Consider the following 229,796-nt stretch of genomic DNA (forward strand, 5'->3'; position numbering starts at 1 on the left):
GCCCACAGTTGGAAGCCATTCCAACTGTGGGAGCGAGCCTGCTCGCGAATAGATCGGAAGTGCACCTCAAGTCATGGCTGACTCAACGCCTTGTACAGCGTATTGAGGTTGTATTCGAACAGCCCGGTAAAGGTGCTCGCCGGTCCGCTCGCCGCCAGTGCATCCGAGTACAGCGTGCCGCCAATGTGCGCGCCGCTTTCATCCGCGATCTGCTTGAGCAGACGTGCGTCCTTGATGTTTTCCATGAACACCGCTTTGACCTTGGCCTGGCGAATCTGCGTGATCAGCGCAGCGACTTCAGCGGCGGAGGGTTCGCGTTCGGTGGACAAACCCTGTGGCGCGATAAAGTCGATGCCATAGGCCTGACCCAGATAGCCAAAGGCATCGTGGCTGGTGACGATCTTGCGATTGCCCGGCGGCAGCGCGCCGAGTTTGTTTTTGGCTTCGGCGAGCAGGGCATAGATCTGCTTGAGGTAGGTCTGGCTGTTGCGCTCGTAGTCAGCCTTGTTGCCCGGGTCGGCGGCGATCAGCGCCTTGGTAATGTTGGCGACGTACAACTCGGCGTTCGCCAGATTGTGCCAGGCGTGCGGATCCGCAACGGTCTCGCCGTCTTCATCGAGCGAACGTGGAATCACCCCGCGACTGGCACTGATCACCGTTGCCTTGCTGTCGGTGCTGGTCACCAGGCGATCCAGCCAAGGTTCGAAACCGAGGCCGTTCTTGATGATCACTTTGGCTTTGAGCAGCGCCTTGGCGTCATCCGGGGTCGGCTCGTAGGTGTGCGCATCGGCATCCGGGCCGACCATGTTGGTGATCTCAACGTGCTCGCCGCCGACCTGATGAACCATGTCGGCGAGGATGCTGAAGCTGGTGACCACCGGCAATTTTTCGGCGGCCGACAAGGACATCGACAGCATCAGGCTGAACAGCACGAGTAGAGCGCGCATCGGGAAACACCTCATTGGGATGTGAGTAAAGGCGGGCGGCGCAGCAAACCGTGAACCGGTCCCAACACCACCGACAGCAGATAGCCGACCCCCGCAACCAGCACGATGGCCGGGCCGCTGGGCAGCGAGTAGTAGAACGACAGCAGCAAGCCGAGCCACACAGACACGCAGCCCATGACCGCGGCGATGGCGATCAGTAGCGGTAGGCGGCGACTCCAAAACCTCGACGCAGCAGCCGGAAGCATCATCAGCCCGACTACCATCAGTGCGCCGATGGCCTGAAAGCCGATCACCAGATTCAGCACGACCAGAGTCAGGAACACCCCATGAGCCAGCGGCCCGAGACGACTGACCGTGCGCAAGAACAGCGGGTCGAGTGTGTCCAACAGCAGGGGTTTGTAGATCGCGGCCATGGCCATGAGGCTGATGGCCGAGACCCACAGCATGCCGGTCAGCGTCGGTCCATCCACGGCTAGCGCCGAACCGAACAGCAAGTGCAGAAGGTCGAGGCGCTTGCCGGCGATGCCAAGGATCAAAACGCCGCTGGCCAGTGAGATCGGATAGATCGCGGCGAGGCTGGCATCTTCTCGCAACCCCGTTCGCCGGGTGATCCAGGCCGCGAGTCCGGCCATGCTCAGCCCGGCTCCCAAGCCACCGAGGGTGAGTGCGGGAAGGCTCAAACCGGCAAACCAGAATCCCAAAGCAGCGCCGGGAAGGATGCCGTGGGCGACAGCGTCACCGATCAAACTCATACGCCTGAGTATCAGAAAAACACCCAAGGGCGCCGTACTGCATGCCAGCACCAGGCCGCCGAGCAAGGCGCGGCGCATGAACACGAATTCGCTGAACGGCTGCCAGAAATGGCTGACGGTGGCGAGCATCAGGCGACCTGCATGTGCGGTGTTGGCTGGATCAGTTCTCGGCTGGTTCCGTACACGCAGTGGCCGTTTTTGATCAGCAGGGTATGCGGAATGTGTTGGCGGACAGCCGCCAGGTCATGGCAGACCACAAGCAGTGTCCGGCCCTCGGCGTGCCAGTGGTGAATGTGCTGCCAGAGCAATTGCTGGCCGAGTTCGTCGAGTGCGGCGTGCGGTTCGTCCAGCAACAGCACCGGGGCGTCAGCAAGGCTCAGTCGCGCGAGCAGGGCACGTTGTAGCTCACCACCGGACAGGGCCATCAACGGACGCTGTTCGAGTCCACTCAAATGCCAGTCTTCCAATGCGTTTTTCAGTCGCTGCGTGCGCAGCTGTGTCGAGAGCCGACGGCCCCAGAAACCTGCGGCGATGAGCTCTTCGAGGCTTATTGGAAACTGCCGATCCAAATGTTGCTGTTGCGGCAGAAAGGAAATGCCGCTTTGGCGTGGAACAGCCATTTCTACCTTGCCACCCAAGGGCTTTTGTAATCCGGCGATGACTTTCAGCAGACTGCTTTTGCCGCAGCCGTTGGCGCCGATGATTGCGGTCAGACTGGCGTTTTCGAACTCAAGACTCAGAGGCGTCGTCAGCGGTTGGCCGGGTGCGCCCCAGACCAAGGATTGGCAGCGGATCATTTTTGCTCCCGTCGCCAGCTGCTTTCGGCGACGGCGTCATGGGCATGCAGGCTTTCGGCGTGGATCACGCGGATGTGGAATTGGTTGATGCCGGGCGTGCGCTGCAGTGCCAGATTGAGGCGGCGCGCGGCGTCTTCGCAGAACATCAGGTTTTGCCCATTGGCGAGTGCGAAGGCTTGCTCGTCGGGGCGCTTTACTGCGGTCTGCACGGCGGTGCCGAGGGCTGCTTCGGCGTCATTGATGATCGCGGTTAGCGGTAGCTCATCGATGAAATTGTCGAGATGCAGGTGCAGTTGCGCATAGCTGCGCTGGCTATGCGGTGTCGCTACGATCCCTTTGGTTGAGCCAAGCCATGCCAAAACATCTGCGTGTTGCAGAGACTTGTTGGCGAAATCGTCGACGAATTGCTGCTGGATCAATTGCCTTGCCAAGGCTGCGGAGCATGGGCACGTCGAGGAATAGGGCAGTTCAATTTCTAGTTCCACGTGGAACATTTGCTGTTTCAGGCTCGCTGAAATGGACGCCGGATAGGATTTCCAGCCGGCCAAGGGGCTGACCAACGCGGGTCGTTTCAGCAACAAGTCAGTGTGAATATTCAGATATGCGCAGGCGGATAGACCTTGATGGCTTGTCAGAAAACACTTGAGTACCTGGTGCAGCAAAGCGGGAGAAAGGCTTCGCTGTTCGAGGGTTTCGAGTGCCAGATACAAGCGCGACATGTGAATACCACGTGCTTCACCATCGTCCAGACTCACACCAGCGTCGACTCTGGCGCTGAGGCGTTGGCCTTCAAGCAAAACGGGCAGAGCAATCCCACGCATGCCTACCCAGTCGAGGGGCAGTGCCAAGCGTGCAGATTGGGCGGCGATATCCGGGAGAGTAAGAGCATTCATGGTTGAGACCGTCGTGTTGATCTCTTTTAACGTTACAATATAACAATCCATTCAGCGACGCTTTTTTCATGAAAAGGTTTTCACTAGCAGCCCGTCATCCGGCTGCAAGTGAACCTTGCGCTGCTACCGCCCGAGCTGGAGAAGCGGTTGATGGTTGTCCAGCCGACACGACGGGTGTAGCCAACCCAAGCCTCGCCATCGGAGGCGATGCCGGTAAAAAAGGTCAATTGGCCGAAGCGGCTGTTGGTTTGCGCCCAATAGCGATGGCCGTCCTTCTCGAATCCGCGCAGGTAAAGCGTGGTGCCTACCGTATTGACGCTATAGGCATTGCCGTCGGCGTCCACGCATGCCAGCAGATTAGCGCTGCGCGTACAGTGCGCCGGCCCCGGCATGTGCGCCTGTGCTTGGCTGGCCAGCGACATGGCAAAGCTCAAAAGCAGGCATTTCAACCCCTTGTTCATTGCGAGTTTCCACGATCGGTGGTGCAGCAATTTGCGAAATCTCCTCTGTCGGACTGGCAAACTAAAGTTGTTATACTATAACATAAATCGCAACCAGCCTGAGCTGCCGATCACAATCGTATGCCTTCTTTGACCCGGTTAAATGAAGCGCAACACGCCAAGCGCTCCTCAAAGCGCAAATCGGCTGCCATTTATGAGGATTATCCAATGTCAGCCAAATTGCCCGTCACCGTACTTTCAGGATTTCTCGGCGCGGGAAAAAGTACACTTTTGAATTACGTACTACGTAACCGAGACGGCTTGCGCGTTGCGGTGATCGTCAACGATATGAGCGAGATCAACATCGATGGCAGTGAAGTCCAGCGCGATGTCAGCCTGAACCGCGCTGAGGAAAAACTCATCGAAATGAGCAATGGCTGTATCTGCTGTACGTTACGTGAAGATTTACTGGAAGAAGTCAGCAAACTCGCTCGCGAGGATCGTTTCGATTACCTGCTGATCGAATCCACCGGCATTTCCGAACCGCTTCCGGTCGCTGAAACCTTCACCTTCCGTGATGAACAGGGACAAAGCCTCGCCGACATTGCTCGCCTCGATACCATGGTCACCGTGGTCGATGGTGTGAATTTCCTGCTCGATTACCAGGCAGCCGAAAGTCTTGCCTCTCGCGGCGAAATCCTCGGTGAAGAAGACGAGCGCTCCATCACCGATCTGTTGATCGAGCAGATCGAGTTCGCCGACGTCCTGCTGATCAGCAAAATCGACCTGATCAGTCAGCACGAGCGTGAAGAACTCACCGCCATCCTCAAGCGCCTCAATGCCCAGGCTGAAATCATTCCAATGGTGATGGGCGAAATCCCACTGGAGAAAATCCTCAACACCGGTCGTTTCGATTTCGATCAGGCCGCACAAGCGCCCGGATGGCTACAGGAATTGCGCGGTGAGCACGTCCCGGAAACACAGGAATACGGCATCGCCTCGACGGCCTACCGCGCGCGCCGGCCATTTCACCCGCAACGCTTCTTCAGCTTCATCGATCGGCCTTGGCTGAACGGCAAGCTGCTGCGCTCCAAAGGCTTCTTCTGGCTCGCCAGCAAACCCACCGACGCCGGTAGCTGGTCCCAGGCAGGCGGCTTGATGCGGCATGGCTTTGCCGGGCGTTGGTGGCGTTTCGTTCCAAAAAATCAATGGCCGCAGGATCAGGAAAGCGTCCAGGCGATCATGGGAAACTGGATTCCAAGCGTAGGAGATTGCCGCCAGGAGCTGGTTTTCATCGGTCAGAACATAGATTTCCTACAGCTCTCCGCCGAACTCGATGCCTGTCTGCTGACCGACGAAGAAATGGCAACGGGCGTAGAAGGCTGGCGCTTGCTGCCTGATCCATTCGGTCCTTGGCACGAAGAGGCCGCCTGATGCTCGCACCCAAAGATCAGCCGCTTCTTACCCGTCATCACCAAGGGCTGACACCGGAAACGTTGACGCGAATCCTGGAAGACCAGACCAATCTGGCCGTCTGGCAACGTCAGCTGCCCGTGCACATTGCCGATTTTGCGCAATTGGTGCTGTCGCTCAACGAGCCCTTGGCCGAGTCGCTGTGTCTGGAATTGCCCGACGAAGATGCCGAACCGGATCTCGCCGGTCTGGCTGCAGGGCTGCGTGATCTGCAAGGTTTCGAAGGTTTCATGAGCGATCTCAAATGGCTGATCAGTGCCTTCGCCTGCCTGCTGGGGGCGCGGCGTATCGGCGTGCGTTTGCGTGTGCTGGACAAGGCCATGTGTCCGCGCTTCCACGTCGATCACGTGCCGGTGCGCTTGATCACTACTTACGCTGGCATCGGCAGCCAATGGCTTGAGGAGGGCGCGATGGATCGCCTGCAACTTGGCCAGGCCAATGCCGAACCGCAAGATCCAGCGTCGATTCGTCAGCTCAACAGCGGCGACGTCGCGCTGCTCAAAGGCGAAAAATGGCACGGCAATGAAGGCTTCGGCCTGATCCATCGTTCGCCGCAACCGGCACCCGGTGAACGCCGTCTGTTGCTGACCCTCGACTGGCTCGGCTGACACATCAGGGCTTGCGCCAGGCGCCCTGACTCTGGCCTTCGCAATATGGCTTGAGATACGCAGCGTCAGTGGCCACGCCGTAATAGTGGATATCCTGGCGATAGGGCATATTGGCGACTTGCGCGTTGCTGCACACGCCGAAAGCGCCGCTGGGGCACTGGTCGACGTATTGCACCTCGACCTTCTGCCCGGCCAGCGTCGGTTGGCAGAAGCCGTCATTGAACAATTTCTGCGGAATCGTCCGGTTCTGCTGACAGACTTTGACGTCGAGCCGTTCGCCCTGTGTGTGCACCACGCAGGCCTGAGCCCACGCTTCACTCGACAGCAGCGCCAACAGCATCGACCATCCCGACCAGCGCATCTTCGATCTCCTCAATAACTGTCCGCAGAAAGTACCCGCCATGTTGCAGAACATTCCGACCCACGTCATCGCCGGCCCGTTGGGCGCCGGCAAGACCAGCCTGATTCGCCAGTTGCTGGCGCAACGGCCTGCGGACGAGCGCTGGGCGGTGCTGATCAACGAGTTCGGCCAGATCGGTCTGGATGCTGCATTGCTGACGAATGACGCCGATGGTATCGCACTGGGTGAGGTGGCCGGGGGCTGCCTGTGTTGCGTCAATGGCGCGCCATTCCAGATCGGCCTCGGCCGCCTGCTGCGCAAGGCCAGGCCGGATCGACTGTTTATCGAGCCATCCGGGCTGGGCCATCCGGCGCAGTTGCTCAAGCAATTGAACGAGGCGCCGTGGCTGGGCGTGCTGGCGGTTCAGCCCTGTGTGCTGGTTCTGGACGCTCAGGCATTGCACGCAGGTAGAGCCTTGCCGGACGCCCAGCAGCAAGCGTTGGCGAGCGCGGGTTTGCTGCTGTTGAACAAGGCGCAGGATCTTGATGAAACGGCTCGTGAGAAAATCGCCAGCCAGTTGCCGCCCGTCAGACTGATCTGGACGCAGCAAGCGCAACTGCCTCTGAGCGAGCTGCCGGGGCTGGCAGTAAAAGCGAACGAAGGCGCAGGGCATCTGCCGCTGCCCACTGGATTGGCACAGCTGCCAGCAGTCTGGAGCGATCCGGCCGAACCGATTTGCTTAAATCAGGCGCAGGAGGGTGGGTGGAGCATCGGTTGGCGCTGGCATCCGCGGCAGGTATTTGATCAAGCACGCATCGCCTATTGGCTGAGCGCGCTGGACTGGAAGCGGGCGAAACTGGTTATCCACAGCACGGATGGCTGGGTTGCGGGCAATGCGCTGGAGCATGCCGAGCTGAGTTGGCAAGCCAGCGAATGGCGAAAAGACTCAAGAATCGAGCTGATCTTCGCTGAACCGCAGAACATCGAACAGCTGCAAGCCGGTTTGGCTGAATGCCGGATTCAGTGAGTCAGCTCAAGGCTTCCACTTGGTATGTTCCTGGCGCCACTGGCTCAGCTCGATGACTTCGGCGCGAGGCTTGTGCACTTCGACCACCGGCGGCGTGTCGTCGAACGGCGCCGGGTAGGGCGCCAGTTCAATCTGCGCACTGTGCGCGCCGAACTGGGTGACGGTGCCGTTGTGGCGGCTTTCGCCGGTCACGGTGAACTCGAAGTTGTAGACCCGCGCCAGTCGCCGGCGACCGTTGGCATCCCTGATCAGACCGATTTTTTTCAGCGCGACGTTACCGTCCAGCAGCTCCACGCCAACATTGGTGCAATGCTGCTTGACCCGCTCCAGCGCGCGCTCGCGCAAGCCGTGGTTGTGCCATAGCCAGGCACCAGCGGCGGCGAACAGCATCAGCACGAAGATGTTTTCCAGGGTCAGCATCTACATCGAACTCCAAATGATGGCGTCAGCTTAACTGTCTCGCCGGTCTGTCGTACAGGCTGTGTTTCGTCGCATACTGCGCGGCTTGAATTTCAATCGTTTTACGGAATGACCCGAATGAAACGTACGCCTCATCTGCTCGCCATCCAGTCCCACGTGGTGTTTGGCCACGCCGGCAACAGCGCTGCGGTTTTTCCGATGCAGCGCGTCGGGGTCAACGTCTGGCCGCTCAACACCGTGCAGTTCTCCAACCACACCCAGTATGGTCAGTGGGCCGGTGAAGTGCTGGCGCCGCAGCAGATTCCCGAGCTGATCGAAGGCATCGCCGCAATTGGCGAGTTGGGCAATTGCGACGCGGTGCTGTCCGGCTATCTCGGCAGCGCCGCGCAGGGACGGGCGATTCTCAGCGGTGTGGCGCGGATCAAAGCGGTCAATCCAAAGATGCTGTATCTGTGTGATCCGGTGATGGGCCATCCGGAGAAAGGCTGCAGCGTGCCCACCGAGGTCAGCGACTTCCTCCTGGATGAGGCCGCGGCCGTGGCGGACATCATGTGCCCGAACCAGCTGGAGCTGGACAGTTTTTCCGGGCGCAAGCCGCAGTCGCTGTTCGATTGCCTGGCGATGGCACGGGCGCTGCTGGCGCGCGGGCCGAAAGCGGTACTGGTCAAGCACCTGGATTACCCGGGCAAACCGGCGGATGGCTTCGAAATGTTGTTGGTGACGGCTGAGGGCAGTTGGCATTTGCGCCGTCCGTTGCTGGCGTTTCCACGTCAGCCAGTGGGCGTCGGCGATCTGACCTCTGGTCTGTTCCTGGCCCGGGTGTTGCTGGGCGACAGCCTGCTGGCAGCGTTCGAATTCACCGCAGCGGCAGTGCATGAGGTGTTGCTCGAAACCCAGGCGTGCGCCAGTTACGAGCTGCAACTGGTGCGGGCGCAGGATCGCATTGCGCATCCGCGGGTGAAGTTCGAGGCTACAGCGATCAGTCTCTGAGACCGGGTCGTCTTTATTCGCGAGCAGGCTCGTTCCCACAGGAAGAATGCATTCCAGATGTGGGAGCGAGCCTGCTCGCGAAAGCGATCAATCAAGGCTGCTCAGGCGTCGCCCTTGATCTCCTGATAACGCTTCTCCAGCTCCTGGCGAATCTGCCGGCGCTGCTGCGCCTGCATGAAGCGGCGCTTATCTTCGCTGTTCTGCGGTTGAAGCGGCGGCACGGCGGCCGGTTTGCGCTGATCATCCACCGCGACCATGGTGAAGAAGCAGCTGTTGGTGTGGCGCACCGAGCGTTCGCGGATGTTTTCGGTGACCACTTTGATGCCAACTTCCATCGACGTGTTGCCGGTGTAGTTGACCGAGGCGAGGAACGTCACCAGTTCGCCGACATGAATCGGCTCGCGGAAAATCACCTGATCCACCGACAGGGTCACCACGTAGCGCCCGGCATAACGGCTGGCGCAGGCGTAAGCCACTTCGTCGAGGTATTTGAGCAGGGTGCCGCCGTGGACATTGCCAGAGAAGTTGGCCATGTCGGGGGTCATCAGTACCGTCATCGACAGCTGGGCGTTTCCGGGTTCCATAACGTTCTCACGGATCAAGGCTGATTGCAGGAAGCGCCTCTGCGGGCACCTGGTGGCTTTTCAAAAAGCACCGTTATCGGGACGCCGCGCGGCGGGCCGCCGTCACGCTGGTAGCGATCTGTTTCCATATATTGCACCGGCTTCCAGAGCGAAGTCGCGGTGTTAACCTGCAAAAGCCCTGCCCAAGGGCAATTCCTACATTAAAAGCGGATTTTTACCCTGCTCGCGCAGAACTCTGACGTCTGTCCGCGCGCCTCGTCATCAAGGAGCCCACGCCATGCATGCCATCAGTTTCATTCAGGATCTGGCAGTGATCATGCTGGTCGCGGGCGTGGTAACCGTGCTGTTTCATCGTTTCAAGCAACCGGTGGTGCTCGGCTACATCGTCGCCGGCTTCATCATCGGCCCGCATACGCCGCCGTTCGGCCTGATTCACGACGAAGAAACCATCAAGACCCTGGCCGAACTCGGGGTGATCTTCCTGATGTTCTGCCTTGGCCTGGAGTTCAGCCTGCGCAAGTTGTTCAAGGTTGGGGCAACGGCGTTCATTGCCGCGTTTCTCGAGATCATCCTGATGATCTGGATCGGCTACGAAATCGGTCGCTGGTTCGACTGGAACACCATGGATTCGTTGTTCCTCGGCGCGATTCTGGCGATCTCCTCAACCACCATCATCGTCAAAGCGCTGAATGACCTGAAGATGAAGAACGAGCGCTTTGCGCAGTTGATCTTCGGTGTGCTGATTGTCGAGGACATCCTTGGCATCGGCATCATTGCGCTGCTGTCGAGCATCGCCGTCAGCGGCACGGTGAGCTCGGGCGAAGTCTTCTCCACGGTCGGCAAGCTGTCGCTGTTCATGATCGTTGCGCTGGTCATCGGCATCCTGCTGGTGCCGCGTCTGCTGGCTTATGTAGCGAAATTCGAAAGCAACGAGATGCTGCTGATCACCGTGCTCGGCCTGTGTTTCGGCTTCTGTCTGCTGGTGGTCAAGCTCGAATACAGCATGGTGCTCGGCGCTTTCCTGATCGGCGCGATCATGGCCGAGTCCCGGCAATTGCTGAAAATCGAACGGCTGGTCGAGCCGGTTCGCGACCTGTTCAGTGCGATCTTTTTTGTCGCCATCGGGCTGATGCTCGACCCGCTGATTCTCATCGAATATGCCTGGCCGATCGCGGTGATCACCGTGGCCGTGGTGCTGGGCAAGATGTTGTCCTGCGGCCTCGGTGCGTTTATCGCCGGCAATGACGGACGGACCTCACTGCGGGTCGGCATGGGTCTGTCACAGATCGGCGAATTTTCCTTCATCATCGCCGCGCTGGGCATGACCTTGCAGGTGACAAGCAACTTCCTCTACCCGGTCGCCGTAGCCGTGTCGGTGATCACCACACTGCTGACGCCGTACCTGATTCGCGCGGCGGATCCGTTGTCGATCAAGCTCTCGGCAGTCGTGCCCAAGCGTCTCGGGCGTGTGCTCGGCATGTATGGCGAATGGTTGCGCAGCATCCAGCCGCAAGGTGAGGGCGCGCTGCTGGCGTCGATGATCCGGCGGATCCTGTTGCAGGTCGGGGTCAATCTGGCACTGGTGATTGCGATCTTTTTTGCCGGCGCATACTTCGCCGAGCGCATCTCGTTGTGGCTGCAGGACTGGATCAGCGATCCGAGCTGGCAGAAGGCACTGATCTGGGGCGGGGCGTTGCTGGTCTCGCTACCATTTCTGATCGCGGCTTATCGCAAGCTCAAGGCGCTGTCGATGCTGCTGGCGGAGATGGGCGTCAAGCCGGAGATGGCCGGGCGTCACACGCAGCGAGTGCGCCGGGTGATCGCCGAAGTGATCCCGATTCTCTCGCTGCTGGTGATTTTCCTGCTGTTGGCAGCCTTGTCGGCCAGTATCCTGCCGACCAACAAGCTGCTGGTGCTGATCGCCGTCGTCGCGGCCGCCGTAGCGGCGCTGCTGTGGCGCTGGTTCATCCGCGTGCATACGCGGATGCAGGTGGCGCTGCTGGAAACCCTCGACAACCACAAGGAGTCGTCGGGGCATTGACCAGCCGGGGCATGTGGCGGATCAGCTTTCCAGCCAGACGTCCCGCGCCCAGTGCCACACCGATTCCCAGGTTTCTTCGGCAATCAGTTCTTCTTCGGCCTGCCACAGCACCACGGTGCCGTCTTCTTCGACACAGTAGTAGTCATCGCCGTCCTGACAGATCGGGATCAAGCTGCGATCAACACCCACATCCCATGCATTGGCTGCCACGTCCGGCAGATAGGTGTGCGATTGCGGGTCGGTGACGGTCACCGGCTCGAGGCTGCCATAGACCACATCGCTGACGGTCAGCAAAAATTCTTTGAAGACGAATGGAATGTCGATGAACAGTTGTTCTTCGATTTCCACCAGCAGGTCTTCGTCAGGCAATTCCAAAGGAACCGGCACGGGTTCGTTGGCTTCGCGCAGTTGTTCGATGATTTCTTCCACGTCCGGGATCCTCTTGCTGAATGGCGCGGTTTATATGGGCCGGTTTATACAGTAGCTCGCCATAGATGCAACCGTGAAATGAAAAACCCCGGCCGAGGCCGGGGTTCTGTTACCGCAAGTGAAGCGCAGCAGGGATCAGCCGTTCTGGCGGATACCGGCGACCAGCCAAGGCTGGTTGTCGCCCTGCGGACGTTCCATGTTCCAGCTTTCGCTGAACACTTCGCCCTGGTCGAAACGCGAGGTTTTCGACACGCCGGTGAAGGTCAGGGTGGCGATGGTCTTGTCGGCACGATCGTCGACGCCGTCCAGTTGTACCTGCAGGTTGTCGATGTAGGTCGACTGAAAGCCGTCGCCCAGATCCGTACGCTCACGCTTGAGGAACTCAAGCATTTGCGGGGTCACGAACTCGGCGATCTTGTCCATTTCGTTGGCGTCCCAGTGCTGCTGCAGCGACTGGAAGTGGCTGCGCGCAGCTTCAAGGAAGCGCTGTTCGTTGAACCAGGCCGGTGCATTGATCACCGGACGGGCAGCAGCCGGAGCGGCCGAACCACCGAAGATCGAACCCATGGCGGCAGGCTTCTGCTCGAACACTTCACGCTGCATCGGCGCGCCGGCCGGAGCGAATTGCTCCTGCTGCTTGCGACGACGGGCGGCGATGAAGCGGAAGATCACGAACGCGATCAGGGCCATGATCAGGATGTCGAAGATCTGCATGCCCTGGAAGCCGTCGCCCATGAACATCGATGCGAGCAGGCCGCCGGCGGCGATGCCCGCCAGCGGGCCGAGCCAGCGCGAAGCACCGCCGGCCTTGGCCGCGGCGCCAGCAGCACCGGCAGCGCCAGCGGTCGCTGCTGCGCCGCCCACGCCTGGAGAAGAAGGAGCCATCTGGCTGGTCTGGTGCGTCGGCGCAGCGCCGGCGCTTTTGCCACCACCAAAGCGCTTGGCGTTGGCGTCGAGGCTCATCGTCAGGCCGATGCACAACGCCATGGCGATGCTAAGAAAACGTTTCATAAAGGGTATTCCCGTTTTGTGGAGACACGCGCGCCATGTTGCACAGCTGAAGTGTTACTGGCTAGCGAGAGAGTGTTTCGGGCTTTTGCCTGACAGGTTGCGTTCAGCTTGGCGAGGCAATCAGCCGATGTACTTTTGTCTGTAGGAAAAGGCGATAGGTTCAGAGGGATTGATGCACTTGCGCCGCATAACCTGTGGGAGCGAGCCTGCTCGCGAAGGCGTCGTGTCAGGCAAATGAATGCTTGATGACACAGCGCTTTCGCGAGCAGGCTCGCTCCCACATGGGTTCAGTGCTGGTGGTTAGATCGCTTCCAGCTTGGCATAGCCGAGCATCAGCCACTTGCTGCCTTCGCTGAAGTTCACCTGCACCCGGGCCTGGGCGCCGGAACCTTCGAAGTTGAGGATCACCCCTTCGCCGAAGATCGAGTGACGTACGGCCTGACCGAGTACAAAACCGGTTTCCGGAATCTCGCTGCCGCTGAACAGGCTGCTGCCGCTCATCGACTGGTTGCCGCCGAACGGTCGGCTGACGCTATTGGACAGGCGCACTTCCTGAATCAGGCCTTTCGGCACCTCCCGTACGAAACGCGACACCTTGTTGTAGGTTTCGCTGCCATACAGGCGCCGGGTTTCCGCATAGGTCATGACCAGATTCTGCATCGCCCGGGTGATACCGACGTAAGCCAGACGCCGTTCCTCTTCAAGACGCCCCGGTTCTTCCAGGCTCATTTTGTGCGGGAACAGGCCTTCTTCCATGCCCACGAGGAACACGTAAGGGAATTCCAGGCCTTTGGCGCTGTGCAGGGTCATCAGCTGCACGCTGTCTTCGTGCTCGTCGGCCTGAGTGTCGCCGGCCTCCAGCGATGCGTGGCCGAGGAACGCCGCCAGTGGCGTGAGTTCTTCGTCCTCTTCGGTGTTCTCGAAGTTGCGTGCGGCGCTGACCAGTTCCTCAAGGTTTTCTACCCGGGCCTGGCCTTTCTCACCTTTTTCCGCTTCGTGATAAGCGATCAGGCCGGACTGCTCGATGACGGTTTGCGTCATCAGGTGCAGCGGCATCTCGGCGCACTTGGCAGCGAGGTTCTCGATCAGTTCGATAAACGCACCGAGCGCACTCGCGGCGCGCCCGGTCAGGCCTTTGTTGGCCACCAGTAGGCGCATCGCTTCCCACATCGACACATCGCTGTGCCGCGCATGCTCGCGGATCGCTTCGACGGTTTTCTCGCCGATGCCCCGCGCCGGTACGTTGATCACTCGCTCCAGCGCCGCGTCGTTGCCGCGACCTTCAAGCAAACGCAGGTAGGCCATGGCGTTCTTGATTTCCGCGCGCTCGAAGAAGCGCTGACCGCCATAGATGCGGTACGGGATGCGCTCGCGCAGCAGGGCTTCTTCAAGCACCCGCGACTGGGCGTTGGAGCGGTACAGAATGGCGATATCGCTACGGGCCAGACCGGTTTTCAGCGCGCTTTCGATGGTTTCCACCACGTAACGGGCTTCGTCGTGCTCGTTGAACGCGGCGTACAGATTGATCGCTTCGCCGTCGCCACCGTCGGTCCACAGCTCTTTACCGAGACGCCCGGTGTTGTTGGCGATCAAAGCGTTGGCGGCTTTGAGGATGCCGGCGGTGGAGCGGTAATTCTGTTCCAGACGAATCGTCTCGGAGTCCGGGAAGTCGGAAGAGTACTGATGGATGTTCTCGATCTTCGCCCCGCGCCAGCCGTAAATCGACTGGTCGTCGTCGCCGACCACCATCAGGCTGTCGCCGCCCTTGCCGAGCAGGCGCAACCAGGCGTACTGCACGGCGTTGGTGTCCTGGAACTCGTCGACCAGAATGTGCCGGAAGCGCTTTTGGTAGTGCGCCAGCAGGCCGGGGTGATCGCGCCACAGATCGAGGGCGCGCAGCAGCAGTTCGGAGAAATCGATCACGCCAGCCCGCAGGCACGCCGACTCGTAGGCTTCGTAGATGCCGCGCATGGTGGCGAGGAACAGGTCGCCGCTGGCCTGAATGTGTTGCGGCCGCAGACCTTCGTCTTTCTGGCCGTTGATGAACCACTGCGCCTGACGCGCCGGCCAGCGTTGCTCGTCCAGACCCAGCTCGCGGATCACCCGCTTGACCAGACGCTGCTGGTCATCGCTGTCAAGAATCTGGAAGGTCTGGCTCAGGCCCGCTTCCTGCCAGTGCGCCCGCAGCAAGCGGTGCGCGAGGCCGTGGAAGGTGCCGACCCACATGCCGGCCGGGTTGATGCCCAGCAACTGCTCGATGCGATGGCGCATCTCGGCAGCGGCCTTGTTGGTGAAGGTCACCGACAGGATAGAGTGAGGCGAGGCGTTTTCGACCTGGATCAACCAGGCGATACGGTGCACCAGCACTCGGGTTTTACCGGAACCGGCGCCGGCCAGGACCAACTGACGGCCAACGGGGGCTGCTACGGCCTGGCGTTGGGCATCGTTGAGGGAGTTCAGCAGAAGGGAGAGATCATCGCGCATCGGGGCATTCTAGGGTGCGCCGCAGGCCCGGGCAAACCGTGCGTTGCATTAGCCGATGAAAGTGCTGCCGATGACGACCGGTCGGTCACTGGCTGCAGGCTTCGGCCTGTCTCGCCTGAGGGGTTGCAGCGGTGCGCAAGCAGCGGAAAATTTCCCTGCAATTGTGATCCGCAGCAGTTTGGCATCGGGATCGGCTTGTGTATGCTCCGTGCACGTTTCGGGCGCACGCCCTCCTTATAAGAACAAGAACGTTGCCCATGATCCTCAGCGCCGAACTGTCGGGGCCCTCCGTGGACCCCCGGGTGATCCGCAAGCACTATGCCGTCGAAATGGCGGTTGAGCGCACGCGTCTGCTGTATCAGGGCTCGTTGTTGCCCACGCTGTTCATGTTGATCAATGGTCTGGTCTGCGCCGCTTTGCTCTGGAGCCCGCAGCGCTACTTCGTGGTCAGCGTCTGGCTGGTGTGGCTGCTGTCGCTGGTCGCGCTGCGGGTGATTCAGGTAGCCGCGTTCGATTCGGCGATTCCCGATCGTCAGGCCCAGCCGATCTGGTTCCGCATGTTCCTGCTCGGTTCGACCATGACCGGCCTGACGCTGGCCGGAGCCGGCATCGCTCTGGTACCCGCTGACAACTTCATGCAGCAAGCCTGGGTGTTCGGCCTGATCGGCGCGGCAACGCTGTCGGCCAGCGTCGCCTACGCGGTGAGCCTGCCGGCGTTCCTCTCGTTTACCTTGCCGTGCCTGCTGCCAGCGATCGGCTACCTGTTCTGGGGCGGCGACGATCAGGCACGGGGCTGGGGCTGGCTGGGTCTGATCCTGCTCGGTTCTCTGAGTGTGGTGGCATGGCAGGTCAATCGGCTGATCGACCGTGGATTGCTTCGGCGCTTCCAGAATCAGCACCTGATCGAGCATTTGCAGCAAGCGCAGACGCGCAGCGAACAACTCAATCAGGAGCTGGGCAAAGAGATCGAACAGCGCCGCTGTGCCGAGGCGCAATTGCGTGAAGCGCAGGTCGATCTCGAAGATCGCGTGGCCCAGCGCAGCCGCGAACTGGATGCCGCCAATCAGGCCCTGAGCAAAAGCGAAGCGCGCCTGGCGCTGGCACTCAAGGCCAGTGAACTCGGATTGTGGGACTGGAACCTGCAGACCGACGAAGTCCACCACACACAGATTCAGGAACTGTTCGGCCTCGCCCCGGAATACGTCACGGCGCTGCTGCGCGACCTCAAGCCACGACTGCATCCTGAAGATGTGCCGTCACTCAAGTTCGCCCTGGTCGAGCATTTGAAGGGGCGTACCGAGGATTATCAGGTCGAATATCGCCTGCGCCATGGCGACGGCCACTGGGTGTGGATCGAGGACCGTGGCCGTGCCGTGGAGCGCAGCGCCAGCGGCCGGGTGATCCGCATGGTCGGCACTCGCCGCGATATCAGCGCCAGCAAAAGCCTCGAAGAGCAGCAGCGGCTGGCGGCCACGGTGTTCGAAGCGGCCAGCGAAGGCATCGTGATTCTCGACCCGGACTACGCGCTGATTGCGATCAACCAGGCGTTCAGCCGGGTCACCGGTTACGAGATCGACGACATGCTCGGGCGCAACGTCGTCGAGTTGCCGTGCAGCCGCGATGCCCGTCGTCACTATGTGGCGATCCGTCATGCGCTGGAGCAGTACGGCAGTTGGCAGGGCGAACTGGTGGAGACGCGCAAGAACGGCGAGCTGTATCCGCAGTGGCTGCAACTCAATGCCGTGCGTGATAGCCGTGGCAATGTCAGCCACATCGTCGGCTTCTTCGCCGATCTCTCGGCGCGGCGGGCCTCGGAAGAACGCCTGCGCTATCTGACCCATTACGACGAGCTCACCGGCCTGGCCAACCGTTCGCTGTTCCGCGAGCGCCTGCACGAAGCCCATCAGCGGGTGCGCCAGGGCGGGCGCCGCAGTCTGGCGTTGCTGCACATCAATCTCGATCGCTTCAAATTGCTCAATGACAGCCTCGGCCACGAAGTCGCCGATCAGCTGCTGCAAAAAATGGCGCGGCGGCTGGTCAATGCCTTGCCGGAAGCCGACACCATTGCGCGCCTGTCCGGTGACGAATTTGCCGTGCTGTTCGATGCCTACGGCAATCTGTCGAGCCTGGCACGGGTAGCGACGCGGTTGTCGGCCAAGCTGCGTTTGCCGCTGAGCGTTGACGGGCATGAACTGGTGGTCAGCGCTTCGATGGGCATCAGCCTGTTGCCGGACAACGCGCGTGAGATCTCGGCGCTGGTCAGCCAGTCGAACATGGCCATGCAACATGCCAAACATCTGGGCGGCAACAATTTCCAGTTCTTCACCGACAGCCTGCAAGCCAGCACACTCGAACGTTTGCAGCTGGAAAACCACCTGCGCAGGGCCATTGAAGAACAGCAACTGACGGTGTTCTACCAACCGAAACTGTGCCTGCAAACCGGCCGCATGAATGCCGCTGAAGCGCTGGTGCGCTGGGATCATCCGAGCATGGGCCAGGTGCCGCCGGCGGATTTCATTGGCCTGGCCGAAGAGACCGGTCTGATCGGGCCGATCGGCGAGTTCGTTTTGCGCCAGGCGTGCTGGCAAGCGTGCGAATGGCAGCGCCAGGGCCTGGCGCCGATCCGCGTGTCGGTGAACCTGTCGGTGCATCAGCTGCGTCAGGGCAAACTGGTCAGTCTGGTCCGGCAGGTGCTGGAAGAAACCGGGCTGGCGCCGCACTACCTCGAGCTGGAGCTGACCGAAAGTCATTTGCTCGACAGCGTCGAACACATTATTGCGACCTTCCAGCAACTGCGCGATCTGGGGGTGAAACTGGCGATCGATGATTTCGGTACCGGGTATTCGTCGTTGAGTTACCTCAAGCGCATTCCGGTGGATTACGTGAAGATCGATCAGGCGTTCATTCGCGGCTTGAGCGAGGGCAGTGCGGACGCAGCGATCACTCGCGCGATCATCGCCATGGCCCACGGGCTGGCCCTGAAAGTCGTGGCCGAGGGCGTCGAGCGTGAGGATCAGCTGGCATTTCTGCGCGCCGAACGCTGCGACGAAGTGCAAGGTTATCTGATCAGCCGGCCGGTGGACGCTGCCCGTCTGGCCGGGCTTTTGCGTGATCAGGCCAATCCGCAGTAAGGGCTACATGCACCTCAGCGCGCCTGATGCCGGGACATCGAGTTACGCATTGAGCAGGCAAAATGCCCATTCATGTAGTATAACTACAAGCTTGCTACATCCTTGCCCACAAGAAGAGTCCAGCCCCTTGAATCTGCTGCAACACATCGCCCAGTCACGTCACCTGTTACGCAAGTCGGAGCTCAAGGTCGCCGACCACGTGCTGCTTGACCCTGCGGCAGTGATGCACAGTTCCATGGCCGACCTGGCTCACAGCGTCGGTATCAGCGAGCCGACCATCGTGCGTTTCTGCCGCGCCATCGGTTGTTCCGGCTTTCAGGATCTCAAGCTGAAACTGGCTCAGAGCCTGGCCGCCGGCGCCAGCTTCGGCCAGTTCGCGATCCACGAAGATGACTCCGTCGCCGACTACAGCCTGAAGATTTTCGACACCACGCTGCACACCCTGATGGAAGTGCGCGAGAAGCTCGACCCGGTGGAGCTGCAACGCGCGGTGACGCTGATGTCCCAAGCGCAGCGTGTCGAGTTCTATGGCTTCGGTGCTTCCGGAGCGGTGGCCGCGGATGCACAGCACAAGTTTTTCCGTTTGCTGCTGACCGCGGCGGCGTACTCCGACCCGCACATGCAGGCGATGTCGGCTGTGACGCTGAAGCCGACCGATGTGGCGATCTGTATTTCCCAGTCAGGGCGCTCCAAGGATTTGCTGATCACCGCTAACCTCGTTCGCGAGAGCGGGGCATCGCTGATCACCCTGTGCCCGAGCCAGACGCCGTTGGCCGAACTGTCGACCGTCAATCTGGCGATCGATGTGCATGAAGACACCGAAATCTACACGCCGCTGACCTCGCGAATCGCCCACCTGGTGGTGATCGACGTGCTGGCGATGGGCGTGGCCATGGCGCGCGGGCCGAGCCTGGTCAATCACCTCAAGAGCGTGAAGCGCAGTCTGCGCAGTCTGCGTTTGTCGCCCAAGGCCGTGAAAGCGCTGGACGATTGAGCAAGGTCGTTCCGACCTTGTTCGCGAGCAGGCTCGCTCCCACAGGGGGGCTTCTGAGAACATAAATTCTGGGTCATAACGGGATCAAATGTGGGAGCGAGCCTGCTCGCGAAAGCGTCCTCAACAACAGCACATCCCTGCGCACATTTCATCACATTGTCATCCCCGCGCAGCCAAACCGTCATCCCCCACGCCTATCGTGAAACTCCCGTACTCGCCCTGGGAGACTCGAAATGGCTCAGCCCTACGAAGAACGCAACAGCGCCGCGAAAACCCGTCGTCAGCAGGAAGATCAGCGCCGCATGGAATTTCGCCGCGCAATCGAGGATCGCTTCGAACTTCGCCAGCTTCAGGCCGAGATCGGCGATTTTCCCGAGATCACGCATTGGCAGGCAGCGCCCGCCGCTTCCCGTCGAAACGCTCAACCAGCGCAATAATCTGCGCCCGCTCGCTGCGGATGAACGCCAGGAAGGCGTGCGCCACCGGTGACAGCCGTTTGGCTTTGGCTTGCACCAGACACCAGCTGCGCATCAGCGGCAACTCCTCGACCGGCAGCTCGACCAGGCCGCCGGTCGCCAGCTCCAGGTTCAGTGCGTGGCGCGTCAACAGCGCCAGGCCCAGACCCGCCACCACGCATTCGCGCTGGGCTTCGGCCGAGGCTACCTCCTGGGTCTGGGTGAAGTGCACGCGCTTTTCCTTGAAATATTCTTCGCAGGCCAGACGTGTGCCCGAGCCCGGCTCGCGGATCAGCAGCGTATACGGTTCCAGATCCTGCAAGCGCAGCGGGCCCATGTGCGCCAGCGGATGATCCGGGCGCGCGACGGCGACAATCGGATTGTTGAGGAACGGCAGGAATTCCAGGCCCATGTCCTGCGGCACCATCGACATGATCACCAGATCATCGCGGTTGTCCGAGAGGCGGCGAATGACCTGGCCACGGTTGACCACAGTCAGCTGCAAATTGACTTCCGGATGCTGGCGCTTGAACGCGGCGAACAGATGCGGCACGAAATATTTGGCGCTCGATTCCACTGCCAGTTTCAGCTGACCCTGCAGCGAACCCTGCATGTCCGACAGTTGCATATCGAGGTTTTCCAGCCGCCCGAAAATGTCGCGACTGGCACGTTGGAGCGCTTCCGCCGCCTCGGTCATGTAGAGTTTTTTGCCGACATAGTCGAACAGCGGCTGGCCAATCAGCTCTTCCAGCTGACGAATCTGTAGGCTCACGGCCGGTTGTGTGAGGGACATTTCCTCGGCGGCGCGGCTGTAGGAGCGTAAATCACACACCTCATTAAAGATCTGCAACTGACGCAATGTCATACGCATCAATGACTTACGCATTTTATTCAGGCTCTCACGGCACACGGTTGTTCCGACTATAAGTGTTTACTTATGCCTGACCCAATTTTTATTCATTTTTGTTAATCCCTCAGCAGCGCTAGTGTGGACCTGCGACTGAATTGAAACATTTGGTCACGCGTCGACCTGGGTCTAGCAGGTCGTGGTGCCACCGGCTCAAGGGAACCTCCAAGTGATAAAAAAGATCCTGATCGCCAACCGTGGTGAGATTGCCGTACGCATCGTACGAGCCTGCGCCGAAATGGGCATTCGCTCGGTTGCGATTTTCTCCGACGCCGATCGCCATGCCTTGCATGTGAAGCGTGCGGACGAGGCCCACAGCGTGGGTGCCGAGCCACTGGCCGGCTATCTGAACCCGCGCAAGCTGGTGAACCTGGCGGTGGAAACCGGCTGCGATGCGCTGCACCCCGGCTACGGCTTCCTTTCGGAAAACGCCGAGCTGGCGGAAATCTGCGCTGAGCGCGGTATCAAATTCATCGGCCCGTCGGCGGAAGTCATCCGGCGCATGGGCGACAAGACCGAAGCGCGCCGCAGCATGATCAAGGCCGGCGTACCGGTGACGCCCGGTACCGAGGGCAACGTCTCCGGCATCGAAGAAGCCTTGGTCGAAGGCGACCGCATCGGTTACCCGGTAATGCTCAAGGCCACCTCCGGTGGTGGCGGTCGCGGTATCCGTCGCTGCAACAGCCGCGAAGAACTCGAACAGAACTTCCCCCGGGTCATCTCCGAAGCCACCAAGGCGTTCGGTTCGGCGGAAGTGTTCCTGGAAAAATGCATCGTCAATCCCAAGCACATCGAGGCGCAGATCCTTGGCGACAGCTTCGGCAACGTCGTGCATCTGTTCGAGCGTGACTGCTCGATCCAGCGCCGCAATCAGAAGCTGATCGAGATCGCGCCGAGCCCACAGCTGACCCCGGAACAGCGCGCCTACATCGGCGACCTGTCGGTCCGTGCGGCCAAGGCAGTGGGTTACGAGAATGCCGGCACCGTGGAGTTCCTGCTCGCCGAGGGCGAGGTGTACTTCATGGAAATGAACACGCGGGTGCAAGTGGAACACACCATCACCGAAGAAATCACCGGCATCGACATCGTCCGCGAACAGATTCGCATCGCTTCCGGCCTGCCGCTATCGGTGAAGCAGGAAGACATCCAGCACCGTGGCTTTGCGTTGCAGTTCCGTATCAACGCCGAGGACCCGAAGAACAACTTCCTGCCGAGCTTCGGCAAAATTACCCGTTACTACGCCCCCGGCGGCCCGGGCGTGCGCACCGACACGGCAATCTACACCGGCTACACCATTCCGCCGTTCTACGACTCGATGTGCCTGAAACTGGTGGTCTGGGCGCTGACCTGGGAAGAGGCGATGGACCGTGGTCTGCGGGCGCTGGACGACATGCGTCTGCAGGGCGTGAAGACCACCGCCGCGTACTACCAGGAAATCCTGCGCAACCCGGAATTCCGTAGCGGCCAGTTCAACACCAGCTTCGTTGAAAGCCACCCGGAACTGACCAACTACTCGATCAAGCGCAAACCCGAAGAGCTGGCCCTGGCCATCGCCGCCGCCATCGCCGCCCACGCAGGCCTGTGAGGAATACAAGAATGAGCAAGAAAATCTTCGTAACAGACACCATCCTGCGCGACGCTCACCAATCGCTGCTCGCCACCCGCATGCGCACCGAAGACATGCTGCCGATCTGCGACAAGCTCGACAAGGTCGGCTACTGGTCGCTGGAATGCTGGGGCGGCGCGACGTTCGACGCCTGTGTGCGCTTTCTCAAGGAAGACCCGTGGGAGCGCCTGCGCCAACTGCGTGCGGCGTTGCCCAACACCCGTCTGCAAATGCTCCTGCGCGGGCAGAATCTGCTCGGCTATCGCCATTACAGCGACGACGTGGTCAAAGCTTTCGTCGCCAAGGCAGCGGTGAACGGCATCGATGTGTTCCGCATTTTCGATGCGATGAACGATGTGCGTAACCTGCGCGTGGCCATTGAAGCGGTGAAGGCTGCCGGCAAACACGCACAGGGCACCATCGCCTATACCACCAGTCCGGTGCACACCATCGATGCTTTCGTCACCCAGGCCAAGCAAATGGAGTCCATGGGCTGCGACTCGGTGGCGATCAAGGACATGGCCGGTCTGCTGACCCCGTATGCCACCGGTGAACTGGTGCGCGCGTTGAAAGCCGAGCAGTCGTTGCCGGTGTTCATCCACTCCCACGACACCGCTGGCCTGGCCGCCATGTGCCAGCTCAAGGCGATCGAAAACGGCGCCGATCACATCGACACCGCGATCTCCAGCTTCGCCTCGGGCACCAGCCATCCGGGCACCGAGTCGATGGTTGCCGCGCTCAAGGGCACCGAGTACGACACCGGCCTGAATCTGGAACTGCTCCAGGAAATCGGCCTGTACTTCTATGCCGTGCGCAAGAAGTACCACCAGTTCGAAAGCGAATTCACCGCCGTCGATACCCGTGTGCAGGTCAACCAAGTGCCGGGCGGGATGATCTCCAACCTCGCCAACCAGTTGAAAGAGCAGGGCGCTCTGAATCGCATGGGCGAAGTGCTCGCAGAAATCCCGCGCGTACGTGAAGACCTCGGCTTCCCGCCGCTGGTGACCCCAACCTCGCAAATCGTCGGCACCCAGGCGTTCTTCAACGTGCTGGCCGGCGAGCGTTACAAGACCATCACCAACGAAGTGAAGCTGTATCTGCAGGGCGGCTACGGCAAGGCACCGGGCGTCGTGAATGAAAAACTGCGGCGTCAGGCGATCGGCAGCGAGGACGTCATCGACGTACGTCCGGCCGATCTGCTCAAACCGGAAATGACCAAGCTGCGTGCCGATATCGGTGCACTGGCCAAGTCCGAAGAAGACGTACTGACCTTCGCCATGTTCCCGGACATCGGCCGCAAGTTCCTCGAAGAGCGTGCCGCCGGCACCCTCACGCCGGAAGTGCTGTTGCCAATCCCGGAAGCGGGCGCCGTTGCTTCGGCGGGCGGCGAAGGCGTGCCGACCGAGTTCGTCATCGACGTCCACGGCGAAACCTATCGCGTCGACATCACCGGTGTCGGCGTCAAGGCTGAAGGCAAGCGCCACTTCTATCTGTCCATCGACGGCATGCCGGAAGAAGTGGTGTTCGAGCCGCTCAACGAATTCGTTGGCGGCGGCAGCAGCAAACGCAAACAGGCCTCGGCACCAGGCCATGTCAGCACCACCATGCCCGGCAACATCGTCGATGTGCTGGTCAAGGAGGGCGACAGCGTCAAGGCTGGCCAGGCGGTACTGATCACCGAAGCGATGAAGATGGAAACCGAAGTCCAGGCCGCCATTGCCGGCAAGGTTGCCGCGATTCATGTGGCCAAGGGCGACCGGGTCAACCCGGGCGAAATCCTCATCGAGATCGAAGGCTGAGATAACAGTAGCGATCCAACGCTTTAAACCTCGGGGGAGCATGTGCTCCCCTTTTTTTTGCCTGTGATTTTCGACCTTGTCAGGTCATTGCCAAGGATCACATGTGGGAGCGAGCAGGCTCGCTCCCACAGGAGGCGTGCTTAATGCATCAGAACGCCATGCGCCATTGACCCGCCACGCCATACGTTCGGCTGTCATTACCCAGCTCACCCGTTAAGCCCACGCCCAGTGTGTGCGCCGCCGATAGACCAAGGTCGAGCCCCGCATCCACCGCGAGGCTGTTCCGATCCAGTGTCGCCCCGGTCACTTCAAAGCGCTTGCCGCCCTTGCGCAGTTGCTGGCGGGTGTAGCTGTCGATCGCGCCGAAGCTATGTTTCCAGCCTGCGCTCAAGCGCGGGGTCAAATGCATGCCGTTATCCAGCGTATTGATCTGCGCAAGCCGCAGGCCAAAGGTGCTGCTGAAGTTGTCGCGGGTCTGGCCGTAGACTTTCAGTGCCGCGTCGCCGCCCTTTTCGTTGTAGCTGTCGCGCTGATAGCGCTGATAGCCGAGGCTGGCGAAGGGTTCGAGGGTCACGTTGTTGCGGCCCAGGTTGAACCCGGCCTCGGCAAATGCTTGCTGAGTATTGGCGTCGTAATTGCCCTTGAGACGATCGCTGAAACCCTTGAACGCGACCCGCCGTGTGCTGCTGCCGTCATGGCTCGCGTAGGTCGCGCCGAGGCGCAGTGACAGCGGGCCATCCTGACGCATGGCGTAGGCGCCGAGGTGCCAGCTGTCGAGGTCGCCGTCGTACTGGCGGGCATCGAGTTTGGTCTGCGATTTGCCGCCAAGCAGGCCGACATGCCAGTGCTCATCGAGTCGCCAGTCAGCGCCCACGACCAGCCCTTGCGTGGCATGTTGGAGGATACCGTCAGCGTCGCGATCAACCTTGCCGCCGTGGCCCAGCGCCTGAATCCACACCTGCCCGGAATCTTCGTTGCCTGCGGCCTGACGCGGTGAACTGCGCGAGCCGAAGGTCGAGGCGGAATGATTGTCCAGCTGCCGCATTGCCGAAAGCATGCTCGTACTGACCGGCGTGATACTGCTCAGCGTGGCTTTGGCGAGGTTGGCATTGCTGCCTGCGGCAAGTTGATCGAGGGCGATGGGCGCGGTGGTTTTATCGCTGGTCAGCAGTGCGGCGACGGCCCTGTTGGTGCCGATATCGAAAGCTTGAGTGTAAGCCCCTCGATTATCCAAGCTCTGCGCAATCGAACGAGCACTGCGCGTTCGGGCCAGTTGTTCGAACCCTACATCGTTGCGCACGTAGTGCAGGTTCACCGCGTTTGGCTCATAGGAGAGCGTTGGTGTCATGTAGGCCAGATTGGTGGTGACCTCACCGAACTCGCCATCAATGACGTTTGCAGACAACAGCCGATACTCATTGGTACGAGCGTAGTCGCCCGGTACGCCATAAATCTCGACACGCGCACCTCCCAGGCTCGCGGTGCCCTGAACATGCACGGGATCTGAGCCGCGGTCGGCAGATACGGCGTAAGAAAACACAGCGTCCTCATGGAGCGTCAGATTGCCTTTGATATTGGGAGAGCCGTGTTGCTGGCTGGCAAGCAGGGTTCCTGCGACATACAGCCCCGTCACGTGTCCATAACCGCCAAAAACCGCTCCCGGGTCGACATCGACACCATTGATCGATGCGTAGTTGAGCAGCACGGCGTCGGCTTTGACGTCAGCATCACCCTCGAAAACGTGACGCAATGTCCACTGCCCGCGTGCGATTCGCATAGCCGAGAAGTTGCGCGTCTCACCGATCTCGCCGCCTTCTACGGCATTGAACAGCAGCCCGTTCGCACCTTTGCCACCGTCCAGGCGACCGTCCCAACGCGCGCCCTTATTGATCACCAGCAGGTCATCTCCATCGCCCAGTTGCAGGGATACGCCGTCGATATTCTCGAGCGGGCTCGAGACAAAAGAGCGCTGCGTCGTGATCGCCAACATGTCGCGTTCAAACGGGTCGACGAGATCGAATTCCTCATCGCCGGTTTCCTCCACCACGAACTCTGGAAACTCCAGCCCTTCATAAAAGGCCGGACTGAAATCCTCGATCGCAACCGTCGCGCGTATGGCATCGACCGAAGGCGCTTCAGAGGCCTGCCCGGGCGACGGAGAAGTGTGCTGCAGCGGGCCGATGAATTCCTTGATCGCAAACAAGTCATCAGGATCCACTTTCGGTGTGGGTGTTTTCTTCTTTCGAGGCTTGGCGGTTTTGTCTTCGCTGATCTGCGCAGAAACCTGGACGTCTGGCAGCTGTTCGATGGACGCCTCGGCAGATCCGATCGTCAGCGCGATCGCCAGAGCGAGGTGATGGGGACGGTATTTGTGTAGGGCAGGCATCGAGTTCAACCTCCTTGTATGAAAGGCTCAACTCTATTGCTGCGTTGAAAAAAACGATGTCGGTCGGTTCCTGATGCTGTGCAGGCGACGTCGGATCGTTCTGTCGAAAATCCTCACGGGATTTCGCAAACAAGGCTTTTGCGCGATGGCGGCGGTTCGTTTTCCTACAGCCGATATGGGTCACAGCGACATACGTCGGGGGGCCATCTGCATTGTTTTGCGTCGATTGAAGCCCCAGCGGCTCCCGTCTGCATTTTGTTGCAGTTTAATTACCAAAACTGTCATCACGCTGCATTAAATTGCGTCTTTCACAAAACGAATCTGCCGCGTCATGAGTAAACTCAAATCTGCACGGGACCTTACTGTCCTTGACCGCATGGCGCTTATCGACAGCATCAAGGAATCATTGGCCGAAGGCACTCTGGAAATCGGTGACGCCGTGCGCCGTTTACGGGTCGAAGTCACCGGTCTGCATCAGTCCCAGTTCGCGAAGATGTGCAAGATTTCTGTGCGCACGCTGGTGCATATCGAACATGGCGAAGGCAATCAGACCCTGAAGTCGCTGAACGCGGTGTTCCGCCCGTTCGGCATGAAAATGGGCGTTGTGCGGATACGTCGGGACACCGTTTGAATACGCTTCAGCCACGCCGCACATACGCCTTGCCGTAATGCCGCTCCATCCGTGCCTGAATCAGCTCCAGCCCGATTGACATCAGCCAGTAGATGATCGCCGCCGTGGTGAGCATTTCGATGTAGCGATAGCTTGAGCGACCGTAGGACTGGGCGAGAAACATGACTTCCCAGACACCCATCACCGAGATCAGCGACGAGTCCTTGAGCATCGAGATGAACTGGTTGGTAGTCGGCGGGATAATCGTGCGCATGGCTTGGGGCAGGGTGATGCGCCAGAAGATCACGCTTTCGCGCAGGCCCAGCGCCAGGGATGCTTCGCGTTGGCCGTGATCGACGCCGAGGATACCGGCGCGGAAGATTTCGCTCAGATAGGCGCCGTAATTCAGCGACAGGGCAATGATGCCGGCGACGATGGCGCCGGGGACGATGCCCAGTTGCGGCAGTCCGAGGTAGATCAGCAGGATCTGGATCAGCAGTGGCGTGCCGCGAAAGAACGAGGTGTAGAAACTGGCGATGCCAAATGCCACGGCGCTGTTCGACAGGCGCGCCAGCGCGGTGATGAAACCGAGCAGCGACGAGGCGATGATCGAGCAGGCGCAGAGAAACAGCGTCAGCGCTGCGCCTTGCAGGAAGCCGTTCGGCGCCAGCTTCAGGCCGAGGAGGTTGGGCAGCTTGTCGAGGATGATCGCGAACTTCAGGTCGAAGCTGAGGAAGAATCCGGCAAACAGGCAGAACAGCGCCGCCCACGTCAGGTACAGGCGCGTGCGGAAACCAAAGAGTTTTTGCAGGCGGGTTTCAGCCACCGGTTGCGGTGGCTGTGGCGGGGTCGGAAAGGAAGTCATTGGCTGATATCGGCGCCGATCCATTTCTGCGACAGCTTGCTCAGAGTGCCGTCCTGTTTCAGTTGGGCAAACACCTCGCGCACCTTGGCGTCCCACTGCGGGTCACCCTTTTCGATGGCCACGGAGTTGGGTTCCGAGTAGAGCGGTTCGCCGGCCAGTTTGAAGCGCTGGTCCTGGTTCAGGCGCGGCTGCGCGGTGACCAGATTGGTGAGGATCGCATCCAGGCGCACGCCGGCGCCCAGGCCCAGATCCTGGAAGGCGACGTTGTCGGTGTCGTACGGAGCGATCTGCACATCCTCGAACGGATACTGCAACTGCGTATCCTCGGCGCCTTCGATGACCAGGTTCTTGTTCAGATAACTTTCGTAGCTGGAGGCGCTGGTCAGGCCGACCTTTTTGCCGCTCAGATCCTTGGCGCTGTGGATGCGATCGTCCTTGGCGTTGACCACGATCACCGCTGGCGACGCGTAGTACTCGACCGGGAAGTCGAACACCTCGGCGCGGGCCTTGCTCGGGGTCATCGAGCAGATGCAGATGTCGTAGCGCCCGCTCCAGCGGCCGGCGGCGATCACGTCCCAGGACGGCGTTTCGAGACGCAGTTTGACGCCAAGCTTGTCCGCCACCGCTTTGGCAACGTCGACATCGAAACCATCGAGTTGATTCTGCTCATTGAGAAACGAGAAGGGCGGATAGCTTTCCATGAGCACGCCGACCAGCTCTTTTTTCTGTTCGACACGGTCCAGCGTCGCGCCGCCGAAGGCTTGGGTGGATGCGGCCAGAATGGTCAGGCCCAGGGCCAATAGCGGTTGGAGTTTCACAGTCGATTCCTGTTGAAAAAAGAGGTTGTTATTAACCGAGTGGTGCGTATTAAATAGTTATAAGAACGACTCTGATAGTGAGTTATTTTCATAAGCATATGAGTGAAAAGCATATGGGCGCAGCAAGTACGGTCATTCTCGATGGCGGCATGGGCCGCGAGTTGCAACGCGCCGGCGCGCCGTTTCGCCAACCGGAGTGGTCGGCACTGGCGCTGAGTGAAGCGCCGCAGGCGGTCGAGGCGGTGCATGCCGCGTACATCAACAGCGGCGCCGACGTGATCACCAGCAACAGTTACGCGGTGGTGCCATTTCACATTGGCGAAGCGCGATTTGCGGCTGAAGGCCAGGCGCTTGCGGCACTGGCGGGGGAGTTGGCACGGCGGGCGGTGCAGGCATCCGGCAAGTCAGTGCGTGTTGCCGGTTCGTTGCCGCCGCTGTTTGGTTCGTATCGTCCGGATCTGTTCGAAGCGGATCGCGTGACCGAGCTGCTGACGCCGCTGGTCAATGGGTTGGCCCCGCATGTTGATCTGTGGCTGGCGGAAACCCAGAGTTCGATTATTGAGGCGCGGGCCATTCACGCCGGGTTGCCGAAGGACGGTAAACCGTTCTGGCTGTCGTTCACCCTCAAGGATGAAGACACCGATGAAGTGCCACGCCTGCGCTCCGGTGAGCCGGTAGCCGAAGCGGCTGCGCTGGCGGCTGAACTTGGCGTCGAAACCCTGCTGTTCAACTGCAGTCAGCCGGAAGTGATTGGCGCGGCCATCGACGCGGCGCGCGCAACCTTTGAGCGTCTCGGCGTCACGATCAACATCGGCGCGTATGCCAACGCGTTTCCTCCGCAACCGAAAGAAGCCACGGCCAACGACGGGCTCGACCCGTTGCGTGACGATCTCGATCCGCCTGGGTATCTGCACTGGGCGCTGGACTGGCAACAGCGCGGCGCCAGTCATCTGGGTGGTTGCTGCGGGATCGGCCCGGAGCACATTGCGGTGCTGGCGCAAGAACTGCGTCGTTAAGAAAAGCCCCGCCAATTGTGGGAGCGAGCCTGCTCGCGAAAGCGGTCAGTCAGTCAATATTTCCGTGACTGACACAGCGCCTTCGCGAGCAGGCTCGCTCTCACAGGGGCTTTGTGACGATCAGCTACGGCACTCGGCCAAGCCTTTCACCTGGCCATCAGGCGTCTGGTTTTCATCGCTCAGCCAGCGCTCGAATCCCGCACCGATCGCCGGCCATTCCCCATCCAGAATCGAATACCACGCGGTGTCGCGGTTCTGCCCCTTGACCACCATGTGCTGGCGAAACACGCCTTCGAAGCTGAAGCCCAGACGCTCCGCCGCGTATTTGGAGCGGGCGTTGCCGTTGTTGCACTTCCATTCCAGGCGCCGGTAACCCAGCTCGAACGAATACTTGGCCAGCAGGTACACCGCCTCGGTGCTTTTCGGCGAGCGCTGCATTGGCGCACCGAAAGTGACGTGGCCGATTTCGATGCGGCCCTGCGCCGGAACGATCGACATCAGGCTGAGGATGCCTTGCACCTGACCAGTCGCACGGTCGATGACGCTGAAGAAGTACGGGTCGCTGTTGGCCGCATGATTGTTCAGCCAGTCGTTGAACGCGCTGCGCTCGCGAAACGGCCCGTAAGGCAAGTAATCCCAAAGCTTCGGATCGGCACCCGGCCCTTCGAGGGCGGCGTAAAGCTCATCGCCATGACGCGCCGGGTCGAGTTTTTCCAGGCGTATGAAACGGCCTTCGAGCAGGGTGGCGGAGGGGGCGGGGACGCCTTTCCAGTCAGCGAGTGAAGCGGTCATGTGCGCGTCTCCTTAAAGGGCTTTACGAAACTGGATGAATCCCGGACGTTCGGCAATGCGCTCGTAGAGCTGGATCGCCGTTGCATTGGTTTCGTGGGTCAGCCAGTGGACTTTGCAGCAACCATCAGCCTTGGCGGTAGCGTAGACATGCTCGATCAACAGCCGACCGACACCGGTGCCACGGGCTTCCGGCACCACCAGCAGATCCTGCAGATAGCAGGAATTCTCGATGCTCCAGTTCGAGCGATGATAGATGTAATGCACCATGCCCAGCGCTTTGCCTTCAGCCCAGGCGAGGGCGGCGTGGGTCGGTTCATTCGGGTCGAGAAAACGCTGCCAAGTGCTTTGGGTGACAGCGTCCGGCAGTTCCGTGTTGTAGAAGCGCAGGTACGCCTGCCATAGCGGCAGCCAAGCGGCGTGGTCGTTGGCGCTGACCGGGCGAATGTCGATCTGAGTCATGCGGATTTCCTTAGCGCATCAGGCTGGCGAGGGTTTGATCGTTGGCGTCGGGGCTGGCGGCGAGGCCTTCGCGCACCCCGGCGATATCTTCGGCGCTACGGTTCTGGCTGAGCTTGCGTTTGCCTTCGAGGCGGTCGATGGGAATGGCAAAACCGACGATGGCTTTGAGCATGGTGTCGATGTAATCGGCTGGCGCATCGTCCACCGACCACGGCTGGGCACGGCCTGCCTCGTGACGGTCGGTGAGGGTGCTGACAATGTCGAGCAAGCGGCCGCCATCGCTGAAGGTCTCGGCCTGGCCGTAGGCGTGCACGGCGATGTAGTTCCAGGTCGGCACGACCTTGCCGTGCTCGGCCTTGCTCGGATACAAGCTTGGGCTGACGTAGGCATCTGGTCCGGCAAAGATCAGCATGGCCTCGGCGCCGTCACGCAGGTCTTTCCACTGCGGATTGGCCTTGGCCAGATGGCCGTAGAGCGTGCCGTATTCGCCCTGTTCGCGATGCAGCAGCACCGGCACGTGGCTGGCTTGCAGGCCGCTTTCGCCGTGGCTGACCAGAATGGCCAGGCGCGTGGCAAGAATCAGTTCGTGCAGTTGGGACAAGTCTTCGATGGCAAAGGCGCGTGGCGTGTACATGGACAGATTTTCCTTGGCGAATGCCTGCATCCTAGGCAGGCTATTGGTCCGTTGTAAGAGCCATTGCTGAGCCATTTCATAGGTCCATTCGCCATGCCTGATCTGCCACCCTTGTCGATGCCCTTCAACCCGGCCGGTATCGAGCTTGATCGCCGTCAGGGCCTGAGCCGCCAGCTCTATCAGGCTCTGCGCCTGCGGGTGCTGGATGGACGTCTGGCCAGTGGCACGCGATTGCCGGCCAGCCGAGATCTGGCCTCGGCGCTGGGCATTTCCCGCAACAGCGTGGTGCGCGCCTACGATCAGTTGTATGCCGAGGGCTTTATCGAAGGCCGCGTTGGCGACGGTACTTACGTGGCGCAATTGGCTCAGGCATCCCCGCCTGAGAAAAAACTATCCACAAATTCATCCACAGGCTTGTCAACAGGCTTACCCACAGCCTTATCCACAAATTGGCTGGATTTACCTGTGAATCCATCCAGCAAAGTTATCCACAGCGACGGATTTTCCCGCATTGAAAAGCATCATTTGCCGCGACCACCGAGCGGTCCGCCGCGTGCTTTTCGGGTGGGTGTGCCGGCGTTCGATCTGTTTCCGTTCGAGGTCTGGGCCAAGCTCAACGCGGCTTTCTGGCGTAAACCGGATCTGCAGCAGCTGTGTTACGGCGACCCGGCCGGGGACGCGCGGCTGCGCGGCATGATTGCTGCCTATTTGCGCAGCTCGCGGGGCATGCAGTGCACGGCTGAGCAAATTGTGATCACCAGTGGCGCGCAGCAGGGCATCAGCCTTTGTGCACAGCTGCTGGTCGAGCCAGGGGACGGTGTGGCGATCGAGAATCCGGGCTATCGCGCCGCCGGACATGCCTTCGCTGTAGCGGGGGCGAAATTGCATGGGGTGGCGGTAGACAGCGACGGCATTGATTGCAGCGCCATGGCTCAGCTCAGCGATTGTCGGGTGGCTTACGTGACGCCGTCTCATCAGTACCCGACCGGCGTGGTGATGAGCCTGGCCCGGCGTCTGGAGCTGCTCGCCTGGGCCGAGCGTGTCGGCGGCTGGATCGTCGAGGATGATTACGACGGCGAGTACCGCTACACCGGCGCACCGCTGGCGCCGTTAGCGGCACTTGATCGTCAGGGGCGTGTGCTCTACGTCGGCACGTTTGGCAAGGTCGCTTTTCCGGCGTTGCGCCTGGGCTATCTGGTGCTGCCGCCCGCGCTGGTCGAGGCGTTCGCGCAACGCCGCGCCGTCGATGTGCGGCACTCGGAGGTCAGCACGCAAGCGGTGATGGCCGAATTCATGGCCGCCGGGCATTTCCAGCGGCATATCCGCCGCATGCGCCGGGCTGCGCTGAGCCGACGCAACTGCCTGCTCGAAGGCTGGCCGACGGTCGCCGGCGTCGGTCAACTGCCCGCCGTGCCGGCCGGGCTGCACTTGACCGTCGCCGTGGACAACATCGAGCGCGAGCAGCAATTGATCGCTCTGGCCGCTGAGGTCGATGTCGAAATCAACGGCCTGAGCAGCTACTGGCTCCCCGATTCGACTACGCCCATGGATAAGCGCGCCGGCCTGGTGTTGGGGTTTGCTGCTGTACCAGAGCCAGCAATCAAAGCGGCGCTGTCGCGTCTGCGGCAGGCTTGGCGAGAGTGAAGAACAGCGTTTCGGCGCTGCGACTGGAAATTTCGCTGCGATGGATTTCGATCAGCCTCTGATTATCCACATCGGTTATTTCAGAGGTGCCTCCGAGGCGGTGCTGGGCAACTGTCTTCATGTGTCCACGCAAAAATGCGCCATCGGGCGCGTCGGCGCTGCTGTAATGGAAATGCGCATAGCAGAGGATTTTGTCGGTATGCGCATCGCGAATCTGATACTCGTCGAGGAAGTCATTCTTATGGCGCCTCAGGCGCCGTCGGGTCAGGGTTTTCGAAATGTTCACTTCGCCCTTGTCCTTGAGCCACTCGACCCCGGCGGCTGTTGGTAGTTGTTGCTTGACCAGACGGATTCGCGTGCTGGTGCCCTTTTCCTCCAGCGTCGTAGCCGCAGCGTCGAGCTTGTGGTTGAGCGTTTCGGACGGTTCATGCAGAGCAGCGGTGAGGTTACTCGCCGTCAACGCTTCATCGATGGCGGCACCGGCCTTGCGCAACAGGGCGGCGTGGTTGTGGTATTCCTCTTCGACTTCCACCGGAATGCGCGAGCCGCGTTTGAGGCGCGCCTCGATGCGCCGATGAAACGCCGCCAGCCCGTCGATCAAGGCCTGCCCTGCGCTGATGCTGTTGTTGAGGTTGGGCCGGGCTTTCGGCGACGGTGCCGGCCGTGCATTCTGTTCGACCCAGATACCTGGCGACTCCTCCTTGAATGTCGCGATGACTCTCGTCAGTGCTGTACTGACTTCGACCAGATCGGTGTCTTTGCCGTCGAGGCTTTTTTTCCGTTCGCCGACCAGGATGCCCTTGTTGCGCGTCTTGATGATCTGCCGATTCGAAGATGACGCAGAAGGTCTCGACGGACCGGCTTGCGGCACCAGTAAATGCCGGTAGCGCAACAGATCGGCGAGTCGATTGTCGGCGCTTTCCTTGAATGCGGCCACGCGCGCCTGCAACTGCTTGAGTCGCTCCGTGTGTATGTGTTCGGAATATTCACTCGCCAGGTCATCGAAACGCTTGTCCACGGAAGCAAACTGTTCGCTCACCTGGCTCAGGGCGTCGATGCGTATGCGCAGATCGCTGAGGCTTTCATCGGCGCTCAGGTCCCGTGAACTCTGAACGTTCAGCGCAGCATCTTCGAACAGACTGGCCAGCGCTTGTTGTGCCTCGACATGAGCGGTGGAATCGCCGGGCTTGATGCAGGTGTACTGGCCGAGACTGATCTGCAGAGTCTTCAGATCATCCAGCGGGTAGGGCGCCAGGCTGATGTTGTATTTCTGCTTTATATCAAGGCCATCCGGTCCCAGCCTGGTGAGCTCCTCCATGCAGGCTTCAGCCGACTCCATTTTCTCGATAATGGTTTGAGTGACATCGTTCAACTGTTCGAACGCAGAGGTGGCTGCCTGCGATTCGCTGCGCAGTTCGTCGTCGAGTATCGCCTGCACCGCCAGTACCCGCTGCTGGTAATCCGAAGCGTTATTACTCAGCCACTCCTGTCCCAGAAACAACTGCATGTCCAACCGCTCCGGCATTACCGTGCGGTAGTTGGGAATCGACTGCTTGCAGTTGAGCTGCTTGATCAGCTTGATGTTTGCGGCATATTCGTTGTGCTGTGAATCGAGCGTGGCAAGGTACTGCGCAAGCGCTTGCTCGCGTGCCTGCGCAGGGGCATCGTGCAGGCTGTTGCGGTCTGCATCGAGACGGCTCCCTTTGCTCTCCATCGTCAAATCGAACGCAGTAATCTGCTCGGCCAATACGGCCACCTCCTTGTTTCTAATGCCTTGCGCGGCTTGGCGACCTTCCTCCAGTCCGCCGCCGCGCAAACGCAAGCGCAGATCGATTACCCACTGGCCGTTGGCGGTATAGGCCAGCCTGGGTCCGGCAGGTCGGGTGGGCTGACGCGTATCGACGATGTGCACATCGCCATGCGCGTTGCGCGCGACTTCGAACCAGCGTTCACCGACGCGGGCGTACCATTTGTCTGCGTGGGCGTAGAGGCCTCGCTGCGCACCCTCTCTGGTGGCAGCGCCAAGCCCTTTGGGCTTGGCGAGCTTGAACGTATCCAACAGCTTGGCGAGGGCCAACGGGGATCGTTTCAACGCCGTGATGCTGTCGATCGATGTGCCATGGGCTTCGGTCAATTGCGGGCCGGTGATGTCCGGCTGGCGCAGCGCTTTGACGATTCTGGCGGCAGGTTTGCTCGTCGCTGTGTCCTCTTCGAGCGTTGTGGCCACGGGCGTCGATGGCGCATCACCGATTGCCGCACGATGGGCGAGCACCATGCCCAGCGCCAGGAGGATATCGGCGATGGCCGTCCAGGCGACTTTCGCCGATTGCTCGTTGGCGCCGTCGGTGATTTCCTGCAGATCATCCATGATCTGCCAGATCCACGCCGCTGTACCTGCGCTGCGGCCCAGAAACGGCAGTGCGGCATTGAGCATCAGCCAGCCGCCCTGTTTCAGCGAGGCCCAGCGTGCTTCTGCATCGGAGACCGATTGCCGGTCGGCTTGAGTGACAAGCGCCTTGACGTTGCGTTCGTGCAGGGTGGCGAGGACATCGCTGGCGATCACCTGAGTGCCCAGCGCGACCGCGCCTGACATGTCCAGTGCTGTGGTCGGGTTGATCATCAGTTGCGGGATCGTCCACACCGACGGCAGCCTGGCGGTGAAGACGAACTGGCTGTAATTGAAGCGCACATCGTCCGGCAACCAGGCCAGTACCGAGTCGCGCAGATGTCGCGAATGCTGGATCGCAAAAAGCAGATTGGCCGGCCCCGGATATTGCAGCAGAGCTTTGTCGAACAGCGGTCGATATAGCACGCACGGCCCTTTGTCGGCATCGCGCGGGCCTATGACATACATGTTGTCGACAGTGTCTGCGGTGGAGCGGCTGCGATGAGCGACGAAGGCCAGAGGGCGAATGACGATTTCCTCACCATCGACGTAGCGTTCTGCGTCAGTCGTGGCCAATGCGGCAACCACGTATCGATAACCCGATTCGTCAATGCCGGCTCTGCCCTGGATCTTGTGCTGCAACGCCAGCAATGGCAGCTCGACGCGTAGCTGACTGGTATAGAGCCTTTCCAACCGTGACGCTTGCTCTGCGTCGTCTATCAGTACGGCCTTGAGATGCGCCGGGTAGGTCTTGCCGATGTCGACCGTGCTGACCAGTTTTTCCAGAAAAGTCGCGCTCAACCACTCGGGTACCGGGCTGCCATCCTTGTACCGCACAGTCTTGTTGCCCAAGGGCAGGCCAGCGAGGTTTTGCAGGGCGAGCTCGGTCAGCGTCCATGTCTGAGTCTGAGTATTTCCCGGCAACACAAACGTGCCCCAGACCACGAGACTGGTGATGGTGATTTCGATGTTGTCGATGTCCAGGTCTTGGGCGTCGGGCTGCTCCTTGAGAATCTGTTTGATCAGCGCTGCCCGAGTGAATGCCTGCAGGCTGGTGATTTCGTTCTGAAAGGATTTGCCGTTGTTCTCGTGCTGCAGCGTCGTCAGGTCCAGCAGGTGCCGGCTGTAACGTGTCTGATCGATGGGCAAGGCGTCGTTCAGCCAGTCCGGAAGCATCGGCTGTAAACGCTCGAAGTGCGCTTCGAGGCGCGGTGTCGGTTGTGCCGGTTTGCCGGCCGTGCCGGTATGCGGATAGACGCGTTTATCAGGGGAGTCCTGAAAAAAACTGATTTTGCCCAAGGCATCCGCTTCCAGGGAAATCAGGGTGCAGGCCTGCTGGTCGAAGAAATTGCCCTGGGGTTCGACCAGCCGCCACTTGAGATCTTCGCCCGAGGCGTTTGCGCCATATATCCGCAGCAGAGCCTCGCCGAGTTCCTCCAGTGAATCGAAACGCTGAAAGCCCTGAGTAATCGCGTGGGTGAGAATCAATGTACGGTCTGCGATGCTGCCGACCAACACTGCGGCGTCGAGCAGGGTCAAGTGGCTTTGCGTGTCGGCGTTCCCCCGATCGAGATCAATCAGATATGCCTTTGCCGAGTACGGGGCGGGGGCCAGGCGTTGTTGCGGGTCGGGCTGTTTGAAAATCGCCTGGGCCATGGCGATTTCATCGGCATCCCAGCCGACGCTGGCATCGACGTTCCACAGGTTGCGCAGTGCCTCGGACAATTGCTGCCAGCGCGGTTGCCCGGGATAGGTGAATTCGTCCCAGTAGTCGACGTGCTGCTCCTTGTAGGCGATGAACAGCAGCGGTGCGAGTTCGTTGAGCAACAGGCCGATCGCATCGATCTTCACCGGCAGATGCGCAGGGGCGGGCACGCCGGGTTGCAGGGTCAGGTAATGCTCGCCATCGAGGTACGTCACCGTGGTGCCGGACAGGCCGAGCCGCACCAGGGCGTTGGTCAGCGATCCAGCCTGATACCCGTCGGGTACCACTCGACCCTCCACAATGGCCCAGGCGGGTTGCACGACCATCGCCAGACGCGGGTCTATGTCGAGATTCGGATACAACGTCTTGAGGGCTTCGCGCAGCGTTTTTGATGCGACTTCTTGCAGCGAGGGGCCGGTAACCAGCTGAGTCACGATATCGACGGCACTGGCTTTGGGAATGGCGGTCATGTTGGTTTCCTGCTCTGTCGGGACGCCGCGAGGGCGGCGGAGCAGGGCAAGTTAAAAGGCGCGACAGCGACCCGTGCGGTAGATAAAGCTGCCAGGCAAAAAAAGACCCGCCTCGGCGGGTCTTCGGCAAACGAGCCGGTTTCAGGTCCCGGACTTGATTTTCGTCCAGGCTCGCGTACGTGCACGCTCGGCATCCCGAGGCAGCGGCTGCAAGGTGTAGAGCGTACTCATTGCCGCATCGGTCGGGTACAGGTTCGGGTTGTTGCGAATGGCCGGATCGACCAGGCCGGTGGCATCCTTGTTCGGGTTCGGATACCCGACAAAATCGCTGACCGGGGCAATCACCGCAGGTTGCAGCAGATAGTTGATGAAGGTGTAAGCGTCTTCGGTGTTCTTCGCGCCCTTGGGAATCGCGAGCATGTCGAACCAGATCGGCGCACCTTCCTTCGGCAGACGCATATCGACCACCACGCCGTTCTTCGCTTCCTTGGCGCGGTTGGCCGCCTGCGAGAAACTGCCGGAATAACCGACGGCCACGCAGATGTCACCGTTGGCGATGTCGGCCATGTATTTGGAGGAATGGAAGTACGTCACATAGGGGCGGATCTTCAGCAGCAGCGCTTCGGCCTTGGCGTAATCCGCCGGCTTCTTGCTGTTGGGGTCTAGGCCGAGGTGTTGCAGAGCCAGCGGCAGAATCTCCGACGGCGAGTCGAGCAGGGCGACGCCGCACTGCTTGAGCTTGCTGATGTTCTCTTCGTTGAAGATCAGGTCCCAACTGTTCACGGGCGCGTTGTCGCCCAGCGCTGCCTTGATCTTGGCCGGGTTGAAACCAATGAGGATGGTGCCGTACATGTACGGCACGGCAAATTTGTTTCCCGGATCATTGGCCTCGATCAGCTTCATCAGTTTCGGATCAAGGTGATTCCAGTTCGGCAGTTTGCTGCGATGCAGCGGCTGGAACACCCCGGCCTCGATCTGCTTGGCGAGGAACACGTTGGACGGCACCACCACGTCATAACCGGAATTGCCGGTGAGCAGCTTGGCTTCGAGTGCTTCGTTGGTGTCGAAGATGTCGTAGATCAGTTTGGTCTGGCTGTTCTGTGCCTTGAAGTCGTCCAGCGCCTTGGGCGTGATGTAGTCGAACCAGTTATAGACGCGCAGCGTGCGTTCTTCGGCGTGGGCGCCAGCGCTGAGCAGAGCCGCGCACAGCGCCGAGGCGATCAGTCGCTTTTTCATTGTTCGAAACCTTCCAGCACGTTCACTGCGTTGATGCCGATTTCTTCCACCGCGTAGCCACCTTCCATGACGAACAGGGTCGGCTTGCCGAGGGCGGCGATGCGCTTGCCCATGGCCAGATAATCCGGGCTGTCGAGTTTGAACTGCGAGATCGGGTCGTCCTTGAACGTGTCGACGCCGAGGGAGACAACGATGATGTCCGCGCCATAGCGATCGATCTCGTCGCAGGCCTGATCCAGCGCCGCGCTCCAGACATCCCAGCCGGAACCGGCCGGCAGCGGATAGTTGAAATTGAAACCTTCACCGGCGCCTTCGCCGCGCTCGTCGTCGTAGCCGAGGAAGAACGGAAACTCCGCTTCCGGGTGGCCGTGGATCGAAGTGAACAGGACGTCGCTGCGTTCGTAGAAAATCGACTGAGTGCCGTTGCCATGGTGGTAGTCGACGTCAAGGATCGCGACTTTCTTGTTGCCCTGATCGAGAAAGGCTTGAGCGGCGATGGCGGCGTTGTTGAGGTAGCAATAACCGCCCATCAAGTCGCTGGCGGCGTGATGTCCCGGCGGACGGCACAGGGCGAAGGCCGCGCGTGCGCCAAGCTGGATTTCTTCTTGTGCGGTCAGGGCCACTTGCGCTGCGCTGTAGGCCGCTTGCCAGGTGCCGGCGGTAATCGGCGCGCCGCCGTCGAAGCTGTAATAACCGAGCTGGCCGTGCAGGCTGGTCGGTTTGATCGCACGCAGCGTGCGCGCCGGCCAGGTGTAGGGCAGCAGGTCGCCGTCAGTGTTGAACTCGGTCCAGCGTTGCCATGCACCTTTGAAAAATTCCAGATAGTCACGGCTGTGAATGCGGGCGATCGGCTCCAGGCCGAAATCCTTCGGCGCTTCGACCGCCCCGAGATTTTGCTTCTGCACGCGTTGCAGCACATGGTCGGCACGCGACGGCATCTCGAAGCACGGCTTGAGCTGGCCATCGATGAGTTCGCAGCGGCCGTGGTGCAAGTGGTGATCGTCTGAGTAGATCGTCAGCATTTGTTGTTCTCCGCAAGGCTGATTCGGTGGTCTTCAGTGTTGCGGCGCAAGTTGAATCGGAGAACGTCGGGAGCGGCCAAAAGGGGATCGATATGGCCAAAACCTCTGACCGCAATTCGCCCCTTGTTCATGCAGGCTCATGCCTGGAGCAGACATCAATGCGGTCTGAACTGACTCGGCGCCACGCCGCTCCAGCGCACAAACGCATGCCGGAAACTCGCGGTCTCGCTGAAGCCCAGCGTCTCGGCGATCCGATAGATCGGCAGCTGATCCTCACACAACATCTGCTTGGCCCGTTCGAAGCGCAGTTCATCGAGCAGCTCCTGATAGCTGCTGCCCATGTCTTTCAAATGCCGGCGCAGGGTGCGCGGTGAGCACTTCATCTGCTGTGCCAGACCTTCCAGTCCCGGCGCGGCATTCAGTTGCGCGCTGAGCAACTGACGAATCCGCCCCAGCCAGGCCTGACGTCCGGTGAACTCCAGATTCTGTTTGCGGCAGCGCTCTGCCATGGCCTGATGGGTGATCGCGTCGGCCAGCGGCAGCGGCTGATCGAGCCAATGGCGGTCGAAGGCGAAGGCGTTGTCCTTGGCCGAAAAGTGCAGCGGCGAGTCGAAGGGTTCGGCGTAGCTGGCGCGGTAGTCCGGCGCTGCATGTTCGAAGCGTGTGGCGCGCAGTGGCAGGGAATGGCCGAGCAAGTCGTCGCAGATGACTTTCAGCGACACCAGACAGAATTCGGCGTTGAACACCGCCATCGCCGGGCTCTCGCGATAGTCGGCGGCGACGAACCAGACCTGCTCGCCATCGTCTTCCAGGCTCAGTTCGAACAGCGTGCCCAGCAGCGCCGGATAACGGATCGCCAGCCGCAAAGCGTCACCGAAGGTGGCACAGGTCAGCAGGGCGTAACCGAGCATGCCGTAACAGGACACGTGCATGCGCCGACCCAACTCAAGGCCAATGTCACGTTTGAGCGCGACCGCGTTGGTGCAGACCTGCATCTCTTGATGGGTGGTGATGCGCGTATCGGCACGCTGCAGATCGGCCGCCACGATGCCGCTGCCAGCCAGCAGCGCCTCACTCGACAGGCCTTCGGCCTTGAACGTGTTGAGGATCAGCGAGACCGCGTTGAGGGTGGTGAGGTGGGAGTGGAGCATGGGATCTTCCAGCCTGGAGGTGGCTGGGACGCAGCAATTTATATGCCGTACAAAAATCCCTGGTGGGAGCGAGCCTGCTCGCGAAAGCGGTGTGTCAGGCACACGAATGCCAAATGTGTCATGGCTTTCGCGAGCAGGCTCGCTCCCACAGGGGGACTTGCGTTGTGACAGATCAGCTCAGTTCGCCGCAGAGATCCAGTTCGATCAATCGACGCACTTCAGCCGTTTCCAGCCCGGCCCCCAGCAACCCATGCAACTTGCCGAACGCCGCCTCGCGCGTCATGCCGCCACCCGACAACACGCCAACACCTCGCAAGCGGCTGCCGGCCTCGTAGACATCCAGCTCGACCCCACCTTCATGGCATTGCGTCACTGCAACCACCACCACGCCGTTATCCCGGGCGCGGCCAAGGCTGGCGAGGAACTCGGGGTTGTCGCTCGGCCCGGTTCCGCTGCCGTAGCATTCCAGCACCAGACCTTGAATGCCGCTGTCGAGCAGGCCGTCGAGAACCTCGGCACTGATCCCGGGAAACAGCGGCAACACCGCCACTTTCGCCAGTTGCTTCGGCTGGTTGTAGTTCAGCGCGACTGGGATCGACGGCGCCTTCACACCACCGCCCTGACGCTCCAGGCGTTTGAACGGATGGCGGCCGAAGCTGCGCACTTTCGCGCAGCGGGTCGGCGCCAGCAGTTCGCCGTGGAAGTACAGGTGCACGCCCGGCGCCAGACCCTGGCCGAGGGCGACCAGCGCGCCGCCGAGGTTTTCCCAGGCATCGCTGTCGGTCACACCCGCCGGCAGCATCGAGCCGGTGAAACACACGCGGGCATGCAGGCCGAGCAACTGAAAACTCATCGCCGCCGCGCTGTAGGCCAGGGTGTCGGTGCCGTGCAGGATCAGCACGCTGTCGCAGCCTTGCACGTCCACGGCATTGACCACCGCTTCGCGCAGTTGCTGCCAGTAGGCCGGGGTCATGTTGGCGCTGTCGATCAGCGGCGACATTTCCCGAAACTGCCACTGCGGCACTACCAGCTCAGGCTGGCTGTGCAGGTAGTCGCGCATCCGCGCTTCGAAACCGGACGCCGGGGCCAGACCGTTGGCGCTGGCCTGCATGCCGATGGTGCCACCGGTGTAGAGCACCATGACGTGTTGAGCGGCGGGGTAGGTCGACGAGCTCATAGGATTCTCCGAAACGATGAGGGCCTTGCAGGAGCGAGCAGGCTCGCTCCTGCAGGTTATTGCATCACAATAACTGACGGGCGCAGGGGATGCGCCCGTCATTCACCTGTCAGCGTTGCGCTGCAGGTACGCCTTGCGGCGCAGTTTCAGTCTGGCCCGCCGCTGCTGGCGGGTTGACCGGCCAGGCGTTGCGATCCAGATCCAGGTCGGCGAATTTGCTCGAATCGAACACTGGCTGTTTGACGCCGGCGCGACGCTGCTCGTCGTAGTCGCGCATCACCCGCAGGCCGACCTTGAACAGCATGGCCAGGGCCACGAGGTTGACGAAGGCCAGACAGGTCATGGTGATGTCGGCGAAGGCGAATACCGTCGTCAGGTCCTGCATCGAACCCCACACCACCAGCGCCAGCACCAGGCCGCGGAACAGCATCAGCAGGGCGCGGTTGCGGCTGAGGAACTGCAAGCTGTTCTCGCCCAGGTAGTAGTTGTAGAGGATGCAGGTGAAGACGAACAGCGACAGCGCGACGCTAACGAACATGCGACCCCAGTCACCGACCACGGCAGCCAGCGAGTTCTGGGTCAGGACGATGCCGTCACCTTCGAAGCCCGGGGTGTAGAAGCCCGACAGCAGGATCAGCAGCGCGGTGCAGGTGCAGATCACGAAGGTGTCGAGGAACACGCTGAAAGCCTGGACCACGCCCTGCGCGCCCGGATGCTTGACGGCGGCCACAGCGGCGACATTCGGCGCACTGCCCAGGCCCGCTTCGTTGGCGAACACGCCACGCTTCACGCCCATGACAATGGCGCTGCCGAGCAGACCGGCAAACGCCGGGTCGAGGCCGAAGGCGCTCTTGAAGATGGTTTCCAGCATGGCCGGTACGTGTTCGATCTGGGTGCCGATCACGTACAGGGTCACGCCGATATAGGCCAGGGTTTTGATCGGTACCAACAGGTCGGAGACCGAGGCGATGCGCTTGATCCCGCCGATAAAGGTGATGGCCAGCAGCACCGCGAGGACGATCCCGGTGTGTTGCGGGTTGAAGTCAAAGGCGTTCTGCAGCGAGTGGGTCACGGTGTAGGACTGCAGGCCGATGAAGGCGAAGCCGTAGGTGACCAGCAGCAGAACGGAGAAGACTATCGCCATGCCCTTGAGCTTGAGCCCGTGCTGGATGTAATACGCCGGGCCACCACGGTACAGGCCGTCGCCATCGGCGCGCTTGTAGACCTGGGCCAGGGTGCACTCGAAGAAGCTGCTGGACATACCGACCAGTGCGGTCACCCACATCCAGAACACCGCACCCGGACCACCGAGGGTCACGGCGATGCCGACACCGGCAATGTTGCCTGCACCGACGCGGCCGGCGAGGCTGAGCATCAAGGCCTGAAACGAGCTGAGCTGTCCGGCGCTGCCTTTGAGGCTGTCGCGGAACACCGCGAACATGTGGAAGAAGTGACGCAGTTGAACGAAACGCGAGCGAATCGTGAAGTAGCTACCGAGCCCGACAATGAGCACGATCAGTACTTTCCCTGAGAGGAAGTCGTTGATGACTTCGAGCATGGATTTATCCTCGCTGTTTTTTGTGGGTGCAAATGCTGGATCGGAGAAACATCGTGTTACACCGGTCTGCGCGCGGCACGACGGGTGAGGCGAAGGTTTCGTCCCGGATCCATATCGCGGGTTTTGTTATTAGTTCGGGTTTCGCATGGGTTATGGCCTCGTTACCGACGACCGCTCACGCGAAGAGGGGCGGCACTATACCGATCAGTGGCGCGCCCGTCTGCACGGTAGTGGTGCAAGCGACGAAACGAAGCTTTGAAACACTTGGTGTTTGTGGCGAGGGGATTTATCCCCGTTCGGCTGCGAAGCAGTCGTAAACCATTGCACGCGGTGTTTCTGGTACATCTTTATTGTTGGTATCGGGGCCGCTTCGCAGCCCAACGGGGATAAATCCCCTCGCCACAAAGGCTCACCTGCATATTGTTCAGTCCCCCTACATTCGGGTCTCAAGATCAAACAGTTAAAAAAAAGGGCTCGGGGACAAAATCCCCAAGCCCTCAAAAGGTGAGAGGTGTCTAGTCCCTCGACCTGGTGAGCGGTGCTACAAGTTCGCGTCGGCTCAGGCTTTGAGCGGAACCAGACGCGGGGCAATCATGTTTTCCGGGCGCAGGATGTCGGCGAGCATGGCTTCGTCGAGCAGACCTTCTTCGCGCACCAGTTCCAGTACGCCACGGCCGCTTTCAAGGGCGATACGGGCGATGCGGGTGGCGTTTTTATAGCCGATGTACGGGTTCAGTGCGGTGACCAGACCGATCGAATGCTCGACCAGTTCGCGGCAGCGCGCTTCGTTGGCGGTGATGCCGACGATGCAGTGCTCGCGCAGCATGTCCATGGCGCGTTGCAGCAGGCGGATCGAATCGAGGATCTTGAAGGCGATCAGCGGCTCCATCACGTTCAGTTGCAGCTGGCCGCCTTCGGCTGCCATGGTCAGCGCCAAGTCGTTACCGATGACCTGGAACGCGACCTGGTTCACGGCTTCCGGGATCACCGGGTTGACCTTGCCGGGCATGATCGAGCTGCCTGGCTGACGCGCCGGCAGGTTGATTTCATTGATGCCGGTGCGTGGGCCGCTGGACAGCAGGCGCAGGTCGTTGCAGATCTTCGACAGCTTGACCGCAGTGCGCTTGAGCATGCCTGAGAACAGCACGAAGGCGCCCATGTCGGAGGTCGCTTCGATCAGGTCGGCGGCCGGTACCAGCGGTTGGCCGCTGATCAAAGCCAGACGTTGAACAGCCAGTGCCTGATAGCGCGGGTCGGCGTTGATGCCGGTGCCGATCGCGGTGCCGCCCAGGTTGACTTCGGTCAGCAGCTCCGGGGCCAGCGTCTTCAGACGCGCGAGGTCTTCGCCCATGGTGGTGGCGAACGCGCGGAATTCCTGGCCGAGGGTCATCGGCACGGCGTCTTGCAGCTGGGTACGGCCCATTTTCAGGACGTGGTCGAACTCTTTACCCTTGGCCGCGAACGCCTGAATCAGGCTGTCGAGGCTGGCCAGCAGCGCGTCGTGACCCAGCAGCAGACCCAGACGGATCGCCGTCGGGTAGGCGTCGTTGGTCGACTGCGCCATGTTCACGTCGTCGTTCGGGTGCAGGTACTGGTATTCGCCTTTCTCGTGGCCCATCGCTTCCAGAGCAATGTTGGCGATCACTTCGTTGGCGTTCATGTTGGTAGAGGTGCCGGCGCCACCTTGAATCATGTCGACCACGAACTCTTCGTGGTAATCGCCGCGGATCAATCGCGCACAGGCTTCGCTGATGGCAGCGTGCTTGGCTTCGCTCAGGTGACCCAGCTCGCGGTTGGCGTCAGCGGCGGCCTGTTTGACCATCGCCAGGCCCACAACCAGTTTCGGGTAATGCGAAATCGGAACGCCCGAGAGGCGGAAGTTGTTCACCGCTCGCAGGGTCTGGATGCCGTAGTACGCATGGGCCGGTACTTCGAGGGCGCCAAGCAGGTCGGTTTCTGTGCGGAAAGATGCAGCGGAGGACATGATAGAAATCATCTCGATAAGGACCCGGTCTGTGCCGGAACGCTGCGAATGCTAGGCTTGTGGGGATTTTTGGGCCAATGCTGTTCAGCACTGCCCTATGCACATTCGGCATAATGCCCATGTGACGCCGCCTGTGCGGCAGACGTGTGACCTGTTTTGGTGCGTGTCCGGGAGGACGTGATGAATCTGGAAAGCAAATGGCTCGAGGACTTCAGTGCCCTGGCCGCCACCCGCAGCTTCTCGCAGGCGGCCGAACGGCGCTTCGTGACTCAGCCGGCATTCAGTCGGCGGATCCGCAGCCTCGAAGCGGCGCTGGGACTGACCTTGGTCAATCGCTCGCGCACGCCGGTCGAACTGACGGCGGCGGGGCAGTTGTTTCTGGTGACCGCGCGCACCGTGGTCGAACAACTCGGTGAAGTGCTGCGCCATCTGCATCATCTGGAAGGCGGGCAGGGCGAGGTCATGCAAGTCGCAGCGGCGCACTCGCTGGCGCTGGGCTTTTTCCCGCGCTGGATCGCCCAGTTGCGCAACGAAGGGCTGAACATCGCCACGCGGCTGGTGGCGACCAACGTTGGCGACGCCGTGCACGCTTTGCGTGAAGGTGGCTGCGATCTGATGCTGGCGTTCTACGACCCGGATTCGGCGATGCAGATGGACCCGGAAATCTTCCCGTCGCTGCATTTGGGCCAGACCGAGATGCTGCCGGTGTGCGCGGCGGATCTGGATGGCAAACCGCTGTTCGATCTGGAAGGCGAGGCGAGTGTGCCGTTGCTGGCGTACAGCGCCGGGGCGTTTCTCGGCCGTTCGGTGAATGGATTGTTGCGCCAGCGCCAGTTGCGCTTCACCACGATCTACGAAACCGCCATGGCCGACAGCCTGAAAAGCATGGCCTTGGAAGGCCTCGGCATCGCCTGGGTGCCGCAACTGAGCGTACGCGCTGAGCTGGCCCGCGGGGAACTCGTGGTGTGCGGCGGCCCGCAATGGCATGTGCCGCTGGAGATTCGTTTGTACCGCTGCGCCCTGGTGCGCAAGGCCAACGTGCGGTTGCTGTGGCGCAAGCTGGAAGGCGGCGCTGCCCAAAACACTTGAAGCTGATGAAGATCGAATGTGGGAGCGAGCCTGCTCGCGAATGCGCAGTGTCAGGCCCTGAGGTATCGTCTGACACAACGCTTTCGCGAGCAGGCTCGCTCCCACAGGGGGATTTTTGCGCTGTTCTTTCGCTGACCTCAAGGTCAATAAAACCGGGCCTTTCGCTCATTTGACAGATGGTCGTTTCGGGGGCTGTTTATTGCTTTCTTTGCGGTATACTGCGCGGCCTTCGGCCGGCACGTCCGGCCATTTTTCGTACAATCAAGCCACGCAACCTGCGTGGCTTGTTGTTTTATGACGCGCCCGCGGGCGCTCCAGAGAGAAGAGGCGCGACGATGAGTGCACTGGTTGGCGTGATCATGGGCTCCAAGTCCGATTGGTCCACCCTTAGCCACACCGCCGATATGCTGGAAAAGCTCGGCATCCCGTACGAGGTCAAGGTGGTTTCCGCCCACCGCACCCCGGATCTGCTGTTCCAGTACGCCGAAGAGGCTGAAGGCCGCGGCATCGAGGTGATCATCGCCGGTGCCGGTGGCGCCGCCCACTTGCCAGGCATGTGTGCGGCCAAGACCCACCTGCCGGTGCTGGGCGTGCCGGTGCAGTCGGCCATGCTCTCGGGCGTCGATTCGCTGCTGTCGATCGTGCAGATGCCAGCTGGCATTCCGGTTGCTACCCTGGCCATCGGCAAGGCTGGCGCAATCAACGCCGCCCTGCTCTCGGCGAGCATCCTCGGCGCCAAGCACCCGCAATTTCACGCGGTACTGAAAACCTTCCGTGCCGAGCAGACAGACAGCGTCCTGGACAATCCAGACCCACGTATTGCCTGAGGTTGTTGAGATGAAGATCGGTGTAATCGGTGGCGGCCAGTTGGGTCGCATGTTGGCCCTGGCGGGCACTCCGCTGGGGATGAACTTCGCTTTTCTCGACCCTGCGCCGGACGCTTGCGCCGCTGCGTTGGGCGAACACCTGCGGGCCGATTACGGCGATCAGGATCATCTGCGCCAACTGGCCGATGAAGTCGATCTGGTGACCTTCGAATTCGAAAGCGTCCCGGCCGAAACCGTGGCGTTTCTCTCGCAATTCGTGCCGGTCTACCCGAGCGCCGAAGCCCTGCGCATCGCTCGTGATCGCTGGTTCGAAAAGAGCATGTTCAAGGACCTCGGCATTCCGACCCCGGCCTTCGCCGACATCCAGTCGCAAGCCGATCTGGAAGCCGCCGTCGCTTCGATCGGTCTGCCGGCCGTGCTGAAAACCCGCACCCTGGGTTATGACGGCAAGGGCCAGAAAGTCCTGCGCAAGCCGGAAGATGTTGCCGGTACGTTCGCCGAACTGGGCAGCGTTGCCTGCCTGCTGGAAGGCTTCGTGCCATTCACCGGCGAAGTGTCGCTGATCGCCGTGCGTGCCCGCGATGGCGAAACGAAGTTCTATCCACTGGTGCACAACACCCACGACAGCGGCATTCTCAAGCTGTCGGTGGCCAGCACCGATCACCCGTTGCAGGCGCTGGCGGAAGATTATTCCAGTCGCGTGCTCAAGCACCTCGACTACGTCGGCGTGATGGCTTTCGAGTTTTTCGAAGTCGACGGTGGCCTCAAAGCCAACGAAATCGCCCCGCGCGTGCACAACTCCGGGCACTGGACCACCGAAGGTGCCGAGTGCAGCCAGTTTGAAAACCACCTGCGTGCCGTGGCCGGCCTGCCGCTGGGTTCGACCGCCAAGGTCGGCGAGAGCGCGATGCTCAACTTCATCGGCGTAGTGCCGCCGGTGGAAAAAGTCATCGCCATCGAAGACTGCCATCTGCATCACTACGGCAAAGCTTTCAAGGCCGGACGCAAGGTTGGCCACGCCAACCTGCGCTGCGCCGACATGGTCACGCTGCAAGCGCAGATCATCAAGGTCCAAGCGCTGATCGCCGAGTAAACCAGTTTCATGTGGCAGCGGCGGAACCATTCAGGGGCCGCCGTTCTCTCATGGCAGGATGCCAAAGTCTGTCTAGGCTTTGGCATATCTACCAAATCAGAGGGAAATGCCATGGGAATTATCGGAACCATCTTTATCGGCTTGATCGTCGGCCTGCTGGCTCGGTTCCTGAAACCGGGCGATGACAGCATGGGCTGGATCATGACCATCCTGCTCGGTATCGGCGGTTCGCTGGCAGCCACCTACGGCGGCCAGGCTCTGGGCATCTATCAGGCGGGCGAGGGCGCGGGTTTCCTCGGCGCACTGGTCGGCGCTGTCGTGTTGCTGGTGATCTACGGTCTGATCAAAAAGAACTGATCGAAAGCGACAAAGCCCTCTCGGCCATCACGGCCGGGAGGGCTAGAATGCGCGGCGACTCACCGTCCATTCCTTTGCCTGCCGAGCACCTTCATGCGCCGTCTTCTGTTGACTCTCCTCTTGCTGGGCAGCTATCTCGCCCACGCCGGCGAACTGCCGGAAACCGACTGGCTGGAACTGATGCCCAAGTCGGACCAAAAGGCCCTCGAGGCCATGCCGGAAATCGACCACAACTCCCCCGAAGCCACCGGCACCTTCACCGAGAAAGGCGGGATGAAGCAGGCCAAAGGTCTGCCGGCGGTGATGTATTCGACGAAAACCGTGGCGTCGATGAACGACAAGCACATCCGCATCGGTGGTTACCCGGTGCCGCTGGAGTCCGATGCCAAGGGCCGCAGCACGTTGTTCTTCCTCGTGCCGTATCCGGGCGCCTGCATCCACGTACCGCCACCGCCGCCCAATCAACTGGTGCTGGTGCGATATCCGAAAGGGTTGAAGCTGGAGGACATCTACACACCGCTGTGGGTGACCGGCACGCTGAAGATCGAGAAGGTCAGCAATGACCTGGCGGATGCGGCGTATGCGCTGGAGGCGGAGAAGGTGCGGGTGGTGCAGGAGGCTGACCTCTAAAGCGCGCCACAGATAAATGTAGGAGTGAGTCTTTTTGGTGAAAGGATTTATCTATGGCGAGGGGATTTATCCCCGCTGGACTGCGCAGCAGGCCCCAGCTTTTGATTTAAAAAAAGCGGGGGCCGCTGCGCGACCCAGCGGGGATAAATCCCCTCGCCACAGGGCTCTTTGCCCTTTTGTATGGTGCTAGAGCCTAGAGCGGCGTAGCAGCTACGCTGACACCCATCGTATGGCGCGCCCCCGGCGCCAGGGTCACCAGATCATCCATCACGTTCGCCGTTTCGATGCACAGCATGCGCTGCCAGCCATCGTTGTCCATGTCCGGCAGTGCGGCGGCGCGGTCGATCCATGGGTTCCAGATCACCGCCGTGCGCGAGCCGGTGGAGGTCAGCACGATGCGTCGTTCCCAGGTCGGATCAACGATGCTCAATTGCGGCGGAACGTCGAGGTAGATGCGGTCGGTCTCGCCGGCGAAATGCAGATCGCCGCTCTGGCTGGCCGTGTTCCAGTCATCCAGGGTCTCGATATAATTCAGCCCGGCCACGCCGTCGACATGCACATTACGCACGTCACTCACGGCGAAATAGGTGTGCAGCGCCTGACTCAGCGTGACGCTGTCAGTACCACGGTTATGGCTGGTCAGGCTGTAATGCAGTTGATCCGCCAGATGCAGGGTCAGGGTCAGATCGACTTCGTGGGGCCAGCCCGGCAGGCCACCTTCCGGGTAGGGCAGCTTGAACTCGACCTTGATGCCGTCAGCCTCTGATTCGATGTTGCCCAACTGCCAGTCCATCGCCCGCACCAGACCGTGCGCGGGGGCCGGTTGCGCGCCGGTGTACATGGCCTGCACGCTGCTCGGGTTGCGTTCGAATTTGCCGAACCACGGCCAGCACACCGGCACGCCGGCGCGGATGCTCTTGCCGGTCTTGAACTCGGCCTTGTCGTTGAGCCAGATGATCGGCGGCTGGCCGTCGATCTGATAACTGAGGATGTGCGCGCCTTGCTGGGCCACCAGCACTTCGGCCTTGCCGTGGCGGATGCGCCAGCAGTTCAGTTCATCCTGTTTCACGGCTTCAACGTTGGGCGTGTTCATGGGCAACTCTCGATCAGACACTGGGGACGACTATCGACCGCAAAACGGCCGCGAGGTTTAACGCGCGCGTGGCGGCACCGAACGGGTGCGACCGCTTCCGTCGATGGCGACGAAGACGAAAACCGCTTCGGTGACCTTGCGCCATTCGCTGGACAGTGGGTCATCGCTCCACACTTCGACCATCATCTGGATCGAGCTGCGGCCGATTTCCAGGGTCTGGGTATAAAAGGACAACTGCGCGCCGACCGCGACCGGGACGAGAAACGCCATGCGGTCGATGGCGACAGTGGCAACGCGGCCACCGGCCACCCGGCTGGCCATGGCGGTGCCGGCCAGATCCATCTGCGCGACCAGCCAGCCGCCGAAAATATCGCCGAAGCCGTTGGTTTCGCGCGGGAGTGCGGTGATTTGCAGGGCCAGGTCGCCCTGTGGGATCGGATCTTCTTGTTCGAGCTCTATCATGCCGAGGGGCCTCTGACCCGTGACTCTTCGTGGGTATTGCGGGTGGTAGCCGTCTTCAAGAAAAACGATTCAACACCGAACACACTGCGTTCGTCACGTTTTCCATCAGGCGCCTAAAGGGAAACTCTGCGAAAAAGGCTAAATCCCGAGCAAAGGACGGGCCAACAACGTTTTCGCACAGCAACCTCTTACAAATCCTGCGCAGGTGGCGAGTATATCGGTCGATAGACCCCGCGACGACCACCCGGTTCTGATTTCGACCGTCAATTACGCGCCTCTATGTGCTTTTTCGAACAATTTGCTATGGTGCCGAACCTGTCCGAGCCACCGCCAGCGTTGTTGTGGCGACAGATTCGACTATAAGAGAAGCCCTTGCCATGACCACAGCGCCTTCGAGCCTCGCGCAGCCCGAGCAACCCGCACGACCGTTGACCCGCAATGACTACAAGACTCTGTCGCTGTCCGCCCTCGGCGGGGCGCTGGAGTTCTATGATTTCATCATCTTCGTTTTCTTCGCCACCGTCGTCGGCAAGCTGTTCTTCCCGGCCGACATGCCCGAGTGGCTGCGGTTGATGCAGACCTTCGGCATCTTCGCCGCCGGCTATCTGGCGCGCCCTTTGGGCGGCATCGTCATGGCGCACTTCGGTGATCTGCTGGGGCGCAAGAAGATGTTCACCCTGAGCATTTTCATGATGGCCGTGCCGACCCTGATCATGGGCCTGCTGCCGACCTACGCGCAGATCGGCATCTGGGCGCCGATCCTGTTGCTGCTGATGCGGGTGATCCAGGGTGCGGCGATTGGCGGTGAGGTGCCGGGGGCGTGGGTCTTCGTTTCCGAACACGTACCGCAAAAGCACATCGGTTATGCCTGCGGCACGCTCACCAGCGGCCTGACTGCCGGGATCCTCCTCGGCTCGCTGGTCGCCACGGCGATCAACAGCATTTATACGCCAGCCGAAGTGTCGGATTACGCCTGGCGGATCCCGTTCCTGCTCGGCGGCGTGTTCGGCCTGTTCTCTGTGTACCTGCGCCGCTGGCTGCACGAAACTCCGGTGTTCGCCGAACTGCAACTGCGCAAGGCACTGGCCGAAGAAGTGCCGTTGCGCGCGGTGCTGCGTGATCATCGCGGCGCCATCGCCATTTCGATGCTGCTGACCTGGCTGCTGTCGGCCGGCGTCGTCGTAGTGATCCTGATGACCCCGACCGTGCTGCAAACGGTCTACCACTTCTCGCCAACCACCGCGCTGCAAGCCAACAGTCTGGCGATCGTCTTCCTCAGCCTCGGCTGCATTGGCGCCGGCGCGTTGGCTGATCGCTTCGGCGCCGGTCGCGTATTCGTGTTCGGTTGCCTGGGCCTGCTGATCAGCTCCTGGACCTTCTACCACAGCCTCGCCGACCACCCGGACTGGCTGTTCCCGCTGTACGCACTGACCGGTTTGCTGGTCGGCACCATCGGCGCGGTGCCGTACGTGATGGTCAAAGCGTTCCCGCCGGTGGTTCGCTTCAGTGGCTTGTCGTTCTCGTACAACGTCGCTTACGCGATCTTCGGTGGCTTGACGCCGATGGTGGTGAGCCTGCTGCTGAAAGAAAGCGCGATGGGGCCTGCTTACTATGTAGCGGTGCTGTGCGGGATGGGGATTGTGGTAGGTGCGTGGCTGTGGAAGAAGGGGCGTTGATTTTCTCTCCCGCCTGATCGTTCCCACGCTCCGCGTGGGAATGCATCCTGTGACGCTCCGCGTCACGTCTCAAATGCGGACGCAGAGCGTCCATGGCGGCGTTCCCACGCAGAGCGCGGGAACGATCTGTCGCGACATGCTGGCCTTTCATCCAATTGTCATATTTCAGCCATAGAGTGTTCACATGGCCTGCTGATACTTGGCCCCGACTTAACACACCCTATCTGCTAGGAGTAAGGCATGAAACTGAAGCGTTTGATGGCGGCAATGACTTTTGTCGCTGCTGGCGTTGCGACTGCCAACGCGTTCGCCGCTGTTGACCCTGCTATCCCGAGCTACACCAAGACCACTGGTGTGTCGGGCAACCTGTCCAGCGTCGGTTCCGATACCCTGGCCAACCTCATGACCCTGTGGGCTGAGAACTACAAAAAAGAATACCCGAACGTCAACATCCAGATTCAGGCTGCCGGTTCTTCCACCGCGCCACCTGCACTCACCGAAGGCACCGCCAACCTGGGCCCGATGAGCCGCAAGATGAAGGACAACGAGCTGCAGGCTTTCGAACAGAAGTACGGCTACAAGCCGACCGCAATCCCGGTTGCCGTGGATGCCCTGGCGGTGTTCGTGCACAAGGACAACCCGATCAAGCACCTGACCATGGCTCAAGTCGATGCGATCTTCTCCTCGACGCGTCTGTGCGGTGCCAAAGCTGACGTCAAGACCTGGGGCGACCTGGGCGTGACCGGTGACCTGGCCAACAAGCCGGTCCAGCTGTTCGGCCGTAACTCGGTGTCCGGCACCTACGGCTACTTCAAGGAAGAAGCCCTGTGCAAAGGCGACTACAAGCCTAACGTCAACGAACAACCAGGTTCGGCGTCGGTGGTGCAGTCGATCAGCAGCTCGCTTAACGGCGTCGGCTACTCGGGCATCGGCTACAAGACCGCCAGCGTGAAAACCGTCGCCCTGGCCAAGAAAGAAGGCGGCGAGTTCATCGAAGACACCGAAGAAAACGCCCTGAACGGCAAGTATCCGCTGTCGCGCTTCCTCTACGTTTACGTCAACAAAGCCCCGAACAAGCCTCTGGCCCCGCTGGAAGCCGAGTTCGTGAAGCTGGTGCTGTCGAAGCAGGGCCAGGAAGTGGTAGTGAAAGACGGATACATCCCGCTGCCAGCCAAGGTTGCCGCCAAGGCACTGGCTGACCTCGGTCTGCAAGAAGGCGGCGCTGTCGCCAAGAAGTAACACCCTGAGGCCGGCCTGAAGCCGGACTCCTGTGGGAGCGAGCCTGCTCGCGAAGGGGGGTCACATGCAGCATCGATGTGACTGACCCGACGCCTTGGCGAACAGCCGCGCTCCTGCAACCACCAAATTTTCGACTCCGCTGCCGGACTTCCGGCTGGCGGATTTGCTGCGTCACTGCACTGTCATCTTTCTGTCATACAGGATCGCTAGGGTGTGCGCATGAATGATCTGGCCAATTCCCCAATGACTACGTCTTCCCCTCCCAAGCGCATTGATTTCAATACGCCTGAGCTGCAACGCAAACGCCGCATCCGCGCGCTCAAGGATCGCTTCACCCGTTGGTACGTCCTCGTCGGCGGCCTGGCGGTGCTCGCGGCCATCACCCTGATCTTCTTCTTCCTCGCCTACGTCGTTGCGCCACTGTTTCAAGGCGCCGACCTGACCGCGAAAGACTCGATCACCCCGGCCTGGATGCAGGACGCCGGCAAGCCGCTGATGATCTCGCTCGAAGAGCAAAATCAGGTGGCCATGCGTGTATCCGACAAGGGCCAGGCGCTGTTCTTCGATCTCGACAGTGGCGCTGAATTGAGGCGTGTCGATCTGCCGCTGCCTGCGGGCGCTACCGTGACGTCTATTGGCGAAGACCAGCCGGGTCATCCGCTGGTGGCCGTGGGTCTGTCCAACGGTCAGGCGCTGGTGTTCCGTCATACCTATAAAGTCAGCTACCCCGATGGCAAGAAAACCATCAGCCCGGCCATCGAATATCCCTATGGCGAGGCACCGATCGCGCTGAACGAAAGCGGCGGCGCGCTGGAGCATGTCAGCCTCAATGCCACCGACTCGACGCTGATGCTGGTCGGCTCCACTGGCTCGCAACTCAACGTGCTTTCGCTGACCAGCGAAGAAAACATGATGACCGGCGAAGTCACCAACGAGCAGACGCGCATCGATCTGCCGCAGATGACCGAGCCGGTGAAAAACATCTTCGTCGACCCGCGCCAGCAGTGGCTGTACGTGGTCAACGGTCGTGCTCAGGCCGACGTGTTCAGCCTGCGCGACAAGAGCCTTAACGGGCGCTACAAACTGCTGGAAAACGCTGACGCTCAAGTCACTGCCACCGCGCAGCTGGTCGGCGGTATCTCGCTGATCGTCGGCGATTCCAAGGGCGGTCTGGCCCAGTGGTTCATGGCTCGCGATACCGATGGCGAGCAGCGTCTGAAGCAGATCCGCACCTTTCAGATGGGCACCACGCCGATCGTTGAAATCGCTGCCGAAGAGCGCCGCAAAGGCTTCCTCGCCCTTGATGCCAGCGGCAAGCTCGGCGTGTTCCACAGCACTGCACACCGCACGTTGCTGGTCGATCAGGTGGTTGAAGGCCAAGGCCTGTTCGGTCTGTCGCCGCGCGCCAACCGAGTGATCGTCGAAGCCGGCGGCAAGCTGCAGCCGTTGCTGCTCGACAATCCGCACCCGGAAGTATCGTGGAGCGCGCTGTGGAGCAAGGTCTGGTACGAGAACTACGACGAGCCTAAATACGTCTGGCAATCGACTGCGGCCAACACTGATTTCGAACCGAAACTGAGCCTCTCGCCGCTGACCTTCGGCACCCTGAAAGCCGCGTTCTACGCGATGCTGCTGGCCGCGCCACTGGCCGTCGCTGCGGCGATCTACACCGCGTACTTCATGGCCCCGGGCATGCGCCGCAAGGTCAAACCGGTGATCGAGCTGATGGAAGCGATGCCGACGGTGATCCTCGGTTTCTTCGCCGGCCTGTTCCTCGCGCCGTACGTAGAAGGCCATCTGCCGGGCATCTTCAGCCTGCTGATGTTGCTGCCGATCGGCATTCTGGTCGCCGGCTTCACCTTCAGCCGCCTGCCCGAATCGATCCGCCTGAAAGTCCCGGACGGTTGGGAAAGTGCGCTGCTGATTCCGGTGATCCTGTTTGTGGGCTGGCTCTCGCTGTACATGAGCCCGTTCATGGAGAACTGGTTCTTCGGCGGCGACATGCGCATGTGGATCTCCCATGACCTGGGCATCACCTACGACCAGCGCAACGCTCTGGTGGTCGGTCTGGCCATGGGTTTCGCGGTGATCCCGAACATCTACTCGATCGCCGAAGACGCCGTGTTCAGTGTGCCGCGCGGCCTGACCCTGGGTTCGCTGGCCTTGGGTGCGACGCCGTGGCAGACCATGACCCGCGTGGTGATCCTGACCGCCAGCCCGGGCATTTTCTCGGCGCTGATGATCGGCATGGGCCGTGCGGTCGGCGAAACCATGATCGTGCTGATGGCCACCGGCAACACCCCGGTGATGGAGATGAACCTGTTCGAAGGCCTGCGCACCCTGGCCGCCAACGTCGCGGTGGAAATGCCCGAGTCGGAAGTCGGCGGCAGCCACTACCGCGTGCTGTTCCTCTCGGCGCTGGTGCTGCTGTTGTTCACCTTCGTCATGAACACCCTGGCAGAACTGATTCGTCAGCGTCTGCGCAAGAAATACTCGTCGCTTTAAGCAAAGGTAGAAGTCTGTGAAACAGAACTCCCTGAAAGGATGGTTCAAGAGCGGCGCCCCGGGCGTCTGGATCAGCGGTGGCGCGGTGTCCATCGCGGTCATCATGACCATTGGCCTGTTGGCGGTGATTGCCGTGCGCGGTCTCGGTCACTTCTGGCCGGCGGACCTGATCCACGCCCATTACGACGTACCGGGCCAGGCCAATCACCTGGTGATCGGCGAAGTGGTGCAGAAAGAAGAAGTGCCGCGCGCACGTCTGAAGAGCGCCGGTCTGCCGGTGCCGGACGAAGGTCCGGAATTCATGACCCGCGAGCTGATCAAGGTCGGCAACCGTGACCTGAACGGCAACGACTTCACCTGGATCGTCGGCGAGTGGCTGACCAAGCAGACCACACCGCCAGAATTGATGGCGATCGAGCGTCGCGAGTGGGGCAACTTCTACGGCTATCTGGTCAACGTCAAACAGGATGGCAAGGTCATCGCCGAGGGCGAGGCCGCATGGCCTGAACTGCAAGCGCGCATCGATCGGGTGAACGATCTCGCGGCTCAACTGAAGACGCTGGAAAAAACCGACATCGGCGCGATCAACGCCGGTCTTGAACGCATCCGATTGCATGGGCGCAAACTCGAGCTGGAAGGCAAACTCGACGCCACCGCACAAGCGGACATGGAATCCGAGCGCGCCGAACTGGACGCGCGCTACAAGGACATCGAAGCACGTCTGTCTGATTTGCATGCACAGTTCAACCGCGACGCCTTGACCGCCCGTGACGCCAACGGCAAGGAAATCGAAATCGGTCTGGGCAAAGTCGTGCATGCCTACCAGCCAAACGGCATGAGCACCTTGACCAAGGTTGGTTTCTACTTCAGCAAGATCTGGGAATTCCTCTCCGACGACCCGCGTGAAGCGAACACCGAAGGCGGGATCTTCCCGGCGATCTTCGGCACCGTGATGATGACCCTGATCATGGCGATGATCGTCACCCCGTTCGGCGTGCTGGCAGCGGTGTACCTGCGCGAATACGCCAAGCAGAACACCCTGACCCGGGTCATTCGCATTGCGGTGAACAACCTCGCCGGCGTACCGGCGATCGTTTACGGCGTGTTCGGCCTGGGCTTCTTCGTCTACGTGCTGGGTGGCTCGGTCGACCGCTTGTTCTTCCCTGAAGCTCTGCCGGCGCCGACCTTCGGTACGCCGGGCCTGCTCTGGGCTTCGCTGACCCTCGCGCTACTGGCGGTACCGGTGGTGATCGTGGCGACCGAAGAAGGTCTGGCGCGGATTCCCCGCACAGTGCGTGAAGGTTCGCTGGCCCTCGGCGCGACCAAAGCGGAAACGCTGTGGAAAATCGTCATCCCGATGGCCAGCCCGGCCATGATGACCGGGATGATCCTCGCCGTGGCCCGCGCCGCCGGTGAAGTGGCGCCGCTGATGTTGGTGGGTGTGGTGAAACTGGCGCCGTCGCTGCCGGTGGACGGCAACTACCCGTATCTGCACCTGGACCAGAAGATCATGCACCTGGGCTTCCACATCTATGACGTCGGCTTCCAGAGCCCCAACGTCGAAGCAGCCCGCCCGCTGGTGTACGCCACCGCGCTGCTGCTGGTGCTGGTGATCGCGACGCTGAACCTGTCGGCGGTGTATATCCGCAACCACCTGCGCGAAAAATACAAAGCACTGGATAGCTAAAGCCCTTAGCCACAAGCGGCAAGCTACAAGCCGCTTTTGCTCAAACTTGCAGCTTGCAGCCAGAAGCTTGCAGCTACGAACGGAGTGAGAACCCCATGCAGCACGAAACACACAGCCACGGCATCAACATGTCTGCCCTGGGCCGCGACAAGCAGAGCCTGGACCTGGCGCAGGAAACCGTTGCCATCGAAGTACCGGGCCTGAGCCTGTACTACGGCGAGAAACAGGCACTGTTCGACGTCAGCATGAACATCCCGAAGCAGCGCGTGACCGCGTTCATCGGCCCGTCCGGCTGCGGTAAGTCGACGCTGCTGCGTACCTTCAACCGGATGAACGATCTGGTCGACGGCTGCCGTGTCGAGGGCGCGATCAACCTGTACGGCAACAACATCTATCGCAAGGGCGAAGACGTTGCCGAACTGCGTCGTCGCGTCGGCATGGTGTTCCAGAAGCCCAACCCGTTCCCGAAGACCATCTACGAAAACGTGGTCTATGGCCTGCGCATCCAGGGCATCAACAAGAAGCGCATCCTCGACGAAGCCGTTGAGTGGGCGTTGAAAGGCGCGGCATTGTGGGACGAGGTCAAAGACCGTCTGCACGACTCGGCCCTCGGCCTTTCCGGCGGTCAGCAACAGCGTCTGGTGATCGCGCGCACCATCGCGGTTGAGCCGGAAGTGCTGCTGCTCGACGAACCGTGCTCCGCTCTCGACCCGATCTCGACGCTGAAAGTCGAAGAGCTGATCTACGAGCTGAAGTCCAAGTTCACCATCGTCATCGTTACCCACAACATGCAACAGGCGGCACGGGTATCCGACTACACCGCGTTCATGTACATGGGCAAACTGGTGGAATTCGGCGACACCGATACCCTGTTCACCAATCCGGCGAAGAAGCAGACCGAAGACTACATCACCGGTCGCTATGGCTGATTGGGGCAGCTGCAAGCCGCAAGCTTCAAGCTTCAAGCGGCAAGAAAGAATTGGTGCGATATCAGGACTTACACATAACTGCTTGAAGCTTGCAGCTTGAAGCTTGCAACTTTCGCGGAGCGAACAATGATTTCCAAAGAAGGCCTTACCCATCACATTTCCGCGCAGTTCAACGCTGAACTGGAGGAAGTGCGCAGCCACCTCCTTGCCATGGGCGGGCTGGTCGAGAAGCAGGTCAACGACGCGGTCACGGCGCTGATCGAGGCCGATTCCGGCCTGGCTCAGCAGGTGCGTGAGATCGACGACCAGATCAACCAGATGGAACGCAACATCGACGAAGAATGCCTGCGCATTCTCGCCCGTCGTCAGCCAGCGGCGTCGGACCTGCGCTTGATCATCAGCATTTCCAAGTCGGTGATCGACCTTGAGCGTATCGGCGACGAAGCCACCAAGATCGCCCGTCGTGCCATCCAGTTGTGCGAAGAAGGTGAAGCGCCGCGTGGTTACGTCGAGGTTCGTCACATTGGCGACCAGGTGCGCAACATGGTTCGTGATGCGCTTGACGCCTTCGCCCGTTTCGACGCTGATCTGGCCTTGTCGGTGGCGCAGTACGACAAGATCATCGACCGCGAATACAAAACCGCCCTGCGGGAGCTGGCCACCTACATGATGGAAGACCCGCGCTCTATCTCGCGGGTGCTGAGCATCATCTGGGTCCTGCGTTCGCTGGAGCGCATCGGCGATCATGCGCGCAACATCTCTGAACTGGTGATCTACCTGGTGCGCGGCACCGACGTGCGCCACATGGGCCTCAAGCGCATGAAAGAAGAAGTTGAAGGCACAAGCGCTGAAACCGCTAATGTTCCGGGCGAAGCTGACGATAAGTAAGATTGCCTGAGAAAAGCGCCCGGCCCTCTGGCCGGGCGTTTTTGTTTCTGCTTTTCGGAGGCAGATACGGATCGGAAAGCGAATTAAAAAGCAGCACCCGCGAACGAAAAGTCCCGGCGTGACTGAAGAGTTTTGGCAATGTGCCATCAGCCAGCGTTATGCTTGCCGGGATTTTAATAGGGGTGTTGGATGAGCAAGATCAGTGTGTTGGTCGTGGACGATGCTTCGTTCATTCGTGACCTGGTGAAAAAGTGCCTGCGTAATTACTTCCCGGGGATCCGCACCGAGGACGCCATCAACGGCAAAAAGGCCCAGGCGATGCTGGCCAAAGAGGCTTTCGACCTGGTGCTGTGTGACTGGGAAATGCCGGAAATGTCCGGCCTCGAACTGCTGACCTGGTGCCGCGAGCAGGACAACCTCAAGACCATGCCGTTCGTCATGGTCACCAGCCGTGGCGACAAGGAAAACGTCGTGCAGGCGATTCAGGCCGGCGTATCCGGTTACGTCAGCAAGCCGTTCACCAACGAGCAGCTGCTGACCAAGGTCAAGCAGGCACTGAACAAGGTCGGCAAGCTCGACACCTTGATGAACAGCGCGCCGACCAAAATGAACTCGGCGTTCGGCAACGATTCCCTGAGCGCACTGACCGGCGGCAAGCCTGCCGTGGTCGGCGGCGCTGCGGCCAGGCCTGCCGCTGCCGCTACTGCACCCGCTCCAGCCGCTGCGCCGTCGCGCGGTTTGCTCAACAGCCCGCCAGTTCAGGCGCCCGGTGCATCCAAGGCGCCGGTGGGCGGTCGTGGTCAGGGCCAGTTGCGCCTGCCGAGCGGTACTCAGCAATGCGTGATCAAGGCCTTGAGCATCAAGGAAGCCCTGCTGGTAGTGAAGCGCACCGAAACCCTGCCGCAGATCCTCGACAGCGCCGTGCTCGATCTGGAGCAGGGTGACAACGCCGAGATCGCGCGGCTCAACGGTTACCTGCACGCCATCGTCGCCCACGAGCAGAAAGCCGACAGCGACTGGCTGCAACTGACCTTCCGCTTTGTCGACCAGGATGCGCAGAAGCTCGACTACATCTCGCGCCTGATCGCCCGTGGCACGGCGCAGAAGCATTTCGTACCGGGCGCGTAAGCTTCGTCGCCTGATAGGCCGCCTTCGCGAGCAGGCTCGCTCCCACCCTGGAACGCATTCCAAATGTGGGAGCGAGCCTGCTCGCGAAGGGGCCAGCCGAAACACCACTTGTCTCCGATGCTCTGATCGTTCCCACGCGCAGCAAAGGAATGCCTCAACCGGACGCTCCGCGTCCTCTGTGCAGGGGACGCAGAGCGTCCCGGGCTGCATCCCCACGCAGAGCGTGGGGACGATCATTTGAAACATCTGTCGACTAGCCTGGTCTGTCTCAGCTGCTAGGCTGATTCCCAGGCCTTCCTTCGACAGACTTTTGCCCATGCTCGCGCGCCTGCTGTTTTTCTGCGGTCTCTGCCTGGCCTCCCAGCTGGCGATGGCCATGACCATCTACAAATCCACCGACGCCAACGGCGTGGTCTCGTACAGCGACCGCCCGAGCAAAGGCGCGAAAGTGTTCGTGTTTCAGGACCGCATGGTCGAGCGCCTCGACCGCCAGGTGTACCTGGACATCAAGAAGCAGAAGGGCGTCGACGTGGTGTTTGCGCGCAACGATCTGTACGCGCCGGTCGAGGTTGCCCTGGCCTTCATCGGCACGAGCAATGTGCGTGGCGTGCCTGCGCGGGCGATCCGTCGCGTGCTGCCACCGCGCAGCAACACGCGGCTGGCGCTGCTGACGGCGATCAGTCGTGACCAGCCGCTGGTGTATTCGCCGCAGTTCCAGTATTCGCTGGGCGACCCCGCAGGCACCGCGCAGAGCTATCGCTATCCGCTGCCCTGGCGTGGCGGGCCGTTTCGCCTGAGTCAGGGCGCCAACGGCCAATACAGCCACTACGGGCCGAAGAACCGCTACGCCATGGACATCGCCATGCCGGTGGGCACGCCGATCATCGCCGCGCGAGCGGGAGTAGTGGTCAAGACCGAGAACTACCAGAGCGGGCGCGGCACCGATGCCTCCGGCAATTTCGTCCGGGTGCTGCACGACGACGGCACCATGGGCGTGTACCTGCATCTGAAACAGGGTTCGGTGAGCGTGCGCGAAGGCCAGCGGGTCAAGGTCGGCAGCCCGCTGGCGCTGTCCGGCAACACCGGCAACAGCAGCGGCCCGCACCTGCATTTCGTGGTGCAGCGCAATACCGGCGAAGGACTGGTGTCGATTCCCTATCAGTTCAACCAGCCGCTGGGGGCGTTGCCCAACTTTGCGTTGGGCAAGCAGTAGGCGCGATAGGGTGTTGAGGGTTTTTGTGGCGAGGGGATTTATCCCCGTTGGGCCGCGAAGCGGCCCCAAATATTGCGACTCTGTACTAACTGACTGCATTCAATGGTTTTGGGACGGCTGCGCCGTCCAACGGGGATAAATCCCCTCGCCACAAGAGCCCCCCAAACTCCCATCAATCCAGCATCAACACCTTGGCCAGGACAATCTTTGGCCCTTTCATCTTCTTGATGATGATGCGCAGGCCTTCGACTTCCAGCACTTCTTCCTCTTCCGGCACCCGTTTCAGGGTTTCGTAAACCAGCCCGGCGAGAGTTTCCGCTTCGATGTGATCGAGATCGATGCCCAGCAGACGTTCAACCTTGAACAACGGCGTATCGCCACGCACCAGCAACTTGCCCGGCTGATAGGCAAGGATGCCGCGCTCTGCCTTGCGGTGTTCGTCCTGAATGTCGCCGACCAGCACTTCCAGCACGTCTTCCATGGTCAGGTAGCCGATGATGTTGCCGTCAGCCTCCTCGACCACGGCGAAGTGCGAGCCACCCTTGCGGAACTGCTCCAGCAGCTGCGACAGCGGCATGTGCCGCGATACGCGCTCCAGCGGGCGGGTCAGCTCGGCCAGGTTGAACGACTCGGGAATGTGGTCCAGCGCGGCCAGTTCCAGCAGCAGATCCTTGATGTGCAGCAGGCCGACGAACTCCTGGCGCTCGCTGTCGTACACCGGATAACGGCTGAACTTGTGGCGACGGAACATCGCCAGGATTTCCTTCAGCGGCGCGTTGAATTCCAGGGTGATCAGGTCTTCGCGGGAGTTGGCCCAGTCGACCACTTCCAGCTCGCCCATTTCCACGGCCGAGGCCAATACGCGCATGCCCTGATCGCTGGGATCCTGGCCACGGCTGGAGTGCAGGATCAGTTTCAGTTCTTCGCGGCTGTAATGGTGTTCATGGTGCGGGCCGGGTTCACCTTGCCCGGCGATACGCAGAATCGCGTTGGCGCTGGCATTGAGCAGGTAGATCGCCGGGTACATCGCCCAGTAGAACAGGTACAGCGGCACCGCCGTCCACAGCGACAGCAGCTCGGGTTTGCGGATCGCCCACGACTTGGGCGCCAGCTCGCCGACCACGATGTGCAGGTACGAAATGATGAAGAACGCGGTGAAGAACGACACGCCTTTGATAATCTCGGGCGAGTCGACGCCGACCGCGCTCAGCAGCGGTTCGAGAATATGCGCGAACGCCGGCTCACCGACCCAGCCCAGACCGAGAGAGGCGAGGGTGATGCCGAGCTGGCACGCCGACAGGTAGGCATCGAGCTGACTGTGCACGGTGCGCAGGATGTGTCCGCGCCAGCCGTGTTGTTCAGCGATGGCCTCGACCCGGGTCGAGCGCAGTTTGACCATGGCGAATTCCGCCGCAACGAAAAAGCCGTTGAGCAACACCAGGATCAGAGCAAAAAGGATCATGCCGAAGTCGGCAAAAATGGTCGCGAGGGACAAGCCAGGGGAAGGGTCCATGATGGAGTTTTGCGGGTTCCGTGTGATTCGAAAGTGGGGAGAAACAGCGCCTGAAAGGCAGGCACAAGTCAGCCAATGTAGCGGCTGACCGTGCGATTGCCTAGTGGCGTGTGCCGGGCGGCATCACTCGGCGGCGCTGATCGCCCGTGCGCTGGCCACCTGGGCCGGGGCGAAATGGCAGGTGAACGTGCTGCCGTGGCCGGGCACGCTGCTGATCTCCATGCGCGCGCGGTGGCGCAGCAGCACGTGCTTGACGATGGCCAGGCCGAGGCCGGTGCCGCCGGTGTTGGAGTTGCGGCTGGAATCGACGCGGTAGAAACGTTCGGTCAGGCGCGGCAAGTGTTTGCTGTCGATGCCGATGCCGGAATCCTGCACGCTCAGGTGCGCGCCCTGATCGTCGCCCCACCAGCGAATGCGGATGTTGCCCTCGGCCGGGGTGTACTTGACCGCGTTGAACACCAGATTGGAAAACGCACTGCGCAGCTCGGCCTCGCTGCCCTTGAGCAGCACTGCGGCATTGGCCTCGAGGCTGATGCGCTGGTTCTTCGCCCCGGACAACTGCTGCGCATCGCTGGTGATCGATTGCAGCAGTGTGTCGATCTGCACCGGCTGGTTGTCCGACGGATAGTCGGTGGCTTCCAGCTTGGCCAGCAGCAACAGGTCGTTGAGCAGCGTCTGCATGCGCCCGCCCTGTTGCTGCATCTGTTGCAGGGCTCGGCTCCAGCGCGGGTTCACTTCCTCGACATTGTCCAGCAGGGTTTCCAGATAGCCGCAGATCACCGTCAGCGGTGTGCGCAGCTCGTGGGAGACGTTGGCGATGAAGTCCTTGCGCATCTGTTCCAGCTGATGAATGCGCGTCACGTCGCGGACCAGCATCAGGTGTTCATTGTTGCCGTAGCGGGTCAGGTACAGCTGAATGCGCACGCGATCGTTGGTCGGCGAAGGGATTTCTAATGGCTCGGCGAAGCTGTCCTGCTCGAAGTATTCCTTGAAGCGCGGATGGCGCACCAGGTTGGTCACCGGTTGGCCGCTGTCCTGCGGAGTCTTCAGGCCGAGCAGGGTTTCGGCGGCGCGGTTCCACCATTCGAGGTTGCCGTCGCTGTCGAGCATGATGACTGCATCTTTCAGCGCGGCGGTGGATTCCTGCACCCGGTCGATCACCGCTTGCAGACGCCCGCGCACCCGTTGGTCGCGGCGTTGCAGGTGATAGATGCTGTCGAACACCTCGCCCCACAGACCATAGCCATCGGGCGGTGCTTCGTCGGGTTGATGCTGGCGCAGCCATTCGTGCAGACGCAGCAGTTGCTTGAGCGTCCAGGCCAGATAAAGCCCCAGACCCGCCGCGAGGCTCCAGCCGTAATAGCCGGTGATCAGGCCGATCACCAGGCAGGCGGTGACCAGCAACAGCATGTGGCGAATCAGGGTGCCATGCCAGTTTTGATTCACAGAGGCGTCCTTAGCCGCAGCTTCAAGTTTCAAGCCGCAAGCTCCAAGCTAAAGCGGATCGGCTGTTACTTGCCGCTTGTAGCTAAAAGCTTGCAGCTGCTTTTATGCTTTTGTAGAGAACCGATAACCGGTGCCGCGCACGGTTTGTACCAGATTTTCGTAAGCGTCGCCGAGGGCCTTGCGCAGGCGGCGGATGTGCACGTCGACGGTGCGCTCTTCGACATACACGTTGCCGCCCCAGACCTGATCGAGCAACTGGCCACGGGTGTACGCGCGTTCCTGATGGGTCATGAAGAATTGCAGCAGGCGGTATTCGGTCGGGCCCATCTCGGCGGGTTTGCCGTCGATGGTCACGCGATGGCTGATCGGGTCGAGCAGCAGGCCGCCGACTTCGATCGGCGCTTCGCCATCGGTCGGTCCGGCGCGGCGCAGCACTGCCTTGAGGCGGGCGACCAGTTCACGCGGCGAAAACGGTTTGGTGATGTAGTCGTCGGCGCCGACTTCCAGGCCCTGAATCTTGTTGTCCTCTTCGCCCTTGGCGGTGAGCATGATGATCGGGATGTCCCCGGTCAGCTCGTCACGCTTGAGGCGCCGGGCCAGTTCGATGCCCGAGGTGCCGGGCAGCATCCAGTCGAGCAGGATCAGGTCCGGTTTGCGGTCGACGATGATGGCGTGAGCCTGCTGCGAGTTCTCTGCCTCGAGGCAGTCATAGCCGGCCATTTCCAACGCCACGGCGATCATCTCGCGAATGGGCGCTTCGTCGTCGACGATCAGAATGCTCCTGCCAACCATGCCTTAATCCTCTTGTCATTTAACTGTCTTGCGCCGCATTAGATAACGGAATTATTGCAGTCGTGTGACAGTATTTCAGGCGCGCAACATTTGCACCCATCCTCGACTAAGCTCTAAGTCCGAATCCTGACAACCACAAAAGAAGGTTTCCATGACTCAGATGACTGCTTCGTTCAAAGCCCTGCTGATGGCTGCCGCCCTGACATTGCCGGGGCTGGCCATGGCGGCCGATCCGGCGATGGAAAAGGACGGCATGTACACCGATCAAAAGGGCATGACCCTGTACACCTTTGCCAAGGACTCCGCTGGCAAGTCCGCGTGCAACGACAAGTGCGCGGCAAACTGGCCGCCGCTAATGGCGACAGCGAATGACAAGTCGATGGGGGACTGGACGGTAATCACTCGTGATGATGGCAGCAAGCAATGGGCCTACCAGGGCATGCCGCTGTACACCTTTGTGATGGACAAGAAGGCCGGCGACATGACCGGCGACGGCAAAATGGACGGCGCGTGGAAAGTCGCCAAGGCCAAATAACTACGGTCCAAAACCCTGTGGGAGCGAGCCTGCTCGCGAAGCGGTGTATCAGTTATCGCAGAGGTGACTGCCATGACGCCTTCGCGAGCAGGCTCGCTCCCACAGGTGTCATGCATCAGCGCAATGCGTAATCCAGCACGATCCCGACAAAGATCGCCAAGCCTGCCCAGTGGTTATGCAAGAACGCCTGGAAGCAGCGCATGCGGTCCTTGCTGCGCGTGTACCAGAACTCCCACGCATAACATCCCGCAGCCACCAGCAAACCGAGGTGGAACCAGATCCCCAGCTCGAACTTCGACCCGGCCAGGATCAGACAGCCCAATGACAGCGCCTGCAAGCTGAGGATGATCACCCGATCTGCCTCGCCAAACAGAATCGCCGTGGATTTCACGCCGATCTTCAGGTCGTCATCGCGGTCGGTCATCGCGTAGTAAGTGTCGTAGCCCACCGTCCACAGCAGGTTGGCAATCCACAGCAGCCACGCCGCCGCTGGCAATTCTCCGGTCTCAGCGGTAAAGGCCATCGGCATGCCCCAGGAAAACGCCGCCCCCAGCACCACTTGCGGGTAGTAGGTGTAGCGCTTCATGAACGGATACGTGAATGCCAGCGCCAGACCGCCCAGCGACAGCCAGATCGTCGGTGCGTTGGTGCACAGCACCAGCAGAAAACTGATGCCCATCAGCACGGCAAAGAACACCAGCGCTTCCTTCGAGCTGATCCGGCCAGCAGCAAGAGGTCGTTGCGCGGTGCGTTTGACGTGGCCGTCGACCTTGCGGTCGGCCCAGTCGTTGATCACGCAGCCGCCGGCACGGGTCAGCACCACGCCGAGGACAAAGATGACGATGTTGGCCAGCGACGGCGAACCCTTGCCGGCAATCCACAACGCCCACAGCGTCGGCCACAGCAGCAGGTAAATGCCGATCGGCTTGTCCATGCGCGTCAACTGAACGAAATCCCAGGCGCGCGGGTTCAGACGGTTGAGGGACTTGAGCAGGCTCTGATACATCAGCAGTTCTCCGGATGGGCGCGGGCGACGTCCCACAGGCTCGGCAGGAAGATTTCCGCGACCAGCACGCTCAGCCCGCCACGATCGAAACGCGAACGCCGGCCCCACAGCTCAGGAGCTTGCACCGCTGGCGGCAACCATTGTTCAGGGTAGAGGCAGACTTCAATCACGCGGCGCTGAAATGCCCGATCGCAAAACAGCAATTCGCCCAGCGAGCGGCTACCCAGTTCATCCATGTGCAAACCATCACCTTGCAGGGCCGCCCGCGAGGCAACGCTGCGGGCAAACACCCAGGCCTCGCCGTGGCCGCGCAAATACACCTCGCGCACCCAGCCTTCGCTGCCCTCGGCCAGATCCAGTGCCGCGCATTCATCAGCGCGCAAGGTGTCCCAGCCTTCGAACAGCGGCGACACGCTGAAGCCGTCCTCGGACAAACGGGTCAAACGGCGGGTCAGCGAGCCTTCGTCGAACAACCAGTCGAGGGTCAACGGATCGGGGCGGGGCGTCAGGCGGTCTTGGGTCAGCCAGAGCGGGGCGGGGCAGGCATTTGAATGTTGCACAATGAGTCATTATTGGCCGCAAATGAGGCGGCGAGCTTACCATGGCGGGCGACAGGATTGAGCGGCGCCGGCCGCCGTTGCGCCGAACAGGCTTGCATCTGCGCGGCACCCTCAGTACAAAACGCCCTGAGCCGGATGGCAACGCAGCACCCATCGACCGTCCGCGCCGGCACTACGCCTGAACCCTGAGGAAGTACCTGAATGAAGAAGTGGCAATGTATCGTCTGTGGCCTGATCTATAACGAAGCCGATGGCTGGCCGGATGACGGCATCGCGCCGGGCACCCGCTGGGAAGACGTACCGGCAGACTGGCTGTGCCCCGACTGCGGCGTCGGCAAAATGGACTTCGAAATGATCGAAATCAACTAAGCAAATCAGAGGAGTAAGGCATGAGCGCACCAGTCGTCATCATCGGCACCGGGCTTGCGGGCTACAACCTGGCCCGCGAGTTTCGCAAGCTCGACAGCGAAACCCCGCTGCTGCTGATCACCGCCGATGACGGCCGCTCTTACTCCAAGCCGATGCTCTCCACCGGTTTCGGCAAGAACAAGGACGCCGATGGCCTGAGCATGGCTGAACCCGGCGCCATGGCCGAGCAGTTGAAGGCCGAAGTGCGCACCCACACGCGCATCAGCGGTATCGACGCTGGCCACAAACGCTTGTGGATCGGTGAAGAAGCCGTGCCCTATCGCGACCTGATTCTGGCCTGGGGCGCGGAAACCGTGCGCGTGCCGATTGAAGGCGACGGCGCGGAACTGGTATTCCCGATCAACGATCTCGAAGACTACGCGCGCTTCCGTGCCGCAGCGGTGGGCAAGCGTCGGGTGTTGTTGCTCGGCGCCGGGTTGATCGGCTGCGAATTCGCCAATGACCTGATTCTCGGCGGCTACGAAGTGCAACTGGTCGCGCCGTGCGAACAGGTCATGCCGATGCTCTTGCATCCCGCCGCTGCGGCGGCCGTGCAGGCCGGGCTGGAAAGTATCGGGGCGAAGTTTCACCTCGGCCCGGTGCTGACCCGGCTGGAGAAAGTCGCCGATGGTATGGAAGCGCACCTGTCCGACGGTCAGATCATCCCGTGCGATGTAGTAGTCTCGGCGATCGGCCTGCGCCCGCGCATCGATCTGGCGGCGGCTGCCGGCGTGCAGGTTAATCGCGGCGTGATGGTCGATCGTTACCTGAAAACCTCCCACGCCAACATCTACGCCTTGGGCGACTGCGCCGAAGTCGACGGGCTCAATCTGCTCTACGTGATGCCGCTGATGAGTTGCGCGCGCGCGTTGGCGCAAACCCTCGCAGGAAACCCGACCGCGGTCAGCTACGGGCCGATGCCGATCACCGTGAAAACCCCGGTGTGCCCGCTGGTGGTTTCGCCGCCGCCACGGGGCAGCGAAGGCATTTGGAGCGTAGAAGGGCAGGGCGCCGACATCAAAGCGCTGTGCCACAGTGCCGACGGTCAGTTGCTCGGTTACGCCCTGACCGGCGGGGCGGTCATGGAAAAACTGACCCTGAACAAACAGCTGCCGCCGCTGCTGGCGTAAATGCCGGTCGTTCTGTCGCAAACACCGCTCTTTTGCCCCGACAAAGGTCTTGGGGAGACTGGCGCCGCCGTTGGCGGCGTGCCATTCTCACTCCCGTCTGCCGCAGAGTAGAGCCTGCGGCGCCTTGGGCGCTGTTCCAACGAGAACAGCACGGACATAACAACAAAAAACCGTCAAAGGGGCTTCACTAATGCGTAAACCAGAACTCGCCGCTGCAATCGCCGAAAAGGCAGACCTGACCAAAGAACAGGCCAACCGCGTCCTCAACGCCGTCCTCGAAGAAATCACCGGCGCCCTGCACCGCAAGGACAGCGTGACGCTGGTCGGCTTCGGCACCTTCCTGCAACGCCACCGCGGCGCCCGCACCGGCAAAAACCCGCAGACCGGCGAACCGGTCAAGATCAAGGCCAGCAACACCGTGGCATTCAAGCCAGGCAAATCGTTGAAAGACAGCGTCAATCCTTGATGGCGGCGTGCTCCCCTGAATGACGGGGAGTACCGCAAATGAAAAATGGGCACACCGATTGCGGTCGGGTGCCCATTTTTTGTGGTTGGAGCATTCGTCTAGATCAGACGGAGAAGAAGTAACGCGTCAGGTGAAAGAAGAGCGGTGCCGCGAAGCATATCGAGTCCATCCAATCGAGGATTTCGCCGTGACCTTTGATCATTGTGCCCCAGTCCTTCGCGCTCAGACTGCGTTTGATAGCGGACATGACCAAGCTGCCTAGCCAGCTTGCGGCAGTCATTGGGACTTAAGCGTCGGCAGCACGCCGACTACTCGGTCATCCGAACTGTTAATCGCAATGGCTTATCCTGGAATTGCTCAATTCGTAGCCTGCCCAAAATTTCATCGTTGGTACTCCGCCCTTTGCATACCAATTCATATTTGAAGACTTTACTTAACCGGGAGTCCGCATATTTACACTCGACTGAAAGCAAGTTCTCGTTCGACCCATGCTCGTCCAGTGGTTCATCTGCCAGGTCATTAATATGTATCCAGACGGCGCTTAAGCCAAGTTTCTCTGGATCCTCAGTCATGTCCATGATCCAGATCTTGATTTCGCTGAGGAGCGTGAGACAGCCCCCAATGCTGGGAAGTAATTTGACGTTGAACTTGGCGGTCTGCGCAGTGGGTTGCCAAGGTTGTTTAAATTTTTTGACTCCAAGGTTGGGGTCTCTTGCGTAGTTTTCTGGCGCGTAACAGTAATATGGGGAAAACGGCTGATAGTACGCTTCGGCGGTGACGCTAAAATTCGCAGGGATGTCCATGTTCAGTGTTGCCGAACTGGAGAACGAGTTGCATCCAGTTCCAAATATTATGAAGCTGGCCAATAACAAAGCGCGGATCGAGTGCGTTGCAGTGGCGAAGTTTAACTTGGGGGATAACGAGAGCATCGGTACTTCCTTGTTGACTGATTAAGTTAAATGAACGAATCAATATCCAGCTGAAACGGCGCGCCAACTGCATGTCCACCGGTCATCGCGGCGATAGCGGCGTCGTGGTCTTCAGCGGCTGGCGGGATCATCGCCAGTTGCTCCTGAACCAGGTTTTCAGGGTGGGCGTTCCAGCGCAGCAGACTTTCCTCGACCCATTCGGGCTGGTCGGCATAGCTGCCGTAAACGTCGGTCTCAGTGACCCGTTGACTGCGCAGCGCTGTCAGGCGGGCCTTGGTCATGCTGATCTTGTCTATTTCCTGATTGAGCATCAGCGTCTTGTGCGCGCGCTCCTGCTCTCGCACGTAAGAACGGTGGTTATTTTGCAGATCGCGCTTAACGGCCCGCAGCTGTTGCTGAATATTCTCCAGGGCGCTGCTGATCCACTCGTATTCGCGATTGGTCACCAGCGAACGCTTGCGCTGCAGTGCTTCCTGCCAACGGCGCAAGCTGGCCCAGCAGCCGGGGATGTAGCTGCCGACCATTGAGTGGTGACCTGCGGAGAACAACTGCCGCAGAAACGATCCGCGTTCGGGCAAGCCGTTGGTAGCGCGCAGGGCCTTGGCGCAGCCGTGATCGACGATCGTGCTGCAACCCGGCTCCCAGAGAAGGGAGGATCGGTGGTCCTTGTCGAACTCAACGGGCATGAAATGGCGCAAAGCACCGTGATGCCCATAGTCGTCGCCAAAGAAATTGATGATTCCCCAGATCAGCAGGCCGAGGCCGGCGACCGGGTTGAAGCCCAGCACCACGGCGTTGGTTGCGTACATCGGCCCAGGCTTGGCGAAAGTATTCATCCATGTGGCGGGAACGCTCGGAACCGGGTCGTTCTGATTGACGATGCGGTGGTGGGCCAATGCTTTGGCGCTTTCGATGAACGTGGTGTCACCAGCGCGGGGGGCGCCGTAGGTGTAGAGCACGATTTGCGGGGAGAACTCCAGGTTGCGTCTCAGCATCTCGGACAGGATCAGTGCAACTGCACCGCCCAGACTGTGACCCGTGATCAGCAGCTTTTGCCCGCTGTAGAATTTTTCCAGATAAGTCACGATAAATGGATAAGCCGCCAAAGCGCCACCGTAGAAACCGCGGTGCACTTTGCCTTCGCCTTCGGCAAAGAGAACCTGATAGGCATCCCCGTCACGCAAGCCGTCGGGCCAGAATTCACTGGTACCCCGCACGCTGATCAGGATCAGTTCGTCGTGGTGGCAGATGAAAGCCTGAGTGTCCGTGCTTTCGACCTGTTTGCGATCATCGAAAAAATGCAGTCTGGCGGGGTGTTCTTGTTGATTCCCTAACGCGGGGTCATTCACTTCGGGGTAAAGATTCGGGTCAAACGGCACCACTTCCAGGCGTTTCGAATACGGTACGTCTTCGTACAGTGGGTAGTATTTCTGCGTTTGCGAGTCATCGACCTTCCACAACTCGTCGAACTGCGGCAGCGCGTGGCCGAACCAGTTGCCGCTGCTGGGCTGTAGCGGAAAGCTTACCGTGTCGGTCTGCACCGGTTGAGTGTTGGGTTCCTGCCCGAAATCGGTGTAGCTCAGCGTCGCCATCACCGACAGCTGATAAAGGTTAAGCGCGCAGAACGCTTCGCCTGTCGACAGCATTGGCCGTAGCGCTCTCATCGGCCGTACTTCCAGCACATGGTGTTTGTTCGGCAGCAGTGCGACGCCCTTGGGCGGCGGCGGGGAAAACCCCAGTTCGACGGTGGCCATCTCCGCCGCACTCAAGATTGTGTGCAGTCCGCCATCCGCAGAAGTTTTATCGACGAGCGTGAAGTCTCTGGACTTCGCCGCCGATCGCATGAGCTTGTGCGCCGCCCTCTTCGGAGGGTCGCGACGAGCAACCAGTGGTGGCAGGTGGGCGATGTGCTTTACCAGTTCACTGACTTCGACCTGACAGTACGCATCGGTTTCGGACAGGTCCTTGGCGGGGTTGGCCTGGGTGCGAGTGCCTGTTTTGTGGAAGAAGCGGGTTTTTTCGGCGCGGACCTGGAGTTCGGTGATGGGGAGGGGATAGTGGGGGCGCTTTTGCAAAAATGTGTAAGATTTTTCGCTGCCTTGATAGCGGCTCTTCAATTTGAGTACTAGTGGACCGCAATAATGATCGTCGATCTTTGCAGATCCAGTCGCATCAAGTTTTCCGCTATGGACCGTGTCTTCGTAATCAATCACTTCGTAAGACAGACCAGCGTATGGCTTACCGTCGCCGAACTCGTCCACTAGCTGGAAGCTGGTACGATGGCCGCGTTTAGGGCAGGCATGTATGTCGCCCTGCATGAAGCGCAAATCGGTCGCCGAGAGAGTCTCAATGTTCATGGTGACCCTTGCTCCGTGCATCCCGGATAGATGGTGCAAACCCGCCCATCGACCATTTTGAAAGTGCTGAAATCTTTGTCGTTGCCGTAGCAAAAGGCGTATTGATCCTCGAAGTTGTCACCCATACAGCGCTTCCAGCCGCGGGGTACTTTGATCCAGGTATCGCCGATGGCTGGAAGTTCTTCACTTGCCAGCCTGACCTTCAGCGTCACCGTTTTGCCCTCAAGTTGAGTCAATGTGTACGCCGTGGAAGGTCTCGTTCGCAGCACGTTGCCCTGTGCATCCAAGTTTTTGCAGGTCAGCAGTTTGATCAGGGAACGATGTGGACCGACGGTGCGGAATGACCACCTGCATTCACCATAAAACTCACCCTTGCCGTCCTCACTGAAAGTCCCCATCTGTCGTTCCAACAGCTCCAGGCGTACAGCAATCGAGGCGTAGTCATAACTGAAGTTGCTTCGCCCTGAACCATAAATACCGATGACCTTGATCTCGATGTAATTCAGCGCCAGAGGACATTCGCTTACGGTTCTGTAAAGCGGGATCTCGGAAGTCCCTTCGTACTTCATATTGGTTTTGTTGAATCCCAGCTGAGTGTTTCTCCCGCCAGGCACGGTGCATGTTTGGCCCTTGGCCGGAACATAGGTGGCCGTCAGGTCGTACTTGAATCCAGGTGGAAAATCCGGAACAAACATAAAGGTGTTCGGGGTCTTCACCGTCGTACAACCCACCAGCAATCCCAGGCAACCACTCAGCAGCAACCCTCGTTTCAAGTGCCTCATCGACCTACCTCTCCCTGCCAATACAACGCTTCCTGATATACCCGCTTAAAATGCATCGCCGGATCTTCACCGGGTTTGGGCAGCCATGATTTGCCTGGCCGATATCCCGGTAACTGCAAACTGCGGGTCAGCAAGAAATGCACTTGCTCCGGTTGTTGCCAGCCCCACAAGTGCGTCAGTTGAATCAGGCCCCACAGCCACTCATCGACGTCGAGCTGTTCGGCCAGCGTGGCCATTGCTTCGGTGTGTTCGCCGACCAGATAACGGCGGGTGTTGTCGAACAGCACGTTGGCGTAGATCAGCTCCGGGGTCGGCGTGTGCAGCCAAGGCGGATCCATCGGCAGCGGGTGGTGGCCGGGGTCCGGGTTGTCGATGGCGTTCCATCGCTCTGCGTGCCAATAGCAGACGCTGTTGAATGGCCCGAGAAACGCCGCGCGGTGCTCGGGTTGCAGGTGCGCCAGCGCACGTCCCAGAACCCGGTTGTCATGCACGCGGTACACCGCCTGATTCGGGCGTTCGCCGGTTATCAGGCGCTCGCGCCAATGCGCCGCCAGCAGATCAAGTTCGACGTGACGGGCACTGGCCAGCCAGCCCCAATTGCGCTCGGGCGTGGCGAGCAAGGTCTGGATGGCGGGATGCTGCGCCGTATCGATTTGCAACAGCAGCGGGCCGGTCGGCACCAGCGACTCGGCCGGCGTGCCGCTGTAGAGCGGACGAAACCGCTCGGTGCCGAGGTCGCGGGTCAACGCAGCGTGCTCTGCGCTTTGGCCGTCGGTGTCGAGCATCAGATACAGTTCGCAGCCGGCGCGGGACTGAGCGTGCAACCATTGTTCGACCGGGCTCATGCGACTTCTCCCAGCTCGCACAGACCCGCTGCGCAGGCTTCGCACAGCGGGCAAAAATCCGCTGCCTGCTGGCGGGCACTGTTGACGATCGACAGCGGCGTGGCGTTGATCGCAGCTGGCAGGCCGGCCTCAACTTGCAGCGTTTGTAGCGGTGCGAGACCCGGCAGTGGCGCGCCGCCCTGAACGATGGGCACGCTGCTGAAAATCCCGCCGGCATTGATCACGATGTGATGACCGCCCGCTGACAGCGTCAGGCTCATGCCGGCATCGATCACCACGTTGCTTGCCGTGACATGCGCCTGCTGGCCGGCCTGGATCACCAGAGCGCCCAGGGTCTGGCTGCTGGTGCCGCTGACCTGCAACAAGTCGTCGGCGTTGATTACTGTGCTTCGCAGTCCTTGATGAGTGCGCGAATCCTTGCCCTCGATGAGACTGGTGCTGTCATTGCCGACATGCTCATGGCGGTCGCGAGTGATCAGGCTGCGGCTGTCGTTGAGGATCAGTTGCTCGAGGTCGCGCTGCGCGCGCAGGTAGATCTTCTCCTGCCCGGCGCGATCCTCGATCGACAGTTCGTTGTAGCCGCCATTGCGCGGTGAGCTCTGGCTGCGTAATACCGTGCGGGTTTTACTCGCCGGCAAGGGATGGGCGACGGCATTGACCTTGTTGGCGATGCAGCCGGTAATCAGCGGTTGGTCCGGGTCGCCTTCCTGGAAGGTCACGACCACTTCCATGTCGACCCGGGGAATGGTCACCGCACCAAATCCGTCACCTGCCCAACTGGAAGCTACGCGTAACCAGCAGCTGCTTTTTTCGCTGTTGCGTTCAGCGCGATCCCAGGGAAACTCGACACGAACCCTGCCGTACTCATCGCAGAAGATCTCTTCTCCGGGAGGCCCGGTAACGCGCGCGGTCTGGCAGACCAGCAAGGGTCTTGGCGCGGGCAAAGGCGGGCGGAAAACCACTTCTGCGGGAATGGCCCTGAAGGTATTGCGATAGCCCTGGGAAAAACCATCGGCAGGTTTCGCCTCGCTGCTGAAAGCCTCTTCGAGCACTGCCGGTTGCTTGCCTTCGTGACTGAGACTGACCAACAGCCACAACTCGTTGCACTCGGCCCTGGGATGTTCGCTCAGCTCGAACAGGTGACCGCTGCGCAAAATCGCCTGATCGCTTTTGCCTTCAATCCATTGATAGTCGCTGCGATGGCGCTCCAAGGCCTGACGCGCCAGCTGTTTGCCGTGCTTCTCGGACTTCATCAACAGTGGATAGCGATAGTCCTCCAGAGCCGGCGTGAACTCTGCGGTGAAGCGGCTTTCCAGCAGCAGGCTTGGCCGCTTGAGGTCATAGTCACGGCGGGTGACGGTGCTGGTACGGGTGTTGAAGCCCATGGTCAGGTGGTTGACCACCGGGTGTTCGGCAACCATGCCGCTATCAACCCGAAAGGCTGTCGTACCCAATTTGGGTGCGAACACCGGGCTGTCGCTGAATACCAGTAAGTGCCCGTCGAGCGAATGTTGATGGTGCCAGGCGATACCCTCTTCGGCGCACAGGCGCTGGATGAACAGGAAGTCGCTTTCGCCGTATTGCGTGCAGTACTCACGAGGCTCACCGGCGGCGACATTGAACGTGAAGTCATCGGCCTGGATGCCATGCCCTTTGAGGACTTGCGCGACGATGTGCGGCACGGTCAGTTGCTGGAAAATCCGCTGGTCGTGGCTCAGTTGCAGATAATGCAGCGCCGGTACCAGTGTCAGTTCATAACGGGTCAGGCGCTTACCTGATTCGCCGAGCATGACGTTTTCGATCCGCCCGTGAATGCCTTCGCCCGCTGATCCGAACTGCAGAAACGCGGGCTGGCTGAGGAGGCTTTCCAGATCGAAATCCGCGTGCTCGCTCACCAGCTCGATGCGAAATGCGTACAGCTGACTGATGGCTTCGGTGCCCGTGAACGCGAGCACCTTGAAGTCGTGACGAATGGTCGGGATGTGCAGTGAGAATGGCGCGCAGTGGCCTTTGCCGAACATGGGCTTGTCCTTAAGCAAAGTGAGTCAAAGCGCGATACCGTCCTCCCTGATCGCCGCGCATGAAAAGTTGCCAGGGCAAGCTAGCGGCGCGGCAAACTAATTGATGTAAGAAGTATCCCTGAAATTTGTCAGAGTATTCCGGTGTGGAAGTCTTGGTTGGGATGCGAGAAGTGTCTGTAGGACGCGGCTTGGATAACTATCGAAGTGCCAGTATTTGCCGGGGAAGTAAAGTTTCAGAATAATGAAATGCCATCATTATAGTGGCACTTTTTGCATTGATCGTTGTCGCTGCAACTTCTCGATGGGACCCGATCATTTTCGGAAGTGTCCTACTTCTATTTTTTTTTGAATTTGGCATGCTGCACGCCGCTCGAGGGTGCGGGCGTCAGGTAAACTCGCCCGGCTGCGGCCGAGGCTCTGGGACAATGGTTTGGCGGGAGCCGGGAAAATGCGCTGATCAATAAACGGCATCAGGGAAACCCCTGCGACATATAGGGTGATCTCCTACAGACCTCAATGAACAGTTCGTCTTGTTGTTTAATCAGATGCTTGCTAGTGGCCATCATAGTGATTACGATGCGCCCACTTGAAAGAGCACATCTCAATTGGATGAGTCGCTGAACTGCTCTTCGATACTGTCCCGCGTTGCTGAAACTCCATTCGCGCGCATGACTGTAATCCTTAATAAAGGCCATGGATGTCCTACTCAAGCAAACTTTCCGCCCATTACCTCGAACTCGCAAAAGTCTCTGTTTCCAAAGAGAATTTCGCGGGCGAAGACGTTCGTTTTTCGAGCGAGTTCGAGGCGCTGGAAAGTGAGCTGGCCAAGGCTTCGTCGATGCACGAAAGCGGGCAGATCGACTGGCTGAAAATCCGCGAAAACAGCGAAAATCTGCTGCGTACCCAATCCAAGGATCTGCGTGTCGGCGCCTGGCTGACCTGGTCGCTGTACCAGCGCGAATCCTTCCCCGGGCTGCTCGCCGGCCTCGGTCTGCTGCACCATCTGTCGGAAAACAACTGGGCCGACGTCCACCCGCTCAAACCCCGCACCCGTGCCGCCGCGATCGGCTGGCTGGTGCCGCGTCTCGAGCAGGTCATCACCGAAAACATTGCGATCAAAGAGCAGTTGCCGATGTTCCGGCAGCTATCCGAGCACCTGGCCGGCCTTGAGGCCGCGTGCACTGAGCATCTGGGCGATGACGCGCCGCTGCTGCTGCCGATCTCCCGCCGCCTGAAAACCATGATTCAGCGCGCCGCCGACAACCAGCCGGCGCCCGGCGTGGTGGGCGCGGCGGTGGCGCAGGTCAAGCAGGCCGCGACCCAACTGCTCACCCCTGGCGCGCCGATCGACAACGAGCGGGATGCGCACAAAGCCCTGCGCGCCCAGCAGGACAGCGCCCGGCCGTTGTGTGCCTGGTGGCTCAAGCAGAAGGCTACCGACCTGCGTGCCCTGCGCCTCAATCGCACGCTGCTGTGGATGACCATCGACGCGGTGCCCGAGCGCAACGCCGAGCAGATCACCGTGCTGCGCGGTCTGCCGCTGGAAAAGCTCAAGCTCTATCAGGACCGTTTCGATCAGGGCAAATACGCCGACCTGCTGGTGGAACTGGAGGCGAGCCTGGCGAAGGCGCCGTTCTGGTTCGATGGCCAGAGGATGGTCTGGGAATGTCTCCAGAACCTCAACGCCGAATTGGCAATGCGCGAAGTGGAAATCCACTTCGCGCTTTTGATTCAGCGCCTGCCGGGCATCATCGAGTTGCGCTTCCATGACGGCGCGCCGTTTGCCGATCCGTCCACCCGGGCGTGGATCGCCGCCAATGTCATGCCGCACCTGCAAAGCGCCAGCGCGCCGCGCAAGGTCGAAAGCGAGAACGTCGAAACCCAGCCGGCCTGGGAAAAAGCCCTCGAGGAAGTCCAGCCGATCCTGCGCAAGGAAGGCTTGAAGCCGGCCGTGCAGATTCTCAAGCAGGGCCTGCAATCGGCCCACGGTGGCCGTGAACGCTTCTTCTGGCAGTTCACCCTCGCGCGGCTGTGTTTCCTGGCCAAGAAATACGAACTGGCCAAGAACCAGCTCGAAACCCTCGATCAGACATTACAGGACTCAGGCCTGCACGCCTGGGAGCCCGATCTTGCATTGCAAGTGCTGCACCTGCTGCACAGTTGCTGCGAGTTGTTGCCGCAGAACCACGCCGTACGTGAAAGCAAGGAAGAGATTTATCGCAGGCTGTGCCACCTCGACCTCGAAGTGGTACTCGAATAGGCCCCAGGGCCACAACCGCAAGGAGAAAAGCCATGGCCAAAGAAGGCTCGGTAGCCCCCAAGGAACGCATCAACGTCACCTTCAAACCCGCCACCGGCGGAGCTCAGGAAGAGATTGAACTGCCGCTGAAGCTGCTGGCAATCGGTGACTACACCCACCGCAAGGACGATCGCAAAATCGAAGATCGCAAGCCGATCAGCATCGACAAGATGACCTTCGACGAAGTGTTGGCCAAGCAAGAGCTGGGTCTGACGCTGAGCGTGCCGAACCGTCTGCAGGAAGATGGCGAGGCTGAAGAGCTGGCCGTGCAATTGCGCGTCAATTCGATGAAGGACTTCAACCCGGCCAGCCTGGTCGAGCAAGTGCCTGAGCTGAAAAAACTGATGGAACTGCGCGATGCGCTGGTGGCCCTCAAAGGCCCGCTGGGTAACGCACCTGCGTTCCGTAAAGCGATCGAAGGCGTGCTCGCCGACGACGAATCCCGCGGTCGCGTACTCGGTGAGCTGGGCCTGAACGCCGCAGCCCCGGACGCCTGAGACTCCAGTAGCCAAGGAAGCCAACACAATGAGCACTAGCGCAGCACAAGAGAAGAGCGCCGCCAGCGGCGAATACAGCATTCTCGACAGCATCATCGCCGAAACCCGTCTGACCCCGGACGACGAAGCCTACGACATCGCCAAGCGTGGCGTGTCGGCGTTCATCGAAGAGCTGCTCAAGCCGCAGAACAACGGTGAGCCGGTCAAGAAAGCCATGGTTGACCGCATGATCGCCGAGATCGATGCCAAGCTCAGCCGTCAGATGGACGAGATCCTGCACCACCCGGATTTCCAGGCGCTGGAATCGTCGTGGCGTGGTCTGCAGTTGCTGGTCGACCGCACCAACTTCCGCGAAAACATCAAGATCGAAATCCTCAACGTCTCCAAAGAAGACCTGCTGGACGATTTCGAAGATTCGCCGGAAGTCATGCAGTCGGGCCTGTACAAGCACATCTACACCGCTGAATACGGCCAGTTCGGTGGTCAGCCGGTGGGCGCGATCATCGCCAACTACTACATGTCGCCAAGCTCGCCAGACGTCAAGCTGATGCAGTACGTGGCCAGCGTTTCTTGCATGTCCCACGCGCCGTTCATCGCTGCCGCCGGGCCGAAATTCTTCGGTCTGGAAAGCTTCACCGGCCTGCCGGATCTGAAAGATCTGAAAGACCACTTCGAAGGCCCGCAATTCGCCAAATGGCAGAGCTTCCGTACTTCGGAAGACTCGCGCTACGTTGGCCTGACCGTGCCACGTTTCCTGCTGCGCAACCCGTACGATCCGGAAGAAAACCCGGTGAAATCGTTCGTGTACAAGGAAACCGTTGCCAACAGCCATGAGCATTACCTGTGGGGCAACACCGCTTACGCCTTCGGCACCAAGCTGACCGACAGCTTCGCCAAATTCCGCTGGTGCCCGAACATCATCGGCCCGCAGAGCGGTGGCGCGGTTGAAGACCTGCCTCTGCACCATTTCGAAAGCATGGGCGAAATCGAAACCAAGATCCCTACCGAAGTATTGGTTTCCGACCGTCGTGAATACGAACTGGCCGAGGAAGGCTTCATCTCCCTGACCATGCGCAAAGGCTCCGACAACGCGGCGTTTTTCTCCGCAAGCTCGGTACAGAAGCCGAAGTTCTTCGGCATCAGCGCAGAAGGCAAGGCGGCAGAGCTGAACTACAAGCTCGGCACCCAACTGCCGTACATGATGATCGTCAACCGTCTGGCTCACTACTTGAAAGTGCTGCAGCGCGAGCAACTCGGTTCGTGGAAAGAGCGTACCGACCTCGAGCTGGAACTGAACAAGTGGATCCGTCAGTACGTGGCCGACCAGGAAAACCCGAGCGCCGAAGTGCGTGGCCGTCGTCCGCTGCGCGCTGCGCAAGTGATCGTCAGCGACGTAGAAGGCGAGCCGGGCTGGTACCGCGTGAGCTTGAACGTGCGTCCGCACTTCAAGTACATGGGTGCCGATTTCACCCTGTCGCTGGTTGGCAAGCTGGACAAAGAGTAAGAGCGACTCATGGACGGATACGGCAGCCTGTTCGAACGCCTCAACGGCGACGCACAACTACGCAAGGGCAACAGCCTTGAAGCTTGCGCCATGGCGTCAGTGGCTGCCCATCTGGCCAAAATGCTCAGCACCCGGGCCGGCAGCGTGCAAACGCTGGCCGACTACGGGTTGCCCGATCTCAATGACATGCGCCTGAGCCTGCACGACTCGCTGAGTCAGGCCCGCCTGGCTATCGAAAACTTCATCGAAGCCTACGAGCCACGCCTGAGCAACGTGCGTGTCATTTCCCTGCCGCGTGACCACGATCAACTGCGCCTGGCCTTCAGTATCGAAGGCCTGCTGGAAGTCGAGGGTTTCAAGCGTCAGGTCAGTTTCTCCGCGCGCCTGGATGGCAGCGGTCAAGTCAAGGTCACCTAAGGAGATCCCCGATGTCTGGCAAACCCGCAGCACGCGTATCCGACCCCACCGCTTGCCCGCTCCCCGGCCACGGCACCAACCCGATCGCCGCCGGTTCCGGCGACGTGTTCTTCGACGGCCTCGCGGCCGCCCGCCAAGGCGATGCCTCGGCGTGTGGTGGTGCGTTGGTCGGCGATCTTGCCACTACCGTTTTGATCAACGGCAAACCGGCCGCCACGGTTGATTCGGTGGGGACCCATGGCAACAAGGTTACGGCTGGGTCCGGGACGGTGATTATTGGCAATTCGCATTCGCCAGCGCCGTTTGTTCCGCCGTTGCCGGTGGAGCTCAGTTGGCCGTTCAATGAGCACTTCGTCATCAATTGTCAGGACACCGGAAAACCGTTGTCCGGAATCGAGTACACATTGAAAACGGCATCCGGAAAAACCGTGAACGGTGTTACGGGCGCCGATGGCAAGACAAAGATGATTCATTCGGAGATCGCCGAGCCTGTTGAGCTGATCATTGAACAGCAAACTAAGGTGGCGATCGCTTGAGAATGTACAGAATGGCTCTCCGCTGTCTGTGGCAGGGTGGACGAGTAACAATGACCGGGATGTTGAAATGGCAAATACAACAGTAACTGCGACGCTGTCGCCGGCGAGTAACAAGACCGGGCAGACGGCAACTGCACGTCGATTTTCAGTCTCAGACATCCCTGGGGCAATGGACAAAATAAACTGGCCTGTTGCTGCTGGATTGATGCGCTATTGGTTTAAAGGCAATCCATGGGCCACCGAAGATGGCGGGATGGATGAACTCACCAAGGATCATAAAAAAGAGCCACTCGATCCCTATATAGAAAGCTCGATCGTAAAAATGGCTTGGGTGCTAAAGTTTGAACGCGCCAACAAGGTATTTAAAGAACTAAAGCTGAAATGGAATAGTCCGAACGCGCTGATTCGAATGCGTAATGATTTTCCGGCGAAGTTCGCAGGTAAAGTCGACGGTGCCTATCAGCAAAAATTTGGAAGTGCACGGGACGCTGAGAAATTTGGGTATACCAATACAATTTCGATTCAGACCTCAAATGCTAATGTTTTTCTGTTGGATGAACTTAGGGGTGCCCTTGCAAATTTCAATATGAGGGTCATTGCCGAAGGTGAAATTATTATTGCCTCAGGAAAAATCAGCTTTCTGGTTAATCGTCTGGGGTATTACGTTGATGATAGTTACGATTTCAGCGACGTGGGCAACCGTTTCAGTCAGCCTCTGGGTTATTGGAATTATGACGGTGTAGCTGATCCAGTAACAAGCAATGGGTCGAATTTCCTTGCGGCAATGGGTAAAGCAGAAATGGCCAGAACCGCTGCAATGCGTGGGGAGGACGTACAAGCTCTATTTAGGGATATAGACGGTAAACGCTACCACTTGATCCAAAACAGTGATTTTGCCGAGTACCGGGCGACGTATGGAAAAGGCGGAGATTTTACCGTGTATTCTGACATTTTGTATGAGGACGTAACTCCGCCTGTCTTAATCAAGGTAGTTGAGTAGATGCCTCTCAGAATCCCAGGTCTGGTTTTGTCAGCGACCCTGATGTTCGGGGCACTATCGTTTTATTCATTTATCGATAATCTTTCTGTGCGGCGTCCAGCTGTTATCGAGTTAAGTGATTCAAGGCAGTATATTGTTGAGCGTGTAGATTTTCCGTCTTTATTTTTCGGCGAAGATTTTTCTTATCTGCGAGTTACAGATCAAGATGCGCCTAAGTATATTTACCGTAGTCCTCTGTATCCAACCCGACTCTTGCTCCTGCAAGTAAATGAAGGCGAGGGAAGGGTAAGTGTTCCTAATATAGATTTTCTCACGGCTGAGAAGATATTTGTTTTTCATGATCGCCGTTGGATGGATCATGCGATGAATTATTTTGTGAGCAATACACCGTACGTTGTCGAGTCATTGGGTGAGGGTGAAAGATAATGGCTGGCCTGAAGTATTTAATATTTCATAAGTACAGGAAGGCGGCTTTCTGGGTGGCTGTATTATTTGTGTTTTTTTCTGTTTCATTGTTTTTTGTTGTGTCTGCCATGCGAAATTACCCGGCTAGCTCAACGGTAATTAGCCCTTCCGGCCGATATGTTATGGAAAACGTGCGGGTTGGAAAGATTCTTACCCTCGGTGGAATGGCCTATTTGAGAGTTATTGACAGGCAAAATCCGCAAGAAGTTTATCGTACACCGCTGTATGACACTCAGTCGTTGGACATGAGGGCATCAGAGAATGCATCAACTGTCGGTATTGTATGGATATATTTTAATAAGGATAAGAAAACTTTCGAGATAGCATTGCCTCAATGGGAAACCCATTGGTTGAATATTTTTATCAGTAATACGCCGTATGTATATCTTGAGAACTGAGATCCGTATGGGCCATTACGCAAATCTAGCCTGCACGCCTGATCTTAAGTTCAGGTCGGATACCGCGCATCATGCACAGGACAATCGGGACTGCGAATCCGGGCGGGATATTTTTTTGATGAGTTCCACTACCAGGCAGGTACCCCGTGTCCTTTAACCACTACTACCAAAGCGAACTCACCGCACTGCGTCAGCTCGGTCGCCGTTTCGCCGAGCGTAGTCCGGCGCTGGCACCGTATCTGGGCCAGGCCGGGCGGGATCCGGATGTGGAGCGGTTGCTCGAAGGCTTTGCGTTTCTGACCGGGCGCCTGCGGCAGAAGCTCGATGACGAACTGCCGGAGCTCAGCCATTCGCTGATGCAGCTGCTGTGGCCGAACTACATGCGCCCGCTGCCGGCGTTCAGCATTCTGCAGTTCGATCCGCTCAAGCGTTCCGGGCCGGCGCTGCTGGTTGAGCGCGATACGCCGATCGAGAGCAAGCCGATCGAAGACGTGCGCTGCCGCTTCCGTACGTGCTACCCGACCGAGGTGTTGCCGCTGGATCTGGCTGCGCTGAATTACTCGGTGAAGGGCGATGGCTCGCTGCTCAGCCTGCGTCTGGAAATGAGCGCTGACGGCCACCTCGGCGAACTGGAGCTGAGCAAGTTGCGCCTGCACTTTGCCGGTGAGCGCTACATCAGCCAGATGCTCTACCTGAGCCTGCTGCGCAACCTCGACGGCATCGAACTGATCCCGCTCGACGGCGCCGGCAAGCCGATTGATGGCGTCAGCGGCAAGCCGATGGCGTTCAAGATTCCCGGTGACCGGGTGAAACCGGTGGGTTTTGCCGAAGAAGAAGCGTTGATCCCGTATCCGCTGAACACCTTCCGTGGCTATCGCTATTTGCAGGAATACTTCGCCTTCCAGGACAAATTCCTCTTCGTCGACGTCAACGGTCTGGACATTCTCAAGGCGCTGCCGGAAGACACCCTCAAGCAGATGCGCGGCCTCGAATTGCGTTTTGACATTCGCAAGAGCGGCATCATGCGCATGCGCCCGACGCTCGATAACGTGAAGCTGTTCTGCACGCCGATCGTCAATCTGTTCGAGCACGACGCGCTGCCGATCCGTCTCGATGGCAAGCAGGATGAGTACCTGTTGCTGCCGGCGGAATACGACCTGGAAAACTGCGGCGTGTTCTCGGTGGAAACCGTCACTGGCTGGAAGCCCGGCGGTCTCGGTTATCAGGAGTACGTGCCGTTCGAGTCCTTCGAGCACGACCCGAGTTTCGATGTGCCCAACAGCCGTCCGCATTACAGCATCCGCCAGCGTTCGTCCTTGCTGCATGACGGCCTCGACACTTACCTGAGCTTCGGCATCCGCCACACCGAAGCCCACGAAACCCTGTCGATCGAGCTGATGTGCACCAACCAGAACCTGCCGAAAAAGCTCAAGCTCGGCGACATCTGCATGGCCAGCGAGCAGACTCCGGAATTCCTCAGTTTCCGCAACATCACCCCGGCCACTCCGAGTTTCGCGCCGCCGCTGAACCGTGACTTCCTGTGGAAGCTGATCAGCAACATGTCGCTTAACTATCTGTCGCTGGCCGACGTCAATGCGTTGAAGGTGATTCTGGAAACCTACGACCTGCCGCGCTACTACGACCAGCACGCGGAGAAGGTCAGCAAGCGCCTGCTCGGCGGCCTCAAGCACATCAAGCATCATCACGTCGACCGCCTGCATCGCGGTCTGCCGGTGCGCGGTCTGCGCACCGAACTGACCATCGACCCGGAAGGCTATATCGGCGAAGGCGACCTGTTCGTCTTCGCTTCGGTTCTCAACGAGTTTTTCGCGCTTTACGCCAGTCTCAATTCATTCCATGAGCTGCGGGTAAAAAGCACACAGGGAGAGGTGTACCAATGGACACCACGTATGGGCCTGCAGCCCCTGCTTTAAGCGGGCTGACCAAGGTAATACGCGAGTACTCGCTGTTTCAGGCCGTGCTGCTGGTGATCGACCGGCTGCGCGAGGCACACCCGCATCTGAGCGAAGACGATCTGTACGACCAGGTCGAGTTCCAGGCCAACCCGAGCCTGGGCTTTCCGCGCAGCGACGTCGATCGCGTCGAGTTTTTCGAAGAGCACGGCAAGATGCGCGCGCGCATGCGCTTCAACCTGATCGGCCTGGTCGGCTCCGGTTCGCCGCTGCCGGCGTTCTATGGCGAACAAGCCTTGGGCGACAGCGAGGACGGCAACCCGACGCGCAATTTCCTCGACCTGTTCCACCATCGCCTGCAACGACTGATGCTGCCGATCTGGCGCAAGTATCGCTACCGCGCGAGCTTCCAGAGCGGCGCGATCGATCCGTTCTCGGCGCAACTTTTTGCGCTGATCGGCCTGGGCGGCGACGAGATCCGCAAGGCCAAGGAACTCAACTGGAAACGCCTGTTGCCGTACCTCGGCCTGCTCAGTCTGCGGGCGCACTCGGCGGCGCTGATCGAAGCCGTGCTGCGTTACTACTTCAAGCACGAAGACCTGGTCATCGAGCAGTGCATCGAGCGCCGCGTGGAAATCCTCGACGAGCAGCGCAATCGTTTGGGCCGCGCCAACAGCGTACTCGGCGAAGACCTGGTGCTGGGCGAGCACGTGCGCGATCGCAGCGGCAAATTCCGCATTCACATCACCGAACTCGACTGGCAGCGATTCCATGAATTCCTGCCGATCGGTTTCGGCTACCAGCCGCTCTGCGCGCTGGTGCGGTTCACCTTGCGTGACCCGCTCGATTACGACATTCGCCTGGTCCTGCGCCAGGAAGAAATCCGCGAACTGCGCATCGGTGAGCAGAACGCCTGTCGCCTCGGTTGGACCAGTTGGCTGGGCCGCGAAAAAGCGGACGGCGTGGTGACCCTGGGCAGCAAAATTCATTAAGGACGTGAGCCATGATCAACGTAGACCTGCAACAACTCATCCAGGCGCTGGACGCCGAAACCCGTCGTGATCTGGAACGTTCGGCCGAGCGTTGCGTCGCCCGTGGCGGCAGCAAGATTCTCGTCGAAGACTTGCTGCTGGGCTTGCTTGAGCGCCCGAACGGCTTGCTGTCGCGCGCGCTGCAAGATGCTGACGTCGACGCCGGTGAACTGACCGCTGCATTGCAATCGCGGGTCGAACACAGCGCTTCGCGCAACCCGGTATTCGCTCCGGAACTGGTGCAATGGCTGCAAGACGCGCTGCTGGTGGCCAACCTCGAACTGGGCCAGACCCAGGTCGAAGACGCCGCGCTGATCCTGGCGTTGCTGCGCAACCCGATGCGTTATGCCGGCAGCCGCTATCAACCGCTGCTCGCCAAGTTGAACATCGATCGTTTGAAGGAATTTGCCCTGTCGCAACAGGAGCAGCCGGCGGCCAATGGCAAACCGGCGGCGCAAGGCGAGTCGCTGTTGCAGCGCTTCACCCACAACCTGACCCAACAGGCCCGCGACGGCAAACTCGACCCGGTGTTGTGCCGTGACGGCGCGATCCGCCAGATGGTCGACATCCTCGCTCGTCGGCGCAAGAACAACCCGATCGTCGTCGGTGAGGCCGGTGTCGGCAAGACCGCGATCGTCGAAGGTCTGGCCTCGCGCATCGCTGCCGGTGAAGTGCCACAAGTGCTCAAAGGCGTTGAATTGCTGTCGCTGGACATGGGCCTGTTGCAGGCCGGCGCCAGCGTCAAAGGTGAATTCGAGCGTCGTTTGAAAGGCGTGATCGACGAAGTCAAAGCCTCGCCGAAACCGATCATCCTGTTCATCGACGAAGCCCACACGTTGATTGGCGCCGGCGGCAATGCCGGGGGTTCCGATGCGGCCAACCTGTTGAAGCCGGCCTTGGCCCGTGGCGAACTGCGCACCATCGCCGCGACCACCTGGGCCGAGTACAAGAAATACTTCGAGAAAGACCCGGCGCTGGCCCGTCGCTTCCAGCCCGTACAACTGCACGAACCGACTGTCAGCGAAGCGGTGACCATTCTGCGTGGTCTGGCTCAGGTCTACGAGAAGAGCCACGGCATCTATCTGCGCGATGACGCGGTGGTGTCCGCTGCTGAATTGTCCGCGCGTTACCTGGCCGGTCGGCAACTGCCGGACAAGGCCGTCGACGTCCTCGACACCGCGTGCGCCCGCGTGCGCATCAGCCTCGCTGCGGCCCCGGAAAGTCTGGAGCGCCTGCGTGGCGAACTGGCTGAAGGCGGCCGTCAGCGTCAGGCCCTGCGCCGCGATGCCGAGGCCGGTCTGCTGATCGACCACGAAGCGCTGGAAGCACTGGAAGCGCGGCTGGACGAAGCCGAAAGCGAAATGCTCGCGCTGGAATCCCTGTGGACTGAGCAGAAAGAGCTCGCCGAGCGTCTGCTGGAACTGCGTCAGCAACTGGCCAAGGCCCGTGAAGCCGCAGCCGTCGAGCCGACCCTCAGCGTTGAAGAAGACGCCGAAGGCACCGTGATTGAAACTGTGGTCGCCGAAGTCGAAGAAGGCCAAAGCGTCGAAGCGCTGGAAGCCCAATTGCATGAAACCCACGCCGCGTTGACCGCTGCGCAAGTCAAAGAACGCCTGGTCAGCTTCGAAGTGTGCCCGCGTCTGGTCGCCGAAGTGATCAGCGCCTGGACCGGTGTGCCGTTGGCGCAATTGGCCCGCGAGCACAACGCCAAGGTCGCCAGTTTCGCCACCGATCTGCGCACACGCATCCGTGGTCAGGAGCAAGCCGTGCACGCGCTGGATCGTTCGATGCGCGCGACCGCTGCCGGTCTGAACAAGCCTGATGCACCGGTCGGTGTGTTCCTGCTGGTCGGCCCGAGCGGCGTCGGCAAGACCGAAACCGCGCTGGCCCTGGCTGACCTGCTGTACGGCGGCGACCGCTTCATCACCACCATCAACATGTCCGAGTTCCAGGAAAAGCACACCGTCTCGCGTCTGATTGGTGCGCCACCGGGCTACGTCGGTTACGGCGAGGGCGGCATGCTCACCGAAGCCGTGCGTCAGAAGCCGTATTCGGTGGTGTTGCTCGATGAAGTCGAGAAGGCTGACCCGGATGTACTCAACCTGTTCTACCAAATCTTCGACAAAGGCGTGGCCAACGACGGCGAAGGTCGCGAGATCGACTTCCGCAACACGTTGATCCTGATGACCTCGAACCTTGGCAGCGACAAGATCAGCGAACTCTGCGAAGACGGCGCGCGGCCGACCGCCGAAGTGCTCGAAGAAACCATTCGCCCGGTACTCAGCAAACACTTCAAACCGGCGCTGCTGGCGCGGATGAAAGTGGTGCCGTACTACCCGGTGGGCGGGCCGGTGCTGCGCGAGCTGATCGAGATCAAACTCGGCCGTCTCGGCGAGCGCCTGAACCGTCGTCAGCTGGAGTTCAGCTGGTGCCAGAACCTCGTCGATCACCTGTCCGAGCGTTGCACGCAAAGCGAAAGCGGCGCGCGCCTGATCGATCATCTGCTCGATCAACACGTGCTGCCGCTGGTGGCCGATCGTCTGCTTGATGCGATGGCGACCGGCGAAAGCCTCAAGCGTGTGCATGCCACGCTCGACGGCAACTCCAGCGTGACCTGCGAGTTCGCCTGAGGTGGGCGTGATGTTCACTCAAGTGCCGCAGCCACTGGTCTATGCCGAAGCGTTGCTGGCGCAGTTCGCCAGTCTGTCGCGGGCGGCGGACAGTGCTGCGCTGCTGAGTGAATTCGTCCGTGGCCTGGCCGAGCTGAGTGGCTGTGAACTGACGCAGCTGTATCTGCTCGACGCCACCCACACCTGCCTGGGGATGAACGCCGAGTGCCTCGACGGCGCGCTGCAACCGCGTCAGGCGGCGAGCCTGCCGGCGGATTACAACGGTGAGCAACTGCTGCAATTCGCCCTGTGCCAGAACCGCGTGGTGTGCCTCGACGACCTGACCGGCAGCCTGCACGAAACCAGTTTTCTGCCGGCGGCGAGCACGCCGTGGCAGTCGCTGTTGTGCGTGCCGCTGGTCAATCAGCACAAGTCGGTCGAGGGTTTGCTGCTGTGTGCCAGCCGTCGGCGTACTGACCTGCAGGGTTTCGCCGATTCCCTCGGCCAGCTCGGCTCGTTCGTGCTCGGCCAACTGCATCTGCTGCAACGCCTGCGTCAGCCAGCCGCCGAATCGGCCACCACCACACGCAGCGTGCCGAGCATCAGCGGCTACGGCCTGATCGGCAAAAGCGCGGCGATGCGCCAGACCTATTCGCTGATCAGCAAGATTCTTCACAGCCCGTACACCGTGCTGTTGCGTGGCGAGACCGGCACCGGCAAGGAGGTGGTGGCGCGGGCGATCCACGATTGTGGCCCGCGTCGCTCCCAGGCGTTCATCGTGCAGAACTGCGCGGCGTTCCCGGAAAACCTGCTGGAAAGCGAACTGTTCGGCTACCGCAAAGGCGCCTTCACCGGCGCCGATCGAGATCGCGCAGGGCTGTTCGACGCGGCCAATGGCGGCACGTTGCTGCTCGATGAAATCGGCGACATGCCGTTGTCGCTGCAAGCGAAGATTCTGCGCGTGTTGCAGGAAGGCGAGATCCGTCCGCTGGGTTCCAACGACACGCACAAGATCGACGTGCGCATCATCGCCGCGACGCACCGTGATCTGGCGGCGCTGGTCAGCGAAGGCAAGTTCCGCGAGGACTTGTACTACCGCCTCGCACAATTCCCGATCGAGCTGCCGGCCCTGCGTCAGCGCGAAGGCGACATCCTCGATCTGGCCCGGCATTTCGCCGAGAAGACTTGCACGTTTTTGCAGCGTGATCCGGTGCGCTGGTCGGATTCGGCGCTGGAGCATCTGTGCGGCTACAACTTCCCCGGCAACGTTCGCGAACTCAAGGCGCTGGTCGAGCGCGCGGTGTTGCTCTGCGAGGGCGGCGAGTTGCTCGCCGAGCATTTTTCCCTGCGTCTGGAAGCGATGCCGGAAGACAACAGCGGCCTGAATCTGCGCGAACGCCTGGAACAGGTCGAGCGCACATTGCTGCTCGATTGCCTGCGCAAGAACGACGGCAACCAGACCCTCGCCGCCCGCGAGCTGGGCCTGCCACGGCGCACGCTGCTGTACCGCCTCGGGCGCCTGAATATCAATTTGGGTGACTTTGATGGTTGAGCTACAGGACTTCTTCGAACCCAACACATACCCTGTGGCGAGGGGATTTATCCCCGTCCGGCTGCGCAGCAGTCGCAGTCCGGTACATACGGTTTCACTGAGAGACCGCGCTGGCAGGTTTTGGGGGCGCTGCGTACCCCAACGGGGACAAGTCCCCTCGCCACGGGAGGTCGCCGTACCTCCAGACTATGGCTCAAGGCCCCGATCTAGAGGCTTCGCGCCCACCTCAAAAACTTATTTCAGCGCCGCCCGCAAGGGTCGGCGCTTTGTGCTTTGTCTACACCTGGAGACCCTCTGATGTCTGTTCGTCACTGGCACGCTGTCCTGCTGACCCTCGTCGTTCTATGCGGCCTTGGCGGCTGTAGCGGCAATTACAAATTCAACGACAACGACTATCGCCCGTTGGGTGATCCGCAAGCGGTCAATCGCGGCAAGTGACCGCAAGGAGCATCAAACATGGAATTGGTTTTCGAAATGCTGAACACCAAGCAGTTCGTGCCCACCGAGCTGTGCCAGCGGACCTTCAAACAGGCCGGTGGCGTGATCGGGCGCGGCGAGGACTGCGACTGGATCATCCCTGACCGCAAGCGGCACCTGTCCAATCACCACGCGATTGTCAGCTACCGCGAGGGCTCGTTCTTCCTTACCGATACCAGCAGCAACGGTGTCCAGGACGGCAGCAGCGGCGCGCGCCTGCACAAGGGCGAGCCGGTGCGTATCGAGCACGGCAGCACCTACATTCTCGGCGACTTCGAGATCCGTGCGCGGCTGGTTCGCGACCCGGCCACGTTCGACGGCGAAGTCGGCCGCCCGCGTGCCGCTGGCAGCATCATTCCGGACGACGCGTTCCTCGACCTCGACCCGCTCAACGCCCTCGAACAGCAAGAGCGCGTGTACTCGGAAATCGACGAACTGCTGTCGCCTACCGCCAAGCCGGAAGACTCCCGTCAACGTGCCGACTACGCGCGCATCGACATGGAAAGCCTGATGGTCCCGGAGCTGATTGCCGCCCCGGTCGAACCTGAGCCGGCGCCTGCGCCGAAAGCTGTCGAGCGTCAGAGCGAAGGTTTCTGGGAGCACTTCGGCGCGGCGCTGGGCGTCGACGTCAAAGGCCTCAGCCACGACGAACGCGAAGCGCTGGCGCTCAACGCTGCGCGCCTGCTGCGCCAGAGCATCGGCGGTTTGCAGCAGAGCCTGCGCACCCGCTCGGAGCTGAAAAACGAGCTGCGTCTGGCCCAGACCACCGTGCAGGGCACCAACAAGAACCCGCTGAAATTCGCCGTCGATCCGAGCGAAGCACTGCAAATTCTGTTGCAGCCAAGCAAGCCCGGCCATCTGCCCGCCGAGCAGGCGATCTCCCGTGCATTCCGTGATTTGCAGGCGCACCAAGTGGCTTTGCTGACCGCCAGCCGCGCCGCCGTACGTGGCACGCTGGAGCACTTCTCGCCAGAGCAGCTGACCCTGCGTTTCGAGCGCGACAGCAAGCCATTGATCGCCACTTCGGGCGGGCGCTGGAGAGCATTCGGCCGCTACCACCAGGCACTGCGGCAGGACGATGACTGGAGCGAGCGTCTGCTGGCCCGCGACTTTGCCCAGGCTTACGAAGAACAGATCCGCCTGATCTCCACCCTCCACACCGACCACCAAGGATGATGCGCATGTCTCGCCGCTCGACCGCTTTTTTCAAGACGCTGACTGCGCTCACCGTGCTGGTGCTGCTTGCCGGTTGCTCGTCGCTGTCGCCGTACTCGAAAGTGACCAAGATCAATCTGAAACTGACCGGCAGCGATCAGCTCAACCCGGACCTCAACGGGCGGCCGTCGCCGATCGTCGTGCGCCTGTTCGAACTCAAGCACCCGGTGACCTTCGAGAACGCTGATTTCTTCAGCCTCTACGAGCGCGCCAAGGAATCCCTCAATCCGGATCTGGTGGCCAGCGAAGAACTCGAACTGCGCCCGGGTGAAACCGTGGAACTGAAACTCAGCGTGGAGGAGGGCAGCCGTTACGTGGGCATCCTCGCTGCCTATCGCGACCTGCCGGATACCCAATGGCGCCACACCGTGCAGATCACTCCGCTGGAACTCACCGAGGCTGATCTGACCCTCGATCAGGCCGGTATCCGCAATACCCAACAAGTGCTCGCCAAGGCGGATGACTGATCATGAACACCCATAAAGTCATTTGGCAGGAAGGCATGCTGCTGCGACCGCAGCACTTCCAGCACAACGATCGTTATTACGATCACCAGATGAAAACCCGCACGCAATTGCTCGGTGGCTACACCTGGGGTTTTCTCAATCTGGAAATCGACTTGCAGTTCCTCAACATGGGCAAACTGGTGATCAGTGAAGCCTCGGGGATTCTGCCGGACGGCAGCCTGTTCGAACTTGGTGGCAACACTGAGCCGCTGGCGCTGGACGTGCCGCCGAACACCGGCAACACGCCGATCTATCTGGCGCTGCCGCTGGTCACTGGCAACCACATCGAGGCCCGGCGCCCGGAGCAATCCGACGTGCTCGCGCGCTACACCGCGTATGACGCCGAAGTCGCCGACTCCAACGCCGGCGATGATTCCGCCAGCCAGGTCAGCTGCGGTCGTCCGGACTTCAAACTGTTGCTCGGCGAGCAGCAGAGCGATCAGGCCTACGTGAAGCTGAAAATCTGCGACGTGCTCGATACCACGCCCGACGGCGTGATCAGCCTCGACCCGGATTTCGTCCCGACCTACATTCAGGCCCACGCCTCCAGCTACCTGCTGTCGTGTCTGAAAGAAGTCATCAGCATGCTCAGCCACCGTGGCGACACCATCGCCGAGCGGATTCGCTCCAACGGCAAGGTCGGCGGCGCTGAAGTCGGCGACTTCATGATGTTGCAACTGATCAACCGCACCGAACTGCTGCTGCGCCATTACCTGGGTCTTGAGCAGGTGCATCCGGAAGAGTTGTATCGCACGCTGCTGACCATGCTCGGCGATCTGGCGACCTTCTCCGGCGAGAGCAAACGCCCGCGTCTGGACAGCCGCTATTCCCACGCCGATCAGGGCGCAAGCTTTCGCAAACTGATGGAAGCGATTCGTCAGGTGCTGTCGATGGTGCTCGAACAGCACGCCATCGAACTGATCCTGCAGGCGCGTCAGTACGGCATCATCGTCTCGCCGTTGCACGATCACAAACTGCTCGGCTCGGCCTCGTTCGTGCTGGCAGCCAGTGCCAACTGCGACTCCGAAGAACTGCGTCAGCGTTTGCCGCAGCACCTCAAGGTCGGCCCGGTGGAGCGCATCCGCCAACTGGTCAACCTGCACTTGCCGGGGATCAAGGTCAAACCGTTGCCGGTGGCCCCACGGCAGATCGCGTTCCACTCGAACAAAACCTATTTCATCCTCGAACTCAGTTCCGAAGACCTGGCACAACTCGAGCGCTCCGGCGGTTTCGCGTTCCACGTGTCCGGCGAATTCGCCGAGCTTGAACTGAAATTCTGGGCCATCAGGAACTGACCGACATGATCAAGGAAACGGATTACAACCAGGACGACAAAACCGTCCTGCTCGACCGTCAGGGCCACGGACCGGCATCGAGTCCGCTGACCGACTTCGCCGCGCCGCCGCGTTTCGAGCAACTGGAAGAACGCATGATCTACGCCGCGCGCCTGCGTCCGGCGGAGGCGTTCAATATCAGCCTCAACTCGCTGGTCGCGGCCTCGTCCGACCTGCTCTCGGAAGTGGTGCGCCTCAAGCACAGCGAAACCCGTGAAGACTTGTACGCGCTCAATGAGCGGCTGACCGCCGGGCTGAAATTGTTTGAAGTGCGCGCCCTGCACAACGGCGCCGAAAGCAGCCAGGTAATGGCCGCGCGTTACGTGCTCTGCACCGTGGTCGACGAAGCCGTCGTGACCACGCCGTGGGGCAACGAAAGCGAGTGGTCGCAGATGAGCCTGCTGAGCAGCTTCCACAACGAAACCTTCGGCGGCGAAAAGTTTTTCCAGCTGCTCGATCGGCTGTCGAAAAACCCGGTCAAGCACCTGCCGATGCTCGAACTGATGTACCTGTGCCTGTCCCTCGGTTTCGAGGGCAAGTACCGCGTACAGGCACGCGGCATGCTTGAGCTTGAAGGCATCCGCGACGCCTTGTACCGGCAGATCCGTCAGTTGCGTGGCGACGTGCCGCGCGAGTTGTCGCCGCACTGGGAAGGCCTCAACGACCAGCGCCGCAACCTGGTGCGCATCGTGCCGGCGTGGATGGTGGTGCTCTTTACTCTGGTCTGCCTGGTGGTGATGTATTCGGGCTTCGCCTGGGTCCTGAGCGAACAACGCGACACCGTTCTGCATCCTTATCAGCCGCTTGATCCAGCCGCGGTGCAACCGCAGGCGCAGCCGTAAAACAGGGACGTGTGATGAAAAAGTTTTTCAAGAAAGTCGGCGCCTTCCTGCGCCAGACCTGGGTCTGGACTCTGCTGCTGGTGCTGTTCGTGGCGCTGCTGGTGTGGTTCGTCGGCCCGTTGTTGGCGGTCGATGATTACAAGTTCTGGGAAAGCGCGACCTCGCGCCTGCTGACCATCAGCGTGCTGTTCCTGATCTGGGGCCTGACCATGGTCTTCGTCAGCTGGCGCGCCGGTATCCGCAAGAAAGCCGAGGAGGAAAGCGAGGACGGCCAGGACCGTATCCGCCGCGAAGAGCTGATCGACGAAGAACAGAAAGAGTTGAAGGCGCGGTTCAAGGACGCGCTGAAAACCCTGAAGACGTCGAGCCTGTATCGCGGTCGCAGCGAGCGCTGGCGCAGTGACTTGCCGTGGTACCTGCTGATCGGTCCGCAGGCCTCGGGTAAAACCAGCCTGCTGGATTTTTCCGGTCTGGAATTTCCGATCAACAAGATCGACCGCAAGCTGACCCGCGACACCCTCGGCACCCGTCATTGCGACTGGTATTTCGCCGATCACGGTGTACTGATCGACACCGCCGGGCGCTACACCACTCAACCGGACGCCGAAGTCGACGGCAACGCCTGGACCACCCTGCTGGAACTGCTGCGCAAGCGTCGTCGCGGCCGTCCGTTGAACGGCGTGCTGGTGACCATTCCGGTGGAAACCCTCACCGGCGGGAGCGAGCAGGACATCGAGACCCTCGCGCGCCAGGTGCGCAGCCGTTTGCAGGACGTGCATCAGAAACTCCACGTCGATGTGCCGGTGTATCTGGTCCTGAGCAAGGCTGACAAGCTGCTCGGCTTCGACGAGTTCTTCGATCAACTGACCCGCGAAGAAAGCGATCAAGTGCTCGGCACCAGTTTCCGCAAGGATCAGGTCGGCACCGACGTCACGGTTCTGCGCAACGAGTTCGAAGAGCTGCTGCGCCGCCTGAACAGCCAAGTGATCATGCGCATGCACTCCGAGCGCGACACTCAGCGCCGTGGCCGCATCCTCGACTTCCCGCATCAGCTCGGGCAGATCGGCGAGCGCCTGTGCCTGTTCGTCGACATGGCGTTCACCGGCAACCGTTATCAGCGTGCCACGCAACTGCGCGGTTTCTACCTGACCAGCGCGCCACACCTGACCCAGGAAATGGATTCGACCACCGCCGGCATCGGCGCCAGCCTGGGCATGAACGCCGGCGTGCTGCCGACTCTGCGCAGCGGTCGTTCGCGCTTCATCCACCACTTGCTCAGCCAAGTGATTTTCCCCGAAGCCGATCTGGCCGGTCTGGACAAGCGCGAGCGCAGCCGCATTCATTGGGGCCAGCGTGCGCTGTACGTCGGGGCGCTGGCGGCACTGGCACTGTTCGGCATGCTCTGGGCCGGTGGTTTCTCGGCCAACTACGAGCGTCTGGAAAACTTGCGCACACTGGCGCAGAACTGGACTCAGCAACGCTCGGCCGTCACGCCGCGTGATGACGCCATGGGCGTGCTGAAAGTGCTCGACACCAGCTACGCCGCGACCCAGGTGTTCCCGAGCAAGGGCGACGTCTCGTACCACGAACGTGGCGGTCTGTATCAGGGCGAAGAGATCAACCCGGTGGTGAAAACCGCCTACGAGCGTGAGCTTGAAGCGCAGTTGCTGCCACGGGTGGCGACCATGCTCGAAGGGCAGATCCGCGCCAACATGAAGGACCGCGATCGCCTGCTCAACAGCTTGCGCGCGTACCTGATGCTGAACATGAAGGATCGTCGCGACGCGGCGTGGCTCAAGGACTGGGTCGCCACTGACTGGTCGCAGCGCTACACCGGCAACACCGCGGTGCAGAACGGTCTGAACACGCACCTCGAGCGCTTGCTCAAGCAGCCGTTCATTTATCCGCTGAACGATCAACTGGTGACGCAGGCGCGTCAGGTCCTGCGCAGCGAATCGTTGGCCAACGTGGTTTACCGCATGCTCCGCGAGCAGGCGCGCAACCTGCCGGACTACCGCTTCAGCCAGCACCTCGGCCCGCAAGGTTCGTTGTTCATCGGCACTGAATACGTGATCCCGGGTTTCTACACCCAGCAGGGTTATCAGCAGTATTTCTCGGTGCAGGGCGCCGCGCTGGTCACCGACATCCTGCGTGACAACTGGGTGCTGGGCGAAGGCGCGGGCATCAGCGACATGGACTTGCGTCGCCTGATGGTCGAGCTCGAGCAGCTGTACTTCCGCGACTACGCCAATTACTGGAGCGAAGCCGTTGGCCAGGTCGCATTGCCACCGATCAGCGACGCCGGCGAAGGCGCCGAGCAACTGGCGGGCCTGACTTCGGCCAACTCGCCGGTACTCGCATTGCTCACCGAAGTACGTGAAAACACTCGCTTCGAAGCCGCGGCTGATCCGGTCGATGAAGCCGGCGAAGCCGCCGATGCGCTGGCCGGACAGAAAGGCAAACTGGGCAAGGTCGGCAAACTCGCCGCGGCTGCCGCCGACAAGGCTTCGGCGCTGAACGTGGCGAAGAACCTGCCGGACACCGCGAAGAAATCCCTGCAACGCCGCTTCGAACCGCTGCATCGTCTGCTCGATGACAACAACGGCCCGGGTGCTGACCTGACGCCAGCGTTCAGCGCGCTCAACGACCTGCAACTGCAACTGGCCGGCCTGGCCCGTTCCAGCACGCCGGAGCAAGCCGCGTTCGAGATGGCCAAGACGCGCATGAGCGGCCAGCGTGATGCGCTGACCAACCTGCGCAATGCCTCCGGTCGTCTGCCGCGTCCGCTGAGCGTGTGGTTCAACGTGCTGGCCGAAGACTCGTGGCGTCTGGTGCTCAACGATGCCTATCAATACCTGAATGGCCGTTATCAGAACGAGCTGTACAGCGTGTATGGCAAAACCATCAGCAAGCGCTATCCGTTCAGTGCCAGCAGCACCAGCGACGTAGCGATCAGCGACTTCCGCGAGTTCTTCCGTGCTCAAGGTACTGTCGATCGCTTCTTCGACAGCTACATGCGGCCGTTCGTCAGCGGCGATCCGGGCAACTACCGCATGCGCAGCGTCGACGGCCACAGCCTGCCGGTATCGAAGGTCTACCTCGATCAGATGGCCGCCGCGCAGACCATTCGCCAGAGCTTCTTCTCGATCAACCCGGCCGAGCCGACCGTGCAGTTCAAGCTTGAGCCGTACACCCTCGATCCGGCGGTCAGCCGCTCCGAATTCAAGTTCGGCGACAAGACCATGGAATACCGTCACGGCCCGATCCTGCCAATGACCTTCAAGTGGCCGACCGATGCTGAAGACGGTCGCACCAGTCTGGTCATGGACAAGATGGCCGGGCGTCCGATCGGTATCGAGAAGAACTCCGGCCCATGGTCGCTGTTCCGTCTGTTCGATCTGATGCAGACCGAGTACCTGAACGGTCGTGACGTGCTGGTACTGAAAGCCGACGTGGGTGGCCTGCGCGCCAACTACCTGCTGACCAGCCAGCGCACGCCGAACCCGTTCGACATGGGCGTGCTGCGCACCTTCCGTATGCCGGTGCAGCTCTGATGCTGGTGGCCAGTCCCTGGCGCAGCGCGGCGCGTACCGACCCGGGCAAGGTGCGGGCGCGCAACGAAGATGCCTTCCTCGACTCGCCGCAGCACGGGCTGTGGGTGGTCGCGGACGGCATGGGCGGTCATCAGGGTGGCGATATCGCCAGCCAGTTGATCGTCGCCAGCCTGGCTGAGTTGCCGCAACACGAGGACTTCGACGAACGCCTCAAAGCCATCCGCCAGTGCCTGCACTGGCTGAACCGGCGCTTGGGCCAGGAGTTGACCGTCACTGCCGGGCGTCACGACAGCATCATGGGCAGCACCGTCGTCGCGCTGCTGGTGGAAGGCAATCGCGCGGCCTGCATCTGGGCCGGCGACAGCCGTTGCTATATGTGGCGCGGGCAGCGGTTGTATCAGCTGTCCAAGGACCATTCGCTGCAACAGCAGCTGATCGACGAGCAGCAAATGAGCGTCCAACAGGCAGCAGCGCACCCGGCGGCTCAGGCACTCACCCGAGCCGTCGGCGCGGCCGAAACACTGACCCTGGATGTGCTTGAACTTGAGGTCTACCCGGGCGATGTGTTTTTGCTCTGCAGCGATGGTTTGTATCAGGGCCTGAGCAGCGATGCCCTCGGCAACGCCCTCAGCCTCAGCGCGCCACACGTGGCGCTGGAACGTTTGTTCGACGGCGCCCTGCGTGGCGCCGCGCGGGACAACCTGACTGCCGTGGTGATCCGCCAATGAGTGAACTCGAATCGCCCATCGATGACCTGCTGATCAGCGAAGAACAGGCCAGCAACCTGACCTACTTCGCCTTCGCCAAGGGCAACAAGGCCGAACCGTTGCTGGCGCCGACCAAGGCCAGCATCGGAGCACTGCCGGATGTACTCGCCGGTCGCTACCACCTCGAGCGTCTGCTCGGGGCCGGTGGCATGGGCGCCGTTTACCGGGCGCGGGATCTGCTGCACGAACAGTTCGGCGATCCCGATCCTTACATCGCGCTGAAAATCCTCAGCGAAGAATTTGCCGAATCGCCGGACGCCAGTGCCTTGCTCTACAGCGAGTTCGCCCTGACCCGACGCCTGCGCCACGACAACGTCGTGCGTGCACACACCTTTGAAGTCGACACCGACTGCCAGCGGGCCTTCATCACCATGGAATACATGCGTGGCCTGACCCTGGACAAATTGCTCTGCGAGCGGCCCCTCGGCCTGCCGTGGAAAGAATTGCGCGACATCGTTCTGCCGCTGCTCGACACGCTGGCCTACGCCCACGGTCGCGGCGTGCTGCACGGTGACCTGAAACCGAGCAACGTCATGCTCAGCGAAGACGGCCTGCGCCTGTTCGACTTCGGTCTGGGACAGGCAGAGGAGGGCACCTTGCCCGGTCTGCCGCACCTGAGCCGCGAGCGCTTCAACGCCTGGACCCCGGGCTACGCCGCCCCCGAACTGCTTGAGGGCCAACCGTTGTCGGCCTGCGCTGACGTGTACGGCGTGGCCTGCGTGATCTATGAACTGGCGGGCGGCAAACACCCGTTCCGCCGCTTACCCTCGACCCAGGCCCGCGACGAGCACCTGGAGCGCGAGCTGCGCGCCCCAGCGAATCTACCCCAGCACGGCTGGCAAGCGCTGCGAACCGCGCTGAGCTTCAACCCGGCAGAACGCACCATCACTGCCCAACAATTGCGTGACGCCTTGAGCGCCACTTCGTCCTGGCTGCAACGTCTGCGACTTCGGGCGTAACGGATGACATTCGAACAGGGAGCACACGATGTTCAACTCAGCTAACGAAACCCACTTCAGCCTCAAGGTCGAAGACTACGTCGGCGACCTGCAAGTGCTGTCGTTCACCGGCACTGAAGGCATCAGCCAGGCGTATCGCTTCGACCTCGAACTGGTCAGCGAAAACCCCGATCTGGACCTCGAACAACTGCTGCACAAGCAGGCGTTTCTGGCATTCGATCCACAAGGATCCGGTATTCACGGACAGATCTACCGCGTCGCCCAGGGCGATGCCGGCAAGCGCCTGACCCGCTACAAAGTCTCGATCGTGCCGCAACTGCAATACCTGCATCACCGCACCAACCAGCGCATCTACCAGCAGATGTCGGCGCCGAAAATCATTGCGCTGATCCTCGAAGAACACGGCATCAAGAGCAACGCCTACAGCTTCCAGCTCAGCCAGCCGTGCCCGGATCGCGACTACTGCGTGCAGTACGACGAAACCGACCTGCATTTCGTCCAGCGTCTGTGCGAAGAAGAAGGTATCCACTACCACTTCCAGCACAGCGAAAAAGCGCACCTGCTGGTGTTCGGCGACGACCAGACCGTGTTCCAGAACTTGGGGCAGCCAACTGCTTATGTGCAGGGCAGCGGCATGGTCGCCGACGAGCCGGTGATCAAAGCCTTCAAACTGCGCCTGGAAACCCGCACCACCCGCACCACGCGCCGCGACTACGACTTCGAAAAACCGCGCCTGCGAATGGAAGCGGCGTACAAACCGGACGGCGACAGCACTGAACCGGATCTCGAAGACTACGACTACCCCGGCCGCTTCATCGACCGCGCGCGCGGCAAGTTCCTCAGCCAACGCGCCCTCGAACGCCACCGCGCCGACTACCGCCAGGCCGAAGGTCGCGGCGACCAGACCCGACTGGTCAGCGGCCACTTCATGGAAATGTCCGACCACCCGCGCAGTGAGTGGAACGACCTGTGGCTGCTCACCGAAATCTTCCACGAAGGCAAACAACCGCAAGTCCTCGAAGAAGGCGTGACCAGCGACACCACCGACAACAAAGACGACTTCCACCAGGGCTACCGCAACACCTTCCTCGCCACCCCGTGGGACGTGTTCTACCGCCCGGCCCTCGAACACCCAAAACCGCGCGTACTCGGCAGCCAGACCGCCATGGTCACCGGCCCCAAAGGCGAAGAAATCCACTGCGACCAATACGGCCGCATCAAAGTGCAATTCCACTGGGACCGCGAAGGCCAGGCCGACGACAAAACCAGCTGCTGGCTACGCGTCTCCAGCTCCTGGGCCGGCGACCGCTATGGCGCCATCAGCATCCCGCGCATCGGCATGGAAGTCCTCGTCACCTTCCTCGAAGGCGACCCCGACCAACCGCTGGTGACCGGCTGCCTGTACCACAAGGAAAACCCGGTGCCGTACGCACTGCCGGCGAACAAGACGCGCAGCGTGTTCAAAACGCTCAGCTCACCGGGTGGCGGTGGTTATAACGAACTGCGCATTGAAGACAAGAAAGGTGCGGAGCAGATCTACATCCATGCGCAGCGGGATTGGGATGAAAACGTTGAGCATGACCAGAAGATTCGGGTCGGTAATGAACGTCACGACACAGTGGTGAAGAACACCTACACCGAGCTGAAAGCCGAGGAACACCGCACCACGATTTCCGATCGCAAGGTTGAAGCGAAGCTGGATGATCACCTGACGATTGGGCAGAACCAGCATGTGAAGCTGGGGACTGCGCAACTGACCAGCGTGGGGAAAGAGATTCACCTTAAGGCTGGGGACAAGATTGTTATTGAGGCGGGGACGGAGCTGACCATTCTTGGCGGTGGGAGCTTTATCAAGCTCGATGGCGGTGGGGTGACGGTGGTTGGGCCGGTGATCAAGATCAATGCCGGTGGCTCGGCTGGGTCGGGGACTGGAATCGGGATTAAACCGCCGGTGCTGCCGGGGGCGGCGGATAAGGATAAGGCGGGGAGTTTGATGGATCAGGCGTTGGGGAATGCGGTGCCTGAGAATGTTAAACCGAAGGCTTTTTTTGTGTTTTCCGAATGATGAGTGTCGTGATGACAACAAACGGGTACGTAAGGCAGATGAAGTGGTTTTCGATTGTTTTGTTGTGCTGGGGGATGACTTCGGAGGCCTTTGCTTCTTCGTCCAGCACCGCCCAATGTCCAAGCGGCAATTTTGCTGATTTCGTAAAAGTTTTTGCATCTGAGCCAGAGACACAGAAAGGGTTTATTGCGTCTCCTCTGAAGCATGTTCACGTGATAGCTGATGGGAAAATACCAAAGGTTGTCGAACGGAGCTTGGGCTCGATTTCCTCCGATGAGTTGAAGATGCTGCTTCCGGGAAATGCTGCCAAGTTGGGTCTCACTATTGAAACCAAGATGCCTGACAGAGTGGTCGTGCGTGATGAGGCGGGCCATTTTTTAAAGATTTTCGTCTTCAAACATGGTGATTGCTGGACTCTGAGTCGAGTGGAGGATTGGGCAATCGATGCGGTCATGGAAAAGATCACTCAGTCTGAGAAACTAACGCCCGGTGAGGTAGAACTCAAAAAAGGCGTCATATTTGACAGACTGGTCAATAAAACGTCTGCCGAATCAGGAATCTATTTATACGCCGCGGCATTGGATAGCTATTTAGATGGTGCCCGGAAGGGTTCGGCGCAAGCAGCATTTGCTGCTGCGGGAATCAGCCTTTCTGGGCAGGCGCCACGCTTGGAGAATTCCAGAATCGTGGCGTTATTGATTCAAGCTTCAGAGCAAGTGCCGGATGCCGGCTTGACTCTCGCAGATTTTTATTGCGATGAAGGTGAATACGACGAAAGTCACGGTTGTATTAATCCCAGAGAATCAATAGCGACATTGGAGCGTGCCGCCCGCCTAGGTTCGACTAACGCACTGATTCGATTAGGTGAAGTGTATGAAGCGGGAGCCCTCGTAGCGGCTGACTTGCCACGCGCGATGGCGTGTTACCGGAAGATCCAGAAAACCGATCCTAACACGGCTACCGCGTTGGTTGAGCGCTTGGCAGCCCGAGGCGTCGTCAGCGATAACTCTATTCAATGTTTTGAAGCAGGAAGCTTTTGATGAGCACAGGACTACTTGAGCAAAGGCAGCAATATCGCACTGGTTATGAGTACGGCCCTTTCAAGGGCGAGACAGACCATGATGAAGATGGCAAGAAGGAAATCGACTGCTCCGGGCTTCTGTATCGAATGCTTAAGGATGCGGGATATACGATTCCTTACCTCACAACATCTGGGTTAAATGCCGACACTACTTTTTTTGATGTAATCCCGCTTGCGGAAGTACAGCCTGGCGATATTGCGCTGTGGATAAACTTTCATGGACACACGGGGGTTATCGAAGACATCTCCGGGTCGCCTGTTCGAGATAGGGGGAATTTCTTCGGTTCACAGTCTTCAAGCGGACCGAAATCTGCCAAATATGGGGCGGGTAGTGGTTACTGGCCAATGCCTGAAAAGTTTTTACGCCCGAAGCCCCAATTCAGAGGTGCTCAACCAGCCCCCGCACCTACTCCTGCGCCGGCCCCTGCACCGGCAGGCCCAGCTCCGCTGATGAGCTTCGAATATCCATTCAGAAAAGCTGACGGTAAGCAGTTTTCTGATGCGGATGAGATTTACAAGGCTCTCGAAAACGAGAGTGCCGGGCATTATTTGCTTGGCAGCAACAAGTTCTGGCACGGTGGCATTCACATCAGTAATGCCAGCGCTCCCCAATGCATTTTGAATGAACCGATTCGCTGCATGGCCGACGGCGAGGTCGTGGCATATCGTCTCAATGAAGATTATTTGGAGTCGACCTTTGGGGAGAACGAGAAAAAACTGAAGTATTCGAATTCTTTTTGTCTTGTACGCCATGAGTACAAGTCCGAGCCTAATCCTGAAGATGGGCCAAACAAGGGCAAGCAAAATAAGCTGATTTTTTTCAGCCTTTATATGCATTTGCTACCTTATAAGCGTTATCCGTTGTCGGAGGAGGAAACGCCCAAGCCTAAGGTGACAATGCAGGTTGACGACTTTAAGGCCTACGATAGTTTTCCCGAAGCATCCGGCTGGCCCTCTCCAGGAAAGTTGGCCAGCGGGACCAAGCTTGAAGTGTTGGAGGAAAAAGCCGCAGGGGATATTACCTATGCGAAGGGTAAGATTCTTTCCGGATGCGTCAAGAACAACGCACAAAAAGTACGCTTGTCAGGCAGTGTTGTCTGGTTTGCGTATCTGAAAAATAGTGAGCCATTTAAGAATTCGCAGCAAAAGCGTATATGGCGTGCCGACCTGATTCCTGAGCGGAATAAACCAAAATATTGGCAAGGAAAGGTAAAAGGTACTGCTATCAAAAAGCTGGATCTTTATCAGGAACCGGCTTCGCCGCAGAATGGACAGCCCGCAGGTCCCCGAAAAGGAACAATGCAACTTAATCCGGGAAGCGTCGTTGAGTTTGAAAGTAAAGATGTATTGAACCTGACGGTGTCGGGAGTCACCCGACGAATGGCGAAATGCACGAAAATCAGTGGCGACCTTGCGGGCGCGGGTGAGGTGACAACAAGTTTTTGGGCATTCGTGGAGAATGAATTTGTTGCTTGGGATGTCATTCCAACAAGTTTTGATTCCGTCGAGCTCACGGGTACAGGTATCAAGGCTGGCGATCCGATTGGCTATCTTGGGCTAACGGAAAATTTGTCTGGAGAGGACGGTAGTGTTTCAAGCAAGCATCAGGTTCATATCGAGTTTTTCACAGCAGAAACCCATGTAACGGACTTTTTGAAGAATAGCGCGGGGTTGAAAGTCGGGAAACAATATCTTCACTTGTTAGCAGGAACAAATCTGAAAAGAAATGCGCCAGCGACAGATTTGACTCCGCTCAAGAAAGCACATGCCGTTGATCTGAACAACGCCCGCGCCATCAAAGAAGGCGCTGAGGATTATTATCAGGTTTCCATTATCGAGGACGGCTTGCCCTTAGCTGGGCTGGTAAATAAAAAAGAAACTGAAATCATCACGCAGCACGACTGGGGAAAACTTGGCTTCGTTATTGTTGAGGAAGCAAACGCAACGGCAGACGGATTCCTTGATCCGGAAAGCATGCCGCAGTTCTTCAAAGAGCTATTCCTGAAGATGGATACCAATGACGATAAGGAAGTTGACCCTGCAGAGCTTGCCGTTGCATTGAAAACTGCAGATACAAGAGCGAAATGGGCCAAGCTGATCGCCCGTCACCCTACGGAATGGAAAGAAGGAGCAGATGCTGCCAAATGGAGTCGACTTGGTCTTATTTTAGAAGACACTCCGAAAACCTTGAAGCACGAAAAAGAACGAATCACGAAGTATGTGTTTTGGGAGGATCTGAAAGACAAGGCCGCCATGAGTACGGACTTGGTTTGGCATTTTCATCCTATTGAAATGCTGAGTAACTTCATGAGTCGCTCCGAATTTATAGATGTCGAGCGGTTTGTAGCCATGTATGCTGAGCAACATGCTTCGTTTCAGGCTGATGCGCCTCCGTTTTCTGCTGCGTCCAAGTCTAATTTGCGCAAGATCGCAGAGAATATTAATAAATATTTGAACAAAACCAAAGAAGTTTATACAGTCTATGAATTGTCATATATGTTCGCGACGGCTCGTCACGAGGCTTACCAATTTATGATTGCTGAGTATTTTAGCGCTGCGCCGGAGTATGGGCCGGTTTCCTATTTTGATAAATATGACCCTGTGCTTGCAGATACCGCAACACGCAGACAAACTGCGATCGGCAACAGTAATACGGTACAAGGGGACGGTTTTAAATATAGGGGTCGTGGTCTCGTTCATTTGACTTGGAAGAAGAACTATCAAAAGGCGAAAGATTATTTCGGGATTGATTTTGTCGAACATCCCGATGAGGCTGCTGGGTTTGAAAACTCCGTGCCTATCATGATATGGGGCATGAAAGAAGGTATATTTACTGGGAAAAAACTTGGCGATTATGTAAATAATAGTGCTAAGGACTATGAAGGGGCGCGGAAGGTAATCAATGGTTCCGACCAAAAAGCGTTGATCGCTAGTTATGCTGTGAAATTCGAAGCGATACTAAAGGCCACGTCAATTGCGCCGGAGACCAAATAAATATGAATATCAAGTTGCCTGTAGGTTTAGCTGTCGTAACTTTCGTGCTAGCAGGTTTCGCAGTCGCCGAGCCGCATGACGTGTATTCAGCCGATGTTGACGCCCAGTCTCTGACCGTTACTTGGTCAGGTGGTAGCAAAACAATAGAAGGCGTAGTCGGGAGTCAAGGCGAAACAACTAGGGAACTGGTTGAATTTAATGGAGGTAAGGCCCTCCATTACGAAAATCTCGCCTCGCGTGCTCCTTTTGAAGCCTATTTTACGTTAACTAGGCATGGCGCGGATGTTCTGATAGATTGCGTTTATACAAATATTCGGAACGAGCAGAATGGAGTTCTAATAAACAAAGCCGTTTGCGGCTTGGATCGCCCATTAGCTGAAGAATATGAGGAAGCAGTTTCTGAATTTTCGGATCAGTGGAAAAACTTGACTAGCAAGGTGGTTATAGCGCCTTTGTTGGCAACGCCCCCGGTATTGATAGAGGTTGAAGACTCGGCTTTCGGTGGGGTGAAGTTATCCAGAACCTATCATTCTCCCAATGACCTAAAGTTCTCGCGTCCCGAAAGCGTGGTAAAGAAAGACAAAGTCAGCCATTCCTTTGGTAATGGCTACGTATTTTCCGTTTACGCGCCTGGGGATTTAACTAGTCCGCTCTATCTCGATGTGTCTTCTGGAAAGCTTGACAGTGCATTCGTAAGGTATGATCGGGCTGCTTTAAATAAGCTGTTCTGATCAACTCTTCTGGCCTCAAAGAAAGGACAGATCTGTTTGGTGTGCAATGCGATTTCTGTCTAGATTGCGAAGGCAAACAGATCTGTTCCGTTTACTCACTGGCTTAAATCATGGCAGTGGCACTTACAAACTAAGACCGGTTTTTCGTTACCAAGCCAAAGTCGGCATGTTTGAGAGTTACAACCGGACTGCGGCGATGGCTTCGTTAACCTGCGCGTCGACAAAAAACGTAAAGCGTTGCTCAGCACCTACTGGGGAACATACCCAAGCAATGCATCACCCGAATCACCAAACGCAAAGCCTGAATGACTCAAGGATGAACACAGTGAAACGTTTTGTTTTAACCCTGCTGGCCGTATTGCTGCCGGCTTCAGCTGCCTATGCGCAGGATGACTGCAGCCAGGTCACCTCAAGTCTGGAGATGGTGCCCTGCTCGGAGGCGGCGAAGAAGGCTGCCGATACGCAGTTGAATGTCAGCTACAAGCAGCTGATGACGCGACTTGAGTCTGACTATCGAGCGGATCCGGCATTGGGCGCGGAGTACGCCGCGAAGGTCAAAGAGTCGCAACGTGCGTGGTTGAAGTTGCGCGATGCGAACTGCCCTTTGGAGGCATTCGAAATCGAGACGGGGATGCCAGCGCATGTGTTTGCCGTTAACTCGTGTATCGCCAGAATGAGTCGCGAGCGCTCGGCATATCTGGACAAGATTGTCCCTGCTCTTGCATCCGACAAGAGCACTTCGACGGCACCCACCAGAGACGCTTGCCCCTCGGAGGAGTTCGCGCCTTTCCTGACAGCATTTTCCGCCAACAGCGAATCACAGCGCCGCCTGACTGCGATGACGGTCAAGTCGCTCGTGTTGAAGCCGGTAGCGGGAAAGGAACGTAGCACCTTTGAGCCTTCCACCTCGGGTGTCAGTGGAGCTACTTTTACCTATCCGCTGATGGCCGCCATCACACCCGGCAAAACGCCTGGAGTCGAGATCGAAGAGGTCGACGACAGTCACGTCAACGTGGTGGATAAGCGAGCGGGCAACAGCAATATCAAGATCTTCAACTTCTCTCGTCAGGCGTGCTGGGTGCTTGAGGGGATTGAGGATTGGTCGATCAGTGAGAAGGATCTTGTCGCAACAGAGAACCCGGGAATGAGCCGCGCCGAGAACTTCTGTGATCAGCGTGCTGAAGCTTTAGGTGGGCTGGGGTTTCTTGAGCAATACCGGCTGACTGCGGAGTTGATTGAGGCGTCCCTGGAGAATTTTGTGTGTGCTGCAGAGTCAGGTGATGCACAGGCCAGCCTGTCGGCGGCAAGTCTGAGTCTTTCGCAAATGGCACCTCAGTTAGAAACCCCTAAGGTTGAGGCTTTGTTCAAAGCGGCTTCGAAAATACCAAAGGGTGCGATGGGCTATGCGACGTTTCTTTGTTCAGGAAACTCCACCGACTATAACGGCCCTTGCCTTCACCCCAAGCAGGCAGAAGAGCAGGTTATTCGGGCGATTACCATGGGCTCCACGGACGCGATGAATTACCTGGCCTCTACCTTTGAGGGTGGGGAGTTAGGAACGAAGGATATATCGCGGGCGTTAGCCTGTTATCAAATGGCGGCTGACAAGGGTGATCAGTTGGGCCTCTTCAACGTGGGGCGATTGGGATCGTCAGCCACGGCGCCGATCAAAGCCAGCCACTGCATTTGAATTTCGAGGGGCTGTTTGAGGCGGTTTTGCACAAGTTTTGTCTGAATCCCTCACGCTAAAACGTTTAACGCTTGAGCATCTGAGGACCGCGATTTTCCTTTAAACTTCCCACCCCCAAGGAACGCGCTCAGGACACGGAATGCCAGCCTCTTCTTCCTCGCTTCGCCCAGCGTTGGTGCTTTGGCTATATGCCGCTGCGATCACGCATATCCTCGCCGGTCTTACCCTGACCTGGGCCGGTGACTCCGGCTTGCTCGATGGCTACCTGCAAGTCCTCGAACTGTCGTTCTGGGGTGCCGATGCGGTTCCCACCGCCGGCCACGAACAACAAGTCTGGTGGCTCGCGCTGTTCGGCGCGACGTTGCAAAGTTATTCGCTGTACATGTTCGCGCTGGTGCACCTGGGCAATCGCTTGAAAGTCCCGGCAGTCTGGGGCTGGTTGATCGCCGGCATCCTGTTATGGGCGCCGCAGGACATGTGGCTCTCGGCGCAACAACAGGTCTGGTCGCACGTGTGGCTGGATGGTTTTGCGCTGCTCGTATTGTTGCCGCCGCTATTTTGGCTCTATCGACATGACTGTCGGAAAGGCAATTGCGCAACCGAATCGAGCGACCAGAGCCGTGGCTGATGTATCACCGTTGAGTTTCATACAGCCTCGATATCTACACGGACTGCTCTTTGGTTTTGCCCTCATGCAGGTTAGTCATGCCATTGCCGACAAGACCGTGTTGATCGGTGATGCTCTCGGTCAATCGCAGGCCGCTCAAGGGCCAGTTACCGCCTTGGTGGTTATGACACCCTGCCGGTTTTCGATGACGCTTACGCAAGATCAATGGCTGCAGTTCAATTCGCCTGATCTGGTATTCGTTGCGACGAAACAACTTCCCAACACATTGAAAGCGCCGCACTTGTGGCAGGCACCAAGCTCAAACAGCGCTGAGTGGAATTTCGAAAAGTCAGCGGGTCTGAGCGAGCCATGGTTTGGTGTTATGTGTGAAAGCGCGGGAAGTTTTTCCGCTCTCACTAGTCAGCAGTTGCCGTCCGATAGCGCGATTGAGTTGCAGCTGTTGCGTGAAGCCAACGACCGCAAGTGTCCGGCGACTCTGACCGGTCACGGCTGGGGGCCAACGTTGTTGGCGGGGCATCCGCAAACCTACACGTTTGAATCGCTGAAAGGGGCAAAGTCGTCAGGATTCATCATCGGTTATCACGATGAGAGTCGACGTCTGTTCAGTCGCATCACCTTCTGCCTTATGCATAACGAACAGGTACTGATTGGGTCCGCGGAGTCGGGCTCATCCGCCCCGTTGGCGATAAGCGTTGAAGGATTTGAAGAAATCAAAACAGCAGTGCGGAGCATTGCCTTCGAGTGAGGATGTTGACGATGCATTGCATAGATGGAGCTACAGCGTGAAAGGATTTTCAGTTCTTCTCGGCAGCTTGATATTGGCTGCCGCGTCCATGGCATTCGCTGCCGATCCAGCCTTCAAGGATTACACCGTCACGCCCGTTTTCACCGGCCCCAACCATAAGCTGGTGCCGCAAGAAAACAGCAGCTCAATGATGGATCAGGCACGGATGCAAGCCCTGAAAGGCAAGGTCAACTTCGCCGGCCATTACATCCTGCACAGGCTCGGTTGTGGCGGTAGCGCCATTTGCGGCGAAGTGCTGGACGTTCAGACCGGTGAAGTGGTTGGCGGTCTGCCGAATGCTTACGACGGCAGCACGTTCGGCATGGTTTACCAGCCCGATAGTCGCTTGATCATCGTGTCCGGCATCACGCTCGACGGCGAAGAAGATGCCCAAGGGAATGCGTTGGAAAGTGGTAACCGGGATCGTTACTACGAGTTTGTGAACAATGAGTTTCGGCTGCTAAGCATGACCGATGTGGAATCGTCGCCGATGGATGAGGAATGAGTGGATGAACCGTCTTCTCGCGGGCAGCCTTTCGCTACTGCTCTCTCTGCCAGCCTTCGCCGCGCCTTCGGACGCCTTTACTCAGCGCGATGTCATGCAGTGTGGCGGTGTTGAAGTGGTGTTGGTTTCGTCCTGTCGATCCGTGACAGTGGATGATGCGGAAACCCACGTCATCCCGGTCTGCTCCGACCAGACCATCAACATCGGTAGCAAGGTGCTTCGACGCGATATCAGCAAAGTTTCACAGCTCACTTCCGACGGTGCGAAGACGAAGATGTTGAGCAATGTTGTTGTGGCGATGGATTGCGTGGAAGGCACCAAGGGCAGCCTTGTTTCGATAGGCGGATATGGCGGTTGTAGTGCCTGCGCGGAGTGGCATGGGTATTACTCGACAGCAGGGCGATTGGAGCAATACAGCTTCGATAGTAACCAACGCTCTTTTGGCTCGAAGGGATCTCGGGAAGAGCTGATCAAGGCCTATGGCGTTACGAAGAGGCAGCTAATGTCAGAAAGCCCGGCGGTGACGAGGATCGTCTATGGTCAGCCTTAAGTGGGTAGTGATGATCAGCTGCCTTTTTGCCGCCACAAGCGCTCTTGCCGAGGACCCGCCCATAGTCGGTATCGACGGACACACCGTGACGTTTCGAGCGACAAAATGGACGATGCCCGGTGTGAATTCCGCGACCGCATGGTTCACCGCCAACGGCAAAACCTTCCCGCTCTTCAGTGCCGATGTTGGCGCCGATGGACACCCGGACTGGCTCAGCCCTGACAAGAAAACCTTGTTGCTCGACCCGGTGGTCTTCGGCATGTTGTCGGATGAGAATCAAGAAGAAAAACTCGTGTCGCAACAGCATTGCGATGTGATCTCCATGGAAACCGGTTGCGTGCTGGCCGAGCGTTCCCCTCGTTTTTGTCTCGGCAAATGGGTGGGTAATCAGTGGTTTTCGGAAGATGGCGAAGTCCTTACGCCTATCCTGGAAACGGAGTCCCCGAAGGAGTGGTTGAAATATATTTCGACCATCAAAGCTGCGCAGTCCCGCGCTGATACCATCGAATCGAGCCTGACTTTTTTGAGTCCAGAGTCCTACATGGCGTGCCATCCCCCGGCGCAAAATGTTCAGGCGTACAACGACCTGGGTTTTTATCTGGCCGAGGGCGGTAGAGATGAGCTGGCGCTGAAGTTTTATCGCGGCGTTGAGGCCGTTGGTAAACGCACAGTGCTGATGCTGAACATGGCTGATTCGCTGTGGCGACTTGATCGGCAAGAAGAAGCGCAGCGTTATTACCGCGAGTACCGCGACGCGATGAGTGCCGACGGCAAGGCGCAGAAAATTCCGCAAAGAGTGATTGAGCGAACTGCACATCAGGGAATGAAAAATTGAACAGGATTGTCCGTTTTATCGCATTGCCTCTTGGAACGCTGTGCGCATCAATCGCGCATGCCGAGGACACCTGCAAAGTCATCAACGTGAGCTGGCAATACGATGAGTGCTTGGAGGCCGACCGTAAGAATGCCGACGCACGACTCAATGCCAGCTACAAAAAACTGATGTCGCGTTTTGAGTCCAGCCCCGAACCGGAACTGACCAAGACAAATATGGCCGCTGCCAAAGAGTCGCAACGTGCCTGGATCAAATTGCGTGACACCACCTGCCCCCTTGAAACCACGGCTGTCGCACCCGGTTCGCAGGCTTATTCCCAAGTACTCAATAAGTGCATCACCAGAATGAGTCTGGAGCGTGCCGCCTACCTGGATGCGATTGCGCCTGATGGCCCGAGTGATGTGGTCGATGTGGCCAAGGTTTCTGCATCGGCCTCGCAACGTTTCGGCGATGTGGTAGCTCGCTACGTCACTACGTTTGGCAACCCTTGCCTCAATGTCCAGCTTCTCGCGCCCGAAGGCAATTGGCGAGTGCTGGCGTCCAAGCGGTTCTGCAGCTTCGAGGGCAAGTCGTTTTGGGATGGCTATGCCAGTGCGGTGTTTGAGGATCATGCGTTCGCTACTGATGGTTTACACCTGACGCTCAGCTTGTTCGAGCTTCGTGGGGAAAGAGAGAAGCGGCTCGCTTGTGTGATACTGATCCAGAATGAGCAAATCAAAGAGCTGAAGTGCGGCGCACCTGAGTCATCGTAAAACCCTCAGCCTAAACATTTGAAGATTGATTAACAGGGAAGTGAGTGGAATTGGCCAGGCTCTTAAGTTGTATGAGTGCGTTCGGATTCATGGTTGCCTTGTTGGCTCGGCAGGCAATAGCGAGTGACCCACAAACCATCGGTGAGCTGCATCCGCCTGTGATTGCATCGCTCGGTGATCAAAAGATCACAGTGTTCTTTTTGAAGAACAACCTCAAAGGTCAGGTAAAGGAAGGACATGTTCCTTATGCTGAGATCTTCTACACCTCAATGAACGCCGTGAAGCCTTCGCTGAATTATGTGTGGAAGGTCGAAGGTGAGCAGATCGCCTCGGTGTTCTTCTTCGAGCGCAAATTCCCGGAGCAAGCGGGGAAGTCCATGTTTGTTCTGACAAAACAAAAAGTCTCGCACAGTCAATTCGAAGGTGATTCCTATTCGGTGCTGGAATTGCCTTTGGTGAAGGACAGCGATCAGTTGGCCTTGCGGTTTTTTAGTGGCGACCCACCAGATCCCGAGCTTGAGAACTGCCTCGACGGTCTAAATCTGGCGGATGATGTAAAGGTCGAATGTGCTTACAAGGATGCGACCAGCATTAAAAAGCGCTTGGCAGACTTGGATGCAAAGATAATTGCGGATTCAAAACTGCATCAGAACATCGGCCAGAATCCACTCAAAGTCGAGGTTGATACGTCCAATGTTGCTTGCCCTTCGACCGACTTTTCAGCGTTCCTCTCAGCTTTCTCCGAACGCGCAGATGTGCAAAAAGCCTTCGTACAACAACCGCTGAGAATGGCCACGACCGTGGCCGGTGATCCTGAGCCTGAGATGGAAAAACGCAGTCTCAGCGGCGATCAACTTAAGTTTCCTGTCATTCCGGATCAAGCAAAGCGAGAGGCCCAGGGCCTGACGTTGACCGTCAAGGAACAGCGGGGTGACAAGGCGATCGCGATCCTGCAGAAGCCAGATACCGACTATGTTTTCGAATATCGGTTTGTTCGTGGGCAGTGTTGGCGGCTGGAAGAAGTGGCGGATTATTCGCTTTAGAAACGCTGGCGTTCATAGGCATAAGCGCATTCAACAGAACGGGTTCAGAGGGATTTGTGAAGAAGTTATTTTTAGTGCTGTTGTTGGTGTTGCCGTTGACGGCCCACAGTGAAGTTTCTACACAGGTAAGGTGCTTCCATTCGTTGGAAGGCAAAAACATCAATTTTGAGTTCAAAACCTATTACGACGTGGCCGCTAAATGGAGCGGCGCAAGTGTCAGGTACAGCAAGTCGAAGAAAGCCATTACTTTGGTTCATCACCGAACCGAAGAGTACGTCATGACGGAGAGCGGGCCGTACGAATTCACGACGACTTGGGTGGAAGTTTCAGACGGTGCGGTGACGGGGCAGTATGTCATCGCAACGCAAGGCGCTCGGGTGAACTCGATGCGCTACACGAATTACAAATCCGGCAAACAGTATTCGTTCGACGAAGACTTTAGCATTGAGGCCTCTCCAGAGACGGGTTGTCAGTGGGGATGAACTCTTAAAGAAAGGGGGCTCAACGCCCCCTCTTTCTCATCCGCGGATCTCGCTAAAACTTGGCAGCCAGGTTCCGCACTTCAATGTGATCAAGCGTCCCTTCCACCATCAATCTCACCCCGTCCGCCATTCTACTCAATGCCAGTGCCACCGAGCGGCGTGAGCCATCTATGTCGTCCGCAAGGTCCGCAGCGATGACGCTGATGGACAGCAGATCTTCCGAGGCGTTGGCCAGGAGGGCTTCGGCATCGATGTCCGGGTTCAGGCTGAACAGGCCTTCGCGGCGTGGGGCCGGTGGATGGCCGGGGTTGCCCAAATGGTGATCAAGGGTGCGTTTGGCGGCTTCATGTAATTTTCCTGAATCGAAGGATTCGTAGGGGGAGGTGTCCTCGGTGTTGGCAGTTGAATTGGTCATCGGTGTAAATCCCTTGGAGTAAGAAGAAATTGCTCCCGAATTCGGACTTGCACATCCGGTCACCGAATAGCCGATGACGCAGGAAGCCTATCGGTGGTCTTCAAGCCCGCCTAGTTCACGGACAGCCCCGCACTTTGCAGGAAACTTCCCATGGATTCGCGGGGCGGAAGATCAAAAGATCGCAGGCTTCGCCAACTCCTACAGGTATGTGTTTCAACAGGTGTAGGAAAGGTGAGTGGTGAGACGCGGAGCGTCTCGGGATGCATTCCCACGCGGAGCGGGGGAACGATCAGTGGGCGAGCGCTTAATCGTGACTTGGCAGTCATCGTGCGGGAAATGGTCTGCATCCTCTTCCAACAGCTTCAGATACTGGCGTTATCGTTCGAATCCCTTACACTGCCCCGGCCGTTCATTTTCCTTTTGAGGCTGTGCGCATGAAATTTCGTTTTCTTCTGTGGATGATGGGTTTGTTGATGGGTAAGGCCAGCCGGACAAATCCTGCGTTCCAGCAGCAGTTGGGTGACAAGGATCTGGTGTTTCAGCTGCAGACGCTGGACGGGAAAGTGGCGCGGCATTTCGTGGTCAAGGATCAGCGCATCACCAGCAAATCTGGCGTGGTGGCGGAGCCGGCGTTTGCGATTGCGTTTAAAGATGCCGGTTATGGCTTTGCCACGATGCAGGCAAAGAACAAGCAGTTGGCATTTATGCAGGGAATTCAGGACAAGTCGATCCAGCTCAAGGGCAATCCGGCGCTGGTGATGTGGTTTCAGGGGTTGATGAAGTATTTGAAGCCGAGGAAGGCAAAGGCCAAGGCTTGAGATTCTCTTGGTTGGCTCAAAGCGAGGCGCATCAACAAATCGTGCGCTCGTTGGCTCGAAAAGTCGCTGTTCAGGTCTGTGAAGACAGTCGAACTGTCATTTCTATCAGGTGCTTCGCGCATCCCTACGATGCTCTACTCAAGCTCCGGTCCCGCAAGGACGCAACGCACTTGATGGAGCAAGAACATGACTCAGGCTCAAGTCTTAACCACCCCAGGTACCCCTGATCCATCTTTCGCCCTGAATGGTTTATTGAAGTTGCCGATACCGGGCATCGCGAGCCATGAGGCTGCGGCCGTTTTGGCACTCCCCGACAGGAAGTTGCTGGTCGCCCTTCCTCAGGAAGGAAATGATGCGCCGCTTGCCATCGCACGATTGAACGAAGACGGGACGCTCGACAAGTCCTTCGGCAGTCATGAGACAGGTTTCGTCGAGATATCTTTAAAGGACGCGAGCATCAGCGCCGTGTTTGGGCTCGATGCGTTGCAGGACGGCGGCTGGCTGGTGCGTGTTCAGTACTTCACACAGAAGGCCGTCGACGCTGGCCAAGCAATGATCCGCTTGAAAGGCAACGGTGAGCTGGACGATTCGTTCGGCGATAACGGTGTGAGTTTATTTTCTTTCTACAAGATCCCAAGCTCCACGCCTGCGTCGTCGGCAGGGGCGAAGTCAAGCCAAAAGTCCCCCGCTACAAATGCCTTTACCGGCTCTCCAGTTCAGCAGGCCGATGGCAAAATCGTCCTGCTCCATTTCCTGCTGATCGATGAGCCATGGCCATCGCCCGTCGTGATGCGTCTTTTGGCGAACGGCTCGCTCGATCAATCATTTAACGGCGCGGGCTACGTCTCGGTGGATGTCGGTGCCACCTCGAGCACCGCCGGCGCTATCGCTGTTCAAGCCGATGGCAAGGTGCTGGTTTGCGGATCCTTTCAGAATGGTGAGACAGGCTCCGGAGTTTTTCTGGCACGTTTGGACGCAGCGGGGAAGCTGGATAAGGATTTCAACAATGGCCAGGCGAAGCTGATTTTCAACGAGGATGGCGAGCGCTCTCTGAAAGCCATTTCGGTGCGGGGAAGTGATGGCCGGATCGTTGCGGTCGGTGATGCCTGGCAAGAAAACGTCCACGGCGGGTTAGTGGTTGTGCTGACCGCCAGTGGAGCGGCCAATCTTGTATTCAATAATGGCCAGCCTCTGTTTTCCCCGTTACTGCCAGACGGGTTGACGTGGTGGCATACATCACAGCTCGACGGCTCGATCATTGTCGTTGGTGCCGGGGATTCAGCGGTAATGACCGCGCGCTTTCTTGCTGAAGGCAAACTGGACACGGCCTTCAACGGTATTGGCTATACGCTCTTCGATGACGTCGCGGGGCCAGTGTTTCCTCGGGATCTGGCAATCATGGAGGACGGCCGGATAGTGGTGTCCATGACCCACACCAGCCTTTCTGATCCTTCACGGGTGGATGGCTGGATCGCTCGCTATCTCAGCGCAAACCTGACGGGTGGCACGCTTGATTTTGATCCGTCTTTTGGTGACAGCGGCATCGTCAGATTCCCCCTTGGAGGACTGTCTGAGTTTGACGTAAGAGCGCTGCTGGCGCTGCCCGACAACAAGTTGCTGGTGGCTGTCCGTCGACGCAAGGATGGCCTGGAAACGCTGATCGCCCGGCTTCTGGAGAACGGCCAACTGGACCTTGAGTTTGGTGAAGAAAGGACCGGATTCGTCGAAATCTCACTCAAGGACGGTCTATATATGCACTCGATGCTCGAGTTGACGCCGTTCCCGGATGGCGGTTGGCTCGTTCGTGCCGAGTATCAGAATAATGGGCCTGTTGTTTCTGCCGGGCTGGTTGTCGTGAAACAAGACAAAGATGGGCGGCTGGATCAGGACTTTGCTGAACAGGGTGTGCGTTACCTTCCTTATGCGCAGATGGGCAGCGCGGGCCCTACCGGCGACGCTGTTTTGCAGCTGGGCGACAAAATCCTGCTGGTCAGCTCCGTCGAAGACGGCACTGGCCGTTTGAGTGGCATCGTCATGCGGCTCAATCCGGATGGTTTCAACGACATCACATTCAATGGTGCGGGGTTCGCGTTTGTCGAACTCGCTGGCATTGCACACCAGCACAGTTCTGCGCAGGTGGTCGCGCATCAACCTGACGGCGGTGTAGTGGTTGGTGGCAGCTACAGCGGACCATCTCCGGGCGCGTACGTCATTCGATTCGACGCTAACGGCAAGATCGACAGGTCATTCGGCGAGAGCGGTAACGGCGTCGTGATCATCTCTGGAGAGGATGATATCCACCTGTCCGCCATTTCAATTGTGGATGGCAAAATTGTTCTTGCAGGGTCTGCCGTAAGGGACGGTGCCATGCGTGGAGTGATTGCGGTCCTCACGTCCAAAGGCTCCTACAATCTCGTATTCAATAACGGTAAACCGTTGTTCTCCGACTTCGTCCCGCAAGGCTTGAGGTGGTTGCACTGTGTGGCGCGACTTGACGGCTCAATCGTCGTCAGCGGCGATACCGGGATCGGAGTCACTGACGATGATCCGAGTGCGATTACGGCGAAGTTTTTGGCAGACGGAACACCAGACCTGTCATTCAACGGCACAGGGTTCAGTATTTTCGACGAGGACGGCGTCCTGGAAGCTCTTCATGACATGGCGGTTTTGACGGACGGCCGAATTGTAGTGGGAGGGTATTTCATTGGAAGCTTCCCGAACCCGCAGGGCTGGGTGATTCGGTACCGAGGTTGATTACGCCAATCAACAGTTGGCCGCAACACACCCGCTCCTGGGGATCGCATCGATCTCGTGGGAGCGGGCTTGCCCGCGAGCTTTTCAGCCCTGGCTGAATTGTGAAGCCAGTTCACGCAGCAGCACTTCAGCCTCAAGCACTTTGCTGACGACATCGTTGGCTTTGTCACGACTCAAACCAACGCGTTCGAGCAACGCATCCGGAATATCTTCATCCGGTCCGGAGCCAATCCCGCGACTGCGCAGCAGGCGTACGGCCAGGCAGACGAGGTTCGGGTATTCGGCGTAGGCGCCGTCGTAGCTTGGGTCGTGCTGGAAGCGCAAAGCGGTGGCCAGCTCATCCGGCATGTCCCAGTAGCGCATCAGCCACGAGCCGATCTGTTCGCGGCTGATACCGAGCAGGTGTTGCTCGATGTAGCTGTGGCACAGGTGCGGGTTGACCTCCAGGTGGCGGCAGATCAGCGAGAAGTGCGGCGGAAACACGTGGGCCAGCAGCAGGTAACCGAAGTTATGCAGCAGACCGGCCAGATACGTCAGGCCGGCTTCCGGGCGCTGGGCGCGCGGCATGGCGCGGGTCAGGCCTTCGATGACGGCGGCGGTGTAGATCGACTGCTGCCAGTACGGCGTGGTGTGTTGCGGATGGTCTTTCGGCAGGCTCAGGGTCTTGCCGAGGGCCAGGCCCAGCGCGAGGTTGATCACCAGATCGAAGCCCAGCACGCGGACGATCGCGTCTTCCACCGAACGAATCTTGCCCGGCGAGGCGTAATACGGCGACGCCGCCCAGCTCACCACTTGCGCGGCCAACGCCGGGTCGGTTTCGACCACGCCAGTGATGTCGTCGATGGTGGCGTTGGGATCGACGCGCAGCTTGATGATTTTTTGTGCAGTCTCGGCCAGCGGCGGAATCTCGATGGTCGCTTCCAGACGCTGTTGAATGCGCCGCGCAGTGAACGCCTGCACGGCCTGGGTGATTTCCTCGCGGTCATCGTCCGGGCGGTCGAGGTTGGGGCGAATGCTGCTCAGGGCTTCGCCGAAGTTGGCGGCGCTGGCTTTGGTCAGCATCGATTTGAAGTCTTCGCTGCTGATTTCCAGCAGCAGGCCCGGCTCGCCGGAGTTGATCAGCAGCTTCGGCTCGCGCAGCAGGCTTTCTTCGTAGAGGCACGGCGAACTGGTCAGCGCCGGCAGGCCCGGCAGCAGGCTGAGATTGTGTTTGCCGAGCATCTTCTCCAGGCGCTCGGTGGACACGGCTGTGAGGCGGCGACCAGTGAGTTCGGCGAGGCGATTGAGATCCAGCAACTGGCTCTGTGGAAACAGCACCATCAGCGCGCCCACGGCGTCGTCCAGCAGTACGGCCTGCACTTTGCGCGAGGCATTGAGGCCGTGGTGGTCGAGCACTTCTTCGTAGGCAACGCCCAGCTTGTTGAGCAGCAGCCGAATAACAGACGGAGCTTGCGGAGATTCGGGGACGAGAGCAGCTTCGGTCATGGTCTGTATCCGTTTTTGAAACAATGGCAGGAGTATAACCAGCTCTGTAGGAACGATCCTGCACAAACTGCGACGGTGCTCACACTTGGCCGTATTGCTGCCCATGGCGCAGCCAGCGGTCAAGCAATGGGCTGACGTGAGTCGGCCAGCGCTCCAGCAAAGCCTGGGCGGCGTCGCGCACGGCGGGCAGCAGGTCGGCGTCGCGCATCAGGTCGGCGACCTTGAATTGCAGCAGGCCGGTCTGGCGGGTGCCGAGCATTTCCCCGGGGCCGCGAAGTTCGAGGTCTTTTTCGGCGATGACGAAACCGTCGTTGGTCTCGCGCATGATGCCCAGGCGCTGGCGACCGATCTGCGACAGCGGCGGATGGTAGAGCAGTACGCAATGGCTGGCGGCGCTGCCCCGGCCAACGCGGCCGCGCAACTGGTGCAGTTGCGCGAGACCGAGGCGCTCGGGGTTTTCGATGATCATCAGGCTGGCGTTGGGCACGTCGACGCCAACTTCGATCACGGTGGTGGCGACCAGCAGTTGCAGGTTGCCGGCCTTGAACTCAGCCATCACTGCGGCTTTCTCGACCGGCTTCATGCGCCCGTGAATCAGCCCGACTTTCAATTCGCCGAGGGCGGCGGTGAGGTCTTCAAACGTGGTTTCGGCGGCCTGGCAGGTCAGCTCTTCGGATTCTTCAATCAGCGTGCACACCCAATAGGCCTGCCGCCCTTCGGCACAGGCGCTGCGCACGCGTTCGATGACTTCGACGCGGCGGGTGTCGGTGACCAGCACGGTGTTGACCGGGGTTCGGCCGGGCGGCAGTTCGTCGAGGATCGAGGTGTCGAGGTCGGCGTAGGCGCTCATCGCCAGCGTGCGTGGAATCGGCGTGGCGGTCATGATCAGCTGATGCGGGCACATGCGCCCGCCGACGCCTTTCTGCCGCAGCGCCAGACGCTGCTGCACGCCGAAGCGGTGTTGTTCGTCGATGATCACCAGCGCGAGGTTCTTGAACTGCACTTCGTCCTGGAACAGCGCGTGGGTGCCGACCACCATCGGCGTGCCGCTGGCGATCTGCTCCAGCGCAGCGACGCGGTTCTTGCCCTTGAGCTTGCCTGCCAGCCACGCGACTTCAATGCCCAGCGGCTCGAGCCAACGCTTGAAGGTGATGAAGTGCTGTTCGGCGAGGATCTCGGTCGGCGCCATCAGCGCGACCTGGTAACCGGCCTCCAGCGCTTGCAGTGCGGCGAGGGCGGCAACCACGGTCTTCCCCGCGCCAACGTCACCCTGAATCAGGCGCAGCATCGGTTCGTGCTGACTGAGGTCGTAGGCGATTTCGTTGCCGACGCGCTGTTGCGCGCCGGTCGGGTTGAAGCCGAGGTTTTTCAGGTATTTCGGTGGCAGCCTGGTGGCTTTCGGCATCGCTGGGGCGCGCAGTGAGCGCATGCTTTCACGCAGACGCTGTTGCGACAGTTGATGGGTGAGCAGTTCTTCGAACGCCAGGCGATGCTGCGCCCAGTGATGGCCAAGGGCGAGTTCATCGACATCGGCATCGGCGGGCGGGTTGTGCAGGTAACGGATCGCGTCGGCCAGCGGCGCCAGTTGGTAGTCGCGGGCCAGTTCGGTCGGCAGCCAGTCGGGCAGGGTGTTCGGCTTGAGCAGCGTCAGGGTCTGCATGCACAACTGCCGCAGGCGCTGTTGGGTCAGGCCTTCGGTGAGCGGGTAGACCGGGGTCAGGGTTTCATCGACTGGCGGCGGTTCATCGCCGGTGATCGCGCGGTATTCCGGATGATAGATTTCCAGGCCTGAGGCGCCGGGCCGGGCTTCACCGTAGCAGCGAACCCGCGTGCCACGCTTGAGCCCTTCCTTCTGCGCGTTGCTGAAATGGTAGAAACGCAGACTCAGCCCGCCGGTGCCGTCCTGCAAGCGCACGACCAGGCTGCGGCGGCGACCCATGACCACGTCGGCGCCGCTGACGGTGCCTTCGACCACGGCGTCCTGCCCCGGGCGCAACGCACCGATCGGCACCACGCGGGTGCGATCCTGATAACGCAGCGGCAGGTGGAACAGCACGTCCTGCAGATTCTCCAGGCCGACCTTGGCCAGTTTCTCGGCCATGGCTTCGCCGACACCCTTGAGTGCCGTCACCGACACTTGCGACAGCTCCGTCATGACGCTCGCTTAACCGGCCGTAACCGGCGCCGTTGGCTTGGCCACCGAGCACAGGCGAATGGAATCGGCGAGGATCTCGATGGCTTTCGGCCGTGGGAAGCTGGCGCGCCAGGCGATCGCCACGGTGCGGAACGGCACCGGCGCGGTCAGTGGGCGCACTTCAATCACGCCCGGGGCGTAGTGATGGCTGTCCACCGCCGACAGTGGCAGGATCGAGATGCCCAGGCCGGACGCGACCATGTGGCGAATGGTTTCCAGCGAGCTGGATTCCACCGTGGTGTGCTTGGCGCCGTCGTTGCCTTTGGTCAGGGTCGGGCAGGCTTCGAGCACCTGATCGCGGAAGCAGTGGCCTTCACCGAGCAGCAGCAGGCTCTTGTCGTTGAGCAGGCCGGCGTCGATGGACTCTTTCTTGGTCCACGGGTGCTGGGCCGGCATCAGGACGTAGAACGGCTCGTCGTAAAGCGGCAGGGTCAGCACGTCGGCTTCATTGAACGGCAGGGCGATGATGATCGCGTCGAGCTCGCCGTTGCGCAGTTTGTCGCGCAGCACGTGGGTGAAGTTTTCTTCGATGTACAACGGCATCTGCGGGGCAACCCGGTGCAGTTGTGGAATCAGATGCGGGAACAGGTATGGGCCGACGGTGTAGATGGCGCCGACTTTCAGCGGCGCGGTCAGCTGATTCTTGCCGGCCTGGGCCAGTTCGCGAATGCCTTGGGCCTGTTCCAGCACCTTCTGCGCCTGGGCGACGATGCCTTCGCCGACCGGGGTCAGGCGCACGGCGCTTTTGCTGCGCTCGAAAATCAGCACACCGAGTTCGTCTTCAAGTTTCTTCACGCCCACCGACAGCGTCGGCTGACTGACGTGGCAACGCTCGGCGGCATGGCCGAAGTGCTGCTCTTGGGCGAGGGTAACGATGTAGCGTAATTCTGTGAGGGTCATAGCAAGCGTCCATGAAGATGCGCGCCAAGCATACCGGCTGCAATCGATAGACGCACGTTATCAGACTGCGGGCTGAGTGCGACACCGGTCGAGGTCGGTTTGCCGCTGGCAGATACGCAAAAGGCACCTTTCGGTGCCTCTTGGCTGGATCTACTGGTTAGCACATCACTTTGTGGGAGCGAGCTTGCTCGCGAATGCGGTATGTCAGACGAAACTGCTCTGACTGACCTGGCGCCTTCGCGAGCAAGCTCGCTCCCACAGGTATTGCGGTGTTGCTTAGCGACGACGTTCGAGCGAATAAACAAACGGCGCAACAATTTCGATCGAGCCGTTGTTGAGCATGTCGGCCGGCGGTTTGGGCAGCGGTTGGGCGCGGCGGATCATGTCCAGGGTGGCCCGGTCCAGATCAGCATTGCCGGAGCGGCCCACCAGTTCGAACGACAGCACATTACCTTCGCCATCAACCACGAAGCGCAGACGATTCAAGCCTTCCTTGCCGCGCGACTGCGCACTCTGCGGGTACTTCTTGTACTTGGCCAGATGCGTGAGCAGGGCGCCTTGCCAACTGGCCTTGGCCGCCACTTGAGCTGGCGATGGGCCCGGTGCAGGCTGGGCGGATTTCTCCGTCGGTGCCTGGGTCGGCTGGGTATCGGCCGGTTTCTCCTCAGAAGGTTTTTCCTTCGGCGGCTCGGGCAGCTTTTTCTCGACCGGCTTCGGCGGTTTTGGCTTGGGCTTCGGCTTGGGTTTGGGTACCGCGATTTCCGCTTTCGGTGCTTCAGCCAGTTTCGGAATCGGCAATTCTTCCACCGGAGCCGGTGGCTGCGGCGGTGTGACGACTTTCGGCGGAGCCGGCGGTGGCGGGGCAGGCAACGGGGCCAGCTCGACCATCATTGCCTGCGGCGGCAATTCGATGGGCGGGCGGGCAGTCCAGTTCAGCGCCAGCGCGATGGCCAGCGCATGCACGCCCAGCACCACGGCCAGGCTACCGCTGTAACGCGTCAGCTTATGGCGCGTCGTGATCATTTCTTGGCTGCCGTCTCGAGACCTACCAGGCCGACCTTCAGGTAACCGGCGGCGCGCAGGCTGTCCATCACGCTCATCAGGTCACCGTAATCCACGCCTTTGTCAGCCTGGAAGAAGATCGTGGTGTCTTTCTTGCCCTGAGTCTTGGCGTCGAGGGTAGCGCCGAGGGTTTCGGCTTTCACTTCGTCGTCACCGAGGAACAGGCGCTGGTCAGCTTTCACACTGAGGAACACCGGTTTCTCTGGCCGCGGCGCCGGTTTGGCGGTCGAGGCGGGCAGGTCGACTTTGATGTCCACAGTGGCCAACGGCGCGGCCACCATGAAGATGATCAACAGCACCAGCATCACGTCGATGAACGGCGTGACGTTGATTTCGTGGTTCTCGGCCAGATCGTCGTCTGCGCCTTCTTTCAAATGCAGGCCCATGGCCGATTACCCCACTTTAACCATGTGCGGCTGCGAGCTGCGCTCAGGCTGGTGGTCGAGATCGCGGCTGACCAGCAGCAGGACTTCTGCCGAGGCATCGGAGACCTGCGCCTTGTAACCGGCGATGGAGCGGGCGAAGACGTTGTAGATCACCACCGCAGGAATCGCCGCAACCAGACCCAGTGCAGTGGCCAGCAGGGCTTCAGCGATACCCGGTGCGACAACGGCGAGGTTGGTGGTCTGGGTTTTGGCGATGCCGATGAACGAGTTCATGATGCCCCACACGGTACCGAACAGGCCGACGAACGGCGCGGTCGAACCGATGGTGGCGAGGACGCCGGTGCCGCTGCTCATGTTGCGACCGCAGGCCGCTACGAGGCGCTCAAGGCGGAAGCTGACGCGCTCCTTGATGCCTTCTTTCTCGCGGCTGTTGACCGACAGGCGCATCTCTTCGAGCGCGTCATGCACCAGCAGGTTGGCGAGGGTGCCTTCTTTACCAGCGGTGGCACTGGCTTCCTTGAGGGTGGTGGCTTTTTTCAGTGCGGCAATTTCGCCACGCAGACGACGCTTGGCGCCCATCAGCTCGAAGCCTTTGGCGATCCAGATAGTCCAGGTGATGATCGATGCGATGGCCAGACCGATCATCACGATTTTCACGATGATGTCGGCGTTCTGATACATGCCCCACGGCGACAGGTCGTGGGCCATGCCCAAGGTGTTGTCGGCTTCGAGGACTTCAGGTACGTCGGCCGCGTCGACAGCCTGCACCGGATCGGTGGCGGCCGGTGCAGCCGGAGCGGCAGCGGGTGCGCTCTGCTCGGTGGCGGCTGGGGTGGCGGGCGCTTGGGCGTCGGCGAAGGCGGCGGTCGGTGCCAGCATCAGGCTGAGCAACAGAGCCGCGACGGCGCTCCAGGCGCGAGGTCGAGTGGTTGGCGAAGCGGGAGTTTGATTACGTGTCATGCTGGCCGGACCTGAGATAGAAAAACGTTGTTGCTCTTCCAGGCCTCGTGAGGCCGAGAACAAAAGTGGCGTGCATTATTGCAAGTAATTCTTGTTAACAAAAGTAATAGAGTAACTTTTTTTCCTTCATTGCTAGCCGTTCGTCCTGTGCCAGAGCTAGTCTGTGCCTTTCTGATGGGAGTTTTCTGATGTCCGCGCCTTCTGTTTTGATTGCCGGTTGTGGTGATGTCGGCAGTCGTCTGGCCACGCAATTGCTGGCGGCTGGCTGGCAAGTCCATGGCCTGCGCCGCGACGTTTCCAAGCTGCCGGAGGGTGTCATCGGCGTCGCCGGCGACCTGTTCAGCGAAGAGTGCCCGGCGACCTGGCCGGTGGGTGCCGTGGATTATCTGGTGTATTGCGCTGCGGCCACCGACCACGATGAAGAGGGCTATCGCAAGGCCTACGTGCAAGGCTTGCAGAACGTGCTGAGCTGGCTAGGTGACTATGGGCAAGTGCCCGAGCGGCTGATCTTCGTGTCGAGCAGCAGCGTGTACGGCCAGCAGGATGGAGCATGGGTGGATGAGACCTCCGAGACTGTCGCGGCCGGATATTCAGGTCGCTTGATGCTCGAAGCCGAGCAGGTCGCGCTCAATAGCGGCATCCCGGCAAGTGTGCTGCGCCTGACCGGCATTTACGGCCCGGGTCGCGAGTGGCTGTTGACTCAGGTGCGTCGCGGCTATCGCGTGGCGATTGATCCGCCGCTGTATGGCAATCGGATTCATGCCGATGATGCAGCGGGGCTGCTGGCGTTCTTGCTGGAAAAAGACCGCGAGGGCGTCAAGCTGGACCAGCTCTATATCGGTGTGGATGACGCGCCAGCGCCGTTGGCCGAAGTGGTGGGCTGGTTGCGCGAGTACCTGGGTGTGACTGAATGGGCGGAAGACGCCAGTGTGCGGCGCACTGGCAGCAAGCGTTGCAGCAATGCGCGGGCGAAAGCGTTGGGGTGGGTGCCGAAGTATCCCAGCTACCGTGAAGGCTACGCAGCTATTCTTGAAGGTGAGTGCTGAATTACCAGCAACACAAATACCACTGTGGGAGCGAGCCTGCTCGCGAATGCGGTATGTCAGTCATTATCAGTTTGACTGACCCACCGCGTTCGCGAGCAGGCTCGCTCCCACATTTGATCTTCTGAGGTTTCGGAAGCAGCTTACTGCTTCTCCAGCAACCATTTGCGCTCACCTGCGGCAAACTGCGGTTGCTCATCCGCCAGCGCAGCGTTGACTGCTTGCAAAATCTCCAGCTCCTTGCCCTTGCGCACAAAGATCCAGTTATTGCCCTGGCCATTGAGTTGCAGCCACATGCTGTCGTTGCCATTGCTCATCGACGCGCAATCGCCGGCCAGGCACAAGGCATAACGGTCAACGCCCGGCAGGCCGGTCACCTGGCCGTCGGCTTGGAACTGCACGGTGCCGCCTTCACCCTGGCCGCTGGCGATGGTCCAGTTGCCGCCCAGATATGCCGAATACAGCGCGCGTTCGAAGCTGGCCCCGATTGGCGCGCCTTCCGGCACCGGGATCTGTGCGCGATCGAAAAGCTGTTCGGGTTCGTTGTCGCTGGCAGCTTGCTGCAGGCGCCCGCCATCGCGTTTCAGTTCGCTGGCGGAGCTGCCGTAGAAGTCGACTTTCCAAGCGCCGGACTCTTCGCCCAGCAGCCGTCCTTCGACGTTCTCAAAACCGTTGGTGTAGCGGGCCTGACCGGCCTTGGTGTTGACGTCCCATTCCAGATTCGGGCCGTAAGCCTGCAGCGCTTCACGCAGGGGGCCGCCCTTGGCGGCGGCATCGATCGCCACCTGGTTGATCCAGGTGCCGCTGATGTCACGGTCGGCAGGGTCGCTGGCGCAGCCGCCGAGAAACAGGGCGAGCAGCGAGAGAGCTAGCGCTTTGCGCATGGTGGAATCCTTTCAAAACCTTTTCTTGCGGCAGTCGGCGCGGCGTGCAGGCCGCGCCGTGCGCATCACTCGATGACCAGAATGGCATCCATTTCAACCTGCGCACCCTTCGGCAGGGCGGCCACGCCAATGGCGGCGCGGGCAGGGTATGGCTGGTCGAAGTACTTGCCCATGATCTCGTTGACCTTGGCGAAGTGGCTCAGGTCGGTGAGGAAGATGTTCAGTTTGACGATGTCCTTGAACGAACCGCCGGCGGCTTCGGCCACGGCTTTGAGGTTCTCGAAGACCTGGACGGTCTGGGCTTCGAAGCCCTCAACCAGTTCCATGGTTTTCGGGTCCAGAGGAATCTGGCCCGACATGTAAACGGTGTTGCCTGCCTTGATCGCCTGGGAGTAAGTACCGATGGCGGCCGGGGCCTTGTCGCTGGTGATGACGGTTTTGGTCATGTAGGACTCCTTGTAATAGGCAGGTTATGCACGCATGCGGGTGATGCGGATCACCCCGGTCAAGGCGCGCAGTTTCTTGATCACGCGGGCCAGGTGCACACGGTCGTGAACGCTGACCACCAACTGCACGACGCTGATGCGACCATCGCGTTCGTCCATGCTGATTTTCTCGATGTTGCCGTCGGCCGCGTTGACGCTGCTGGCCAGCAGGGCGATCAGGCCACGCTGATGTTCCAGCTCGACGCGCAGCTCGACGTTGAATTCGCCGGTGACATCCTTGGCCCACGAGAGCTGGATGCATTTTTCCGGGTTGTGCCTGATTTCGCTGATGTTGCGGCAGTTGTCCAGGTGCACGACCATGCCTTTGCCCGCCGACAGGTGCCCGACAATCGGGTCGCCCGGGATCGGCGTGCAGCACTTGGCGTAGCTGAGCACCAGGCCTTCGGTACCGCGAATCGCCAGCGGACCTTCCGGGCTCGGCAGCTGCTCACCTTCGCCAAGCAGGCGACGGGCGACCACGTAGGCCATGCGGTTGCCCAGGCCAATGTCTTCGAGCAGGTCTTCGATCAGTTCGAGGCGGTACTCGGTAAGCATTGCTTTGACGCGCTCTGCCGGGATCTTCTCCAGCGAGCTGTCGAAACCGTTGAGCACCTTGTTCAGCAGGCGTTCGCCGAGGCTGATCGACTCGGAGCGGCGTTGTAGCTTCAGCGCATGACGAATGTGCGTGCGCGCCTTGCCGGTAACGACGAAGTTGAGCCACGCCGGATTTGGCCGTGCGCCGGGGGCGCTGACGATCTCGACCGTGGAGCCGCTTTGCAGCGGTTCGGACAGCGGCGCGAGACGACGGTTGATGCGGCAGGCGATGCAGCTGTTGCCGACGTCGGTGTGTACCGCGTAAGCAAAATCGACCGCCGTGGAGCCTTTTGGCAGCTCCATGATCCGGCCTTTGGGCGTGAACACGTAGACCTCGTCCGGGAACAGGTCGATCTTCACGCTTTCGATGAATTCCAGCGAGTTGCCGGCGCGTTGCTGCATTTCCAGCACGCCTTTGACCCATTGGCGGGCGCGTGCGTGCGTGCCTTTCGGCTGCTCGTCGCCGCTGGATTTGTACAGCCAATGGGCGGCGATGCCGTTGTTGGCCATCTCTTCCATTTCGCGGGTACGGATCTGGATCTCGATCGGTACACCGTGCATGCCGAACAGCGTGGTATGCAGCGACTGGTAGCCGTTGGCCTTAGGGATCGCGATGTAATCCTTGAAGCGCCCCGGCAACGGTTTGTACAAATTATGCACAGCACCCAGTACGCGGTAGCAGGTATCGACCTTGTCTACGATGATCCGGAACGCGTAGACGTCCATGATTTCGTTGAAGGCCCGACGCTTGCCGCGCATTTTCTTGTAGATGCCGTAGAGGTGTTTCTGCCGACCGCTGACTTCGCCCTGTATGCCGTCGATGGCGAGGCAGTGGCCGAGGGACTCTTCGATCTTGTTGACGATTTCCTTGCGGTTGCCCCGGGCGCGCTTGACCGCCTGGTAGATCCGCGCGGAACGCATCGGGTGCATGGCCTTGAAGCCGAGGTCTTCGAATTCGATGCGGATCGCGTGCATGCCCAGCCGGTTGGCGATGGGTGCGTAGATCTCGAGGGTTTCCTTGGCGATGCGCCGGCGCTTTTCGCCGGACAGCACTTCCAGCGTGCGCATGTTGTGCAGACGGTCGGCGAGCTTTACCAGGATCACCCGGATGTCGCGCGCCATGGCCATGGCCATTTTCTGGAAGTTTTCCGCCTGCGCTTCGGCCTTGGTCTCGAAATTCATCTGGGTCAGTTTGCTGACCCCGTCGACCAGTTCGGCCACGGTTTCACCGAACTGCGCTTGCAGCGCTTCCTTGGCGATACCGGTGTCTTCGATCACGTCATGCAGCATCGCGGCCATCAGGCTCTGATGGTCCATGTGCATGTCGGCAAGAATATTTGCCACGGCAAGAGGATGCGTGACGTACGCCTCGCCACTGCGACGGCGTTGACCGTCATGGGCTTGTTCGGCGTAGAAATACGCTCGGCGGACCAGGTTGACCTGGTCATTGCCGAGGTAGGTCGATAAGCGATCGGCGAGGGCGTCTATGCTCGGCATGATGATTCCTGCCGAAAGCTGTGACCCCGCGCCGTGCTACGTCGACCAGGCATAGGCTTAGACGGCCTCGTTCGACTCGTCCTCGAACGCTGCGAACAGCGGTTCATCCTGGACGATTTCCTGCTCGGCGATGAACTCGTAGCTCATCAGGCCTTCAGCAATTTCACGCAGTGCGACAACGGTCGGCTTGTCGTTTTCCCACTGCACCAATGGCTCTTTGCCGCCGGTGGCCAGTTGACGGGCACGCTTGGTAGAGAGCATGACCAGCTCAAAGCGGTTTTCCACGTGTTCTAGGCAGTCTTCAACGGTTACGCGGGCCATGGTATTCCTCGGAGCGAATGCAATATGCGCGCTGCCCGGTTGGGCGAGCGGACTGAGCAGTTTAAAAAATCACCAGCGATTAGGGAAGCGCTGATTTTTTGACCAGTCCCTTCAACGCGCTGCAAGCACCAATGTAAAGCGCTTGCAGGCATTTTGGGAAGTGCTGTTTTAGCCGAGCAATTCAGCCAGCAATTTGCCGAAACGCACTTGCTGGCGTTTCTGTTGCAGCTGATTGGCGCGGAAAATCGCTTTCAGATCGTCCAACGCGTGGGCGAAATCGTCGTTGATGATCAAGTAATCGTAATCGACGTAATGGCTCATCTCGCTGACCGCTTCGCGCATGCGGCCGTCGATGATCTCGTCGCTGTCCTGGCCGCGGTTGGTCAGGCGCTGGTGCAGGGCTTGCAGCGATGGCGGCAGGATGAAGATCGAGCGCGCCTGCGGCATCAGCTTGCGCACTTGCTCGGCGCCTTGCCAGTCGATTTCCAGAATCAGGTCGTGACCTTCGTCCAGGGTCTGCTGCAGGCGGCTTTGCGAGGTGCCGTAGAAGTTGCCGAAGACTTCGGCGCGCTCAAGAAAGTCGCCGTGCTCGCCCATCTTCACGAACTCTTCGCGGGTCACGAAGTGGTAGTTCACGCCATCCACTTCGCCCGGGCGCATGGCGCGGGTGGTGTGCGAAACGGAAACGCGAATCTCCGGGTCGGCGTCGGTCAACGCCTTGACCAGACTGCTCTTGCCCGCGCCCGATGGCGCGGAAATGATGTACAGGGTGCCGGTGTGTTGGGTCATGTCAGGGTAGCCTTACTCAATATTCTGCACTTGTTCGCGCATCTGCTCGATCAACACCTTGAGGTTGACGGCGGCCTGGGTGCTGCGCGGGTCGAAGGCTTTGGAGCCCAGTGTGTTGGCCTCGCGGTTGAGCTCCTGCATCAGGAAGTCCAGACGCCGCCCTGCGGCACCACCGGACTTGAGCACCCGGCGGACTTCGATGATGTGAGTGCTCAGGCGATCCAGTTCTTCGGCCACGTCGCTTTTTTGCGCGAGGATGACCATTTCCTGTTCCAGACGCTGCGGGTCGAGCTCGGCCTTCATGTCGGCGAAGCGGTCGAGGACCTTCTGGCGCTGGGTGGCGAGCATCTGCGGCACCAGTTCTCGCAGGGTCACCACGTCTTCTTCGATGGACGTCAGGCGGTCATTGATCAAGCGAGCCAGCTCCGCGCCTTCGCGCTCGCGGCCAGCCTTCAGATCCTTCAAGCCCTGATTGAACAGCGCCAGCGCTTCGGCGTTCAGCGCTTGCGGGTCGGTCGCATCGGCCACCAGCACGCCGGGCCAGGCCAGCACTTCCAGCGGATTCAGCGCAGCCGGATTCTTGATCAGCCCGGCAACGGTTTCCGCAGCGGCCACCAGTTGCGCGGCGCGCTCGCGGTCCACTTGCAGCTGTTTGCCGGTGCTTTCTTCGGTGAAGCGCAGCGTGCATTCCAGTTTGCCCCGCGACAGGCCCTGACGCAGCGCTTCACGCACGGCGCCTTCGAGGTCGCGGAACGATTCGGGCAAGCGCAGGTGCGGTTCCAGATAGCGGCTGTTGACCGAGCGCAGTTCCCAGCTCAGGGTGCCCTGAACGCCGGCTTTCTCGACGCGGGCGAAGGCGGTCATGCTGTGCACCATGGCGGTGACCTCGCAATGCAGATCGGCGCGAAACGCTGTTTCGCAGGCGCGATTTCAATGAATTTAAGCCGACTGGCAGCAAAGGCGCAGGATTGTAGCGCAGTGCGGCGAATGCGCCCAAACACACGGTGTGACAAAGCGCTGCAGCCCGTCGGTTATGCGCGCTTGAGGGGCTTCGGTCGTCGGCCGGCGGTTTTAACCAGTGCCCACTCGCAGTGCAGCGCTCTATAATGCTCGGCAGTTTTCCGTCCTCAGTACAGGTATCCCTATGAAACGTCCAAGTGGTCGCGCTGCCGATCAGCTCCGCTCGATCCGCATCACCCGCAACTACACCAAACACGCCGAGGGATCCGTACTGGTCGAATTCGGTGACACCAAAGTCATCTGCACTGTCAGCGTCGAGAACGGCGTGCCGCGCTTCCTCAAAGGCCAGGGCCAGGGCTGGTTGACTGCCGAGTACGGCATGCTGCCACGCGCCACCGGCGAGCGTAACCAGCGTGAAGCCAGTCGTGGCAAGCAGGGCGGGCGTACTCTGGAAATCCAGCGCCTGATCGGCCGCTCCCTGCGCGCGGCACTGGATATGTCCAAGCTCGGCGACGTGACCCTGTACGTCGATTGCGACGTGATCCAGGCCGATGGCGGTACTCGCACCGCGTCCATCACCGGCGCCATGGTTGCGCTGGTCGATGCCCTGAAAGTGATCAAGAAGCGCGGCGGCCTGAAAGGCGGTGACCCGCTCAAGCAGATGATCGGTGCGGTCTCGGTCGGCATGTACCAGGGCGAGCCGGTGCTGGATCTGGACTATCTTGAAGATTCTGCAGCTGAAACCGACCTGAACGTGGTGATGACCAGCACCGGCGGCTTCATCGAAGTGCAGGGCACCGCTGAAGGCGCGCCGTTCCAGCCTGATGAGCTCAATGCCATGCTGGAACTGGCCAAGCAGGGCATGAACGAAATCTTCGAATTGCAGAAGGCTGCGCTGGCCGACTGAGGTTTTGACCACAAGGAGGACGTGATGAGTGACGAGCAAGAGTTGCTGCCCAAACCGAGCCAGGAGGTTCGCCAGTGGGCGATGTTCTGTCACTTGTCCGCCTTGCTGGGGATCTGGATTCCCTTCGGCAATCTGATCGGGCCGCTGATCCTTTGGCAGATGAAGCGCGAGAAGGACCCGTTCATCGATGCACAGGGTAAAGAGGCGCTGAATTTTCAGATCACTGTCGCCATTGCCTCGATGATCTGCTTCCTGCTCATGCTGCTGATCATTGGTTTCTTCCTGTTTGGCTTGCTGGCGATCGCGGCACTGGTCCTGACGATCATTGCAGGGGTCAAAGCCAACGAAGGTTTCCCGTACAGATATCCGTTCACTTGGCGACTGATCAAGTAACAGTCTGTTGTATCGCTATATGGAAATGCCCCGACTTATCGGGGCATTTTTATTTGTGCAACTCAACAATTGGTTTTTGTTGTAGGACTAGTCTGTTGTCGATGTGCGGTTTGGCATTTATTTATTGATATTTCTCCATTACATCTTTGGTCACAACTGATCGAGCAAGTGCTTATTCCCGTTCTTGTTATTGACGCGAGCGGGTTGTTAAAGTTGCCCGATGCAATGTTTCGATTGAAACATTTCGATATGTTCAAGCCATCGATGGCACTTGAATTCCCCAGTAATCAGTGTTGATAAAATCAGCCGGTTCCCCCGTCGAGCCCAGGTAAACGCTCGCCTCGTGAATACTTAGCCAAGAATAATCCACATGATTGAGCTCGATTTCTACGGCACGCTCGTGGCCGCTTCTTTAGTACTACTGCTCGGACGCGGACTTGTTACGCGTGTTGGCTTTCTGCGAAGTTACAATATTCCTGAACCGGTAGCGGGTGGCCTGGTGGTTGCCGTGCTCCTGTTGATATTGCGCACTTTCGATATTGAAGTCCGCTTCGATACATCATTGCAAACCCCCCTGATGTTGGCTTTCTTTGCCACGATTGGCTTGAGTGCTGACCTTGCCAGTCTGAAGAAGGGCGGGCGCATTGTCGGTATCTTCCTGTTGGCGGTCATTGGCTTGCTGGTGGTGCAGAACGCCATGGGCATCGGGTTGGCAACCTTGCTCGGACTTGATCCTTTGATGGGCTTGCTGACGGGTTCGATCACGCTCGCCGGCGGCCATGGCACTGGCGCTGCATGGGGCGCGGTATTCAGCGAGAAATATGGCCTGGCCTCGGCTTCGGAACTGGCGCTGGCCTCAGCGACGTTCGGTCTGGTGCTGGGTGGGCTGATCGGTGGGCCCGTCGCCCGGTTGCTGATCAAGCGCGTGCAAGTGCCGGGCTGCAGTCCCCAGCAAACGCCTCGACTGCCAAGAGGTTTTGAACAGCCGAACAAGGAACGTTCGATCACGCCGTTTTCGTTCGTCGAGACGCTGGCGCTTATTGCCGTCAGCCTGCTCGCAGGCAACCTTTTGAATGGTTTGCTGCACGGCACTGCATTCGAACTGCCGACGTTTGTTTGCGTGCTGTTTGTGGGTGTGGTGTTGCGCAACAGTCTGTCAGCGCTTGGCCTGTATCAGGTGTTTGAGCGTGAAGTTTCCGTGCTCGGCAATGTCAGCCTCTCGCTGTTTCTGGCAATCGCTTTGATGTCGCTGAAGCTTTGGGATCTGGCGGCGCTGGCATTGCCGATCTTCATCATCCTGGCCGTGCAGGCGCTGGTCATGGCTCTGTTCGCGATTTTCGTGACGTTCCGGGTGATGGGCAGCAACTACGATGCCGCAGTGCTGGCTGCGGGACATTGCGGCTTCGGTCTGGGCGCTACGCCTACGGCAATTGCCAACATGCAAGCGGTGACGCAGCGCTATGGGCCATCGCAGATCGCGTTTCTGGTAGTGCCGATGGTAGGAGCGTTCTTCATCGATATCGTTAACGTCATCGTGATCAAGCTGTACCTGACCTTGCCATTCTTCGCTGCCGTCTAGAAAGCACGGCGCATAAAAAATGCCCGCATCTCACGATGCGGGCATTTTTTTGGCTGCGATACGACGCTTAGATGGTCAGCGTCCAGTCGTAGTCGACGATCAACGGCGCGTGCTGCGAGAACCGTGGCTGACGCGGCAGGCGTGCACTGCGCACCGAGCGACGCAGGCCCGGGGTCAGGATCTGATAATCGAAACGCCAGCCCAGATTGAGCATCTCGGCCTGTTCGTTATCCGGCCACCAGCTGTACTGATCGCCTTCGCGGCTGACTTCGCGCAGCGCATCGACATAGCCCATGTTGCCGACAATCTCGTCCATCCAGGCGCGTTCCGGCGCCAGGAAGCCGGGAGATTGCTGGCTGTCGCGCCAGTTCTTGATGTCGAGTTTCTGCTGCGCAACGTACAGCGAGCCACAATAAATGTACTCGCGACGTTTGCGTCGCTGTTTGTCCAGGTACTTGCCGAAATCGTCCATGAGCTTGAACTTCTGGTTCAAGTCCTCATCGCCGTTCATCCCCGAAGGAAACAGCAAGGTGGCAATACTGACTTTGTCGAAATCTGCTTGCAGGTAGCGCCCGTAGCGGTCGGCCGTCTCGAAACCGAGACCGCTGATGACAGCCTTCGGTTGCAACCGCGAATACAAAGCCACGCCGCCTTGGGCAGGGACTTCAGCATCGCAGGCATAAAGGAAGTAGCCATCCAGTTGGAAGGCTGGGTCATCCAGTTCAAAGGCGGAGGCACGGGTGTCCTGCAGGCAGATGACGTCGGCATTCTGGGCTTGCAGCCAACTGAGCAAACCGCGCTCGACTGCCGCCTGAATACCATTGACGTTCACACTGATGATCCGCATAAATGGCCCCAAAAATCGCGTGCGTGTATGATACACGGCGTCAAGCTAATTAGCTAAATCCGTGGTATTTGGGGTTTTTTTCATGCAAGCGTATCAGCGCGATTTCATTCGTTTTGCCATCGATCGCGGCGTTTTGCGCTTCGGTGAGTTCACCCTGAAGTCCGGGCGCACCAGTCCCTACTTCTTCAACGCCGGCCTGTTCAACTCGGGTTCGGCCCTGGCGCAGCTGGGGCGTTTCTACGCCGCCGCCATCGCCGAGAGCGGCATTTCCTTCGACGTTCTGTTTGGCCCGGCTTATAAAGGCATTCCGCTGGCGGCCACGACCGCCGTTGCGCTGGCCGAACATCACGGCCGTGACCTGCCATGGTGCTTCAATCGCAAGGAAGCCAAGGCCCACGGCGAGGGCGGCAGCCTGGTTGGCGCACCGCTGACTGGCGAAGTCTTGATCATCGACGACGTAATCACCGCCGGCACCGCCATTCGTGAAGTGATGCAGATTATTGCTTCCCAGGACGGCGCCAAGGCCGCCGGTGTGCTGATCGCACTGAACCGCCAGGAGCGTGGCAACGGCGAATTGTCGGCCATCCAGGAAGTCGAGCGTGATTTCGGCATTCCGGTGATCAGCATCGTCTCGCTGAATCAGGTGCTGGAATTCCTCGCCGATGATCCGCAGCTCAAACAGCATTTGCCAGCCGTGGAAGCGTACCGCGCGCAGTTTGGCGTGTGACCAATGTGGGAGCGAGCCTGCTCGCGAATGGCCGTCACCTGTCAGCGATGTGAGGCACATTACGCTTTCGCGAGCAGGCTCGCTCCTACAGAAAAAAGACCCGGTTCAGGCAGGCTGAATTGGGTCTTTTTTGTTGGTGATCAACGCAGTTTTTGCCATTTCATCAGCAGTCTCAGCGCCAATGCAGCGTTCACTAGCGCAAACACCAGCAGCGCAACCACCACCATCACGTACAACGTGCGATCCACATCGAAATCCCAAAGGTCCAGCGTGCTGCTGCGCATGATCCCGACTGCTGCCGGCAAGTTAACGTAAAACAGCGCCACGAACGCGCACGTCAATGGCAATGCTCGCCAGTAGAAAGCAGCCATCACCTTGTCTCGACTGCGCTTGCGGCCCTGCGAACCTTTTTGAAATTCATCCTCAGCCAGCGCTTCATTGAGCGCCGGCCACGCCAGATTGAACATGAACGTGGTCAGGGTCAGCAGCAAGCCACTGACCGCGACGATGTCACTGAACGGCATTCAGACCCAGCGTTGCACAGAGCAATGCGTGGGAATCTTCGCTGATCTCGAATTGTCCGGCGCTGCCCTTGCGTTTGGTGATGGGTTTGAAGGTCGGCTCGTTCTGGGTGATGAGCATGTTCAATTCATCGCGGATCACGTCCGAGCTGATCACCACCAGAAACACGTTTTGCGCATGCTCGGCGGACTGGATTACGGCGCGCATGCTGTGCTGCAGGATGTCGTCGAGCTGGTTGCGAAAACGCGAAACGGTGTTTTTCAACAGGGTTTTGCTTTGGCTCTGGGTCAGCTGAAAGATCGTCGAGATCTGCGATTCGGTCGGCAGGGTTTGCCCGAAGTAACTCTGAATCAGATACAGCAGGCGATCTTGCTTGGCTTCGTCGGCCCGGCTGGGCATGCCGCCCTCGACCAGCATTTTCAGGTATTCGGTCAGGCTGGCTTTGGCGATGCGCTCCAGCGCATGGGCGATTTCAGCGTCGCCGATGCGCAAGGTCTTTTTTACCGGTTCCTTTTGTTCCTGCTCGAAAGCATCGGCGTCGATCGTGAACGAGATCTGCATGAGTCGCCGCTCCGGTTATTTGACACTGGCGGCTGGGTAGGGATCCTGGGGTGCATCTCCTTGGCCGGTGAGTACTTTCCAGCCCTTGAGTGGGTGAGAGGCTTCGGTGAAGTCAGGGCAGGGCGGCATCGAAGTCTGCGAAGGGGCTGAATATTCTCGGCCGCAGTCCACGCAGGCGTAAGTGCCAGCCGAAATGTCACTGCCGTAAGGAACGCTGTTTTTTTGCATGGGAAGATCTCCGTTGGATGAGGGGAAGATCCTATGGAGATTCATTCTGAAGGGATGTCGGACGTTTCGCTGTGTGGAGTCAGGCTTTTCCTGCGCGCATAAAAAGATCGCAGCCTTCGTCAGTTCCTACAAAAGCGGATTCTCGCGTGTGCGAAATCCCTGTAGGAGCTGTTGAAGGCTGCGATCTTTTGCTTTCAGCTATTAGCGATCAAGGACGCTTGCGATTGCTGATCAGCGTGCCCACGCCGGTATCAGTGAAGATTTCCAGCAGAATCGCGTTAGGCACACGACCGTCGATGATCAACGAACTGCCAACCCCACCCTGAACCGCTTCCAGTGCGCAGCGGATCTTCGGCAGCATGCCGCCGTAGATCGTGCCGTCAGCGATCAGGTCGTCGACCTGCTGCGTGCTCAGGCCGGTCAGCACGGTGCCCGACTTGTCCATCAGGCCGGCAATGTTGGTCAGCAGCATCAACTTTTCAGCTTTCAGTGCTTCGGCAACCTTGCCCGCTACCAGGTCGGCGTTGATGTTGTACGACTCGCCGTTCTCACCGACGCCAATCGGCGCGATGACCGGGATGAAGTTGCCTTTGACCAGCAGATTCAACAGCTCGGTATTGATGCCGACGACTTCGCCGACATGGCCGATGTCGATGATTTCTGGTTGGGTCATCTCCGGGGTCTGGCGGGAGACGGTGAGCTTCTTCGCCCGGATCAGCCCGGCATCCTTACCGGTCAGGCCGATGGCGCTGCCGCCATGGCGGTTGATCAGATTGACGATGCTCTTGTTGACCTGACCGCCAAGGACCATTTCCACCACGTCCATGGTCGCCGCGTCGGTGACGCGCATGCCGTCGACGAAATGGCTTTCGATCGACAGGCGCTTGAGCAGATCACCGATCTGCGGGCCGCCACCGTGCACGACCACCGGGTTGATGCCCACGGCTTTCATCAGCACGATGTCGCGGGCGAAGCCGGTTTTCAGCTCCTCGCTTTCCATCGCGTTGCCGCCGTATTTGATCACCAGGGTCTTGCCGACATAGCGTCGGATGTAAGGCAGCGCTTCGGACAGGACCTTGGCAGTGTTGGCGGCGGCTTCGCGTTCGAGGGTCATTCAGGGCTCCGGGTGGATCAGAACGGTAGTTGGAGATCAGGTGCAACGCGTTTCAGTTGGGCGTGGAACACATCCTTGATGCGCTGCAATTCAGCCTCGTCATCGGCCTCGAAGCGCAGCACCAGCACCGGTGTGGTGTTGGACGCGCGCACCAGGCCCCAGCCTTTGGCGTAATCGACCCGCACGCCGTCGATGGTGGTCAGGTCGGCGCCTTCGCCCCACTGAGCATCGTGCAGTGCATCAATGATGCTGAATTTGCTCTCTTCGGTCACATGGATATTGATTTCCGGCGTGGAAATATCGTTCGGGAAGGTCGCAAACAGCTCTTCCGCGGTGGATTTTTCCTTGCTGAGGATCTCCAGCAGACGTGCGGCGCTGTAGATGCCGTCGTCGAAACCGAACCAGCGCTCCTTGAAGAAGATGTGCCCGCTCATTTCGCCGGCCAACAGCGCGCCGGATTGTTTCATTTTCTTTTTGATCAACGAGTGACCGGTCTTCCACATTAGCGGCCGACCGCCGTATTCCTTGATCAATGGCACCAGGCGACGGGTGCATTTGACGTCGAAAATGATTTCCGCGTCCGGGTTGCGTGCCACCACATCGCGGGCGAACAGCATCAGCAGACGATCCGGGTAGACGATACTGCCGGTGTTGGTCACCACGCCGACGCGGTCGCCGTCACCGTCGAAGGCCAGGCCGATATCGGCGTTGGTTTCCTTGACCTTGGCGATCAGGTCGACAAGGTTTTCCGGTTTGCCCGGATCCGGGTGATGGTTAGGGAAGTTGCCGTCGACTTCGCAGAACAGCGGGATGACTTCGCAGTTCAGCGCTTCGATCAGTTGCGGGGCGATCACGCCGGCCGCGCCGTTGCCGCAGTCGACCACGACTTTCAGGCGACGAGCGAGTTTGATGTCCTGGACGATTTCGGTGTTGTAGCGGTCGAGGATTTCGACCTGAGTGACGCTGCCCTGGCCGCTGCTCAGGTCATTGTTCTTGATGCGCTCGTGGAGCACTTGAATCTGCTCGTTGGCGAGGGTGTCGCCGGCGATGACGATTTTGAAGCCGTTGTAGTTCGACGGATTGTGGCTACCGGTGAGCATCACCCCGGACTTGCCGGCCAGCACGTTGGCGGCGTAATACAGCGCTGGCGTTGGCACCAGACCGACATCGCTGACGTGGCAACCGCTCTCGGCGATGCCGCGAATGAGTTCCGCGACCAGCTCCGGGCCGGACAGGCGGCCGTCGCGACCGACCGACACGTTCGGTTCGCCCTGAGCCAGGCTCTGCGAGCCGATGGCGCGACCGATCCAGTAGGCGGTTTCGCCGTTGAGGAATTCCGGCACGGTGCCACGAATGTCGTAGGCGCGGAAAATGCTGTCAGGCAGCTTCGGGGCGATCTTGGCGGGGGTGCTCATCTGTGGACATGCTCCATCTCGAAAAGGGCGGGACAGACCGGCGAATGATTCGACGGCAGGCTCAAACTGAAGGGTATGACGGCGTTTTCCACAGAGAGTTCGTGCTATGAAAGGGCCATGACGCCCCGGCTGGCGTGGCTTTGGGCCGGCAAAACCTTGATTTACGGTGTTAAAACCTGCTGCCGATGTAGCGCATTTTTTGTGGTGAGGGGATAAATCCCCTCACCACCATAATTTCTATCCGGTTATTTGGTGCCAGTGTGGCCAAAGCCGCCGGTACCGCGCTCGGTCTCGACAAACTCTTCAACCATTTCGAAATGTGCTTGCACTACCGGTACCAGCACCAATTGCGCCAGGCGTTCGCCGACGGTCATGGTGAAGTCGCTCTGGCCGCGGTTCCAGCAGGAGACCATCAGCGGACCCTGGTAATCGGAGTCGATCAGGCCGACCAGATTGCCCAGCACGATGCCGTGTTTGTGGCCCATGCCCGAGCGAGGCAGGATCAGTGCGGCGAGATTCGGGTCGCCGATGTACACCGACAGGCCGGTGGGAATCAGCACGGTTTCACCCGGTTTGATCACGATGTCCTGTTCCAGCATGGCGCGCAGGTCGAGGCCGGCGGAGCCCGGCGTGGCGTATTGCGGCAGCGGGAATTCGGTGCCGATGCGTGGATCGAGGATCTTGGCTTGCAAAGCGTGCATGTAAATTAAACCTGGTTCAGACGTTCGGCGATAAAAGTGACCAGTTGGCGAGCGATCTTGCTCTTGCTGGTCTGGGCGAAAACCGTGGCGTGCAGCTCACGGTCGATGACGCTGCAGGCATTTTCTTCGCTGTTGAAACCGATGCTCGGGTTGGCGACGTCGTTGGCGACGATCAGATCGAGATTCTTGTCCTTCAGCTTGCGTGCAGCGTAGTCGAGCAGGTGTTCGGTTTCGGCGGCGAAGCCGACACTGAACGGACGGTCGGGACGGGTCGCGATGGTGGCAAGGATGTCCGGGTTGCGCACCATTTGCAGGACGAAGCCGTCACCGCTCGTAGGATCTTTCTTGAGTTTATGCGGAGCTACTACTTCCGGGCGGTAGTCCGCCACCGCTGCCGACGAGATGAACACGTCGCAAGGCATGGCCGATTCGCAGGCGGCGAGCATGTCGCGGGCGCTGACCACATCGATCCGCGTCACGCGATCAGGCGTCGGCAAGTGCACCGGGCCGCTGATCAAAGTGACACGGGCGCCGGCTTCCACGGCTGCTTCGGCGAGGGCAAAACCCATTTTGCCGGAGCTGTGGTTGGTGATGTAGCGCACCGGGTCGATGTTTTCCTGAGTCGGGCCGGCGGTGATCACCACATGCTTGCCGGTCAATGCCTGGCGCTGGAAGCAATCGGCGGCGAGCAGTGCCAGATCGGTGGCTTCCATCATGCGGCCCATGCCGACGTCGCCGCAGGCCTGGCTGCCCGAGGCCGGGCCGAAAGTCTTCAGGCCACGGCTCTCCAACAGTTGCAGGTTGGCCTGGGTCGCCGGGTCGCGCCACATCGCCTGGTTCATCGCTGGTGCGACGGCAACCACGGCATCAGTGGCCAGCACCAGCGTGGTCAGCAGATCGTTGGCAATGCCTTGGGCCAGACGGGCGATCAGGTCGGCGGTGGCCGGGGCGATCAGCACCAGATCGGCCCATTTCGCCAGCTCGATATGGCCCATGGCGGCTTCGGCGGCAGGGTCGAGCAAGTCGAGGTGAACCGGGTGGCCCGACAGGGCCTGCATGGTCAGCGGGGTAATGAATTCGGCGCCGCCATGGGTCATGACCACGCGCACTTCGGCACCCTGGTCGATCAGGCGGCGAACCAGATCGGCGCTCTTGTAGGCCGCAATGCCGCCGCCGACGCCCAGAACGATGCGTTTCCGATACAGCCGCTGCATAGGTCTGCCTTTCATTTCGTTGATGACTGCGGTGCGATGCCCCTCCCCAGGGTTGAATCGACCGCCAAAAAGATGGGCTACGATATCACAGCGACCGCTACGGAACAGCGGCGCCCACAGACAAGGAGGTGCTATGAGTATTCGCGATTGGCCGGCGGCGGAACGGCCGCGGGAAAGGCTGTTGGAACACGGCGCAGGGAGTCTTTCGGACGCTGAGCTGTTGGCGATTTTTCTGCGCACCGGATTGCCCGGAAAAAGCGCTGTCGACCTCGCCAGACATCTGCTGACGCAATTCGGTGGCCTGCGTTTGCTGCTCGAGGCCGATCAGGACGCATTCAGCAAACAACTGGGCCTCGGCCCCGCCAAGTTCGCGCAGCTGCAAGCCGCGCAGGAAATGAGCAAGCGCCATCTGGCCGAGCGTTCACGACAGAAACCGGCACTGGAAAACCCTCAGGTCGTCCGCGACTACCTCAAGGCAATGCTGCGGCATGAACCGCACGAGGTGTTCGGCTGCCTGTTTCTCGATTCGAAACATCAGGTGCTGAATTTCGAGGCGCTGTTTCGCGGCTCGATCGACAACACCAGCGTGCACCCCCGGGAGGTGGTGAAGCGCGCGCTGGCCAATAACGCCGCAGCGGTGATCCTTTGTCACAACCACCCGTCCGGCAACACCGATCCGAGTCAGGCCGATCGGCTGCTGACCAAGCGCCTGCAGAAAGCGCTGGAGCTGATTGACGTGCGAGTGCTCGATCACTTCATCATCGGCGACGGCGAACCGCTGTCGATGGCGGAGTGTGGCTGGATGTAAAAGAGCAGCGGCAAGCCTCTAGCTGCAAGCGGCAAGCTGGAGCTGCGCGCGGAGTGCTCTAGCTTGCCGCTTGCCGCTTAGGGCTTGAGGCTGATCTTGGAGTAATCCTGGCGGCCGAACGGGCTGACGGAATACCCCTGAACATCCTTGCGCGTCAAAGCGTAGGCCGTCGGGTGCGCCAGTGGCAGCCACAACGCCTGCTGCTGGATCTGCGCCTGTGCCTGTTCATACAGCTTGGTGCGTACGCCTTGTTCGCTGGTGGTCTTGCCGGCGCTGATCAGCTTGTCCAGATCGGCGTTGCAGTACCGCGCGAAGTTGGTCCCGGATTTCACCGCCGCGCAGGAAAACTGCGGGGTGAGGAAGTTGTCCGGGTCGCCGTTGTCGCCGGCCCAGCCCATGAACAGCAGGTCGTGTTCGCCGGCCTTGGCGCGGCGAATCAGTTCGCCCCACTCGATCACGCGGATCTCCGCCTGAATGCCGATCTCGGCCAGATCCGACTGCAGCATCTGCGCGCCGAGACTTGGGTTCGGGTTGAGCAGGCTGCCCGATGGCCGCGTCCAGATTGTGGTCTGGAAGCCATCCTTCAAGCCGGCCTTGGCCAGCAGCGCCTTGGCTTTGGCCACGTCGTGTGGATAGCCCGGCAGGTTCTTGGCGTAGCTCCAGGTGTTCGGCGGGTACGGGCCGTTGGCCGCTTCGGCGGTGTCTTCGAACACGGCTTTGATGTAGTTGGCCTTGTCGAAGGCGAGGTTGATCGCCTGGCGCACTTCCGGCTTGTCCAGCGGCGGATGCTGGCTGTTGATGCCCACGAAAGCGGTCATGAAGGCGTCAGTCTTTTCGACTTTCAGCGTCGGCTCCTTCAGCGCAGCCTCTACGTCCAGTGGTTTTGGCGACAGGGCGATCTGGCATTCGTTGCGCCGCAGCTTTTGCAGGCGAACGTTGGCGTCCGGCGTGATGGCGAAAATCAACGGGTCGATGGCAGGCTTGCCACGGAAATAGTCCGGATTGGCCTTGTAGCGAATCGCCGCGTCTTTCTGGAAGCGATTGAACACGAACGGGCCGGTGCCGATTGGCTGGCTGTTGAGTTTGTCGGTGGCGCCGGCCTTCATCAGTTTGTCGGCATATTCGGCGGAATAGATCGAGGCGAAGCCCATGCTCAGGGTCGCGAGGAAGGTCGAATCCGGATGGTCGAGGGTAAAGCGCACGGTCAGCGGGTCGAGGGCGTCGATCTTCTTGATCAGGGTCGGCAGTTGCATCGACTGCGCATGGGGGAAGCCGCTCTGGGCGACCTTGTGCCACGGGTTGGCCGGGTCGAGCATGCGGTCGAAGCTGAATTTGACGTCTTCAGCGCTCAGCTCGCGGCTCGGCTTGAAATAATCGGTTGTATGAAATTTCACCTGCGGGTGCAGTTTGAACACATAGGTGAGGCCGTCGGTGCTGACTTCCCAGCTGTCGGCCAGGCTCGGGATGACCTTGCCACTGGCGGTGTCGAAATCCACCAAGCGGTTCATCAGTACGTCAGCCGAAGCATTGGTGGTGGTCAGCGAGTTGTACTGCACCACGTCGAACCCTTCGGGACTGGCCTCGGTACACACGCTCAACGCGGCGGCCTGGGCGAGGGGGCTCAGCAACAGCGGAGCGAGTAACAGGGGTAGGGCAGCGAGGCGCATGGTCGGTTTCCTTTACAGATCGAAGGCCCATCTGCAAGTGCAGTCTGGAAAAGTCCTACCCTAGAGCTCTGAATTGCAAATGACTATCCCCTTTTTGCATTTTCAGGCGCACTCTTGCGCGGTTTCGAACGTGGGCAGCCAGATGAAAAGTCTGAATCGGCTGTAGGGCGGGATTTCTGCGACGAGTGGTCAAAACTGGCCGCAGCCTTTGTCCAAGGCGTCTGCGGCGGAAAAAATCGCCCTTTTGCCGATTGATTGCACACCGATTGTTGTTGCACCCCGGTCTTTCTGGTATAAAGCAGCGCTCTTTTCTAGGGGCCCGGTTCCTTCACTGTAGGTGTAGCCGGTAAGACCTCTAAAGAAACGCGGCGCCTGGCGCCAAATGACTGAGAGATTAAGCGGCCAACCCATGCCGGGTTGGGCATGTGGTTTTAGAGGGCTGAGGCATGTCGAGAGTATGTCAAGTTACCGGTAAGGGTCCGGTGACTGGGAATAACATTTCCCACGCAAACAACAAAACCCGTCGTCGTTTCCTGCCGAACCTGCAGCATCACCGCTTCTGGGTTGAAGAAGAGAAACGTTTTGTGCGTCTGCGCGTATCTGCCAAAGGCATGCGTATCATCGACAAGCGTGGCATCACTGTCGTGCTCGCCGAACTTCGCCGCGATGGCAAGATTTAAGGGAGCTAATCATGCGTGAATTGATTCGTTTGATCTCGAGCGCCGGTACTGGTCACTTCTACACTACCGACAAGAACAAGCGTACTACCCCGGACAAAATCGAGATCAAGAAATATGATCCGGTTGTTCGCAAGCACGTGATGTACAAGGAAGGCAAAATCAAGTAATTGATTTTTCCTGACTGCGAAAAAGGCCCGTATCGTGAGATACGGGCCTTTTTTGTTTGCCGTTGATTTGGTGTTGCCTGTCCTGCGCTCCCACAATGGAATGCGTTCGAATGTGGGAGCGAGCCTGCTCGCGAAGGGGCCGTTCAGATCAGCGCGAAGACTCAAGCCTTCTGTTCAAAGATCACATAAACCTTGCGGCAAGCCTCCAGCACTTCCCAGGTGCCGCGAAACCCCGCCGGAATCACGAAGCGATCACCAGCGCGCAAGGTCTTGGCATTGCCATCGCTGTCACGCAATACCGAAACTCCCTGCAGAATCTCGCAGTACTCATGCTCGGTGTAATTCACCGTCCACTGACCTACCGCGCCTTCCCACACGCCCACGCCCATTTGCCCACAAGGGCTTTCGTATTGATGAAACACCGCCTGCTCAGGATCGCCCTTCAGCACTTTCGCCGGGTCCGGCCGATAGCGCTCGGCTTCGCTGCTGGCGAGGCTGATGTCGACGACGTTCTGGATGTTCATTGTTGTTTTCTCCGCTAATGACGGCGCGTGGGCTGGAATGGGCCAAAGTCTATGTTTATTAAAATGAACACCGCAAGGCCGTATGGCCAGCTTATGTCAAATATATTGAAACAAACCCGGCCGCTGGTTTAGGGTGGCGGGTGCCTCGGGCCGAAAGTGCAGGCTGGCCGGGCAGAATTCTTGAACAGCGCCGCAGCGCTTGCGGTGCTCGTATTCAATAAGAGGAGGACACCCGAATGACCACCCTGACTCGTGCCGACTGGGAACAACGCGCCCGCGATCTGAAAATCGAAGGCCGCGCCTTCCTGAATGGCGAATACACTGACGCCGTCTCCGGCGAAACCTTCGAATGCATCAGCCCGGTCGATGGCCGCCTGCTCGGCAAGATCGCCAGCTGTGACGCCGCCGACGCCGACCGTGCTGTAGAAAACGCCCGCGCTACTTTCAATTCCGGCGTCTGGTCGCGCCTGGCGCCGACCAAGCGCAAAGCCACCATGATCCGCTTCGCCAGCCTGCTGAAACAGCATGCCGAAGAACTGGCACTGCTGGAAACTCTCGACATGGGCAAGCCGATCAGCGATTCGCTGTACATCGACGTGCCGGGCGCGGCGCAGGCGCTGAGCTGGAGCGGCGAAGCGATCGACAAGATCTACGACGAAGTTGCCGCCACCCCGCATGACCAACTAGGTCTGGTGACCCGTGAGCCGGTGGGCGTGGTTGGCGCTATCGTGCCGTGGAACTTCCCGCTGATGATGGCTTGCTGGAAGCTCGGCCCGGCGCTGTCGACCGGTAACTCGGTGATCCTCAAGCCGTCGGAAAAGTCGCCGCTGACCGCCATCCGCATCGCTGCGCTGGCCATTGAAGCCGGAATTCCGAAAGGCGTGCTCAACGTGCTGCCGGGCTATGGCCACACCGTCGGCAAGGCGCTGGGTCTGCACAATGACGTCGACACGCTGGTGTTCACTGGTTCGACCAAGATTGCCAAGCAACTCATGGTCTATGCCGGCGAATCGAACATGAAACGCGTCTGGCTGGAAGCGGGCGGCAAGAGCCCGAACATCGTCTTCGCCGATGCGCCGGATCTGCAGGCCGCCGCTGAATCCGCCGCCAGCGCCATCGCCTTCAACCAGGGCGAAGTCTGCACCGCCGGTTCGCGCCTGCTGGTCGAGCGTTCGATCAAGGACAAATTCCTGCCAATGGTGATCGAGGCGCTGAAAGCCTGGAAGCCGGGCAATCCGCTGGACCCGGCGACCAACGTCGGTGCGCTGGTCGATACCCAGCAGATGAACACCGTGCTGTCGTACATCGAATCCGGCCATAGCGATGGCGCCAAACTGGTCGCCGGCGGCAAGCGCATCCTCCAGGAGACCGGCGGCACTTACGTTGAGCCGACCATTTTCGATGGTGTGAGCAACGCGATGAAGATTGCCCAGGAAGAGATTTTCGGCCCAGTGTTGTCGGTGATCGCTTTCGACAGCGCCGAAGAAGCCATCCAGATTGCCAACGACACGCCATACGGTCTGGCCGCAGCGGTGTGGACCCAGGACATCTCCAAGGCGCACCTGACTGCCAAGGCCCTGCGCGCCGGTAGCGTGTGGGTCAACCAGTACGATGGCGGCGACATGACCGCGCCGTTCGGTGGCTTCAAACAGTCGGGCAACGGTCGCGACAAATCGCTGCATGCCTTCGACAAGTACACCGAGTTGAAGGCGACGTGGATCAAGCTGTAAGCCGCTGACGGGAGCCCGCTACTCCGGGCTTCCTGACCAAACAGAGATTCCCTGTGGGAGCGAGCCTCTGTGGAGAGGGGATTTATCCCCGTTCGGCTGCGAAGCAGTCGCTAAACCATTGCACGCGGTGTACCTGGTACATCGTGGTTGAAGGTTTTGGGGCCGCTGCGCGACCCAACGGGGATAAATCCCCTCGCCACAGGGGCTCGCTCCCACAGTGATTTTGTGGTGCATATAAAAATATCCACAGGAGCGTGGAACATGCGGTGGGCGACGTATTTCGCCGTGTTGGCGTCCGTCTTGAGTGTCGGCCTGGCCCTGGGGGTCAGCATGCCGCTGGTGTCGTTGCGTCTGGAGGGCTGGGGCTACGGCTCGTTCGCCATCGGTGTGATGGCGGCCATGCCGGCAATCGGCGTGTTGCTGGGGGCGAAGGTTTCCAGCCATCTCGCTGCGTATTTCGGCACGGCGAACCTGATGCGTCTGTGCCTGTGGGCCGGGGCATTGTCGATCGGCCTGCTGGCGCTGCTGCCGAGTTACCCGATCTGGTTGCTGCTGCGCCTGCTGATCGGGGTGATCCTGACCATCGTGTTCATCCTCGGCGAGAGCTGGATCAATCAACTGGTGGTCGAGCAGTGGCGCGGGCGTCTGGTGGCGCTGTATGGCAGCAGCTATGCGCTGAGCCAACTGTCCGGTCCGTTGCTGCTGGGGGCGCTCGGTACCGAGCATGATTACGGTTTCTGGGTCGGGGTCGGCCTGCTCACGCTCTCGCCCCTTCTGCTGCTGGGGCGCAGCGGTGCGCCAAGCAGTGAGGCCAACAGCGTCACGTTTGGCGATCTATGGGGCTTCGCCCGTGAGCTGCCGGCGATTGCCTGGGCGGTGTCGTTGTTCGCCGCGTTCGAGGCGATGATTCTGACGCTGCTGCCGGTGTACTGCCTGCAACAAGGGTTCACCGCCGAAATCGCGCTGGCCATGGTCAGCACCGTGGTGGTCGGCGATGCGCTGCTGCAATTGCCGATCGGCGCATTGGCCGATTACCTGTCGCGGCGCACGCTGTTTGCTGGTTGCGCGGTGGTGTTGATGCTGTCGAGTCTGGCTATTCCGATGTTGCTCGACACGCTGCTGATCTGGCCGCTTTGGGTGCTGTTCGGCGCCAGTGCTGGCGGCTTGTTTACCCTGTCACTGATTCTGATTGGCGAGCGTTATCGAGACGATGCGCTGGTTCGCGCCAATGCGCATATCGCGCAATTGTGGGGTGTCGGTTGTCTGGTCGGGCCGTTGGCGGCAGGGGCGGGGAGTCAGTGGATCAATGGTCATGCGTTGCCGCTGTTGATGGCGGCTGGGGCGTTTGGTCTGGTGCTTTTGTTGTTGCGCCAAGGGGCCTTTGGCACAACGGCGGAAGCAGCCTGAGCGCATCCCACAAGGGATCATCAACAGACGGACTTACAGCATCCGCTCCAGGCCGACGCTGGTGCTGAACCACGAGTTGAAGCGCCGCCACCAGCTCCCCGGCTCCTTGGTCAGAGTATGCATCTGGCCGTTGTCCTCGGTGACCCAGACGACCTTGCCGTCCTCAAGTTTCGCCTGATAACTCAAGGTCGGCGCCATGCCTTGCAATGCCAGTGCGCGCACATGCTCGGCCAGTTCCGGGCTGTCGACGAGCACGCCGACTTCGGTGTTCCACAGCACCGAGCGCGGGTCGAAGTTGAATGAGCCGATAAACGATTTGCGTCGATCAAAGATCATCGCCTTGCTGTGCAGGCTGGAATCCGAGCCGCGAAACGACTTGCTGTAGAACACGCGTGGCCCGCTGCCGTAGTTATCCCCAGGCTGGCGGCGCAACTCATAGAGTTTCACTCCGTGTTCAAGCAACGCCTTGCGATAGGGCGCGTAACCGCCATGCACCGCCGGCACGTCGGTAGCCTCCAGCGAATTGGTCAGCAGACTTACGGAGACCCCGGCATCGGCGCGTCCGGTCAGGTAAACCAGCCCCGGCTGACCCGGCACGAAGTAGGCGGAAATCATGATCAGCTCTTTGCTGACGCCGGTCAGTTCCGGCGCCAGTTGCGTGGTCAGCAGCAGATGCGGATCGGGTTCGCCCTTGGACAGGACCTTGCTCGGCGCATCCCACAAGGCCTGGTTCCAGGCCCAGATCAGCTCCTTGCGCCAGATGTCCATGCGCGGGTCGGTGGTGAACTTCATCAACTGCTGATACAGCGCGTGGTTCTGCTTGCGGGTTTCTTCCAGCGATTCTTCCAAGCGCGTGCGCGTGTTTTCCAAGTCGGCGGCGGTCGGCTGGCTGGAGAGGAATTCGTCGATCGGCTTGCTCAGCGCGCTGTTCCAGTACTGGTCGAAACTGTGCCCGAGCTGCTCGGCCACCGGGCCGATGCTGAGCATGTCGATGTCGGTGAAATTCAGGTTGGCTTCGGCATCGAAATATTCATCGCCCAGATTGCGCCCGCCGACGATGGCCGCGCTGTTGTCCGCCAGCCACAACTTGTTGTGCATGCGCCGGTGCTGCACGGACAGATTGAACAGTCGCCCGGCCGCGCGTGTTACGCCGGTGCTGCGCCCCAGGTGCAACGGATTGAACAAACGAATCTGGATCTGCGGATGTGCCGCCAGCGTCGCGATGATCTGGTCGAGGCCGTCGCTGGTGGTGTCGTCGAGCAGGATGCGCACGCGCACACCACGGTCGGCCGCCTTGAGCACTTCCTCCACCAACATCCGCGTGCTGATGCCGTCGTGGACGATGTAGTACTGCAAATCGAGGCTGACCTGGGCATGGCGAATCAGCTCGGCCCGGGCGGTAAACGCCTCGCCGCTGTCAGAGAGCAGGCGGAACCCCGACTGCCCTTTGTAGGGCGCGGCCTGAGCCTGAATCGAACGGCCGAAGCTGGAGTCCGACGCCGGCAGGGCTTGGCTTGGTTCGCGCGGCACATCGAGGCTGGCGCAGCCGCTGAGGAACGAGGCGAGTATCAGTGAAGCGAGTAAGGGCTGTCTGAAGCTCACGTAGGGTCGTTCCGGTTGGCGGCTGAGGTCGGCAATTTGGACGCCGGGCGCGCAAAAAAGGTCAGTCGGTCTCGGCGAGTAATTTGATTGCCGCAGCGCCGACCTTGCGCACCGCTTCTTCGATCTGCGCTGTTGGTTTGGCAGCGTAGTTCATCCGCAGACAATTGCGGTACTTGCCGGAGGCGGAAAAGATGCTGCCAACGGCAATCTGTACGCCCTGATCGTGCAGCGCGCGATTCAGTTTCAGCGTGTCGAAACCTTCCGGCAGTTCCACCCAGAGCATGAAGCTGCCCTGCGGGCGACTGGCGCGGGTGCCGGCGGGAAAGTAGCGCGTCACCCAGTCGATCATCGCGTCACGATTGCGTTGGTACTGCATGCGCATACGCCGCAAGTGCGGCTCGAAATGGCCGGCCTTGATGAATTCGGCGATGGCGATCTGCGGTTGTGGTGCGGTGGAGCCGGTGCTGATGTATTTCATGTGCAGCACTCGCTCCAGATATCGGCCCGGCGCCACCCAGCCGATGCGCAGCCCCGGCGCCAAGGTTTTGGAGAACGAGCTGCACAGCAACACGCGGCCGTCTTCATCGAAGGATTTGATCGTGCGCGGGCGCGGATAGGTGTAGGCAAGTTCGCCATACACATCGTCTTCAATGATCGCCACGTCGAAACGCTGGGCGAGCGTCAACAGCGCGCGTTTGCGCGACTCGGGCATGACGTATCCGAGGGGGTTGTTGCAGTTGGGCGTGAGCTGAATGGCCTTGATCGGCCACTGTTCCAAGGCCAGTTCCAAGGCGTCGAGGCTGATCCCGGTGAGCGGGTCGGTGGGGATTTCCAGGGCTTTCATGCCCAGGCCTTTGAGGGTCTGCATGGCGCCGTGGAAGCTCGGCGAATCCACCGCGACGATGTCACCCGGCTCGCAGATCGCGTGGATGCTGGTGGACAGCGCTTCGTGGCAGCCAGTGGTGATCACCAGATCGCTGGCGCTTAACTGACAGCCGGAATCGAGCATCAGCCGTGCGATCTGTTCGCGCAGTTCAAGGTTGCCGTGGATGTTGTCGTAATACAGGCCGGGCATGTCCTGCCGCCGGCTGATTCGCGCCAGTCCGCGCAGCAGCGGCTTCATGGTCGGCGAGCCGACATCGGGCATGCCACGGCCCAATTGCACGACGTCTTTGCGCGGTACCGCGCGAATGAGTTCCAGCACCTGATCCCATTGCGAAATCTCCACTGGCCGCTGCGCCGGGCGGCCTACGGCGGGGAGCTCCGGCAACTCGCGGCCGACTGGGACAAAGTAGCCAGACTTGGGTTTCGGCGTGGCGAGGCCGCTGTCTTCAAGCACGCGATAGGCCTGCTGCACCGTGCTCAAACTGACTCCGTGCTCGACACTCAAGGCGCGCACCGACGGCAAGCGATCGCCGGGGCGATAGAAACCTTGTTCGATGCGGGTGCCGAGCAATTCGGCGAGGTTTACATACAGAGTCATGGCAGCCTCGGTGCGTCTTGGTGGAAACCAGTACAGATTCGGCAAAAATCAGTCATTCAGTCGACGAATCGGCAAATCTGTATGGAGTTAATACAGGTTCTTTGAGTCTGTAATGGTTTTGCTCGCCCGCGCATCATGGAATCTCTGGCTACCCAAGTAAACAGGAGCAACGAAAATGAACGGCTTGAGCGATGTGCGGCTGACGTTACACAGTCAGGAACTGGCGGCAGGGCAGAAGGACAACGCGCGCAATCTGCTGCGTAACGCGCCGTCCGGCCTCAGTCGCTGGGGTCTGTTCTGGCATCGTCTGCACACGCGCAAGGCGTTGTTGGGACTGACGCCGGAGCAGCTCAAGGATGTCGGGCTGACGCTGGAGCAGGCAAGGGAGGAGGGGTTGAAGCCGTTTTGGCGGATCTGAATACCACAGAGCGTTCCCACGCTCTGCGTGGGAACGCTCCTGATTCGTCAGACCAACTCTTTAAGCCGATGCCACAACATCCCCAACGCCAACAACGGCGAGCGCAAATGCTTGCCGCCCGGGAAGGTGATGTGCGGCACCTTGGCGAACAGATCAAAGCCGCCGCTGTGCTGCCCGCTGATCGCTTCGGCCAGCAGCTTGCCGGCCAAGTGGGTGGCATTCACCCCATGTCCGGAATACGCCTGGGCGTAATACACGTTCGGCTGCTCGGCGAGCCGGCCAATCTGCGGCAAGCGGTTGGCACCGATGCCGATCATTCCGCCCCACTGATAATCGATTTTCACCCCGGCCAGTTGCGGGAACACTTCAAGCATCTTCGGCTGCATATAGGCGCCGATGTCTTTCGGATCGCGTCCCGAGTAATGACACGCGCCGCCGAACAGCAAACGTCGATCCGCCGAGAGCCGGTAGTAATCCAGCGCCACCCGCTGGTCGCAGACCGCCATGTTCTGCGGCAGCAGGTTGTGCGCCTGCTCTGCGCTCAGCGGTTCGGTGGCGATGATGTAACTGCCGGCAGGCAGGACCTTGCCGCTCAGTTGCGGGTTGAGGTCATTGAGATAGGCATTGCAGCCCAATACCAGAGTTTTGGCCCGCACCGAGCCTTGCGCGGTGTGCACCTTTACTTCGGGGCCGTAATCGATGCGCGTCACGGCCGAACGCTCGAACAACTGCACGCCCAGTTGCTGCGCCGCTGCCGCTTCGCCCAGCGCCAGATTCAGCGGATGCAGATGCCCGGAGCCCATGTCGATCAAGCCGCCGACATAGCGCTTGGAACCGACCACGGTGTGCATTTCACTGGCCTGCAACAGACGGGTTTCGTAGCGGTAACCGAGGCCGCGCAACTCTTCGGCATCTTCGGCAAAACCGTCGAGATCGGAAGGCTTGTTGGCGAGGTCGCAGTAGCCCCAGGTCAGGTCGCAGGCAATGCCGAAACGCTCGACGCGCCGGCGGACAATCTCCACCGCTTCCAGGCCCATGAGTTTCATCTCGCGCACGCCTTCGGCACCGATGACATTGGCGAACTGATCAAGGCCGTGACCGACACCGCGAATCAACTGCCCGCCGTTGCGACCGCTGGCGCCCCAGCCGATCCTGTGCGCTTCCAGCAGCACCACGCTGAAACCGCGTTCGGCGAGTTCCAGCGCCGTGTTCAGCCCGGAAAAGCCACCGCCGACCACGCAGACATCCGCCACCACCTCGCCTTGCAGCACGGGATGGTCAGGCTGCGGCAGGCTGCTGGCGGCGTAATAAGAGGCAACGTGGGGTTGGCTCGCGGTGGTCTGGGCGCGGGCGGTCATGGGCATCATCCAACGGCTGAGTGTCGAGAAAATTTGACGGAGCATAAGCCGCACGCCCGAACGTGGGCAACATCGGTCGGCCTGCGGTGTCTGGATCCGGGCTTTTGCGGCACAATCGTTATCCCGCCACTTTGGTCACCGTTTCGATGAGCTGCAACAGCCAGAAAATCCGCAACCTGCGTCAGCAGATCCCCACGTTCGACTGCGTGCCGGGCTGCCACGACTGCTGCGGGCCGGTGACCACTTCGCCCGAGGAAATGGCCCGGCTGCCGCGCAAGACCCGCGCCGAGCAGGATGCCGCGCTGGAAGAACTCAACTGTGTGCACCTGGGGCCGAATGGCTGCACGGTGTATGAAGAGCGACCGCTGATCTGTCGATTGTTTGGTACGACCAAGACGCTGCCATGCCCGAACGAGCGGCGGCCGGTGGAGCTGATTCATCCGCGGGTCGAGAAGCAGATTTTCGAGTACATGGCGGCGAATCGGCAGGTGTTGGTGTAAGCGATCGTTCCCACGCTCTGCGTGGGAATGCCTCTTCGGACGCTCCGCGTTCGGCCTTTGAGACGCAGAGCGTCCCGGGCTGCATTCCCACGCAGAGCGTGGGAACGATCATTGCGGTGATCAGTCCGGAATCGGCAGGCAAAGGCTCTCTTTCACCTCTTCCATGACGATATAGCTCTTCGATTCACGCACATGCGGCAGCTTCAACAGAATGTCGCCGAGCAGTTTGCGATACGAGGCCATCTCGGAAATCCGCGCCTTCACCAGATAATCGAAATCCCCTGACACCAAATGGCACTCCAGCACATGGGGCAGCTTCAGCACCGCGCGGCGGAATTCCTCGAATGTGTCGCCGGATTTGTAGTCGAGGCTGATCTCGACGAACACCAGCAAGCTACCCTTCAAATGCTGCGGATTGAGCCGGGCGTTGTAGCCCATGATGATCCCCTCGCGCTCCAGGCGCCGCACGCGCTCGGTGCAGGGCGTGGTCGAGAGACCGACCTTTTCCCCGAGTTCGGTAAAGGAAATCCGCCCATCCGCCTGCAGGATGCGCAGGATGTTGCGGTCGATCTTGTCCAGCTCACGTTTGGTCTGAGTGTTGGTACGCATAGGGGATGCGCCTCCGTGAAAAGGGTTTTTGCCGAGAATTGTCGCCAAATATAGGCGCTTATATAGTGAAAAGCACTGGCGTTTCTTTTTTACACTGCGCCCATCATTGCTCTAACAAACAGTTCGGCGAAAAGCCGCGATGAGGGATTGAAAATGCGCGTCATGGTCTTGGGTAGCGGCGTCATCGGTACCGCCAGTGCTTACTATCTGGCCCGTGCCGGGTTTGAAGTGGTGGTGGTCGACCGGCAGCCTGCTGCGGCCATGGAGACCAGTTTCGCCAACGCCGGCCAGGTATCGCCGGGTTACGCCTCGCCGTGGGCTGCGCCGGGCGTCCCGCTCAAGGCCATCAAGTGGCTGCTGCAACGCCACGCGCCGCTGGCGATCAAAGCCACTGCCGACATCGATCAGTACCTGTGGATGGCGCAAATGCTGCGCAACTGCACCGCCAGCCGTTACGCGGTGAACAAGGAGCGCATGGTGCGGCTGTCCGAGTACAGCCGCGACTGCCTCGATGAATTACGCGCCGAAACCGGTATCGCCTACGAAGGCCGCAGCCTCGGCACCACGCAGTTGTTCCGTACTCAGGCGCAACTGGATAACGCCGCCAAAGACATCGCCGTGCTGAAAGAATCCGGCGTGCCGTTTGAAGTCCTCGACCGCGCCGGCATTGCCCGCGTCGAACCGGCTCTGGCAGGCGTGACTGACATTCTCGCTGGCGCGCTGCGTCTGCCCAACGACCAGACCGGCGACTGCCAGATCTTCACCACCCGTCTCGCCGAAATGGCGCGCAAGCTTGGTGTGGAATTCCGTTTCGGCCAGGACATCCAGAAGCTCGATTACGCCGGTGATCGCATCAACGGCGTGTGGATCGACGGCAAGCTGGAAACCGCTGACCGCTACGTACTGGCGCTGGGCAGCTACTCGCCGCAGTTGCTCAAGCCGCTGGGCATCAAGGCCCCGGTGTATCCGCTCAAGGGCTACTCGCTGACCGTGCCGATCACCAACCCGGACATGGCGCCGACCTCGACCATTCTCGACGAGACCTACAAGGTCGCGATCACCCGTTTCGACAACCGCATCCGCGTCGGCGGCATGGCCGAGATTGCCGGTTTTGACCTGTCGCTTAACCCGCGTCGGCGCGAAACCCTGGAGATGATCGTCAACGACCTTTATCCTCAGGGCGGCAATCTGGCCGAAGCGAGTTTCTGGACCGGCCTGCGTCCGACCACGCCGGACGGTACGCCGATCGTTGGCGCCACGCCGTTCAAGAATCTGTTCCTCAACACCGGTCACGGTACGCTCGGCTGGACCATGGCCTGCGGTTCCGGCCGTTTGCTCGCCGACCTGATGGCGAAGAAAAAGCCGCAGATCAGCGCTGAAGGCCTCGATATTTCCCGTTACGGCAACCAGACCCAGGAGTCCGCAAAACATGTCAATCCAGCGCCAGCTCACCAATGAGCGCATGAGTCAGATCGTCAGCCACAACGGCACCGTGTATCTGGCCGGGCAGGTCGGCGACGACTTCGACGCCGGAATTGAACAGCAGACCCGCGACGTGCTCGCCAATATCGAACGTCTGCTCGATCTGGCCGGGACGGACAAACAGCATCTGTTGTCGGCAACGATCTATTTGAACGACATCGAAGCGCACTTCGCCGGGATGAATGCGGTGTGGGACCAGTGGCTGCCAAAAGGTGCGGCGCCGGCCCGCGCCACCGTCGAAGCGAAGATGGCCAAGCCGAGCATTCTGGTGGAGATCTCCATCGTCGCCGCGCTGCCATAACGTTTTACAGATCCCTCTCCCGGTGCTGTTGGCGGTTCGCGTCGTCAGTCAGCGCCGGTTTTTCTTCCCATGACCGCCCAGAAGTCTGCCGCCATGCGTCCTGCCCGTGCCCTGATCGACCTTCAAGCCCTGCGTCACAACTACCGAATTGCCCGTGAAGTCACCGGCGCCAAGGCGCTCGCGGTGATCAAGGCGGACGCCTATGGCCATGGCGCGGTACGTTGCGCCCAGGCGCTGGAAGCCGAGGCTGACGGGTTTGCGGTGGCCTGCATTGAAGAAGCACTGGAGCTGCGTTCCGCCGGGATTCGCGCGCCGGTATTGCTGCTGGAAGGCTTCTTCGAAGCTGACGAGCTGGCGTTGATCGTTGAGCATGATTTCTGGTGCGTGGTGCATTCGCTGTGGCAGCTCGAAGCGATCGAGCAGGCAGTCCTGAGCAAACCGATCACGGTATGGCTCAAGCTCGATTCCGGCATGCACCGCGTCGGCCTGCATCCGAAAGATTATCCAGCGGCCTATCAGCGTCTGCTGGCCAGCGGCAAAGTGGCAAAAATCGTGTTGATGAGCCACTTCGCCCGCGCCGATGAACTGCATGCGCAAAGCAGTGCCGAGCAGGTCGCGGTGTTCGAAGCGGCGCGTCAGGGGCTGGCGGCGGAAGTCAGCTTGCGCAACTCGCCAGCGGTGCTCGGATGGCCAGAAATCCAAAGCGACTGGGTACGTCCGGGCATCATGCTCTACGGCGCGACCCCGTTCGAAGAAGCCAACGCCGTCGCTGAACGCCTGCAACCGGTGATGACTCTCGAATCGAAAGTCATCAGTGTGCGTGAATTGCCGGCCGGCGAACCGATCGGCTATGGCGCCAGATTCATCACCGACAAGCCGATGCGCATCGGCGTGGTCGCCATGGGTTACGCCGACGGCTACCCGCGCCAGGCGCCGACCGGCACGCCGGTGCTGGTGGCTGGCAAACCCAGCCGCTTGCTGGGGCGCGTGTCGATGGACATGCTCTGCATCGATCTGACCGACGTAGCGGAAGCGGGGCTTGGCTCGACCGTCGAGTTGTGGGGTAAGAACATCCTCGCCAGCGACGTGGCAAAGTGGACCGATACCATCCCGTATCAGATCTTCTGCAACCTGAAGCGGGTGCCAAGGCTCTATTCCGAGGGTTGACGCCGCTGCGGGGACCAGCTGTTGTAAATACTGAACGCTGTCGCCATGATAACGGTCAATATTCTTACAACATCAGGAGGCTCCCGCCTTGGACGTCGGTGAACGACTGCAATCGATCCGCAAGCTCAAAGGGCTTTCCCAGCGTGAACTCGCCAAACGCGCGGGCGTCACCAACAGCACCATTTCGATGATCGAAAAGAACAGCGTCAGCCCATCGATCAGTTCGCTGAGAAAGGTGCTCGGCGGGATTCCCATGTCGATGGTCGAGTTCTTTTCCGAAGAGATCCTGCAGGACCAACCGACCCAGATCGTCTACAAGGCCAATGAGCTGATCGACATCTCCGACGGCGCCGTGACCATGAAACTGGTCGGCCGCGCCCACCCGAGCCGCGCCATCGCCTTCCTCAACGAAATCTACCCGCCGGGCGCCGACACCGGCGAAGAAATGCTCACCCACGAGGGCGAGGAAACCGGGATTCTGGTGGAAGGTCGCCTCGAACTGGTGGTAGGGCTGGAAACTTTTATCCTCGAAGCCGGCGACAGCTACTATTTTGAAAGTACCAAGCCGCATCGTTTCCGTAACCCGTTCGACGTGCCGGCGCGACTAATCAGCGCAGCCACGCCGGCGAATTTCTAAGCAGAAGGCGCCAGGCCAATATGGCAAAGGCCCCCGAACCGTTTTACCGATGGGCAACAAGACCCCTCTAACCATGGGGTTGTTTCAGTACAGCGGCCTACCCGCTATACTTGCGCCCGCCTGCGAACCGTGGCCGCAGGCGTGAATAGCCACCATTGAGGGTGAACGCGTGAACCTAATTATGAAAATGCTGGCTGCACCAGCAACCGTACTGGCCCTCTGGGCTGTCAGCGCTCAAGCTGCGACGAATGACGACATCGCCAAACGCCTCGAGCCCGTCGGCCAGGTGTGTGTTCAAGGGCAGGAATGCAAGGGTATGGAAGTGGCCGCGACGGCTGGCGGCGGTGGCGGGGCGAGAACCCCGGACGAGGTGATTGCCAAGCACTGCAACGCTTGTCACGGTACCGGCCTGTTGGGCGCGCCGAAAATCAAGGACACTGCAGCCTGGAAGGAGCGCGCTGACCATCAGGGTGGCCTCGACGGCATCCTCGCCAAAGCTATCACCGGCATCAACGCCATGCCGCCAAAAGGCACCTGCGCCGATTGCACCGATGAAGAGCTCAAGGGTGCGATCAAAGAGATGTCCGGTCTGTAATCAGCGCCGGCTTTGAAAAAAACCGTCTTCGGACGGTTTTTTTGTGTCTGTGGTTTCTGGTTTCCCGATTCATCCAGGCCTTGGTCCCTCCGAACCAAACGCTGTCCTTTGCAGCAAACTCAAGGCAATCTCGGTCTACCCCTATCAACGGAACGGGCGGGAGGCTTCAGATGGTGCAGTTGTGTTCGATCGAACAGGCGGTGGACGACGTGCTGGCGCGTTTGCCTGCGCACATCCACATGGGCCTGCCGCTGGGGTTGGGCAAGCCGAATCACTTCGTTAACGCGCTATACCGGCGCATCAAGGGCCTGCCCGAGCGGCAGCTGACGATCTATACAGCGCTGTGCCTCGGTCGGCCGAATCTGGGCGATGGGTTGCAGAAGCGCTTTATCGAGCCTTTCGTCGAACGCGTGTTTGGTGATTATCCGGAGTTTGATTTTCTCGCCGATCTCCAGCATGACAGCCTGCCCGCCAACATCCGAATCCAACAGTTCTTCATGCAGCCGGGCAGTCTGCTCAACAGCGCGCCGGCGCAGCAGGATTACGTCAGCAGCAATTACAGCCATGCCGCTCGCGACATCAACGCAGCGGGTCTCAATCTGGTGGCGCAATTGCTCGCCAGCAGCAGCGAACACCCTGATCGCTTAAGCCTGAGCTGCAACCCGGACATCACCCTCGACCTGTTGCCGATGATCGCCAAGCGTCGCGAGGCGGGGGAGACCATTGTGCTGGTCGGCCAGGTGCATACGGATCTGCCGTACATGCCCGGCGATGCGGAAGTCGACATCGACACGTTTGATCTGCTGATCGACGAGAAGGACAGCAGCACGCTGTTTTCCACGCCGAACATGCCGGTGGGCTTTCAGGATCATTTCATTGGCTTGCACGCCAGTACGCTGGTGCGCGATGGCGGCACATTGCAAATTGGTATCGGCTCGATGGGGGACGCGTTGACTGCTGCGCTACTTGCCCGTCAGGCCGATAACGCCGGTTATCAGGCGTTGCTCGATGACATCAACCTCAGCCAATGGGCGCAATTGATCCAGCGCGAGGGCGGCACCGCGCCATTTGCCAAAGGCCTTTACGGTTGCAGCGAGATGTTCGTCAACGGGCTGTTGGTATTGGCGGATGCCGGGATCATTCGGCGCAAGGTCTATCCGGATGTGCCGACTCAGGAGCAGGCCAACGCCGGTACCCTCGACGAAGCCGCGCAGCCCGACGGTATCTCGGTGCACGGCGGCTTCTTCCTTGGCCCGCGCAGTTTTTATGAGCGGCTGCGCGAGTTGCCGCAAAGCAAGCTGCTGGAATTCAACATGACCCGCATCAGCTACATCAACGAGCTGTACGGCCAGGAAGAGCTCAAGCGCTTGCAGCGCATCGATGCGCGCTTCATCAACACCGTGTTCACCATGACTCTGCTCGGCGCCGGCGTGGCTGATCAATTGGCAGATGGACGCGTGCTCAGCGGTGTCGGCGGCCAGTACAACTTTGTTGCTCAGGGCCATGCGCTGGAAGGCGCGCGATCGATGTTGATCCTGCGCAGCTGGCGCGAATCGGGCGGCGAGGTCAGTTCCAATATCGTCTGGGACTACGGCCACTGCACGATCCCGCGGCACCTGCGCGACATCGTCGTCACCGAGTACGGCATCGCCGACCTGCGCGGTAAGTCCGACGCGTCGGTGATTGAAGCGCTGCTCAATATCAGCGATTCGCGCTTCCAGCCGGGACTGATCGAAAAGGCGCAGACAGTCGGCAAGCTGCCGAAGGACTTCCGTCTCGATCCACGATTTGCCGACAACACACCGCAACGCTTGCAGGCGATTGCCGCACGGCATCCGAACCTGTTTCCGGAGTATCCGCTGGGCTGTGATTTCACCGCCATCGAACGGGATCTGCTGCGGGCGCTGAACTGGCTGAAGAGCAAGTTCAAGCTGACCGAGATTCTCGACTTGGGCAAGGCAGCGCTGGATGCGCCGGAGGCCTCAGTGTTCCCGGAACATCTTGAACGGATGCAACTGACGAATCCGGAGGGCCTGAAGGAGGACCTTTTCCAACGCCTGCTGCTCACAGGCCTGAAAGCTACCGCACAGTAACTGCCCCCACAAAACCGAATGCGGGAGCTTGCTCGCGATGATGGTGTATCAGAGCCGAATATGTTGGCTGTTACTACGCCATCGCGAGCAGGCTCATTCCTACCGTCAAATACATGCGCGTGAGCAGACAGGGATGACATTTACTCCTGGGCTCAAAAAGTCTATGTGGTAGCCAGATGAACCATCCCCGATAGCCAAGTGAACCCCGCTGATACCTTCATTCAGTTGAGAATTGACTCCGTAATCGATAACGCTTGAAATCGATTCGTTCACGCCGATAGCAAATTCAGTAAGTTTCAACCCACGAGTACCCGCCGCGAAATCCAGAAGCTTTATCTGCTCCGTATTATTTACTATTAGTGAAGTTAAGTTGTTTTCTCTGACTGTGAGCCTTGCTCCCTCTTCTGCTATCCGGTCACTAAGCCATTTCAGCGAGGTTCTTAGGCCCTCGGGAAGTTGGGGGTTGGGTTTTCGGAGTACGGTCAGTATTCCGGCGATTTTCAAAGTGCCAGAGAACTCAAACGGACAAGGCTCTAGTGGATTCATATGTGCGTAATGAACTTCAAATAACTCTGCGACAGACTGCACGAAGTTCTCAGTCACGTCTTCACTAAGCAGTGCGTAAGGCTGTGCCCATGAAGGAATGGATACGGTTGCATCTGATTCATTGCCTGATAAACAAAATGTCTGGTTTGAATTAAGCATATTCAATACTGCTCTCTGAGCAGACAGGGGCTGCGTAAAATCGCTTCTAAGTAAAAGCTCGAGACTGTAGATTGCCGCTCTCACAGAGGGCTCAAATACTTGGGTCGCGCAGAAAATGATTTTATTGCGCAGCGGTTTCTTGGCGATTTCGAACGTTTTTTTCGCAGCTTCGTTAGTGAAAGAAAAAACTATACAGTTTGCAGGGAATTCCTTTAGCAGAGAAATATTTGCCGTGTCGAGACCCAAGAGTTTACATTCTTCAAGAAAGTCATCTGAATCGGCAATAATAGAATAGCGGTGATCGTCGAAGAGTGCGGAGATGTTGTTTAACGGTGACATAGACCCTCCTTGTTCTGAAGACCGCGGCAACGAGCGTTGCCGCGGACTGATAGGGATTAATCGTCTGTATATGCCCAAGCCAGAGGTGCCCATCCAAAGTTGTTTGGATCAGAAGCGATGCGGCTGAGATTTTCTTTGATGACTTTTTCAGATTTCATTTTTGGTTTCCTTTTTTTGATTTTTTTGTGAACCCCCATTTGGATGGAGGTGAGTGGATTAATGCATATGTAGATAACTGGTTGAATCGCTATTTTAATATTTTAAGAATTAATTCTTCTGTGGGTTTTGCCTGCTATGTGGTTCGGTTATTTGAGTGGTTTCTATCTGTAGTGCTGTTCCGAAAATTGTAAAAATCATACTTCATCGGTTGTGGTTGCGAGCTCTAGTTGAGTAGGTTTTATTTATGGGCTCTATGTTTTGCGTGCTCATGCCAACTCTAATTACAGGAGAACAAAGTGCATACATCAAAGAAATATCTGACAGACGCGTCTGTCCACCAAGCATTGCTCCTGACTGATTTGACCGAAAAGAGCCAACCCGATCACGCTGTCCGGTTGTTGCTGAATGAAGTACTTACAGGGCTCGCAGAACGGGGGTGGCCCGAAGCACAACTGCAAATTGGACCAAGGATTGTGTCGGCAGAAGAAAACTACGGGTTGCTCGGTTACGACCCGGCCGAAATTACTCTCGGCAGTGAGCACACACGTTGGGTTGATGAGCACTCGCTATTGCGCACACAGACCACCAGCCAAATTCCTGCAGCGCTTCAGCAGGCCGCGAAGATTCGCCAGCCGGGGCAGACCATCTTGCTGGCAGCGCCGGGAATAACGTTCAGGCGTGACAGTCGCGACCGCTGGCATTGTGCTGAACCGCATCAAATGGATATTTGGGTACTCGGCGATCCCGATTTGGCCTCGCACGAGCATTTACTGCGTCTTGTCAGCGATATCTTGCAGTCAGCTGTCCCTGGCAAATCCTGGGTCTACGGCGACAGCCCGCATCACTACACCGAAGGTGGGATTGAAGTGAATGTGTTGAATGATGGCGTGCCGGTCGAGGTTCTGGAGTGCGGGCGTATCGCGAAGTCGCTATTACAGCGTTTGCAGATTGATCCGATGCGCCATGGTGGGCTTGCTCTTGGGATGGGGCTGGATCGCTTGACGATGTTGCGCAAAGGCATACCTGATATCCGTTTGTTACGCGATCAGAATGTGCGCGTGCAGGCTCAGATGCATGATCTGGACACTTGGACTGCGGTGTCTCGTTTGCCATCGATTGCACGCGACATCTCGCTGGCAGTGACGCCGGGATTGAGTGAAGAGGTATTGACCGAGAGGATGTTGCAGGCGGCAGGGGATTGCTCAAACTGGATCGAGGAGATGCGAATCAAAGGGCGTTGGCAGCGTTCGGATTTACCACCGCAAGCCATTGAGCGACTCGGAATGCTGCCGGGTCAGGAGAACGTGCTTTTACATGTGGTGCTGCGTGATTGTTCACGCTCAATTACTACCGGCGAGGCGAATGCCTTGTATGCGGAGATTCAAGCTGCGATGCATGAAGGGGTGCCGGGGGCAGGGTACAGAATGGATTTCTCGAAGGCTTGAGACTCACCTCTGGGAGCGGGCTTGCTCGCGAAAGCGCCGGATCAGTCAAAGATTATTTTGACTGACACAATGCATTCGCGAGCAGGCTCGCTCCCACAGGGGTAACTCGGTGCCGCTGGTTACTCGATGAAGGTGACGACGCCATCCTTCAGCGATTGCACGCGAGCCAGCGACTCGACGCGATAGCCCTGCGAGTCCAGTTCGGCGCGGCCGCCCTGGAACGACTTCTCGATGACGATGCCCAGACCGGCAACGGTGGCGCCGGCCTGTTTGATGATCGAGATCAGCGCTTGCGAGGCCTTACCGTTGGCCAGGAAATCGTCGATGATCAGCACGCGGTCGCTGCTGGTCAGGTGGCGCGGGGAGATGGCCACGGTGCTTTCGGTCTTCTTGGTGAACGAGTAGACGGTCGCCGAGAGCAGGTTTTCAGTCAGGGTCAGTGACTGTTGCTTGCGGGCGAAGATCACCGGCACGCCGAGGTTCAGACCGGTCATGATCGCCGGGGCGATGCCCGAAGCTTCGATGGTGACGATCTTGGTGATTCCCGAATCCTTGAACAGCGCGGCGAATTCGTCACCGATCAGCTTCATCAGGGCCGGGTCGATCTGGTGGTTCAGGAAAGCGTCGACTTTCAGGACCTGATCGGAAAGCACGATGCCTTCTTCGCGGATTTTTTTGTGCAGTGCTTCCACAACAGCTTCCTCTGTTGGCGCGATGGGCGCCGAAGGTAGATTAAAAAGTAGTCGATTCTAGCGCTTTAACATCGCGCGTATGTCGGCCAATGCGCTATTGCCACGCACGGCTTTGACTTCAGTCGGTGTGTCGTCGTTGCCTTCCCAGGCCAGATCGTCCGGTGGCAGCTCATCGAGGAAGCGGCTGGGCGCGCAGTCGATGATCTCGCCGTACTGCTTGCGCTTGGCGGCGAAGGTGAAGGCCAGGGTCTGGCGGGCGCGGGTGATGCCCACGTAGGCCAGGCGGCGTTCTTCTTCGATGGTGTCGGCTTCGATGCTGGAACGGTGCGGGAGGATTTCCTCTTCCATGCCCATGATGAACACGTAGGGAAATTCCAGCCCTTTGGAGGCGTGCAGCGTCATCATTTGCACGCCTTCGGCGCCGTCCTCTTCTTCCTGCTGGCGCTCGAGCATGTCACGCAGCACCAGTTTGCCGATGGCGTCCTCGACGGTCATTTCGCCGTCCTCGTCCTTCTCAAGGGTGTTTTTCAACGCCTCGATCAGGAACCAGACGTTGCCCATGCGGTAGTCCGCCGCCTTGTCGCTGGAGCTGTTGGTGCGCAGCCAATTCTCGTAATCGATGTCCATGACCATGCTGCGCAGCGCCGAGATCGGATCTTCGCCGGCGCACTGCTCGCGGACCTTGTCCATGAAGCGCTTGAAGCGCGCCAGGCGATCAGTGAAGCGGCTGTCGAGATGTTCGCCGAGGCCAATTTCGTCGGTGGCGGCGTACATCGAGATCTTGCGCTCGGTGGCGTAGTTGCCGAGCTTTTCCAGGGTGGTCGAGCCGATCTCGCGGCGCGGCACGTTGATCACGCGCAGGAAGGCGTTGTCGTCATCCGGATTGACGATCAGGCGGAAGTAGGCCATCAGGTCCTTCACTTCCTGGCGACCGAAAAAGCTGTTGCCGCCGCTCAGGCGATACGGCACCTGATGGTGTTGCAGCTTCAATTCGATCAGCTTGGCCTGGTAGTTACCGCGATAAAGAATGGCGAAATCGCTGTACGGGCGGTCGGTGCGCAAATGCAGGCTGAGGATTTCCATGGCCACGCGCTCGGCTTCGGCGTCCTCGTTGCGGCAACGGATCACGCGGATCTCGTCGCCGTGACCCATCTCGCTCCACAGCTGTTTTTCGAATTCGTGCGGGTTGTTCGAGATCAGCACGTTGGCGCAGCGCAGGATGCGGCTGGTGGAGCGGTAGTTCTGCTCGAGCATGACCACTTTCAAGGACGGATAGTCGTCCTTGAGCAGCATCAGGTTTTCCGGGCGCGCGCCACGCCAAGCGTAGATCGACTGGTCATCGTCGCCGACCACGGTGAACTGGTTGCGCTTGCCGATGAGCATCTTCACCAACAGATACTGGCTGGCGTTGGTGTCCTGGTATTCGTCGACGAGCAGGTACCGCACCTTGTTCTGCCACTTTTCGAGAATGTCGGCGTGTTCTTCGAAGAGCTTTACCGGCAGCAGGATCAGGTCATCGAAGTCCACCGCGTTGAACGCCTTGAGCGTGCGCTGGTAGTGGGTGTAGACGATCGCGGCGGTCTGATCCTTCGGGTTGCGCGCGTTTTCCAAGGCCTGGGCGGGCAGGATCAGGTCGTTTTTCCAGGCGCCGATCATGTTCTTGATCTCGTCGACGCCGTCGTCGCCTGCGTATTCCTTCTGCATGATGTCGGTCATCAGGGCTTTGACGTCGGTCTCGTCGAAGATCGAGAAACCGGGTTTGTAGCCCAGCCGCGCATGCTCCTTGCGGATGATGTTCAGGCCCAGGTTGTGGAAGGTGCAGACGGTCAGGCCACGCCCTTCGCCGGCACGCAACAGGGTGCCGACCCGCTCTTTCATCTCGCGCGCGGCCTTGTTGGTAAAGGTCATGGCGACGATGTACTGGGCGCGGATGCCGCAGTTCTGGATCAGGTGCGCGATCTTGCGCGTGATCACGCTGGTCTTGCCGGAGCCAGCACCGGCGAGCACCAATAGAGGGCCGCCGACGTAGTTCACGGCTTCTTGCTGCCGGGGATTGAGTCGGGACATACGAAAATTCGGGAGTCGTTGACGAAATGGGCCGGCATTTTAACAGGCTCAGCGATTTCTGCTGCTCTGTCCGACTTGTGACGCAGCACGCGATTCAGATTTGCCGCTTTTGTTACTTTCACGCAGGATACGCGGGGATTTTGCGGCTAATGTTCTCATTCGTGACACAAAATAACGTTTCGATGCCGTTGTCATCAGACAACGCATTGGTCATTGTTCAGCACAACGGCATAATGCCCCGCCTACATCATTGCAGAGTCTAGGGAGTCAGCTTGTCTACGCCTGTCGAACCCTTGCGTTTGCTGCTACTGGCCGAAGAGCCAGCGTGGACAGCGTTGTTGCGTGAGTGTCTGGCTCCGATGGGGAGCGCGGCGGTGCTGATCAGCGCGCCGAACTGGGATTCGGTCAGCCGCCTGTTCGAGGACAACCGCCACGCGGTACTGCTGACCCTGCCAGCGTTGCAACCGCCGCCCGGGCGTTGCAGCCTGCCGACCGTTCTGCTGCTGGAGCACGAGCCGGCCACCGCGCCGGTCGGTGTCAGCGACTGGCTGGTGTTCGACGCCCTCGACGCCGGCATGCTCCAGCGTTGCCTGCGCCATGTGCGCGAGCGCGGCGTGCTGGAAAACACTCTTCAGCGCCTCGCCGAACAGGACCCGCTGACCGGTATCGCCAACCGTCAGGGCTTCCAGACTCTGCTCACCGCGCGCCTTGCCGAAGGCGACGGGCGCGGTCTCGCCCTCGGCCATCTCGATCTCGACAATTTTCGCCATGCCAACGACGCCCTCGGGCATCAGGCCGGGGATCGTCTGATTCTGCAGGTCGTCGCGCGGCTGAAAAGTCAGCTGGAGGCCGGCGATCAACTGGCACGGCTGGGCAGCGATGAATTCGCTCTGCTGATCGATACCCGTCGTGCACCGCAACGCGCCGAGTGGATGGCCGAACGCATTACTGAGGCGTTGGCCGAACCTTACTGGGTTGACGGCGAAAGCCTGCTGATCGGTTCCAGCCTCGGCATCGCCCATGCCCGCGCCAATGGCGGTGCCGATCCACTAATGTGGCACGCCCATATCGCCATGCAGCAGGCCAAGAGCACGCAGGGCTGCACCTTTCATATCTTCAACGAACGCATCAACCGCAACGCGCGGAGCATGGCCGACCTCGAAAGCGAGCTGCGCCGGGCCTTGCGCCGCGATGAGCTGGAACTGCATTACCAGCCACGCCTGAATCTTGAGGACGGCCAGATTGTCGGCCTCGAAGCGCTGGTGCGCTGGCGTCATGGCGAGCGCGGTCTGTTGCCACCGAGCGAGTTCGTCCCGCTGGCCGAGCAGAGCGGTCTGATCGTGCCGTTGGGCTACTGGGTCATTTCCCGCGCCTTGCGCGATATGCAGGCCTTGCGCGAGCAGGGGCTGCCGGCGCTGCACATGGCGATCAACCTGTCGTTCCGCCAGTTTCAGGACAGCCAGTTGCTGCCGACGCTCAGCCGCCTGATTGCCGAACGTGGCGTCGAGGCGCAGTGGCTGGAATTCGAACTGACCGAAACCGCAGTAATGCGGCGCAGCGATCTGGTCAAACAGACCATGGATGCGCTCGGCCGCCTCGGTGTGCGCTTCTCGCTGGACGATTTCGGCACCGGGTTTTCGTCGTTCGTGCACCTCAACAGCCTGCCGATCACCTTGTTGAAGATCGACAAGAGTTTTGTCGGCGGCATGGAACAGCGCGAAGAGAACCGCAAACTGGTGCACGCGATGATCAACCTCGCGCACAACCTGCACCTGGAAGTGGTCGCCGAGGGCGTCGAGACGCCGGAGCAACTGGAATTGTTGCGCGGGTTCGGCTGCGATCAGGTGCAGGGTTATCTGATCAGCCGACCGTTGCCGTTGGATGAGTTGGTGGAATATCTGACCTTTGGAGCCAGTCAGCAGGCTTCGGTGGAAGCCATTTAAAAGATCGCAGCCTTCGGCAGCTCCTACCTTGGAATGTGTTCCCTTGTAGGAGCTGCCGAAGGCTGCGATCTTTTGATCTTAATCCGCGCCGATGGCCTCGAACCTCTCTGCAACTGGCTCGCGCCGAATCATCCGCTGCATCTTCCATTCAAACGCCAGCGTCAGGCTCACCGCCGCGCAGGCCAGGCCCAACGCCAGACCCCACCAGACACCCGTCGGCCCCCAATTGAGATGGAACGCCATCCACCACGCCGCCGGCGCGCCAATCAGCCAATAGCAAGCGAGCCCCACCAGAAACGTAGTCTTGGCATCCTTGAGCCCACGAATACAGCCCATGGCAATCGTCTGCGTGCCGTCGAACAGCTCGAACCACGCCGCTACTGCCAACAGGCTCACCGCCAGACGGATCACTTCGGTAAACGCCGGATCGTTGTGGTCAAGGAACAGGCCGACCAACTGGTTCGGCCACAGCCAGAACACCAGGGCAAAGCCGAGCATCACCACCGCACCGAAAGTGATGCCGACACGCCCGGACATGCGCGCATCGACCAATTGCCCGGCGCCATAGTGTTGGCCGACGCGCATGGTGATGGCGTAAGACATCCCGGCCGGGACCATGAAGGCCACCGACACGATCTGCAGGGCGATCTGATGCGCACCCATTTGCGTACTGCCCATGGTGCCCATGCACAGCGCAGCGAAAGCGAACAACCCGACCTCTACCGCATAGGTGCCACCGATCGGCAGGCCCAGGCGCCAGAGTTCTTTCAAGTATTGCCGGTTCGGCCGCGACAGGCCGGCGCGCAACGGATAAGCGTCATACGCCGGATGCCGACGGATATGCCAGGCCAGCGCCAGTGCCATGCAGTTGGCGACAATCGCCGTGACCAGACCGATGCCGGTCAGACCCAGCTGCGGCAGGCCGAACATGCCGGTGATCAGCGCGTAGTTGAGCAGGAAGTTGGCCACCGTACCGGCGAGGCTGATGACCATCACTGGCGTCGCCCGGCCGATTGCACTGGTAAAGCCGCGCAGAGCCATGAAGCTCAGATAACCGGGCAGGGCGAAAGGCAGGGCGATGAGGAATTGCCCGGCGGCGTTGACGTTGGTTTCGGTCTGGCCGAACAGCAGCAACACCGGTTTGAGGTTCCACAACAGCAGCCCGGCGCCGAGGGCCATAAGCCAGGCCAGCCACAACCCGGCCTGCGTCAGCCTCGCCGCGCCGATGATGTCGCCGGCACCCTGACGAATCGCCACCAGTGTGCCGACCGCTGCAATCACGCCGATGCAGAAAATCGACACGAACGAGTAGCTCGCGGCACCGAGGCCGCCACCGGCCAGCGCTTCGGGGCTGAGGCGCGCCATCATCAGGGTGTCGGTCAGCACCATCAGCATGTGCGCCAACTGCGAAGCAATCAGCGGCCCCGCCAGCCGCAGAATGGCCCAGAGTTCGGTACGCACAGGATGCTGCATGGTCATCACCACCCAAATTTCAGAGGGAACAGAAGAGCGTCGATTCTCGGCGCTTGGCAGGCTTTGCACAAAGGGATAAAAAGGATGGGTGGCATGATTAATACTCATCCTGAATCGTCCTGCCGAATTGGCTGTATCCCCCCCTATTGGAGCTTTGTGTATGTCCCGACGCCTTCCGCCGTTGTATGCCCTGCGCGCATTCGAAGCGGCAGCGCGACACAGCTCGTTCACCCGCGCGGCGGAAGAATTGTCGATCACCCAGAGCGCGGTCAGTCGGCACATGCGCACTCTTGAAGAGCACTTCGCCTGCCGGCTGTTTCACCGCAGCGGGCGCAATCTGCAACTGACCGAATCGGCGCGGCTGCTGCTACCCGGTATCCGCGAAGGCTTCGCCGCCCTTGAGCGCGCCTGCAATACCTTGCGCGCCGAGGACGACATCCTGCGCATGAAAGCGCCATCGACCCTGACCATGCGTTGGCTGCTGGCGCGGTTGAGTCGCTTCCGCCATTTGCAGCCGGGCAATGAGGTGCAATTGACCAGCGCATGGATGGATATCGATTCGGTGGACTTCAACAATGAACCGTTCGATTGCGCGGTGTTGCTCAGTGACGGGCATTTCCCGCCGGACTGGGAAGCGAGCCTGCTGTTTCCCGAGGAATTGATCCCGGTCGGCGCGCCGAACCTGCTCAATGATCAACCTTGGGATGTAGCGCGTCTGGCAGCTGCTGAACTGCTGCACCCGACCCCGGATCGCCGCGACTGGCGCAGTTGGCTGGAGCGCATGGGCCTGTCCGATCAGGTTTCGCTCAAGGGCGGGCAAGTGTTCGATACGCTGGAGCTGGGCATGATCGCGGCGGCGCGCGGCTACGGCGTTTCGATGGGGGATCTGTTGATGGTTGCCGAAGATGTTGCGCAAGGGCGCTTGAGCCTGCCGTGGCCTACGGCCGTCGCCAGTGGCCTGAATTATTACCTGGTCTGGCCAAAGCCGCGCCCGGGAGGTGAACGTTTGCGCCGTCTCAGCGATTTTCTCCAAGGCGAAGTCCGTGCCATGCAATTGCCGGCGGTAGAGCGCTTGAGCTGAAACGTTCGAGCCGGCACAATGCCACTACTGCGCCATACCCACGCAATCCGCTCAAGTATTCGGATTTTCCGCCGACTACGAGCATGTGGAACCGTCGTGCCGGTTCCGCGCTACCCCCATTATTAGAATATTTTCCGGGCAATTACCGCGATCAAGGAGGATTCGGTGGCTCGGCCAGGAGCTGTTCATGTCTCAACCTCGTGCTCGGATCGCCTCGCAGCTGGGCCTTGCCCTTGCTGTGATACTGGCGATAGTCATCAGCGGCAGTACGGTGTTCGCCTTGCGTTCGCTGGATTCCGCCAACCTCGCCACCCGTGAAGAGCATCTGGCCAGTGAGGCCCGGCTGCTGGCCGATCAGCTGAGTACCTTCCACGGTACGCTGCGCGAAAGCACCCTGCGCCTGAGCGGGCTGTTCGAAAAGCGCTTCGGCAGTGGTTTGAGTGTGCACCCCGATCAGCCAGTGACCGTGGCCGGCGTGCAGACTCCGGGCCTGCATCTGGGCAACGAGGTGCTGAACAACAACTTCAAGGAAGTTGACGAGTTCAAGCAGATGACCGCTGGTGTGGCCACGGTATTCGTGCGCAGCGGCGAAGACTTCATCCGCGTCAGCACCAACGTCAGCAAGCAGGACGGCACCCGTGCCATCGGCACCGTGCTCGATCATGCCAACCCGGCCTACGCGAAGTTGATGGCGGGGCAGAGTTATGTCGGCCGCTCGTTGCTGTTCGAGCGCTACTACATGTCGCAGTACACCCCGGTGCGCGATGCGGGCGGCAAGATCATCGCCGTGCTGTACGTCGGCTTCGACTACACCGACGCGCAGAACGCGCAGTTCGCCAATCTCAAGCGCTTCCGCATTGGCAAGACCGGCTCGCTGGCGCTGCTCGACGAGCAGAACAAATGGCTGGTGCCGATTGCCGGCGTCGAAAACCTGGATCAAGCCGCCCCGACCATCAACAACCTGGTGAAAACCCCGGGCAAGGGTGAGTTCTGGAGCGACAAGGGTGAGGACTTCTACAGCATCGCCGTGCCGTTCGAAGGTGGCCCGTGGTCGGTGGTGGCGAGCATGCCGAAAGCCGAGATCCGCGCGGTGACCTGGAGTGTCGGTACGCAACTGGCGATCGGCAGCCTGCTGGCGATGTTGCTCGCGGTCGGTTCCGTGGTCTGGCTGCTGCGCAGCAAACTTGCACCGCTGGGCGATCTGGTGCGTCAGGCCGAAGCCTTGGGCGCGGGTGATCTGAGTGTGCGGCTGAACGTATCGAGCCACGATGAAATCGGTCAGCTGTCCCGCGCGTTCAACCAGATGAGCCAGGCGCTGTCGACCATGGTCGAGCACATCCGCCGCGCTTCGGAAGAGGTCAACAGCCGTGCGCAGGCGCTGTCCGGTTTGTCCGGCGGTGCGTATGAAGGCATGGAGCAACAGTCGGGCGAAATCACCAGCATGGCCGGCGCCGTGGAAGAGTTCAGCGCCACCTCGCTGAACATTGCCGACAACATGGGCGCGACCCAGCGCCTGGCGCAGGAAAACGCGCAGCAAACCCAGATTGGCCGCAGCTCGATGGAAGAAGCGTCGTCGTCGCTGGAGCAGATCGCTGGCGCGCTGAACAGCACCGCCAGCGTGATCAACACGCTGGGGCAGCGCTCGCAGGAAATCGGCGGCATTGTCGGCGTGATCACTTCGATCGCCGAGCAGACCAACCTGTTGGCACTTAACGCTGCCATCGAAGCCGCGCGTGCCGGTGAACAAGGTCGCGGTTTTGCCGTGGTCGCGGACGAAGTGCGCAGCCTCGCCTCGCGTACCCGCCAGGCGACCGACGAAATCTCCAGCATGATCCACAGCATCCAACAGGAAACCGGCAACGCGATCAGCACCATGGAACAGGGCAATGTGCTGATGCAGGAAGGCCTGTCGCGCAACGCCAATGTCGCCTCGGCACTGGCGCGGATCGATGAGCAGAGCCGTTCGGCAGGCCAGCAGTTCGCCGCGATCACCACCGCCACTCAGGAACAAAGCAGCACTGCGACGTTGCTGAGCAGCAATTTGCAGAGCATCGCACTGGCCAACAGTGAGCAGCGTGAGGTTGTGTCGAACCTGGCTGTCACCGCGAAAGAGCTGGAGAAGCTGGCGGCGGATCTGCGTTCCGAGGTTGATCGCTTCCGCTGATGTGTCGTTGAAACAGTTTTCGCGAGCAAGCTCGCTCCCACAGTTTCCGCGGTCGTTCACAAATCGTGTGAGCAGCCGAAAATCCGGTGGGAGCGAGCTTGCTCGCGAATGCTCCGGCACAAACCGGTTTTTGCACTTGCTGAAACGTTTCCGCAGCGTTATAAAAATGGCACAACTCCAATAAAGGCTGCTGCCATGACCCCGCTCAAACTTCTCGTCGCCCTCGGCGCATTCTCTGCCGCTTCTCACGCCATGGCCTGGGACTATGTCCTGCTCGACGCCAATACTCCGGCAAAAAACCGGACGATCACCAGTGAGCAACTCGGCGTAAAAACCGCCAAACCGTTTTCCGTGACCCTGCGTACCCTGCATGGTGGTCGTCAGGAGGGCGTCAGCATTGTCGACATCGATAACGGCACGATGAAGCTGTCGGTCGTGCCGACTCGTGGCATGAATGTGTTGCAGGCTTCGGTGGGCGACGTGCGCATGGGCTGGGACTCGCCGGTCAAGGACGTCGTCAACCCGGCGTTCATCGAACTCAACGGTCGCGGTGGCCTGGGCTGGCTCGAAGGTTTCAATGAACTGGTCACCCGTTGCGGTTACGAGTGGGTTGGCCATCCCGGCATGGACAACGGCGAATTGCTGACCTTGCACGGTCGCGCCGCCAACATCCCGGCCAGCACCGTCACTTTGCACATCGACGAGAAGCCGCCGTATGCCATCACGCTGCGTGGCGAGCTGAAAGAGCAGGCATTCAAGAAAGTCGATTTCTCGGTAGCGACCGAACTCGTCACCGAACCGGGCAGCGCAAGCTTCGCCCTCAACGACACCCTGACCAACAACGGCGACTATGCGAAGGAATATCAGGCGCTGTATCACAGCAATTTCAGCACGCCGTTTCTCGAGCAGGGCGCAACGTTCGCAGCGCCGGTGAAGCAGGTTTCGCCGTTCAACGACAAGGCCAAGGGAGATCTGCCCGACTGGCAGACCTATCGCGGGCCAACCAAGGACTACGACGAAACTGTCTACAACGTCGTGCCGTATGCGGACGCCAAGGGTGAGACCCTCACCGTGCTGCACAACAAGGCCGGTAGCCTCGGCGTATCCGTTGGCTTCAACACTCAGCAGTTGCCAGTGTTTTCGCTGTGGAAAAACACCGACACCCAAGGGCAGGGCTACGTCACCGGGCTGGAGCCGGGAACCAGTTTCTCCTACAACCGTCGCTATCAGCGGCCGTTGAATCTGGTGCCGACCATTGCCCCAAAAGAACATAAACAGTTCCAGATCAGCTACAGCCTGCTGGCCGACAAAGGGGCGGTGGACAAGGCCCTCAAGCGCGTGACCGAGATTCAGGCCGGTCGCGACACTGAAGTGCGTCAGGCACCGCTGGTTGATCTGACTGAGCATTAAGGTGTCGCCGGCCGGTATTGCAGTGCCTCGGCCAGATGCTCGCGGGTAATCGCATCGGCCTGTTCAAGATCCGCCAGCGTGCGCGCGACCTTGAGCAGGCGATGCGCCGAGCGCAGCGACAGGATCAATCGCTCGCAGGCCGCTTCCAGCCATTTTTCATCGGCTGTGGATAACGTGCAGTGACGCTTGAGCCCCGGCAGATCGAGAAACGCATTGGCACAGCCCTGACGTTTCTGCTGACGCTCCCGCGCTTCGGCCACCAACGCCGCAGCGCTGGCGCTGTTTTCGCCGGGCTTGGCTGCCGGATTCAATGCGGTTGCCTCCCGCGCGACGGTCAGGTGCAGATCAATCCGATCCAGCAGCGGCCCTGACAGCTTGTTGCGATAGCGCTGGACCATGTCCGGTGTGCACGAGCATTTGCCGCTGGGTTCGCCAAGATATCCACAGGGACATGGATTCATCGCTGCCACCAATTGAAATCGCGCGGGGAAACGTACGCGATCCTTGGCCCGGGCGATGACGATATGCCCGGACTCCAACGGCTCGCGCAGCACTTCCAGAACCTTGCGATCAAACTCCGGCAACTCATCGAGAAACAGTACGCCATGGTGGGCGAGGGTGATTTCGCCGGGTTGCGGTTTCGAGCTGCCACCGACCAATGCCGGCCCTGAAGCCGAATGGTGCGGTTGCCTGAACGGCCGCTGCGGCCAGTGAGTCAAGGGAACCCCGCTGGCGACCGATTGAATCGCTGCCACTTCCAGCGCCTCGCATTCGGATAGCGGCGGCAATAATCCTGGCAGACGACTGGCCAGCAGCGTCTTGCCGGTTCCCGGTGGCCCGCTGAACAACAAATTGTGCGCGCCTGCTGCGGCAATCAGCAGTGCGCGTTTGGCGGCTGTCTGCCCCTGCACCTCGTTAAGGTCGGGATAGGGTTTGGCAGCGTGCATCAAACCATCGGAAACGTAAGGCTCGACCGGTGTGTGCCCATTGAAATGCGCCACCGCTTCCAGCAAGTGATCGACTGCGAACACTTTCAGCCCCGAAGCCAGGCACGCCTCTTCCGCATTCGCTCGAGGCACCACCAACGCCCGCCCGGCCTTGCGCGCCGCCAGTGCCGCCGGCAGCACGCCACGCACTGGTCGCACGGCACCGGACAATGCCAATTCACCCAGACATTCCACCTCGTCCAGGGTCAGGCAGGGCACCTGCACACTGGCCGACAAAATCCCCAAGGCAATCGCCAGATCGAAGCGCCCGCCATCCTTGGGCAGGTCCGCCGGCGCCAGATTCAAGGTGATCCGCCGCGCCGGAAATTGCAGCCCGGAATTGATGATCGCACTGCGCACCCGATCCTTGCTCTCCTTCACCGCCGCCTCGGGCAGGCCGACCATGGTCAGCGACGGCAGACCGTTGGCCAGATGGACTTCGACGGTGACGGCTGGAGCTTCCACGCCAATCTGGGCGCGACTGTGGACGATGGAGAGGGACATGGTCGTTCCTTGAGTTGAATCGGGGAGCCGCTTCATGCGGGTTTTTGAAGGGTAGTTGAGCCGGGTTTCAGTGCTGAAATAGAGGTTTACAAGACGTATCAAGACCCGATGGGCTGTCATTGCTTGCCTGAATTGGACCGTTGACTCTCGACCGGCATTGACGGATCATCCCGTTCGAGGACTGCAACTGCGCATTCGTCGGGACTGGGCACCAGCAAAAGCTCCCCCGCATTTTTGGCAGCAGAGAAAGCTGGTTTCTCTGAAGTAGTGACGACGGGCTAGCCTGTCGGATTCTGAACCCGAGGCCGTGAAGCCAGGAGCTAAAGAATCGCTGCGACTATTCCTCCGAACAAAAAAAGGCGTCCTATGGACGCCTTTTTCATTTTTCACTCAGGACCTTCTACCGGCCAGCGCGCCGCTAGGCTCAAGCGCTGGCCCACATGTAACAGCAACTTCAATAAATCGCCGTTGGTTGGCTGACATATTTCCAGCCAAACGGAGTGCTTCGAGGTGCAAATCAACAATCTGAAATAGCTTTTCCTTCCTCTTCTTATCCTTCAGATACCTCCATCTTGATGGGCGTATTTCGTTTGCCAATGTAATGACATGCGTAAGGGCTGCGTAACTGGGCGAAGATGCTGATGTTTGTAGGACTATGCCCTAATAGATGTAGGACGCCGGCGAAAGGTTTCAACGGTCTGGTATCGCGGAGTCGGATGCTCCAGTTTGGTCACTCAACGCAGCCTCTGGAGGCGAAAAATGAACCGCAATGGTATGCGCCCGATTCATCCTGGCGAGGTTCTGAATAAGGAGTTCATGGAGCCGTTGGGCATGACTGTCATGGATCTGGCCATGCCCACGAACTGGCCCGAAAGTGAGATCGAAAAGCTTGTGAAATGCCAGCTCAGGATCTGCGCCGATCTGGCAATCAGCCTTGCCACTCATCTCAACACTACGCCTGAGTTCTGGATGAATCTCCAATCGACTTACGATTTGCGCAGGGCCCAGCTCCGGCATGCGAGTTTATAGCGATTGCAGCATCCGCGAAGCTCTTTTCCACCATGGCCCTGTCTTTGGGCGCTTGGTCTGCTCCCGTTCCACCATCATCTGCGGTACATCCTGCAACCGTATCCACGGCTGATTATTCCAATGCAACAAACTCAACGTCATGTCCGGCCAACTGAGCAAGCTGAGGTGTGGGCGTTCGCCTGTGCAGGGATGTTGGGCGTCGCGCAGGGTGGGGATGACCTGGTGGGTGAGCCATTCGCGCAGGGCTCGGTATTCGGGGCAGTAGTGGTAGACGAGGAGGGCGTAGATGCCGGATTCGCTGATCAGCAGGGTGTTTTCGATCTGGTTGTGGATCAGGGTTTTGCGGGTTTGGTATTGGTCGGGGTCGAGTTTCCGCAGCATGCGTTCGTTGAGGTAGATGTGCAGCAGGCGACTCAGGTCTCGGACGCAGAACCAGGGTTAGTTCTGGATGAGGAGGGCGTGGAGGGGGAGTTTGTGGCGGGTGAAGATGCAAGGTGTCAGGTAGTTTTCGTCCATGGTTCAGTTCTCGAATTCAAGTGAAGAAAACTGCTTCTGTTCGTCGCCAAACGAAAAGGGTGGCAGCTATGCGCGGGTTGGCGAACCGGTGAATTCGAAACCGGCAGACCCTGAGGTCTCCCACGCAAAGCCGCCATTACTCGTTGAGAGAAAAAACCTCTCTGTGAATTTAGTTGCATTGCGTCGAATTCGATCCAGGTCGCCAAACCCGCTGCTGAACATTCAGCATCAGATGAGCTTAGAAACCTGGGCTTTTTTGGCGCAATCGGACGGCGGTCATTTAAGGTTTTAGGACGTTGCCGGGATGGTCGAAGGGCTATCGATCAAAAGATCGCAGCCTTCGGCAGCTCCAGGAGGCGCGAATTATTCCGCGGGCGGTGTCAGTTTCGCTTCCATCTCGGCGACTTTGGCTTCGAGGCTTTCGAGGCGGGCGCGCGTGCGAGCCAACACCACCATCTGACTATCAAACTCTTCCCGGCTGACCAGATCGAGTTTGCTGAAGGCACTTTGCAGCAGCATTTTGAACTGGCTTTCGATTTCGGCTTTCGGCAGCGGGGTGTCGCCGTTGAAGAGGCGGGAGGCGGTGCCGCTCAGGGCGTCGAGGAAGTCTTTGGGCGCGAGCATGGGAATGTCCTGGAAACAATGGCCGGCAGTGTATCACGCAGTGTCTATAGTCAATCCCGTTGCACGGATGCACGCTTTTCGCGCAGGGGGACGGACGGTGGCGCACCGTTGTTGTGCGTATCGGCAAAAGCTTTTCTGCCCGAGCGCGTGCAACAGGGGCCAAGAGATTGAAATGCAGGGTTTTTGCCGAGCTGGCAAGGTTTCTGCTTAGTCACCCTCGACCCATGCACTGATGCAGTCGCTGTGACGAATGCAGTGCGGCAGACGAAGCGGGGAGTTTCGTCTGATGCGGTTAGCTGGCGTCAACGATGCGTTACAAAGCCAGGCACTGCGCTTAGACTTGAGACGGGTTTGTTTTCCTGGGGCAAGTCCACCAATTCGGGAGAGAGTTTCATGAAGCTAGTCACTGCCATCATCAAGCCGTTCAAGTTGGACGACGTGCGCGAGTCGCTGTCCGAAATCGGCGTGCAGGGCATTACCGTCACTGAAGTCAAAGGCTTCGGCCGGCAGAAGGGTCACACCGAGCTGTATCGCGGCGCGGAATATGTGGTCGATTTTCTGCCCAAGGTGAAAATCGACGTGGCCATCGACGACAAGGATCTGGATCGGGTTATCGAGGCGATAACCAAAGCGGCCAACACCGGCAAGATCGGTGACGGCAAGATCTTCGTGGTCAATCTGGAACAGGCGATCCGCATCCGTACCGGCGAAACCGATACCGACGCGATCTAAGCGCCGCCACAAACCCAACGCCCCAGGAGAAAACAATATGACTCTGCGTAAATTCGCAGGGCTAGGCGCCCTGTTGTCCATCGTAATGCCCGGCATCGCCATGGCGGCAGACGAAGTGGCAGCGCCAGTCCTCAATTCCGGCGACACCGCCTGGATGCTCACCTCGACAGCGCTCGTGCTGTTCATGACCATTCCCGGCCTGGCGCTGTTCTACGGCGGTATGGTTCGCTCGAAAAACATTCTTTCCGTGCTGATGCAGTGCTTCGCCATTACCGGTCTGATCAGCATCCTGTGGGTCATTTATGGCTACAGCATTGCCTTCGACACCACCGGCATGGAGCAGGGCGTCGTCAACTTCAATTCGTTCTTCGGTGGCATGGGCAAGGCGTTCCTCGCCGGTGTCACGCCTTCGAGCATCACCGGCCCGGCGGCGCTGTTCCCTGAGGCGGTGTTCATCACCTTCCAGATGACCTTCGCGATCATCACCCCGGCGCTGATCGTCGGTGCGTTCGCCGAGCGCATGAAGTTCTCCGCGATGCTGATCTTCATGGGTATCTGGTTCACTCTGGTTTATGCACCGATCGCGCACATGGTCTGGTCTGGTAACGGCGGCCTGATGTGGGACTGGGGCGTGCTCGACTTCGCTGGCGGCACCGTGGTGCACATCAACGCCGGTATCGCCGGTCTGGTCGCGTGCCTGGTGCTGGGCAAGCGCAAAGGCTTCCCGACCACACCAATGGCTCCGCACAACCTCGGCTACACCCTGATGGGCGCGGCGATGCTGTGGGTCGGCTGGTTCGGCTTCAACGCCGGTTCCGCTGCTGCTGCCAACGGCACTGCCGGTATGGCCATGCTGGTTACCCAGATCGCCACTGCCGCTGCGGCACTGGGCTGGATGTTTGCCGAGTGGGTCACCCACGGCAAGCCAAGCGCACTGGGTATTGCTTCGGGTGTGGTCGCCGGTCTGGTCGCGATCACTCCGGCCGCTGGCACTGTAGGCCCGATGGGTGCACTGGTGATCGGTCTGGCCGCAGGCGTGGTGTGCTTCTTCTGCGCCACCACCCTGAAACGCAAACTCGGCTATGACGACTCCCTGGATGCCTTCGGCGTGCACGGTATCGGCGGTATCCTCGGCGCGATCCTCACCGGTGTGTTTGCCGCACCGGCACTGGGCGGCTTCGGCACCGTGACTGACATCGGCGCGCAGGTCTGGATTCAGATCAAAGGCGTCGGCTTCACGGTGATCTACACCGCGATCGTGACTTTCATCATCCTCAAGGTGCTGGACGCCGTCATGGGTCTGCGCGTAACCGAGGAAGAAGAGTCGGTCGGCCTCGATCTGGCACAACACAACGAACGCGGCTACAACCTGTAAGTACGCGCGATAAAAAAACTGCCCGGTTCGCCGGGCATTTTTTTGTCCGGGATTTGTCATTCAAGGTGCGGCTGAAAGGATTTTTCTTACGGCTTTGGTCGTCTTTACGACGAGGCTTTTTCTGCGGGCAATCGCTTACATCGCTGCAGGAATATTAGGGCCTTTGTTTTTTTTCAGAGCACGCTAGAATGCGCCCCGAACGAGCGGAGAACTGTATGTGGCAACAGACTCTGATAACCCTGCGGGCAAGGCCCCGGGGCTTTCATCTGGTGACGGACGAGTTGCTCGCAGGCTTGCCTGAACTCAAGACCTGTCGGGTCGGTCTGTTGCATTTGTGGCTGCAGCACACGTCGGCGTCGTTGACCATCAACGAGAACGCCGATCCGGCAGTTCGTCGCGACTTCGAACGATTTTTCAATCGTCTGATCCCACAAGGAACAGACGGCTACGAGCACAACGACGAAGGCCTGGACGACCTCCCGGCGCACTTCAAGGCCAGCGTGCTCGGTTGCCAGATCAGTCTGCCGGTTGCGGCAGGGCGGCTGGCACTGGGTACCTGGCAAGGGATTTATCTGGGCGAGCACCGTGATCATGGCGGTGCACGTAAAGTCCTCGCCACCTTGCACGGTGAACAGGCATGAGCCGCTGCCGGGCAGCGGCAGAAGATTTTTCAACGGCGGCTTCGACAGTCGCCAAAGCTGGTCTATAACTAATCTGCTTTTGGCAAGTCATGAGGTAGAACATGAGCGACGATGATCTGGAAAACGACGACCTCGAAGTAGGCGACGAAGACGAGGCCGAGGAAGGCCTGGAAGCGGCAGCGGAAGACGTTGCCGAAGACGATGGCGGTGACGACACGCCGGCCCCGGCTGCCAAAGGCAAAGCCAAGGCTGCGGTATCGGTCGACGAGTTGCCGAGCATCGAAGCCAAGAACAAGGAGCGTGACGCCCTGGCCAAGGCCATGGAAGAATTCCTTGCGCGCGGCGGCAAGGTGCAGGAAGTTGAGGCCAACGTGGTCGCCGATCCGCCCAAGAAGCCGGATAACAAGTACGGCAGCCGCCCTATCTGAGGCGCGTCGCTCGCTTGCTGAAAAAGCCCGCCGTCGCTGCGGGCTTTTTTATGCCTGGAATAAATGCGTTGAAAACAAATGCAGTCCCCTGTGGGAGCGAGCCTGCTCGCGAAGAGGGCATGTCAGCCGACATACATGTTGGATGACACACCGCATTCGCGAGCAGGCTCGCTCCCACAGGGCTGTAGATCAGTTCGAGGAAGCATTCCAGCGGGAGAGGACGGCTGGCAGTTCAGTGAGGCTGCGAATTTCCGCATCCGGCAAGCGCTCCGCTTCCCAGACCTTGCCCGTCGGGTTGAACCACACCGCGCGCAAGCCTGCCTGCTGAGCGCCGGCAATGTCATCGCCAGGATGATCGCCGACATGCACCGCCGCTGCGGGGCTTACACCGCCGCGCTGCAACGCTTCATGAAACAGCCGCGCATCCGGTTTGGCGATGCCGATGTCTTCGGCGCACAAGGCGAACTTGAAGTAATCCGCCAGCCCCAGCCGGCGCACGTCGGCATTGCCATTGGTGACCACGCCGAGGGCGTAATGATTGGCGAGCAGCTCCAGCAACGGCTCGACTTCGGGAAACACTTGGATCTGATGCCGCGCATGCAGGAACACTTCAAAAGCCTTGTCAGCCAGCTCCGACGCTTCGCCGTGGGCATACCCGGCTTCTTCCAGCGCATGGAACAGCACACGTCGACGCAGCGCGCTGATGCGGTGTTTGAGGCCCGGTTCGCCCGCCAGCACTCGCTCGCGAATCGACCACAAATGCTCCACCGGCACCGCGCCCAGGTTCGACGCATGCTCGCTCAGCCATTCGCGCAACACGGTTTCAGCGCTGGCGATCACCGGCGCGGTATCCCACAAAGTGTCGTCGAGGTCGAAGGTGATCAACTGAATGCTCATGAATCATCGCCTTTCATGCGTTTGGCCCGGGGATGGGCGCTGTCGTAGACCGCCGCCAGATGCTGGAAGTCGAGGTGGGTATAGATCTGCGTGGTTTTGATATCGGAGTGGCCGAGCAATTCCTGCACCGCGCGCAGATCCTGTGAAGACTCGAGCAAATGGCTGGCGAACGAGTGCCGGAGCATGTGCGGATGCAGGTTCTGCCCCAGTTCGCGCTCGCCAGCCAGTTTGACCCGCACCTGAATCGCGCGCGGGCCGAGACGCCGACCTTGCTGGCTGACAAAAACCGCATCGTCCGCCGGGTTGGTCATGGCTCTAAGCGGCAACCAGTGTTCCAAGGCTTCGCGGGCCTTGGTGCCAACCGGCAACAGCCGGGTCTTGCTGCCCTTGCCGAGCACCTGAACCATGCCGTCGGCGAGGTCGAGTTGATCGAGATTGAGCCCGGTCAGTTCGGACAGGCGCAAGCCAGAGGAATAGAACAGCTCAAGAATCGCCTGATCACGCCGGGCGAGAAAATCGTCCTCGACCGCTCCTTCCAGCAATTGCAGGGCGCGGTCGGTATCAAGGGTCTTCGGCAGGCGCCGTTCGCCTTTCGGCGGGGCCAGGCCGGTGGCCGGGTCGTGGTCGCACAGGCCTTCGCGATTCAAGTAGTGATAGAGCCCGCGCACCGCCGAGAGCAGGCGGGCGAGGCTGCGCGAGGACTGGCCTTGCGCATGCAACCGGGCGATCAGGCTGCGCAGGCGCTGGATGTCCAGCGCGGCCCAGCTGCCGATGTTCTGCTTGATGCACCAGCCGAGGACTTTATCGAGGTCGCGGCGATAAGCCGACAGGGTGTGCGGCGACACCTGTCGCTCACTGCGCAGATGTTCGCAGTAAGCGTCCAGTTGTCGTTCCATGGTCAGCGTACCGAGCGCAGCGAGCTGTTGACCCGTGGCAGCACGCGGCCCATGACCTCGGCGATGTAACTGAGGAACAGGGTGCCGACCGAGCTCTTGTAGTGCTGCGGGTCGCGGCTGGCGATGGCCAGAATGCCGTGAATGCCCTGATGGCTGACGGCAACCACGGCGGTCGAGCCGATCTGCTGGCGCTGTTCTTCGCCAAAGAGGAAGTCCAGCTCATGTTCACGCAGGCTGCCGCTGACGCTTTTGCCTTCGGTGAGCAGGCCGCCGATCGCGGTTTGCGCATCGGCGTGGGTCACCCAGCGGCCGACCGGTGCGGGGTTGTCGCCGAGCAGGATCAGGCTGACGAAGGGCACCTGGAAATCCTGACGCAGGCTGTCTTCAACGCTGATGACCACGTCTTCCAGGGTCGATGCATCCATCAGCGCGAGAATCAGGCGGCGGGTCTTTTCGAACAGGCGATCGTTGTCGCGGGCCACGTCCATCAGATGCGAAAGGCGATGGCGCATCTCGATATTGCGGTCGCGCAGGATGGTCATCTGCCGCTCGACCAGCGACACGGTGTCGCCACGTCGGTGCGGAATGCGCAGCGACGGCAGCAGCTCTTCGTGCTCGACGAAGAAGTCCGGATGAGCCTCCAGGTAGGCGGCAACCGCGGCTGCCTCAAGGCTCTCGGACGCTGATTCGTCGACTGGTCGGGCGGGTACCTGTGGCTTGTCGGTCATGATTTCTGCTCGCTCAAAGACGCACTTGTCCTTCGTATACACGCACTGCCGGACCGGTCATCAACACCGGTTCGCCCGGGCCGGCCCACTCGATGGACAGACGCCCGCCGGGCAGGTCGATCAACAGCGGCGAATCCATCCACCCCTGACTGATAGCCGCCACCGCCGCCGCACAGGCGCCGGTGCCGCAGGCCTGGGTTTCCCCGGCGCCGCGTTCCCAAACACGCAGTTGCGCGCGATGGCGGTCGATGACCTGAAGGAAGCCGACATTGACCCGCGCCGGGAAGCGCGGATGGTGCTCGATCTTCGGCCCCAGTTCATGCACCGGTGCGCTGTTGATGTCGTCCACGCGGATCACTGCATGGGGATTGCCCATCGACACGGCGGCCAATTCGACCGTAGTGCCATCGACGTCCAGCTGATAGCTGATGGCCTGCGCTGGTGCCTGGAATGGAATGTCCGCCGGCACCAGGCGCGGCGCGCCCATGTTCACGCCGATCTGGCCGTCGTTACGCACGTCCAGTTCAATGATGCCGCCCTTGGTCTCGACGCGGATCTGCCGTTTCGCAGTCAGACGCTTGTCGAGCACGAAGCGGGCGAAGCAGCGCGCACCGTTGCCGCATTGCTCCACTTCCGAGCCGTCGGAGTTGAAGATCCGGTAGCGGAAATCCACATCCGGGTTACTCGGTGCTTCGACGATCAGCAACTGGTCGAAACCGATCCCGGTGTGGCGGTCGCCCCATTGCTTGGCGTGCTTGGGCAGAATGTGCGCGTGCTGGCTGACCAGGTCGAGGACCATGAAGTCGTTGCCCAGGCCGTGCATTTTGGTAAAACGCAGCAGCATGGGTTACTCCGGCAGCAGGCTTTCGCCGGCAAACAGCTCGGCCACGGTTTCGCGGCGACGCACTTCAAAAACCTGATCACCATCCACCAGCACTTCAGCGGCACGGCCGCGAGTGTTGTAGTTGGAGCTCATCACAAAACCGTAGGCGCCAGCCGAATGCACTGCCAGCAAGTCGCCTTCTTCCAGCGCCAGCTCGCGGTCCTTGGCGAGGAAGTCGCCGGTTTCGCAGATCGGGCCGACGATGTCGTACTTGCGTGCAGCGCTGTCGCGCGGTTTCACCGCCGTGACGTCCATCCACGCCTGATACAGCGCCGGGCGGATCAGGTCGTTCATCGCCGCGTCGACGATGGCGAAATCCTTGTGCTCGGTGTGTTTGAGGTATTCGACCTGTGTCAGCAACACGCCGCCATTGGCAACGATGAAGCGACCCGGTTCGAACACCAGCGCCAGGTCACGCCCGTCGAGACGCTCGCGCACGGCTTTGATGTAATCAGCAGCCAACGGCGGCTCTTCATCGCGATAACGCACGCCCAGGCCGCCACCGAGATCGATGTGGCGCAGGTGAATCCCGCAATCGCCCAGACGGTCGACCAGATCCAGCAGGCGATCCAGGGCGTCAATAAATGGTGGCAGCGTGGTCAGTTGCGAACCGATATGGCAGTCGACACCGATCACTTCCAGGTTCGGCAGATGCGCGGCGCGCACGTACACGTCTTCGGCGTCGGCAATGGCGATGCCGAACTTGTTCTCTTTCAGACCGGTGGAAATGTACGGATGGGTGCCGGCATCGACGTCCGGGTTCACGCGTAGCGAAACGGGGGCGCGAACACCCAGCTCGGCGGCGACCACTTGCAGGCGCTCAAGCTCATCGGTGGACTCGACGTTGAAGCAGTGCACGCCGACTTCGAGCGCGCGGCGCATGTCGTCACGGGTCTTGCCGACGCCGGAGAAAACGATCTTGTCGGCGCTGCCACCTGCGGCCAGTACACGTTCCAGCTCGCCACGGGAAACGATGTCGAAACCGGCGCCGAGACGGGCCAGGACATTCAGTACACCGAGGTTGGAGTTGGCTTTGACCGCGAAGCAGACCAGATGCGGCATACCGGCCAGCGCATCGGCGTAGGCCAGATACTGCGCTTCGATGTGCGCGCGCGAGTAGACATAGGTGGGCGTGCCGAAGCGGTCGGCGATGGCGGACAGCGCCACACCTTCCGCGAACAGCTCCCCGCCACGGTAGTTAAAAGCGTCCATGGCGATCCCTTAGTAAACGTCGTGCTTGTGAGCCTTGGATGGCTGCTTCTGCGAAGACTGGGCTTGTTCGGCCGGGTCCTGGTCGTCATCGGGCAGGTACAGCGGGCCTTTTTGACCACAGGCCGAAACCAGGCAGGCAACCGCGACGAGCGCAGCAAGGGAAGAGATCAGGCGCTTCATGGCGAAATCCTTGAAAATGCGTTAATTGCGCCGGAGTATACCGGCCACCCGGCAGCTTGCCTATGCGAGGGGGTTCCCGTCCGGCGGGGCTTGCTGGATACCGGATGGATACCTGCAATACCTGTGGGAGCGAGCTTGCTCGCGAAGAGGTCGTCACATTCGATATGTTTGTTGCCTGACACACTGCTTTCGCGAGCAAGCTCGCTCCCACAGAGGGCGATGTTGGATGGAAACTGGTGCTTGGTCGTTAATCTTTGCAATCGGCCGGCAGCGTCCGTATCTTTCGGCGCTTGAGCCTGATCAGACATTTTTGAGGTTGCCGCAATGAGTTTGTCCGAAGCCCGTTTCCACGATCTGGTCGATGAAACCCAGGAAAAACTGGAAGACATATTTGACGAAAGCGATCTGGACATCGATCTGGAAAGCTCGGCAGGTGTCTTGACCGTCAAGTTCGAAAACGGCTCGCAGCTGATCTTCAGCCGCCAGGAGCCATTGCGTCAGCTGTGGCTGGCGGCCGTGTCCGGTGGTTTCCACTTCGACTATGACGAAGAAAGCGAGCGCTGGATGTGCGACAAGAGCGAAGAGCAATTGGGCGAAATGCTTCAGCGTCTCGTCAAGCAGCAGGCTGGCGCCGAATTCGATTTCGAAGGTCTGTGATTCGTGACTGATGCCGCGCCTGTTCGCCCGCCGAAACCGCTCTACAGCAACGTCAGCCCGGCGGTGCCTTCGCCGTGCACGGGCGTATGTCGGCTGGACGAACAGAAAGTCTGTCTCGGCTGCGCGCGTCACGTCGAAGACATTCGCGAATGGCGCTCGGCCGATGATCAACGGCGCCGGGTGATTTGCCAGCAGGCTGCCGCACGAAAATCCCAAGCCTGTTGATATCGTGGCGAGGGGATTTATCCCCGTTGGGTCGCGTAGCGGCCCCAGAATCTATACGGCTGCTGCGCAGCCGAACGGGGATAAATCCCCTCGCCACAAGGGTTTCACCCAGGCAAAAAAGGGCGTGACTTGTATATTTTTTGAGCTGTGATAGTGTCCGCGAACGCCTCAAACCACCGAGGCACGGTGAAAACCCCGTCTTTTTTGGCGGGGTTTTGCTTTTTTTGTGCAGAAGAAAGGAGTCTGCCTGGATCATGACCGCACCTTCCATCACCCTTACCCGTCTGGACGTGCAACGTCTGCAGCGCCTGATCGACAACCTGATCGATAAAGACCAGGCAGCGCCGGGCGTGATTGCGCTGCAAACCGAGCTGGACCGCGCCGATACCGTGGTCGGCCACGATGAAGTGCCCGCCGATGTCGTGACCATGAATTCCCGCGTGCATTGCCGCGAAGAAGGCAGTGGCAAGGATTACCACCTGACGCTGGTCTATCCCAAGGACGCCAACGCCGATGAAGGCAAGATTTCCATTCTGGCGCCGGTCGGCAGTGCGCTGCTGGGTCTGAAGGTCGGTCAGCACATCGATTGGCCGGCGCCGGGCGGCAAGTCGCTGAAACTGACCTTGCTGGAAGTGGAATCGCAACCGGTCAACGGCGGCGCCTTCCCCGAATAACTCCCCGCTTCAAACCTGTTCGAGCGCTTCATTCAACGAGCGCTCCAGGTCCGCCTTGTAGCGCAGATACAGATTGCTTGAACTGTGCCCGTCACCGAGCAGCCCCGAGAGATCGAGGTCGGTGATGTAGCAGCGATAGCGCTCGGTCTCGCGGCGCTGCTCGACGATCTCTCGTGCGACCACGCTGAACAACTGGTCGCCATGCTCCAGCTCGCTGAATTCGCGCTGATTGCAATACAGGGTGACCTGCACTTCGCCGGGCGCGGCTTTACCGATGATCGCCTGTACATCGTAGAACGGTTTGTTCACCGGGGTCTGCGGTGCTGGTCGGGTTTCGACCCTGCGCGAGCGCCCCGGGCCTGACGGCAACAGCTGGTAATACAAAGTCTCGGGGCTACCTGCAGGGCCACCGTCCATCGGCAATTGCGCTTCACGGCGGTACTGGATCGATTGCAGAAAACGCTGCAGCGGTACCAGCAGACTCTGCTCGTCGTGGTACGGCAGTTGCTGCTGCCACAGCGCATTGAATTCATCCAGCACGTACAGCTCCGCCTGCTGTTCGCTGATGCGGTAGAACACCTGAATGCATTCCGGCTGACCCATCGGCAGGATCAGCGCCAGGTCGTGATCTTCCAGTGCCATCGGGTCCAGGTGCAGCGGGCTATAGCGCGGTTGTTCTTCGCCCAGATAGTCGAGCAGTGCCGGCAGAGTGGCGAGGGCGACATGGTTGACCTGACCTGGCACCAGCTCCAGCACGTGATAGTGCTGCTGCACCTGAATCAGGTAGCGGTGATTCAACTCGCTGAGCAACAGGGTCTGCGCGGTGTCGACGATTTCCTCGACGCGGCGGGCAATGAATTGCGCGCGGTTGTGGCAGAAACAGCGCACCTTCAGCGACGGCTGCATCGGGCCGCGCGGCAGGTTGTTGAGGTAATCGCGTAGGCAGTCGAGCAGCGCATGCGGGCCGTCGAAACGATTGACCAGCACTTCGTTCCAGCTGTTGAGCGTGACCTGATCGAGCGTCAGCACCAGGTTCTCGCGCACACCGGCATAGCTCAGCGAGTCGGTGCGTTCGGTGGTCATCAGGATGTTCAGATCACGGTGATGCTTGAGCGGGTCGACGCCGACGTTGATCAGCAGCAGCACTTCGCTGGGCACAGCGGCACGTAGCAATGGCTCTTCGGCAACGGTGGGCAAGGGCAGGGCGATGCACTGCTGCAGGCTGCCGAGCAGGTTGAACAGTTCGAACTCGCTCAAGTCGCTGGTGCCCGGATGCAGGGCCAGGCGGGTGCTGCTGTCGATCACGCCGTTGCGGTGGCACCAGGTCAGCAGTTCAAGCAGCTCGCGACTGCGCTTGATCGGTGCGAAATGTTCCCACTCCAGCGCCGTCAGGCTGCCGTTGTACAGGCCCCACTGGGTCTGCCCCGGCTCTTTTTTGTTCGGCGACTGCACCAGGGTCAGGGTGTCTTCGGCCAGGTCCGGGGCGATGCCCGGATTGATGAACTCGACCTTGTCGGCCTTGCGCTCGAACGCTGCGTACAGGCGCCGGCCGAGGACATTGAGGTCGCGCTTGTTGATCAGGCTGACAGTCTGTTCGCTGCGGGCGAACTGGGTCAGGAAGCGATAGCTGTAATTGAGTTCGTTGACCAGCGCGCGGCGCTCGGCGCTGACCTGGCGGACTTTCCACTGACTGCGGCTGTCGAGCAGCGCCAGTTGCCGCTGATCCCAGTGCCACTCGCCGGCCAGGCGTTCGAGCAGTGCGCGTTGCCAGCCCTGGCTGCGGCTGTTGCCGGTGAGCTTGCGGTTGACCTTCAGATACAGCGCGCGGCGCACCAGCTCAAGACGTTCCGGTTCGTTGCGGGCGATCAGGTATTCCTCGATACGCCGGTACACGACCATGTACGGGTCCAGTTCATCAAGATCGAGCTGATTGGCGAACACGGCTTTCTTGAAGCGCAGGCTCAGGCACTGCACGTGCGGGTGTTCACTGGCGTACACCTCGGTCAGCAGCAGTTTGAGCACCGTTTTGTAGGGCGACTCGATGCCTTTGAACAACTGCCACAACCCGGCACCGATGAATTCGCCAGGCGGAATGGTCGCCATCGGCCCGAGGTCAAGGGTTTCGTCGGCGCGAATAAAGCGTTTGGACAGCAGGGTGTGGGTGTAAGCGTCGTAGGCCGTTTCTTCATAGACCGGCACCAACCACCAGATCGGCGTGCGCCCGGCCAGCCAGATCGCCGTGCGATAAAACTCGTCGAGCAGCAGATAGTGCTGGGTGCTGCCGCAGTTGTCCGAACTGAGCTTGGAATCTCGTTCGCCTTTGACGAAGCGCGCCGGGTCGATCAGGAAGAAATGCGCTTCGGCACCCTGGCTCGCAGCCCAGGCTTCCAGCAATTGGCACTTCTTGCTCAGCTCGGCGAGGTCGCTTTCGCTCAGATCCGGCCCATGGCAGACCCACACATCCATATCGCTCTGATCGGCCTGTGCCAGTGTGCCGAGGCTGCCCATCAGGAACAGGCCGTGGATCGGTCGCGGCGGGTTACTGCCATGGCGCGGCCTGTAAGAGAACGAGCGAGTCAGGCGCTGCGCCTCGGTCAGCGCATTGGCGTCCGGCTCATAATTCGAGAGACCGGCCGGCGTACTGCCCGAGACATAGCCGGGCAGCAACGGATGATTGACGTGAAAGAACAGCGGCAACAGCGTCAACACGCTTTGCTGGCGCGTCGACAAGCCTTCGAGAGCGCGGCCGAGGCGGCCTTCATTGAGTTTGAGAAAACGTGCGCGCAGTTGGCTGAGTACCTTGCGGTCGATGCCTTCGTCCAGGTCGGGGCGGATTTCGTGTGTGCGGGTCATATCAGCTCAAACCGGCTTGCAGGCTCGGACGTAGAGGGTCTCGGAATGGCCGCAGTTTAGCCGCTGCGCGGCAGGACGTTTAAGCTGAATTTGTTTTTTGACGTCAGATTTTTATCGACAGCGATCGGGCGGGCCCGCGGAAATCCCGTGGCAGGAGTTCCCGTGGGCAAAGTCAGAGAAATCAGGCGGTTTCCTGTTCTTTCAAAATCGTCAGTACGGTCTGCACGCTTTGCGCGGCATCGCGACCGAGGCTGGTCAGATAACCGCCATCGGGCTGGTCGGTGAGTTCTTTTTCAAAGAGGCGCTGGGCAGCAGCGATATGTTTCGGGGCAGCGGTCTGGTGAATTTTCAGACCTTCCTGGGAACTGTCCAGGTTGAAGAGTGCAAGGACTTCCAGTTCGGCAACCAACTCAGGGGTAAGCGACATAAGGACTCCAGACTTTCTAGGAATTGGACGACAGCGCCTCTAAGGTGAACCCGCTGGTGCAGCATGTCCAGTGCTCGGATCAGGGGATTTTGTCTTGAGGCGAATTCCAGTGTAGTCGGGCGGCAGCAGATGGCTGGATGGATGCGTAACAAACCTTGTGGGAGCGAGCCTGCTCGCTCCCACAAGAGTGATGTGGTTACTGCTTTTCCGGTGGCAGCTCTGGCAAAGCGCGCAGTGCCGCTTCGTACCACTGGGTGTCGAACGGGCGATCTTCATCGAGCATCGCGTCAATTTCGAAAGCCAGCACATGGGCCATCAAATTGAGGATCTCCTCACGGTCCATGCCGACCAAAGTCAGCTTGTTCAACGTCGCCTTGGCCGCCGGCGGGTTGTCGCTTTCAATCTGGTTCTCGATGGCTTCGATCAGGGTCGCTTCGGTGAATGCTTCTTCGTCGTCATCGTTGACGATATCTGTCGGCTCGCTCATGGCAGGCTCCTCAGGGAAAGGCGCCAGTTTACCCGCATTCAGCGGCGTGATGCTGCTGGCGGGAAACGCCGCGGCGATCTATAAACAGGCACTGCCCACCCCGCACGGCCTGGAGGCTCTGTGATGTTCAAGCTCTACGGATTCGCTGTCAGCAACTACTACAACATGGTCAAACTGGCACTGCTGGAAAAAGGCCTGCCCTTCGAAGAGGTGACCTTCTACCCGACGCAGACCCCGGAGTCATTGGCAATCAGTCCGCGTGGCAAGGTCCCGGTGCTGGGTGTCGACGCCGGTTATATCAACGAAACCGCGATCATCCTCGAATACCTCGAACAAGCACAAAAGGGCACGCCACTCCTGCCCAGCGACTCGTTCGAGCGCGCGCAGGTATTGGCAATTGCCAAGGAGATCGAGTTGTACATCGAGTTGCCGGGGCGTGCCTGCTATGGCGAGGCGTTTTTCGGTGTGACATTGCCGGAGGCGATCAAGGAGAAGACCCGGACCGAGCTGCTGCTGGGCTTCGCCGCGCTGGGCCGTCATGGCAAGTTCGCCCCCTACGTGGCGGGTGACAGCCTGAGCATTGCCGATTTGTATTTCCTCTACAGCGTGCCGCTGGCCTGTGCGGTCGGGCAGAAGCTGTTCGGGATTGATCTGCTGGCCGAGATGCCGCAGGCGAAGGCGCTGCTGGAGCGGCTTGAGCAGAATCCGCATGTGCAGAAGATCGAGGAGGACAAGGACGCGGCGATGCCGGCGTTTTTGGCGATGATTGCTGCCAAGAAATGAATTTTGTAGCGCTCTGAAGGAAGCCTTCGCGAGCAGGCTCGCTCCCACATTGAACCGGTGGTGAACACAAATTTTGTGAACATCCAGAATCCCTGTGGGAGCGAGCCTGCTCGCGAAGCTCTTGGCTTTTAGCGGCTGGCCAGCAGGGCCTGGCCGCGCGCCACTGCAGCCTTGACCTGCGCCGGCGCAGTCCCGCCGATATGGTCGCGGGCATTCACCGAGCCTTCGAGGGTCAGCACGGCAAACACGTCCTGCTCAATCTGATCGCTGAACTGACGCAGTTCTTCCAGGCTCATCTCGGCCAGATCCTTACCGCTGTCGACGCCGTATTTCACTGCGTGGCCCACGATTTCGTGGCAATCACGGAACGGCAGGCCACGGCGCACCAGATAATCCGCCAGGTCAGTCGCAGTGGAGAAACCGCGCAGTGCCGCTTCACGCATGATCGCGTGTTTCGGCTTGATCGCCGGGATCATGTCGGCGAACGCGCGCAGCGAATCGCGCAGGGTGTCGGCGGCGTCGAACAGCGGTTCCTTGTCTTCCTGATTGTCCTTGTTGTAGGCCAGCGGCTGGCCTTTCATCAGGGTCAACAGGCCCATCAGCGCGCCGAAGACGCGGCCGGTCTTGCCGCGCACCAGCTCAGGCACGTCGGGGTTTTTCTTTTGCGGCATGATCGAGCTGCCGGTGCAGAAACGATCCGGCAGATCGATGAACTGGAACTGCGCGCTGGTCCACAGCACCAGCTCTTCGGAGAAGCGCGACAGGTGCATCATCGCAATGCTTGCGGCCGAGCAGAATTCGATGGCGAAGTCGCGATCGGAAACGTTGTCCAGCGAGTTGCCGCCGACGGCGTCGAAGCCGAGCAGTTGCGCGGTGTATTCGCGATCGATCGGGTAAGTGGTCCCAGCCAGCGCGGCGCTGCCCAGCGGCATGCGGTTGGTGCGCTTGCGGCAGTCGACCAGACGCTCGTAGTCGCGGCTGAGCATTTCGAACCAGGCCAGCATGTGGTGCCCGAAGGTCACAGGCTGCGCGGTCTGCAGGTGGGTGAAGCCGGGCATGATGCTCGCCGCTTCACGTTCGGCCTGCTCCAGCAGGCCTTTTTGCAGGCGGGTGATCTCGGCGAGGATCAGGTCGATTTCATCGCGCAGCCACAGACGGATGTCGGTGGCGACCTGGTCGTTGCGGCTGCGCCCGGTGTGGAGCTTTTTACCGGTGACGCCGATGCGGTCGGTCAGGCGTGCTTCGATGTTCATGTGCACGTCTTCGAGGTCGACGCGCCAGTCGAACTGGCCGGCCTCGATTTCGCCCTGAATGGTCTTCAGGCCATCGATGATGCTGTCGCGCTCGGCATCGGTCAGCACGCCGACCTTGGCCAGCATGGTGGCGTGGGCGATCGAGCCCATGATGTCGTGGCGATACAGGCGCTGGTCGAAAGTGACGGAGGCGGTGAAGCGGGCGACGAAGGCGTCGACGGGTTCACTGAAGCGGCCGCCCCAGGACTGATTGGTCTTGTCAGTGCTCATGAATTCGCTCGTATCGGCTTGAAGAAATGGCGTGAAACGCTGGCGCGGATAATAACAGGGTTGCCAATCCTGTCGCTGACACCGGTCGATACGTTTTTTCGCAGATGTGTCAGGCATGTCCGGCGCGGTCTGCAAGGAATTTACAAAAGGATATTTTTTGATTGAGCAATATCGTTCCGACGAACGTCTACAGTGGACATAAGGGTCGGTGCGAATGCGGATCATGCAAAGGTCCGGCCACTGGCTATAAGAAGAGGGGGCGGGTGAGTTGTACAACGGTCACCCACCGTGAGAAACGCAGGAAACACTGGGCTCTGAGCCGTTCGACCCGGACGCTGGCAAATATTGCTGGCCGACGTACGGCACTTTTTGGCGCTCGGGCTAGTCTTAGCGTGGATCGCGGTGACGGAGGTCACTACACCTGTCTACGCTATCCTTGTGCGAGACTCACGCAGGAATCCAGCGCAATATGAATGTCCTGATCGTTGATGACGAACCCCTGGCTCGCGAGCGCCTAAGCCGTATGGTGAGCGAACTCGAGGGTTACACAGTCCTGGAGCCCAGTGCCACGAATGGCGAGGAGGCGTTAGCGCTGATCGACAGCCACAAGCCGGATATCGTGCTGCTCGATATCCGCATGCCGGGCCTCGATGGCCTGCAGGTTGCTGCCCGACTGTGCGAACGAGAGACGCCGCCGGCCGTGGTGTTTTGCACCAGTCCCGATGAATTTGCCGTGGAAGCCCTGCAGGCCAGCGCCGTGGGCTATGTGGTGAAACCTGTGCGAACCGAACACTTGAATGAAGCCCTGAAGCGGGCTGAACGTCCCAACCGGGCGCAACTCTCGGCCCTGACCCGTCCCGCTGCCGAAAGTGGCAACGGCCCACGCAGCCACATCAGCGCACGGACCCGTAAAGGCATCGAGCTGATTCCGCTGGATCAGGTGGTCTACTTCATCGCCGACCACAAATACGTGACCCTGCGTCATGAAGCCGGCGAGGTGCTGCTCGATGAACCCCTCAAAGCCCTCGAAGACGAATTCGGCGAACGCTTTGTGCGTATCCACCGCAACGCGCTGGTCGCTCGCGATCGCATCGAGCGATTGCAACGCACACCACTGGGACATTTCCAGTTGTTCCTCAAAGGCCTCAATGGCGATGCACTGATTGTCAGCCGGCGGCATGTTGCCGGTGTGCGCAAGATGATGCAGGGGCTGTGACCCGGTCTTCGCCGGGCCTTTCGAGTTCTTTTACCCGGCATGGCAGGCCAGGGAGGCCGCGCCGGTTCTGATTCAGGTCAAAGCGAAATTGACTGAGCTGTTATTATCCGCCGTATCTATTCAGTACGGATTGTTCCATGTCCCCTCGCGAAATCCGCATCGCCACCCGTAAAAGTGCGCTGGCCCTCTGGCAGGCCGAATACGTCAAAGCCCGTCTCGAGGCGGCCCACCCGGGCCTGCTGGTGACGCTGGTGCCCATGGTCAGTCGCGGCGACAAGCTGCTCGACTCGCCACTGTCGAAGATCGGCGGCAAGGGTCTGTTCGTCAAGGAACTGGAAACCGCGCTGCTGGAAAACCAGGCCGATATCGCCGTGCATTCGATGAAAGACGTGCCGATGGACTTCCCGCAAGGCCTGGGTCTGTTCTGCATCTGTGAGCGTGAAGACCCGCGCGATGCTTTCGTCTCCAACACCTACGCCAGTCTTGAAGCGCTGCCTGCCGGGGCCATCGTCGGCACCTCGAGCCTGCGTCGGCAGACGCAATTGCTGGCGCGGCGTCCCGACCTGCAGATCCGTTTCCTGCGCGGCAACGTCAACACCCGTCTGGCCAAACTCGACGCCGGCGAGTACGACGCGATCATCCTCGCCGCTGCCGGCCTGATCCGCCTGGGTTTCGAAGATCGCATCACTTCGGCGATCAGTGTCGATGACAGCCTGCCGGCCGGTGGCCAGGGCGCGGTCGGCATCGAATGCCGCAGCGCCGACCACGAAATCCACGCCTTGCTCGCGCCTTTGCATCACGCCGATACTGCTTCGCGGGTGAATGCGGAACGCGCCCTCAACAAACATTTGAACGGCGGCTGCCAAGTGCCGATCGCCTGCTACGCCGTGCTTGAAGGCGAGCAGCTGTGGTTGCGTGGTCTGGTCGGTGAGCCGAGCGGCGGCAAGCTGCTCAGCGCCGAAGCCCGCGCGCCGCGCGCGGACGCCGAGACCTTGGGTGTGCAGGTCGCTGAAGCGCTGCTCAAGCAAGGCGCCGACGACATTCTCAAAGCGGTGTACGGCGAGGCGGGGCACGAGTGACGGCCTGGCGCCTGCTGCTGACGCGCCCGGCAGACGACTGCGCGGCGCTGGCCGAACAGTTGGCCGGGCACGGGATTTTCAGCAGTTGCCTGCCGCTTTTGGACATTGTTCCGCTGCCGCTCTCTGACACTATTCGCCAGGCGATTTCGCGATTGCCCGCTTGCAGCGCGGTGATTGTGGTCAGCAAACCGGCGGCGCGGATTGCGGTGGATCTGCTCAAGTCCGAAGGCACGGCGCCATTGAGCATGCCGTGGTTCAGCGTCGGCGCGGCGACCGCAGGCATTCTTCGCGAGCATGGTCTCGATGTCAGCTTCCCGGCTGACGGCGATGACAGTGAAGCCCTGCTGCAATTGCCGCGTCTGCGCGAGGCGCTCGACCAGTCCGGCGCGAAGGTGATGATCCTGCGCGGAGAGGGCGGTCGTGAACTGCTCGCCGAGCGCCTGCGCGCGCTTGGTGCTAGTGTCGAGTATCTGGAGTTGTATCGCCGCGACCTGCCAGCCTACCCGCCAAACGAGCTGCCACGGCGGATCGAAGCGGAACGCTTGAACGGGCTGGTGGTCAGCAGTGGACAGGGTTTCGAGCACCTGCGGCAGATGGCCGGCGATGCCTGGCCGAAGATCGCGCAGTTGCCGTTGTTTGTTCCAAGCCCGAGGGTCGCGGAGCTGGCACGTGCCGCCGGGGCTCAAACAGTTGTGGATTGCCGCGGCGCGAGTGCCGCGGCTTTGCTGACGGCGTTACGGGAATTTCCCGTGCCGTTTTCTAATGCAAAGGATGGATACGTGAGCGAAACAGCCTTGCCAAAAGATGACGTCCAGCCTGCGCTTGATGCCCAGGTTGAAACTCCACCACCGGCCAAAGAGCCGCGCCGAGGCAATGGACTGGCGATTGTCGCCTTGCTGCTCGGTGCCGCCGGTGTCGCCATCGGCGGCTGGGGTGTCTGGCAGGTGCGCCACCTGCAGAACAACACGCAGCAACAGTCGAGTCAGGTGCAGGCGTTGAACGATCAGGCGCAGAGTCTGAAGCTCAACGAACAGCGTCTGACCGAGCGTCTTGCACAGTTGCCCGGTGCGGACGAACTCGCCGAGCGCCAGCGTCTGGTCACGCAACTGCAGGGCGATCAGCAGCGCCTCAATCAACGTCTGGAAACCGTCCTCGGCGCCAGCCGCAAGGACTGGCGTCTGGCCGAGGCGGAACACTTGCTGCGTCTGGCCAGCCTGCGCCTTTCAGCGTTGCAGGACATCAGCAGCGCCCAGGCACTGGTGCAGGGCGCCGATGAAATTCTGCGTGAACAGAACGATCCGGGTTCCTTCGCCGCGCGCGAGCAAGTGGCGAAAACCCTGGTCGCCTTGCGCAGCACCGAACAGCCGGATCGCACCGGGCTGTTCCTGCGTCTCGGCGCGCTGCGCGATCAGGTCATCGACCTCACCGAGCTGGCGCCGGAGTACAAGGATCGCGGCGAGTCGCTGCTGGGCCTGACCAACGATGGCGATGGCGCCAGTCGCTGGGCGCAATGGTGGGACAAGGTTTCGCGCTATATCCGCATCGATTTCAACGCTGACAAAAACGTCAAACCGCTGCTGGCCGGGCAAAGCCTGAGCCAGGTGCGCCTGGCCCTGAGCCTGGCGCTGGAGCAGGCGCAGTGGGCCGCGCTCAACGGTCAGGCGCCGGTGTACACCCAGGCGCTGGCCGAGGCGCGCGATGTGCTCAAGGGCAATTTCAACCCGGACAACCCGCAAAGCAAAGTCATGCTGGAGCAGGTCGCCGAGCTGAGCAAGGAACCGGTCACCGTCAAGACGCCGGATCTGGCCGGCACCTTGAGTGCGGTGCAGGGATATCTGGAGCGACGTAACGTCAATGCCGAGGAATCGGTGAAACCGTTCGCCAAGCCTGCCGCCAATGCTGCGCAGGAGGCGACCCCATGAAGCGCCTCTATGTAATCGTGTTTCTGGTCATCGCCGCGACGGCAGCGCTGGGCCTGGCGATTGCCGAGCATTCCGGTTACGTGCTGGTGGCGTACAAGAGCTTCCGTTACGAGTCGAGCCTGTGGGCGACGCTGGCGGTGATCGCGGTGCTGTGGTTGCTGTTCTGGGGCATCAAGGTGCTGGTCGAGCTGGTGATGACCTCCACCGGCGTGGTCAATCCGTGGTCGCGACGCAATCGCAGCCGCCGCGTGCAAGTGGCGATCGAACACGGACAACTGGATCTGGCCGAAGGTCGCTGGGCCAGCGCACAGCGGCATCTGACCCGCGCAGCGGAAGCCGAGCGCCAGCCACTGCTGTATTACCTCGGCGCCGCCCGTGCGGCGAACGAGCAAGGTCAGTACGAAGAAAGTGATCGTTTGCTCGAACGCGCGCTGGAGCGTCAGCCGCAAGCCGAATTGGCGATCGCCCTGAGTCACGCACAGTTGCAGACCGATCGTGGCGACACCGACGGTGCGCTGGTGACCTTGCAGGCGATGCATGAACGGCATCCGCGCAGCGCGCAGACATTGCGTCAATTGCAACGTCTGCATCAGCAGCGTGGCGAATGGCCGGCGGTGATTCGTCTGCTGCCGGAGCTGCGCAAGGACAAGGTCCTGCCGCCGGCCGAACTGGCTGAACTCGAGCGTCGCGCCTGGGGTGAGAACCTGTCCTTGGCAGCGCATCGCGAAGAAGACGGTACGGTGGGTCTGCAATCGCTCAAGCGGGCGTGGGAACAGCTGACTTCGGCGCAGCGTCAGGAAGCACCCTTGGTACTGGCCTATGCCGAGCAATTGCGCCAGTTGGGCGCTCAGGTCGAGGCCGAAGAAGTGCTGCGAACAGCGCTCAAGCGCAAGTACGACAGCCATCTGGCGCGGCTTTATGGTCTGGTTCGTGGCAGTGATCCTGCGCGTCAGTTGCAGGTTGCCGAAGGCTGGCTCAAGGAGCATCCGGCCGATCCGAGTCTGCTGCTGACCCTCGGGCGCTTGTGTCTGCAAACCAGTCTGTGGGGCAAGGCTCGCGACTATCTGGAAAGCAGTTTGCGCGTGCAGCGTAATCCGGAGACCTGTGCGGAACTGGCCCGTCTGCTTGCACAGCTTGGCGATACCGAGCGCAGCAATCAGTTGTTCCAGGAAGGTCTGGGGCTGCTGGATGAACGCTTGCTGGCGGCGCCGTTGCCGGTTGCGGCGAAGGTCTGAAGGGCGGGGGAGGATGCTCCCTCGTGAACTTTGATGACCGAAAATTCCCCTTCCTTGCGCTCTAGAGACAAAGTCCTACAGAGCGCTTCACTGTTTCCTATCGAGCCTGTCGGGTTTTCCCTACACCTGCGGTGAACTGTCGGCAGGCCCTTGCCTTGAAAGGCTGACACGCTTTCCTCTACCGTAACCGTCTGTCTCTACTGTTACGGAAAAGCCATGTCGTTGGCCTGCTCACGCTCCTTGTTCTTCATGGCTTTCATTGCGGGGGCCTTTGCTCTGGGAGCTTCCTATTACCTCGAATACGCGGTCGGACTGACGCCTTGCAGTCTGTGCCTGGTGCAGCGATTGTTCCTCACATTGCTGTGCATCGGCTGCGGCGTGGCGGCGGTGCATGGCCCCCGGCGCGTTGGCTTATGGTGGTACTGGCTGTTTGCACTCGGCGCCAGTCTGGGTGGAACCACCGCTGCGTGGCGGCAGGTGTTGATCCAGAGTGACTCGATGCTGCAACTGGTCAAATGCTCGCCAACCGTGGAGTCACTGTTCAGCGACCTGCCGTGGATCTGCGCCTTGCAACGGATGTTCAACGGCGGCGCCGATTGTGCGGACATCTCCTGGACACTGTTCGATCTGAGCATCCCGGAATGGAGCCTGCTGTTTTTTGTCGGCGTGTCGATCCTTGCGGTTTATCAGTTGTTGCGTCTGATCTGGAGCGCTCTGCAACGACCGGTCAGCGACGAAGCGTCGCACCACCTGCTGGTCAGGGATTAAACACTTGTATGAACTTTATCTCCTGCGTACCTTGAAGCCATAGGCGTGCGGGCATAATCTGGCCGGCACGTGTCATTGGATTTATGTTGCTCGATGACGCTCTGCCCGATCGTCCACCAGTCAAATCAGAACAGGGGCGCGGGTGTAGAGCAGCATGACCCACAAGGGAAGAGAGATCGCCATGCTCGAAAGTTGTCAGAATGCTCAGGAACGTTGGGGTGGGGTTCATCTGCTGATCGACCGCTGGTTGCAGGAGCGTGAAGAGCTGATCGGCGCCTACGACAAGCTCGGTGCGCAGCCTGATTCGCTGTCCGAAAGCCGCAAACCCTTGTTGGAATTCTGCGGTGTACTGGTCGATTACGTATCGGCGGGGCACTTCGAAATCTATGAACAGCTGACTGGCGAAGCCAAGGCGTTCAACGACAAGCGCGGTCTGGAACTCGCCGAGACCATCTATCCGCGCATCGACGTCATTACCGAGAAGCTGCTCGCGTTCAACGACCTGTGCGACGAAGGCAAATGCGTTGCGGAGAAATTCAAGGAATTGGGCGGCTTGCTGCATGAGCGCTTCGAACTTGAAGATTGCCTGATCGAAGTGCTGCACACGGCACACAAGGCAGAAGATCCGGTTCAGGCCTGATCCACGTCCTTCATGAAAAACGGTGCGCCCGAAAGCGCACCGTTTTTTTATGCCTGATCAGTTCGTCGCGCCACGCAATTCCACTTCGAAAACCAGAGGCGTGAACGGCGCGATCAGGTCGCCGGCACCGTCGGCGCCATAGGCTTGATCCGATGGAATCACCAGCCGCCATTTCGCCCCCACCGGCATGTTCTGCAAGGCGGTGCGCCAACCGGCGATCACGCTGTCGAGGTTGAACCATTGCGGCTGGGTGTTCTGATCGAACACGGTGCCATCCGGCAGCTTGCCGACATACAGCACCTGCACTTTGCCGTCCGGGCCGGCCTTGGCGCCAGTGCCCGGAACCAGTTCAGTCAGAAGGATGCCATCCGCCAGTTCCTTCACCCCCGGTTTGGCTTTTTCCGCACTGAGAAAGCGTTGCTCGTTTTCCATCGCCGCGTCGCTCGATTGCCGTGATGCCTGCTCGGCATTGCGCGATTCGTGGTCGGCCAGAATCTGTTCGATACGCGCTTCACTCAGCGCCAGCGGCTTGCCCTGATACGCTTGTTGCAGACCTTCGATCAGCGCCTGGATCTGCAACTGCGGTACCTCTTGGCGCAGCCGTTCGCCGAGGCTGGCACCGAGGCTGTAAGCCAGGTCATGAGCATCGTTTGCCGTAGTTTTTTCATCGGCATACGCCGTCGAAAAAAACACGCAGAGGGACAAAATAAAGTAGCGCGACATGGGCACTCTCCGACCTGAGATGCGGGGGATTATGCCAGTGCAAACGTCTGCATCGGTGAACTGCTTTTTCCCGCGCGCAGAACATTTCGGCTTCGGTGCAACGCAACGGTGCAGATACTGTCAACATGCCCTAGCGGCGGTATCAGCAGAGGTCTAGTATGAGCCGCACTCACGTCAGCCAGGAGGTAAACCATGTCGGCCACCAAGAAGCCTGTAAATACTCCGTTGCACTTACTCCAACAGTTGTCGGGCAGCCTGCTCGAGCATTTGGAAAACGCTTGCTCGCAAGCCTTGGCTGATGCTGAAAAACTGCTCGCCAAGCTGGAAAAGCAGCGCGGCAAGGCGCAGGAAAAACTGCATAAATCGCGCACCAAATTGCAGGACGCCGCCACCGCCGGCAAAGCCAAGGCACAGAACAAGGCCAAGGCTGCCGTGAAAGAACTCGAAGACCTGCTCGACGCTTTGAAAGATCGTCAGTCCGAAACCCGCAGCTACATTCTGCAACTCAAGCGCGATGCCCAGGAAAGCCTGAAACTGGCCCAGGGTGTTGGTCGCGTTCAGGAAGCAGTGGGCAAGGTTCTGTCGTCGCGTTCGGCCAACCCTGCAGCAGCACCGGCGAAGAAAGTTGCTGCCAAGCCTGCTGCAAGCAAAGCCCCGGCGAAGACCGCTGCGGCGAAACCTGCTGTCGCGAAAACCGCCGCCAAACCAGCGGCCAAGGCGCCAGTGAAAGCGGCTGCCAAACCAGCGGCGAAAACTGCAGCGAAGAAGCCGGCGGCGAGCGCGGCAAAACCGGCGGCTAAAACCACCGCAGCCAAACCTGCTGCAGCCAAGCCAGCAGTGAAAGCCACCCCTGCCAAAGCCGCTGCAAAACCGGCCGCGAGCAAAGCTGCACCGGCGAAAACCGCAGCCGCCAAACCTGCTGCCAAAGCAGCAGCGAAACCAGCAGCAAAACCTGCTGCGAAGACCGCCGCTGCGAAGCCTGCTGCCAAGACTGCGGCCAAGCCGGCCGCCGCCAAACCTGCTGCGAAAGTGGCGGTAAAACCGGCTGCCAAACCAGCCGCAACATCGGCAGCAAAACCTGCGGCAAAAACCGCTGCGAAACCGGCCGCCAAGCCAGCTGCGAAACCCGCTGCTGCCAAGCCTGCGACCGCTGCTGCAAAACCGGCCGCCAAGCCAGCCGCAAAACCAGCGGTGAAAAAGCCTGCAGCTGCCAAGCCAGCCGCGACCAAACCGGCTGCCGCTCCAGCAGCCAAGCCTGCCACTGCCGCTACCCCGGCTGCTCCAGCTGCGTCGGCACCGTCGTCCGCCGCCCACTCGACCACTTCGACTGCTCCAGCACCAGCCGCTTCGTCGAACGTCAGCAGCACCCCGACCAGCGCTTCCTAAGTGCCGGTTGCCGCGACGCGCAGCACTTGCAGCGCGTCGCGGTTCAGGCTGGCGGCATTGCCGGCCAGGTCTTCAAGCCAGGTCACCGAACCTGCATCGTTGCGCGTCCACTCCTGCGCCACACCTTCGAGCCGTGACAGCAAGGTTCGCTCAGCCTCCAGCTCCAGTGATTTGATCTGCTCGCGCATGCCGGCCACCACCGCATCGTCGACGGCCCGCGCTTTCCATTGCAGGCGCAGGGTTCGCAGCGGCTGCACCACTTCGATATCCCACGGCGCGGTCAAGGCCTTGAGCAGACGTACGCGCGGTTCATCGCAGGTCACCGCGCGCTGCTCCAGCCACAAACCGCAGAGCAGCAGGCAGACATTGGCGCCCGCCGTTTGCAATTGCAGGCAGGCATCTTCCACGCCCGGCCGGGCGTAGACATCAAGGGCAAAGCTCCACAGGTCAGAGGACATCGTGCTACTCGCGCCAGTTGTGAGCGAAGCTGGTAGACTCCGCCGCCATTATGATCCGACTTCAGAACCTGACTTTACAGCGTGGCCCGCAACGTCTGCTAGAAGACGCCGAGCTGACCCTGCACGCCGGCCACAAAGCCGGCCTTATCGGCGCCAACGGTGCCGGCAAATCCAGCCTGTTCGCGTTGCTGCGCGGCGAGTTGCACCCGGATTCGGGCGACTGCCTGCTGCCGGCCGACTGGCGCATCGCGCATATGCGCCAGGAGGTCGACACGCTCGAACGCCTGGCGGTCGATTATGTGCTCGATGGCGACCTGCGTCTGCGCGAGGTGCAACGCGAGCTTGCCGCCGCCGAGGAGGCCCATGACGGCACCGCACTGGCGCGCCTGCACGCCGAACTCGACAGCGCCGACGGCTACACCGCCGATGCGCGGGCGCGCAAGCTGCTCGCCGGTCTTGGTTTCACCAATGAGCAGATGGATCGTCAGGTAGGCGATTTCTCCGGTGGCTGGCGGATGCGTCTGAATCTGGCGCAGGCACTGATGTGCCCGTCGGATCTGCTGCTGCTCGATGAACCGACCAACCACTTGGATCTCGACGCGATCATCTGGCTCGAAGAGTGGCTGAAGAGTTATCCGGGTACCTTGCTGCTGATTTCCCACGACCGGGATTTCCTCGACGAGGTGGTCGATCACGTCGCCCATGTCGATCAGCGCAAACTGACCCTCTACCGGGGCGGCTACACCGCGTTCGAACGCGCCCGCGCCGAGCGTCTGGCCCAGCAGCAACAGGCCTACGAGAAGCAGCAGGCGCAGCGTGCGCACATGGAAAGCTACATCGCCCGCTTCAAGGCGCAAGCGACGAAGGCCCGTCAGGCGCAGAGCCGGATCAAGGCGCTGGAGCGGATGGAAGAATTGTCGGCGGCCCACGTCGATTCGCCGTTCGACTTCGTCTTCCGCGAGTCGACCAAGATCGCCAGTCCGCTGATCGACCTGTCCGATGCGCGCCTGGGTTATGGCGACAAGACAATCCTCGAGAAGGTCAAGCTGCAACTGACCCCGGGTGCGCGGATCGGTCTGCTTGGGCCGAACGGCGCGGGTAAATCGACGCTGATCAAGAACCTCGCCGGCGAGCTCGAACCGCTGGCCGGGCGCCTGACCCGTGGCGAAAACACCGTGGTCGGCTACTTCGCTCAGCATCAGCTCGACTCGCTGGATTCCAAGGCCAGCCCGTTGCTGCATTTGCAGCGTCTGGCGCCGGGTGAGCGCGAGCAGACCCTGCGCGACTTCCTCGGCGGCTTCGACTTCCGGGGCGCACGCATCGATGAGCCGGTGCTGAATTTCTCCGGTGGCGAGAAGGCCCGTCTGGCTCTCGCGCTGATCGCCTGGGAGCGGCCGAACCTGTTGCTGCTCGACGAACCGACCAACCACCTCGACCTGGAAATGCGTCTGGCGCTGACCATGGCCCTGCAGGAATTCAGCGGTGCGGTGCTGGTGGTTTCTCACGATCGGCACTTGCTCAAGAGCACCACCGACAACTTCTATCTGGTTGCCGACGGAAAGGTCGAAGAGTTCGATGGCGATCTCGAAGACTACGCACGCTGGCTGGTGGAATACCGTCAGCGCAATGCGCCGGTCAGCAACACGCCGGTCAACCCGGACAAGACCGACAAGAAAGCTCAGCGCCAAGCGGCGGCAGCGTTGCGTCAGCAACTGGCGCCGCACAAGCGCGAGGCCGACAAGCTCGAAGCCGAACTGGGCAAGCTGCACGAGAAACTGGCCAAGGTCGATGCCAGCCTGGGTGACAGCGATATCTATGAGCCGGCACGCAAGAATGAATTGCGTGATCTGCTCGCCGAACAGGCCAAGTTGAAGGTGCGTGAAGCCGAGCTGGAAGAAGCCTGGATGGAAGCGCTGGAAACCCTGGAAAGCATGCAGGCGGAGCTGGAGGCGTTGTCCTGATGGAAGCCTTCAAGCTGCCCCTTGCGGCGGTGTGGGTCGAACCGTTGTGGTTCACCGCGCAGATTCTGCTGATTCTGCTGGCCGGTTACCTGACCCAGCGTTTCGTTGCCAAAGGCCTGACTCGCCTCGGTGAGCGCTATCCGTTCCCATCGCAGTTGCTGATGCCGCTGCGTGGCGTGTTGCGCTGGCTGATCATGGGCAGCGCGCTGCTCTTCGTGCTCGAGCGCCTCGGCGTTTCGGCCACGGTGCTGTGGACGGCGCTGTCGGGATTTGTCGCGGTGGCGGCGGTGGCGTTCTTCGCCATGTGGAGCGTGCTGTCGAACCTGCTCTGCGCCATTCTGATCTTCACCGTCGGGCCGTTCCGCCTCGGCGACGTGGTCGAACTGGTCGACACCACCGACAAGCCTGGCGTCAAAGGCCGGGTGATCGCGATCAATCTGCTCTATACCACGCTGGTCGAGGCCGAAGAACTCGGCACCGGCAGCGCCATGGTGCAGGTGCCGAACAGCCTGTTCTTCCAGCGTTCGGTGCGGCGTTGGCGCGGGACGGATGTGTTTCCTTCCAGCGGGTTTGAGAAGTAATTTCTACGTCGTCTGTTCCGACGCCTTCGTCGGAACGCCGCCTGCTCGCGAAGGGGCCGTCAGCCGCACCTGCAACATTCAGCAAGAAATCGGTAGTCATCCACACGAAGCCGCATTAGCTTAGGCATTTGTCACAAGCATCAGCCGAGGTGTGCGATGGAGCTTCAAACATGGCTGGCATTTTTTGCCGCCTGCTGGGTGATCAGCCTGTCCCCGGGCGCGGGCGCCATCGCGTCGATGTCCAGCGGTCTGCAGTACGGATTCTGGCGCGGCTACTGGAACGCACTGGGCCTGCAGATCGGTCTGGCGGTGCAGATCGCGATTGTCGGCGCGGGTGTTGGCGCTGTGCTCACCGCTTCGGCCACAGCGTTCCATGCGATCAAATGGTTCGGTGTCGCCTATCTGGTTTACCTGGCGATCAAGCAATGGCGCGCGCTGCCCATGGACATGAGCGATGACGCCGCAGTGCGGCCGATCGGCAAGCCACTGGCCCTGGTGTTTCGCGGCTTTCTGGTGAACATCAGCAACCCCAAGGCGTTGGTGTTCATGCTCGCGGTGTTGCCGCAGTTCATCAATCCCCATGCGCCGCTGCTGATTCAGTATCTGGTGATCGGCGTGACCATGGTGTTCGTCGACCTGATTGTCATGGCCGGCTACACCGGACTGGCGTCGAAGGTGCTGCGCCTGTTGCGTACGCCCAAGCAGCAGAAACGCATGAACCGCACCTTTGCCGGGTTATTCATTGGCGCGGCGGCGTTCATGGCAACATTGCGCAAAGCGGCGGCGTAAACCGTCCGGGCAGAAAAAAGGCGGCCTCATGAGGTCGCCTTTTGCATTTCTACCGAGACATCGGGGCAAGCGAGCTTTTCTTGAATCAATAGCGAGGGCCGCTTCGCGACCCAACGGGGATAAATCCCCTCGCCACGGAGCCCTTCGCCACAAAAGTCCTCAGATCCGGCTCAGCGTAAAATCACCGGCGCCGTATCACGCGGCAGATTGTTGCGCTGCGGCGCTTCACGCGGCTGCTCATAACCGTCACCACTACCGAGCTGCATGCTCAGTTGCCCGGCCACGTCTTCGCCCAAAGCCTTGGACACCTCACGCACCACCCGCGGACGGTTCAGCGAGATCTTGATGTCGCGATGGTTCACCAGTTTGGTGTCCTGCGCTTCACCCATCGCCGTGAAGGCCGAGGTGATCTCGTAGGTCTTGGTGTTGATCAGACTGAAATCCGCCACCAGCGTCAGGCCCAGTACCGCCGAATAGCTGTCGGTGTGCGCCAGCTCATTGATGTCCTGGGTGAAGTCGATATCGGACACGGTGCCGAACAGCACGTAGTCGGCGCCTTTGAAGTTGCCGGCCTTGATGCGCCTGATCACGTCATACACATCGCCTTTGGACGAGGCGGTGTACGGCGTGCCCTGCACCAGCTGGAACATGCCGGTGCGCAGGATTTCACCCTTGATGTCGCCGGTGAATTTGCGCAACTCGCCCTGTTCGATGTAGCTGGTGGTCGCTTCGATCTCGTTGTAGCTCGAAGAACCGCTGGCGCTGTAGTAACTCTCGCGGTGATTGCTCTGCGCCGAAACGATGTGGATGTATTGCTCCACGCGCTCCTGATACGCCAGATCCGTCACCGCCACTTTCGGGGCCGCCTGCGCGCTGAACGCGCAAGCCAGGGCCATCATGCCAATCCATGTGCGCATCGATCAACGCTCCGTGGTTTTGCGGATCTCTTTTTCGTCCATCCACTCGGCCAGACCGCTTTCGACGTCGATCAACTGCAGGCTGAATTTGTAGAAGACGTCCTTGTAGTCGCTGCTGCGCTTGACGATCGAGCTGATCGAGCCTTCGATGCGGTACTTGGCGGCAACCATGTTGCCGGTCTTGGCCACGGTGCTTTTCTTGTACAGGCCGCTCTGGTTTTGCAGCTTGAGCTGGTCAACCTGGCTCTGCATTGCATTGTTGTCGCTGGCAAAGCGCGCGACACCGGTCTTCATCAGCTGGGTCTTGATGCTGGTGGTGATTTCGCGGGTGTCGATGTACTCGCTGGTCTTGTTCTTCACATCGTAAACCTGAACTACGGGACGACCCTGCAGGATGCCGGACTGGGCCAGCGAGCGGGTCATCGACTCGGCGATCATTTGCAGGTCGGTCGAACCGAATTCGTTGGTCACGGTTTCAACCGCTTTGGTGTCGCCGTAGCTGATGTTCTTGCTGCCCAGGGTCGGCGAGGTGTTGGCGCAACCGGAGGCGAGCAGGGCGATGACGGCGATGCAGGAAAAGCGTGCAAACATGAGAAAGCTCTCTCAATCAGAAATAGGGTGGCGGGTTTACGGCGTCTTGATTTCCAGACGGAAATCCACGGCTTTCGGGGTCGGCGCGATGGCCTGAATGAAGCTGGTCTGGGCGCCGTACATCATCTGGCTTTTCCACACTTCTTCTTCGGCAACCGGGAAACCTTCGGCGCCAAGCCAGGCGAAGCGGTAGTAGAAAATCTTGTTGCTGTTGAGGGTGTTGCTCAACTGCACGTTGACGGTCATGAAGCCGTTTTCACGAGCCACGCGCATGGCGCCGACGACGATGTGTTTCTGCGGGCCCATGGCCACGACTTTGCTCGCGGCGCTGCCCGGCTCCGGCGGTGGCGGGGTGGCGCAGCCTGCCAGCAAGGCGAGGGCGGCGACGGCGATGATCTTCAAGCGCATTGCAAAGACTCCGTTCTTAAGGTTGTTTGAGGCTGGCGACGTTGGTCGCGGCAGCGCTCGGCATTACGTGAGCAGCGATGCCGCCAGCGAATACCTGGTTGCCCACGGCACGCAGGCTGATCACTTGGTAGCGCTGGTCGACAGTGACCTTGACCACCGAGCCGCCCACGGCGCTCGGCAGGGTAACCTGATGCTCACCTTTTTTCAGGCGCAGACGCACCACTTGGGTGTTGTCCGGCAGGGTGCGCCATGTACGGGTATCGGCACCTTCAAGCACCGCTGAAGAAATACCCACGGCGAGACCGGCCAGCGGATTGGTTTCGTTGATCTGCTTCTGCGCCACGCCTTTGGTGATCGCGCGCACGGTGGTGCGCACGATGATCCCCGGCATGTCATCACGCAGAGCGCGGCGGGACATGGCGGTGGTGCTGTTCAGCGCGGTCAGGTCGACTTGCTTGCCGTCGACGCCGATCTGCGCAAACGGCGCGGTGGAGGTGTCCGGTTTGATGATCGGGAACGACAGCGGAGTGATCACTACGTTGTTGGAAATCGGCAGCGGCAGCGGTACGCGAATCGAGTCGCGGGCCGGGGCCAGACCGCTCTGCACGACGATGAGAATGTCGCTGTCATCGGATTTGGAAGGCTTGTCGAGATTGACCAGCGCCTGCTCGAGCAGCGGCGTGTTCGGGCGCAATTCGGCAGCCTTGCGATAACCCGGCGCGGCCAGATCCTTCTCGCCCAAAGCTTCGTAAACGAAACCGGCCAGGTAATGGCTGAACGCACTCTGGTAGCTGTTCTTCAGGCCGACCACTTCCGGCGCGTCGAGGCTGGCCACCGGATAACCCTGCAAATCCTTGTACTGGGTCTTGATGCCTTCTTTCTCGGCCTCTTCTTCGCTCTTGAGGTATTCCTTGTCGCGCAGGTCGGCGATCACTGCTTCGCGTTCGTGGGTCTTTTTGATCGCCGTGCGGGCGCCATCGAAATCGTTGACCGCCAACAGGTTCAGGGCCATCTGCGTGGTCAGCATGACTTTTTCGTAGTCATAGCCTTCGTAGCGACGCACCTTGTCGTTGACGATGAAGCTGCCGAACTGTGCCAGGTACTTGGCCGAGTCGAGCTTGACCGCGTCTTCCCACTGACCGACCACCTGATCGGCACTGCCCCAGGCGTTCTGGCTGCCCGACAGGTCGCCCTTGGCGCGCAGCAGTTCACCTTTCTCGAAGTAATAGAGCAGGTCTTTGTCGGTGCCGGTGTTGTTCTTTTCCAGCAGGGTCAGCGCGGCGTCGACGTTGCCGGATGCCAGTTGCTGATTGGTCTGGGCCAGTTCGGAATCGTAGTTGCGAAACGCTGCGCAGCCGGACAACAGCGTGACAGCGCTGAGCGCGAGCAGCATGGGAGCGCGGAATGCCATGGGTACTTCTTCCCTGAGTAACAAAACTTGCAGCCGCGTGTGCTGGTCGGGCTGGTGTGACCTATCGACGGCGGCGCTGGCCTCCTGCCAATTCCTCATGGGTGAGGAGCTTTTGATGCCGGCTCGCTGGGCGAGGGCGCGGCATTATAAACGTGGCGTGATGGCTATGTAATAGCTTTTTGGGTGCATTTTCAGATGCGGTGCCATCACTTCTCCGCAGAAGCGGGTTTATCCGACGCGGGTTTTTGATTCGGTACAAAGGCTGATCCGACGGTATAGACCTGATCCCGGAATACCCGCAGGTGCAGAATCTGGCGGTCCTGGTCGACGCGCATTTCAAAAGGGTGGTCGATGGACGCAGGCGCAAAACGGAAGGTATGCAGGCCTTTCTTCAAGCGCAGGCGGGCGACCAGCGTCTTGTCCGGCAACGCTCGCCATGTGCGGGTGTCGGCTTCTTCGAACGGATCATGCTGAGTGACGATCAACGAGGCTTTCGCCGGGTTGCGCTCGTTTTCCTGCGCTTGACCGATGGCGGCCATGTTGGCGCGGAACATCGCCCGCGAGATGATTTGCGGCATGTCGTCGCGCAGTGTGCGCATGGACATATCGGTCACGCTATTAATCACCACCAGCGGCTGTTTGCGACCGTCTACGGTGATATGGCTGAAGTTGGGCGTAACTGCGTCCGGCACCATCACCGGGAATGAAATGGGCGCGATGATGACCAGCGTTTCGTTCAGACGAACCGGGATCGGCACTTGCACTGAGCTGCGAGCCGGAGCCAGGCCACTCTGGATAATCAGCAACACATCGCTTTCATCGGCTTTCGCTGGCGGTTTGTCGAGATTGCTCAGGGCCTTTTGCAGCAAGGGCATATCCGGCCGCAGTTCGATCGCCTGACGATAACCGGCCGCCGCGAGGGCGCGTTCGCCGAGGGCTTCATAGGTGAATCCGGCCAGATAGTGGCTGAACGCACTCTGATAGCCGTTTTTCAGCTCAACGACCTGCGGCGCATCAAGCAAGGCGACCGGGTAGCCTTCCAGTTCCTTGTAATGGAGAACTTTGCCTTGAGCTTTTGCCTGTTCCTCGGCCGCTTCGTATTGCTTTTCACGCTGGCGGGCGATCAATGCTTCGCGTTCGTGGGTTTTCCTGATGTCTGCGCGGGCGCCGGCAAAGTCATTGACGGATAGCTGGTTCAAGGCCATTTGCGTAGTCAACATGACCTTTTCGTAATCGTAGCCTTCATAGCGCCGCAGCTTGTCGTTGACCAGCATCGTGCCCATTTCATCACCGAAACGGGCCAGTAATTTCATCGCGCCGGACGGGTTGGCTTCCTCGCGCTGGAAGATCATCCGGTCGGCATTGCGCCAAGCGTCCTGGCTGTCGGGCAGGGCACTGCCAGCGCTGAGGATCGCGCCTTTTTCCAGGTAATACAGCAGATCCTTGTCTTCCCACGGGTTGTTCATTTCCACCAGTGCCAGAGCCCCGGTCAGATTGCCCCGGGTCATTTGCTCGGTGGTCTGCTGCATTTCAAGATCGTAGTTGCGATAAGCGGCACAACCGCTCAACTGAACAGCGACGCAAAGCAGCAAAACGAACGGAAGACTCCGCATTGAGGTTGATTCCTTGCGCGCAAATGCTCTGGGGCGGGCAGTATAAAGTGGATGGTGGCAAACGGCTGCGATCTTGATCGAACGTGTCGAGGCTCAATCGGCAGCGGGCAGTGCGGCAATACTCGGCGACAAATGCTGCTGCCGTCTGCCGGGTATTTCCTGCCAATCAAAGCGAAACGCCGACAAAGCTTGAGAGAAATGTCTTCGAAGTGAACAATATGTAACTTCGCATTTCCATTTGAGATTCGTTCATGACTGCCTCGTCCCGATTGCTGGCCTGGCTGCTGTTCCCGTTATTGTCCCTGAGCAGCCTGCCGCTGCTGGCCGATACCGTGGAAGGCGCGCCGCAAGCGTTGCACCTGCTCGATTACATCAGTGCCGATTACCCGCCAACGGTCGCGGCAGGCAAAGTCATCGACGATGGCGAATACCGCGAGCAGCTGGAATTCACTCAGGTTCTGCAAGGCTTGATCACTGCATTACCGGCCAAACCGGAAAAAGCCGCGCTGGAACAGGGCGTGGAGTCTTTGCACGCCGCCATCACTGCGAAGCAGGACGGTGCCGATGTCGCCCGTCAGGCCCGACAGCTGGGGGCGAAACTGGCGGTGGCTTATGAAGTCAGCCAGGCACCGATCATCACCCCGGACCCGACACGCGGTGCGCCGCTGTATGCGCAAAATTGCTCGGTGTGCCACGGCGACACTGGCGCGGGCGACGGCCCGGCCGGCGTCGGTCTGACCCCTGCGCCAGCCAACCTGCGCGACGCTGCGCGCATGGATCACCTGAGCCTGTACGCGATCTACAGCACCCTCGGCCAAGGCGTCGAAGGCACCGACATGCCGGCGTTTGCCGATCAGCTCGATGATCGCCAGCGCTGGGATCTGGCCACCTACATCGCCGGCTTCAGTGCCGATGCGGCGGCCGCCAAGTCCGACAAGGTCTACAACATCGCCGACCTGGCCCGCCAGACCCCGGCCGAGGTGCAGGCTGCCGAGGGCGCAGAGGTCGCGGCGACGTTCCGTGCCCAGCGCGCACAACCACCGCAGGTCAAACGCGGTCCGGCGCAGTTGCTCGATTACACCGCCGCCACGCTGGACAAGAGCCTCGCGGCCTACCGCGCCGGGGAACATGATCAGGCCTATGACCTGTCGGTAGCGGCATATCTGGAAGGCTTCGAGCTGGTCGAAAGCTCGCTGGACAACGTCGATGCCAACGTGCGCAAGGACACCGAAAAATCGCTGATGGCTTACCGGCAGTCGCTGCAGGACGGTCTGCCGGTCGAACAGGCCGAACAGCGTCTGGACGCAGCCAAGGCCAAACTCAAGGAGTCCGCCGGTCTGCTGGGCAGCGATGGTCTGAGCTGGTCGCTGAGCTTCATCTCCGGTCTGCTGATTCTGCTGCGCGAAGGCCTGGAAGCGATTCTGGTGCTGGCGGCGATCCTCGCCTTCTTGCGCAACACCGGTCAGCAGTCAGCGGTGCGCAGTGTCAACGTTGGCTGGGGCCTGGCCTTGCTGGCGGGTTTGGGCACCTGGGCACTGGCGGCGTACGTCATCGACGTCAGCGGTTCGCAGCGTGAGTTGCTGGAAGGCGCGACCGCGCTATTTGCCAGCGTCATGGTGTTGTGGCTCGGCGTGTGGATGCATGACCGCCGTCATGCGGCGGCCTGGCAGGATTACATCAAGAGCAGCCTGGTCGGCGGCGGTGGACGTTTCGGCTTTGCGATCCTGGCGTTCTTCTCGGTGTACCGCGAATTGTTCGAGGTGATTCTGTTCTACGAAACCCTGTGGCTGCAGGCCGGGCCTGCCGGGCACAACGCGGTGCTGGCTGGCGGTGCCACGGCGCTGGTGCTGCTGGTCGGCCTGGCGTGGGTGATTCTGCGCGGCTCGGCGAAACTGCCGCTGACCTTGTTTTTCAGCATCAACGCCGCGCTGTTGTGCGCGTTGTCGGTGGTGTTTGCCGGGCATGGCGTCAAGGCCTTGCAGGAAGCCGGGATCTTCGGCACACGGCCGGTGGCGTTCTTTGAATTCGACTGGCTGGGAATCCATGCCGATGCCTATTCGCTGACCGCGCAGGTGGTGGCGATTGTGGCGATTGCTGTGCTGTATGGGCGCAGTTGGGTGGCGGAGAAGCGTCGGGTTTCGGCTGCATAAAGGCATTCGCTGCGCTCATATTCGCGAGCAGGCTCGCTCCCACAGGTTCGGTATGTATCCTGTGGGAGCGAGCCTGCTCGCTGATTTTTTGGAGGCAAGAACATGCGTGTATGGATCGATGCCGACGCCTGTCCGCGGGCGGCGAAGGATCTGGTGGTGAAGTTCGCGTTAAAGCGCCAGTTCGAAGTGGTGCTGGTAGCCGGGCAGCCGCAGATCAAACCGGGGCTGGCGATCGTCAAATTGATTGTGGTGCCAAGCGGGCCGGATGCGGCGGATGATTATCTGGTCGAGCACGCCGTGCCGGGCGAACTGGTGATCTGCAGCGATATTCCGCTGGCCGATCGGCTGGTGAAGAAGGGCGTGACGGCACTGGATCCGCGCGGCAAGGAGTTCGATGCGCAGAACATGGGCGAGCGGCTGGCGGTGCGGAATCTGTTCACCGATCTCAGGGAGCAGGGCCAGATGAGCGGCGGCCCGGCACCCTTTGGCGAGCGTGAGAAGCAGGCGTTTGCCAATGCGCTGGACCGGATTCTGACCCGGCTCACCCGCAAGCCCTGAAAAGATCGCAGCCTGCGGCAGCTCCTACCGGGGCGGTGTATGCCGCAATATCACGGCGCGACACGGAACCTGTAGGAGCTGCCGAAGGCTGCGATCTTTTGATTTCAAGCGTCGTTTTCGTGAGTCAGTTCGAGCACGCGGTCGACCAATTTGTTGATCCCCGAAGCCGCTTCACTGATGGTCTGCGCCAGCATGTACGCCGGGGTGGTGACCAGTTTGCGCGCCTTGTCTTCGACGATTTCGGTGACGGCGCACTCTTCGTGGGTGGCGCCCATCTTGTTCATGGCCGCAGCGGTGTCGGCGTCGTTGCCGATGGTGCAGGTCACGCCCGGGCCATAGATTTTCGCTGCCAGCGCCGGGGAGATGCAGATCAGCCCGACCGGTTTGCCCGCTTCGGCAAATGCTTCGGCCAGGGCCAGCACTTCGGGTTGCACGGTGCAGCCGGCGCCTTCGATGGCGAAGTTCGACAGGTTCTTCGCCGCGCCGAAACCGCCGGGCACGATCAGCGCATCGAAGTCTTCGACGTCGGCGTCGCGGATATCCTTGACGTTGCCCCGGGCAATGCGCGCCGATTCCACCAGCACGTTGCGCGATTCCGGCATTTCTTCGCCGGTCAGGTGGTTGATCACATGCAATTGCGCGATGTTCGGCGCGAAGCACTGCACCTGTGCGCCGCGCTGGTCGAGGCGCAGCAGGGTGATGACACTTTCCTGGATTTCGGCGCCGTCGTACACGCCACTGCCGGACAGGATCACTGCAACTTTTTTGCTCATGGGCTTCTCTCCAGATTCATGGCGCTCAATGTCCCTCAAATCGTCGCGCGTGGCCATAGGGGCATGGCTGACGCGCGCGGGGGCAGAGCGCTCTCTCAATGGATCGCAACGGCGGCGGGGTGTTCATTATTTGCCTGGGCTGCGCATGGCAGTCGCCAGCGAATGGCTTATTCGGCTGGCGTTTTCGGCCCGGCAGGAGGGGTCGTTTCGGCCTGGCGCAACTGCTCTGCTTCGGCGGCCTTGGCGAGCTGCTCGTCCTGATAGATTTTCTTCGCCAGTTGCGCATTCTTGAAGCGGCGCCGCAGCCACAGGCCCAGCCCGAGGATCAGCAATGCGCCGAGCACCCACAGCTCGTACTTCTTGATGCTGCCGAGCATGCCTTCCAGCACTGCGCCGAAGTGGTAAGCCGCCGCAGCCAGCGCGGTGGCCCAGATCGCCGCGCCGATGCCGTTGAGCAGCAAGTAACGTCCCGGTGGATAACCGGACAGGCCGATCGCCACCGGCATCACCGTGCGCAGGCCATAAACGAAGCGGAAGCTCAGGACCCAGATGTCCGGATGTTTGCGGATGTGCTCCAGCGCGCGGTCGCCCATCATCTGCCAGCGCGGTTTGCGCGCAAGCAATTTGCGCCCGTGCTTGCGCCCCAGGAAGTACCACAGCTGATCACCGGCATAACTGCCGAAGAACGCCACGACCACCACCAGGTTGATGTCCATGTATCCACGGAACGCAAGGAAGCCTGCGAGCACCAGAATGGTTTCGCCTTCGAAGAACGTGCCGAGAAACAAGGCAAAGTAGCCAAAGTCGTGCAGAAATTGTTGGAGCATTGTCTGGGTGCTGGCGAAATGAACGCGCAGCCTAACCCTTCGGGCACATTCATGAAAGTGTCCAAATGTGTCTCGACGTGAACATTTCCTACATCGACAATGGATTGCGGCTACCTGTCACAGAGCACACATAACTGTCATCTGTTAGTCATAATGGCCGTCTATAACTGTCACGCTCGCCCGTTTGCCCGGGCTCAGGAGTCTGCCGTGAGCTTTACCCCCGCCAATCGTCTGTTCCCAGCCACTCGTCTGCGCCGCAATCGTCGTGATGATTTTTCGCGGCGCCTGGTGCGTGAAAACGTATTGACGGTCGATGATCTGATCCTGCCGGTGTTCGTGCTCGACGGTGAAAACCGCCGCGAAGCCGTGGCCTCGATGCCGGGCGTCGAGCGACTGACCATTGATCTGCTGCTTGAAGAAGCGGCGAAATGGGTCGAGTTGGGCATTCCGGCGCTGGCTCTGTTCCCGGTCACCCCGCCTGAGCTGAAATCCCTCGATGCCGCCGAAGCCTGGAATCCCGAAGGCATCGCCCAGCGCGCCACTCGCGCCCTGCGCGAGCGTTTCCCGGAGCTGGGCGTGATCACTGACGTCGCGCTGGACCCGTTCACCACCCACGGTCAGGACGGCATTCTCGACGAAGACGGCTACGTGCAGAACGACATCACTGTCGATGCGCTGGTGCGTCAGGCGCTGTCCCACGCCGAAGCCGGCGCGCAGGTGGTGGCGCCATCGGACATGATGGACGGTCGCATCCAGGCGATTCGTGAGGCGCTGGAAATTGCCGGTCACGTCAACGTGCGCATCATGGCCTACTCGGCCAAGTATGCCAGCGCCTACTACGGGCCTTTCCGCGATGCCGTGGGTTCGGCGTCGAACCTGGGCAAGGCCAACAAGGCTTCTTATCAGATGGACCCGGCCAACAGCGACGAAGCGCTGCACGAAGTCGGTGCCGACTTGTCCGAAGGTGCGGACATGGTCATGGTCAAACCGGGCATGCCCTACCTGGACATTCTTTTTCGCGTCAAAGATGCCTTCAAGGTGCCGACCTTCGTCTATCAGGTCAGTGGCGAATACGCCATGCACATGGCCGCTATCCAGAATGGCTGGTTGAGCGAAGCGGTGATCCTCGAGTCACTGACCGCCTTTAAACGTGCCGGTGCAGATGGCATCCTGACTTACTTTGCCGTTCGTGCCGCTCAATTGTTACGAGAGCAGAAATAGCCCTCCCAGGAACATTCCATGAATACCGAAGGACTCACTGAAGTTGCCGTAAAAGAAGCTCAGCCGGTGGTCGAGCAAATCACCGAAACCCCGCCGGAACTGGAGCCTGCGCCACCCGCGCCGGTTGCCGAAACCGCTGTGGCGGTACCGGCGATCGCCATTCCCGGCCTGGATGACAGCAGCCTGTACATCCACCGCGAGCTTTCGCAATTGCAGTTCAACATCCGCGTGCTGGAACAGGCGCTGGACGAGTCCTACCCGTTGCTGGAGCGGCTGAAGTTCCTGCTGATCTTCTCCAGCAACCTCGACGAATTCTTCGAGATCCGCGTCGCCGGGCTGAAAAAGCAGATCACTTTTGCCCGCGAACAGGCCGGCGCTGACGGCTTGCAGCCGCATCAGGCGCTGGCGCGGATCAGCGAGCTGGTCCACGGTCACGTCGACCGCCAGTACGCGATCCTTAACGATATTCTGCTGCCGGAGCTGGAAAAGCATCAGGTTCGCTTCATCCGTCGGCGCAACTGGACGACCAAGCTCAAGACCTGGGTCCGGCGCTATTTTCGCGACGAGATCGCGCCGATCATCACCCCGATCGGCCTCGACCCGACGCACCCGTTCCCGTTGCTGGTGAACAAGAGCCTGAACTTCATCGTCGAGCTCGAAGGTATCGACGCCTTCGGTCGCGACTCCGGTCTGGCGATCATTCCGGCGCCGCGTCTGCTGCCCCGGATCATCAAGGTGCCGGAAGAAGTCGGCGGCGCCGGCGACAACTATGTGTTCCTGTCGTCGATGATCCACGCCCACGCCGATGACCTGTTCCAGGGCATGAAGGTCAAAGGCTGCTACCAGTTCCGTCTGACCCGAAACGCCGACCTGGCGCTCGATTCCGAAGACGTCGAAGACCTGGCCCGCGCTCTGCGTGGCGAGTTGTTCTCGCGGCGCTACGGTGACGCGGTGCGTCTGGAAGTCGCCGACACTTGCCCGAAACACCTCTCGGACTATCTGCTCAAGCAGTTCAACCTGAGCGAGACCGAGCTGTATCAAGTCAACGGCCCGGTCAACCTGACGCGCCTGTTCAGCATCACCGGTCTGGACAGCCATCCGGAGCTGCAATACACGCCGTTCACCCCGCAGATCCCGAAACTGCTGCAAAACAGCGAAAACATCTTCAGTGTGGTCAGCAAGCAGGACATCCTCCTGCTGCACCCGTTCGAGTCGTTCACCCCGGTGGTCGACCTGCTGCGTCAGGCCGCGAAAGACCCGCATGTGTTGGCCGTACGGCAAACCCTGTACCGCTCCGGCGCCAACTCCGAGATCGTCGATGCGCTGGTGGATGCCGCGCGTAACGGCAAGGAAGTCACTGCGGTGATCGAGCTGCGCGCGCGCTTCGACGAAGAATCCAACCTGCAACTGGCCAGCCGTCTGCAAGCGGCGGGCGCAGTGGTGATCTACGGCGTGGTCGGCTTCAAGACCCACGCCAAGATGATGCTGATCCTGCGCCGTGAGGCTGGCGAAATCGTCCGCTACGCGCACCTCGGTACCGGCAACTACCACGCCGGTAATGCCAAGCTCTACACCGACTACAGCCTGCTGACCTCCGACGACGCTTTGTGCGAAGACGTCGGCAAACTGTTCAGCCAGTTGATCGGCATGGGCAAGACGCTGCGCATGAAAAAGCTGCTGCATGCGCCGTTCACCCTGAAGAAGGGCATGCTCGACATGATTGCCCGCGAAACCCAGTTCGCCCTCGAAGGCAAACCGGCGCACATCATCGCCAAGTTCAACTCGCTGACCGATCCGAAGATCATCCGCGCGCTGTACAAGGCCAGCCAGTCCGGCGTGCGCATCGATCTGGTGGTGCGCGGCATGTGCTGCCTGCGTCCGGGCATCGCTGGGGTTTCGCACAACATTCATGTGCGCTCGATCATCGGCCGCTTCCTCGAGCACACGCGGGTGTTCTACTTCCTCAACGGCGGCGACGAGCAGATGTTCCTTTCCAGCGCCGACTGGATGGAGCGCAACCTCGACAAGCGCGTCGAGACTTGCTTCCCGGTGGAAGGCAAGAAGCTGCTGACCCGCGTCAAGAAGGAGCTGGAGCTGTACCTGACCGACAACACCCACAGCTGGAGTTTGCAATCGGACGGCCGCTACATTCGCAACACGCCAACCGGCAACCAGAACCCGCGCAGTGCGCAGGCGACGTTGCTGGAGCGGTTGGGCAGCCCGATATTGCCGGTGAGCAGCTGACCTTCAGCCCAATAAAAAGGCGATCCCTCGGGATCGCCTTTTTTGTACCTGCACTGATTCCGACCTGTGGCGAGGGGATTTATCCCCGTTGGGCGCGAAGCGACCCCTTGAGTCAAAATCGGGCCTGCTGCGCAGGCCAGCGGGGATAAATCCCCTCGCCACAATCAGTGTCAGTGCACCGTGAGAACAATCCCCACCCGCGTCAACCAGTCCGCCTCAAGCCCGAAATCCGCCTGGGTCAGCTGATTTTCATCCAGCCAGTTCTCCGGGAATTCCACATCGAGATGGTCGCCATTGGCATGCAGCGCCACCTGCGGCATCGCCTGGGTTCCACGAATGTGATGGAACAGAATGGCGAACCGCAGCAGCACGCACAGGCGAATCAGCTTGATGCCGTCATCGCCGAATTCGGCGAACTTGTCCTTGGGAATATTGCGCCGGTGCCCGCGCACCAATAGCGCGAGCATCTGCTGATCCTCGCGGGAGAAGCCGGCCAGATCGGAGTGTTCGATCAGGTAGGCGCCATGCTTGTGGTAGTGATAGTGCGCGATGTCGAGGCCGACTTCGTGGACTTTCGCCGCCCAGCCGAGCAGTTCGCGCCAGATACCGTCATCCAGTTCCCAGTCGACGGCGACCTGATCGAACGCGTGCAGGGCCTTGCGTTCGACCCGCGCCGCTTGTTCCAGATCGACGTGATAGCGCTCCATCAGCGAGGTCAGGGTGCGTTCGCGCACGTCTTCGTGATGATGGCGGCCGAGCAGGTCGTAGAGCACGCCTTCACGCAGCGCGCCTTCACAATGATCCATGCGTTGCAGTTCGAGGGCGTCGAAGATCGCTTCGAGAATCGCCAGGCCCGCCGGGAAGATCGCGCGGCGGTCAGGCTTGATGCCTTCGAAATCGATCTTGTCGGCGTCGCCGAGCTTGAACAGTTTGCGCTTGAGCCACGCCAGGCCTTCGGCGTTGACCTCGCCGCTGCCGTGGCCGCCAGCCTTCAGGGCCAGGCCGATGGCGCGAATCGTACCGGAGGAGCCGATGGCTTCATCCCAGGTCAGGCGATGCAGGGCGTGCTCGATGCTCATGATTTCCAGGCGCGCCGCCGTGTAGGCCTGGGCGTAGCGGGCCGGAGTGATCTTGCCGTCCTTGAAGTAGCGCTGGGTGAAACTCACGCAGCCCATTTGCAGGCTTTCGCGCAGCAGCGGCTCGAAGCGCTGGCCGATGATGAATTCGGTACTGCCGCCGCCGATGTCGGCGACCAAACGTTTGCCTGGGGTGTCGGCGAGTGTGTGCGAAACGCCGAGATAGATCAGGCGCGCTTCTTCACGGCCGGAGATGACTTCTACCGTGTGGCCGAGGATTTCCTCGGCGCGGCGGATGAACTCGCCACGGTTGCGTGCTTCACGCAGGGCGTTGGTGCCGACGATGCGCACGGCGCCGAGCGGCATACCGTTGATCAGTTGCGCAAAGCGCTTGAGGCAATCGAGGCCGCGCTGCATCGATTCTTCGTTGAGCTGGCGCGCATCGTCGATGCCAGCGGCCAGTTGCACCTTCTCGCCGAGGCGCTCGAGGATGCGGATTTCGCCGTTCTGGGCCTTGGCCACGACCATGTGAAAGCTGTTGGAGCCCAGGTCGATTGCGGCGATCAGGGACAGATTCTTGGCTTGGGATTGCGGCATGGTCAGGGGGTCTCGGTCGATAACCCCGACATCGTGCCACGATCAAACGCTGGCGCCAACGCACATGGTTCAAACCGCCGGAGCGCGCACCCCGAACCTGATCGTTCCCACGCTCCGCGTGGGAATGCCTCACCGGACGCTCTGCGTCCGCTTTTGGGACGCGGAGCGTCCCTGGCTGCATTCCCACGCGGAGCGTGGGAACGATCAACAGGACAGAGGGCCTTTCAGGCTGTCGCTTCCACCGTGCCAATAAAGTTCGCCAGCTCCGCCGTCTGCGGATTGGCAAACAATACCTTCGGATCGCCCACCTCGTGCACCTTGCCATGGTGCATGAAGACCAATTTATCGCCGACTTCCCGGGCAAAGCGCATCTCGTGGGTGACCATGATCAGCGTCATGCCTTCCTTGGCCAACTGCCGCACCACGCTGAGCACTTCATTGACCAGTTCCGGGTCCAGTGCCGAAGTGATTTCATCGCACAGCAACACCTTCGGCGACATCGCCAAAGCCCGGGCGATCGCCACCCGCTGCTGCTGACCGCCGGACAAGCGGTCCGGAAAGGCATCGAATTTCTCCCCGAGCCCGACTCGCTCGAGCATTTCCCGCGCCAGTTCGGCTGCCTTGGCCTTGGGTACTTTCTGCACCACTTGCGGCGCGAGCATGACGTTTTCGCCGACGGTCAGGTGCGGGAACAGGTTGAACTGCTGGAAGACCATGCCGACCTTCTGTCGCAGGCTGCGCAGATCAGCGCGGGCGGCGTCGAGGTATTCGCCGTCGACTTCGATCACGCCGTCGTTGATCGACTCCAGGCCGTTGAGTGTGCGCAACAGAGTCGATTTGCCCGAGCCGCTGCGGCCGATGATCGCCACGACCTGGCCTTCCTCGACGCTGAGATCGATGCCTTTGAGTACGTGGTGATCGCCGTAGTATTTATGCAGGGCGGAAATTCTAAGCAGAGGCATGCAGTCTCCTTTCCAGGTAGCGCGCACTGAGGGACAAGGGGTAGCAGAGCAGGAAGTAGCCGAGGGCGACGAGGCCGTAGACCATGAACGGTTCGAACGTGGCGTTGGCGAGCATGCCGCCGGTCTTGGTCAGTTCGGTGAAGCCGATGATCGAGGTCACCGCTGTGCCTTTGACCACTTGCACCGAGAAGCCTACGGTCGGCGCCACGGCGATGCGCAGCGCTTGCGGCAGAATCACGTAGCGCAATTGCTCGAGCGGATTGAGCGCCAGGCTCGACGAAGCTTCCCACTGACCGTGGGGAATGGCCTCGACGCAGCCGCGCCAGATCTCTGCCAGATAGGCGCTGGTGAACAAGGTCAAAGCGATCGCGGCGGCCATCCACGGCGAAATCTCGATCCCGGCCAGCGCCACGCCGAAGAACACCAGAAACAGCTGCATCAGCAGCGGCGTGCCCTGAAACAGCTCGATCCAGGTGCGGGCGATGCTGCTGGGCAGTGTGTTCTTGGAGATGCGCATCACCAGAATCAGCAGGCCGACGAGGCCGCCGCCGATGAATGCCACCAGCGACAGCGCCAGCGTCCATTGCAGGCCGGTGAGCAGGTTGCGCAGGATGTCCCAGAAAGTGAAATCGCTCATTGGCTGCTCCTCGCAATGAACCGGCGGCCGAACCAGTTGAGCAACTGGCGGATCAGCAGCGCCATGCACAGATAGATCAGGGTGGTCAGCGCATAGGTTTCAAAGGCGCGGAAGTTGCGTGACTGAATGAAGTTGGCGGCGAAGCTCAATTCTTCCGTGGCGATCTGCGAACACACCGCCGAACCGAGCATGACGATGATGATCTGGCTGCTCAGCGCCGGCCAGACCTTGCCCAGCGCCGGCAGCAGGACGACGTGGCGGAACGCTTCGAAGCGCGTCATCGCCAGTGCCGCAGCCGCTTCCAGCTGCCCGCGCGGAATCGCCTGGATGCCGGCGCGGATGATTTCGGTCGAATAGGCGCCAAGGTTGATCACCATCGCCAGCACTGCCGCCTGCCACTCGGAAATCTGCACGCCAAGCGACGGCAGGCCGAAGAAGATGAAGAACAGTTGCACCAGAAACGGCGTGTTGCGGATCAACTCGACGTAGACGCCGAAGATCGCCGAGAACGGGCGGATTTGCCACGCCCGCACCAGCGCCCCGACAATCCCGACGCCGACCCCGAGCAGCGCGCCGATGGCGGTCAGCTCAAGGGTGAACAGTGCGCCGCGCAGCAGCAGGTCGGTGTTTTCCACCACCGGCAAAAAATCGAACTGATAAGCCATGAACGTCTCCCGCGCAGTCGATCAGAGATCGGCCGGCAGCGGCTCTTTCAGCCAGGTCTGCGAGTTCTTTTCCAGCGCGCCGTCAGCCTTGGCGGTGTTGAGGATGTCGTTGACCTTGGCCAGCAACGCCGCTTCGTTCTTGTTCACACCGACGTAGACCGGCGAATCCTTGAGCTTCACCTTCAGCGCCGGCACGCGCTTGGGGTTCTTCTCGCTGATGGCCACCATCACCACGTTGCCGCTGGCGATCAGATCGACCTGGCCTGCCAGATAAGCAGCGATGGTCGAGTTGTTGTCTTCGAAACGTTTGATGGTCACGCCTTCGGGGGCGACTTTGCTCAGCTCGATGTCTTCGATGGCGCCCCGGGTGACGCTGATGGTCTTGCCCTTGAGGTCGTCGAGGCTGGTGATCGCAGCGTCTGGCGGACCGAACACGGCGAGGTAGAACGGCGCATAGGCGCGGGAGAAGTCGATGACTTTCTCGCGCTCTGCGTTTTTGCCGAGGCTGGAAATCACCAGATCGACTTTGCCGGTGGTGAGGAACGGGATGCGGTTGGTGCTGTTGACCGGGGTCAGTTCAAGTTTGACCTTGAGTTGGTCAGCGAGCAGTTTCGCCGTGTCGATATCCAGGCCGCGCGGTTTCATGTCCGGGCCGACCGAGCCGAACGGCGGGAAGTCCTGGGGCACGGCGACTTTCAGCGTGCCGCGTTTGACCACGTCGTCCAGACCGTCGGCGTGAGCGGGGGCCTGGCACAGCAGCAGGCCGGCAAACAGGGAAGCGAGGAGGGCGCTGTAACGCTGGGTCATGGACAATCTCCGGATCGGCGGGAAGTGGTTGCTGCGATCGGACAGAGCATGGGCCGTGCCAACAGGCGGATTTCGCCCCGGCAGGCCGCGGCATCAGCGGCTTCGTTCGGTCTTACTGGTCTGAACAGTCAACTCGGTTTTCGCACTGCGATGGCGCATCGGCAGTGCGCGCCGAACCCCGCTGGGGCACGACTTGCCGGACTCGACGAATAGCTTTACAACTAGCCGCACCTTGGCCCTGACGCGTCCGCACATCATGAATTCGATCTCCCGCGCCGTACCCGAAGTGGCGCTGCAAGCGATCCGCAAACTGATCACCGAACAGGGCTTCGGCGCTGGCGATGCGTTGCCTTCGCAACGGGATCTGGCGCTGCAACTGGGCGTCAGTCGGGCATCGTTGCGTGAAGCGCTGTCGTCGCTCAGTGCACTGGGCGTGGTCAGCATTCAGCCGGGCAAGGGCGTGTTCGTGCAGTCACCGGTCGAATTGTCGCGCGGCGACAACGCGCCAGGCTGGTCGTTTGCGGCGCAGGCATCACCGCTGGATATCTTTCAATTGCGCTATGCGCTCGAAGGGTTTGCAGCAGGGTTGGCGGCGGTGACGTTGAGCACGTTCGATCTGGATGCGCTGGAAGACAACGTTGCGGCCATGCGCGAGCAATTGAAGCTCGGCGACTTTGAGGCAGCGGCGAAACTCGACTTCGAATTCCACCGACGCATCCTTCTTGCCAGCGGTAATCAGGCGATGCTGAGCATTCTCACCGCCAGCGCCGAGATCTTCCTCGAAAGCCAGAAACTGCCGTTCATCCGCGCCGAGCGCGCCATGGAAACCTGGCAGGAACATCGCAAGATCCTCCGTGCCCTGGCGCGCCGCGCGTCGGGGGCGGCGCAGAAAGCCATGCAGGAACACGTGCGCAACGCCGCCCTGCGTACCGGAATCGCCTTCATCGCTCCCGCCACGGCGTGACTTGAGCTATACCCAAACTCATCAAGGGCCATAGCAACACTCAATCATCTGCGGCTTCCTGAACAAGGGAAGGGCGGCTATGATGGGCCACGTTTTTTTGCTTACAACCTGGAGAATTCCATGAGCAGCGATCTGATCAAACACGTTAGCGACGCTAGCTTCGAAGCCGACGTACTCAAGGCCGAAGGCGCTGTCCTGGTCGACTACTGGGCTGAATGGTGCGGCCCTTGCAAAATGATCGCACCGGTTCTGGACGAGATTGCCGAGACTTACAAAGGCAAGCTGACCGTCGCCAAACTGAACATCGACGAAAACCAGGAAACCCCGGCCAAGCATGGCGTGCGTGGTATCCCGACGCTGATGCTGTTCAAGAACGGCAACGTTGAAGCGACCAAGGTCGGCGCACTGTCGAAGTCGCAGCTGGCGGCGTTCCTCGACGCCAACATCTGAGCGTCGCAGTAAAACGCTGAAAAAAAGCCCCGCAAATCGCGGGGCTTTTTGCGTATTCAGGGCTAGACGCTCCGAAACTCAGGTGGTACATTCGGCCCCGCACTGGTTTCTCCAATGCCCCCTGCTAGCCGTCGCCGACGCACTCCTTTTCGAATTAGTTCGCGATCCTGTCGCCTTCTCCGCGGCGCGGCCTCATTAAGCCAAAAGCTTAATTTCCCCCCCCTCCATAAATGATTACGTCATTCCTATATGAATCTGACTGAACTCAAGCAAAAGCCGATTACCGAACTGCTCGAATTGGCCGAACAGATGGGCATAGAAAATATGGCCCGTTCGCGCAAGCAGGACGTGATTTTCTCCCTGCTGAAAAAGCACGCGAAAAGCGGCGAGGAAATCTCCGGTGATGGCGTGCTGGAGATTCTCCAGGACGGCTTCGGCTTCCTGCGCTCCGCAGACGCTTCCTACCTCGCCGGCCCTGACGACATCTACGTCTCGCCGAGCCAGATCCGCCGCTTCAATTTGCGCACCGGTGACACCATCGTTGGCAAGATCCGCCCTCCGAAGGAAGGCGAGCGGTATTTCGCCCTGCTCAAGGTCGACACGATCAACTTCGATCGTCCGGAGAACGCGAAAAACAAGATTCTCTTCGAGAACCTGACGCCGCTGTTCCCGACCGTGCGCATGAAGATGGAAGCCGGCAACGGTTCCACCGAAGACTTGACCGGTCGCGTGATCGACCTGTGCGCACCGATCGGCAAAGGCCAGCGTGGCCTGATCGTCGCACCGCCGAAAGCCGGTAAAACGATCATGCTGCAGAACATCGCAGCGAACATCGCCCGTAACAATCCTGAAGTTCACCTGATCGTGCTGTTGATCGACGAGCGTCCGGAAGAAGTGACCGAAATGCAGCGCACCGTGCGCGGCGAAGTGGTTGCCTCGACCTTCGACGAGCCGCCGACCCGTCACGTGCAGGTTGCTGAAATGGTGATCGAGAAGGCCAAACGCCTGGTCGAGCACAAGAAAGACGTGGTGATCCTGCTCGATTCCATCACCCGTCTGGCCCGTGCCTACAACACCGTGATCCCGAGCTCCGGCAAGGTATTGACCGGTGGTGTCGATGCCCACGCCCTCGAGAAGCCGAAGCGTTTCTTCGGTGCCGCGCGTAACATCGAAGAAGGCGGCTCGCTGACCATTATCGCCACCGCGCTGGTTGAAACCGGCTCGAAGATGGACGAAGTGATCTACGAAGAGTTCAAGGGTACCGGCAACATGGAACTGCCTCTGGATCGCAAGATTGCCGAGAAGCGTGTGTTCCCGGCCATCAACATCAACCGCTCCGGCACCCGCCGCGAAGAGTTGCTGACCGCCGACGACGAACTGCAGCGCATGTGGATTCTGCGCAAGCTGCTGCACCCGATGGACGAAGTGGCCGCCATCGAGTTCCTGGTCGACAAGCTGAAGACGACCAAGACCAACGACGAGTTCTTCTTGTCGATGAAACGCAAGTAATACGCTGGCGTTTCAACAAAGGACGCTCCCGCAAGGGGGCGTTTTTTTTTGCCCCGAAAAATCTCGCGCCCATCACGGATATCTGTTGATGGGCCGATTTTGCGGCGTCGGCAGCGCACTGCTGAGTCCCAGGCTTGCCCCTTCGCCGCAGCGCGGGGGCCACAATCGAGCAATGACGGGCTGCTGTTTGCCCCTCAGAGCAGGTAGGATGTACGCCTATTTTGAGGGTGCCATCGTCAATGAAATTCAAGGATCTTCGGGATTTCGTGCAGCAGCTTGAGCAGCGCGGAGAGTTGAAACGCATCCAGATTCCCGTCTCGCCGGTGCTGGAGATGACTGAGGTGTGCGACCGCACGCTGCGGGCCAAAGGCCCGGCACTGTTGTTCGAGAAGCCTACCGGTTACGACATTCCGGTGCTCGGCAACCTGTTCGGCACGCCCGAGCGCGTGGCCATGGGCATGGGCGCCGAGTCGGTCAGCGAACTGCGCGAAATCGGCAAGCTGCTGGCCTTTCTCAAGGAGCCGGAGCCGCCGAAGGGCTTGAAGGACGCCTGGTCGAAACTGCCGATCTTCCGCAAGATCATTTCGATGGCGCCGAAAGTCGTCAAAGACGCGGTGTGCCAGGAAGTGGTCATCGAAGGCGACGACGTCGATCTGGCGATGTTGCCGGTGCAGACCTGCTGGCCCGGCGACGTCGGCCCGCTGATCACCTGGGGTCTGACGGTCACCAAAGGTCCGAACAAGGAACGCCAGAACCTCGGTATCTACCGCCAGCAAGTGATCGGCCGCAACAAGGTGATCATGCGCTGGCTCAGCCATCGTGGCGGTGCTCTCGATTTTCGCGAGTGGTGCGAGAAGCACCCGGGCCAGCCGTTCCCGGTGTCCGTGGCCCTTGGCGCCGATCCGGCGACGATTCTCGGTGCCGTGACGCCGGTGCCGGACAGCCTCTCCGAATATGCTTTCGCAGGGCTCTTGCGCGGTAACCGCACCGAACTGGTCAAGTGCCGGGGCAACGATCTGCAAGTGCCGGCCACCGCCGAAATCATCCTCGAAGGCGTGATCCATCCCGGCGAAATGGCCGACGAAGGCCCGTATGGCGACCACACCGGTTACTACAACGAAGTCGACAGCTTCCCGGTGTTCACCGTCGAGCGCATCACCCACCGGATCAAACCGATCTACCACAGCACCTACACCGGGCGGCCGCCGGATGAGCCGGCGATTCTCGGCGTGGCGCTGAACGAAGTGTTCGTACCGATTCTGCAGAAGCAGTTCC

The 229,796-nt window shown here is 60.0% G+C and carries 207 protein-coding genes and 5 pseudogenes (1 of these 212 only partly in view); 117 read left to right on the plus strand and 95 right to left on the minus strand.

What is annotated here, in order from left to right; all coding sequences use genetic code 11:
• Nucleotides 1–71: 71 nt before the first annotated feature.
• The 5 genes from D8U70_RS04445 to D8U70_RS04465 all read right to left on the minus strand — a co-directional run bounded on the left by D8U70_RS04445 (nt 72) and on the right by D8U70_RS04465 (nt 3,850).
• A complete protein-coding gene (locus D8U70_RS04445) occupies nt 72–947 on the minus strand; it encodes a metal ABC transporter substrate-binding protein (protein WP_130928381.1) in 876 nt (291 codons plus the stop codon).
• Between the two features lie 11 nt (nt 948–958).
• A complete protein-coding gene (locus tag D8U70_RS04450; RefSeq protein ID WP_130928382.1) occupies nt 959–1,828 on the minus strand; it encodes a metal ABC transporter permease in 870 nt (289 codons plus the stop codon).
• Nucleotides 1,828–2,496, minus strand: a complete 669-nt coding sequence (locus D8U70_RS04455) for an ATP-binding cassette domain-containing protein (protein ID WP_130928383.1) — start codon at nt 2,494–2,496, stop codon at nt 1,828–1,830. Before D8U70_RS04455 ends, D8U70_RS04450 begins: the two co-directional genes overlap by 1 nt.
• The gene (folE2, locus tag D8U70_RS04460) at nt 2,493–3,389 is read right to left on the minus strand and encodes a GTP cyclohydrolase FolE2 (protein WP_122705478.1); all 897 of its coding nucleotides are present in this window, start codon (nt 3,387–3,389) and stop codon (nt 2,493–2,495) included. Before folE2 ends, D8U70_RS04455 begins: the two co-directional genes overlap by 4 nt.
• Before the next feature lie 83 nt (nt 3,390–3,472).
• A complete protein-coding gene (locus D8U70_RS04465) occupies nt 3,473–3,850 on the minus strand; it encodes a glutamine synthetase (protein WP_122748244.1) in 378 nt (125 codons plus the stop codon).
• Nucleotides 3,851–4,057: 207 nt separating this feature from the next.
• On the opposite strand from D8U70_RS04465, the gene zigA reads away from it, so the two are divergent.
• Nucleotides 4,058–5,263 (plus strand): zinc metallochaperone GTPase ZigA, encoded by a 1,206-nt coding sequence (zigA, locus tag D8U70_RS04470; protein WP_130928384.1) that lies wholly within the window; start codon nt 4,058–4,060, stop codon nt 5,261–5,263.
• Nucleotides 5,263–5,910 carry a DUF1826 domain-containing protein gene (locus D8U70_RS04475; protein WP_130928385.1) on the plus strand — a complete coding sequence of 216 codons (648 nt, stop codon included), beginning with the start codon at nt 5,263–5,265 and terminating at the stop codon, nt 5,908–5,910. The genes zigA and D8U70_RS04475 overlap by 1 nt, the downstream gene beginning before the upstream one ends.
• A gap of 4 nt (nt 5,911–5,914) precedes the next feature.
• On the opposite strand, the gene D8U70_RS04480 is transcribed toward D8U70_RS04475, so the two are convergent.
• Nucleotides 5,915–6,271, minus strand: coding sequence for an NADH:ubiquinone oxidoreductase (locus D8U70_RS04480; protein ID WP_130928386.1), 357 nt, complete (start codon nt 6,269–6,271; stop codon nt 5,915–5,917).
• Between the two features lie 40 nt (nt 6,272–6,311).
• Between D8U70_RS04480 and D8U70_RS04485 the strand changes: the two genes are divergently transcribed.
• Nucleotides 6,312–7,277, plus strand: a complete 966-nt coding sequence (locus tag D8U70_RS04485) for a CobW family GTP-binding protein (RefSeq protein WP_130928387.1) — start codon at nt 6,312–6,314, stop codon at nt 7,275–7,277.
• A 6-nt stretch (nt 7,278–7,283) separates the two neighbouring features.
• On the opposite strand, the gene D8U70_RS04490 is transcribed toward D8U70_RS04485, so the two are convergent.
• On the minus strand, nt 7,284–7,697 hold the full coding sequence (locus D8U70_RS04490) for a DUF3301 domain-containing protein (RefSeq protein ID WP_038861179.1): 414 nt from the start codon (nt 7,695–7,697) through the stop codon (nt 7,284–7,286).
• A 117-nt stretch (nt 7,698–7,814) separates the two neighbouring features.
• Between D8U70_RS04490 and pdxY the strand changes: the two genes are divergently transcribed.
• Nucleotides 7,815–8,687, plus strand: a complete 873-nt coding sequence (gene pdxY / locus D8U70_RS04495; RefSeq protein WP_042608042.1) for a pyridoxal kinase PdxY — start codon at nt 7,815–7,817, stop codon at nt 8,685–8,687.
• 101 nt (nt 8,688–8,788) lie between these two features.
• Here the strand turns inward: pdxY and D8U70_RS04500 are convergent, their stop codons facing one another.
• Complete coding sequence (locus D8U70_RS04500) at nt 8,789–9,271, minus strand: acyl-CoA thioesterase (protein WP_016772447.1); 483 nt, start codon at nt 9,269–9,271, stop codon at nt 8,789–8,791.
• Between the two features lie 277 nt (nt 9,272–9,548).
• Here D8U70_RS04500 and D8U70_RS04505 point away from each other — a divergent pair, with 277 nt between their 5' ends.
• Nucleotides 9,549–11,312 carry a cation:proton antiporter gene (locus tag D8U70_RS04505; RefSeq protein WP_041476574.1) on the plus strand — a complete coding sequence of 588 codons (1,764 nt, stop codon included), beginning with the start codon at nt 9,549–9,551 and terminating at the stop codon, nt 11,310–11,312.
• A 21-nt stretch (nt 11,313–11,333) separates the two neighbouring features.
• On the opposite strand, the gene D8U70_RS04510 is transcribed toward D8U70_RS04505, so the two are convergent.
• From D8U70_RS04510 to uvrD, 3 genes are all read right to left on the minus strand, one after another.
• Nucleotides 11,334–11,741 carry an SMI1/KNR4 family protein gene (locus tag D8U70_RS04510; RefSeq protein WP_038359443.1) on the minus strand — a complete coding sequence of 136 codons (408 nt, stop codon included), beginning with the start codon at nt 11,739–11,741 and terminating at the stop codon, nt 11,334–11,336.
• Between the two features lie 135 nt (nt 11,742–11,876).
• Nucleotides 11,877–12,752, minus strand: coding sequence for a Tim44 domain-containing protein (locus D8U70_RS04515; protein ID WP_130928388.1), 876 nt, complete (start codon nt 12,750–12,752; stop codon nt 11,877–11,879).
• A gap of 300 nt (nt 12,753–13,052) precedes the next feature.
• On the minus strand, nt 13,053–15,236 hold the full coding sequence (gene uvrD, locus D8U70_RS04520) for a DNA helicase II (RefSeq protein WP_110644548.1): 2,184 nt from the start codon (nt 15,234–15,236) through the stop codon (nt 13,053–13,055).
• Nucleotides 15,237–15,493: 257 nt separating this feature from the next.
• On the opposite strand from uvrD, the gene D8U70_RS04525 reads away from it, so the two are divergent.
• The 3 genes from D8U70_RS04525 to D8U70_RS04535 all read left to right on the plus strand — a co-directional run bounded on the left by D8U70_RS04525 (nt 15,494) and on the right by D8U70_RS04535 (nt 19,798).
• Nucleotides 15,494–18,367, plus strand: coding sequence for a GGDEF domain-containing phosphodiesterase (locus tag D8U70_RS04525; protein ID WP_130928389.1), 2,874 nt, complete (start codon nt 15,494–15,496; stop codon nt 18,365–18,367).
• 127 nt (nt 18,368–18,494) lie between these two features.
• Nucleotides 18,495–19,361, plus strand: coding sequence for a transcriptional regulator HexR (gene hexR, locus D8U70_RS04530; protein WP_007962240.1), 867 nt, complete (start codon nt 18,495–18,497; stop codon nt 19,359–19,361).
• A 233-nt stretch (nt 19,362–19,594) separates the two neighbouring features.
• Entirely contained in the window at nt 19,595–19,798 is a 204-nt protein-coding gene (locus tag D8U70_RS04535; RefSeq protein WP_080902479.1) for a hypothetical protein, read from the plus strand.
• Here D8U70_RS04535 and D8U70_RS04540 read toward each other — a convergent pair.
• Nucleotides 19,740–20,702 carry a LysR family transcriptional regulator gene (locus D8U70_RS04540; protein ID WP_083353858.1) on the minus strand — a complete coding sequence of 321 codons (963 nt, stop codon included), beginning with the start codon at nt 20,700–20,702 and terminating at the stop codon, nt 19,740–19,742. The genes D8U70_RS04535 and D8U70_RS04540 overlap by 59 nt on opposite strands.
• A 190-nt stretch (nt 20,703–20,892) precedes the next feature.
• Between D8U70_RS04540 and D8U70_RS04545 the strand changes: the two genes are divergently transcribed.
• Nucleotides 20,893–22,308: an acetyl-CoA carboxylase biotin carboxylase subunit gene (locus D8U70_RS04545; protein WP_024014853.1), complete on the plus strand. Its 1,416-nt coding sequence runs from the start codon at nt 20,893–20,895 to the stop codon at nt 22,306–22,308.
• 11 nt (nt 22,309–22,319) lie between these two features.
• Nucleotides 22,320–24,128, plus strand: coding sequence for a sodium-extruding oxaloacetate decarboxylase subunit alpha (gene oadA, locus D8U70_RS04550; RefSeq protein WP_122705493.1), 1,809 nt, complete (start codon nt 22,320–22,322; stop codon nt 24,126–24,128).
• A gap of 148 nt (nt 24,129–24,276) precedes the next feature.
• Here oadA and D8U70_RS04555 read toward each other — a convergent pair whose 3' ends face one another.
• Nucleotides 24,277–26,514, minus strand: a complete 2,238-nt coding sequence (locus D8U70_RS04555; RefSeq protein ID WP_241664633.1) for an autotransporter outer membrane beta-barrel domain-containing protein — start codon at nt 26,512–26,514, stop codon at nt 24,277–24,279.
• Nucleotides 26,515–26,845: 331 nt separating this feature from the next.
• On the opposite strand from D8U70_RS04555, the gene D8U70_RS04560 reads away from it, so the two are divergent.
• A complete protein-coding gene (locus tag D8U70_RS04560) occupies nt 26,846–27,145 on the plus strand; it encodes a helix-turn-helix transcriptional regulator (RefSeq protein WP_130928390.1) in 300 nt (99 codons plus the stop codon).
• Nucleotides 27,146–27,152: 7 nt separating this feature from the next.
• On the opposite strand, the gene D8U70_RS04565 is transcribed toward D8U70_RS04560, so the two are convergent.
• Nucleotides 27,153–27,989, minus strand: coding sequence for an amino acid ABC transporter permease (locus tag D8U70_RS04565; protein ID WP_130928391.1), 837 nt, complete (start codon nt 27,987–27,989; stop codon nt 27,153–27,155).
• A complete protein-coding gene (locus tag D8U70_RS04570; protein WP_076564634.1) occupies nt 27,986–28,807 on the minus strand; it encodes an ABC transporter substrate-binding protein in 822 nt (273 codons plus the stop codon). Before D8U70_RS04570 ends, D8U70_RS04565 begins: the two co-directional genes overlap by 4 nt.
• Nucleotides 28,808–28,920: 113 nt before the next feature.
• On the opposite strand from D8U70_RS04570, the gene D8U70_RS04575 reads away from it, so the two are divergent.
• Complete coding sequence (locus D8U70_RS04575) at nt 28,921–29,823, plus strand: homocysteine S-methyltransferase family protein (RefSeq protein WP_130928392.1); 903 nt, start codon at nt 28,921–28,923, stop codon at nt 29,821–29,823.
• Nucleotides 29,824–29,943: 120 nt separating this feature from the next.
• On the opposite strand, the gene D8U70_RS04580 is transcribed toward D8U70_RS04575, so the two are convergent.
• Genes D8U70_RS04580 through D8U70_RS04590 form a run of 3 tightly spaced genes read right to left on the minus strand, consistent with a single transcriptional unit; the run spans nt 29,944 to nt 31,708 of the window.
• Nucleotides 29,944–30,615: a GNAT family protein gene (locus D8U70_RS04580; RefSeq protein ID WP_130928393.1), complete on the minus strand. Its 672-nt coding sequence runs from the start codon at nt 30,613–30,615 to the stop codon at nt 29,944–29,946.
• A 12-nt stretch (nt 30,616–30,627) separates the two neighbouring features.
• Nucleotides 30,628–31,074 (minus strand): GNAT family N-acetyltransferase, encoded by a 447-nt coding sequence (locus D8U70_RS04585; protein ID WP_024014846.1) that lies wholly within the window; start codon nt 31,072–31,074, stop codon nt 30,628–30,630.
• A gap of 10 nt (nt 31,075–31,084) precedes the next feature.
• Nucleotides 31,085–31,708, minus strand: a complete 624-nt coding sequence (locus D8U70_RS04590) for an FMN-binding negative transcriptional regulator (protein ID WP_073471070.1) — start codon at nt 31,706–31,708, stop codon at nt 31,085–31,087.
• A gap of 93 nt (nt 31,709–31,801) precedes the next feature.
• Between D8U70_RS04590 and D8U70_RS04595 the strand changes: the two genes are divergently transcribed.
• Nucleotides 31,802–33,352, plus strand: a complete 1,551-nt coding sequence (locus D8U70_RS04595) for a PLP-dependent aminotransferase family protein (protein WP_130928394.1) — start codon at nt 31,802–31,804, stop codon at nt 33,350–33,352.
• Here D8U70_RS04595 and D8U70_RS04600 read toward each other — a convergent pair.
• The 7 genes from D8U70_RS04600 to aspA all read right to left on the minus strand — a co-directional run bounded on the left by D8U70_RS04600 (nt 33,309) and on the right by aspA (nt 46,041).
• Entirely contained in the window at nt 33,309–37,913 is a 4,605-nt protein-coding gene (locus tag D8U70_RS04600) for a DUF6543 domain-containing protein (RefSeq protein ID WP_130928395.1), read from the minus strand. The genes D8U70_RS04595 and D8U70_RS04600 overlap by 44 nt on opposite strands.
• 141 nt (nt 37,914–38,054) lie before the next feature.
• Entirely contained in the window at nt 38,055–39,149 is a 1,095-nt protein-coding gene (locus D8U70_RS04605; protein WP_130928396.1) for a polyamine ABC transporter substrate-binding protein, read from the minus strand.
• Nucleotides 39,146–40,171, minus strand: a complete 1,026-nt coding sequence (locus D8U70_RS04610; protein ID WP_130928397.1) for a histone deacetylase family protein — start codon at nt 40,169–40,171, stop codon at nt 39,146–39,148. The genes D8U70_RS04605 and D8U70_RS04610 overlap by 4 nt, the downstream gene beginning before the upstream one ends.
• 155 nt (nt 40,172–40,326) lie before the next feature.
• Nucleotides 40,327–41,322 carry an AraC family transcriptional regulator gene (locus tag D8U70_RS04615; protein ID WP_130928398.1) on the minus strand — a complete coding sequence of 332 codons (996 nt, stop codon included), beginning with the start codon at nt 41,320–41,322 and terminating at the stop codon, nt 40,327–40,329.
• A 172-nt stretch (nt 41,323–41,494) separates the two neighbouring features.
• Entirely contained in the window at nt 41,495–42,499 is a 1,005-nt protein-coding gene (locus tag D8U70_RS04620; RefSeq protein ID WP_130928399.1) for an asparaginase, read from the minus strand.
• Nucleotides 42,500–42,608: 109 nt separating this feature from the next.
• A complete protein-coding gene (locus tag D8U70_RS04625; RefSeq protein ID WP_016772471.1) occupies nt 42,609–44,057 on the minus strand; it encodes an alanine/glycine:cation symporter family protein in 1,449 nt (482 codons plus the stop codon).
• A 559-nt stretch (nt 44,058–44,616) separates the two neighbouring features.
• Nucleotides 44,617–46,041 (minus strand): aspartate ammonia-lyase, encoded by a 1,425-nt coding sequence (gene aspA, locus D8U70_RS04635; protein WP_016772472.1) that lies wholly within the window; start codon nt 46,039–46,041, stop codon nt 44,617–44,619.
• A gap of 180 nt (nt 46,042–46,221) precedes the next feature.
• Here aspA and D8U70_RS04640 point away from each other — a divergent pair, with 180 nt between their 5' ends.
• The 5 genes from D8U70_RS04640 (at nt 46,222) to D8U70_RS04660 (ending at nt 50,037) form a co-directional block, all read left to right on the plus strand.
• Nucleotides 46,222–47,130: a LysR substrate-binding domain-containing protein gene (locus tag D8U70_RS04640; protein WP_122748256.1), complete on the plus strand. Its 909-nt coding sequence runs from the start codon at nt 46,222–46,224 to the stop codon at nt 47,128–47,130.
• A 335-nt stretch (nt 47,131–47,465) separates the two neighbouring features.
• On the plus strand, nt 47,466–47,957 hold the full coding sequence (purE, locus tag D8U70_RS04645; protein ID WP_007954291.1) for a 5-(carboxyamino)imidazole ribonucleotide mutase: 492 nt from the start codon (nt 47,466–47,468) through the stop codon (nt 47,955–47,957).
• A 10-nt stretch (nt 47,958–47,967) separates the two neighbouring features.
• Entirely contained in the window at nt 47,968–49,050 is a 1,083-nt protein-coding gene (locus D8U70_RS04650) for a 5-(carboxyamino)imidazole ribonucleotide synthase (protein WP_110644538.1), read from the plus strand.
• 111 nt (nt 49,051–49,161) lie between these two features.
• A complete protein-coding gene (locus tag D8U70_RS04655) occupies nt 49,162–49,407 on the plus strand; it encodes a GlsB/YeaQ/YmgE family stress response membrane protein (RefSeq protein WP_016772475.1) in 246 nt (81 codons plus the stop codon).
• A gap of 93 nt (nt 49,408–49,500) precedes the next feature.
• The gene (locus D8U70_RS04660) at nt 49,501–50,037 is read left to right on the plus strand and encodes a DUF3299 domain-containing protein (protein WP_056790934.1); all 537 of its coding nucleotides are present in this window, start codon (nt 49,501–49,503) and stop codon (nt 50,035–50,037) included.
• Between the two features lie 193 nt (nt 50,038–50,230).
• Here D8U70_RS04660 and D8U70_RS04665 read toward each other — a convergent pair whose 3' ends face one another.
• Both D8U70_RS04665 and D8U70_RS04670 read right to left on the minus strand, forming a co-directional pair.
• Nucleotides 50,231–51,130: a D-hexose-6-phosphate mutarotase gene (locus D8U70_RS04665; RefSeq protein WP_073470878.1), complete on the minus strand. Its 900-nt coding sequence runs from the start codon at nt 51,128–51,130 to the stop codon at nt 50,231–50,233.
• A 57-nt stretch (nt 51,131–51,187) separates the two neighbouring features.
• Nucleotides 51,188–51,592: an acyl-CoA thioesterase gene (locus tag D8U70_RS04670; RefSeq protein WP_003229628.1), complete on the minus strand. Its 405-nt coding sequence runs from the start codon at nt 51,590–51,592 to the stop codon at nt 51,188–51,190.
• Nucleotides 51,593–51,969: 377 nt separating this feature from the next.
• Between D8U70_RS04670 and D8U70_RS04675 the strand changes: the two genes are divergently transcribed.
• The 8 genes from D8U70_RS04675 (at nt 51,970) to D8U70_RS04710 (ending at nt 62,857) form a co-directional block, all read left to right on the plus strand.
• Nucleotides 51,970–53,268: an MFS transporter gene (locus D8U70_RS04675; RefSeq protein WP_073470879.1), complete on the plus strand. Its 1,299-nt coding sequence runs from the start codon at nt 51,970–51,972 to the stop codon at nt 53,266–53,268.
• 240 nt (nt 53,269–53,508) lie between these two features.
• Entirely contained in the window at nt 53,509–54,507 is a 999-nt protein-coding gene (locus D8U70_RS04680) for a phosphate ABC transporter substrate-binding protein PstS (protein ID WP_016772480.1), read from the plus strand.
• 219 nt (nt 54,508–54,726) lie between these two features.
• Nucleotides 54,727–57,012, plus strand: coding sequence for an ABC transporter permease subunit (locus D8U70_RS04685; RefSeq protein ID WP_024014834.1), 2,286 nt, complete (start codon nt 54,727–54,729; stop codon nt 57,010–57,012).
• A 16-nt stretch (nt 57,013–57,028) separates the two neighbouring features.
• A complete protein-coding gene (gene pstA / locus D8U70_RS04690; RefSeq protein ID WP_016772481.1) occupies nt 57,029–58,699 on the plus strand; it encodes a phosphate ABC transporter permease PstA in 1,671 nt (556 codons plus the stop codon).
• A gap of 95 nt (nt 58,700–58,794) precedes the next feature.
• Nucleotides 58,795–59,628, plus strand: coding sequence for a phosphate ABC transporter ATP-binding protein PstB (gene pstB, locus D8U70_RS04695; RefSeq protein WP_016772482.1), 834 nt, complete (start codon nt 58,795–58,797; stop codon nt 59,626–59,628).
• A gap of 126 nt (nt 59,629–59,754) precedes the next feature.
• Nucleotides 59,755–60,516 (plus strand): phosphate signaling complex protein PhoU, encoded by a 762-nt coding sequence (phoU, locus tag D8U70_RS04700; protein WP_016772483.1) that lies wholly within the window; start codon nt 59,755–59,757, stop codon nt 60,514–60,516.
• A 189-nt stretch (nt 60,517–60,705) separates the two neighbouring features.
• A complete protein-coding gene (locus D8U70_RS04705) occupies nt 60,706–61,644 on the plus strand; it encodes a response regulator (RefSeq protein WP_056790928.1) in 939 nt (312 codons plus the stop codon).
• A gap of 316 nt (nt 61,645–61,960) precedes the next feature.
• Complete coding sequence (locus D8U70_RS04710; RefSeq protein ID WP_130928400.1) at nt 61,961–62,857, plus strand: M23 family metallopeptidase; 897 nt, start codon at nt 61,961–61,963, stop codon at nt 62,855–62,857.
• 172 nt (nt 62,858–63,029) lie between these two features.
• Here D8U70_RS04710 and D8U70_RS04715 read toward each other — a convergent pair whose 3' ends face one another.
• The 3 genes from D8U70_RS04715 to phoB all read right to left on the minus strand — a co-directional run bounded on the left by D8U70_RS04715 (nt 63,030) and on the right by phoB (nt 66,608).
• Entirely contained in the window at nt 63,030–64,370 is a 1,341-nt protein-coding gene (locus D8U70_RS04715; protein ID WP_016772486.1) for a hemolysin family protein, read from the minus strand.
• A gap of 123 nt (nt 64,371–64,493) precedes the next feature.
• On the minus strand, nt 64,494–65,780 hold the full coding sequence (gene phoR / locus D8U70_RS04720; RefSeq protein WP_241149644.1) for a phosphate regulon sensor histidine kinase PhoR: 1,287 nt from the start codon (nt 65,778–65,780) through the stop codon (nt 64,494–64,496).
• 138 nt (nt 65,781–65,918) lie between these two features.
• A complete protein-coding gene (gene phoB / locus D8U70_RS04725; protein WP_007896474.1) occupies nt 65,919–66,608 on the minus strand; it encodes a phosphate regulon transcriptional regulator PhoB in 690 nt (229 codons plus the stop codon).
• Between the two features lie 151 nt (nt 66,609–66,759).
• Between phoB and D8U70_RS04730 the strand changes: the two genes are divergently transcribed.
• Nucleotides 66,760–67,143: a hypothetical protein gene (locus D8U70_RS04730; protein ID WP_071172081.1), complete on the plus strand. Its 384-nt coding sequence runs from the start codon at nt 66,760–66,762 to the stop codon at nt 67,141–67,143.
• Nucleotides 67,144–67,258: 115 nt separating this feature from the next.
• On the opposite strand, the gene ubiA is transcribed toward D8U70_RS04730, so the two are convergent.
• The gene (ubiA, locus tag D8U70_RS04735; protein WP_041476601.1) at nt 67,259–68,149 is read right to left on the minus strand and encodes a 4-hydroxybenzoate octaprenyltransferase; all 891 of its coding nucleotides are present in this window, start codon (nt 68,147–68,149) and stop codon (nt 67,259–67,261) included.
• The gene (locus D8U70_RS04740) at nt 68,149–68,709 is read right to left on the minus strand and encodes a chorismate lyase (protein WP_071172082.1); all 561 of its coding nucleotides are present in this window, start codon (nt 68,707–68,709) and stop codon (nt 68,149–68,151) included. Before D8U70_RS04740 ends, ubiA begins: the two co-directional genes overlap by 1 nt.
• A 201-nt stretch (nt 68,710–68,910) precedes the next feature.
• Here D8U70_RS04740 and D8U70_RS04745 point away from each other — a divergent pair, with 201 nt between their 5' ends.
• The 3 genes from D8U70_RS04745 (at nt 68,911) to D8U70_RS04755 (ending at nt 70,713) form a co-directional block, all read left to right on the plus strand.
• Entirely contained in the window at nt 68,911–69,078 is a 168-nt protein-coding gene (locus D8U70_RS04745) for a rubredoxin (RefSeq protein ID WP_003177199.1), read from the plus strand.
• A 20-nt stretch (nt 69,079–69,098) separates the two neighbouring features.
• Nucleotides 69,099–70,247: an FAD-dependent oxidoreductase gene (locus D8U70_RS04750; protein WP_130928401.1), complete on the plus strand. Its 1,149-nt coding sequence runs from the start codon at nt 69,099–69,101 to the stop codon at nt 70,245–70,247.
• A 190-nt stretch (nt 70,248–70,437) separates the two neighbouring features.
• The gene (locus D8U70_RS04755; RefSeq protein ID WP_003213368.1) at nt 70,438–70,713 is read left to right on the plus strand and encodes an HU family DNA-binding protein; all 276 of its coding nucleotides are present in this window, start codon (nt 70,438–70,440) and stop codon (nt 70,711–70,713) included.
• Nucleotides 70,714–70,816: 103 nt separating this feature from the next.
• On the opposite strand, the pseudogene D8U70_RS04760 reads toward D8U70_RS04755, so the two are convergent.
• The 6 genes and pseudogenes from D8U70_RS04760 to tssI all read right to left on the minus strand — a co-directional run.
• Nucleotides 70,817–70,978: pseudogene (locus D8U70_RS04760) on the minus strand (phosphatidate cytidylyltransferase); the annotation flags it as partial.
• A gap of 43 nt (nt 70,979–71,021) precedes the next feature.
• A complete protein-coding gene (locus tag D8U70_RS04765; protein WP_130928402.1) occupies nt 71,022–71,642 on the minus strand; it encodes a hypothetical protein in 621 nt (206 codons plus the stop codon).
• Between the two features lie 26 nt (nt 71,643–71,668).
• On the minus strand, nt 71,669–73,999 hold the full coding sequence (locus D8U70_RS04770) for a lipase family protein (RefSeq protein WP_130928403.1): 2,331 nt from the start codon (nt 73,997–73,999) through the stop codon (nt 71,669–71,671).
• Entirely contained in the window at nt 73,996–74,781 is a 786-nt protein-coding gene (locus D8U70_RS04775; protein ID WP_130928404.1) for a hypothetical protein, read from the minus strand. Before D8U70_RS04775 ends, D8U70_RS04770 begins: the two co-directional genes overlap by 4 nt.
• Entirely contained in the window at nt 74,778–75,626 is an 849-nt protein-coding gene (locus D8U70_RS04780; RefSeq protein ID WP_122751229.1) for a DUF4123 domain-containing protein, read from the minus strand. The genes D8U70_RS04775 and D8U70_RS04780 overlap by 4 nt, the downstream gene beginning before the upstream one ends.
• Nucleotides 75,623–77,647, minus strand: coding sequence for a type VI secretion system tip protein TssI/VgrG (gene tssI, locus D8U70_RS04785; RefSeq protein WP_130928405.1), 2,025 nt, complete (start codon nt 77,645–77,647; stop codon nt 75,623–75,625). The genes D8U70_RS04780 and tssI overlap by 4 nt, the downstream gene beginning before the upstream one ends.
• Before the next feature lie 697 nt (nt 77,648–78,344).
• Here tssI and tssA point away from each other — a divergent pair.
• From tssA to D8U70_RS04960, 33 genes are all read left to right on the plus strand, one after another.
• Entirely contained in the window at nt 78,345–79,907 is a 1,563-nt protein-coding gene (gene tssA / locus D8U70_RS04790; RefSeq protein ID WP_056790892.1) for a type VI secretion system protein TssA, read from the plus strand.
• A gap of 32 nt (nt 79,908–79,939) precedes the next feature.
• Nucleotides 79,940–80,443, plus strand: coding sequence for a type VI secretion system contractile sheath small subunit (gene tssB, locus D8U70_RS04795; RefSeq protein WP_016772498.1), 504 nt, complete (start codon nt 79,940–79,942; stop codon nt 80,441–80,443).
• Between the two features lie 28 nt (nt 80,444–80,471).
• Entirely contained in the window at nt 80,472–81,947 is a 1,476-nt protein-coding gene (gene tssC, locus D8U70_RS04800) for a type VI secretion system contractile sheath large subunit (protein ID WP_016772499.1), read from the plus strand.
• 9 nt (nt 81,948–81,956) lie between these two features.
• Nucleotides 81,957–82,364 (plus strand): type VI secretion system baseplate subunit TssE, encoded by a 408-nt coding sequence (gene tssE, locus D8U70_RS04805; protein WP_007920274.1) that lies wholly within the window; start codon nt 81,957–81,959, stop codon nt 82,362–82,364.
• An 11-nt stretch (nt 82,365–82,375) separates the two neighbouring features.
• Nucleotides 82,376–82,900 (plus strand): PAAR domain-containing protein, encoded by a 525-nt coding sequence (locus D8U70_RS04810; RefSeq protein WP_071172086.1) that lies wholly within the window; start codon nt 82,376–82,378, stop codon nt 82,898–82,900.
• A 67-nt stretch (nt 82,901–82,967) separates the two neighbouring features.
• On the plus strand, nt 82,968–83,900 hold the full coding sequence (locus tag D8U70_RS04815; protein ID WP_071172087.1) for a DUF6402 family protein: 933 nt from the start codon (nt 82,968–82,970) through the stop codon (nt 83,898–83,900).
• Complete coding sequence (locus D8U70_RS04820; RefSeq protein WP_130928406.1) at nt 83,901–84,326, plus strand: hypothetical protein; 426 nt, start codon at nt 83,901–83,903, stop codon at nt 84,324–84,326.
• Entirely contained in the window at nt 84,326–84,763 is a 438-nt protein-coding gene (locus tag D8U70_RS04825; RefSeq protein ID WP_071172089.1) for a hypothetical protein, read from the plus strand. The genes D8U70_RS04820 and D8U70_RS04825 overlap by 1 nt, the downstream gene beginning before the upstream one ends.
• Before the next feature lie 146 nt (nt 84,764–84,909).
• Nucleotides 84,910–86,697 (plus strand): type VI secretion system baseplate subunit TssF, encoded by a 1,788-nt coding sequence (gene tssF / locus D8U70_RS04830; RefSeq protein ID WP_024014825.1) that lies wholly within the window; start codon nt 84,910–84,912, stop codon nt 86,695–86,697.
• Nucleotides 86,661–87,668 carry a type VI secretion system baseplate subunit TssG gene (tssG, locus tag D8U70_RS04835; protein ID WP_056790879.1) on the plus strand — a complete coding sequence of 336 codons (1,008 nt, stop codon included), beginning with the start codon at nt 86,661–86,663 and terminating at the stop codon, nt 87,666–87,668. The genes tssF and tssG overlap by 37 nt, the downstream gene beginning before the upstream one ends.
• Before the next feature lie 11 nt (nt 87,669–87,679).
• On the plus strand, nt 87,680–90,337 hold the full coding sequence (gene tssH, locus D8U70_RS04840) for a type VI secretion system ATPase TssH (protein WP_130928407.1): 2,658 nt from the start codon (nt 87,680–87,682) through the stop codon (nt 90,335–90,337).
• Between the two features lie 10 nt (nt 90,338–90,347).
• Nucleotides 90,348–91,868 carry a sigma 54-interacting transcriptional regulator gene (locus D8U70_RS04845; RefSeq protein ID WP_130928408.1) on the plus strand — a complete coding sequence of 507 codons (1,521 nt, stop codon included), beginning with the start codon at nt 90,348–90,350 and terminating at the stop codon, nt 91,866–91,868.
• A gap of 297 nt (nt 91,869–92,165) precedes the next feature.
• Entirely contained in the window at nt 92,166–92,306 is a 141-nt protein-coding gene (locus tag D8U70_RS04855) for a hypothetical protein (RefSeq protein ID WP_003229566.1), read from the plus strand.
• Nucleotides 92,307–92,324: 18 nt separating this feature from the next.
• Complete coding sequence (tagH, locus tag D8U70_RS04860; RefSeq protein WP_016772508.1) at nt 92,325–93,521, plus strand: type VI secretion system-associated FHA domain protein TagH; 1,197 nt, start codon at nt 92,325–92,327, stop codon at nt 93,519–93,521.
• Between the two features lie 5 nt (nt 93,522–93,526).
• A complete protein-coding gene (gene tssJ / locus D8U70_RS04865) occupies nt 93,527–94,027 on the plus strand; it encodes a type VI secretion system lipoprotein TssJ (protein WP_016772509.1) in 501 nt (166 codons plus the stop codon).
• Nucleotides 94,028–94,029: 2 nt separating this feature from the next.
• On the plus strand, nt 94,030–95,361 hold the full coding sequence (tssK, locus tag D8U70_RS04870) for a type VI secretion system baseplate subunit TssK (RefSeq protein ID WP_016772510.1): 1,332 nt from the start codon (nt 94,030–94,032) through the stop codon (nt 95,359–95,361).
• Between the two features lie 5 nt (nt 95,362–95,366).
• A complete protein-coding gene (icmH, locus tag D8U70_RS04875; RefSeq protein WP_016772511.1) occupies nt 95,367–96,242 on the plus strand; it encodes a type IVB secretion system protein IcmH/DotU in 876 nt (291 codons plus the stop codon).
• A 14-nt stretch (nt 96,243–96,256) separates the two neighbouring features.
• On the plus strand, nt 96,257–99,796 hold the full coding sequence (gene tssM / locus D8U70_RS04880; protein WP_016772512.1) for a type VI secretion system membrane subunit TssM: 3,540 nt from the start codon (nt 96,257–96,259) through the stop codon (nt 99,794–99,796).
• Nucleotides 99,796–100,524 (plus strand): PP2C family serine/threonine-protein phosphatase, encoded by a 729-nt coding sequence (locus D8U70_RS04885; protein ID WP_130928410.1) that lies wholly within the window; start codon nt 99,796–99,798, stop codon nt 100,522–100,524. Before tssM ends, D8U70_RS04885 begins: the two co-directional genes overlap by 1 nt.
• Nucleotides 100,521–101,522, plus strand: coding sequence for a serine/threonine-protein kinase (locus D8U70_RS04890; RefSeq protein WP_130928411.1), 1,002 nt, complete (start codon nt 100,521–100,523; stop codon nt 101,520–101,522). Before D8U70_RS04885 ends, D8U70_RS04890 begins: the two co-directional genes overlap by 4 nt.
• Nucleotides 101,523–101,550: 28 nt before the next feature.
• Nucleotides 101,551–103,587 carry a type VI secretion system tip protein VgrG gene (locus D8U70_RS04895; RefSeq protein WP_130928412.1) on the plus strand — a complete coding sequence of 679 codons (2,037 nt, stop codon included), beginning with the start codon at nt 101,551–101,553 and terminating at the stop codon, nt 103,585–103,587.
• A gap of 38 nt (nt 103,588–103,625) precedes the next feature.
• Entirely contained in the window at nt 103,626–104,627 is a 1,002-nt protein-coding gene (locus tag D8U70_RS04900) for a sel1 repeat family protein (RefSeq protein WP_130928413.1), read from the plus strand.
• On the plus strand, nt 104,627–107,662 hold the full coding sequence (locus tag D8U70_RS04905; RefSeq protein ID WP_130928414.1) for a hypothetical protein: 3,036 nt from the start codon (nt 104,627–104,629) through the stop codon (nt 107,660–107,662). Before D8U70_RS04900 ends, D8U70_RS04905 begins: the two co-directional genes overlap by 1 nt.
• A 2-nt stretch (nt 107,663–107,664) precedes the next feature.
• A complete protein-coding gene (locus D8U70_RS04910; protein WP_130928415.1) occupies nt 107,665–108,393 on the plus strand; it encodes a hypothetical protein in 729 nt (242 codons plus the stop codon).
• Between the two features lie 325 nt (nt 108,394–108,718).
• A complete protein-coding gene (locus D8U70_RS04920; protein ID WP_130928416.1) occupies nt 108,719–110,083 on the plus strand; it encodes a lysozyme inhibitor LprI family protein in 1,365 nt (454 codons plus the stop codon).
• A gap of 139 nt (nt 110,084–110,222) precedes the next feature.
• Nucleotides 110,223–110,711, plus strand: coding sequence for a cell division protein (locus tag D8U70_RS04925; protein WP_130928417.1), 489 nt, complete (start codon nt 110,223–110,225; stop codon nt 110,709–110,711).
• Entirely contained in the window at nt 110,704–111,456 is a 753-nt protein-coding gene (locus tag D8U70_RS04930) for a hypothetical protein (RefSeq protein WP_241664634.1), read from the plus strand. Before D8U70_RS04925 ends, D8U70_RS04930 begins: the two co-directional genes overlap by 8 nt.
• Before the next feature lie 88 nt (nt 111,457–111,544).
• Nucleotides 111,545–112,000 (plus strand): hypothetical protein, encoded by a 456-nt coding sequence (locus tag D8U70_RS04935; protein ID WP_130928473.1) that lies wholly within the window; start codon nt 111,545–111,547, stop codon nt 111,998–112,000.
• 4 nt (nt 112,001–112,004) lie between these two features.
• Nucleotides 112,005–112,550, plus strand: coding sequence for a hypothetical protein (locus D8U70_RS04940; protein WP_130928418.1), 546 nt, complete (start codon nt 112,005–112,007; stop codon nt 112,548–112,550).
• Nucleotides 112,537–113,385 carry a tetratricopeptide repeat protein gene (locus D8U70_RS04945; RefSeq protein WP_130928419.1) on the plus strand — a complete coding sequence of 283 codons (849 nt, stop codon included), beginning with the start codon at nt 112,537–112,539 and terminating at the stop codon, nt 113,383–113,385. Before D8U70_RS04940 ends, D8U70_RS04945 begins: the two co-directional genes overlap by 14 nt.
• Nucleotides 113,382–114,137 carry a lysozyme inhibitor LprI family protein gene (locus D8U70_RS04950; protein WP_130928420.1) on the plus strand — a complete coding sequence of 252 codons (756 nt, stop codon included), beginning with the start codon at nt 113,382–113,384 and terminating at the stop codon, nt 114,135–114,137. Before D8U70_RS04945 ends, D8U70_RS04950 begins: the two co-directional genes overlap by 4 nt.
• A gap of 71 nt (nt 114,138–114,208) precedes the next feature.
• A complete protein-coding gene (locus D8U70_RS04955; protein WP_241150639.1) occupies nt 114,209–115,180 on the plus strand; it encodes a hypothetical protein in 972 nt (323 codons plus the stop codon).
• Between the two features lie 56 nt (nt 115,181–115,236).
• Nucleotides 115,237–115,662, plus strand: coding sequence for a hypothetical protein (locus D8U70_RS04960; protein ID WP_122748285.1), 426 nt, complete (start codon nt 115,237–115,239; stop codon nt 115,660–115,662).
• Between the two features lie 52 nt (nt 115,663–115,714).
• On the opposite strand, the gene D8U70_RS04965 is transcribed toward D8U70_RS04960, so the two are convergent.
• A complete protein-coding gene (locus tag D8U70_RS04965) occupies nt 115,715–116,077 on the minus strand; it encodes a DUF6124 family protein (RefSeq protein ID WP_122748286.1) in 363 nt (120 codons plus the stop codon).
• Nucleotides 116,078–116,511: 434 nt separating this feature from the next.
• On the opposite strand from D8U70_RS04965, the gene D8U70_RS04970 reads away from it, so the two are divergent.
• Complete coding sequence (locus tag D8U70_RS04970) at nt 116,512–116,895, plus strand: hypothetical protein (protein ID WP_007920327.1); 384 nt, start codon at nt 116,512–116,514, stop codon at nt 116,893–116,895.
• 186 nt (nt 116,896–117,081) lie between these two features.
• Complete coding sequence (locus D8U70_RS04975) at nt 117,082–119,649, plus strand: hypothetical protein (protein WP_130928421.1); 2,568 nt, start codon at nt 117,082–117,084, stop codon at nt 119,647–119,649.
• An 84-nt stretch (nt 119,650–119,733) separates the two neighbouring features.
• Here D8U70_RS04975 and D8U70_RS04980 read toward each other — a convergent pair whose 3' ends face one another.
• The 6 genes from D8U70_RS04980 to exbB all read right to left on the minus strand — a co-directional run bounded on the left by D8U70_RS04980 (nt 119,734) and on the right by exbB (nt 126,636).
• Nucleotides 119,734–121,134, minus strand: coding sequence for an aminoacyl-tRNA deacylase and HDOD domain-containing protein (locus D8U70_RS04980; RefSeq protein WP_073470910.1), 1,401 nt, complete (start codon nt 121,132–121,134; stop codon nt 119,734–119,736).
• Nucleotides 121,135–121,213: 79 nt separating this feature from the next.
• The gene (gene recG, locus D8U70_RS04985; RefSeq protein ID WP_071172105.1) at nt 121,214–123,289 is read right to left on the minus strand and encodes an ATP-dependent DNA helicase RecG; all 2,076 of its coding nucleotides are present in this window, start codon (nt 123,287–123,289) and stop codon (nt 121,214–121,216) included.
• Nucleotides 123,290–123,298: 9 nt separating this feature from the next.
• Complete coding sequence (locus D8U70_RS04990) at nt 123,299–124,228, minus strand: hydrogen peroxide-inducible genes activator (RefSeq protein WP_016772533.1); 930 nt, start codon at nt 124,226–124,228, stop codon at nt 123,299–123,301.
• 276 nt (nt 124,229–124,504) lie between these two features.
• Nucleotides 124,505–125,251: an energy transducer TonB gene (locus D8U70_RS04995; protein ID WP_071172106.1), complete on the minus strand. Its 747-nt coding sequence runs from the start codon at nt 125,249–125,251 to the stop codon at nt 124,505–124,507.
• Nucleotides 125,248–125,676 (minus strand): TonB system transport protein ExbD, encoded by a 429-nt coding sequence (gene exbD, locus D8U70_RS05000; protein WP_016772535.1) that lies wholly within the window; start codon nt 125,674–125,676, stop codon nt 125,248–125,250. Before exbD ends, D8U70_RS04995 begins: the two co-directional genes overlap by 4 nt.
• A 6-nt stretch (nt 125,677–125,682) precedes the next feature.
• The gene (exbB, locus tag D8U70_RS05005; RefSeq protein WP_071172107.1) at nt 125,683–126,636 is read right to left on the minus strand and encodes a tonB-system energizer ExbB; all 954 of its coding nucleotides are present in this window, start codon (nt 126,634–126,636) and stop codon (nt 125,683–125,685) included.
• A 188-nt stretch (nt 126,637–126,824) separates the two neighbouring features.
• Here exbB and D8U70_RS05010 point away from each other — a divergent pair, with 188 nt between their 5' ends.
• Nucleotides 126,825–127,682 carry an SDR family oxidoreductase gene (locus D8U70_RS05010; protein WP_130928422.1) on the plus strand — a complete coding sequence of 286 codons (858 nt, stop codon included), beginning with the start codon at nt 126,825–126,827 and terminating at the stop codon, nt 127,680–127,682.
• A 140-nt stretch (nt 127,683–127,822) separates the two neighbouring features.
• Here D8U70_RS05010 and D8U70_RS05015 read toward each other — a convergent pair whose 3' ends face one another.
• The 6 genes from D8U70_RS05015 to D8U70_RS05040 form a co-directional block, all read right to left on the minus strand.
• Entirely contained in the window at nt 127,823–128,563 is a 741-nt protein-coding gene (locus tag D8U70_RS05015; RefSeq protein ID WP_125927416.1) for a hypothetical protein, read from the minus strand.
• Nucleotides 128,564–128,628: 65 nt separating this feature from the next.
• Nucleotides 128,629–129,009, minus strand: coding sequence for a RidA family protein (locus D8U70_RS05020; RefSeq protein WP_014340863.1), 381 nt, complete (start codon nt 129,007–129,009; stop codon nt 128,629–128,631).
• Between the two features lie 24 nt (nt 129,010–129,033).
• Complete coding sequence (gene spoT, locus D8U70_RS05025; RefSeq protein ID WP_007920338.1) at nt 129,034–131,139, minus strand: bifunctional GTP diphosphokinase/guanosine-3',5'-bis pyrophosphate 3'-pyrophosphohydrolase; 2,106 nt, start codon at nt 131,137–131,139, stop codon at nt 129,034–129,036.
• Between the two features lie 57 nt (nt 131,140–131,196).
• On the minus strand, nt 131,197–131,460 hold the full coding sequence (gene rpoZ, locus D8U70_RS05030; protein WP_008030604.1) for a DNA-directed RNA polymerase subunit omega: 264 nt from the start codon (nt 131,458–131,460) through the stop codon (nt 131,197–131,199).
• 168 nt (nt 131,461–131,628) lie between these two features.
• A complete protein-coding gene (gene gmk, locus D8U70_RS05035; RefSeq protein WP_039757364.1) occupies nt 131,629–132,249 on the minus strand; it encodes a guanylate kinase in 621 nt (206 codons plus the stop codon).
• Between the two features lie 12 nt (nt 132,250–132,261).
• Nucleotides 132,262–133,125, minus strand: coding sequence for a YicC/YloC family endoribonuclease (locus D8U70_RS05040; protein ID WP_073470913.1), 864 nt, complete (start codon nt 133,123–133,125; stop codon nt 132,262–132,264).
• A 268-nt stretch (nt 133,126–133,393) separates the two neighbouring features.
• Here D8U70_RS05040 and rph point away from each other — a divergent pair, with 268 nt between their 5' ends.
• The 3 genes from rph to gltS all read left to right on the plus strand — a co-directional run bounded on the left by rph (nt 133,394) and on the right by gltS (nt 136,088).
• Nucleotides 133,394–134,116, plus strand: coding sequence for a ribonuclease PH (gene rph, locus D8U70_RS05045; protein ID WP_024014799.1), 723 nt, complete (start codon nt 133,394–133,396; stop codon nt 134,114–134,116).
• A gap of 24 nt (nt 134,117–134,140) precedes the next feature.
• Nucleotides 134,141–134,509, plus strand: a complete 369-nt coding sequence (locus tag D8U70_RS05050; protein WP_016772541.1) for a DUF4870 domain-containing protein — start codon at nt 134,141–134,143, stop codon at nt 134,507–134,509.
• 370 nt (nt 134,510–134,879) lie between these two features.
• Entirely contained in the window at nt 134,880–136,088 is a 1,209-nt protein-coding gene (gene gltS / locus D8U70_RS05055; protein WP_073470914.1) for a sodium/glutamate symporter, read from the plus strand.
• A 67-nt stretch (nt 136,089–136,155) separates the two neighbouring features.
• On the opposite strand, the gene D8U70_RS05060 is transcribed toward gltS, so the two are convergent.
• Nucleotides 136,156–136,935, minus strand: coding sequence for an exodeoxyribonuclease III (locus tag D8U70_RS05060; protein ID WP_016772543.1), 780 nt, complete (start codon nt 136,933–136,935; stop codon nt 136,156–136,158).
• Nucleotides 136,936–137,017: 82 nt separating this feature from the next.
• On the opposite strand from D8U70_RS05060, the gene pyrE reads away from it, so the two are divergent.
• Nucleotides 137,018–137,662, plus strand: a complete 645-nt coding sequence (pyrE, locus tag D8U70_RS05065) for an orotate phosphoribosyltransferase (RefSeq protein ID WP_016772544.1) — start codon at nt 137,018–137,020, stop codon at nt 137,660–137,662.
• 140 nt (nt 137,663–137,802) lie between these two features.
• Here the strand turns inward: pyrE and D8U70_RS05070 are convergent, their stop codons facing one another.
• The 6 genes and pseudogenes from D8U70_RS05070 to coaBC all read right to left on the minus strand — a co-directional run bounded on the left by D8U70_RS05070 (nt 137,803) and on the right by coaBC (nt 143,417).
• Nucleotides 137,803–138,186: a hypothetical protein gene (locus D8U70_RS05070; protein WP_071172112.1), complete on the minus strand. Its 384-nt coding sequence runs from the start codon at nt 138,184–138,186 to the stop codon at nt 137,803–137,805.
• The gene (locus D8U70_RS05075; RefSeq protein WP_016772546.1) at nt 138,173–138,745 is read right to left on the minus strand and encodes a hypothetical protein; all 573 of its coding nucleotides are present in this window, start codon (nt 138,743–138,745) and stop codon (nt 138,173–138,175) included. Before D8U70_RS05075 ends, D8U70_RS05070 begins: the two co-directional genes overlap by 14 nt.
• 436 nt (nt 138,746–139,181) lie before the next feature.
• Nucleotides 139,182–140,087, minus strand: coding sequence for an acetylglutamate kinase (gene argB / locus D8U70_RS05085; protein ID WP_016772548.1), 906 nt, complete (start codon nt 140,085–140,087; stop codon nt 139,182–139,184).
• A gap of 17 nt (nt 140,088–140,104) precedes the next feature.
• Nucleotides 140,105–141,508 (minus strand): annotated as a pseudogene (locus tag D8U70_RS05090) (phosphomannomutase/phosphoglucomutase); the annotation flags it as partial.
• Nucleotides 141,509–141,747: 239 nt separating this feature from the next.
• A complete protein-coding gene (dut, locus tag D8U70_RS05095) occupies nt 141,748–142,203 on the minus strand; it encodes a dUTP diphosphatase (protein WP_016772550.1) in 456 nt (151 codons plus the stop codon).
• 5 nt (nt 142,204–142,208) lie between these two features.
• On the minus strand, nt 142,209–143,417 hold the full coding sequence (coaBC, locus tag D8U70_RS05100) for a bifunctional phosphopantothenoylcysteine decarboxylase/phosphopantothenate--cysteine ligase CoaBC (protein WP_016772551.1): 1,209 nt from the start codon (nt 143,415–143,417) through the stop codon (nt 142,209–142,211).
• A gap of 133 nt (nt 143,418–143,550) precedes the next feature.
• Here coaBC and radC point away from each other — a divergent pair, with 133 nt between their 5' ends.
• Complete coding sequence (radC, locus tag D8U70_RS05105) at nt 143,551–144,225, plus strand: DNA repair protein RadC (protein ID WP_056791587.1); 675 nt, start codon at nt 143,551–143,553, stop codon at nt 144,223–144,225.
• 77 nt (nt 144,226–144,302) lie between these two features.
• Here the strand turns inward: radC and D8U70_RS05110 are convergent, their stop codons facing one another.
• Nucleotides 144,303–145,892, minus strand: a complete 1,590-nt coding sequence (locus D8U70_RS05110; protein ID WP_130928423.1) for an ABC transporter substrate-binding protein — start codon at nt 145,890–145,892, stop codon at nt 144,303–144,305.
• Nucleotides 145,893–146,338: 446 nt separating this feature from the next.
• Between D8U70_RS05110 and rpmB the strand changes: the two genes are divergently transcribed.
• On the plus strand, nt 146,339–146,572 hold the full coding sequence (rpmB, locus tag D8U70_RS05115) for a 50S ribosomal protein L28 (protein WP_007920377.1): 234 nt from the start codon (nt 146,339–146,341) through the stop codon (nt 146,570–146,572).
• A gap of 11 nt (nt 146,573–146,583) precedes the next feature.
• Nucleotides 146,584–146,739 (plus strand): 50S ribosomal protein L33, encoded by a 156-nt coding sequence (gene rpmG / locus D8U70_RS05120; protein ID WP_016772554.1) that lies wholly within the window; start codon nt 146,584–146,586, stop codon nt 146,737–146,739.
• 161 nt (nt 146,740–146,900) lie between these two features.
• Here the strand turns inward: rpmG and D8U70_RS05125 are convergent, their stop codons facing one another.
• The gene (locus D8U70_RS05125) at nt 146,901–147,263 is read right to left on the minus strand and encodes a cupin domain-containing protein (protein WP_073470919.1); all 363 of its coding nucleotides are present in this window, start codon (nt 147,261–147,263) and stop codon (nt 146,901–146,903) included.
• Between the two features lie 236 nt (nt 147,264–147,499).
• On the opposite strand from D8U70_RS05125, the gene D8U70_RS05130 reads away from it, so the two are divergent.
• On the plus strand, nt 147,500–148,993 hold the full coding sequence (locus D8U70_RS05130; protein WP_016772556.1) for an aldehyde dehydrogenase: 1,494 nt from the start codon (nt 147,500–147,502) through the stop codon (nt 148,991–148,993).
• A gap of 261 nt (nt 148,994–149,254) precedes the next feature.
• Nucleotides 149,255–150,400: an MFS transporter gene (locus D8U70_RS05135; protein WP_130928424.1), complete on the plus strand. Its 1,146-nt coding sequence runs from the start codon at nt 149,255–149,257 to the stop codon at nt 150,398–150,400.
• A gap of 33 nt (nt 150,401–150,433) precedes the next feature.
• Here the strand turns inward: D8U70_RS05135 and D8U70_RS05140 are convergent, their stop codons facing one another.
• Both D8U70_RS05140 and D8U70_RS05145 read right to left on the minus strand, forming a co-directional pair.
• Entirely contained in the window at nt 150,434–152,002 is a 1,569-nt protein-coding gene (locus D8U70_RS05140; protein ID WP_130928425.1) for a phospholipase D family protein, read from the minus strand.
• Nucleotides 152,003–152,063: 61 nt separating this feature from the next.
• Complete coding sequence (locus tag D8U70_RS05145; protein ID WP_041476641.1) at nt 152,064–153,485, minus strand: PLP-dependent aminotransferase family protein; 1,422 nt, start codon at nt 153,483–153,485, stop codon at nt 152,064–152,066.
• 175 nt (nt 153,486–153,660) lie between these two features.
• On the opposite strand from D8U70_RS05145, the gene D8U70_RS05150 reads away from it, so the two are divergent.
• Nucleotides 153,661–153,903 (plus strand): DUF1127 domain-containing protein, encoded by a 243-nt coding sequence (locus D8U70_RS05150; protein WP_130928426.1) that lies wholly within the window; start codon nt 153,661–153,663, stop codon nt 153,901–153,903.
• A gap of 47 nt (nt 153,904–153,950) precedes the next feature.
• Here D8U70_RS05150 and D8U70_RS05155 read toward each other — a convergent pair whose 3' ends face one another.
• A complete protein-coding gene (locus tag D8U70_RS05155; protein WP_122698706.1) occupies nt 153,951–155,261 on the minus strand; it encodes an FAD-binding oxidoreductase in 1,311 nt (436 codons plus the stop codon).
• A gap of 146 nt (nt 155,262–155,407) precedes the next feature.
• Here D8U70_RS05155 and D8U70_RS05160 point away from each other — a divergent pair, with 146 nt between their 5' ends.
• Nucleotides 155,408–155,761 (plus strand): YkgJ family cysteine cluster protein, encoded by a 354-nt coding sequence (locus tag D8U70_RS05160; RefSeq protein WP_123441968.1) that lies wholly within the window; start codon nt 155,408–155,410, stop codon nt 155,759–155,761.
• A gap of 120 nt (nt 155,762–155,881) precedes the next feature.
• On the opposite strand, the gene D8U70_RS05165 is transcribed toward D8U70_RS05160, so the two are convergent.
• Nucleotides 155,882–156,370, minus strand: a complete 489-nt coding sequence (locus D8U70_RS05165) for an Lrp/AsnC ligand binding domain-containing protein (RefSeq protein ID WP_010465173.1) — start codon at nt 156,368–156,370, stop codon at nt 155,882–155,884.
• A gap of 153 nt (nt 156,371–156,523) precedes the next feature.
• On the opposite strand from D8U70_RS05165, the gene dadA reads away from it, so the two are divergent.
• The 6 genes from dadA (at nt 156,524) to D8U70_RS05195 (ending at nt 162,645) form a co-directional block, all read left to right on the plus strand.
• Nucleotides 156,524–157,828, plus strand: coding sequence for a D-amino acid dehydrogenase (gene dadA, locus D8U70_RS05170; RefSeq protein ID WP_071172120.1), 1,305 nt, complete (start codon nt 156,524–156,526; stop codon nt 157,826–157,828).
• Nucleotides 157,800–158,153, plus strand: a complete 354-nt coding sequence (locus D8U70_RS05175; RefSeq protein WP_016772564.1) for a RidA family protein — start codon at nt 157,800–157,802, stop codon at nt 158,151–158,153. Before dadA ends, D8U70_RS05175 begins: the two co-directional genes overlap by 29 nt.
• A gap of 93 nt (nt 158,154–158,246) precedes the next feature.
• Nucleotides 158,247–159,320, plus strand: coding sequence for an alanine racemase (gene alr / locus D8U70_RS05180; RefSeq protein WP_130928427.1), 1,074 nt, complete (start codon nt 158,247–158,249; stop codon nt 159,318–159,320).
• A gap of 88 nt (nt 159,321–159,408) precedes the next feature.
• A complete protein-coding gene (locus D8U70_RS05185) occupies nt 159,409–159,957 on the plus strand; it encodes a cupin domain-containing protein (RefSeq protein WP_016772566.1) in 549 nt (182 codons plus the stop codon).
• Nucleotides 159,958–160,138: 181 nt separating this feature from the next.
• Complete coding sequence (locus D8U70_RS05190; RefSeq protein ID WP_073470925.1) at nt 160,139–160,552, plus strand: c-type cytochrome; 414 nt, start codon at nt 160,139–160,141, stop codon at nt 160,550–160,552.
• Nucleotides 160,553–160,722: 170 nt separating this feature from the next.
• The gene (locus D8U70_RS05195) at nt 160,723–162,645 is read left to right on the plus strand and encodes an acetyl-CoA hydrolase/transferase C-terminal domain-containing protein (protein ID WP_130928428.1); all 1,923 of its coding nucleotides are present in this window, start codon (nt 160,723–160,725) and stop codon (nt 162,643–162,645) included.
• A 105-nt stretch (nt 162,646–162,750) separates the two neighbouring features.
• Here the strand turns inward: D8U70_RS05195 and D8U70_RS05200 are convergent, their stop codons facing one another.
• Nucleotides 162,751–163,689 (minus strand): hypothetical protein, encoded by a 939-nt coding sequence (locus D8U70_RS05200; RefSeq protein ID WP_130928429.1) that lies wholly within the window; start codon nt 163,687–163,689, stop codon nt 162,751–162,753.
• Nucleotides 163,690–164,144: 455 nt separating this feature from the next.
• On the opposite strand from D8U70_RS05200, the gene D8U70_RS05205 reads away from it, so the two are divergent.
• Nucleotides 164,145–165,293, plus strand: coding sequence for a hypothetical protein (locus D8U70_RS05205; RefSeq protein ID WP_071172125.1), 1,149 nt, complete (start codon nt 164,145–164,147; stop codon nt 165,291–165,293).
• Nucleotides 165,294–165,412: 119 nt separating this feature from the next.
• Here the strand turns inward: D8U70_RS05205 and D8U70_RS05210 are convergent, their stop codons facing one another.
• Together D8U70_RS05210 and rep are read right to left on the minus strand one after the other, a co-directional pair.
• The gene (locus D8U70_RS05210; protein ID WP_016772573.1) at nt 165,413–165,985 is read right to left on the minus strand and encodes a xanthine phosphoribosyltransferase; all 573 of its coding nucleotides are present in this window, start codon (nt 165,983–165,985) and stop codon (nt 165,413–165,415) included.
• A 57-nt stretch (nt 165,986–166,042) separates the two neighbouring features.
• On the minus strand, nt 166,043–168,052 hold the full coding sequence (gene rep, locus D8U70_RS05215; protein ID WP_130928430.1) for a DNA helicase Rep: 2,010 nt from the start codon (nt 168,050–168,052) through the stop codon (nt 166,043–166,045).
• Nucleotides 168,053–168,324: 272 nt separating this feature from the next.
• Here rep and D8U70_RS05220 point away from each other — a divergent pair, with 272 nt between their 5' ends.
• Nucleotides 168,325–169,995, plus strand: coding sequence for a bifunctional diguanylate cyclase/phosphodiesterase (locus D8U70_RS05220; RefSeq protein WP_016772575.1), 1,671 nt, complete (start codon nt 168,325–168,327; stop codon nt 169,993–169,995).
• 78 nt (nt 169,996–170,073) lie between these two features.
• On the opposite strand, the gene D8U70_RS05225 is transcribed toward D8U70_RS05220, so the two are convergent.
• Nucleotides 170,074–171,468: a NorM family multidrug efflux MATE transporter gene (locus tag D8U70_RS05225; RefSeq protein WP_073471074.1), complete on the minus strand. Its 1,395-nt coding sequence runs from the start codon at nt 171,466–171,468 to the stop codon at nt 170,074–170,076.
• 160 nt (nt 171,469–171,628) lie between these two features.
• Between D8U70_RS05225 and D8U70_RS05230 the strand changes: the two genes are divergently transcribed.
• The 3 genes from D8U70_RS05230 (at nt 171,629) to D8U70_RS05240 (ending at nt 176,123) form a co-directional block, all read left to right on the plus strand.
• The gene (locus D8U70_RS05230) at nt 171,629–172,549 is read left to right on the plus strand and encodes a LysR substrate-binding domain-containing protein (RefSeq protein WP_016772577.1); all 921 of its coding nucleotides are present in this window, start codon (nt 171,629–171,631) and stop codon (nt 172,547–172,549) included.
• A 187-nt stretch (nt 172,550–172,736) separates the two neighbouring features.
• A complete protein-coding gene (locus tag D8U70_RS05235) occupies nt 172,737–174,713 on the plus strand; it encodes a methyl-accepting chemotaxis protein (RefSeq protein ID WP_016772578.1) in 1,977 nt (658 codons plus the stop codon).
• Nucleotides 174,714–174,908: 195 nt separating this feature from the next.
• On the plus strand, nt 174,909–176,123 hold the full coding sequence (locus D8U70_RS05240; protein ID WP_110644496.1) for an aldose 1-epimerase family protein: 1,215 nt from the start codon (nt 174,909–174,911) through the stop codon (nt 176,121–176,123).
• Here the strand turns inward: D8U70_RS05240 and D8U70_RS05245 are convergent.
• Nucleotides 176,120–177,613: a YifB family Mg chelatase-like AAA ATPase gene (locus D8U70_RS05245; protein WP_110644495.1), complete on the minus strand. Its 1,494-nt coding sequence runs from the start codon at nt 177,611–177,613 to the stop codon at nt 176,120–176,122. The two genes, D8U70_RS05240 and D8U70_RS05245, sit on opposite strands and share 4 nt — an antisense overlap.
• 759 nt (nt 177,614–178,372) lie before the next feature.
• On the opposite strand from D8U70_RS05245, the gene D8U70_RS05255 reads away from it, so the two are divergent.
• Entirely contained in the window at nt 178,373–178,642 is a 270-nt protein-coding gene (locus D8U70_RS05255) for a HigA family addiction module antitoxin (protein ID WP_130928432.1), read from the plus strand.
• On the opposite strand, the pseudogene D8U70_RS05260 reads toward D8U70_RS05255, so the two are convergent.
• Nucleotides 178,637–179,158: pseudogene (locus tag D8U70_RS05260) on the minus strand (Bro-N domain-containing protein). The gene D8U70_RS05255 and the pseudogene D8U70_RS05260 sit on opposite strands and share 6 nt — an antisense overlap.
• A gap of 363 nt (nt 179,159–179,521) precedes the next feature.
• Nucleotides 179,522–179,782: an accessory factor UbiK family protein gene (locus tag D8U70_RS05270; protein ID WP_008086041.1), complete on the minus strand. Its 261-nt coding sequence runs from the start codon at nt 179,780–179,782 to the stop codon at nt 179,522–179,524.
• A gap of 393 nt (nt 179,783–180,175) precedes the next feature.
• Between D8U70_RS05270 and glnK the strand changes: the two genes are divergently transcribed.
• From glnK to sutA, 4 genes are all read left to right on the plus strand, one after another.
• Nucleotides 180,176–180,514 (plus strand): P-II family nitrogen regulator, encoded by a 339-nt coding sequence (gene glnK / locus D8U70_RS05275; RefSeq protein WP_002555808.1) that lies wholly within the window; start codon nt 180,176–180,178, stop codon nt 180,512–180,514.
• 37 nt (nt 180,515–180,551) lie between these two features.
• Complete coding sequence (locus tag D8U70_RS05280; RefSeq protein ID WP_041476939.1) at nt 180,552–181,889, plus strand: ammonium transporter; 1,338 nt, start codon at nt 180,552–180,554, stop codon at nt 181,887–181,889.
• A 215-nt stretch (nt 181,890–182,104) separates the two neighbouring features.
• Complete coding sequence (locus D8U70_RS05285) at nt 182,105–182,530, plus strand: secondary thiamine-phosphate synthase enzyme YjbQ (protein ID WP_071172132.1); 426 nt, start codon at nt 182,105–182,107, stop codon at nt 182,528–182,530.
• 101 nt (nt 182,531–182,631) lie between these two features.
• Entirely contained in the window at nt 182,632–182,958 is a 327-nt protein-coding gene (sutA, locus tag D8U70_RS05290; protein WP_016772583.1) for a transcriptional regulator SutA, read from the plus strand.
• 189 nt (nt 182,959–183,147) lie between these two features.
• On the opposite strand, the gene D8U70_RS05300 is transcribed toward sutA, so the two are convergent.
• From D8U70_RS05300 to D8U70_RS05325, 6 genes are read right to left on the minus strand one after another with little or no spacing between them, the layout of a single operon-like run.
• Complete coding sequence (locus tag D8U70_RS05300) at nt 183,148–183,855, minus strand: HAD family hydrolase (protein WP_130928434.1); 708 nt, start codon at nt 183,853–183,855, stop codon at nt 183,148–183,150.
• Nucleotides 183,852–184,751, minus strand: a complete 900-nt coding sequence (gene xerC, locus D8U70_RS05305) for a tyrosine recombinase XerC (RefSeq protein WP_024014773.1) — start codon at nt 184,749–184,751, stop codon at nt 183,852–183,854. Before xerC ends, D8U70_RS05300 begins: the two co-directional genes overlap by 4 nt.
• Nucleotides 184,752–184,753: 2 nt before the next feature.
• Nucleotides 184,754–185,479: a DUF484 family protein gene (locus tag D8U70_RS05310; RefSeq protein ID WP_024014772.1), complete on the minus strand. Its 726-nt coding sequence runs from the start codon at nt 185,477–185,479 to the stop codon at nt 184,754–184,756.
• A gap of 13 nt (nt 185,480–185,492) precedes the next feature.
• The gene (gene dapF, locus D8U70_RS05315) at nt 185,493–186,323 is read right to left on the minus strand and encodes a diaminopimelate epimerase (protein ID WP_130928435.1); all 831 of its coding nucleotides are present in this window, start codon (nt 186,321–186,323) and stop codon (nt 185,493–185,495) included.
• Between the two features lie 3 nt (nt 186,324–186,326).
• Entirely contained in the window at nt 186,327–187,574 is a 1,248-nt protein-coding gene (gene lysA, locus D8U70_RS05320) for a diaminopimelate decarboxylase (RefSeq protein WP_071172135.1), read from the minus strand.
• A 9-nt stretch (nt 187,575–187,583) separates the two neighbouring features.
• Entirely contained in the window at nt 187,584–187,754 is a 171-nt protein-coding gene (locus D8U70_RS05325) for a lipoprotein (protein ID WP_016772589.1), read from the minus strand.
• Between the two features lie 324 nt (nt 187,755–188,078).
• On the opposite strand from D8U70_RS05325, the gene cyaY reads away from it, so the two are divergent.
• From cyaY to rnk, 3 genes are all read left to right on the plus strand, one after another.
• On the plus strand, nt 188,079–188,411 hold the full coding sequence (cyaY, locus tag D8U70_RS05330; RefSeq protein ID WP_041476930.1) for an iron donor protein CyaY: 333 nt from the start codon (nt 188,079–188,081) through the stop codon (nt 188,409–188,411).
• 3 nt (nt 188,412–188,414) lie between these two features.
• Nucleotides 188,415–188,636, plus strand: coding sequence for a DUF1289 domain-containing protein (locus D8U70_RS05335; protein ID WP_110599860.1), 222 nt, complete (start codon nt 188,415–188,417; stop codon nt 188,634–188,636).
• A 254-nt stretch (nt 188,637–188,890) separates the two neighbouring features.
• Nucleotides 188,891–189,310 carry a nucleoside diphosphate kinase regulator gene (gene rnk / locus D8U70_RS05340; RefSeq protein WP_110644490.1) on the plus strand — a complete coding sequence of 140 codons (420 nt, stop codon included), beginning with the start codon at nt 188,891–188,893 and terminating at the stop codon, nt 189,308–189,310.
• A 9-nt stretch (nt 189,311–189,319) separates the two neighbouring features.
• On the opposite strand, the gene D8U70_RS05345 is transcribed toward rnk, so the two are convergent.
• The 3 genes from D8U70_RS05345 to D8U70_RS05355 all read right to left on the minus strand — a co-directional run bounded on the left by D8U70_RS05345 (nt 189,320) and on the right by D8U70_RS05355 (nt 193,077).
• Nucleotides 189,320–192,163, minus strand: a complete 2,844-nt coding sequence (locus D8U70_RS05345) for a class I adenylate cyclase (RefSeq protein ID WP_130928436.1) — start codon at nt 192,161–192,163, stop codon at nt 189,320–189,322.
• A 181-nt stretch (nt 192,164–192,344) separates the two neighbouring features.
• Nucleotides 192,345–192,590 (minus strand): TIGR02647 family protein, encoded by a 246-nt coding sequence (locus D8U70_RS05350; RefSeq protein ID WP_130928437.1) that lies wholly within the window; start codon nt 192,588–192,590, stop codon nt 192,345–192,347.
• A 196-nt stretch (nt 192,591–192,786) separates the two neighbouring features.
• Nucleotides 192,787–193,077: a hypothetical protein gene (locus tag D8U70_RS05355; protein ID WP_122698690.1), complete on the minus strand. Its 291-nt coding sequence runs from the start codon at nt 193,075–193,077 to the stop codon at nt 192,787–192,789.
• A gap of 123 nt (nt 193,078–193,200) precedes the next feature.
• Here D8U70_RS05355 and D8U70_RS05360 point away from each other — a divergent pair, with 123 nt between their 5' ends.
• Nucleotides 193,201–193,860 carry a glutathione S-transferase gene (locus tag D8U70_RS05360; protein ID WP_130928438.1) on the plus strand — a complete coding sequence of 220 codons (660 nt, stop codon included), beginning with the start codon at nt 193,201–193,203 and terminating at the stop codon, nt 193,858–193,860.
• 128 nt (nt 193,861–193,988) lie between these two features.
• On the opposite strand, the gene argH is transcribed toward D8U70_RS05360, so the two are convergent.
• The gene (argH, locus tag D8U70_RS05365) at nt 193,989–195,383 is read right to left on the minus strand and encodes an argininosuccinate lyase (protein WP_122698688.1); all 1,395 of its coding nucleotides are present in this window, start codon (nt 195,381–195,383) and stop codon (nt 193,989–193,991) included.
• Between the two features lie 317 nt (nt 195,384–195,700).
• Here argH and D8U70_RS27920 point away from each other — a divergent pair.
• From D8U70_RS27920 to D8U70_RS05400, 8 genes and pseudogenes are all read left to right on the plus strand, one after another.
• Nucleotides 195,701–195,856: pseudogene (locus D8U70_RS27920) on the plus strand (sensor histidine kinase); the annotation flags it as partial.
• Nucleotides 195,853–196,599 carry a LytTR family DNA-binding domain-containing protein gene (locus D8U70_RS05375; RefSeq protein ID WP_016772598.1) on the plus strand — a complete coding sequence of 249 codons (747 nt, stop codon included), beginning with the start codon at nt 195,853–195,855 and terminating at the stop codon, nt 196,597–196,599. The pseudogene D8U70_RS27920 and the gene D8U70_RS05375, both read left to right, overlap by 4 nt.
• A 137-nt stretch (nt 196,600–196,736) precedes the next feature.
• Nucleotides 196,737–197,678, plus strand: a complete 942-nt coding sequence (gene hemC, locus D8U70_RS05380; protein ID WP_130928439.1) for a hydroxymethylbilane synthase — start codon at nt 196,737–196,739, stop codon at nt 197,676–197,678.
• A pseudogene (locus D8U70_RS27925) lies at nt 197,675–198,421 on the plus strand (uroporphyrinogen-III synthase); the annotation flags it as partial. The gene hemC and the pseudogene D8U70_RS27925, both read left to right, overlap by 4 nt.
• A 36-nt stretch (nt 198,422–198,457) precedes the next feature.
• A complete protein-coding gene (locus D8U70_RS27930; protein ID WP_241089674.1) occupies nt 198,458–199,600 on the plus strand; it encodes a uroporphyrinogen-III C-methyltransferase in 1,143 nt (380 codons plus the stop codon).
• Nucleotides 199,597–200,835 carry a heme biosynthesis protein HemY gene (locus D8U70_RS05390; RefSeq protein WP_130928441.1) on the plus strand — a complete coding sequence of 413 codons (1,239 nt, stop codon included), beginning with the start codon at nt 199,597–199,599 and terminating at the stop codon, nt 200,833–200,835. Before D8U70_RS27930 ends, D8U70_RS05390 begins: the two co-directional genes overlap by 4 nt.
• Nucleotides 200,836–201,051: 216 nt before the next feature.
• Nucleotides 201,052–201,603 carry a disulfide bond formation protein B gene (locus tag D8U70_RS05395; RefSeq protein WP_016772601.1) on the plus strand — a complete coding sequence of 184 codons (552 nt, stop codon included), beginning with the start codon at nt 201,052–201,054 and terminating at the stop codon, nt 201,601–201,603.
• 181 nt (nt 201,604–201,784) lie between these two features.
• Nucleotides 201,785–202,243 carry an Rsd/AlgQ family anti-sigma factor gene (locus tag D8U70_RS05400; RefSeq protein ID WP_039757408.1) on the plus strand — a complete coding sequence of 153 codons (459 nt, stop codon included), beginning with the start codon at nt 201,785–201,787 and terminating at the stop codon, nt 202,241–202,243.
• Between the two features lie 57 nt (nt 202,244–202,300).
• Here the strand turns inward: D8U70_RS05400 and D8U70_RS05405 are convergent, their stop codons facing one another.
• Nucleotides 202,301–202,966 carry an FKBP-type peptidyl-prolyl cis-trans isomerase gene (locus tag D8U70_RS05405; protein ID WP_130928442.1) on the minus strand — a complete coding sequence of 222 codons (666 nt, stop codon included), beginning with the start codon at nt 202,964–202,966 and terminating at the stop codon, nt 202,301–202,303.
• A gap of 192 nt (nt 202,967–203,158) precedes the next feature.
• Here D8U70_RS05405 and D8U70_RS05410 point away from each other — a divergent pair, with 192 nt between their 5' ends.
• Nucleotides 203,159–204,352: an AlgP family protein gene (locus D8U70_RS05410; protein WP_130928443.1), complete on the plus strand. Its 1,194-nt coding sequence runs from the start codon at nt 203,159–203,161 to the stop codon at nt 204,350–204,352.
• Here the strand turns inward: D8U70_RS05410 and D8U70_RS05415 are convergent.
• Nucleotides 204,349–204,810 (minus strand): TIGR02444 family protein, encoded by a 462-nt coding sequence (locus D8U70_RS05415; RefSeq protein ID WP_110644483.1) that lies wholly within the window; start codon nt 204,808–204,810, stop codon nt 204,349–204,351. The genes D8U70_RS05410 and D8U70_RS05415 overlap by 4 nt on opposite strands.
• A gap of 50 nt (nt 204,811–204,860) precedes the next feature.
• On the opposite strand from D8U70_RS05415, the gene D8U70_RS05420 reads away from it, so the two are divergent.
• The 3 genes from D8U70_RS05420 (at nt 204,861) to rhtB (ending at nt 208,141) form a co-directional block, all read left to right on the plus strand.
• The gene (locus D8U70_RS05420; RefSeq protein ID WP_130928444.1) at nt 204,861–206,771 is read left to right on the plus strand and encodes an ATP-binding cassette domain-containing protein; all 1,911 of its coding nucleotides are present in this window, start codon (nt 204,861–204,863) and stop codon (nt 206,769–206,771) included.
• Entirely contained in the window at nt 206,771–207,352 is a 582-nt protein-coding gene (locus D8U70_RS05425; RefSeq protein ID WP_130928445.1) for a mechanosensitive ion channel family protein, read from the plus strand. Before D8U70_RS05420 ends, D8U70_RS05425 begins: the two co-directional genes overlap by 1 nt.
• A gap of 156 nt (nt 207,353–207,508) precedes the next feature.
• The gene (gene rhtB, locus D8U70_RS05430; protein ID WP_016772608.1) at nt 207,509–208,141 is read left to right on the plus strand and encodes a homoserine/homoserine lactone efflux protein; all 633 of its coding nucleotides are present in this window, start codon (nt 207,509–207,511) and stop codon (nt 208,139–208,141) included.
• 170 nt (nt 208,142–208,311) lie between these two features.
• On the opposite strand, the gene D8U70_RS05435 is transcribed toward rhtB, so the two are convergent.
• The 5 genes from D8U70_RS05435 to D8U70_RS05455 all read right to left on the minus strand — a co-directional run bounded on the left by D8U70_RS05435 (nt 208,312) and on the right by D8U70_RS05455 (nt 213,081).
• Nucleotides 208,312–209,058 (minus strand): penicillin-binding protein activator LpoB, encoded by a 747-nt coding sequence (locus D8U70_RS05435; RefSeq protein WP_071172148.1) that lies wholly within the window; start codon nt 209,056–209,058, stop codon nt 208,312–208,314.
• A 3-nt stretch (nt 209,059–209,061) separates the two neighbouring features.
• Entirely contained in the window at nt 209,062–209,649 is a 588-nt protein-coding gene (gene lpoB / locus D8U70_RS05440) for a penicillin-binding protein activator LpoB (protein WP_016772610.1), read from the minus strand.
• A 36-nt stretch (nt 209,650–209,685) separates the two neighbouring features.
• Nucleotides 209,686–210,057: a YcfL family protein gene (locus D8U70_RS05445; protein ID WP_016772611.1), complete on the minus strand. Its 372-nt coding sequence runs from the start codon at nt 210,055–210,057 to the stop codon at nt 209,686–209,688.
• A gap of 16 nt (nt 210,058–210,073) precedes the next feature.
• On the minus strand, nt 210,074–211,468 hold the full coding sequence (locus D8U70_RS05450) for a hypothetical protein (protein WP_016772612.1): 1,395 nt from the start codon (nt 211,466–211,468) through the stop codon (nt 210,074–210,076).
• A 206-nt stretch (nt 211,469–211,674) separates the two neighbouring features.
• On the minus strand, nt 211,675–213,081 hold the full coding sequence (locus tag D8U70_RS05455) for a hypothetical protein (RefSeq protein ID WP_130928446.1): 1,407 nt from the start codon (nt 213,079–213,081) through the stop codon (nt 211,675–211,677).
• Between the two features lie 251 nt (nt 213,082–213,332).
• On the opposite strand from D8U70_RS05455, the gene D8U70_RS05460 reads away from it, so the two are divergent.
• Nucleotides 213,333–215,231: an FTR1 family protein gene (locus D8U70_RS05460; RefSeq protein ID WP_095181268.1), complete on the plus strand. Its 1,899-nt coding sequence runs from the start codon at nt 213,333–213,335 to the stop codon at nt 215,229–215,231.
• A 102-nt stretch (nt 215,232–215,333) separates the two neighbouring features.
• Nucleotides 215,334–215,789, plus strand: coding sequence for a YaiI/YqxD family protein (locus tag D8U70_RS05465; protein ID WP_130901961.1), 456 nt, complete (start codon nt 215,334–215,336; stop codon nt 215,787–215,789).
• Between the two features lie 104 nt (nt 215,790–215,893).
• Here D8U70_RS05465 and elbB read toward each other — a convergent pair whose 3' ends face one another.
• Both elbB and D8U70_RS05475 read right to left on the minus strand, forming a co-directional pair.
• Nucleotides 215,894–216,562, minus strand: a complete 669-nt coding sequence (gene elbB, locus D8U70_RS05470) for an isoprenoid biosynthesis glyoxalase ElbB (RefSeq protein WP_016772616.1) — start codon at nt 216,560–216,562, stop codon at nt 215,894–215,896.
• A gap of 167 nt (nt 216,563–216,729) precedes the next feature.
• The gene (locus tag D8U70_RS05475) at nt 216,730–217,389 is read right to left on the minus strand and encodes a DedA family protein (protein WP_016772617.1); all 660 of its coding nucleotides are present in this window, start codon (nt 217,387–217,389) and stop codon (nt 216,730–216,732) included.
• A gap of 207 nt (nt 217,390–217,596) precedes the next feature.
• Here D8U70_RS05475 and hemB point away from each other — a divergent pair, with 207 nt between their 5' ends.
• Both hemB and ppk1 read left to right on the plus strand, forming a co-directional pair.
• Nucleotides 217,597–218,610: a porphobilinogen synthase gene (gene hemB / locus D8U70_RS05480; protein WP_041476908.1), complete on the plus strand. Its 1,014-nt coding sequence runs from the start codon at nt 217,597–217,599 to the stop codon at nt 218,608–218,610.
• A gap of 18 nt (nt 218,611–218,628) precedes the next feature.
• On the plus strand, nt 218,629–220,854 hold the full coding sequence (gene ppk1, locus D8U70_RS05485) for a polyphosphate kinase 1 (RefSeq protein WP_016772619.1): 2,226 nt from the start codon (nt 218,629–218,631) through the stop codon (nt 220,852–220,854).
• 170 nt (nt 220,855–221,024) lie between these two features.
• Here the strand turns inward: ppk1 and ppx are convergent, their stop codons facing one another.
• The 5 genes from ppx to D8U70_RS05515 form a co-directional block, all read right to left on the minus strand.
• Nucleotides 221,025–222,527 carry an exopolyphosphatase gene (gene ppx / locus D8U70_RS05490; RefSeq protein WP_041476907.1) on the minus strand — a complete coding sequence of 501 codons (1,503 nt, stop codon included), beginning with the start codon at nt 222,525–222,527 and terminating at the stop codon, nt 221,025–221,027.
• 224 nt (nt 222,528–222,751) lie between these two features.
• Nucleotides 222,752–223,489 carry an amino acid ABC transporter ATP-binding protein gene (locus D8U70_RS05500; protein WP_007911148.1) on the minus strand — a complete coding sequence of 246 codons (738 nt, stop codon included), beginning with the start codon at nt 223,487–223,489 and terminating at the stop codon, nt 222,752–222,754.
• Nucleotides 223,476–224,126 (minus strand): amino acid ABC transporter permease, encoded by a 651-nt coding sequence (locus tag D8U70_RS05505; protein WP_016772621.1) that lies wholly within the window; start codon nt 224,124–224,126, stop codon nt 223,476–223,478. The genes D8U70_RS05500 and D8U70_RS05505 overlap by 14 nt, the downstream gene beginning before the upstream one ends.
• Nucleotides 224,123–224,791, minus strand: a complete 669-nt coding sequence (locus D8U70_RS05510) for an amino acid ABC transporter permease (protein ID WP_122612308.1) — start codon at nt 224,789–224,791, stop codon at nt 224,123–224,125. Before D8U70_RS05510 ends, D8U70_RS05505 begins: the two co-directional genes overlap by 4 nt.
• A 21-nt stretch (nt 224,792–224,812) precedes the next feature.
• Nucleotides 224,813–225,598 carry a transporter substrate-binding domain-containing protein gene (locus D8U70_RS05515; protein ID WP_016772623.1) on the minus strand — a complete coding sequence of 262 codons (786 nt, stop codon included), beginning with the start codon at nt 225,596–225,598 and terminating at the stop codon, nt 224,813–224,815.
• Between the two features lie 256 nt (nt 225,599–225,854).
• On the opposite strand from D8U70_RS05515, the gene D8U70_RS05520 reads away from it, so the two are divergent.
• The 4 genes from D8U70_RS05520 to ubiD form a co-directional block, all read left to right on the plus strand.
• Nucleotides 225,855–226,562: a FadR/GntR family transcriptional regulator gene (locus D8U70_RS05520; RefSeq protein WP_073471078.1), complete on the plus strand. Its 708-nt coding sequence runs from the start codon at nt 225,855–225,857 to the stop codon at nt 226,560–226,562.
• 120 nt (nt 226,563–226,682) lie between these two features.
• Nucleotides 226,683–227,012 (plus strand): thioredoxin TrxA, encoded by a 330-nt coding sequence (trxA, locus tag D8U70_RS05525; protein ID WP_003206727.1) that lies wholly within the window; start codon nt 226,683–226,685, stop codon nt 227,010–227,012.
• Between the two features lie 249 nt (nt 227,013–227,261).
• Nucleotides 227,262–228,521 carry a transcription termination factor Rho gene (rho, locus tag D8U70_RS05530; RefSeq protein ID WP_003229334.1) on the plus strand — a complete coding sequence of 420 codons (1,260 nt, stop codon included), beginning with the start codon at nt 227,262–227,264 and terminating at the stop codon, nt 228,519–228,521.
• A 239-nt stretch (nt 228,522–228,760) separates the two neighbouring features.
• Nucleotides 228,761–229,796 carry the 5' portion of a 4-hydroxy-3-polyprenylbenzoate decarboxylase gene (gene ubiD, locus D8U70_RS05535; RefSeq protein WP_039757427.1) on the plus strand. 431 nt of this gene lie beyond the right edge of the window, so the window shows 1,036 of its 1,467 coding nt (coding positions 1–1,036); it begins with the start codon at nt 228,761–228,763; its stop codon lies beyond the right edge, outside the window.

This window comes from Pseudomonas sp. Sample_20 (genome assembly GCF_004307585.1).
Taxonomy (GTDB): Bacteria; Pseudomonadota; Gammaproteobacteria; order Pseudomonadales; family Pseudomonadaceae; genus Aquipseudomonas; species Aquipseudomonas atacamensis.

Coding starts and splice junctions, on each gene's coding strand:
- D8U70_RS05450 (WP_016772612.1), bottom strand. CDS start 211,468: ATGGCATTCCGCGCTCCCATGCTGCTCGCGCTCAGCGCTGTCACGCTG.
- D8U70_RS04910 (WP_130928415.1), top strand. CDS start 107,665: ATGAATATCAAGTTGCCTGTAGGTTTAGCTGTCGTAACTTTCGTGCTA.
- D8U70_RS04600 (WP_130928395.1), bottom strand. CDS start 37,913: ATGACCGCCATTCCCAAAGCCAGTGCCGTCGATATCGTGACTCAGCTG.
- D8U70_RS05195 (WP_130928428.1), top strand. CDS start 160,723: ATGGTGCAGTTGTGTTCGATCGAACAGGCGGTGGACGACGTGCTGGCG.
- D8U70_RS05060 (WP_016772543.1), bottom strand. CDS start 136,935: ATGCGGATCATCAGTGTGAACGTCAATGGTATTCAGGCGGCAGTCGAG.
- D8U70_RS05125 (WP_073470919.1), bottom strand. CDS start 147,263: ATGAACATCCAGAACGTCGTCGACATCAGCCTCGCCAGCAGCGAAGCC.
- D8U70_RS05135 (WP_130928424.1), top strand. CDS start 149,255: ATGCGGTGGGCGACGTATTTCGCCGTGTTGGCGTCCGTCTTGAGTGTC.
- tssE (WP_007920274.1), top strand. CDS start 81,957: ATGGACGGATACGGCAGCCTGTTCGAACGCCTCAACGGCGACGCACAA.
- D8U70_RS05310 (WP_024014772.1), bottom strand. CDS start 185,479: ATGACCGACAAGCCACAGGTACCCGCCCGACCAGTCGACGAATCAGCG.
- D8U70_RS04905 (WP_130928414.1), top strand. CDS start 104,627: ATGAGCACAGGACTACTTGAGCAAAGGCAGCAATATCGCACTGGTTAT.
- D8U70_RS04715 (WP_016772486.1), bottom strand. CDS start 64,370: ATGGACCCTTCCCCTGGCTTGTCCCTCGCGACCATTTTTGCCGACTTC.
- D8U70_RS04775 (WP_130928404.1), bottom strand. CDS start 74,781: ATGAGGCACTTGAAACGAGGGTTGCTGCTGAGTGGTTGCCTGGGATTG.
- D8U70_RS05510 (WP_122612308.1), bottom strand. CDS start 224,791: ATGGCTTATCAGTTCGATTTTTTGCCGGTGGTGGAAAACACCGACCTG.
- D8U70_RS05350 (WP_130928437.1), bottom strand. CDS start 192,590: ATGTCGCTTACCCCTGAGTTGGTTGCCGAACTGGAAGTCCTTGCACTC.
- D8U70_RS04820 (WP_130928406.1), top strand. CDS start 83,901: ATGCCTCTCAGAATCCCAGGTCTGGTTTTGTCAGCGACCCTGATGTTC.
- D8U70_RS05110 (WP_130928423.1), bottom strand. CDS start 145,892: ATGCGCCTCGCTGCCCTACCCCTGTTACTCGCTCCGCTGTTGCTGAGC.
- D8U70_RS05345 (WP_130928436.1), bottom strand. CDS start 192,163: ATGACCCGCACACACGAAATCCGCCCCGACCTGGACGAAGGCATCGAC.
- D8U70_RS04935 (WP_130928473.1), top strand. CDS start 111,545: ATGGCATTCGCTGCCGATCCAGCCTTCAAGGATTACACCGTCACGCCC.
- D8U70_RS05475 (WP_016772617.1), bottom strand. CDS start 217,389: ATGCTCCAACAATTTCTGCACGACTTTGGCTACTTTGCCTTGTTTCTC.
- exbD (WP_016772535.1), bottom strand. CDS start 125,676: ATGGGCCTGCATTTGAAAGAAGGCGCAGACGACGATCTGGCCGAGAAC.
- D8U70_RS04620 (WP_130928399.1), bottom strand. CDS start 42,499: ATGAGCTCGTCGACCTACCCCGCCGCTCAACACGTCATGGTGCTCTAC.
- pstB (WP_016772482.1), top strand. CDS start 58,795: ATGCAGCACGAAACACACAGCCACGGCATCAACATGTCTGCCCTGGGC.
- D8U70_RS05515 (WP_016772623.1), bottom strand. CDS start 225,598: ATGACCCAGCGTTACAGCGCCCTCCTCGCTTCCCTGTTTGCCGGCCTG.
- D8U70_RS05520 (WP_073471078.1), top strand. CDS start 225,855: ATGAATTCGATCTCCCGCGCCGTACCCGAAGTGGCGCTGCAAGCGATC.
- rpmB (WP_007920377.1), top strand. CDS start 146,339: ATGTCGAGAGTATGTCAAGTTACCGGTAAGGGTCCGGTGACTGGGAAT.
- coaBC (WP_016772551.1), bottom strand. CDS start 143,417: ATGCAGCGGCTGTATCGGAAACGCATCGTTCTGGGCGTCGGCGGCGGC.
- D8U70_RS05015 (WP_125927416.1), bottom strand. CDS start 128,563: ATGCGCAAAGCGCTAGCTCTCTCGCTGCTCGCCCTGTTTCTCGGCGGC.
- D8U70_RS04540 (WP_083353858.1), bottom strand. CDS start 20,702: ATGCGTAAGTCATTGATGCGTATGACATTGCGTCAGTTGCAGATCTTT.
- elbB (WP_016772616.1), bottom strand. CDS start 216,562: ATGAGCAAAAAAGTTGCAGTGATCCTGTCCGGCAGTGGCGTGTACGAC.
- D8U70_RS05390 (WP_130928441.1), top strand. CDS start 199,597: ATGAAGCGCCTCTATGTAATCGTGTTTCTGGTCATCGCCGCGACGGCA.
- D8U70_RS04745 (WP_003177199.1), top strand. CDS start 68,911: ATGAAGAAGTGGCAATGTATCGTCTGTGGCCTGATCTATAACGAAGCC.
- purE (WP_007954291.1), top strand. CDS start 47,466: ATGAGTGCACTGGTTGGCGTGATCATGGGCTCCAAGTCCGATTGGTCC.
- glnK (WP_002555808.1), top strand. CDS start 180,176: ATGAAGCTAGTCACTGCCATCATCAAGCCGTTCAAGTTGGACGACGTG.
- D8U70_RS04925 (WP_130928417.1), top strand. CDS start 110,223: ATGCCAGCCTCTTCTTCCTCGCTTCGCCCAGCGTTGGTGCTTTGGCTA.
- argH (WP_122698688.1), bottom strand. CDS start 195,383: ATGAGCACTGACAAGACCAATCAGTCCTGGGGCGGCCGCTTCAGTGAA.
- cyaY (WP_041476930.1), top strand. CDS start 188,079: ATGAGTTTGTCCGAAGCCCGTTTCCACGATCTGGTCGATGAAACCCAG.
- D8U70_RS05355 (WP_122698690.1), bottom strand. CDS start 193,077: ATGAGCGAGCCGACAGATATCGTCAACGATGACGACGAAGAAGCATTC.
- tssC (WP_016772499.1), top strand. CDS start 80,472: ATGAGCACTAGCGCAGCACAAGAGAAGAGCGCCGCCAGCGGCGAATAC.
- D8U70_RS04450 (WP_130928382.1), bottom strand. CDS start 1,828: ATGCTCGCCACCGTCAGCCATTTCTGGCAGCCGTTCAGCGAATTCGTG.
- D8U70_RS05505 (WP_016772621.1), bottom strand. CDS start 224,126: ATGAGCGATTTCACTTTCTGGGACATCCTGCGCAACCTGCTCACCGGC.
- D8U70_RS04765 (WP_130928402.1), bottom strand. CDS start 71,642: ATGCTCTCGTTATCCCCCAAGTTAAACTTCGCCACTGCAACGCACTCG.
- D8U70_RS04980 (WP_073470910.1), bottom strand. CDS start 121,134: ATGACCGAAGCTGCTCTCGTCCCCGAATCTCCGCAAGCTCCGTCTGTT.
- tssA (WP_056790892.1), top strand. CDS start 78,345: ATGTCCTACTCAAGCAAACTTTCCGCCCATTACCTCGAACTCGCAAAA.
- alr (WP_130928427.1), top strand. CDS start 158,247: ATGCGTCCTGCCCGTGCCCTGATCGACCTTCAAGCCCTGCGTCACAAC.
- D8U70_RS04995 (WP_071172106.1), bottom strand. CDS start 125,251: ATGATCACGACGCGCCATAAGCTGACGCGTTACAGCGGTAGCCTGGCC.
- D8U70_RS05145 (WP_041476641.1), bottom strand. CDS start 153,485: ATGACTCTGTATGTAAACCTCGCCGAATTGCTCGGCACCCGCATCGAA.
- D8U70_RS04535 (WP_080902479.1), top strand. CDS start 19,595: ATGGCTCAGCCCTACGAAGAACGCAACAGCGCCGCGAAAACCCGTCGT.
- D8U70_RS04465 (WP_122748244.1), bottom strand. CDS start 3,850: ATGAACAAGGGGTTGAAATGCCTGCTTTTGAGCTTTGCCATGTCGCTG.
- uvrD (WP_110644548.1), bottom strand. CDS start 15,236: ATGCGCGATGATCTCTCCCTTCTGCTGAACTCCCTCAACGATGCCCAA.
- D8U70_RS05165 (WP_010465173.1), bottom strand. CDS start 156,370: ATGCGTACCAACACTCAGACCAAACGTGAGCTGGACAAGATCGACCGC.
- D8U70_RS04480 (WP_130928386.1), bottom strand. CDS start 6,271: ATGCGCTGGTCGGGATGGTCGATGCTGTTGGCGCTGCTGTCGAGTGAA.
- phoR (WP_241149644.1), bottom strand. CDS start 65,780: ATGCTGTTGCTGGTCACCGCCTGCCTGGTGATCGGCCTGATCACCGGC.
- D8U70_RS05245 (WP_110644495.1), bottom strand. CDS start 177,613: ATGTCCCTCTCCATCGTCCACAGTCGCGCCCAGATTGGCGTGGAAGCT.
- D8U70_RS04560 (WP_130928390.1), top strand. CDS start 26,846: ATGAGTAAACTCAAATCTGCACGGGACCTTACTGTCCTTGACCGCATG.
- spoT (WP_007920338.1), bottom strand. CDS start 131,139: ATGCCGAGCATAGACGCCCTCGCCGATCGCTTATCGACCTACCTCGGC.
- ppx (WP_041476907.1), bottom strand. CDS start 222,527: ATGCCGCAATCCCAAGCCAAGAATCTGTCCCTGATCGCCGCAATCGAC.
- D8U70_RS04895 (WP_130928412.1), top strand. CDS start 101,551: ATGTTCAACTCAGCTAACGAAACCCACTTCAGCCTCAAGGTCGAAGAC.
- D8U70_RS05445 (WP_016772611.1), bottom strand. CDS start 210,057: ATGCGCTTGAAGATCATCGCCGTCGCCGCCCTCGCCTTGCTGGCAGGC.
- tssM (WP_016772512.1), top strand. CDS start 96,257: ATGAAAAAGTTTTTCAAGAAAGTCGGCGCCTTCCTGCGCCAGACCTGG.
- D8U70_RS05020 (WP_014340863.1), bottom strand. CDS start 129,009: ATGACCAAAACCGTCATCACCAGCGACAAGGCCCCGGCCGCCATCGGT.
- D8U70_RS04555 (WP_241664633.1), bottom strand. CDS start 26,514: ATGCCTGCCCTACACAAATACCGTCCCCATCACCTCGCTCTGGCGATC.
- phoU (WP_016772483.1), top strand. CDS start 59,755: ATGATTTCCAAAGAAGGCCTTACCCATCACATTTCCGCGCAGTTCAAC.
- dapF (WP_130928435.1), bottom strand. CDS start 186,323: ATGCTGCTGCGTTTTACCAAAATGCACGGCCTGGGCAACGACTTCATG.
- D8U70_RS05130 (WP_016772556.1), top strand. CDS start 147,500: ATGACCACCCTGACTCGTGCCGACTGGGAACAACGCGCCCGCGATCTG.
- D8U70_RS05420 (WP_130928444.1), top strand. CDS start 204,861: ATGATCCGACTTCAGAACCTGACTTTACAGCGTGGCCCGCAACGTCTG.
- D8U70_RS04825 (WP_071172089.1), top strand. CDS start 84,326: ATGGCTGGCCTGAAGTATTTAATATTTCATAAGTACAGGAAGGCGGCT.
- D8U70_RS04610 (WP_130928397.1), bottom strand. CDS start 40,171: ATGCTGACGATCTACTCAGACGATCACCACTTGCACCACGGCCGCTGC.
- trxA (WP_003206727.1), top strand. CDS start 226,683: ATGAGCAGCGATCTGATCAAACACGTTAGCGACGCTAGCTTCGAAGCC.
- D8U70_RS04670 (WP_003229628.1), bottom strand. CDS start 51,592: ATGATAGAGCTCGAACAAGAAGATCCGATCCCACAGGGCGACCTGGCC.
- D8U70_RS04780 (WP_122751229.1), bottom strand. CDS start 75,626: ATGAGCCCGGTCGAACAATGGTTGCACGCTCAGTCCCGCGCCGGCTGC.
- D8U70_RS04650 (WP_110644538.1), top strand. CDS start 47,968: ATGAAGATCGGTGTAATCGGTGGCGGCCAGTTGGGTCGCATGTTGGCC.
- icmH (WP_016772511.1), top strand. CDS start 95,367: ATGATCAAGGAAACGGATTACAACCAGGACGACAAAACCGTCCTGCTC.
- D8U70_RS04490 (WP_038861179.1), bottom strand. CDS start 7,697: ATGCTGACCCTGGAAAACATCTTCGTGCTGATGCTGTTCGCCGCCGCT.
- zigA (WP_130928384.1), top strand. CDS start 4,058: ATGTCAGCCAAATTGCCCGTCACCGTACTTTCAGGATTTCTCGGCGCG.
- D8U70_RS04660 (WP_056790934.1), top strand. CDS start 49,501: ATGCGCCGTCTTCTGTTGACTCTCCTCTTGCTGGGCAGCTATCTCGCC.
- D8U70_RS04750 (WP_130928401.1), top strand. CDS start 69,099: ATGAGCGCACCAGTCGTCATCATCGGCACCGGGCTTGCGGGCTACAAC.
- lysA (WP_071172135.1), bottom strand. CDS start 187,574: ATGGACGCTTTTAACTACCGTGGCGGGGAGCTGTTCGCGGAAGGTGTG.
- rpoZ (WP_008030604.1), bottom strand. CDS start 131,460: ATGGCCCGCGTAACCGTTGAAGACTGCCTAGAACACGTGGAAAACCGC.
- tssB (WP_016772498.1), top strand. CDS start 79,940: ATGGCCAAAGAAGGCTCGGTAGCCCCCAAGGAACGCATCAACGTCACC.
- D8U70_RS05435 (WP_071172148.1), bottom strand. CDS start 209,058: ATGCGCACATGGATTGGCATGATGGCCCTGGCTTGCGCGTTCAGCGCG.
- D8U70_RS04625 (WP_016772471.1), bottom strand. CDS start 44,057: ATGCTCGAAGTCATCAACGACTTCCTCTCAGGGAAAGTACTGATCGTG.
- D8U70_RS04580 (WP_130928393.1), bottom strand. CDS start 30,615: ATGACCGCTTCACTCGCTGACTGGAAAGGCGTCCCCGCCCCCTCCGCC.
- D8U70_RS04605 (WP_130928396.1), bottom strand. CDS start 39,149: ATGAAAAAGCGACTGATCGCCTCGGCGCTGTGCGCGGCTCTGCTCAGC.
- D8U70_RS04505 (WP_041476574.1), top strand. CDS start 9,549: ATGCATGCCATCAGTTTCATTCAGGATCTGGCAGTGATCATGCTGGTC.
- lpoB (WP_016772610.1), bottom strand. CDS start 209,649: ATGTTTGCACGCTTTTCCTGCATCGCCGTCATCGCCCTGCTCGCCTCC.
- D8U70_RS04900 (WP_130928413.1), top strand. CDS start 103,626: ATGAAGTGGTTTTCGATTGTTTTGTTGTGCTGGGGGATGACTTCGGAG.
- gmk (WP_039757364.1), bottom strand. CDS start 132,249: ATGACCCAACACACCGGCACCCTGTACATCATTTCCGCGCCATCGGGC.
- D8U70_RS05465 (WP_130901961.1), top strand. CDS start 215,334: ATGCGTGTATGGATCGATGCCGACGCCTGTCCGCGGGCGGCGAAGGAT.
- recG (WP_071172105.1), bottom strand. CDS start 123,289: ATGACGGAGCTGTCGCAAGTGTCGGTGACGGCACTCAAGGGTGTCGGC.
- D8U70_RS04710 (WP_130928400.1), top strand. CDS start 61,961: ATGCTCGCGCGCCTGCTGTTTTTCTGCGGTCTCTGCCTGGCCTCCCAG.
- D8U70_RS04585 (WP_024014846.1), bottom strand. CDS start 31,074: ATGACTCAGATCGACATTCGCCCGGTCAGCGCCAACGACCACGCCGCT.
- tssI (WP_130928405.1), bottom strand. CDS start 77,647: ATGTTCGGCAAAGGCCACTGCGCGCCATTCTCACTGCACATCCCGACC.
- D8U70_RS04665 (WP_073470878.1), bottom strand. CDS start 51,130: ATGAACACGCCCAACGTTGAAGCCGTGAAACAGGATGAACTGAACTGC.
- oadA (WP_122705493.1), top strand. CDS start 22,320: ATGAGCAAGAAAATCTTCGTAACAGACACCATCCTGCGCGACGCTCAC.
- D8U70_RS04500 (WP_016772447.1), bottom strand. CDS start 9,271: ATGGAACCCGGAAACGCCCAGCTGTCGATGACGGTACTGATGACCCCC.
- D8U70_RS04685 (WP_024014834.1), top strand. CDS start 54,727: ATGAATGATCTGGCCAATTCCCCAATGACTACGTCTTCCCCTCCCAAG.
- D8U70_RS05325 (WP_016772589.1), bottom strand. CDS start 187,754: ATGAAGCGCCTGATCTCTTCCCTTGCTGCGCTCGTCGCGGTTGCCTGC.
- D8U70_RS05075 (WP_016772546.1), bottom strand. CDS start 138,745: ATGCAGATCTCGTTCACGATCGACGCCGATGCTTTCGAGCAGGAACAA.
- D8U70_RS05070 (WP_071172112.1), bottom strand. CDS start 138,186: ATGCCGTTCAGTGACATCGTCGCGGTCAGTGGCTTGCTGCTGACCCTG.
- D8U70_RS04970 (WP_007920327.1), top strand. CDS start 116,512: ATGAAATTTCGTTTTCTTCTGTGGATGATGGGTTTGTTGATGGGTAAG.
- tssG (WP_056790879.1), top strand. CDS start 86,661: ATGGACACCACGTATGGGCCTGCAGCCCCTGCTTTAAGCGGGCTGACC.
- D8U70_RS04990 (WP_016772533.1), bottom strand. CDS start 124,228: ATGACCCTCACAGAATTACGCTACATCGTTACCCTCGCCCAAGAGCAG.
- D8U70_RS04845 (WP_130928408.1), top strand. CDS start 90,348: ATGTTCACTCAAGTGCCGCAGCCACTGGTCTATGCCGAAGCGTTGCTG.
- rnk (WP_110644490.1), top strand. CDS start 188,891: ATGACCGCACCTTCCATCACCCTTACCCGTCTGGACGTGCAACGTCTG.
- D8U70_RS05400 (WP_039757408.1), top strand. CDS start 201,785: ATGCTCGAAAGTTGTCAGAATGCTCAGGAACGTTGGGGTGGGGTTCAT.
- D8U70_RS05415 (WP_110644483.1), bottom strand. CDS start 204,810: ATGTCCTCTGACCTGTGGAGCTTTGCCCTTGATGTCTACGCCCGGCCG.
- tssH (WP_130928407.1), top strand. CDS start 87,680: ATGATCAACGTAGACCTGCAACAACTCATCCAGGCGCTGGACGCCGAA.
- D8U70_RS04755 (WP_003213368.1), top strand. CDS start 70,438: ATGCGTAAACCAGAACTCGCCGCTGCAATCGCCGAAAAGGCAGACCTG.
- D8U70_RS04680 (WP_016772480.1), top strand. CDS start 53,509: ATGAAACTGAAGCGTTTGATGGCGGCAATGACTTTTGTCGCTGCTGGC.
- D8U70_RS04575 (WP_130928392.1), top strand. CDS start 28,921: ATGGGCGCAGCAAGTACGGTCATTCTCGATGGCGGCATGGGCCGCGAG.
- rpmG (WP_016772554.1), top strand. CDS start 146,584: ATGCGTGAATTGATTCGTTTGATCTCGAGCGCCGGTACTGGTCACTTC.
- tssK (WP_016772510.1), top strand. CDS start 94,030: ATGAACACCCATAAAGTCATTTGGCAGGAAGGCATGCTGCTGCGACCG.
- D8U70_RS05280 (WP_041476939.1), top strand. CDS start 180,552: ATGACTCTGCGTAAATTCGCAGGGCTAGGCGCCCTGTTGTCCATCGTA.
- D8U70_RS04655 (WP_016772475.1), top strand. CDS start 49,162: ATGGGAATTATCGGAACCATCTTTATCGGCTTGATCGTCGGCCTGCTG.
- D8U70_RS04475 (WP_130928385.1), top strand. CDS start 5,263: ATGCTCGCACCCAAAGATCAGCCGCTTCTTACCCGTCATCACCAAGGG.
- D8U70_RS04855 (WP_003229566.1), top strand. CDS start 92,166: ATGTCTGTTCGTCACTGGCACGCTGTCCTGCTGACCCTCGTCGTTCTA.
- D8U70_RS05160 (WP_123441968.1), top strand. CDS start 155,408: ATGAGCTGCAACAGCCAGAAAATCCGCAACCTGCGTCAGCAGATCCCC.
- D8U70_RS05150 (WP_130928426.1), top strand. CDS start 153,661: ATGAACGGCTTGAGCGATGTGCGGCTGACGTTACACAGTCAGGAACTG.
- ubiA (WP_041476601.1), bottom strand. CDS start 68,149: ATGTATCAGAGCCTGCTCAAGTCCCTCAACCGTCTGAACCCGCGCGCC.
- D8U70_RS04955 (WP_241150639.1), top strand. CDS start 114,209: ATGAGTGCGTTCGGATTCATGGTTGCCTTGTTGGCTCGGCAGGCAATA.
- D8U70_RS05225 (WP_073471074.1), bottom strand. CDS start 171,468: ATGCAGCATCCTGTGCGTACCGAACTCTGGGCCATTCTGCGGCTGGCG.
- D8U70_RS04565 (WP_130928391.1), bottom strand. CDS start 27,989: ATGACTTCCTTTCCGACCCCGCCACAGCCACCGCAACCGGTGGCTGAA.
- sutA (WP_016772583.1), top strand. CDS start 182,632: ATGAGCGACGATGATCTGGAAAACGACGACCTCGAAGTAGGCGACGAA.
- D8U70_RS04890 (WP_130928411.1), top strand. CDS start 100,521: ATGAGTGAACTCGAATCGCCCATCGATGACCTGCTGATCAGCGAAGAA.
- D8U70_RS05360 (WP_130928438.1), top strand. CDS start 193,201: ATGTTCAAGCTCTACGGATTCGCTGTCAGCAACTACTACAACATGGTC.
- D8U70_RS04615 (WP_130928398.1), bottom strand. CDS start 41,322: ATGCTCCACTCCCACCTCACCACCCTCAACGCGGTCTCGCTGATCCTC.
- rhtB (WP_016772608.1), top strand. CDS start 207,509: ATGGAGCTTCAAACATGGCTGGCATTTTTTGCCGCCTGCTGGGTGATC.
- D8U70_RS04595 (WP_130928394.1), top strand. CDS start 31,802: ATGCCTGATCTGCCACCCTTGTCGATGCCCTTCAACCCGGCCGGTATC.
- D8U70_RS04525 (WP_130928389.1), top strand. CDS start 15,494: ATGATCCTCAGCGCCGAACTGTCGGGGCCCTCCGTGGACCCCCGGGTG.
- D8U70_RS05425 (WP_130928445.1), top strand. CDS start 206,771: ATGGAAGCCTTCAAGCTGCCCCTTGCGGCGGTGTGGGTCGAACCGTTG.
- D8U70_RS04810 (WP_071172086.1), top strand. CDS start 82,376: ATGTCTGGCAAACCCGCAGCACGCGTATCCGACCCCACCGCTTGCCCG.
- D8U70_RS05375 (WP_016772598.1), top strand. CDS start 195,853: ATGAATGTCCTGATCGTTGATGACGAACCCCTGGCTCGCGAGCGCCTA.
- pyrE (WP_016772544.1), top strand. CDS start 137,018: ATGCAAGCGTATCAGCGCGATTTCATTCGTTTTGCCATCGATCGCGGC.
- D8U70_RS04770 (WP_130928403.1), bottom strand. CDS start 73,999: ATGAACATTGAGACTCTCTCGGCGACCGATTTGCGCTTCATGCAGGGC.
- gltS (WP_073470914.1), top strand. CDS start 134,880: ATGATTGAGCTCGATTTCTACGGCACGCTCGTGGCCGCTTCTTTAGTA.
- D8U70_RS05240 (WP_110644496.1), top strand. CDS start 174,909: ATGACCCCGCTCAAACTTCTCGTCGCCCTCGGCGCATTCTCTGCCGCT.
- D8U70_RS05405 (WP_130928442.1), bottom strand. CDS start 202,966: ATGTCGCGCTACTTTATTTTGTCCCTCTGCGTGTTTTTTTCGACGGCG.
- pdxY (WP_042608042.1), top strand. CDS start 7,815: ATGAAACGTACGCCTCATCTGCTCGCCATCCAGTCCCACGTGGTGTTT.
- xerC (WP_024014773.1), bottom strand. CDS start 184,751: ATGGAACGACAACTGGACGCTTACTGCGAACATCTGCGCAGTGAGCGA.
- D8U70_RS05410 (WP_130928443.1), top strand. CDS start 203,159: ATGTCGGCCACCAAGAAGCCTGTAAATACTCCGTTGCACTTACTCCAA.
- D8U70_RS04940 (WP_130928418.1), top strand. CDS start 112,005: ATGAACCGTCTTCTCGCGGGCAGCCTTTCGCTACTGCTCTCTCTGCCA.
- D8U70_RS04730 (WP_071172081.1), top strand. CDS start 66,760: ATGACTCAGATGACTGCTTCGTTCAAAGCCCTGCTGATGGCTGCCGCC.
- D8U70_RS05010 (WP_130928422.1), top strand. CDS start 126,825: ATGTCCGCGCCTTCTGTTTTGATTGCCGGTTGTGGTGATGTCGGCAGT.
- rho (WP_003229334.1), top strand. CDS start 227,262: ATGAATCTGACTGAACTCAAGCAAAAGCCGATTACCGAACTGCTCGAA.
- D8U70_RS05175 (WP_016772564.1), top strand. CDS start 157,800: ATGTCAATCCAGCGCCAGCTCACCAATGAGCGCATGAGTCAGATCGTC.
- D8U70_RS05190 (WP_073470925.1), top strand. CDS start 160,139: ATGAAAATGCTGGCTGCACCAGCAACCGTACTGGCCCTCTGGGCTGTC.
- D8U70_RS05460 (WP_095181268.1), top strand. CDS start 213,333: ATGACTGCCTCGTCCCGATTGCTGGCCTGGCTGCTGTTCCCGTTATTG.
- D8U70_RS04705 (WP_056790928.1), top strand. CDS start 60,706: ATGAGCAAGATCAGTGTGTTGGTCGTGGACGATGCTTCGTTCATTCGT.
- folE2 (WP_122705478.1), bottom strand. CDS start 3,389: ATGAATGCTCTTACTCTCCCGGATATCGCCGCCCAATCTGCACGCTTG.
- D8U70_RS05285 (WP_071172132.1), top strand. CDS start 182,105: ATGTGGCAACAGACTCTGATAACCCTGCGGGCAAGGCCCCGGGGCTTT.
- dut (WP_016772550.1), bottom strand. CDS start 142,203: ATGCACGCTTTGCAAGCCAAGATCCTCGATCCACGCATCGGCACCGAA.
- D8U70_RS05040 (WP_073470913.1), bottom strand. CDS start 133,125: ATGGTGCACAGCATGACCGCCTTCGCCCGCGTCGAGAAAGCCGGCGTT.
- D8U70_RS04815 (WP_071172087.1), top strand. CDS start 82,968: ATGGCAAATACAACAGTAACTGCGACGCTGTCGCCGGCGAGTAACAAG.
- D8U70_RS05155 (WP_122698706.1), bottom strand. CDS start 155,261: ATGACCGCCCGCGCCCAGACCACCGCGAGCCAACCCCACGTTGCCTCT.
- hemC (WP_130928439.1), top strand. CDS start 196,737: ATGTCCCCTCGCGAAATCCGCATCGCCACCCGTAAAAGTGCGCTGGCC.
- D8U70_RS05395 (WP_016772601.1), top strand. CDS start 201,052: ATGTCGTTGGCCTGCTCACGCTCCTTGTTCTTCATGGCTTTCATTGCG.
- D8U70_RS04445 (WP_130928381.1), bottom strand. CDS start 947: ATGCGCGCTCTACTCGTGCTGTTCAGCCTGATGCTGTCGATGTCCTTG.
- D8U70_RS04640 (WP_122748256.1), top strand. CDS start 46,222: ATGAATCTGGAAAGCAAATGGCTCGAGGACTTCAGTGCCCTGGCCGCC.
- D8U70_RS04945 (WP_130928419.1), top strand. CDS start 112,537: ATGGTCAGCCTTAAGTGGGTAGTGATGATCAGCTGCCTTTTTGCCGCC.
- argB (WP_016772548.1), bottom strand. CDS start 140,087: ATGACCCTCGAACGCGAAGCCGCCGCCAACACTGCCAAGGTCCTGTCC.
- tssJ (WP_016772509.1), top strand. CDS start 93,527: ATGTCTCGCCGCTCGACCGCTTTTTTCAAGACGCTGACTGCGCTCACC.
- dadA (WP_071172120.1), top strand. CDS start 156,524: ATGCGCGTCATGGTCTTGGGTAGCGGCGTCATCGGTACCGCCAGTGCT.
- D8U70_RS04455 (WP_130928383.1), bottom strand. CDS start 2,496: ATGATCCGCTGCCAATCCTTGGTCTGGGGCGCACCCGGCCAACCGCTG.
- D8U70_RS05500 (WP_007911148.1), bottom strand. CDS start 223,489: ATGCCTCTGCTTAGAATTTCCGCCCTGCATAAATACTACGGCGATCAC.
- D8U70_RS05050 (WP_016772541.1), top strand. CDS start 134,141: ATGAGTGACGAGCAAGAGTTGCTGCCCAAACCGAGCCAGGAGGTTCGC.
- D8U70_RS05235 (WP_016772578.1), top strand. CDS start 172,737: ATGTCTCAACCTCGTGCTCGGATCGCCTCGCAGCTGGGCCTTGCCCTT.
- D8U70_RS05455 (WP_130928446.1), bottom strand. CDS start 213,081: ATGCGGAGTCTTCCGTTCGTTTTGCTGCTTTGCGTCGCTGTTCAGTTG.
- D8U70_RS04885 (WP_130928410.1), top strand. CDS start 99,796: ATGCTGGTGGCCAGTCCCTGGCGCAGCGCGGCGCGTACCGACCCGGGC.
- D8U70_RS04515 (WP_130928388.1), bottom strand. CDS start 12,752: ATGAAACGTTTTCTTAGCATCGCCATGGCGTTGTGCATCGGCCTGACG.
- D8U70_RS05200 (WP_130928429.1), bottom strand. CDS start 163,689: ATGTCACCGTTAAACAACATCTCCGCACTCTTCGACGATCACCGCTAT.
- D8U70_RS05270 (WP_008086041.1), bottom strand. CDS start 179,782: ATGCTCGCGCCCAAAGACTTCCTCGACGCCCTGAGCGGCACCGCCTCC.
- D8U70_RS04590 (WP_073471070.1), bottom strand. CDS start 31,708: ATGTACACGCCACGCGCCTTTGCCATCGAAGACTTGTCCCAACTGCAC.
- rep (WP_130928430.1), bottom strand. CDS start 168,052: ATGTCCCGACTCAATCCCCGGCAGCAAGAAGCCGTGAACTACGTCGGC.
- radC (WP_056791587.1), top strand. CDS start 143,551: ATGAGTATTCGCGATTGGCCGGCGGCGGAACGGCCGCGGGAAAGGCTG.
- D8U70_RS05300 (WP_130928434.1), bottom strand. CDS start 183,855: ATGAGCATTCAGTTGATCACCTTCGACCTCGACGACACTTTGTGGGAT.
- D8U70_RS04675 (WP_073470879.1), top strand. CDS start 51,970: ATGACCACAGCGCCTTCGAGCCTCGCGCAGCCCGAGCAACCCGCACGA.
- D8U70_RS04975 (WP_130928421.1), top strand. CDS start 117,082: ATGACTCAGGCTCAAGTCTTAACCACCCCAGGTACCCCTGATCCATCT.
- ppk1 (WP_016772619.1), top strand. CDS start 218,629: ATGAATACCGAAGGACTCACTGAAGTTGCCGTAAAAGAAGCTCAGCCG.
- D8U70_RS05255 (WP_130928432.1), top strand. CDS start 178,373: ATGAACCGCAATGGTATGCGCCCGATTCATCCTGGCGAGGTTCTGAAT.
- tagH (WP_016772508.1), top strand. CDS start 92,325: ATGGAATTGGTTTTCGAAATGCTGAACACCAAGCAGTTCGTGCCCACC.
- D8U70_RS05230 (WP_016772577.1), top strand. CDS start 171,629: ATGTCCCGACGCCTTCCGCCGTTGTATGCCCTGCGCGCATTCGAAGCG.
- D8U70_RS04485 (WP_130928387.1), top strand. CDS start 6,312: ATGTTGCAGAACATTCCGACCCACGTCATCGCCGGCCCGTTGGGCGCC.
- aspA (WP_016772472.1), bottom strand. CDS start 46,041: ATGTCCTCCGCTGCATCTTTCCGCACAGAAACCGACCTGCTTGGCGCC.
- D8U70_RS04965 (WP_122748286.1), bottom strand. CDS start 116,077: ATGACCAATTCAACTGCCAACACCGAGGACACCTCCCCCTACGAATCC.
- phoB (WP_007896474.1), bottom strand. CDS start 66,608: ATGGTTGGCAGGAGCATTCTGATCGTCGACGACGAAGCGCCCATTCGC.
- exbB (WP_071172107.1), bottom strand. CDS start 126,636: ATGACACGTAATCAAACTCCCGCTTCGCCAACCACTCGACCTCGCGCC.
- rph (WP_024014799.1), top strand. CDS start 133,394: ATGAAACGTCCAAGTGGTCGCGCTGCCGATCAGCTCCGCTCGATCCGC.